212 protein-coding genes, 4 tRNA genes, 3 pseudogenes and 2 riboswitches (1 of these 221 only partly in view) are annotated in these 226,990 nt (G+C 58.7%); of the genes and pseudogenes, 75 read left to right on the top strand and 144 right to left on the bottom strand.

What is annotated here, in order from left to right; all coding sequences use genetic code 11:
* Positions 1 to 73: 73 nt before the first annotated feature.
* Positions 74 to 451: a hypothetical protein gene (locus D882_RS1000000132980; RefSeq protein WP_027922974.1), complete on the bottom strand. Its 378-nt coding sequence runs from the start codon at positions 449 to 451 to the stop codon at positions 74 to 76.
* A gap of 642 nt (positions 452 to 1,093) precedes the next feature.
* Here D882_RS1000000132980 and D882_RS0114150 point away from each other — a divergent pair.
* Entirely contained in the window at positions 1,094 to 1,303 is a 210-nt protein-coding gene (locus D882_RS0114150; RefSeq protein WP_027923854.1) for a hypothetical protein, read from the top strand.
* A 225-nt stretch (positions 1,304 to 1,528) separates the two neighbouring features.
* Here D882_RS0114150 and arsN2 read toward each other — a convergent pair whose 3' ends face one another.
* From arsN2 to D882_RS0114105, 9 genes are all read right to left on the bottom strand, one after another.
* Positions 1,529 to 1,975, bottom strand: coding sequence for an arsenic resistance N-acetyltransferase ArsN2 (gene arsN2, locus D882_RS1000000132060; protein ID WP_081743961.1), 447 nt, complete (start codon positions 1,973 to 1,975; stop codon positions 1,529 to 1,531).
* 160 nt (positions 1,976 to 2,135) lie between these two features.
* Positions 2,136 to 2,882, bottom strand: coding sequence for a 2-keto-4-pentenoate hydratase (locus tag D882_RS0114140; protein WP_027923852.1), 747 nt, complete (start codon positions 2,880 to 2,882; stop codon positions 2,136 to 2,138).
* Positions 2,879 to 4,315: a dihydropyrimidinase gene (gene hydA / locus D882_RS0114135; protein ID WP_027923851.1), complete on the bottom strand. Its 1,437-nt coding sequence runs from the start codon at positions 4,313 to 4,315 to the stop codon at positions 2,879 to 2,881. Before hydA ends, D882_RS0114140 begins: the two co-directional genes overlap by 4 nt.
* Positions 4,316 to 4,375: 60 nt before the next feature.
* Positions 4,376 to 5,272 (bottom strand): allantoinase PuuE, encoded by an 897-nt coding sequence (locus D882_RS0114130; protein ID WP_027923850.1) that lies wholly within the window; start codon positions 5,270 to 5,272, stop codon positions 4,376 to 4,378.
* 54 nt (positions 5,273 to 5,326) lie between these two features.
* Positions 5,327 to 6,196: a MurR/RpiR family transcriptional regulator gene (locus D882_RS0114125; RefSeq protein ID WP_027923849.1), complete on the bottom strand. Its 870-nt coding sequence runs from the start codon at positions 6,194 to 6,196 to the stop codon at positions 5,327 to 5,329.
* 36 nt (positions 6,197 to 6,232) lie between these two features.
* Complete coding sequence (locus tag D882_RS0114120) at positions 6,233 to 7,468, bottom strand: cysteine desulfurase-like protein (RefSeq protein WP_027923848.1); 1,236 nt, start codon at positions 7,466 to 7,468, stop codon at positions 6,233 to 6,235.
* A gap of 20 nt (positions 7,469 to 7,488) precedes the next feature.
* Positions 7,489 to 8,223: an amino acid ABC transporter ATP-binding protein gene (locus tag D882_RS0114115; protein WP_027923847.1), complete on the bottom strand. Its 735-nt coding sequence runs from the start codon at positions 8,221 to 8,223 to the stop codon at positions 7,489 to 7,491.
* A complete protein-coding gene (locus D882_RS0114110; RefSeq protein WP_027923846.1) occupies positions 8,220 to 8,897 on the bottom strand; it encodes an amino acid ABC transporter permease in 678 nt (225 codons plus the stop codon). The genes D882_RS0114115 and D882_RS0114110 overlap by 4 nt, the downstream gene beginning before the upstream one ends.
* Positions 8,898 to 8,961: 64 nt before the next feature.
* A complete protein-coding gene (locus D882_RS0114105; RefSeq protein WP_027923845.1) occupies positions 8,962 to 9,738 on the bottom strand; it encodes a transporter substrate-binding domain-containing protein in 777 nt (258 codons plus the stop codon).
* A gap of 699 nt (positions 9,739 to 10,437) precedes the next feature.
* Here D882_RS0114105 and D882_RS0114100 point away from each other — a divergent pair.
* Positions 10,438 to 10,749, top strand: coding sequence for an addiction module antidote protein (locus D882_RS0114100; RefSeq protein ID WP_050590199.1), 312 nt, complete (start codon positions 10,438 to 10,440; stop codon positions 10,747 to 10,749).
* A 105-nt stretch (positions 10,750 to 10,854) separates the two neighbouring features.
* Here D882_RS0114100 and D882_RS0114095 read toward each other — a convergent pair whose 3' ends face one another.
* From D882_RS0114095 to D882_RS0113960, 28 genes are all read right to left on the bottom strand, one after another.
* The gene (locus D882_RS0114095) at positions 10,855 to 11,649 is read right to left on the bottom strand and encodes a DNA adenine methylase (protein ID WP_027923843.1); all 795 of its coding nucleotides are present in this window, start codon (positions 11,647 to 11,649) and stop codon (positions 10,855 to 10,857) included.
* 201 nt (positions 11,650 to 11,850) lie between these two features.
* Positions 11,851 to 12,885 (bottom strand): phage late control D family protein, encoded by a 1,035-nt coding sequence (locus tag D882_RS0114090; RefSeq protein ID WP_027923842.1) that lies wholly within the window; start codon positions 12,883 to 12,885, stop codon positions 11,851 to 11,853.
* A 52-nt stretch (positions 12,886 to 12,937) separates the two neighbouring features.
* A complete protein-coding gene (locus tag D882_RS0114085) occupies positions 12,938 to 13,144 on the bottom strand; it encodes a tail protein X (RefSeq protein ID WP_027923855.1) in 207 nt (68 codons plus the stop codon).
* Positions 13,119 to 13,976 (bottom strand): phage tail protein, encoded by an 858-nt coding sequence (locus D882_RS0114080; RefSeq protein WP_027923841.1) that lies wholly within the window; start codon positions 13,974 to 13,976, stop codon positions 13,119 to 13,121. The genes D882_RS0114085 and D882_RS0114080 overlap by 26 nt, the downstream gene beginning before the upstream one ends.
* 9 nt (positions 13,977 to 13,985) lie before the next feature.
* Entirely contained in the window at positions 13,986 to 16,331 is a 2,346-nt protein-coding gene (locus D882_RS0114075) for a phage tail tape measure protein (RefSeq protein WP_027923840.1), read from the bottom strand.
* A 141-nt stretch (positions 16,332 to 16,472) separates the two neighbouring features.
* Positions 16,473 to 16,781 carry a phage tail assembly protein gene (locus tag D882_RS0114070; RefSeq protein WP_027923839.1) on the bottom strand — a complete coding sequence of 103 codons (309 nt, stop codon included), beginning with the start codon at positions 16,779 to 16,781 and terminating at the stop codon, positions 16,473 to 16,475.
* 11 nt (positions 16,782 to 16,792) lie between these two features.
* Positions 16,793 to 17,296 carry a phage major tail tube protein gene (locus D882_RS0114065; RefSeq protein WP_027923838.1) on the bottom strand — a complete coding sequence of 168 codons (504 nt, stop codon included), beginning with the start codon at positions 17,294 to 17,296 and terminating at the stop codon, positions 16,793 to 16,795.
* A 12-nt stretch (positions 17,297 to 17,308) separates the two neighbouring features.
* A complete protein-coding gene (locus tag D882_RS0114060; protein ID WP_027923837.1) occupies positions 17,309 to 18,472 on the bottom strand; it encodes a phage tail sheath family protein in 1,164 nt (387 codons plus the stop codon).
* Between the two features lie 136 nt (positions 18,473 to 18,608).
* Positions 18,609 to 19,091: a phage tail assembly chaperone gene (locus tag D882_RS1000000132685; RefSeq protein ID WP_155953729.1), complete on the bottom strand. Its 483-nt coding sequence runs from the start codon at positions 19,089 to 19,091 to the stop codon at positions 18,609 to 18,611.
* Positions 19,091 to 21,142 (bottom strand): phage tail protein, encoded by a 2,052-nt coding sequence (locus D882_RS1000000133545; RefSeq protein WP_050590197.1) that lies wholly within the window; start codon positions 21,140 to 21,142, stop codon positions 19,091 to 19,093. Before D882_RS1000000133545 ends, D882_RS1000000132685 begins: the two co-directional genes overlap by 1 nt.
* Positions 21,135 to 21,746, bottom strand: a complete 612-nt coding sequence (locus D882_RS0114045; protein ID WP_027923836.1) for a phage tail protein I — start codon at positions 21,744 to 21,746, stop codon at positions 21,135 to 21,137. The genes D882_RS1000000133545 and D882_RS0114045 overlap by 8 nt, the downstream gene beginning before the upstream one ends.
* A 1-nt stretch (position 21,747) precedes the next feature.
* The gene (locus D882_RS0114040) at positions 21,748 to 22,626 is read right to left on the bottom strand and encodes a baseplate J/gp47 family protein (protein WP_027923835.1); all 879 of its coding nucleotides are present in this window, start codon (positions 22,624 to 22,626) and stop codon (positions 21,748 to 21,750) included.
* Positions 22,623 to 22,949 (bottom strand): GPW/gp25 family protein, encoded by a 327-nt coding sequence (locus D882_RS0114035; protein WP_027923834.1) that lies wholly within the window; start codon positions 22,947 to 22,949, stop codon positions 22,623 to 22,625. The genes D882_RS0114040 and D882_RS0114035 overlap by 4 nt, the downstream gene beginning before the upstream one ends.
* Before the next feature lie 13 nt (positions 22,950 to 22,962).
* Positions 22,963 to 23,184, bottom strand: a complete 222-nt coding sequence (locus D882_RS01000000131140; protein ID WP_032833526.1) for a hypothetical protein — start codon at positions 23,182 to 23,184, stop codon at positions 22,963 to 22,965.
* A 57-nt stretch (positions 23,185 to 23,241) separates the two neighbouring features.
* Positions 23,242 to 23,802, bottom strand: coding sequence for a phage baseplate assembly protein V (locus D882_RS0114025; RefSeq protein WP_027923833.1), 561 nt, complete (start codon positions 23,800 to 23,802; stop codon positions 23,242 to 23,244).
* A complete protein-coding gene (locus tag D882_RS01000000131135) occupies positions 23,769 to 24,332 on the bottom strand; it encodes a hypothetical protein (RefSeq protein WP_050590201.1) in 564 nt (187 codons plus the stop codon). The genes D882_RS0114025 and D882_RS01000000131135 overlap by 34 nt, the downstream gene beginning before the upstream one ends.
* Positions 24,325 to 24,957 carry a phage tail protein gene (locus tag D882_RS0114015; protein WP_027923832.1) on the bottom strand — a complete coding sequence of 211 codons (633 nt, stop codon included), beginning with the start codon at positions 24,955 to 24,957 and terminating at the stop codon, positions 24,325 to 24,327. The genes D882_RS01000000131135 and D882_RS0114015 overlap by 8 nt, the downstream gene beginning before the upstream one ends.
* Positions 24,954 to 25,268: a hypothetical protein gene (locus tag D882_RS0114010; protein ID WP_027923831.1), complete on the bottom strand. Its 315-nt coding sequence runs from the start codon at positions 25,266 to 25,268 to the stop codon at positions 24,954 to 24,956. The genes D882_RS0114015 and D882_RS0114010 overlap by 4 nt, the downstream gene beginning before the upstream one ends.
* A gap of 2 nt (positions 25,269 to 25,270) precedes the next feature.
* The gene (locus D882_RS0114005; protein ID WP_027923830.1) at positions 25,271 to 26,266 is read right to left on the bottom strand and encodes a major capsid protein; all 996 of its coding nucleotides are present in this window, start codon (positions 26,264 to 26,266) and stop codon (positions 25,271 to 25,273) included.
* Between the two features lie 62 nt (positions 26,267 to 26,328).
* Positions 26,329 to 26,673 carry a head decoration protein gene (locus D882_RS0114000; protein ID WP_027923829.1) on the bottom strand — a complete coding sequence of 115 codons (345 nt, stop codon included), beginning with the start codon at positions 26,671 to 26,673 and terminating at the stop codon, positions 26,329 to 26,331.
* Positions 26,670 to 27,818 carry a head maturation protease, ClpP-related gene (locus tag D882_RS0113995; protein WP_027923828.1) on the bottom strand — a complete coding sequence of 383 codons (1,149 nt, stop codon included), beginning with the start codon at positions 27,816 to 27,818 and terminating at the stop codon, positions 26,670 to 26,672. The genes D882_RS0114000 and D882_RS0113995 overlap by 4 nt, the downstream gene beginning before the upstream one ends.
* Positions 27,815 to 29,299: a phage portal protein gene (locus D882_RS0113990; protein ID WP_027923827.1), complete on the bottom strand. Its 1,485-nt coding sequence runs from the start codon at positions 29,297 to 29,299 to the stop codon at positions 27,815 to 27,817. The genes D882_RS0113995 and D882_RS0113990 overlap by 4 nt, the downstream gene beginning before the upstream one ends.
* Positions 29,299 to 29,505, bottom strand: a complete 207-nt coding sequence (locus tag D882_RS0113985; protein ID WP_027923826.1) for a phage head-tail joining protein — start codon at positions 29,503 to 29,505, stop codon at positions 29,299 to 29,301. The genes D882_RS0113990 and D882_RS0113985 overlap by 1 nt, the downstream gene beginning before the upstream one ends.
* Before the next feature lie 51 nt (positions 29,506 to 29,556).
* Complete coding sequence (locus D882_RS0113980) at positions 29,557 to 31,566, bottom strand: phage terminase large subunit family protein (RefSeq protein WP_027923825.1); 2,010 nt, start codon at positions 31,564 to 31,566, stop codon at positions 29,557 to 29,559.
* A gap of 3 nt (positions 31,567 to 31,569) precedes the next feature.
* A complete protein-coding gene (locus D882_RS0113975; RefSeq protein WP_027923824.1) occupies positions 31,570 to 32,169 on the bottom strand; it encodes a hypothetical protein in 600 nt (199 codons plus the stop codon).
* Between the two features lie 410 nt (positions 32,170 to 32,579).
* Positions 32,580 to 32,921: a hypothetical protein gene (locus tag D882_RS0113970; RefSeq protein ID WP_027923823.1), complete on the bottom strand. Its 342-nt coding sequence runs from the start codon at positions 32,919 to 32,921 to the stop codon at positions 32,580 to 32,582.
* A 157-nt stretch (positions 32,922 to 33,078) separates the two neighbouring features.
* Positions 33,079 to 33,525: a DUF1737 domain-containing protein gene (locus tag D882_RS1000000131650; protein ID WP_027923822.1), complete on the bottom strand. Its 447-nt coding sequence runs from the start codon at positions 33,523 to 33,525 to the stop codon at positions 33,079 to 33,081.
* Between the two features lie 128 nt (positions 33,526 to 33,653).
* On the bottom strand, positions 33,654 to 33,989 hold the full coding sequence (locus tag D882_RS0113960) for a phage holin, lambda family (RefSeq protein WP_027923821.1): 336 nt from the start codon (positions 33,987 to 33,989) through the stop codon (positions 33,654 to 33,656).
* Between the two features lie 660 nt (positions 33,990 to 34,649).
* Between D882_RS0113960 and D882_RS1000000133540 the strand changes: the two genes are divergently transcribed.
* Positions 34,650 to 34,760, top strand: a complete 111-nt coding sequence (locus D882_RS1000000133540; protein WP_081743959.1) for a DUF3606 domain-containing protein — start codon at positions 34,650 to 34,652, stop codon at positions 34,758 to 34,760.
* Positions 34,761 to 34,862: 102 nt separating this feature from the next.
* On the opposite strand, the gene D882_RS0113955 is transcribed toward D882_RS1000000133540, so the two are convergent.
* From D882_RS0113955 to D882_RS0113925, 6 genes are all read right to left on the bottom strand, one after another.
* Positions 34,863 to 36,218: an ATP-binding protein gene (locus D882_RS0113955; protein ID WP_027923820.1), complete on the bottom strand. Its 1,356-nt coding sequence runs from the start codon at positions 36,216 to 36,218 to the stop codon at positions 34,863 to 34,865.
* Positions 36,194 to 36,859, bottom strand: coding sequence for a response regulator (locus tag D882_RS0113950; protein WP_027923819.1), 666 nt, complete (start codon positions 36,857 to 36,859; stop codon positions 36,194 to 36,196). The genes D882_RS0113955 and D882_RS0113950 overlap by 25 nt, the downstream gene beginning before the upstream one ends.
* A gap of 98 nt (positions 36,860 to 36,957) precedes the next feature.
* The gene (locus D882_RS0113945; RefSeq protein WP_027923818.1) at positions 36,958 to 37,395 is read right to left on the bottom strand and encodes a hypothetical protein; all 438 of its coding nucleotides are present in this window, start codon (positions 37,393 to 37,395) and stop codon (positions 36,958 to 36,960) included.
* A 27-nt stretch (positions 37,396 to 37,422) separates the two neighbouring features.
* Positions 37,423 to 38,187 (bottom strand): membrane protein, encoded by a 765-nt coding sequence (locus D882_RS0113940; RefSeq protein WP_027923817.1) that lies wholly within the window; start codon positions 38,185 to 38,187, stop codon positions 37,423 to 37,425.
* 934 nt (positions 38,188 to 39,121) lie between these two features.
* Positions 39,122 to 39,433, bottom strand: a complete 312-nt coding sequence (locus D882_RS01000000131125; RefSeq protein ID WP_050590196.1) for an addiction module antidote protein — start codon at positions 39,431 to 39,433, stop codon at positions 39,122 to 39,124.
* Between the two features lie 266 nt (positions 39,434 to 39,699).
* Complete coding sequence (locus D882_RS0113925; RefSeq protein ID WP_155953728.1) at positions 39,700 to 40,809, bottom strand: hypothetical protein; 1,110 nt, start codon at positions 40,807 to 40,809, stop codon at positions 39,700 to 39,702.
* Between the two features lie 401 nt (positions 40,810 to 41,210).
* Here D882_RS0113925 and D882_RS0113915 point away from each other — a divergent pair, with 401 nt between their 5' ends.
* On the top strand, positions 41,211 to 41,501 hold the full coding sequence (locus tag D882_RS0113915; protein WP_027923815.1) for a hypothetical protein: 291 nt from the start codon (positions 41,211 to 41,213) through the stop codon (positions 41,499 to 41,501).
* Positions 41,502 to 41,628: 127 nt separating this feature from the next.
* On the opposite strand, the gene D882_RS0113910 is transcribed toward D882_RS0113915, so the two are convergent.
* The 8 genes from D882_RS0113910 to D882_RS0113875 are packed head-to-tail and all read right to left on the bottom strand — an operon-like array spanning position 41,629 to position 46,242.
* Entirely contained in the window at positions 41,629 to 42,018 is a 390-nt protein-coding gene (locus D882_RS0113910; RefSeq protein WP_027923814.1) for an antiterminator Q family protein, read from the bottom strand.
* Positions 42,019 to 42,022: 4 nt separating this feature from the next.
* Positions 42,023 to 42,343 (bottom strand): hypothetical protein, encoded by a 321-nt coding sequence (locus tag D882_RS0113905; protein WP_027923813.1) that lies wholly within the window; start codon positions 42,341 to 42,343, stop codon positions 42,023 to 42,025.
* A 4-nt stretch (positions 42,344 to 42,347) separates the two neighbouring features.
* Positions 42,348 to 43,643, bottom strand: a complete 1,296-nt coding sequence (locus tag D882_RS0113900; RefSeq protein WP_027923812.1) for a site-specific integrase — start codon at positions 43,641 to 43,643, stop codon at positions 42,348 to 42,350.
* Positions 43,640 to 43,867, bottom strand: a complete 228-nt coding sequence (locus D882_RS0113895) for a hypothetical protein (protein ID WP_032833523.1) — start codon at positions 43,865 to 43,867, stop codon at positions 43,640 to 43,642. Before D882_RS0113895 ends, D882_RS0113900 begins: the two co-directional genes overlap by 4 nt.
* Positions 43,867 to 44,649, bottom strand: a complete 783-nt coding sequence (locus D882_RS0113890) for an ATP-binding protein (protein WP_027923810.1) — start codon at positions 44,647 to 44,649, stop codon at positions 43,867 to 43,869. Before D882_RS0113890 ends, D882_RS0113895 begins: the two co-directional genes overlap by 1 nt.
* Positions 44,630 to 45,484 carry a hypothetical protein gene (locus D882_RS1000000133180; RefSeq protein WP_256218400.1) on the bottom strand — a complete coding sequence of 285 codons (855 nt, stop codon included), beginning with the start codon at positions 45,482 to 45,484 and terminating at the stop codon, positions 44,630 to 44,632. Before D882_RS1000000133180 ends, D882_RS0113890 begins: the two co-directional genes overlap by 20 nt.
* A gap of 1 nt (position 45,485) precedes the next feature.
* The gene (locus D882_RS0113880) at positions 45,486 to 45,980 is read right to left on the bottom strand and encodes a YmfL family putative regulatory protein (RefSeq protein ID WP_027923809.1); all 495 of its coding nucleotides are present in this window, start codon (positions 45,978 to 45,980) and stop codon (positions 45,486 to 45,488) included.
* A 43-nt stretch (positions 45,981 to 46,023) separates the two neighbouring features.
* The gene (locus tag D882_RS0113875; protein ID WP_027923808.1) at positions 46,024 to 46,242 is read right to left on the bottom strand and encodes a Cro/CI family transcriptional regulator; all 219 of its coding nucleotides are present in this window, start codon (positions 46,240 to 46,242) and stop codon (positions 46,024 to 46,026) included.
* 78 nt (positions 46,243 to 46,320) lie between these two features.
* On the opposite strand from D882_RS0113875, the gene D882_RS0113870 reads away from it, so the two are divergent.
* The 5 genes from D882_RS0113870 to D882_RS0113850 all read left to right on the top strand — a co-directional run bounded on the left by D882_RS0113870 (position 46,321) and on the right by D882_RS0113850 (position 49,088).
* Positions 46,321 to 47,103, top strand: coding sequence for an XRE family transcriptional regulator (locus D882_RS0113870; protein WP_027923807.1), 783 nt, complete (start codon positions 46,321 to 46,323; stop codon positions 47,101 to 47,103).
* A gap of 162 nt (positions 47,104 to 47,265) precedes the next feature.
* Positions 47,266 to 47,514: a DUF1654 domain-containing protein gene (locus D882_RS0113865; protein ID WP_027923806.1), complete on the top strand. Its 249-nt coding sequence runs from the start codon at positions 47,266 to 47,268 to the stop codon at positions 47,512 to 47,514.
* Positions 47,515 to 48,245: 731 nt separating this feature from the next.
* Positions 48,246 to 48,575 carry a hypothetical protein gene (locus D882_RS0113860; RefSeq protein ID WP_027923805.1) on the top strand — a complete coding sequence of 110 codons (330 nt, stop codon included), beginning with the start codon at positions 48,246 to 48,248 and terminating at the stop codon, positions 48,573 to 48,575.
* A gap of 103 nt (positions 48,576 to 48,678) precedes the next feature.
* Positions 48,679 to 48,822 (top strand): hypothetical protein, encoded by a 144-nt coding sequence (locus D882_RS1000000132680; protein WP_155953727.1) that lies wholly within the window; start codon positions 48,679 to 48,681, stop codon positions 48,820 to 48,822.
* 20 nt (positions 48,823 to 48,842) lie between these two features.
* Positions 48,843 to 49,088 (top strand): AlpA family transcriptional regulator, encoded by a 246-nt coding sequence (locus tag D882_RS0113850; protein WP_027923804.1) that lies wholly within the window; start codon positions 48,843 to 48,845, stop codon positions 49,086 to 49,088.
* On the opposite strand, the gene D882_RS0113845 is transcribed toward D882_RS0113850, so the two are convergent.
* The 9 genes from D882_RS0113845 to D882_RS0113805 all read right to left on the bottom strand — a co-directional run bounded on the left by D882_RS0113845 (position 49,058) and on the right by D882_RS0113805 (position 55,382).
* The gene (locus D882_RS0113845; RefSeq protein WP_027923803.1) at positions 49,058 to 50,287 is read right to left on the bottom strand and encodes an integrase arm-type DNA-binding domain-containing protein; all 1,230 of its coding nucleotides are present in this window, start codon (positions 50,285 to 50,287) and stop codon (positions 49,058 to 49,060) included. The genes D882_RS0113850 and D882_RS0113845 overlap by 31 nt on opposite strands.
* A 164-nt stretch (positions 50,288 to 50,451) precedes the next feature.
* Positions 50,452 to 50,538: transfer RNA gene (locus D882_RS0113840), tRNA-Leu, on the bottom strand.
* 195 nt (positions 50,539 to 50,733) lie between these two features.
* Positions 50,734 to 50,807, bottom strand: a tRNA-Cys gene (locus tag D882_RS0113835).
* 45 nt (positions 50,808 to 50,852) lie between these two features.
* Positions 50,853 to 50,928, bottom strand: a tRNA-Gly gene (locus D882_RS0113830).
* 63 nt (positions 50,929 to 50,991) lie between these two features.
* On the bottom strand, positions 50,992 to 51,552 hold the full coding sequence (pgsA, locus tag D882_RS0113825) for a CDP-diacylglycerol--glycerol-3-phosphate 3-phosphatidyltransferase (protein ID WP_027923802.1): 561 nt from the start codon (positions 51,550 to 51,552) through the stop codon (positions 50,992 to 50,994).
* A 32-nt stretch (positions 51,553 to 51,584) separates the two neighbouring features.
* Complete coding sequence (gene uvrC / locus D882_RS0113820) at positions 51,585 to 53,408, bottom strand: excinuclease ABC subunit UvrC (protein WP_027923801.1); 1,824 nt, start codon at positions 53,406 to 53,408, stop codon at positions 51,585 to 51,587.
* A gap of 2 nt (positions 53,409 to 53,410) precedes the next feature.
* Positions 53,411 to 54,052: a UvrY/SirA/GacA family response regulator transcription factor gene (gene uvrY / locus D882_RS0113815; protein ID WP_008015884.1), complete on the bottom strand. Its 642-nt coding sequence runs from the start codon at positions 54,050 to 54,052 to the stop codon at positions 53,411 to 53,413.
* 127 nt (positions 54,053 to 54,179) lie between these two features.
* A complete protein-coding gene (locus D882_RS0113810; protein WP_027923800.1) occupies positions 54,180 to 54,623 on the bottom strand; it encodes an N-acetyltransferase in 444 nt (147 codons plus the stop codon).
* Complete coding sequence (locus D882_RS0113805; RefSeq protein WP_027923799.1) at positions 54,624 to 55,382, bottom strand: carbon-nitrogen hydrolase family protein; 759 nt, start codon at positions 55,380 to 55,382, stop codon at positions 54,624 to 54,626.
* Between the two features lie 626 nt (positions 55,383 to 56,008).
* Here D882_RS0113805 and D882_RS0113800 point away from each other — a divergent pair.
* From D882_RS0113800 to D882_RS0113750, 11 genes are all read left to right on the top strand, one after another.
* The gene (locus tag D882_RS0113800; protein WP_027923798.1) at positions 56,009 to 57,088 is read left to right on the top strand and encodes a 3-deoxy-7-phosphoheptulonate synthase; all 1,080 of its coding nucleotides are present in this window, start codon (positions 56,009 to 56,011) and stop codon (positions 57,086 to 57,088) included.
* A 306-nt stretch (positions 57,089 to 57,394) separates the two neighbouring features.
* Entirely contained in the window at positions 57,395 to 58,276 is an 882-nt protein-coding gene (locus tag D882_RS0113795; RefSeq protein WP_027923797.1) for a triacylglycerol lipase, read from the top strand.
* A gap of 82 nt (positions 58,277 to 58,358) precedes the next feature.
* On the top strand, positions 58,359 to 58,640 hold the full coding sequence (locus D882_RS0113790) for a peptidylprolyl isomerase (protein WP_027923796.1): 282 nt from the start codon (positions 58,359 to 58,361) through the stop codon (positions 58,638 to 58,640).
* A 136-nt stretch (positions 58,641 to 58,776) separates the two neighbouring features.
* Entirely contained in the window at positions 58,777 to 60,645 is a 1,869-nt protein-coding gene (locus tag D882_RS0113785; RefSeq protein ID WP_027923795.1) for an extracellular solute-binding protein, read from the top strand.
* Positions 60,645 to 61,706 carry a microcin C ABC transporter permease YejB gene (locus D882_RS0113780; protein WP_027923794.1) on the top strand — a complete coding sequence of 354 codons (1,062 nt, stop codon included), beginning with the start codon at positions 60,645 to 60,647 and terminating at the stop codon, positions 61,704 to 61,706. Before D882_RS0113785 ends, D882_RS0113780 begins: the two co-directional genes overlap by 1 nt.
* Positions 61,706 to 62,728, top strand: coding sequence for an ABC transporter permease (locus D882_RS0113775; RefSeq protein WP_027923793.1), 1,023 nt, complete (start codon positions 61,706 to 61,708; stop codon positions 62,726 to 62,728). The genes D882_RS0113780 and D882_RS0113775 overlap by 1 nt, the downstream gene beginning before the upstream one ends.
* A 14-nt stretch (positions 62,729 to 62,742) precedes the next feature.
* Positions 62,743 to 64,317, top strand: a complete 1,575-nt coding sequence (locus D882_RS0113770) for an ABC transporter ATP-binding protein (RefSeq protein WP_027923792.1) — start codon at positions 62,743 to 62,745, stop codon at positions 64,315 to 64,317.
* Between the two features lie 68 nt (positions 64,318 to 64,385).
* Positions 64,386 to 65,801 carry a sigma-54-dependent Fis family transcriptional regulator gene (locus D882_RS0113765; RefSeq protein ID WP_027923791.1) on the top strand — a complete coding sequence of 472 codons (1,416 nt, stop codon included), beginning with the start codon at positions 64,386 to 64,388 and terminating at the stop codon, positions 65,799 to 65,801.
* Between the two features lie 288 nt (positions 65,802 to 66,089).
* Positions 66,090 to 67,481: a GntP family permease gene (locus D882_RS0113760; RefSeq protein ID WP_027923790.1), complete on the top strand. Its 1,392-nt coding sequence runs from the start codon at positions 66,090 to 66,092 to the stop codon at positions 67,479 to 67,481.
* Positions 67,482 to 67,488: 7 nt separating this feature from the next.
* Positions 67,489 to 68,262 carry a 3-hydroxybutyrate dehydrogenase gene (gene hbdH, locus D882_RS0113755; protein WP_027923789.1) on the top strand — a complete coding sequence of 258 codons (774 nt, stop codon included), beginning with the start codon at positions 67,489 to 67,491 and terminating at the stop codon, positions 68,260 to 68,262.
* 120 nt (positions 68,263 to 68,382) lie between these two features.
* Positions 68,383 to 70,338, top strand: coding sequence for an acetoacetate--CoA ligase (locus tag D882_RS0113750; RefSeq protein WP_027923788.1), 1,956 nt, complete (start codon positions 68,383 to 68,385; stop codon positions 70,336 to 70,338).
* A 6-nt stretch (positions 70,339 to 70,344) separates the two neighbouring features.
* On the opposite strand, the gene D882_RS01000000131110 is transcribed toward D882_RS0113750, so the two are convergent.
* Together D882_RS01000000131110 and D882_RS01000000131105 are read right to left on the bottom strand one after the other, a co-directional pair.
* Positions 70,345 to 74,196 carry a hypothetical protein gene (locus D882_RS01000000131110; protein ID WP_050590195.1) on the bottom strand — a complete coding sequence of 1,284 codons (3,852 nt, stop codon included), beginning with the start codon at positions 74,194 to 74,196 and terminating at the stop codon, positions 70,345 to 70,347.
* Positions 74,197 to 74,320: 124 nt separating this feature from the next.
* A complete protein-coding gene (locus tag D882_RS01000000131105; RefSeq protein WP_032833533.1) occupies positions 74,321 to 75,430 on the bottom strand; it encodes a PilT/PilU family type 4a pilus ATPase in 1,110 nt (369 codons plus the stop codon).
* Positions 75,431 to 75,551: 121 nt separating this feature from the next.
* On the opposite strand from D882_RS01000000131105, the gene D882_RS0113735 reads away from it, so the two are divergent.
* Positions 75,552 to 78,089 (top strand): PAS domain-containing sensor histidine kinase, encoded by a 2,538-nt coding sequence (locus D882_RS0113735; RefSeq protein ID WP_027923787.1) that lies wholly within the window; start codon positions 75,552 to 75,554, stop codon positions 78,087 to 78,089.
* 51 nt (positions 78,090 to 78,140) lie between these two features.
* Entirely contained in the window at positions 78,141 to 78,416 is a 276-nt protein-coding gene (locus D882_RS0113730; RefSeq protein WP_007898282.1) for a peptidylprolyl isomerase, read from the top strand.
* A 115-nt stretch (positions 78,417 to 78,531) separates the two neighbouring features.
* Here D882_RS0113730 and D882_RS0113725 read toward each other — a convergent pair whose 3' ends face one another.
* The 8 genes from D882_RS0113725 to D882_RS0113690 all read right to left on the bottom strand — a co-directional run bounded on the left by D882_RS0113725 (position 78,532) and on the right by D882_RS0113690 (position 85,207).
* Positions 78,532 to 79,464, bottom strand: a complete 933-nt coding sequence (locus D882_RS0113725; RefSeq protein WP_027923786.1) for a sugar kinase — start codon at positions 79,462 to 79,464, stop codon at positions 78,532 to 78,534.
* Positions 79,465 to 79,595: 131 nt separating this feature from the next.
* Positions 79,596 to 80,813 carry an amino acid deaminase gene (locus D882_RS0113720; RefSeq protein ID WP_027923785.1) on the bottom strand — a complete coding sequence of 406 codons (1,218 nt, stop codon included), beginning with the start codon at positions 80,811 to 80,813 and terminating at the stop codon, positions 79,596 to 79,598.
* A 39-nt stretch (positions 80,814 to 80,852) separates the two neighbouring features.
* Positions 80,853 to 81,617: an IclR family transcriptional regulator gene (locus tag D882_RS0113715; RefSeq protein WP_027923784.1), complete on the bottom strand. Its 765-nt coding sequence runs from the start codon at positions 81,615 to 81,617 to the stop codon at positions 80,853 to 80,855.
* Positions 81,618 to 81,763: 146 nt separating this feature from the next.
* Positions 81,764 to 82,153: a RidA family protein gene (locus D882_RS0113710; protein WP_027923783.1), complete on the bottom strand. Its 390-nt coding sequence runs from the start codon at positions 82,151 to 82,153 to the stop codon at positions 81,764 to 81,766.
* 30 nt (positions 82,154 to 82,183) lie between these two features.
* Positions 82,184 to 82,975: an amino acid ABC transporter ATP-binding protein gene (locus D882_RS0113705; RefSeq protein ID WP_027923782.1), complete on the bottom strand. Its 792-nt coding sequence runs from the start codon at positions 82,973 to 82,975 to the stop codon at positions 82,184 to 82,186.
* Positions 82,972 to 83,634 carry an amino acid ABC transporter permease gene (locus tag D882_RS0113700; RefSeq protein ID WP_027923781.1) on the bottom strand — a complete coding sequence of 221 codons (663 nt, stop codon included), beginning with the start codon at positions 83,632 to 83,634 and terminating at the stop codon, positions 82,972 to 82,974. Before D882_RS0113700 ends, D882_RS0113705 begins: the two co-directional genes overlap by 4 nt.
* A gap of 9 nt (positions 83,635 to 83,643) precedes the next feature.
* The gene (locus D882_RS0113695; protein ID WP_008015908.1) at positions 83,644 to 84,306 is read right to left on the bottom strand and encodes an amino acid ABC transporter permease; all 663 of its coding nucleotides are present in this window, start codon (positions 84,304 to 84,306) and stop codon (positions 83,644 to 83,646) included.
* A gap of 52 nt (positions 84,307 to 84,358) precedes the next feature.
* The gene (locus tag D882_RS0113690) at positions 84,359 to 85,207 is read right to left on the bottom strand and encodes a transporter substrate-binding domain-containing protein (protein WP_027923780.1); all 849 of its coding nucleotides are present in this window, start codon (positions 85,205 to 85,207) and stop codon (positions 84,359 to 84,361) included.
* Positions 85,208 to 85,551: 344 nt separating this feature from the next.
* On the opposite strand from D882_RS0113690, the gene D882_RS0113685 reads away from it, so the two are divergent.
* Complete coding sequence (locus D882_RS0113685; RefSeq protein WP_027923779.1) at positions 85,552 to 85,995, top strand: thioredoxin family protein; 444 nt, start codon at positions 85,552 to 85,554, stop codon at positions 85,993 to 85,995.
* A 130-nt stretch (positions 85,996 to 86,125) separates the two neighbouring features.
* Here D882_RS0113685 and D882_RS0113680 read toward each other — a convergent pair whose 3' ends face one another.
* Positions 86,126 to 87,685 (bottom strand): TerC family protein, encoded by a 1,560-nt coding sequence (locus tag D882_RS0113680; protein WP_027923778.1) that lies wholly within the window; start codon positions 87,683 to 87,685, stop codon positions 86,126 to 86,128.
* 335 nt (positions 87,686 to 88,020) lie between these two features.
* On the opposite strand from D882_RS0113680, the gene D882_RS0113675 reads away from it, so the two are divergent.
* On the top strand, positions 88,021 to 88,278 hold the full coding sequence (locus tag D882_RS0113675; RefSeq protein WP_027923777.1) for a DUF2790 domain-containing protein: 258 nt from the start codon (positions 88,021 to 88,023) through the stop codon (positions 88,276 to 88,278).
* Here D882_RS0113675 and D882_RS0113670 read toward each other — a convergent pair.
* Positions 88,269 to 88,679 (bottom strand): MerR family transcriptional regulator, encoded by a 411-nt coding sequence (locus D882_RS0113670; RefSeq protein WP_027923776.1) that lies wholly within the window; start codon positions 88,677 to 88,679, stop codon positions 88,269 to 88,271. The two genes, D882_RS0113675 and D882_RS0113670, sit on opposite strands and share 10 nt — an antisense overlap.
* A gap of 77 nt (positions 88,680 to 88,756) precedes the next feature.
* Between D882_RS0113670 and D882_RS0113665 the strand changes: the two genes are divergently transcribed.
* Positions 88,757 to 89,980, top strand: coding sequence for an NADH:flavin oxidoreductase/NADH oxidase family protein (locus tag D882_RS0113665; protein ID WP_027923775.1), 1,224 nt, complete (start codon positions 88,757 to 88,759; stop codon positions 89,978 to 89,980).
* A 52-nt stretch (positions 89,981 to 90,032) separates the two neighbouring features.
* Here D882_RS0113665 and D882_RS0113660 read toward each other — a convergent pair whose 3' ends face one another.
* The 4 genes from D882_RS0113660 to cobW all read right to left on the bottom strand — a co-directional run bounded on the left by D882_RS0113660 (position 90,033) and on the right by cobW (position 96,603).
* The gene (locus D882_RS0113660) at positions 90,033 to 90,644 is read right to left on the bottom strand and encodes a VWA domain-containing protein (protein WP_081743958.1); all 612 of its coding nucleotides are present in this window, start codon (positions 90,642 to 90,644) and stop codon (positions 90,033 to 90,035) included.
* 53 nt (positions 90,645 to 90,697) lie between these two features.
* Positions 90,698 to 91,696 (bottom strand): ATP-binding protein, encoded by a 999-nt coding sequence (locus D882_RS0113655; protein ID WP_027923773.1) that lies wholly within the window; start codon positions 91,694 to 91,696, stop codon positions 90,698 to 90,700.
* 65 nt (positions 91,697 to 91,761) lie between these two features.
* On the bottom strand, positions 91,762 to 95,538 hold the full coding sequence (cobN, locus tag D882_RS0113650; protein ID WP_027923772.1) for a cobaltochelatase subunit CobN: 3,777 nt from the start codon (positions 95,536 to 95,538) through the stop codon (positions 91,762 to 91,764).
* 3 nt (positions 95,539 to 95,541) lie between these two features.
* On the bottom strand, positions 95,542 to 96,603 hold the full coding sequence (cobW, locus tag D882_RS0113645; protein ID WP_027923771.1) for a cobalamin biosynthesis protein CobW: 1,062 nt from the start codon (positions 96,601 to 96,603) through the stop codon (positions 95,542 to 95,544).
* A gap of 99 nt (positions 96,604 to 96,702) precedes the next feature.
* Positions 96,703 to 96,915, bottom strand: a riboswitch (cobalamin riboswitch).
* A gap of 114 nt (positions 96,916 to 97,029) precedes the next feature.
* A riboswitch (cobalamin riboswitch) is annotated at positions 97,030 to 97,258 on the top strand.
* A 119-nt stretch (positions 97,259 to 97,377) separates the two neighbouring features.
* On the opposite strand from cobW, the gene D882_RS0113640 reads away from it, so the two are divergent.
* The 4 genes from D882_RS0113640 (at position 97,378) to cobM (ending at position 99,538) form a co-directional block, all read left to right on the top strand.
* Entirely contained in the window at positions 97,378 to 97,581 is a 204-nt protein-coding gene (locus tag D882_RS0113640; protein ID WP_027923770.1) for a CbtB-domain containing protein, read from the top strand.
* 11 nt (positions 97,582 to 97,592) lie between these two features.
* The gene (locus D882_RS0113635; protein WP_027923769.1) at positions 97,593 to 98,300 is read left to right on the top strand and encodes a CbtA family protein; all 708 of its coding nucleotides are present in this window, start codon (positions 97,593 to 97,595) and stop codon (positions 98,298 to 98,300) included.
* On the top strand, positions 98,297 to 98,710 hold the full coding sequence (locus tag D882_RS0113630) for a cobalamin biosynthesis protein (protein WP_027923768.1): 414 nt from the start codon (positions 98,297 to 98,299) through the stop codon (positions 98,708 to 98,710). The genes D882_RS0113635 and D882_RS0113630 overlap by 4 nt, the downstream gene beginning before the upstream one ends.
* An 81-nt stretch (positions 98,711 to 98,791) precedes the next feature.
* Positions 98,792 to 99,538 (top strand): precorrin-4 C(11)-methyltransferase, encoded by a 747-nt coding sequence (gene cobM / locus D882_RS0113625; RefSeq protein ID WP_027923767.1) that lies wholly within the window; start codon positions 98,792 to 98,794, stop codon positions 99,536 to 99,538.
* A 97-nt stretch (positions 99,539 to 99,635) separates the two neighbouring features.
* On the opposite strand, the gene nfuA is transcribed toward cobM, so the two are convergent.
* Positions 99,636 to 100,220, bottom strand: coding sequence for a Fe-S biogenesis protein NfuA (gene nfuA, locus D882_RS0113620; RefSeq protein WP_007946504.1), 585 nt, complete (start codon positions 100,218 to 100,220; stop codon positions 99,636 to 99,638).
* Positions 100,221 to 100,436: 216 nt separating this feature from the next.
* Positions 100,437 to 102,734: a fatty acid cis/trans isomerase gene (locus D882_RS0113615; RefSeq protein WP_027923766.1), complete on the bottom strand. Its 2,298-nt coding sequence runs from the start codon at positions 102,732 to 102,734 to the stop codon at positions 100,437 to 100,439.
* A gap of 155 nt (positions 102,735 to 102,889) precedes the next feature.
* On the opposite strand from D882_RS0113615, the gene metH reads away from it, so the two are divergent.
* Together metH and D882_RS0113605 are read left to right on the top strand one after the other, a co-directional pair.
* On the top strand, positions 102,890 to 106,600 hold the full coding sequence (gene metH / locus D882_RS0113610) for a methionine synthase (protein ID WP_027923765.1): 3,711 nt from the start codon (positions 102,890 to 102,892) through the stop codon (positions 106,598 to 106,600).
* Between the two features lie 190 nt (positions 106,601 to 106,790).
* Positions 106,791 to 107,009 (top strand): DUF2970 domain-containing protein, encoded by a 219-nt coding sequence (locus tag D882_RS0113605; RefSeq protein ID WP_027923764.1) that lies wholly within the window; start codon positions 106,791 to 106,793, stop codon positions 107,007 to 107,009.
* On the opposite strand, the gene D882_RS0113600 is transcribed toward D882_RS0113605, so the two are convergent.
* Positions 107,006 to 108,079, bottom strand: coding sequence for an ABC transporter substrate-binding protein (locus tag D882_RS0113600; RefSeq protein ID WP_027923763.1), 1,074 nt, complete (start codon positions 108,077 to 108,079; stop codon positions 107,006 to 107,008). The two genes, D882_RS0113605 and D882_RS0113600, sit on opposite strands and share 4 nt — an antisense overlap.
* A gap of 522 nt (positions 108,080 to 108,601) precedes the next feature.
* On the opposite strand from D882_RS0113600, the gene D882_RS0113590 reads away from it, so the two are divergent.
* On the top strand, positions 108,602 to 110,260 hold the full coding sequence (locus tag D882_RS0113590; protein WP_027923762.1) for a nitrite/sulfite reductase: 1,659 nt from the start codon (positions 108,602 to 108,604) through the stop codon (positions 110,258 to 110,260).
* Positions 110,244 to 110,738 (top strand): DUF934 domain-containing protein, encoded by a 495-nt coding sequence (locus D882_RS0113585; RefSeq protein WP_027923761.1) that lies wholly within the window; start codon positions 110,244 to 110,246, stop codon positions 110,736 to 110,738. Before D882_RS0113590 ends, D882_RS0113585 begins: the two co-directional genes overlap by 17 nt.
* 52 nt (positions 110,739 to 110,790) lie before the next feature.
* Here D882_RS0113585 and D882_RS0113580 read toward each other — a convergent pair whose 3' ends face one another.
* Both D882_RS0113580 and sohB read right to left on the bottom strand, forming a co-directional pair.
* On the bottom strand, positions 110,791 to 114,534 hold the full coding sequence (locus tag D882_RS0113580) for a dermonecrotic toxin domain-containing protein (protein WP_027923760.1): 3,744 nt from the start codon (positions 114,532 to 114,534) through the stop codon (positions 110,791 to 110,793).
* 183 nt (positions 114,535 to 114,717) lie between these two features.
* Positions 114,718 to 115,740 (bottom strand): protease SohB, encoded by a 1,023-nt coding sequence (gene sohB / locus D882_RS0113575; RefSeq protein ID WP_027923759.1) that lies wholly within the window; start codon positions 115,738 to 115,740, stop codon positions 114,718 to 114,720.
* Positions 115,741 to 115,944: 204 nt separating this feature from the next.
* On the opposite strand from sohB, the gene D882_RS0113570 reads away from it, so the two are divergent.
* The 6 genes from D882_RS0113570 (at position 115,945) to D882_RS0113545 (ending at position 122,475) form a co-directional block, all read left to right on the top strand.
* Positions 115,945 to 116,655: a histidine phosphatase family protein gene (locus D882_RS0113570; protein ID WP_027923758.1), complete on the top strand. Its 711-nt coding sequence runs from the start codon at positions 115,945 to 115,947 to the stop codon at positions 116,653 to 116,655.
* A 67-nt stretch (positions 116,656 to 116,722) separates the two neighbouring features.
* Entirely contained in the window at positions 116,723 to 117,037 is a 315-nt protein-coding gene (locus D882_RS0113565) for an SCP2 sterol-binding domain-containing protein (RefSeq protein ID WP_027923757.1), read from the top strand.
* A gap of 296 nt (positions 117,038 to 117,333) precedes the next feature.
* On the top strand, positions 117,334 to 119,181 hold the full coding sequence (locus tag D882_RS0113560) for an amidohydrolase (protein WP_027923756.1): 1,848 nt from the start codon (positions 117,334 to 117,336) through the stop codon (positions 119,179 to 119,181).
* Between the two features lie 97 nt (positions 119,182 to 119,278).
* Entirely contained in the window at positions 119,279 to 120,142 is an 864-nt protein-coding gene (locus tag D882_RS0113555; RefSeq protein WP_027923755.1) for a LysR family transcriptional regulator, read from the top strand.
* Between the two features lie 99 nt (positions 120,143 to 120,241).
* On the top strand, positions 120,242 to 121,387 hold the full coding sequence (locus D882_RS0113550) for an SRPBCC family protein (RefSeq protein ID WP_027923754.1): 1,146 nt from the start codon (positions 120,242 to 120,244) through the stop codon (positions 121,385 to 121,387).
* Positions 121,384 to 122,475 (top strand): SMP-30/gluconolactonase/LRE family protein, encoded by a 1,092-nt coding sequence (locus D882_RS0113545; protein ID WP_027923753.1) that lies wholly within the window; start codon positions 121,384 to 121,386, stop codon positions 122,473 to 122,475. Before D882_RS0113550 ends, D882_RS0113545 begins: the two co-directional genes overlap by 4 nt.
* Positions 122,476 to 122,612: 137 nt before the next feature.
* Here D882_RS0113545 and D882_RS1000000132895 read toward each other — a convergent pair whose 3' ends face one another.
* Positions 122,613 to 122,777: a hypothetical protein gene (locus D882_RS1000000132895; protein WP_177327610.1), complete on the bottom strand. Its 165-nt coding sequence runs from the start codon at positions 122,775 to 122,777 to the stop codon at positions 122,613 to 122,615.
* 108 nt (positions 122,778 to 122,885) lie between these two features.
* A complete protein-coding gene (locus D882_RS0113535) occupies positions 122,886 to 123,128 on the bottom strand; it encodes a DUF465 domain-containing protein (RefSeq protein ID WP_027923752.1) in 243 nt (80 codons plus the stop codon).
* Between the two features lie 218 nt (positions 123,129 to 123,346).
* On the opposite strand from D882_RS0113535, the gene D882_RS0113530 reads away from it, so the two are divergent.
* Positions 123,347 to 123,868: a DUF4142 domain-containing protein gene (locus tag D882_RS0113530; protein ID WP_027923751.1), complete on the top strand. Its 522-nt coding sequence runs from the start codon at positions 123,347 to 123,349 to the stop codon at positions 123,866 to 123,868.
* Positions 123,869 to 124,010: 142 nt separating this feature from the next.
* Here D882_RS0113530 and D882_RS0113525 read toward each other — a convergent pair whose 3' ends face one another.
* The 7 genes from D882_RS0113525 to D882_RS0113495 form a co-directional block, all read right to left on the bottom strand.
* On the bottom strand, positions 124,011 to 126,647 hold the full coding sequence (locus tag D882_RS0113525) for an excinuclease ABC subunit UvrA (RefSeq protein ID WP_027923750.1): 2,637 nt from the start codon (positions 126,645 to 126,647) through the stop codon (positions 124,011 to 124,013).
* A 163-nt stretch (positions 126,648 to 126,810) separates the two neighbouring features.
* Positions 126,811 to 128,922, bottom strand: a complete 2,112-nt coding sequence (locus D882_RS0113520) for a PAS domain-containing sensor histidine kinase (protein WP_032833521.1) — start codon at positions 128,920 to 128,922, stop codon at positions 126,811 to 126,813.
* A 173-nt stretch (positions 128,923 to 129,095) separates the two neighbouring features.
* Positions 129,096 to 132,173, bottom strand: coding sequence for an error-prone DNA polymerase (locus D882_RS0113515; RefSeq protein WP_027923748.1), 3,078 nt, complete (start codon positions 132,171 to 132,173; stop codon positions 129,096 to 129,098).
* A complete protein-coding gene (locus D882_RS0113510; protein WP_027923747.1) occupies positions 132,170 to 133,585 on the bottom strand; it encodes a DNA polymerase Y family protein in 1,416 nt (471 codons plus the stop codon). The genes D882_RS0113515 and D882_RS0113510 overlap by 4 nt, the downstream gene beginning before the upstream one ends.
* Positions 133,586 to 133,592: 7 nt before the next feature.
* Positions 133,593 to 134,210, bottom strand: coding sequence for a translesion DNA synthesis-associated protein ImuA (imuA, locus tag D882_RS0113505; RefSeq protein ID WP_027923746.1), 618 nt, complete (start codon positions 134,208 to 134,210; stop codon positions 133,593 to 133,595).
* Positions 134,210 to 134,827, bottom strand: coding sequence for a transcriptional repressor LexA (gene lexA / locus D882_RS0113500; RefSeq protein ID WP_027923745.1), 618 nt, complete (start codon positions 134,825 to 134,827; stop codon positions 134,210 to 134,212). Before lexA ends, imuA begins: the two co-directional genes overlap by 1 nt.
* A 182-nt stretch (positions 134,828 to 135,009) precedes the next feature.
* Complete coding sequence (locus tag D882_RS0113495; protein WP_027923744.1) at positions 135,010 to 135,927, bottom strand: LysR family transcriptional regulator; 918 nt, start codon at positions 135,925 to 135,927, stop codon at positions 135,010 to 135,012.
* Between the two features lie 103 nt (positions 135,928 to 136,030).
* Here D882_RS0113495 and D882_RS0113490 point away from each other — a divergent pair, with 103 nt between their 5' ends.
* Positions 136,031 to 137,773: an amidohydrolase gene (locus D882_RS0113490; protein WP_027923743.1), complete on the top strand. Its 1,743-nt coding sequence runs from the start codon at positions 136,031 to 136,033 to the stop codon at positions 137,771 to 137,773.
* A 108-nt stretch (positions 137,774 to 137,881) separates the two neighbouring features.
* Complete coding sequence (locus D882_RS0113485) at positions 137,882 to 138,619, top strand: TorF family putative porin (RefSeq protein ID WP_027923742.1); 738 nt, start codon at positions 137,882 to 137,884, stop codon at positions 138,617 to 138,619.
* A 61-nt stretch (positions 138,620 to 138,680) separates the two neighbouring features.
* Here D882_RS0113485 and D882_RS0113480 read toward each other — a convergent pair whose 3' ends face one another.
* The 3 genes from D882_RS0113480 to D882_RS0113470 all read right to left on the bottom strand — a co-directional run bounded on the left by D882_RS0113480 (position 138,681) and on the right by D882_RS0113470 (position 141,699).
* A complete protein-coding gene (locus D882_RS0113480; protein ID WP_027923741.1) occupies positions 138,681 to 139,649 on the bottom strand; it encodes a Gfo/Idh/MocA family protein in 969 nt (322 codons plus the stop codon).
* Positions 139,650 to 139,665: 16 nt separating this feature from the next.
* Positions 139,666 to 140,553 (bottom strand): Dyp-type peroxidase, encoded by an 888-nt coding sequence (locus tag D882_RS0113475; RefSeq protein ID WP_027923740.1) that lies wholly within the window; start codon positions 140,551 to 140,553, stop codon positions 139,666 to 139,668.
* Between the two features lie 99 nt (positions 140,554 to 140,652).
* Positions 140,653 to 141,699 carry an AraC family transcriptional regulator gene (locus D882_RS0113470; RefSeq protein WP_027923739.1) on the bottom strand — a complete coding sequence of 349 codons (1,047 nt, stop codon included), beginning with the start codon at positions 141,697 to 141,699 and terminating at the stop codon, positions 140,653 to 140,655.
* Between the two features lie 208 nt (positions 141,700 to 141,907).
* On the opposite strand from D882_RS0113470, the gene D882_RS0113465 reads away from it, so the two are divergent.
* Positions 141,908 to 142,852 (top strand): transporter, encoded by a 945-nt coding sequence (locus tag D882_RS0113465; RefSeq protein WP_027923738.1) that lies wholly within the window; start codon positions 141,908 to 141,910, stop codon positions 142,850 to 142,852.
* A 111-nt stretch (positions 142,853 to 142,963) separates the two neighbouring features.
* Here the strand turns inward: D882_RS0113465 and D882_RS0113460 are convergent, their stop codons facing one another.
* The 3 genes from D882_RS0113460 to D882_RS0113450 all read right to left on the bottom strand — a co-directional run bounded on the left by D882_RS0113460 (position 142,964) and on the right by D882_RS0113450 (position 146,044).
* Positions 142,964 to 144,172, bottom strand: coding sequence for a DSD1 family PLP-dependent enzyme (locus D882_RS0113460; protein ID WP_177327613.1), 1,209 nt, complete (start codon positions 144,170 to 144,172; stop codon positions 142,964 to 142,966).
* A 74-nt stretch (positions 144,173 to 144,246) separates the two neighbouring features.
* Entirely contained in the window at positions 144,247 to 145,641 is a 1,395-nt protein-coding gene (locus D882_RS0113455; protein ID WP_027923736.1) for a D-arabinono-1,4-lactone oxidase, read from the bottom strand.
* Between the two features lie 19 nt (positions 145,642 to 145,660).
* Positions 145,661 to 146,044: a cytochrome c5 family protein gene (locus D882_RS0113450; protein WP_027923735.1), complete on the bottom strand. Its 384-nt coding sequence runs from the start codon at positions 146,042 to 146,044 to the stop codon at positions 145,661 to 145,663.
* A 266-nt stretch (positions 146,045 to 146,310) separates the two neighbouring features.
* Here D882_RS0113450 and D882_RS0113445 point away from each other — a divergent pair, with 266 nt between their 5' ends.
* Both D882_RS0113445 and D882_RS0113440 read left to right on the top strand, forming a co-directional pair.
* Positions 146,311 to 147,936 (top strand): NADP-dependent glyceraldehyde-3-phosphate dehydrogenase, encoded by a 1,626-nt coding sequence (locus tag D882_RS0113445; protein ID WP_027923734.1) that lies wholly within the window; start codon positions 146,311 to 146,313, stop codon positions 147,934 to 147,936.
* Positions 147,937 to 147,977: 41 nt separating this feature from the next.
* Positions 147,978 to 149,021 (top strand): FUSC family protein, encoded by a 1,044-nt coding sequence (locus D882_RS0113440; RefSeq protein ID WP_032833532.1) that lies wholly within the window; start codon positions 147,978 to 147,980, stop codon positions 149,019 to 149,021.
* Between the two features lie 2 nt (positions 149,022 to 149,023).
* Here the strand turns inward: D882_RS0113440 and D882_RS0113435 are convergent, their stop codons facing one another.
* Positions 149,024 to 149,917 carry a DMT family transporter gene (locus tag D882_RS0113435; RefSeq protein ID WP_027923732.1) on the bottom strand — a complete coding sequence of 298 codons (894 nt, stop codon included), beginning with the start codon at positions 149,915 to 149,917 and terminating at the stop codon, positions 149,024 to 149,026.
* 135 nt (positions 149,918 to 150,052) lie between these two features.
* On the opposite strand from D882_RS0113435, the gene D882_RS0113430 reads away from it, so the two are divergent.
* Positions 150,053 to 150,490, top strand: a complete 438-nt coding sequence (locus tag D882_RS0113430) for an Lrp/AsnC family transcriptional regulator (RefSeq protein WP_027923731.1) — start codon at positions 150,053 to 150,055, stop codon at positions 150,488 to 150,490.
* Positions 150,491 to 150,547: 57 nt separating this feature from the next.
* The gene (locus D882_RS0113425; protein WP_027923730.1) at positions 150,548 to 150,877 is read left to right on the top strand and encodes a YceK/YidQ family lipoprotein; all 330 of its coding nucleotides are present in this window, start codon (positions 150,548 to 150,550) and stop codon (positions 150,875 to 150,877) included.
* 59 nt (positions 150,878 to 150,936) lie between these two features.
* Here the strand turns inward: D882_RS0113425 and D882_RS0113420 are convergent, their stop codons facing one another.
* A complete protein-coding gene (locus D882_RS0113420; RefSeq protein ID WP_027923729.1) occupies positions 150,937 to 151,608 on the bottom strand; it encodes a Bax inhibitor-1/YccA family protein in 672 nt (223 codons plus the stop codon).
* Positions 151,609 to 151,731: 123 nt separating this feature from the next.
* Between D882_RS0113420 and D882_RS0113415 the strand changes: the two genes are divergently transcribed.
* Positions 151,732 to 151,819 (top strand) — tRNA-Ser (locus tag D882_RS0113415).
* 618 nt (positions 151,820 to 152,437) lie between these two features.
* Here the strand turns inward: D882_RS0113415 and D882_RS1000000132045 are convergent.
* From D882_RS1000000132045 to D882_RS01000000131070, 13 genes and pseudogenes are all read right to left on the bottom strand, one after another.
* Positions 152,438 to 152,621: pseudogene (locus tag D882_RS1000000132045) on the bottom strand (transposase domain-containing protein); the annotation flags it as partial.
* A gap of 149 nt (positions 152,622 to 152,770) precedes the next feature.
* Positions 152,771 to 154,036: an EAL domain-containing protein gene (locus tag D882_RS01000000131100; protein ID WP_050590194.1), complete on the bottom strand. Its 1,266-nt coding sequence runs from the start codon at positions 154,034 to 154,036 to the stop codon at positions 152,771 to 152,773.
* Between the two features lie 185 nt (positions 154,037 to 154,221).
* Entirely contained in the window at positions 154,222 to 154,995 is a 774-nt protein-coding gene (locus D882_RS0113400; protein ID WP_027923728.1) for an OmpA family protein, read from the bottom strand.
* Between the two features lie 9 nt (positions 154,996 to 155,004).
* Positions 155,005 to 155,421: a DUF4398 domain-containing protein gene (locus D882_RS01000000131095; RefSeq protein ID WP_032833520.1), complete on the bottom strand. Its 417-nt coding sequence runs from the start codon at positions 155,419 to 155,421 to the stop codon at positions 155,005 to 155,007.
* A gap of 330 nt (positions 155,422 to 155,751) precedes the next feature.
* A complete protein-coding gene (locus tag D882_RS01000000131090) occupies positions 155,752 to 159,432 on the bottom strand; it encodes a transporter substrate-binding domain-containing protein (RefSeq protein ID WP_032833519.1) in 3,681 nt (1,226 codons plus the stop codon).
* On the bottom strand, positions 159,432 to 160,058 hold the full coding sequence (locus D882_RS0113385) for a response regulator transcription factor (protein ID WP_027923727.1): 627 nt from the start codon (positions 160,056 to 160,058) through the stop codon (positions 159,432 to 159,434). Before D882_RS0113385 ends, D882_RS01000000131090 begins: the two co-directional genes overlap by 1 nt.
* Positions 160,059 to 160,224: 166 nt before the next feature.
* Positions 160,225 to 161,430: an EAL domain-containing protein gene (locus D882_RS01000000131085; protein WP_032833518.1), complete on the bottom strand. Its 1,206-nt coding sequence runs from the start codon at positions 161,428 to 161,430 to the stop codon at positions 160,225 to 160,227.
* Between the two features lie 454 nt (positions 161,431 to 161,884).
* Positions 161,885 to 162,343, bottom strand: coding sequence for a response regulator (locus D882_RS1000000131645; RefSeq protein ID WP_050590193.1), 459 nt, complete (start codon positions 162,341 to 162,343; stop codon positions 161,885 to 161,887).
* A 78-nt stretch (positions 162,344 to 162,421) separates the two neighbouring features.
* The gene (locus D882_RS0113370) at positions 162,422 to 163,522 is read right to left on the bottom strand and encodes a fimbrial protein (RefSeq protein WP_027923726.1); all 1,101 of its coding nucleotides are present in this window, start codon (positions 163,520 to 163,522) and stop codon (positions 162,422 to 162,424) included.
* Positions 163,522 to 166,119 carry a fimbria/pilus outer membrane usher protein gene (locus D882_RS01000000131075; RefSeq protein WP_050590192.1) on the bottom strand — a complete coding sequence of 866 codons (2,598 nt, stop codon included), beginning with the start codon at positions 166,117 to 166,119 and terminating at the stop codon, positions 163,522 to 163,524. Before D882_RS01000000131075 ends, D882_RS0113370 begins: the two co-directional genes overlap by 1 nt.
* 34 nt (positions 166,120 to 166,153) lie before the next feature.
* A complete protein-coding gene (locus D882_RS0113360; protein ID WP_256218395.1) occupies positions 166,154 to 166,846 on the bottom strand; it encodes a fimbria/pilus periplasmic chaperone in 693 nt (230 codons plus the stop codon).
* 122 nt (positions 166,847 to 166,968) lie between these two features.
* Complete coding sequence (locus D882_RS0113355; RefSeq protein WP_027923724.1) at positions 166,969 to 167,514, bottom strand: fimbrial protein; 546 nt, start codon at positions 167,512 to 167,514, stop codon at positions 166,969 to 166,971.
* A gap of 362 nt (positions 167,515 to 167,876) precedes the next feature.
* Positions 167,877 to 168,399 (bottom strand): annotated as a pseudogene (locus tag D882_RS01000000131070) (transposase); the annotation flags it as partial.
* 480 nt (positions 168,400 to 168,879) lie between these two features.
* On the opposite strand from D882_RS01000000131070, the gene D882_RS01000000131065 reads away from it, so the two are divergent.
* Positions 168,880 to 169,128 (top strand): N-acetyltransferase, encoded by a 249-nt coding sequence (locus tag D882_RS01000000131065; RefSeq protein WP_081743955.1) that lies wholly within the window; start codon positions 168,880 to 168,882, stop codon positions 169,126 to 169,128.
* A gap of 814 nt (positions 169,129 to 169,942) precedes the next feature.
* Positions 169,943 to 170,803 carry a sulfurtransferase gene (locus D882_RS0113335; RefSeq protein ID WP_027923722.1) on the top strand — a complete coding sequence of 287 codons (861 nt, stop codon included), beginning with the start codon at positions 169,943 to 169,945 and terminating at the stop codon, positions 170,801 to 170,803.
* Here D882_RS0113335 and D882_RS0113330 read toward each other — a convergent pair.
* A complete protein-coding gene (locus tag D882_RS0113330) occupies positions 170,800 to 171,054 on the bottom strand; it encodes a hypothetical protein (RefSeq protein ID WP_032833516.1) in 255 nt (84 codons plus the stop codon). The two genes, D882_RS0113335 and D882_RS0113330, sit on opposite strands and share 4 nt — an antisense overlap.
* Positions 171,055 to 171,093: 39 nt before the next feature.
* Positions 171,094 to 173,826 (bottom strand): cation-transporting P-type ATPase, encoded by a 2,733-nt coding sequence (locus D882_RS0113325; RefSeq protein ID WP_050590190.1) that lies wholly within the window; start codon positions 173,824 to 173,826, stop codon positions 171,094 to 171,096.
* Positions 173,827 to 174,301: 475 nt separating this feature from the next.
* Between D882_RS0113325 and D882_RS0113320 the strand changes: the two genes are divergently transcribed.
* Both D882_RS0113320 and D882_RS0113315 read left to right on the top strand, forming a co-directional pair.
* Positions 174,302 to 174,937, top strand: coding sequence for a cytochrome c (locus tag D882_RS0113320; protein ID WP_027923719.1), 636 nt, complete (start codon positions 174,302 to 174,304; stop codon positions 174,935 to 174,937).
* Positions 174,938 to 174,947: 10 nt separating this feature from the next.
* Positions 174,948 to 175,865: a c-type cytochrome gene (locus tag D882_RS0113315; RefSeq protein WP_032833515.1), complete on the top strand. Its 918-nt coding sequence runs from the start codon at positions 174,948 to 174,950 to the stop codon at positions 175,863 to 175,865.
* 91 nt (positions 175,866 to 175,956) lie between these two features.
* Here the strand turns inward: D882_RS0113315 and D882_RS0113310 are convergent, their stop codons facing one another.
* The 6 genes from D882_RS0113310 to D882_RS0113285 all read right to left on the bottom strand — a co-directional run bounded on the left by D882_RS0113310 (position 175,957) and on the right by D882_RS0113285 (position 180,759).
* Positions 175,957 to 176,241, bottom strand: a complete 285-nt coding sequence (locus D882_RS0113310) for a cyd operon YbgE family protein (protein WP_228758788.1) — start codon at positions 176,239 to 176,241, stop codon at positions 175,957 to 175,959.
* Positions 176,241 to 176,363 carry a cytochrome bd-I oxidase subunit CydX gene (cydX, locus tag D882_RS1000000132035; RefSeq protein WP_010459227.1) on the bottom strand — a complete coding sequence of 41 codons (123 nt, stop codon included), beginning with the start codon at positions 176,361 to 176,363 and terminating at the stop codon, positions 176,241 to 176,243. The genes D882_RS0113310 and cydX overlap by 1 nt, the downstream gene beginning before the upstream one ends.
* Positions 176,364 to 176,385: 22 nt before the next feature.
* Positions 176,386 to 177,522: a cytochrome d ubiquinol oxidase subunit II gene (cydB, locus tag D882_RS0113300; RefSeq protein ID WP_027923716.1), complete on the bottom strand. Its 1,137-nt coding sequence runs from the start codon at positions 177,520 to 177,522 to the stop codon at positions 176,386 to 176,388.
* Complete coding sequence (locus D882_RS0113295; protein WP_027923715.1) at positions 177,515 to 179,086, bottom strand: cytochrome ubiquinol oxidase subunit I; 1,572 nt, start codon at positions 179,084 to 179,086, stop codon at positions 177,515 to 177,517. Before D882_RS0113295 ends, cydB begins: the two co-directional genes overlap by 8 nt.
* A complete protein-coding gene (cydP, locus tag D882_RS1000000132890) occupies positions 179,083 to 179,259 on the bottom strand; it encodes a cytochrome oxidase putative small subunit CydP (RefSeq protein ID WP_027923714.1) in 177 nt (58 codons plus the stop codon). Before cydP ends, D882_RS0113295 begins: the two co-directional genes overlap by 4 nt.
* 174 nt (positions 179,260 to 179,433) lie before the next feature.
* Positions 179,434 to 180,759, bottom strand: coding sequence for a sigma-54-dependent Fis family transcriptional regulator (locus tag D882_RS0113285; protein ID WP_050590189.1), 1,326 nt, complete (start codon positions 180,757 to 180,759; stop codon positions 179,434 to 179,436).
* 237 nt (positions 180,760 to 180,996) lie between these two features.
* On the opposite strand from D882_RS0113285, the gene D882_RS0113280 reads away from it, so the two are divergent.
* The 8 genes from D882_RS0113280 (at position 180,997) to D882_RS0113245 (ending at position 186,438) form a co-directional block, all read left to right on the top strand.
* Positions 180,997 to 181,875: an MBL fold metallo-hydrolase gene (locus D882_RS0113280; RefSeq protein ID WP_027923712.1), complete on the top strand. Its 879-nt coding sequence runs from the start codon at positions 180,997 to 180,999 to the stop codon at positions 181,873 to 181,875.
* 50 nt (positions 181,876 to 181,925) lie between these two features.
* Complete coding sequence (locus tag D882_RS0113275) at positions 181,926 to 183,596, top strand: bifunctional protein tyrosine phosphatase family protein/NAD(P)/FAD-dependent oxidoreductase (RefSeq protein WP_027923711.1); 1,671 nt, start codon at positions 181,926 to 181,928, stop codon at positions 183,594 to 183,596.
* Between the two features lie 28 nt (positions 183,597 to 183,624).
* Entirely contained in the window at positions 183,625 to 184,425 is an 801-nt protein-coding gene (locus D882_RS0113270) for a sulfite exporter TauE/SafE family protein (protein ID WP_027923710.1), read from the top strand.
* A gap of 164 nt (positions 184,426 to 184,589) precedes the next feature.
* Positions 184,590 to 184,904 (top strand): metalloregulator ArsR/SmtB family transcription factor, encoded by a 315-nt coding sequence (locus D882_RS0113265; RefSeq protein WP_027923709.1) that lies wholly within the window; start codon positions 184,590 to 184,592, stop codon positions 184,902 to 184,904.
* Positions 184,901 to 185,335: a YeeE/YedE family protein gene (locus D882_RS0113260; protein WP_027923708.1), complete on the top strand. Its 435-nt coding sequence runs from the start codon at positions 184,901 to 184,903 to the stop codon at positions 185,333 to 185,335. The genes D882_RS0113265 and D882_RS0113260 overlap by 4 nt, the downstream gene beginning before the upstream one ends.
* Positions 185,336 to 185,337: 2 nt before the next feature.
* Positions 185,338 to 185,757: a DUF6691 family protein gene (locus D882_RS0113255; protein WP_027923707.1), complete on the top strand. Its 420-nt coding sequence runs from the start codon at positions 185,338 to 185,340 to the stop codon at positions 185,755 to 185,757.
* Between the two features lie 13 nt (positions 185,758 to 185,770).
* Entirely contained in the window at positions 185,771 to 185,959 is a 189-nt protein-coding gene (locus tag D882_RS0113250; RefSeq protein WP_027923706.1) for a DUF2892 domain-containing protein, read from the top strand.
* A gap of 113 nt (positions 185,960 to 186,072) precedes the next feature.
* Positions 186,073 to 186,438: a YidH family protein gene (locus D882_RS0113245; RefSeq protein WP_027923705.1), complete on the top strand. Its 366-nt coding sequence runs from the start codon at positions 186,073 to 186,075 to the stop codon at positions 186,436 to 186,438.
* Positions 186,439 to 186,652: 214 nt separating this feature from the next.
* On the opposite strand, the gene D882_RS0113240 is transcribed toward D882_RS0113245, so the two are convergent.
* Complete coding sequence (locus tag D882_RS0113240) at positions 186,653 to 186,949, bottom strand: hypothetical protein (protein WP_228758757.1); 297 nt, start codon at positions 186,947 to 186,949, stop codon at positions 186,653 to 186,655.
* A gap of 262 nt (positions 186,950 to 187,211) precedes the next feature.
* Here D882_RS0113240 and D882_RS0113235 point away from each other — a divergent pair, with 262 nt between their 5' ends.
* Genes D882_RS0113235 through D882_RS0113225 form a run of 3 tightly spaced genes read left to right on the top strand, consistent with a single transcriptional unit; the run spans position 187,212 to position 191,187 of the window.
* Positions 187,212 to 188,510 carry an exo-alpha-sialidase gene (locus D882_RS0113235; protein ID WP_027923703.1) on the top strand — a complete coding sequence of 433 codons (1,299 nt, stop codon included), beginning with the start codon at positions 187,212 to 187,214 and terminating at the stop codon, positions 188,508 to 188,510.
* A complete protein-coding gene (locus D882_RS0113230) occupies positions 188,507 to 189,118 on the top strand; it encodes a hypothetical protein (protein ID WP_027923702.1) in 612 nt (203 codons plus the stop codon). The genes D882_RS0113235 and D882_RS0113230 overlap by 4 nt, the downstream gene beginning before the upstream one ends.
* 32 nt (positions 189,119 to 189,150) lie before the next feature.
* Positions 189,151 to 191,187 carry an LTA synthase family protein gene (locus D882_RS0113225; protein ID WP_027923701.1) on the top strand — a complete coding sequence of 679 codons (2,037 nt, stop codon included), beginning with the start codon at positions 189,151 to 189,153 and terminating at the stop codon, positions 191,185 to 191,187.
* A 662-nt stretch (positions 191,188 to 191,849) separates the two neighbouring features.
* Here the strand turns inward: D882_RS0113225 and D882_RS0113215 are convergent.
* Positions 191,850 to 192,131: a hypothetical protein gene (locus D882_RS0113215; protein ID WP_027923699.1), complete on the bottom strand. Its 282-nt coding sequence runs from the start codon at positions 192,129 to 192,131 to the stop codon at positions 191,850 to 191,852.
* Between the two features lie 260 nt (positions 192,132 to 192,391).
* Positions 192,392 to 192,631, bottom strand: coding sequence for a DUF3079 domain-containing protein (locus D882_RS0113210; RefSeq protein WP_027923698.1), 240 nt, complete (start codon positions 192,629 to 192,631; stop codon positions 192,392 to 192,394).
* A 157-nt stretch (positions 192,632 to 192,788) separates the two neighbouring features.
* Between D882_RS0113210 and D882_RS0113205 the strand changes: the two genes are divergently transcribed.
* The 5 genes from D882_RS0113205 (at position 192,789) to D882_RS0113185 (ending at position 196,322) form a co-directional block, all read left to right on the top strand.
* Positions 192,789 to 193,127: a hypothetical protein gene (locus tag D882_RS0113205; protein ID WP_027923697.1), complete on the top strand. Its 339-nt coding sequence runs from the start codon at positions 192,789 to 192,791 to the stop codon at positions 193,125 to 193,127.
* Between the two features lie 87 nt (positions 193,128 to 193,214).
* Entirely contained in the window at positions 193,215 to 193,745 is a 531-nt protein-coding gene (locus tag D882_RS0113200) for an iron transporter (RefSeq protein ID WP_027923696.1), read from the top strand.
* A complete protein-coding gene (locus tag D882_RS0113195; RefSeq protein WP_027923695.1) occupies positions 193,746 to 194,078 on the top strand; it encodes a cupredoxin domain-containing protein in 333 nt (110 codons plus the stop codon). It abuts the gene before it with no gap.
* 22 nt (positions 194,079 to 194,100) lie between these two features.
* A complete protein-coding gene (locus tag D882_RS0113190; protein WP_027923694.1) occupies positions 194,101 to 194,955 on the top strand; it encodes an FTR1 family protein in 855 nt (284 codons plus the stop codon).
* A complete protein-coding gene (locus D882_RS0113185) occupies positions 194,943 to 196,322 on the top strand; it encodes a 4Fe-4S binding protein (RefSeq protein ID WP_027923693.1) in 1,380 nt (459 codons plus the stop codon). The genes D882_RS0113190 and D882_RS0113185 overlap by 13 nt, the downstream gene beginning before the upstream one ends.
* A gap of 1 nt (position 196,323) precedes the next feature.
* On the opposite strand, the gene D882_RS0113180 is transcribed toward D882_RS0113185, so the two are convergent.
* From D882_RS0113180 to D882_RS0113130, 11 genes are all read right to left on the bottom strand, one after another.
* On the bottom strand, positions 196,324 to 197,019 hold the full coding sequence (locus D882_RS0113180) for an anaerobic ribonucleoside-triphosphate reductase activating protein (RefSeq protein WP_032833513.1): 696 nt from the start codon (positions 197,017 to 197,019) through the stop codon (positions 196,324 to 196,326).
* Positions 197,016 to 197,183 (bottom strand): anaerobic ribonucleoside-triphosphate reductase, encoded by a 168-nt coding sequence (gene nrdD, locus D882_RS0113175; RefSeq protein ID WP_017338867.1) that lies wholly within the window; start codon positions 197,181 to 197,183, stop codon positions 197,016 to 197,018. Before nrdD ends, D882_RS0113180 begins: the two co-directional genes overlap by 4 nt.
* A 32-nt stretch (positions 197,184 to 197,215) precedes the next feature.
* On the bottom strand, positions 197,216 to 199,231 hold the full coding sequence (locus D882_RS0113170; RefSeq protein ID WP_027923691.1) for a ribonucleoside triphosphate reductase: 2,016 nt from the start codon (positions 199,229 to 199,231) through the stop codon (positions 197,216 to 197,218).
* 174 nt (positions 199,232 to 199,405) lie between these two features.
* Positions 199,406 to 200,398, bottom strand: a complete 993-nt coding sequence (gene moaA, locus D882_RS0113165; protein ID WP_027923690.1) for a GTP 3',8-cyclase MoaA — start codon at positions 200,396 to 200,398, stop codon at positions 199,406 to 199,408.
* A gap of 25 nt (positions 200,399 to 200,423) precedes the next feature.
* Positions 200,424 to 201,383: a peptidylprolyl isomerase gene (locus tag D882_RS0113160; RefSeq protein WP_027923689.1), complete on the bottom strand. Its 960-nt coding sequence runs from the start codon at positions 201,381 to 201,383 to the stop codon at positions 200,424 to 200,426.
* Between the two features lie 10 nt (positions 201,384 to 201,393).
* The gene (gene narI / locus D882_RS0113155; RefSeq protein ID WP_010460234.1) at positions 201,394 to 202,074 is read right to left on the bottom strand and encodes a respiratory nitrate reductase subunit gamma; all 681 of its coding nucleotides are present in this window, start codon (positions 202,072 to 202,074) and stop codon (positions 201,394 to 201,396) included.
* Positions 202,067 to 202,822 (bottom strand): nitrate reductase molybdenum cofactor assembly chaperone, encoded by a 756-nt coding sequence (narJ, locus tag D882_RS0113150; RefSeq protein WP_027923688.1) that lies wholly within the window; start codon positions 202,820 to 202,822, stop codon positions 202,067 to 202,069. Before narJ ends, narI begins: the two co-directional genes overlap by 8 nt.
* 2 nt (positions 202,823 to 202,824) lie before the next feature.
* Entirely contained in the window at positions 202,825 to 204,363 is a 1,539-nt protein-coding gene (gene narH, locus D882_RS0113145) for a nitrate reductase subunit beta (RefSeq protein ID WP_010460230.1), read from the bottom strand.
* A 1-nt stretch (position 204,364) separates the two neighbouring features.
* Positions 204,365 to 208,138: a nitrate reductase subunit alpha gene (locus D882_RS0113140; RefSeq protein WP_027923687.1), complete on the bottom strand. Its 3,774-nt coding sequence runs from the start codon at positions 208,136 to 208,138 to the stop codon at positions 204,365 to 204,367.
* Positions 208,139 to 208,207: 69 nt separating this feature from the next.
* Complete coding sequence (locus D882_RS0113135; RefSeq protein WP_027923686.1) at positions 208,208 to 209,605, bottom strand: NarK family nitrate/nitrite MFS transporter; 1,398 nt, start codon at positions 209,603 to 209,605, stop codon at positions 208,208 to 208,210.
* A complete protein-coding gene (locus tag D882_RS0113130) occupies positions 209,583 to 210,887 on the bottom strand; it encodes a nitrate/nitrite transporter (RefSeq protein WP_027923685.1) in 1,305 nt (434 codons plus the stop codon). The genes D882_RS0113135 and D882_RS0113130 overlap by 23 nt, the downstream gene beginning before the upstream one ends.
* A gap of 304 nt (positions 210,888 to 211,191) precedes the next feature.
* Here D882_RS0113130 and D882_RS0113125 point away from each other — a divergent pair, with 304 nt between their 5' ends.
* The 4 genes from D882_RS0113125 to D882_RS0113110 all read left to right on the top strand — a co-directional run bounded on the left by D882_RS0113125 (position 211,192) and on the right by D882_RS0113110 (position 214,860).
* Positions 211,192 to 212,994, top strand: coding sequence for a HAMP domain-containing protein (locus tag D882_RS0113125; protein WP_027923684.1), 1,803 nt, complete (start codon positions 211,192 to 211,194; stop codon positions 212,992 to 212,994).
* The gene (gene narL, locus D882_RS0113120; protein WP_027923683.1) at positions 212,991 to 213,638 is read left to right on the top strand and encodes a two-component system response regulator NarL; all 648 of its coding nucleotides are present in this window, start codon (positions 212,991 to 212,993) and stop codon (positions 213,636 to 213,638) included. Before D882_RS0113125 ends, narL begins: the two co-directional genes overlap by 4 nt.
* Before the next feature lie 86 nt (positions 213,639 to 213,724).
* Positions 213,725 to 214,399, top strand: a complete 675-nt coding sequence (locus D882_RS0113115; protein ID WP_017338877.1) for a Crp/Fnr family transcriptional regulator — start codon at positions 213,725 to 213,727, stop codon at positions 214,397 to 214,399.
* A gap of 74 nt (positions 214,400 to 214,473) precedes the next feature.
* Positions 214,474 to 214,860, top strand: coding sequence for a putative zinc-binding protein (locus tag D882_RS0113110; RefSeq protein ID WP_027923682.1), 387 nt, complete (start codon positions 214,474 to 214,476; stop codon positions 214,858 to 214,860).
* 135 nt (positions 214,861 to 214,995) lie between these two features.
* Here the strand turns inward: D882_RS0113110 and D882_RS0113105 are convergent, their stop codons facing one another.
* From D882_RS0113105 to norR, 7 genes are all read right to left on the bottom strand, one after another.
* On the bottom strand, positions 214,996 to 215,466 hold the full coding sequence (locus D882_RS0113105) for an SCP2 domain-containing protein (RefSeq protein ID WP_027923681.1): 471 nt from the start codon (positions 215,464 to 215,466) through the stop codon (positions 214,996 to 214,998).
* Complete coding sequence (locus tag D882_RS0113100; RefSeq protein ID WP_027923680.1) at positions 215,460 to 216,350, bottom strand: U32 family peptidase; 891 nt, start codon at positions 216,348 to 216,350, stop codon at positions 215,460 to 215,462. The genes D882_RS0113105 and D882_RS0113100 overlap by 7 nt, the downstream gene beginning before the upstream one ends.
* A gap of 10 nt (positions 216,351 to 216,360) precedes the next feature.
* Positions 216,361 to 217,356, bottom strand: a complete 996-nt coding sequence (locus D882_RS0113095; protein WP_027923679.1) for a peptidase U32 family protein — start codon at positions 217,354 to 217,356, stop codon at positions 216,361 to 216,363.
* Between the two features lie 122 nt (positions 217,357 to 217,478).
* The gene (glp, locus tag D882_RS0113090; RefSeq protein WP_027923678.1) at positions 217,479 to 218,714 is read right to left on the bottom strand and encodes a gephyrin-like molybdotransferase Glp; all 1,236 of its coding nucleotides are present in this window, start codon (positions 218,712 to 218,714) and stop codon (positions 217,479 to 217,481) included.
* Complete coding sequence (moaB, locus tag D882_RS0113085) at positions 218,711 to 219,265, bottom strand: molybdenum cofactor biosynthesis protein B (RefSeq protein WP_027923677.1); 555 nt, start codon at positions 219,263 to 219,265, stop codon at positions 218,711 to 218,713. The genes glp and moaB overlap by 4 nt, the downstream gene beginning before the upstream one ends.
* A 156-nt stretch (positions 219,266 to 219,421) precedes the next feature.
* Positions 219,422 to 220,069, bottom strand: coding sequence for a pyridoxamine 5'-phosphate oxidase (gene pdxH / locus D882_RS0113080; protein WP_027923676.1), 648 nt, complete (start codon positions 220,067 to 220,069; stop codon positions 219,422 to 219,424).
* A gap of 88 nt (positions 220,070 to 220,157) precedes the next feature.
* On the bottom strand, positions 220,158 to 221,687 hold the full coding sequence (gene norR, locus D882_RS0113075) for a nitric oxide reductase transcriptional regulator NorR (protein WP_027923675.1): 1,530 nt from the start codon (positions 221,685 to 221,687) through the stop codon (positions 220,158 to 220,160).
* Positions 221,688 to 221,842: 155 nt separating this feature from the next.
* Between norR and ytfE the strand changes: the two are divergent.
* Positions 221,843 to 222,518 (top strand): annotated as a pseudogene (ytfE, locus tag D882_RS01000000131060) (iron-sulfur cluster repair protein YtfE).
* A 136-nt stretch (positions 222,519 to 222,654) separates the two neighbouring features.
* Here ytfE and D882_RS0113065 read toward each other — a convergent pair.
* Entirely contained in the window at positions 222,655 to 223,092 is a 438-nt protein-coding gene (locus tag D882_RS0113065; protein WP_027923674.1) for a CopD family copper resistance protein, read from the bottom strand.
* Between the two features lie 28 nt (positions 223,093 to 223,120).
* The gene (locus D882_RS0113060) at positions 223,121 to 224,311 is read right to left on the bottom strand and encodes an NnrS family protein (protein ID WP_027923673.1); all 1,191 of its coding nucleotides are present in this window, start codon (positions 224,309 to 224,311) and stop codon (positions 223,121 to 223,123) included.
* 484 nt (positions 224,312 to 224,795) lie between these two features.
* Between D882_RS0113060 and D882_RS0113050 the strand changes: the two genes are divergently transcribed.
* Both D882_RS0113050 and D882_RS0113045 read left to right on the top strand, forming a co-directional pair.
* On the top strand, positions 224,796 to 225,479 hold the full coding sequence (locus D882_RS0113050; RefSeq protein ID WP_027923672.1) for a Crp/Fnr family transcriptional regulator: 684 nt from the start codon (positions 224,796 to 224,798) through the stop codon (positions 225,477 to 225,479).
* Entirely contained in the window at positions 225,476 to 225,676 is a 201-nt protein-coding gene (locus D882_RS0113045; RefSeq protein ID WP_027923671.1) for a hypothetical protein, read from the top strand. The genes D882_RS0113050 and D882_RS0113045 overlap by 4 nt, the downstream gene beginning before the upstream one ends.
* 15 nt (positions 225,677 to 225,691) lie before the next feature.
* Here the strand turns inward: D882_RS0113045 and D882_RS0113040 are convergent, their stop codons facing one another.
* Positions 225,692 to 226,990 carry the 3' portion of a nitric oxide reductase activation protein NorD gene (locus tag D882_RS0113040; RefSeq protein WP_027923670.1) on the bottom strand. It continues 543 nt past the right edge of the window, so the window shows 1,299 of its 1,842 coding nt (coding positions 544-1,842); its start codon lies off the right edge, out of view; the stop codon is at positions 225,692 to 225,694.

Raw genomic sequence — 226,990 nt, 5'->3', positions numbered from 1 at the left:
CGGCCAATAGCAGCCGGTCACAACCGACGGAGAACAGCCAAAAGCGCATAATCATGACCGTCCGCCATTCTCTCTAAGCAGACGCGTAAGTGAACGGCTCCAGCAAAATTTGAGGTTCGACCCACAACCTTAAACCGTAGGGAATTACCGAATACCCGTCGTATCGCCCAGTGAAAGTATTCGAAGCTGCAAACTCCAAGAATTTACCGCGCTTGTCATCAACAACGCGGATACCGGGGCATCCAAGCATTGTGTATTTGATAATGGGGTTTGGTAGTGAAGCCTCACTCACCTGAATTTCCACATCAGAATCATATTGCCAAATTGTCAATTTCAGTCTGACAGTACCTTGCTCGATAACGTAACAGTGTGATGTTTCGAACTCATCCAGGGAGGGGAAGACGCCGAGTACGGCGATTAAATCAAAAGGATCCCACGTTAAAAGGGGCATAAAGCATCCTTTGCTGACATCACGGTGAATTTGATCCCATTCTAATCATCAGCCAATCTGTAACGCAGTTTTTCTCTAAGACTTGTTGGCCATAGGCAGGGCGATTTTTCGCAATCCATCACCAAACGAACATTCACGATCTGGAGGACTCTACGGTTTTTTCCCTCCGTCAGCTTTGGGTCGAATGCAGCCATTTAACTACCTTATCGAAGCCCACATTGCGATAGGCCTTCGAGTGCCTTTTCACATCCACGGGGATTTTAAGTCCCAAGAGAAAATCAATCAGGCTGCACCTTCCAATAGTTTTTCCGGGTCGCAATTACGCCTTTTTGGCTGCAATCCAACCCAATGTTTCCGCGTACCTTTCAGAGATTGCGGACCGGAAAAATCGTCCCATTTCAGCGTTAATGTATGCACTCACTCCGAACCAATCTACATCATGGTATGCCGATAACACATACCATAGCGCTCGCTGTGTGGCCCTTGGCCCCTAACACCCCATGCTGGGGCTGTAGGGAAACACGCGGCCTCCAGAGGAGGTTTTGCGCAGATCCCACCCTTGGCGTCCTGTCGACCATTCAACAATTATTCCAAGCTACGGATTTCACCTGCTACGCTGCTTCCATTCACGGAGGAAACGCGATGCCCAACAATGACCTGCTCCCTTCCCTGCTATTCAAGATCAACGAAAACCAACTCGCCCTGGAGGCTGCAATCATGGAGCTGACGCTTTGGGTAGAGCAGCGCGGTGCGACCGAGGTCGGTGGCAATGTTCGTGGCGCCTTGGAAACGATCGACAAGAACGAAGAGTTCATCAAAATGACACTCGCGGTACTTATGACACCAGAGTGATCGCTCATAAAGCTACCTCGTTTCCTGCGCCATCATCCCAACTTGAGCAGCCGCCCTCGCCCAGCCGGGTAACACTTCCATCGAACAGATGGCCCTCGGCAACCGATCATGTAAGACGTTAGAAAGCTACTGGCTTTGGGTCGACTGCGGCCCTTCGCGACAGGCAACAATCGGCCAAAAGCGGGCGTTCGCTAATAATGACCCAGTAGCGCCGCGATGACTCACTCAGCGCAGAGGGGATCTGCTTAACGTTTTCCGCAGGTAGCTTGCTGACGAAGGGCACAAATGCTTGAACTGAGCTGTCTGGGAAATTGCGACAGGTGCCTTATCCCTATCAAGCCGTTCGTACCCGTTGGCCGTGAAAAAATCAACAGCACTTTGGGTCAACAAATGCAGTCGGACTGCGCCTCGGGAGACCGCGTATTGTTCCAGTTCCGACAACACCGCCGAACCCAGTCCTGCTCCACGATGCTGCTCGCAAACGACCATAGATCGCAACAGGAGATCGGGACCAGTACCCTCCAACCCTCCATAAGCAACCAATTCCCCATCCACGTCGAATCGGTAAAACTGCCGCCCGCGATCGCTCACATCATCGTAGGGCAATCCAGCTTGACTCAGGGACGCACGGAGCTGATTCAAACCGCTCGCTTCTACTTCAATCATCTGCATTTTCAGTGCTCTTATAAGCTCTCTGATACTCAATGCTAGCAGGCTCAATCCTTATCGCCGATCAATCGACGACGGCACCTGAATTCGTCCGCTTTGGGTCGTTTTCAGCCGGTAGCGGGAGGGGCCTGGGGGAATGCCCAGAGCAAAGTCTTGAAACGCATCAAGTCGACAAGGTAACCCGTCCTATCCCGGCAAATTCAACTTCCACTCGCACCCCGGCTGGCGCCCAGTAGATACCGGTCCAGCTACCGCTAGCCACCAGGTCACCGGCACGCAAAGGGTTCCCCAGTGCTGCAGCGTGACGCGCCAGCCACGGCAGCGAACTCAGCGGCTCACCGAATGGATGGCTGCCAACGCCGACGAACTCAGGCTCCCCGGCCACCCGCAACGCCACCTGTTGCCTGGACCAGTCCGGCATGTCCCTAAGCGTTCGCGGTGCACCGAGTACCAGCGCGCGGTTGAGTTGCTGGTCGGCCAGCCGAAGCAGTGGCGAGGCCCGATCGCCCTGCAGCCAGCGCGTTCCACACAGTTCGATGCCCGGCATCCATACATCGACCGCCGCATAGGCCATGGCCAGATCAGTGTGCGGGTCGAGGTCACGCGACAGGCGCACGATCAGTTCTCCCTCGATCCCGAAACCGAAGGCATCGCCCGGCGGAACCTGCCAACCCGACGGGTGTACGGCCGTTGCCGGTACCCCGGCGGTGCTGATCAGCCCTCCCGGAGCGCCGCCCAGTTTCCACGCCGCCGGCGGCCCAGAGGCGAACCAGCCGAGGGCATCCGCCACCTGGTGCTGCACGGCATAGGCCTCGGCTTCGCTAGCCGGTTCCAGGGTTGGCAACGGTTGTTGCCGCCCCTCACGCCAACCACGAATCAGGGTCGCGGCCACCTGCGCAACCGCACTCACAATGACAACTCAGTCCTGCGTCGGCGCAGTTGCGCGGGCGCCGGGCGCTCGCACGGCAGAAACCGGCCGCGACCCGCCTCACCGCGCGGCTCGCCGTCCCAGACCACCTCACCGCGAGACAGGGTCATGGCCGGCCAGGCGCTCAGCGTCATGCCGGCGTAAGGCGTGTAATCGACGTTGTGGTGCAGCATTTCGTTGCACAGGTGCACCGGCTCACCTTCGTTCCAGATCACCAGGTCGGCATCACCACCAATAGCGATGCTGCCCTTGCGCGGATACAGCCCATACAGCTTGGCGGCATTAGTGGAGGTCAGCGCAACAAAGCTTTGCGGGGTGATACGCCCACTGCGCACGCCTTCGGACCAGAGCAGTGCCATGCGGGTTTCGACACCGGGAATGCCGTTGGCGATCTGGTCGAACGACACCTCTTCACCGTGGGCCTTCTTGCCATTGGGGCCATCGAAGCGAAAGGGTGCGTGGTCTGACGAGAAAATCTCGAACGAGCCGTTCTCCAGGCCATCCCAGATCACCTGCTGGTTTGCCGCATCGCGCGGCGGCGGGCTGCAGATGCACTTGGCACCTTCGAAACTGTCGTCACATCCCAGCGAGTCGGCGGTCAGGAACAGATACTGCGGGCAGGTTTCGGCGTACACCTTCAACCCCTGGCTCTGGGCCCAGCGAATCTGCTCCACAGCCTCGCGACCCGACACGTGCACGATCAGGATCGGCACGTCCACCAGCTCGGCAAGGGCGATGGCACGATGGGTCGCTTCACGCTCCACCAGCATCGGCCGCGACGCGGCGTGGTAGCGCGGCGCAGTCAGCCCGGCCGCCAGTAGTCGCTCGGTAAGCCAGGCGATGCAATCGCTGTTCTCGGCGTGGAGCATCACCATGGCGCCCTCACGGCGCGCGACTGACAACGTCTCGAGAGTCTCCCGGTCGCCCAGCTTCAGCGCATCATAGGTCATGTAGATCTTGAACGAGGTATAGCCTTCAGCAATCAAGGCCGGCAGTTCTTCACGCAGCACCTGCGGGGTGGGATCGGTGACGATCAGGTGGAAGGCATAATCGATCACCGGCTTGTTACCCGCCCGACGATGGTAGTCATCGACGGCAGCGCGCAGGCTTTCGCCCTTCTGCTGGCAGGCGAACGGGATGACGGTGGTGGTGCCGCCGCAGGCCGCCGAGACCGTGCCGCTGAAGAAGTCATCGGCCATTACCGAGCCGTCGCCCGTCGGCTGGTCGAGGTGCACGTGGCTGTCGACGCCACCGGGGGTGACATGCCGGCCTGCCGCGTCGATTTCCTGGTGACCTTGCGGCAGGTCCAGGCCAAGGGAGACGATGCGCCCATCACGAATACCGATATCGCTGGTGAACGTGTCCGCGGCGGTGACCACGCGGGCGTTGCGAATCACCGTGTCAAAAGGTTGCATATCAGGCCTCTTCCAGAAGTAACCGACCCAGCCGTGGGGACTAACGCATCAATTTTTTGATCAAGTTCGTTCAAGCCAGGCACGGGCGATTTCTTCGCGCGTAGCAAACCAGACACCGCCGTGTTGCTTGGCATACTCGATGAACTGCTTGATCGCCCTTACTCGCCCGGGACGGCCCACCATGCGTGGATGCAGCCCGATCGACATCATGCGTGGCCCTTCAGCCGACTCCTCATAAAGGACTTCAAAGCTTTCTTTCATGTACTCGAAAAAGTCCGATGCCTGCGACAGCCCCGGCGAATTCCAGTAGCGGAAATCGTTCACGTCGGCGGTGTAAGGCACCACGAGATGACGCTTGCCCTCGACCTCGACAAAGTAGGGAACATCGTCGTTGTAGGCATCGGAGTCGTAGAGAAAACCGCCCTCCTCAGCGACCAACCGCCGGGTACTGACGCTGGCACCGTACCGGCAATACCAGCCAACGGGACGCTTGCCGCAGGTGCGCTCGAATGACTCGATGGCCAGACGCATGTGTTCACGCTCTTGCTCTTCAGTCAGGCGAAACACTTCCTCCCAGCGATAACCGTGACTGCAAATTTCATGACCCCCTGCGACTGCAGCGCGTGCAACATCAGGGTTCTGTTCAAAGGCTACTGCGCAAGCATGGAAAGTCGCACGAACCGATTGCTGATCGAGAATATCCAGGATTCGCCAGATCCCGACGCGCGAGCCGTACTCGTACATCGATTCCATCGCCAGATTGCGTGTGCCATCGGGGATTGAATAACTGCCCCACTCGGTCATGGATTCCTGGTCCGGGTCGCCCATGGCGAGCGAGCGTTCGGAGCCTTCTTCGTAGTTGATCACCAGGCTGATGGCCAAACGTGCGCCATTCGGCCAAGTGCCTTGCGGGCGTTGTCTTGCGTAACCCACTAAATCGCGTGCAGGTGAAACCATCGGGATATTCTCCTGAAGTGACTGGTTAAATAAGAACGTGGCGAAAGTTGCGACTTAGCAGTCGATATCTTTCAATCGGTCATGGCTAAAGGTGCTATCCGCTTGCCAATCGCTGAAGGCCAGCCCCATGGCCAGGGTTTGCGCAATACAGAACGAAGCCGTGAGGGAGCGAAAGCCCAGTAATTCAGCGTCGTTGACCTCTATCACCGTATCGGCCATCTGCCCGATAGGACTCAGAACGCTGTCAGTGATCGCCACCAGCGTCACGCCTGCGGCCCGCGCCTGACGACATGCCTCAATGGTGTCATTGGCGTACGGCGGAAAGCTGACGGCTATCAACAAATCATCTTCGGCAATCGCGCTGACCTGCTCTGGCAACGTGCCGCCCGCACCGCTGATGTGCACGGCTCGCCGTCCCACACGACTCAACGCGTAGCTCAGATAGGCGGCAACCGGAAAGGCACGACGCATGCCGATGACGAAGGTGGTACGCGCAACTTGCAAATGGGCGATGGCGGCTTCGATATTGGCCTGTTCGCCGCCTTCGGCCAGGTGTTCCAGAGATACGATATTGGCCTGGCTGAACTCACGCAGAATTGCGCCGACATCACTTGGGTCCTCCAGCAACGTCTCGCCGCCGTAGTGCCGAATGCGCTCGCTTTGGGTGTCGGCAGCCTGCTGCAACGGTGCGCGAAACAGCCGCTGCAAATCCTTGAAACCTGCAAAACCAAGGGCCTGGGCCAACCGAATATAGGCTGAAGGCGCAATGCTTGAGCGCTTACCCAGTTCGGCCACCGTATTGAGTGCGATCTCATGCGGGTTGTCGATCAGGAATCGGGCAGCATCGCGCAGGCGACCGGTCAGTTGTTCGTGCTGGGCCGCTATACAGTCACGCAGCTCTGCAAGGGTTTCAGGTAAGGCCATAGTGAAGGCTCGTTAAATTAGAAGTGTGTACGCCGGTCAACGCAACGCATTGATTGCTTGATCCAGTGCAGTGATAAGGCGATCGACTTCTTCCAGCGTGTTGTAGTGCGCTAACGACACCCGCACCACCCCGCCAAACTGATCAAGCCCAAGGGCTTCAATAAGTCGCCGCGCATAGAAGTCACCAAATCGAATGCCGATCCGGTGCTCATCGACCCTGCGCACAACCTCCTCGGACTGAACGCCTTCAACCACGAAACTGATCGTTGGCACTCGATTGCGGGTGTCCTTTTTGCCAATGATCCGAACACCATCGCGCTCACGCAGGAATGCCAGCAGACGCTCGGCGAGCAAATCTTCCTGCACCTCGAAGGCATCGAACGCAGCCTGCATGCACTGGCGCTCGCTACCTTGTGCACCAAGTCGGGTGCTGATGTCGAGCAAGTAGTCGGTAATGCCGATGCAGCCGAATGACAATTCGTAGTTGACGTTGCCTGGCTGCAATTTGTAAGGCACCACATCCTGACCAATAAAGAAGTGGTTAAGACTCGGCAATTCCAGCAACAGATAGCGACGTCCCCAGAGTACGGCGAAGTGCGGACCGAACGTTTTATAGAAGCTATAGACGTAGAAATCGGCGCCGCTGGCCTGAACATCCACCAGGCGGTGTGGTGCATAAGCGACGGCGTCCACACACAGCTTGGCGCCCACCGCATGCACACGCCGCGCAACCTCGGCGACGGGATTGACCGAGCCGAGAATGTTCGAGGTGTGAGTCATCGCCACATAACGGGTGTTGTCATTGAGCAGGACCTGCAGGTCATCCAGCTCCAGCTCACAACTGTCGGGATTGACCTGCCACACGCGCAAGGTCGCACCACGGCTTTCGCACAGTTTGACCCATGGGCCGATGTTGGCCTCATGATCGCAATTGGTGACGATGATTTCATCGCCAGGGACGATTGATGGGGCGATGGCGCGACACAGAATTTGCAATAAGTGGGTAGTCGAGCCGCCCATGATCACTTCTTCGGGATGCTCGGCGTTGATCAACTGCATGACCGAGTGACGCGCCTGCATCACTCGCTCGCCAGCGACAACGGAAGGTTGATAGGACGCACCCAGTTGCACACTGTTGTTCAGCAGGTAATCACACACCCGCTCAGCCACAGTGCTCAACACCATCGAACCGCCGGCGTTATCCATGTAGGCATAACCATCGGCCAGACCTGGAAATTGCTTGCGAACGTAATCAATATCGAGAGGATTCACTCTACTTTCTCCAGCCGGATTCAATGGTGCAAGATGGCCTGCAGGAACGCTTTTGTACGAGGTTCCTTAGGTGCGGTAAAAAACGGTTCAGGGATGTTCTGCTCAACAATGCGTCCGCTTTCCATGAAGATCACCCGGTCGGCGACCCGACGGGCAAAGCCCATCTCATGGGTGACCACGACCATCGTGACGCCGGAGCGAGCGAGGTTTTGCATGACATCGAGTACTTCGCCAACCATTTCCGGGTCGAGAGCCGAAGTCGGTTCGTCGAACAGGATTGCGCGAGGTTCCATGGCCATGGTGCGGGCAATGGCAACTCGTTGCTGTTGACCACCGGACAATTGGCTGGGGTATTTGTGCGCGTGATCTCCCATGCCGACCTTGAGCAAAAGCTCCTTGGCCCTGGCATGCGCATCACGCCGACTCAGACCGCGAACACGGATCGGCGCCAGCGATACATTGTCAAGAACAGTGAGGTGCGGATAGAGGTTGAAGCTCTGAAACACCATGCCCACTTCGCTACGAATTGCGCTCAGTCGCGGACCGTTTTCAACCCGCTCACCGGCCACGCGGATATGGCCTTGCTGGTAGTCTTCGAGCAGATTGATGCAGCGGATCAAGGTCGATTTTCCCGAGCCGGACGGGCCAAGAATGACCACCACCTCACCTTCTTCAACCTGCAGGTTGATGTCGCTCAACGCTTTGAAATTGCCGTAGTACTTGTCGAGTTTTTCAATGTCGATCAACGTGCTCATGCGGTTTTTCCTCCAGAGGCGTTACGACGCTCAACCCAGCTGACCATTTGCACCAGCGGCAACAGCAGTAACAGATAGAGCAAGGCCGCCCCCACCAGCGGTGTCGGGTTGGCCGCCAGCGCCTGCGCCTGGGTTGCCTGCTTCAGCAAGTCAGGCATCGCTACGACTGAAGCGAGTGCCGTGTCTTTCATCACGTTGATGCAATTGCTGGTCATGGGCGGCATCACAATGCGGATAGCCTGCGGCAAAACCACGTCGCGCATGGTGTTGAAGAAACTCATGCCTTGAGAAGCCGATGCTTCGAACTGGCCACGGGGAATGGCCTCGATGCCTGACCGAAAAATCTCCGCACTGTAGGCACAAGAGACAAGCGAGAGCGCACTGGCAGCAGCCGCAAAAGACGACAGTCGAATGCCGACAAAGGGCAGCGCGTAATAGATGAGGACCAGCAAAACCAGTAATGGAATGGAGCGCATGATATCGATGTAGATACGCGCAAGCGCTCGAACAGGTGCGTAGGAGTACAACCGCAGCAATGCCAGCAACAGCCCGCCCACCAGGCCCAGGGCAATGCTCACCACCCCAAGCAAAATGGTCACGCCCAAACCGCGCATCATCAGCGGAAGCGAATCGACGAGCACGTTCCAGTTGAAGAATGTCTGCAAAAGATCCATGGGATACCTCGGTCAATACAAGTGGCGAACAGGTGTCGCCACTTACATGCATCATCAGCAGGGCTTACTTGAGGACGGCTGTCACTTTCAGGGTGCTCGAATCTTTATCGGCGTCGGCGCCGAACCACTGTTTGTGGATTTTTCCGAGCGTGCCGTCTTCTTTCATCTTGCTGATGATGTCGTTGACTTGATCGCTCATCGCCCAGCCTTTGGCATGCATCAGCGAGTAGCGCTCACCGGTAGGGATTCGAGCAATGATGGTGTATTGCGGCTTGTCCTTGATGTAGTAGAGCACTGCCGGAATGTCGCTGAGGTAGCCATCGATTCGCCCGGAAGCCAGATCGAGCATGGCTGGCGATAGCCCTTCATAACGCGAAACATCGGCAAACTTGTACTCATCCTTATGTTGGTTAATCCACATGTCACCCGTCGAGCCAGTGTCGACACCCACCACCTTGTCCTTCATGTCAGTCAGGCTTTTGACCTTGGAAGTAGTCAGTGCGGTGAGCGACTGGTCGCTGTCGAAGTAAGGCTGCGCAAAGGCTACCGACTCCAGGCGTTTCGGGGTAATGGTGATTGAGGAGATCGCGATATCGACACGGTTGGATTGCACGGCACTGAACAGGCCGTTGAAAGGAATATTGACGAACTCGACGCTTTTTCCGGCGCGCTTGGCCACCTCTTTTACAACATCAACTTCAAAGCCGACAAACTCACCTTTGGAATCCTGAAACTCCCAGGGCACGTTGCCAACGTTAGCACCTACGGTCCAGTCCGCGGCCCAGGCTGGCAGTGAAACTGCGGCCGTCATGAACAATCCCAACATCACTTTCGCTTTCATGTTTGCTCCCGATTGTTTGTTTTATTAGGTGCTAACAGCGGTGGATCTCGTACAACGTGGGATCGAGAGTAAATCAGTGGAGCATTTGTTTCAATACCTTTCGTCCGTGAATTTTTTGCTCCGAAACCGGCGTTCTCTTTCCCGAAAGGTGGCGTTCAAAGGCTTCTTGGCGCCATAGATGAATCCCCCCTCGCACAAAACCACCCTCCACAAAAAAGCCCACTGACAGTCACCGGTGTTGCCGCTTATGTAAAACAGGCCCCCCACCTCAGCCCGGTGCGGGGGCCTTTTTGATTGGCGGCGGAAATCACCACCGCCTAGACTGGTATACCGACCCCCGGCCCTCTGGTTTGACGCACCGTCGGCCGCTCATTCGCCTAGGAGCCTCCCCATGCCGCGCTCAAAAGAACCGTTGCCGGATGACCCGCTGCCGCTGCGCCTGCCGAATGGCCGCCCATGACCGCTTTCTGACCTTTGCGACTGAGCGAAATGGGGCCAAAACCGGGTAACAGCCCTCCGAATCTGATCAGTCATTAAGACCGAGGAACATCAGAACACTTAAATTTCAGAGTGCGGGATAGAAAGATCCAGCACATCGAGTTAATGCGTCCGGAATGGTCTAGATTTTCATATGAGCATCTTCACCGACTCTGGCGTAGCCATTGCTTTAGGAGACGCTTTTATCACGGGGAGGCTGCTATGCATTACACAGGTTTGGTTGAGTCGGACAGTCGAATCAGTGATAAGGATTTTGCCGCCCTTCTGGAGAGCGGTCTGATGGCGAATGATCCGAGCGTATTGATTGCTGCACTGGGCACAATTGCGCGAGACAAAGGAATGAGCCGGCTTTCTCGCGAGACCGGAATTAGTAGAGCCACGCTGTACCGGGCATTTTCTAAGGATGGTGATCCGAACCTTTCTATCGTTCTGAAAGTGGCCACGGCCTTAGGCATCAAAGTCAAGATCGTTGTCGCAACTGTTCCCAGAAATGGAGGCAGTTCACGGATATAAACACCACGGAAAAAAGCAGCTAAACGTGTGAGTCCGTCCGATGAACGTCGCCTATGGGCCGACTTCTGCCTCTCGTGATGGGCAGAAACGACCTAGGCTGTCACGTCAAAATAGTCCTCCCAACGCTGCTGGCTCCCAGTTCATGATCACCAGTTCGCCACTGACATCAGCCTTGCCTTGCCGCTGATTCGTCGTGGTGTAGCGGATGTCCAGCGTTTCGAAGTGAAAGCCTTCAAAGACCCGGCGAATGTCCGGATGATCGTTGATGCTGACCATCACCCTGCCCTTGCAGCGGCGCATGAAGTCGGCCATTCGCTCGTAGTTCTCAAACGGAAAATCCACCCCATACCCGGCGGTCTGCCAGTACGGCGGGTCCATATAATGGAAGGTGTGGGCACGGTCATAGCGTTCGGCACATTCCAGCCACGGCAGGTTCTCGACGTAGGTACCGGACAGGCGTTGCCAGGCAGCCGAGAGGTTTTCCTCAATCCGTAACAGGTTGATCGCTGGGCCGGTGGTGGCGGTACCGAACGTCTGCCCGGACACCTTGCCGGCGAAGGCATGGTGCTGCAGATAAAAGAATCGTGCAGCGCGTTGGATGTCGGTGAGGGTTTCAACGCGGGTCATTTTCTGCCATTCAAACACCTGACGCGAACTGAGCGCCCACTTGAACTGACGCACGAACTCCTCGAGATGGTTCTGCACCACGCGGTAAAGGGTCACCAAGTCGCCGTTGATGTCGTTGAGCACCTCCACCGGCGCGGCCTGGGGTCGCATAAAGTAAAGCGCAGCACCTCCGGCAAAGACCTCGACGTAGCATTCGTGAGGGGGAAACAGGGGGATGAGGCGATCGGCCAGACGGCGTTTGCCGCCCATCCAAGGGATAATAGGGGTAGACATAGATAGCAAGACCTTTACTGTATAAATAAACAGGTGCTAGGCTCGCTCCGCTTTGTGCACAGAGCGGGAGCCTTGGCGGGACTTGCAGGGACAATCTGCGGGGACGGTGGCCAGGCTGAATGTTGACGCATTCAGCTTGGCCGCTCCTTTACTTTGAAATTAAAACCTCGTTGACCTGGGACAACTCACGCGCCCGGGCCATCAAACTGGCACTTTTAGTACGACTTTCTGCGGCTTCCCTGACGCCTTGGCCTTGCCCTCCTTACCGCCGTTGCATTCCACCGACACCGTCCACCCGGATGGGGTGAAGGTGTGATCGACCGACTCCGCCAAATACTCACCATCGAGCCCACGCTTGAATCCCTGCGCTTCGATCATGCATTCGGCAAACAGGTCCGTCCGACCCGACAGGTCGAGGCGCACCGAGGCCGTCGAACGATTGAACGCCGCCAGGCGTGCCTTCGCCGCCTCATCGGCCGCCGTGCAGTCCGGGTAGAGATGGCGGTCGGTATGCACCGGCGGCAGGCCCTCGGGCACGTTGGGGTTGTCCAGGTGCGATACCATCAATTCACCGCTGGCCGGGTCCTGGTACTGGGTGCTTACGCCCTGATGGGCACTGCGATCGCTCAAGCGAAACTGCCAGCGGGTCACGTCATTGCGTTGCAAGGTGATCACACCCAAGGCCTTACCACTCGCACTCTGCCCACCTTGTCGCGGCAGAACCAACAGCTTGCCGTCGGCCACCTTGGCGGTGCAGTCGTGTTTCTTGGCCAGGCGGGTGATGAAGTTGAAATCGGATTCATTGAGCTGATCCATGCGCGGCACACGAGTTTCGACCGGGCACGACGGCTGCCAGCCATTTCGCGCGGCCACATCGCCGACGATCTGCGCCAGACTGACGTCTTCCCAACTGCCACTGCGGGTGGTCTTGCCGCTGCCGCGCATATCGCTGGCCTTGCCGCTGATCACCAGCGTGTCCGGCGGGCCGGAAACGGCCACCTCGTCCACGGTGTAGCGGCCCATGCGGGTCAGGTCGGCGCCGGCATAACCCAGGTAGACTTCGATACTCGCGCCCCGCACGGGCAGCGACACCGCGCCGTCCCGGTCATCAATGCGCAGCTCAAACGAATCTGAGGCCATACCGGGCCGATCGGAGAGCTGCAGCGAGACCAGCCGATCATTGATCAAGGTGGTGATGTCGGCACCGTCGGCGACGATGCGGAAAAGCGGTTGCATGTCGGCACTCCAGACAAGAAAAAGCCCGCACTGAGCGGGCTGAGTAATGGGATCAATCCCACAGGGAAATCACGCTGTCGGGCTCGATCACCAGATCCGGCAGCGTGATCAACACACCCGCCCGGAACGGCTGCGGCTCATCGGCCAGGCCCTGATTGGCCGCCAGCACCGCTTCGACGCTGCGGTTCAGGTGGCCGTAATAGTGGTGGCACAGGGTGTCGAGTAGATCCCCGTCAGCTGTTCTGCAAGTCATCGCCATAACGGACAAACTCCAGTGAAAAGCCCTGCTTGCGCGGGATCGCCCCAGGCAGCAAAGCGCTTTGTTCTTCGTCGATGTTGGTCAGGCACCAGTTGCCCAGCACCTCGCCGTAACCGGTGGTCAAGTTCAGCGGCAACAACTTCGCGCCGATGCTGCGCAGCGTATCCAGTTGCTTCAGTCCGCCTTTGTAGCTTGGGTAGATCGCACCCTTGATCGTGATTTTCTCCTCGCCCTGACCCACGGCCTGCTGCGCCGGACGCCGGGTCAGGCGTTCCTGCGCGGCCCAGCGAAACGACGTCTGCCGACGCAGCTCGTCAAAGGCCGCCGTGTCCAGGTTGAAGTAATACGGCCGCTCGTTGGCCTTGAGCGGATAGATGATCAGCAGATGCGGGAACGGCTTCACCGCGTCGGGAATCGGCGACATGTCGCCGGCAAACCATTCCGTAGGGAAGATATTGCCCAGCGCGGCATTGGCCTTGCCGGCGACCTTATTGAACGCCGCGCCAAAGCGGCCAATCTGCTCAGTCAGCGCGGAAAAGTGTTGCTCGAACTGCGCTAGGGATCGTTGAGTCTGGTTATAGAAACTCGCGACTTTGCCGATCTTGGCCTGCGCCGAGTTGATCGCACTTTGCAGGCGGCGGGTTTTGTCACTGAGGTCTTCGCTGATAAAAGGCAAGCCTTCCAGCGCATCCGCCGCCCCGCTGATTTCGTTGAGCGCGCCATTCATGGGCCCGGTCATCGACTCCAGGTCAGTGCGGCCGGCCTCGCCGGCGTCGACCATGTACTTCAGCCCGCCCTGCAAGTGTTGCAGGTAGGTTTTTTCATCCGACATAACATTTCCTCAACCCACATGGGGCGCATCAAACAACTGGCGGGCGCGCGCCTCCCGGGCGAAGTCCTCAAACTGGCGCTGCAGGTGCGGCATCAACGCTTGGGCCAACTGCGCCGGGTCTTTCACATCGCCCTGCACGGTAATGACCGGGGCCGGGGCGAAAGTAAATTGTTGATCGACCTTCGGCCATTCGGCTGCCTTTGCCGCAGGGGTCGCCATCAATGCCGCCGCCGTCACCGGCGCGGCGGGAGCGTTTTCCATCGAGCGCACGACCGCGCCCACTTCCTGGCCGGCAGCCATGGGCAAGATGCCGATCGGCGCTTTGGCCGGCGTGTCCGGCCCGCCAAACAACGCCTTACCCATGGTCGCGCCCAGCTCACCGCCGCCCCACGCGCCGACGATGCCACCGATCACTCCGCCAATCGCGGTGCCGAGCAGCGGAATGACCGAACCAATGGCCGCACCGGCTGCTGCACCCGCCAAACCACCGGCCAGCCCACCCGCTGCCTCACCGTAGCCCGCGGCCTTTTCATCAAGGGTGGTCGCATTCTGGTACGTGTCCAATGCCTGAACGCCGGCACCGACCACCGCCAGCGCCCCGCCCACTTTCATGCCACGGGACATTCGACTTGCAGGGCTTTTGCCCTTTCCGCCCTTCCCTTCTTTGCCGTGATCCAGCCCGTCGTCTTCGTCGTCATTCGCGTTGGTCACGAACACCCGCTGCACGATGTTGGACCGGTCGCCAGCCGAACCTCGCGCGATGTTGGCCAGGCCCCGGCCAATCTTCAGCGTGGCCCAGGCTTTGCCCAGCACCAATGCCCCGGCACTCACTGCCGCCAGGCCCAGCACCACTTGGGGCGCTTGCTCGGACAACGCGGTCAAGCCCCGCGCCGCGCCGGCGATACCGGTGGCCAGCGCATCCGTCGCCGGTCGCAGGGCGTCACCAATGGCCCGCAGCGAATCGTTGAACGCTTGACCGGTTTCGGCCCAGCGTTGCGACGAGCTCTCGCGACGTTCGCTCAGGTTTTTGTCGAGAATGTCCTTGCGCGGGCCGCTGGGGTCCGAGGCGCCCTTTTTCAGGTCCGCGTAGAATTTTTTGTTCTGGGTGTACGCCATCAGGGCGGTCTTGACCTGCATGTCGGCAAACAGATCGCCGGTCCGCAGGGTGGCGGCCAAGGCATCGGCCATCGCTTGCGCCTTGGCCGGGTCCGTCTCCTGGCTGATCTGGGTCAACCCCTGATCCAACTGCTTTGACTTTTTCGGGTCGGTCTTTTCCACATACCGGCGCGCCAGTTCGAAGCTGGCCTCGAAGGTCGACAAGCCCTTGCCAATGGCGGCGTTCATCGAGCCCTGATAATCAATCCCGGCATCGGCATACCCTTTGACCGTTTCCTCCGAACCGATTTTTGCGACCCAGTTTTTTAGGTTGTTCGCCGCTTCATCCGCACTGCCGGCGCTCTTAATCTGCACCTGCAGCATCGCCCCCAGTTGCGTGACCGCCTCCTGGCCGGTGATGCCGGTGCCGGCCATTTGCGCCAACAGCTCTGGAAACCACTTGGCCATGTCGGCCGCCTCGAAGCTGCCTTGCTGACCCAGCAGGGCGACCGAGGCCAAGGCCTGTTCCATTTTCTGCGGGTCGGTGATCTTGGCGTTGTTCTGCATCGCCAGAATCATCTTCGCCGTATCGGCACCCGAAGCGCCCTGCCCGACCGCAAACTTGGCGGCCACCGGAGCGTATTTCAGCGCTTCGGTCAGATCCATGCCGCCACCGACCAACTGGTTCACCAGCTCGGCCACTTGGGTGTTGGCCATACCGGTGTCCTTTGAGGTCTGGACAATGTCGCGGGCGGTGTTTACTTCCTGCTGCGTGTTCGCGGTACCGGACTTGATCGCGATGTCGCGAATGATCGCCTGAAAGTCCGCACTGATTTTGGTCGGCACGGCCGCCAGGGTGGTACCGGCCACCGCCGTACCGAATCCACTGCGCAGGCTCTCCTGCCCGTCCTGCACCTGGCCCATACCTTTGGCCTTGAACTCGGCACTGCGCACCACCTTGCCCAGCGCCAGGTACTCCTGACGCAGGCGCCCGACTTCAACACCCTGCTTGCGCAGGCTGCTGGTGTTGGCTTCCAGCTTTTTGAGCAAGGCGCCGGCATTGGCCGCGCCGCTGTCGTGGGCTTTTTTCCATTCCTCGCGCAGGCGCATGGTCTCGCCGATGACTTTCTGCAAGCCCTTGGCGCGCGTGGTTTGCGCCTCGAGCTTTTTCATTTCACCGCTGACGTTCTTGAAGGCCGCGCCGAGGGATGAATCGACAGCACCGCCAATCACCAGCCCGAGCGAGAGTTTGTTCGACATGGTTTTCACCTACGTGCGACGGGATGGGCTCAGTCCGTGAGCCACCAGACCATCTCGGAAAACGACAGCCCCTGAATCTCGGCCGCCGAAAAATTCAGCTCGACGGCCAAGCGTTTGGCCAGGGCTTTTTGCAGTTTTGGGTTAAACCCCGTCGTCTGCTCCCAGACGAAAATAGGCGGTCTGCAGACGACGGTAATCACGCATTAGCAGCCCCTCCAGATCGCCCCGGCCGATGCTCGCCAGGCTGCAGAACAGAACCATTTCCTGTTCTTCTTCATTGGTACCGCCCTGTAATGTGGCGGCGCGCATTTCGCGTACCGTTGGCTCGCGCAGGGTCAGCTTGTCGACCTTGATACCGTTGGCCTCGCTCGGTCGAGACAGGACTACGGTGACAATGCCATCACCCAGTTGCAGCCACTTGGGCAGGACGTTGTCTTTTGCATTACTCATGGTGTGGCTCCTTACATGCCCAGGGCAGACCGCACGGCGGCCAGTTGGTCGACGCCGTCAATGACACGAATCGAGTTAAGGGGATCGATTTCAAACATTACGCTGCCGTCGATTTCCAGCTTGTAATAGGTCACCGCGACGGCGTACTTGAACTCACCTTTTTCGCCCGCTTTCCAGTCCCCGGGATCGACTTCCTTGAGGCCCCCTCGCAGGGTGGCAACCACCGCCTTGACCGAACCTTTCTCGCCCTTGAAGGCCCCCCGAAACGACGCGTTGAACCCGGTCATATCGGCCTGACCGAAGAACTTCAGCACCTCGCGACGCACGCCGTTGGTGATGAAGCTGGCCTCGAGCTTTTCCATCCCCACGTCGAGCTCGACCGCCGCGTCCATGCCGCCCGCACGGTACTCGTCGGTTTTGAGGGTCAGCTTGGGCAGGGTCAGGCTCGGCACGTCGCCTTGCAGGCTGATACCGTCGACAAACAGGTTGGTGTTGTAGAGCACTTCCGGAATCATAAAGCGGCCTCCTTAGGCGGCGGTGTCCAGCACTTCAGTGATCCACTGATCGGTCACCTCCACGCGGAAGTTCGGGTTTTCGGCCGGCGGCACATCGGTGAAACGGATGTTCCAGTACACCTTGCCGTCGCTCAGTTCGCTGGAAGTGTTCAGCTCTTCGTCGGCATACACCTCGAAGTTGATGATTGCGCCCTGATTCTTCAGGTCGCGCATGAACGCCTGCAGGCCTTCGGTCACGTCCTTGACGTAGGTCGCGGTGATCGAGCGGTCCACCGCCCACTTGTGTGCGTAGAGGATGGCGTCCATGACGATGTCCAGCGTGCGCACGCGGGTGACGAACTTCCATTTCGCGTCGCTGGACAGCGTGCGGTTGCCCCACAAGCGATAGCCGTCATCACGAATGATCGTGGTGATATTCGCGTTATTCAGCACGTTGGCCCGACAGGAAGGATCGCCGTCGAGAAACTCGATCGGACGCGTAGTGCCGGTGATGCCGACAAACTCCTTGTTCGACGGCGAGGCCCAGAAACCGTAGGTGGCATCGGTCCAGGCAAACAGGCCAGCAGTCCAGGCCGAAGCCGGCGCGTTGATCGTGGCACTGGTCGTGGTGTCCCAGAACTGCACGCCCGGATCGACCATATAAGCGTGTTTGCTGCCGAAATTGGCGGCATAGGCAATCGCCGCTTCGTCGGTGGTGTTCGGCCCGTCGATGATGGCCATGGCGCGCATCTTGTCGCCCAACGCCACCAGCTCGGTGCCCACCGCCAGTGTCGACGAGTACCCCGGCGTCACCAACAATCGCGGCTGGGCGTTGAACTTGCTTTTGCCGTTGAGCAACGCCTGCATGCCGGTACGGGTGCCGTCGGCCCAAACGCCGCCGATGATCGCGGACAGTTGCTCGGCCGCGTCGTCCAGCAACGGCACACCGACGGCGACAATCACCGCCTTGGCCCGCTTGAAAATAGCCTTACAGTCCTTGGTGATCGCGGCGTCCGGCCCCCACGCCGCGACTGCCTCGCTTTCGCGGGTGATCAGCAGCAATTCATTGGCAGCGGCAGTGGCCGGCGGGCCCACGGTGAAGGTGTTGCACAGGCCGATGATCGACGCGGACGGGGTGGCGATGTGGCGTGCCCCGGTGTCCACCAGGGTCACGGTGACGCCGTGAAAGAAACTCATTGAGTGATACTCCAAAACGAAAAAGCCCCGCTTAAGCGAGGCTATGAGGGACGTGACGCGTAATCGAAAAGGAAACGCCCCGGCAATGCGGGGCGTCAGGGGGTCTGCTGATCCGGTTTATCCGGCCATCTAATCGTTAAGCGGTCGGCCTCACTGGACGCAGGGTGGAATCCGGAAAGTCTGGCGACTGGGGCCAGTTGCGAAGGTCCACGCGGTACTGCCGCCACTGCGCAGGCGTACTCACAAAAGCAGGATCACCGTCCTCAGCTTTCAGCAGTTCCACGTCCGCAACTGTCAGCTCTTGATCACGCCACGAACGCTCAGCATGTTCAGCATGGACAGCGATTGCGGGGCTTACTGGCAGGGCACCAACATCGACGCTGTATTCCTCAATATAATTGAATACCGCTACAGTGGCCGGAGCGTCATCACCTTTAACTGCCGTAAATGGAATCCAACCGTACACTTCGTGAAGAACTTCACAGTCAATAGCCCCATCCTTAAACTGCTTCAGGTTTTTGACTTCATAAACCCACGGTGCAGGTGGCTCAGGTGGCGGTGGTATATCCGGTGGAACAAATTCAGGAATAACGTGTGGTTCAATAACTTCGCCAAGCATTAAGCGACCCTTTTACAAATAGTTGTTGAAAAGACATTTCCCGCAGAACTATTTGAAACGCCCCCGCATACCATCCAAGTACCGCCGGGAGCCCCGTAGTTCTCGCCACCCGCGTTTGACCAACCCAGATACCCCCCTTCCACTAATGTTCCCGGTGGTATTGCGCCCGAGTTTATATTCTTAACAACAATAAACATCCCATAGGTGCCCACGCCGCCGATCGGTTGCGCGGCTATTTGGGACATCAAATTCCAGTAAGCGATATAGTTGGCGGCGATCCAGCTACTTAAATAGCCGCCCCAAATTGGCCCGTAACTGTTGCCATCAGTGCCAAACATGGCAACACCGGAGCCGGAATAACAACCGCCACCGGCGTAAAGTCCTGCGTTGGCTGTAATGTTGCCGTAGGACAACACGCCCGCCGCGTAAGCCGTACCTCCGATAGATATGTCAGTGCCAACGTTTGCCGTGTTCAAGAGGTTGGCGTGACCGGAAACCTGTATGCCATTGACGAAAGCCGGAGCACTCAGCGCTGCGTACAAGGCAGGGTCAAAATTTGATGTATCCCAGACGGTTTCCCATTCGTCCCAAACACCGGCAATCAAGGCCCGGCGGTATAGGGTCTGGTCGTTAAACCCATATAGCTCCTGAAAGGCGTATTGCCCCGGTGTAATAACCGAGACGCGAACCCAACCCTCATAGAGTTCACCATCTGGCGCTCCCGTAGCACCACCGACGTAATAGAGGGCGGACACCGTGTTCAGGTCGCCGATATCTACAGCACCCGCCATATAGGCGGGCCCGCCCAAGCCGAACGCTCCGACCTTCATCAGCGCATCAGCGGTTACATCGTGTAAGTTGGTTTGAGCATCGAGGTATGCGGCGGTTCCTAACCCCAGGTCATCGCCTGTCAGCTGATCACCGCCTGTCACCAAACCTTGGGCATTCACGCTGACGGTGGAATAGCTGCCCGCTGCAACGCCGCTGTCGGCCAAAGTGATCGCTATGTCAGCGTTGGCGGTACCATCGAACGACACGCTGCCGCTAGCCGCCCCGGATACGCTCAGCGTGCGCGCTGTTTCCAATTGGGTGGCCGCCACCGCGGTTCCGTCGACGGGCAAAGCATCGGTGATGCCGTAGCCATCCAGAGTGGTCGGGTTGGTACCGGCGACCACCCGCCCAAGGGCATCGACGGTGACACTGCGAAAGGTCCCTACGCCTGCCCCACTGCCACCCGCGATCATGTCGAACTGCAAACTGGTGGTACCGAGGTTGATCGGCGCGTCGGTGACCAACTGCCAGAGGCTGTCGCCGTTGTTCGTGCCCTGCTCGACGTGGATAAACAGCCCCGGGGTCACTTCCAGGCTGTTGTCGGCATCGGCGGCCCGCGTCCAGCTGTCGGCGCTGGCGACATAGATCCCGTTGTCCTGTGCCAGCGCCTGAGCGGTGACCAGCACTCGGTCACCGGTGGCCACAGCCACGTCATCGACCGTCTGCAGATTGCTGAGGGTAATGGCGGCGGTCGCTGCCACTCGCGCCGATTGTTTGTGATCCAGCTTGGCCAGTTCCTCCTGAATCTTGAGGTCCACGTATTCACGCGTGGCCAGCACGACGGCTGGGTCAATCTTCAGCACGATGTTCGCCGAGCTGCTGACGATGAAATTCATCCGCACAACCTGAGTCTTGCCGCTGCCCTGGTCGAGCAACGGTTTATAGCTCGGCGCACAGTTGGCCACCGCCACCAGGTCGCCGTCGACGTCATATAGACCGATCTCGCGAATCCACTCGCCGCCTACTTCGGGCGGAATGATTTGCTCGGTGATCACTGTGTTGGGGTTGGCCGGATCGACTCGGATCTGATTGATCGGCGCCCGGCGCCATTCGTTGATCAACTGAGTTTGCAGGCGGTCGGGAATCGGGTCGGTGCCGTTGGCATCGCCCAGGCCCATCTCGGTAAACATCCAGTCCTGGCCCATGGCGATGGCATTGGCGTGCTTGGCTTCGCCCACGGCGGTGAGGATGGCAAAAAACTGACTGGTCTTATCAATCATAGGGATAAACGTCCAAGGTATCGGTTTCATCGACGCAGAGCGCCGGGCCAAAAGTGCCGGTCACGTCGATGTCTTTCGGGGCTGGTGGGAATACGTCGATCTCTTCGCCTTCTTGCACGCACACAGCTATGCCCAGTACGCCCTCGGTCTGCAGACTGAGCGCCAGGTTGGTCATGTGCCGGCTAACCGGGCGGGCGTCGTCGATCAACCACGCCAGTTCCTCGTACAGCTCCTCGGTGATGCCCGAGTCATTCAGCCCGACCTCCAGGGCAAAGGTGCCGGGAACGCCTTCCGGCACGGTGTCGAACCACTCGACCACGTCGATCAGGTAGCCCAAGGGCTCTACTACTCGGCGCAACGCACCAATGGTGCCTTTGCGCGCATGCACGTCGTACGCCGAACGGATCGCCGTGCGCTTGGCCTCCTGGGTCCAGTTGTTGTTCCAGCGGTCCACCGACCAGGACCAGGCCAGATACGGCAGCAAGTGCTCAGGACACGAGTCGGCGTCATACAAGTTGCGTAGCGGAATCAATGTGTTTTCGTAGTTGGCCGCTTCCACGGCCAGTTCCAGCGGCGTGCTGTTGAGCGGTAACTGACTGCTCATGTCAGGCCCCCAAGGTCACGGTGTATCCAGTGCAATACGCTGCCTCGGCCTTGCTGGGTTTGAGATCGGTCCAGCCCAGCAGCTCGACCCGGGCGATGCCGGGAATGTGCAGCTGTGCATCGACGCCCGAGCGCGCGACTTCCAGCCCCAGACGGCGACGTGGGTTGATCCACTCGCTCAGGCGCTTCTGGCTTTCAGCCAGGTAGGCTTCGTTTTCCGGCCCCGGGGCCTGCGGATACAACACCGCCTCGATGCGGTAGTCGATCACCGCCGCACTCTGCACCGTGAGCCGATCGGCCACTGGCCGCACATCTTCGTCATTCAGGTGCAACCGAACCTGTTCGAGTAACTCGGGCGAAGCGGTGCCGCTGCCTTCGAGGCTGAGCACGGTGACCACCACCACGGCCGGCGATGGGCTTTCTGCCGTGGCATCGGCCACCAGCCCGGAGGCGTTGCGCGCATGCAGGATGTAGCTGTTACGCGGCCCTGCCGTGGTCAGCCCCTCATACGACAACTGCACCCGCTCGCGCAGGGCATCGTCCTCTTCGAGCACCTGCGGCGTCGGCGGTACCGTGCTCGGATCTCCGGCCTGAATCACCAGACGCTGCAGGTTGACGTTGGCAGCCAGGTGATCGAGGTCGGCCCGCTCGGCATGGGCTAGCAACAGCGCCTTGCCGGCATCGTTGACTCGCGCCCGGTTCTGCAAGGCGCCATACGCGGCCTGCTCGATCAGCTTGAGCACCGGATCACTTTCCAGCTCCGCGCTCCAGTTGTCGCCCATGCTCAGGCGGAAGGCTTCAAGTTTCTCTTGGTAGACCGCCTCAAAGTCGAGGTCTTCCAGCACTTGCGGCGGCGGCAGAGCCGCCAGTTCCATGGTCATGCGGACACCTCCAAAATCACGTCGCTGCCGAGGTACTGCCCGATCAGCTCAAAGGTGATACGCCCTTCGAGAATGGCCACGGCGCGCACCCGGCCCAGTTTCAAGCGCGGCTCCCAACGCCCGAGCGTGCTGGCCACTTCCGCTTGCACGGCACTTTTCCAGCCGTCATTCACCGGCAAGTCGACAAAGCGCCGCAGCTTGCTGCCGTACTCCGGGCGCATGCGGCGGCTGCCCAAGGGCGTGGACAAGATGTCCTCGATGGACTGGCGCAGGTGATCGAGGCCGGAGATGAGTTGGCCGGTGCGGCGGTCCAGTCCGATCATCCCGATCACTCGATCAGCCCTCGACCGCGACAAAGTCCTTGCGACCGTGCAAATACTCGATCGCCACCGTGTCATCCGAGGCCACCACAACCTGGCCCTTTTCCACTTTCAAGGTGCGCTCGGCGTCCAGCAGGATCAGCACCCGCGAGGTGAACAGCGTGTCGCGAAAGAAGCTCAGCGTGGCCGGCGCGGGTGCAACCGTGGCGGCCGGAACTGGCGTGGATTTACTCGTCATGATTTTTTCTCCAGACATAAAAAAGCCCGCACGAGGCGGGCTGAAGATGATGTGCACTCAATGCGAGTGGTTGCTGCTGTTGCCTCCGGCATCCATGATCGTGCCGGCGCCGGTGATGTCGCCGGATACGCTCAGCGCACCGTCGATGTTCACCTCACCCGCCAGCGTGATCTGGCTGGCCGTCACCCGGACTTGAGACGGCGTCACTTCAAACTGCGAGCCACCGACCGCGATGGTCGCGCGGCTGCCGTCGGGTAACGCGATGCTGTAGCTGCCGGCTTGCCAGTCGTAGACCAGTGAGCCGCCATCGTCGAAGTACCAGGCCTCGACGTGATCGCGGTTGTCCGGCGGGGCCCCGGCGTTGCCATACAGCCCCGGGATGAACGTGCCCATCGCCGGATCACCGCTGGGGCTGAACAGCGCGCCCTGCTCATTCAGGCTCGGCGCGCGCCAATGACGGGCCTTGCCCGCCGCCAGACTGTGCCAACGCACCCAGGCACTGACCCAAGTACCGGCCTTGACCCGCACTCGCCCGGCCATCAGATCAATGCCGACCACCACACAGGGCATCAGCATCGCAGCGATCATCCGGTCATGTTCGGCGCTGGCGTATCCCATGCCAGATCCTCCGGCTGAAAGTAGTGATCTTCATTGCCGGTACCGGTGCAGCCATCGACGTTCAGGTACAGCGTGCCAGGAGGCTCGACTGGCCACTGCCACTCGACTTCGCCAAGGTAGATCTGCTGAGTCCATTCCACCACCCACACGGTGTAGCCATCCAGTTCGGGCTTGGTCCAGTCTTGGCGCGAGGCCACGAATTGCGCCTGCTCGACATTGTCCAGACCCCAGGTCTGCCCCCGAAGGAGGATTGCTATTTGCGCCGCCAATTGGGCACCGAGTTGCTGATGCCGGCCCAACTCGGGCGCGACAATAATTCGCGCTTCAAAACGTTGGACCAGCACCGTTTCACCGGTACCGATGTCTTGCCCGGGCTCAAACTCCACCGGTTCCAGGAACACCGCCGGCAGCGCTACCCGGTCCTGAATGTCTGGACAGGTCGCGACAAATCGCACAGAGGGCAGCGCTTGGCGGAGGTGTTCCTCTATGGCGGCGTACAGCGCGTCCAGCGAAAAAGCAGGATCAGACACGGGCGCTCCCCTTCAGGTACTTATGCAGTTCAAAGTTCATTTCCTGCTTGAACACGATCAGCAGGCGCTCATCGGCTTTGTTGGCCCAGGTGTAAAAAGGCTCTTCGGCGTCTTCGAGCGAAACCGTGGCCTTGGCGAGCGGAAAACGATTGTCGTTTTCCGCGATCCAACCCGAGCTCTTACCCCCTGTCGCGGATGCGCCGCCGGGATAGTCGTCCGGGTTGAAATGTTTGCTGGAGGTACGAATCCAGATATCCGCCTTGTTGCCATACACACGCTTGTAAAAAGCGCCCTGATACCGTCGTCCCGCCACCGAGACACCGGCCTTGCCCTGACGGGGATTCCCTACCCGGCTGGCGTCCATTGGGTTGGTGCCGAACCAAAGTTTGCCCGGTTGCCCCTGGCCTTTGATGGGATAACAACGCAGACGCTGCCGCACTGCCCGCACGGCAATCCGCTCCTGCTTGCTGACATCGCGCGCCATGTGTGTGGCCAGCCACCCCAACGTCTTGTTAATCGCCCGTCGTTGCGCCGCGGCCACGGCCTTGGGCATCACCTTGGCCAGTTGTTCAAAAGCCTGCACATCGTCAGCCGAAAGCTGCAGCGACACCGGCACAGCACTCATGCTTTTAACCTCAGCGACAAGGCCACCAGCCCATCACCCGCTGGTTCCAGGTGCGTCAGGGTGTACTCGCCACCGCCGTCCAGGGCGGGCAACTCGATGAGCACCGTTTGCGTTTTTTCCACGCCCGCGGCATCGGCGACCCGAATGTGAAAACACGGCTCGCGCAGACCGGTGTTCAAGCGACCGATCTTGGGTTGCAACCAGGGTGCCGAAAACATGCCCAGCACCCGCCGACCTTCGATGTAGCCAACGTCGGCCAGGGTGTCGAACACCACGCTGTCGATTTCCGCGACCAGCTCTCGAAAGGCCATGATCAGAGCGTCAGCAGGATCTGCGCCCGCGGACGCGTACACAGGTGCAATGGGTTGGACTGGGCTTCGCCGGCCATGCCCTTGTTGAACGGCAGTGGTTCCAGCTTGCTGTAATACGGCAGGCCTTGGGTATTGGCGGTCTCCATGTAGTCCGCAGGGGCAAAGCAGGAGATGTACAGCTCCGGCACGCCTTCAGGAATCAATAACGCCTGATCGTCGTGGATAAACGATACGCCAGCGATGCGCCCCCGGTAGCGCTCCCAGACGATGCCACCCAGCTCGAAACTGTCCCGCGCATCGCCACGCAATTCCGCGGCCTGGATCGTATTGAGGTAGGTTTCCTCAACCGATTTGTGCGTGATCAGCTTGTTCCAGAAATTCTTGCCACAGAAGGCTCGCGCGCCCGAGCTGGTCACGCTGCCCAGCTCATCGTCTTGCATGTCCAGCGCTTCGGCGCACTTGACTCGGATCTTCGTCGCCGAGTCGTTCAGGCCCATGGACAGGCGTTGTTGCTCCACACCAAATGCCTGATAGATGTTCAGCAGGACCGTTGAGCCATCCGCGTCCAGCACCAGACCATTGAGCGCACCCATGCGCTGAAATTCATGGGTGGCATCGAGTTGACGCTTGGCTTTGCTCAGGCGCGTGTTTACTACGCCCTGCACCGCCTGCAGTTCGGTGGTCGTACCAAAGGCGCGAATGCCTTGAATCTCGTCGGCCTTTATGGTGAAACGCTGCGGCAGGTGCACGGTGTTGAACGGAATCATCTGCCGCTTGCTGGCACCCACGACCAGCCCCGAGGTGCCGCGCTCACCCGCCGGCACCAGCGCCAGGGTGTTACCGTCCTTTTCGATCTGGACGGTCAGGGTGCTGATGCCTTCCTCGCGAAACAGGCCCAGACTGCTGATGCGCCCCGGCAAATATTCCTGTTCGTTGATCGCTGCGGTCAGCGAGGACACCGAAAATACATCGTCGTTAAAAATGCCAATATCGGCCATAAAGAGGCTCTCCAGAAATGCAAAACCCCGCACAGGGCGGGGTTGGGGAAAAGGGAACTGACTTAGCGGGCAATCACAAACTGAGTCGCCAAGGCTGCTTCAGCGTCAGCGTCGAAACCAGTCAAATGCACCTCGCTGACCTCGGCCAGTCGCACCACCGCACTGGCTCGACGCTCCTCGGTCGATTCGCCCAGTGGCCCGTACAGGATGCACGTCGCCACTTCCGTGCCGTCGGTGGCGACGGGATCGTAAGGCGCAAACTCATTGGTCGCGGTGACCAGTCCCAGCACCTGGCCGGCATTCAATGCGGGGCCAGCGGCCACCAGAATGGATTCACGAGAGATCTTCCCGGCCCCTTCGGAGAGCAGAAACTCGCCAGCGTGTAGCGTTTCGTACTTTACGGTCATGCTCGTGCTCCTTTTGCACTGTTGGATTGCCCGGCATGGGCCGCCGAACGGGCGGCCCAGATCGAAGAAGGATTCGGTTGTTTCGCCTGCACCTTCGGCGCGGGGTCATCGTCGAGGGGCACGCTGTTGTCGATTTCGAAACCGTTGCCGCTGCTGACGATCTTGTCGAACAGCCGCGCCCGCACCGCGGGCTCATCCAGCCCCGCGGCCACGTAATCGGCGCTGAGCTCTGGAAGGCGTGCTGCGACGCACAGGTCATGCACCGCCTTGGCCCGGGTTAGCCCCGCCAGGACGATCTCCTCGCTTTCAAGCTGGGTCGAACTGAGCAACGGCGCGACCAGGTTGCTGATCCCTGACTCGGCACAACGCTGAGTGATCAACAACGCCAGCTTGGCCGAGTCGACCACGGGCGCGGGTGGATCGTGTGGCTCCAACTTCGGATCCGGTTCGGGTGCCTCATCAAGTTGGGCCAGCAGTTCGGCCGGTGCGTGCTGGTAACGCTGGAGCACCGCGCCCTGTCCCAAACACGCTTTGACCTGAACCCCGTCGCCGACCTCATCGGCCAAGCCCAGGGCCACTGCTTCATTGGCAGTGAGCCAGGTTTCAGCGGCGACCATGCGCCGCAGCTCAGCTTCATCGATGTTCGGTGCCTTGGCCATGTAGGCCGCGATGATTGCCTCCATGGTTTGGTCGAGGACATCGGCCACTTTACGAAAGCTGTCGGCATCGCCGGCCGCATAGGTCCACGGATTGTGGATCATGTACATGGCATTGGCCGCGATCACCACCTTGTGGGCACCGCACACCGCGACACTGGCCGCGCTCGCAGCCAACGCGTCGATGCGAGCCGTGCAACGCTCGCCCAACCGCGACAAGGTGTTGTGCATGGCCAACCCGTCGAACAGGTCGCCGCCGATGCTGTTGAACGCCGCGATGACCGGTGACACGCCGTCATCGACGGCGCGCAGATCCTGCATGAACTGACTGGCGGTAATGCCCCAGGTACCGATCTCGCCATACACAAAGACTTCGATCACGCGCTCGGTGGCTTCGCCGCTGGCGTGCACGGCGTACCAGCTTTTGTCCTGCACTGGCACGTGTTCGCCGGCCCTGTTGTAAATGCGCGGAGTCGCGTTTTTGCTCATGTTTGCTCCTGGTCGTCGAGCGCCTGAAGCAGTTCGACGAGCGTGCTGTAATTAAGACCTTTGCCCCGAGCCCGCTCGGCATCGGCGGCGTTTTCTTCGTCCACCGTTTCGGCGTCATAACCGGTGCGCAAGACCATCTCGCTGCGCGAGGCGAAGCCGGCGTTGACTTCCATCGTGCGGGACTGAACATCCTGAACCGGATGGATATAGGCCCAGCCTTGTGGCACCCAGCGCGTGCGCAGGTACTCACGTCGGCGCTGGGCATAGTCCGGCAACAGCACGGCGCCACTGAGCACCGCCATGTCCATCCAGGCGGCCCGCACCGGGCGACACAACTGGTGCACATACACACCAAATTGCAGTTGCTCCAGGCGACGCCGGAACTCAGTGAGTACCACGCGCAGTGCGCGGTCATTCACCCCGCGCATGTCGCCCGTGAGAATTTCGTAGGGCATCCCGGCACCGGCGGCCGCGGCCATCAGTTGCTGACGCATGAAGTCCGCGTAGTTGTTACCCGCGTCCGGTGGCGTGGAAAACTCAACCTCCTCGCCCGGTAACAGCTCCTGCATGGTCCCGGGTTCCAGGGCGACCATGGGCGTGAATCCATCCGAGGCAAGGTTCAACGGCGCACCGGTCACCGGGTCCACTGGAGTCTGGATGTCATCCGGCGATGGCTTTTTGATGAAACCGGCGAACAGATTCGCCACCTCCTGACGGAACAGCACCGCATCGTCGTAATTGTCCAGGCTGCGCAAGCGTTTGAGGACCGGCGACAAGCGTGGCAAGCCGCGCAACTGTCCCGGCTCGACCGGCTCAAAAATGTGCAGCACCTGGCTGGCCGGCACCCGCACCAGCTGGTTGTAGCCACTGTTCAAGGACGAGGCATCTCCGGGATGCGAACGGTACATCCAATACGCTACCCGACGGCTGTCCGGAGTGAACTCGATCCCGGCGCGGATAACGTTGCCATTGCGCGCCGCCTCGAACTTGTCGTGCGGCACAAATTCCGGGGCCAGCACCTGAAGCTGCAACGGCACCACCAAGCCTTCGTCGAGGCTGCGCGGACGCAAGCGAACAAAACATTCACCGGCCGTTTCCACGGTCCGCGCGATCAGGGCCTGTTGTCCGTAGAAGTCAGTCAGACCATCGGCATCTGACTCTTCTGCCCAATCGGCCCAGAGTTCCTGTAGCAGGTGCCGAAGTTCATCGTCTTGGGTTTTGGGCCGCGGCGTGATGCCGGTGCCGATCAGATTGCTGACCCGTTTATCGATGACGTTGAAGGCGTACGGGTCATTGCGCACCGCTGCGCGGGAACGTGAGCGCAGGTTGCGCAACGCCGGAATCGCAATGCTGTTGAAGCCGGCGTCGGGTGCATCCCAACTCGCGGAACGACGCCCTTCGGCGGCCCCTTCGTAACTGGCCTTGATGTTCGACGGAATCAGGAAACCGCTGCGGCCCAAGGTGGGAAAGTGACGAGCCATTACAGTCCCTTGCCTCCATGATAAAGCCGTACGATGCGCGACCGAGGACCAGCCGCCGCAATCAGCGAGCTGCGAATTTCATCGCGTGCCCTGAGCAGTTCGTCGATGTCGCGGTACTCAACGTTGCGATCCGCGTAGCGCACGATTTTTTCGCCGCGCGCGATTGCCTTCTCGACCGCATCGAGTTGCTGTTGGGTAAAGGCCATGGGATCGCTCTAAAGTAAAAGACAACGGGGTGTGCAACTGAGCGTTTTCACTCAGCGTCGTTTTTTCAGGTAGCCGCTGTTGGAGGTGCGACGCTGTGGGGGGCGTGCAATCAGCACCGGTGCTCCGGCTGACTTGACCGGTGGCGGTGCGGGATCTGCAGTTGGCTGCCGTGATATCTCCGGAGCGCTGACACGCTCAAACGTGACAGCTTTCTCGCCCAGTGGCGCCGCCTGAAACAGAGCATTTCTCACCCGCTCCCAGTCGTGTTCCTTGTAGCGATTCAAGCCCAAGTAATGCGCCATCGCCAGGCTGTACACCATCAAATCGAGGGCTTCGTTACGCTCCGCTTTGCCCTTGACCCATTCAATTTTTTTGTAGCCTTTGACGTAACGGGTCACCTTGCGTTCGGCGACACATTGGGCAAAAAAATCATCGGGCAGGTCGTTGGCAAAGTGCAATGCACCGGGACCGTCCTCCACTGGATAGCGGTTGTAGATCCAATCTTTGGCGGTGTCAGTGCCGACGAACCACAGCTCGACGCCCTTACGTTCGGTCTGACCTTTCCAAGTGACATCCATCATCGATGGCCGCTGCGCAATGACCGGTCGACCCGGCTTGCTCGCGCCCTTGACGGCGAAGATGTTGCGCCAACGCCGCAGCCGGCAGAACTGGTAAACCTCGTCGGTGTGGTTACCACCGGAGTCGATGCCGGCCGCCCGGATCGTCAGCTCCACACCACACGGGTGGGGGTAACGCGCCTTGAGTTTGTCATCGAGCACCGACCAGGTGCGGTCGTCGGACGGATCGCCCCAGATCACCTGGTAGTCGATGATCCAACGCTCCATGCCGGCGCCCCAACCGACCACCATGAACTCCAGCCGGTTGGCTTGGACATCCACCGAAGCCGTGAGCATCAACACAGCAAACGGCATCGAACCCAGCCCATAGCTTTCCAGGCGTGCCCGCGCCATCAGGACATCCGCTTTGTTTTGCTCCTGGGCACTGTCCCAAACCTTCGCCAGACGGGTGTTGTAGAACACCTGCATGGGTTCCAAATCGCCGCGAGACATGGCGGTTTTGGCCTTCTCGAACTGCTTGGCCAGTGATGCCCAACCGGTCCAGCCGGGAGGCGAGTACAACGCATTGAGGTTGAAGCCGACGGTTTCGCCATCACCTGTGGCATGCGCGCGCCACTCGCCCTTGGTCAACATCTCGCCCTTGTGATGTTCTTCGATCAGCACGTCACAGTCGGGCCCGGCGCACTCGTAGTGCGCCAGTTGGCAATCCGCCGAGTAATGCAGGCGCTCCCATTCCAAGACTTGCATGTGCCCGCAAGTCGGGCATGGCACGTAGTAAAAACGCTGGTCGCTGGTCTCGAACAGATCGGCAATACGCGAAGCCCCTCTGATCGTCGGCGAACTGGAAAAGTAAAACTTGGCGTTACGGCCAAACGTACTGCCCCGGGTTTCAGCCAGCTCGATCGGGTCGCCCTCCTCGCCCACGTCCACAACCCAGCGATCCACTTCATCGCCGTAGATATAACGGGCCGACAACTCTGACAGGTTCGCCGCCGAGCCGGCGGTGGTGACATACAACGAACCACCCTCGAACTCTTTGGTGTCCATGGTGTTGCGTGCAGAACGCGAACGGTTCGCCGCCACCCGTTCGCGTAGCACCGGGGTGGCCTTGATGGTCTTGCCGATGCGCGACGAGACTCGCTTGGCCAATCCCAGGCTGGGCAATAGTGTGAGAATGTTAGACGGTGCCATATGGATCAGACCGCCAATCCAGTTCAAGGCGATCTGGGTTTTCATCAACTGCGAAGCCACCATGGTCACCACGCGCTTGCACGGATGTGCCGGCGATAGGCAACGCATGGGCTCGCGGGCATAGGGTGTTCGCGCTGTGCGGTACTGCCCAGGTTCGGCAGCCCCTGCATCACGCGGAATGCGCATGAACTCGTCAGCCCATTGATCGATCCAGACATCCGGCTCGGGTCGCAGCCCGCGAAAGTACGCCTCCCGGTACACCGCTGCACCGTCGGGCATTTCCGCTGACATGGATTAACTCGCTGCAGTCAAAGAATGGATGAGGTCTGTCGAGGCCATCCGTTCTGCATCGTCCAGCACCCGGCGCAATGCGGCAGTGAGGTGCTTCTCGATTTGCCAATGATCACTCATGGCCGCCAATTCGGGTGCCAGCTGTGGCGGCATGCCGAGCAACAGATCTCGCAACATCCGCCCCGTCGTGTACGCCGCCGTTTTAACGGCCTCCAACTCAACATGAGCGCCGCGATTTTTATGAAACTCGCTCTCTGTCAGGCGTGACTCATAAAATTCGCGGTAGGCACGAGACTCCTGAAAATCCGGGATGCCTTCGACAGGCAAAGGCGCCTGGAGTGGAGCAGTGTTTGGTGGTTCGTATGCGATGTGAGTGGCCGGGGTATTTCCGTCGGGCCTGCGCTGAATTCGTTCACGCTCGTGCCGCGCCGCCACGTTGGCTTTGCTCGGATCCGCGGTGCTGAACAGGAGTCGATCCGTAGCCTCGACATCCACCATGCCATCCGCCATCAACACCAAGCGTCCTGCCTTAGCCAACTTCGACACGTAGGGTTTCGACCACCCTTGGCGAGTGGCGAACTCCGCTTTGGTGAGTGCTGTCATGTCGATACCTTACGGTTAACCCGGCGGGGCCGAGAGTTAACCGAGTAAATTAGTCGGTTAACTCCTAGGTTAACCACCTCAACGCCACGGTCTGCTTGGCTTTCAACCAAATTCATGGCCGTTTTTTCAATCGCTTAGTTAACACCTGGTTAACTGCCTTAGTTAACCGCTCTGCAGGCCGCGGCCCGCATGGCTTACAGACGAATCAGGGGATAGTCGAGTTAACTAGGTTAACTCCTAAGTTAACCGCCCTGTATGCCGCAGCCCACAAGGCTTTCAGCCCAGTTAACCAATGGAGTTAACCAGTTAACTAACTTTGGTGGGGTGCCGCTAACGCGTTCGCGCGAGTCTTATGCCCCGTGTTCCTTGGAAGTTGCCAGGGTCCCCAGCGTCTGCCGAATGACGTCGCTTCACAGCCGCCCAAGCAAAGCGACCGACGTGCCGATGCCAACAAGAAGCCCGAACGCCAGCCCAGCTGTAAATGGCCAGACAGTTGCTGGCTTATATTGGAAATCGATAGTTTCAGCCGAAGCGACCAGCCCTTCTGGCTGCCCCGGCATTAGATCATCGCTTAGGGTGTGCTCCCGAACCAGATCAGAACGAACCAAAAAACCACGATCAGAACTACGGCCTACCATCTGCTCGTCTTTGTGCAAGACCAACTCCCCTCCGTAGTACACGAAACTGTCAGCTTCCACGCAAACCGGAGCATAACGATCAGGAAGGTATACAGCGAACGTGGATTGGCTCATCAACTCACCTCTTTGAAACGATAAAGACTCACCGGATGGCGAGCCCAGAGAATAGAAATAGGGTTCTGCGGCGTCTGCTGAGGTCACTGAGTGCGTTTGAAAGGGAGGCAGTCGACTTAGACCATCACCTATTACAGCGAGATGCCTTGTTTGTGGATCATGCGGATATCTCTGCAATCTGACGGGCAATTTCGTCATGGATCAGTTTGGCTGACCAGGTATGCGCGACGAGGTCAGTGCCTGCGACCAACAGCGCGGCATCACCCTCGACGGGAATGGCCGGCTTGTCGCTCAGGTCGTTGTAGCTACCCGAGAAGTCAGAAGTCCCACTGCCGATAGCAGAACGAGCGGTGGCGGCGTCGACACTCACCAGCACAGCCTTACCAACATCCGAGGCGTCCGAGATGCTCTCCGAGGTGATGTCACCTGGCGCACCATCGGCATTGCTCGATCCCTTCACCACAGCCTGGAGCACTTGAAAGCCTTCAGTGATGGAGACAGGACTACCGTACGGCTGCCAGCCATCAGAGATGGCCTGTGCCAGCTTGGCCGTCACCTCCTCAGGAGTGTCGGCAACGACAGTTTCGTATTGGGTGTAGGCCATTCTTTAAACCTCAAAATTGAATGTTTGAGCGGCAAGCGGCTGGCATGCAGCCGACTCAACACAATGGATTTAGCCCGTCGTGGCATAGCACAGCAAGAGCACAAGAGGCACCACCCATGGGCAGCGCTTCATGGAGCCGAATTTGATTTAGGAAACTTGAAGTCGGCGAACCGATCAGCTAGATCGGCAATCTTCTTCACACCAAGGAAACCGATGAACACCCCCGCAGCCGTTGCAAAGTTCTGCGGTAAGCCGAAGAACTCCAGTAGCGGAATCAAGCCAATGGTGATCAGCGTGCAAAGCGAGGCTTCAAGCAGTGCCTGTCGTCGCGTGCCACCGCCGTAAATGATGCGCAAGGCACCCACCACAAACGACAGTGCTCCGGCGTAGATCGTCGGTGCATGCTGCCCCAGCCATGCGAGAGCAAGCAGCCAGGTGTCTGGTTTGTCGGGCATGTTTGTCATCCGAATTTCTCCCTTTCGGGAGCGCAATAGATTCGGCTCCAGCAGCACTCCCAGCTTGGAGCGATGGGTATGGCGGAGCCGAAAACGAAAAAGCCCTGCTCGATGGCAGGGCTTGTAAATGGATACAAAAAAACCGACTCAATGGTCGGGTTCTTGAAAGGCGTCTCGCTGCGTCACAGCAACACACGCTGCTATAAAAGCAGGTCTATTCCGCGTGGAAAAGGCTTTTCCTCTGAAAATGAAAAATCGCACCCAACTCGACCATACGTTTGCTTTCGCGTTGCCCATCTCACATAAGAAATTTGCTCATCACTCTTTAACCACGATGGAGAGAAAACTACGCAATTCAGTCCTGTGTGAGAGGCAGTAATCACCCCGTAGCTGCCGCGGGCGACAGGTGGCATTCGGCCAATAGCAGCCGTTAAACCTGCTATCACTAACGGCCATCAGAAGGGTCTCATGCACGCTACGGAGACAAAAAACCACATAAGATTTCAGTCGAGTTTGCGAATTCTTCCCAAAAACATTGAAACTGCCTCGATTCGGCTATCCTATTCCTCATACCCAGCGAATCATGGACGAACCTATGCGGCAACGAAATCTCACAAATGGCTCTGACGAGATCAGAATCAATGCTAACGACACCTTCGAGCATAATTATTGGGGAAAAAATTCGGCGTAACTACGAGCGAGCTCAAATCCGCAGTGAAAGCGGTGGGCGATGCCCCTAGCGCGGTCCATAGTCAACTTGAAAGCATAAAAAAACTCTAATGATACATGCTCTACGTGGTGAGTCGTCGATGGACAGATTTATCACTGCGAAACTGGTTCAAGGCTATCCAATTCTGGGAAGATCGCGGACGTAGACCAAACCTAAAATACAGGTCGATTCAATCGTACAGTGACTCGCAATCCTTTTTGGCTTAGTTCATCTAAATAGTTAAGCGTGACACTTGCATCATTACGACTGGCTATCGCGCTGACAATAGACAAACCTAGCCCTGAGCCAGCTTCACCGGTCCCCAGGCTGCGGTAAAACGGATCGAACACCAGCGCCTGTTCTTCGGCGCGAATGCCCGGCCCCGAGTCCTTGATTTCGATGAGCGCGCCCTGCTCCGTCCGTTCGACGCTGAGGTCGACTCGTCCGCCCGCCGGGGTATAGCGGATGGCGTTATCCACCACGTTCTTGATCAGGATGAAGAGGTCCAGTTCGTTGATGACGACCTGCACGTCCTCGACGCTTTCCACGCCGATATCGATGCCTTTGTCATCTGCCAGTGGCAGCAGGTCTTCCAGCACTCGGCGAAACACTGCATGCACCGAAACGGCGACCTCGGCGCGTTGCGCGATTGATTGCGCGGCGGCCAGGGCGAGCAACTGCTCAATCAGCTTACGACTGCGTTCGATCCCCTGAGCCAATGGCAAAAAGTTCTGCCGGGTGACGGCCGACATGGGCGTAGCGGCCAATCGCTCTGCCTGCAGGGACAGCGCCGTCATCGGCGAACGCAGCTCATGGGCGGCATCGGCGATAAACCGCCGCTGCGCCTCCATGGCCTGAGCAACGCGGCGGAGTAATCGATTGATCGCCACAACGAAGGGCCGGATTTCGTTCGGCAGGTGCTGTTCATCAATCGCATGCAGCGCCTGTTGGTCACGCTGATCGATTTCCGCCGAGAGCGTCGCGATCGGGCGAAACAGCTTGCGCACCAGATCCCCTACCACCAACAGCAGCACCGGAAACAGAATCAGAAATGGCAGCAGACTGCGCCAGGCGCTTTCCCGTGCTTCCTTGTCGCGCACGTCGGCTTCCTGCGCGACGGCGATGCGTTCGCCTGCCGATGTGGTTCTGACCAGCACACGATAGTTTTCACCGGCGATATTCAGCGTTACCAGACCATCGGCCAGGGTCAGGGGAAAGGGCAACGGAATGCTCGCGTCGTCAGTGCCGACGGCTTTGCTGCTGTCGGCCAGGTACTGCACGGTGATTCGGGAGTCTTCGTCATCGCCAACGACCTGCCCGGCAGCGGGATAACCCAGGGTCATATGCTGGCGATCGAACAGCAGCGCCACCTGGCGCAAGCTTTCGTCCTGCATTTCGTGCGCTTCGTCGAGCGCCGAGATGAACGCGAATGCACCGGCGAGCAAGGCGACGATGAGAATGGCCAGTGACAGCGTGATGGAAAGCCGTGACTGCACCGAGTCGCTCAAACGCCTTTTGAAACCATCCATCCCATCCCCCTGACATTCTTGATGATATGGTTTCCTAGTTTGCGCCGCAGTGCATGGATCAAAAACTCCACCGCGTTGCTTTCCACTTCGTTGCCCCAGCCGTAAATCCGATCCTCAAGTTCGCTGCGCGAGAGAATCGCACCCGGGCGGATCAACAGCGCCTGCAACAGTGCAAACTCGCGGCTGGAAAGCTGCACTTCGGCGATTTGAGCGGTGGAGGCCTGTTTGGAAACCAGGTTCAACGACACCTCGCCGTTATCCAGCAACGATTGTGCGTTTCCGCCGCGACGGCGCAATACCGCTCGCATCCGTGCCAGCAACTCGACCATGGCGAAGGGTTTGAGCAGGAAGTCATCAGCGCCACCATCGAGGCCGCGCAGCCGGTCATCCAGACCATCGCGGGCGGTGATAATCAGCAACGGCACGGGGTTGTTGTGCGCGCGAATGGTGTCCAGCACATCGAGCCCGTCCTTGCCGGGTAGGCCGAGGTCCAGCAACACCAGATCGTAGGTCTGGGTGTCCAGCGCCGCCAGCGCGGTGAGGCCATTTTTCACCCAGTCGGTGGCATAACTGGCTTCTTTGAGCGCAGCCTCGATGGCTTCGCCAATCATCAGGTCATCTTCGACCAGCAGAATCCGCATGCAGCGCTCCGACAGAAAAAGGCGCGAAAGTCATTGCCATCGCGCCTGTATTGAAGCACTTGAACCGACGTTTGTCCGCCGCCGGTTCAGCGCTGCGATCACTTCTTGCCATTCATCGAATCGAAGGCTTTGAGCAGATCGTCCATGGCCGCTTTGCAGTCAGCCTGCTTGGGCGAGCTGGCGCGCAGGGCATCCAGCGCGCGGTCAATGGCCTTGTCCAGCACATGCCAGTCAGCAGCGGCACGCGGCTTGATGCCGGCTTCGGCGGAGTCCCAGGTGGTCTCCAGATCCTTGATCCGGGTCTTAGCGCCGAGCAGGTCATTTTTCTCGACCCGCGCGCTGACGTCGGCGGCGATGTTGCGAAACTCGCTCAGGTCACCCAGCTTCGAGCCCGATTGCGGCGGCGCGCTCAAAGAGGTGGTCGGCGCACCGGCAGCGGGTTTGTCCGCTGGTTTCGAGCAGCCGGCGATGCTGCCGAGCAGTAACAGAGACGAGATGATCGCGGCGTGGCGAAAAGCGATTTTGAAGCTGTGCATATTGATTCCTTGATAGGTGTCTGAAGGTTATTCAATGGCGGTTTTACGGTTGACGAGGCTGATTTGCGCGACCGCCACCAACAACACGATGACGGTCAAGAAGATCGCGCTGGTCCAGGCGGCGCCCATGCCCAGGCCGCCGTAGGTCTTGGCCTGGGTCAGCAAGTCGCCGAGGGAGGCGCCGAACGGCCGGGTGAGGATGTAGGCGATCCAGAAGGTCAGCACCACGTTAGCCCCGAGGCGCCAGGCCAGCAGCGTCGCCGCAATCAGCGCACCGAAAATCACCGCACCGAGGGTGAAACCCAGCCCCATCGCTTCCGTGGCCAGATCCCCGGCGGCGGTGCCCAGGGCAAAGGTGCACAGCACCGTGGACCAATAGAAGAGCTCGCGCCGCGGCGTGTTGATTTCGCGGATCGACAGGTTGTTCTCGACGGTGAACCAGATCAGGAAGTTCACCGCCAGCAACACCGAGAACACCGCGGTGCTGACATACAGGCTGATGTCGAGCATGTCGGTCATGATGTCGGTGATCTGCGTGCCGACGATGCTCACCAGCACAACGGTCAGCCAGTAGATCCACGGCGAATAGACGGTTTTGCGCATTTGCAGGAACAACGCCCCCCCGAGTAACAGCGCCATGCCGATGCTGGTCCAGCCAGCGCCGAAGCCGGCATCCACGGCGAGGAAGTCGGCGCCGGTTTCACCCACGGTCGTCGAGAGAATCTTGATCACCCAGAAGGCCAGTGTCACTTCGGGGACTTTGTTGAGCCATCCGGCTTTTGCGGGATTCATGTGCGGTTCGCCTCTCCTGAACAGCGCTGAACTTGCGCTGTGGGGACGATACGACCCAATACTTAGCTGGGACTGAGGATTCGCTCAATATTAAAGAGCGCGGTAAAAACATTTACCGATCTCCGACTAAATCAAGTCGTCTTCAGCACCGGTTGTCTGAATCGCCCCTGCTCTCGTAGACAAATTCGACTGCCCCCTTTTGGCCGAAGGCGGCGTTCACTTTATTTTCGCTGGGATGCATCCGGTTCTCCGTCTTCTACGTCAATCAATCGCCCTCTTTCGAAGGGTGGAAGAATCAAGGAGATGCCATACACTCCAGTGGAGTCATACCGTCATCGATACGGTTCTGATGCCGAAGTTGAGAGCCGATTTCGTTTCTACTGGACTACACTTGACTATTTCTGCCCCCTAGAGACAGCAACGCCATCACTTTACGAGGGAAGATATGCGGGCTATTTCAACTGCTAATATCGCCTACGGAACCCAAATACTATGCATATTCGGTGCGTTGGGTTTGGTGTTCCTTTGGGGGCTTGGCTTAGAAGGAAGTTACGGACTCTACGCACTTGTACTGGGAGGCATTTTCATAGCAGTAACTTTGTGCGGGAACTACCTAGCAAATGGTAAAAAGCTAAGGTAGCCCCCTCAGTCCAGATTCTTAGCCTTGTGGCCGGTTCCTAATGTCAGCTTTTGGCCGATTCTGTTGAAAACAGTCGGTCATCCAAAACTGACTGCTCATTGGACGGTGAAAATGCCTTTTTGCGCGCTGCTACGTGAAATCTGAGTCCGCAAGCATCTGCCAAAAGTAAAGATTTCAATCTTGGATGCTTACTTTTCTGACGCGCAAACCATGGCCGACTTTTTCAACAGAATCGCCCCATAGGCGACGTTCATCGGACGGTCTCACACGTTTAGCTGCTTTTTGCCGTGGTGTTTATATCCGTGAACTGCCTCCATTTCCGGGAACGGTTGCGACAACGATCTTGACTTTGATGCCCAATGCCGTGGCCACTTTCAGAACGATAGAAAGGTTCGGATCACCATCCTTAGAAAATGCCCGGTACAGCGTCGCTCTACTAATTCCGGTCTCGCGAGAAAGCCGGCTCATCCCTTTGTCTCGCGCAATTGTGCCCAGTGCAGCAACCAATACGCTCGGATCATTCGCCATCAGACCGCTCTCCAGAAGGGCGGCAAAATCCTTATCACTGATTCGACTGTCCGACTCAACCAAACCTGTGTAACGCATAGCAGCCTCCCCGTGACAAGAGCGTCTCCTAAGGCAATGGCTAAGCCAGAGTCGGTGAAGATGCGCATATGAAAATCTAGACCATTCCGGACGGATTAACGCGATGTGCTGGCTCTTTCTATTCCGCACTCTGAAAGTTAAGTGCGTTGATGTTCCCCGATCTTCATGACTGAAGGGCAGAAGTCGACCCGCAGCAGCCGCTCAGCCTCCACTGAATTTGGCCGTTTGTTAGTTTTGGCGCGAGTGATTTCGCTGCAAAATGAGATTCAAGTGAAAGGATCGGGTTGAACCAGCAGAGTCGGCGCTTTCTGTAACGATTGATCAGGCTTTACCGAGCTACGCATTCGATTGCGGATGGTGGTCGCAATATCCTTCGACACCTGAATGGGAGTCGTGCTTGTCTCACTTGCGCAGAAGAGACAGAACTGATTTCCAGGTGGGCTAAGCAACCAGCAGGCAGAGCACTGTACGGCCTGGCCACCCCACTCTCGGGCTGCTCGGAGCCACTGGTTAGCGATCAACTCCTCTCGCCGCTTGAGATCGGGCGGCTCATCTTTCGTTAGGATCCCCCCAGTACGCTGTGCCTCCGCAATCTCCGATTGGATCTGCCTATGCGCTGCCAACGCGGCGGCATGCTCGGCCACCTTGACTGCTTGCGCATCTCGCTTCGCTTGTTCGATCGACCGCAGGCGACCCTGCTCCCTTTGCCATTGGTCGTTGCAGCGAACAACTTCGGCCGCGAGTTCTACGTCAGCACGCTTGATCAGCATTTCCCCCCGAATCGATCGAATCCATGTCCTGGTGGTGGGATCGGACAGAACGGCTCGTTCAAATGTTGTCGGATCGTTGATCTGGCTCAAACTGAGCTCGCTGAGGTCAATCTCAACTGATGAAGCTTCGATGTTAGAGAGCCGCTCGTACCGCTTGCTCTCTGTTCGGGCGGAGACTTTAATCCGTACAAACAACTGGCGTTTGCCGGAAGTAAGAACCGCATGGCCTAAGACGTCACCAAGGTCTACAAATCGTTCGACCTTTTCAGCAGTAGCTGACGTTTCCGGGAAAACTACTTCGCGAGACAGGGTGCATCCAGAGTCAGTCATGATGCTGAGCCGACGATGGAAAGCTGGAAGAATAAGGCATCGCTGTGCAGCAACTAGAGCTACAGCCGCCCGTCGCACACCAGCTGTGTAGCCGCTATCACAATATTCAGAATGGACATGGCGAAAATGCGGGATGACTTTCTGGCCACCATTCGCAGCATTCAGCGGATTGCGACAACCCGGGCAGATACAGCCACAAGCAACGCCATTTTCGACCTCAAAGGCCCGGAAAAACTTGCCCTCACGCTCACCGAATGGAATCTTTGTACCCTGCATACAACTAACTCTCGGTAGCACCATCAACGTAGCTAGCCTCTCAAAAACGAGGCCTATTCTCCAACGTCCGAACGACGAAATACCTAGTTGTGCAGATGGATGACAGACTTACGGCCAGGCTCAGCAGGGTCTTAGTCCTTCAGGTATTCAGCTGAGCCACTTACCTATGCTCCAGAATAACTGGACAGGTTTGCAAGTAAAAATACTAGTGGAATGTCCGCTTCTGGCCGATTTCCGCCCTGTGTCCTAGGCTGCAATCGGATGTCAATACATTCGGCAGGGCGACAGGGGTGGCCGGATTGGCAGGGAACACCTATGGCGTCTAAAAATCGTAATACTGACGCCTCGCCTCGCGCTACGCTCTATTCTTATACGGCCCAACTTGAACAGGAAGCGCCCATATGCTGCGCGTAAACGAATTATCCCCCATAGGCTCGCTCGACCCACTCTCTGTGGGTTTGCCGACGGAGTCGCTGCAAGGCGCTTGGGAGACGTCGCTGGAAAACATCATTCAGGCCCGCACGGAACTGGCCATTCTAGAGCACGTCTCAATCGCCCGGGGTTTTGCATGGGGTGTCTATGCGGGTGCGCTAGTTGACCATACGAGTTTCACTTCCATGGGCGCGAAAATCATCTTGGCTCACCAAGAGGCCTTAGATAAACCCAGGAACACCATCATCGAGAGCGGTTGACTGTAGTTCAGTAGAACCCATGCATGGTTGTGAATGAGAAGTGAATCATCCCGGATATTCTGGACCATCCGATGACAGCATTTGGCCGATGGCTGCCCTCCGCGGCAGGCAGCAATCAGCCAAAAGTTTAAGCAGCTTTCCGTATTTCATCGACAGCACAATCGATCCACGCGATACCTGCCCTCGCTAATTCCCGCGTCTTTCCTTCACTCATGCCGTAGTGCTTGCCAACTCGGAGCATGGGCCATTTAGCGCCGTAGTAAAGCCAAATAATATCGCCCATTTGTCGGTCACGATGTGAGAGCCGCGCAATCGCGCTATCAATAGCTCCAGCCCATTCATCTGTGATGCAATAGCTCTTACTAGCCGACACTTGCGGCACCGCCTGACGCATTAGCGCAAAAGTCGGTGAAATATACGTTGGGACTCCGGCCCCATCCATCCGCCACCAACCCCACTGCTCCACCAGGTATTCGGTATCGCCCAAAGGTCGACCTGCCGGTTTACGAATCATCATGCTTTCAATCCCCAGTGTAATTTGATCCGCCGGCACCGCGACGGTTGTTCTGCTGGTAGTACTCAGCCTGGCCGCATAACGTTGGACCCCGCTGCAGTACCTCAATTTCGCGTTGAGCCTGCTGCAATCTGAGGCTGAGCTGTGTCACCAATTCGTCTGTAGAAAGCATCAACCCACTCCCCGCCATGACCCAACCTGATCCGTTGCAATCGCAGCAAACCAGCTCATAGAAAACACCCTGCACCACCGCTTTTCCCTTGCAGGTAAAGCAGTGCTCCAGCTCAATCCGCGCCTTACGAAAACTATGGGCCTGGGCATTTTTCATGTTTTCAAACCTCGCCCTTAACAAATTGCGGAATGGACTCGCAGGCCACGCTGTTCAAGGCGTCTACGAGGTTTTGCGATTCTTCATATCTAACGCCTGTCTGTGCATGAATCTTTTTGAAGCCGCGGCTATCTAACCAGTGGTGCCACTTCACCAGCGCCAGCCGACGCTGCTCCTTGGCCTGGGTGTTGATGTAGGTGGAGGCGATCTTGCCGAGGGAGTGGTTCAGCAGCATTTCACCGATGTGACCATCAACGCCAAGGTCGGTCCACGCGGTACGCGCCACCTTGCGCAGGTCGTGACTGGTCCAGGCGCCCTGCCCTAATCGGGTGAACACTGCACTGGCCTGATTCTCGCTGAGCGCCTTCCCTCGGCGAGATGGAAATAGGAACGGCCCCTCATACCCTTGTGCGACTTGCCGTTCTCGGTAGCGGCGCAGCAGTGCGCAGGCTTGGTCAGTCAGCGGCACCCGCAACTCGGTCTTGCTCTTGGTATTTTCGGCTGGCAGGAACCACTCACGTTCAGGCAGTGCAATGTCGGCCCAGCGGGACTGGCGGGTTTCGCCGATACGGGTGCCGTGGCACAACATCATCAAGGCCAGCATCGCGTCCCCTGGCGCACTCTCGAAGCGTTTGGTGAGCAGGACCACCAGCTCGGGTAATTGGACGTCGCGCAGCCGCGCAGCCTTGGGCAGGATGCGCGCTGTCGTGAAGTTGCCGAACTTGAGCTCGGCCATCGGGTTGATAGGAATCAGGTCCAGCTTGCGGGCCTGCCGGAAGGCCATGGCCAGCAGGCGGTAGAGCTGCTGGACGTATGACAGCGACAGCTCTGCCTGAGCCGGCCACATCAGCAGTTTGTCCAGTGTCTGGGCGTTGACGTCACCAATGAGCAGATCATCCAGGCGTGGCTTGAGCTGGCAGTTGATGGCTGACTTGATGGCTGACCGGCGCTTGGCCGAAAGCGAACGGGAGCGCGACATGCGATCAGCAAACCAGTCGAGCAGCTCGCCGACAGTGACCCAACCCGAAACGCTGGCAGCGCCATCGGCTGCCACGCGCAAGCGCACCGCCGGCAACGCCGCGACCACCTGCTTGGTGGACAGGTCGGGAAAGGCGCCGATGCGGTGCCACTGCCGTTTGTTCAGCAGGTACCACGACCCGCGCGCACGATTCTTCGCGAAGCGAAAGTGCAACGCAGGGTGACTGGCATCACGCAAGTCGCGTACATGCAGCTTCTTCGCATTGCGTTCGATTTCGGCATCTGACAGTTTGACGGTCAGGGTTTTCACCAGCGCGTTCATGTTCGTGCACCGGGGGTATCGTCGAGGTCAACGACCTGGAAGGTGGTTGGCCACATCCAGACGCCATAGCGCTCGGCCATCGCCTGATTCGCGAACAGTGCCAACGCGTGGTCCGGTGTATCACTCAGGTCCAACTTGAAAGAGCAGCAGAACACGGCAAACCGATAGTTTGCCGGATCCGGAATAGCCAAGCGGCGATCGGGTGTTTCCAAGCTGATCCCCATCAGAAGCCCTCCTTACCGCGTTGAGATTCCCACTCGAATGCCACGCCAATGCACCCGTTTTCGCGGATGCGGTCGACACAGCGCGCGCCAATAGCGTCGTTCAGTTCTGCAGGAGAAAGGTTGCTGACGATGATCGTCGGGCGGCATTGCTCGTAACGACCATTAATGATGCTGAACAGCGTGGCCAGTTCGAACTCGCTCTGCTTGGTGGCGCCGACTTCATCGAGCACCAGCAGGTCCGCGCCAATCACCTCACGCAGGATGTGCGCCTCGGACTCGCCCGAGCGATCATTGAACGTCGCCCGGATATCGCCGATGAGTGAGCCCACCGTGCGGTAGATCGCCTTTACCATGCATTCGTTGATCAGGTGATTGGCCGAGGCGATAGCTAGGTGCGTCTTGCCGGTGCCAACCTTCCCCAGCAGCAACATGCAGCGACCTTCTCGGCGATGTTTCGAAAAGTTCTCGACATAATCGGTGCATGCATCCAGGGCAATCTGCTGGGCAGGGTGCGATACGACGAAATCGGCAAACGTCTTTTCCGCGAAACGTTTTGGAATCCGGGCGCTCGACTGTTGAACAATCCGAAACTGGGAGCGCTTGCGTTCGAGCTCTTGCATATCGCGTTGGTTACTCGCGCAGATCGGACAGCCTGACAGGCTGCCTCCCTTGAGGATGACCGCTGAGTAATCGCCATGATCGAAGCAGCTCGCTGGTTTACGGCCGATGACGCGGAATTTGCGGTCTATGTGAGCACTGAGATTAGAGACGGAAGGTGCCATTGGCGTTCTCCTTGGTGCCAGCCTTGTAATCGCGAGTGTCGAAGCCGGAGTGGCGACTGACTGGAAGTGAATGTGCGAGGCCGACCGGCTTGTCAGGGAAGATCCCTGTCCATCCGTTGCTGATCGAAAGGACCAGCACGGAATCAGGGTCTGGGTGTGCCGCCAAGGCCTTGGCTTGTTGTTCGCAGCTTTTGGCGGTAAGGGGTTTGTGGATTTCCTTGCGGTGCTGGCACCAGTCGGCCCACACCTCGACGCTGACGTTTTCCGGTTTGACCATCAGCGGATCAAACTTTGCCGATTTGCTTGGCGCATCAGCGCCCTGCTTCTCCTGATTACTGGTTACCTGATTGGTACCCTGATTACTGGTACCCTGATTTGTCGGAAATTTTTCCGACCCTTCTCGGATTTTTTTCCGACCCTGTTCGGAAATTTTTCCGACCTTGCTCGGAGATTTTTCCGAGGCAGATCGGATTTTTATCCGACCTTGGCTCACATCAGAGATCGGATATTTTTCCGATCCGTCCAGCTTGCGATTCCATTCTTTGGCCTTCTCGGTCAAACGAAACAAACTGATATTTGCCGTGTGGGATAGCTCAATCAGCCCGGCGATTTCGAGTCCTTTGAGAAGTCTGTACGCGGTATCAGGTTTGTCGGTGAGCAAGGGCAATTCCTCCACGATCTTTGCCTTGCTCAAGGCAAAGAAAATCCCGTGATCGGTCTTGATTGGCCTTGCCCAGCTAGGGCACTCGTAGACAAACGAAAACAACAACGCCTGCTGCGAGTTCAACCCCCACTCCAGCGCTTTGACCTGGTTGATCGTGATCGTGAACTGCATATCAATCCTTTCCGCCTAGCGGTCGGGCTGGACGCTTCGACTTGTGCAACTCGATCAGTGCGGTCACCTCCTCGTGCCTCGCAGCCAGGTGCTTGGCATGCAAGGCCAGAATCTCCGATGCTTCCACGGCAGTGATTTCGCCGTCCTCCAGCGCGAGGGCAAGAAACTGGTCAACCCGGCCGCGCTTCACAGAAGTACGCAAAGAGCGCTGGTGCATGTCTACGTTGTCGAGATCGCCGACTTCAGGCAGGCGGACAAATACACCGCCGTACATCGCGCAGATGTAGTCCGGTAAGCGTGTGGTGCCCTGCTCGCTTTCGAGGACGTAAACCTCCTCATCGCTAAGAGGAACAACACCGCCGCTCTCATAAACCTGATTCTTAAAACGCTTCAGTTCGAGACTGAGGCGAGCTGAAGCGCATACCTGGCCGCCTGGGTATTTCTTCGCGACCTCGATCACCACTGCGCGACGGGTTTCTAGTACTGGCGATTTCATTGTCTAGTTTTCTCTCGGCGCCATTGCGCTCAAAGTTGGCTCATTAGATGGGCAGCATCCGGCGACGCGTCCTTTTCGCGCTTTGAACCGGGAACGGTCTAAGCTCTTCCGCTGTGTAAGAGCCATCTGCGTGCTCCGTAACAAAAACCTCACGCCCTGCCTGCAGAGCTTTATTTATTGAACTTTGGGTCATGCCTAACAAATTTCCGGCCTTGGTCTGCCCCTTCTCGGTAGCAAATTGGCTGAGGGTGAGTTGACGCACTGTCCGGTCTCCGGTGGTGTATCTGAGCCGACAATATCTCCCATGGAGCTTTTTTAATCAACTCCATTGGAGATGGATATGTATCTCCACCGGGAATACTCTTCGGAAATGAAAAACGACAGACGACCATTACTTGAGTGGGAAAAGACGGAGTGCGCCGCATTAAAAGCGGAGCTGGCTGCCTACAATGCGCGTGCGCCAAAAGGCGAGAAGCTGACTCAAGAAGAGATCGCACTTTCCGTAGGCATGAGCCAAGGCACGCTAAGCAGTCACTTGAACGGTAGCCGTGCGCTCAACAAGGAAATGGCAGCTGAGATAGCTAAAATGCTCGGCATACCCGTAGAGAGATTCAGCCCACGGATTGCGAAAGAAATCTCCGAATTGGCGATTGCCGCCAATGCTGCGCCACAAGTCGAATCACTGCAGTCAAACGTCGAGCCTGGCCCGCCAATTACCAGTGCTCCTCGTCGAATCGATGTTGTCGGAACGGCACAACTCGGTCACGAAGGCTACTGGACCAGTCTTGACCAGGCTGCTGGCTGGGTTGAGACCTACTCTAGGGATGAAGACGCCTATGCACTCCGACTCAAGGGTGACTCAATGGCTCCGGCAATTCGTAGTGGTTGGATCGCCGTCTGCGAGCCCAATCACCGCCTAGTGCCAGGTGAGTATGTGATGGTCACCACCACTGATGGGCAGAGCATGGTTAAAGAACTGCTCTTCGAAAACGAAGAAGACGTCAGCCTCATGTCGATCAACTCGGCTTACGGTGAGAGGCTGACAGTAGCTCGGATTGATATCGATAAAATCCATTACGTAGGCGCAATCCTTGCCCCTAGCAAGGTGCTGGGCAGAATCTAAATTTGAGCCCTTCGACTTGTCATTACTCCCCCTAGGCACCTCCCTTCTGAAGCCCGCTAGTTGCGGGCTTTTCTCTGCTAAATAATTGTTTTTAATCGTTAATCTTTAGCGCTTACGCAGCAAGCCATTCACTGTATATCCATACGCAAAAGGAGCAGTGCGATGGCAACATCGAAAAACAAACCAACACCGCCAAACTCGTTTGACCTTCTCGGACTCCGCATCCAAAAAATCATCAGCTCCCCCGCTGCCCAAAAACGAAAGATGGCGGTCATTCGAAGAGGCGCGGATGAGTGCCAGGAGGACTGGAAACGGCTTCTTGACGACATAGCCGATACCGAGCACGTAATAGTGAGTCGAGAAGAAGATGGCGCCGCCCGCGTCTCTTGGAGCCTCCCGGCCAATATCTGATCGCCAAAAAAACTCGCGCAATGCGGGTTTTTTTATGTCTATCGGAATATTTATCTCCCCAGGAGTTGACTTAATTACCTCCCAGGGAGATATTTAAGTCGTCGCCACGAAGCAACCCGGCGATGCGGGATCTCCCGCCGCTCCTTAACAATCAGCGCAACAAACAATAGACCGCATTGCCTCTACCGGCGACCGGCGAGCAGACAGGCCCGAAAACCTGCTAACGACAGGATCAACCTTGACGCCTGATCGATGGTGAAACATCAGAACCGTGCGAATGACCCGGCAAGCAATGCACCCCGCCCCTCCGGCGGCAATAGGACGAACTGCATCACTGCACGTCAGCCTGACGATAACTGCCCGAGCACTTGGTACTCCCCAGCACCAGGCCGCATCGGTGAGCTCTGAAGCACAACGATTGTTGGATGGTCCATGCGCCATCGCTTCAGAACTCACCGATGCGGACGAAATCCCGGCTTATACCGGCCACCTGCATGCAATAAACCAGAGAAAGTCGAGCGCACGCCATGATGCGAACGGCGCGCATTGGAGGATAACCATTATGAAATAGACCATACCCCAAAGATCACTGCATCTGCGAAAGGCCCGAACGTCCAACGGGCCTTTCTTTTTCACGCCTATATCCGTCAGCACTCTCCCCTGCGCCTAACGGCAACCAGCAGGTACGCCGAATGCTGACGAATACATGCAATCCACACTGAGGAATAGCCATGAACCAAACGATCAGACAGAGCCAAGCAATCCTCCAAAGGTTGCGTCTCCAGACGTCCCTGGCCGCCACCGAAATGTACCAACGCATAGGTCGGGATGAACCCGTTCGCATACTGCAGTACACCGTTGTGCCACGCGGCGGCATCACAGTTGAAGTAATCGAGCGCTCCACTGGGACGACACAGGGTGAGTCGTTTGCTCATGACAATGTCAGCCAGTTTGCTGCCTGCCACAAGCCAGCAAAAACATTCGCTCGCACACTTCTGCGCTGGACCACCGGTTCGGCGCTCCTGTTGATCTTGTTCGCCTACTTCGGCGCAGGACATTGAAACGGCCCAACCAGCGCGTACATCAGCAGGTTCGTCTGCGCATTCGCCAGCCTCAATTTAAACTTCCCCCCAGCGGGCTGCTGGCCATCCCGGAGAAACAGTCGTGCCCATCACTACCCACACCGCAGAGTTCCTCGAAGAACTGAACGGCGGTGCATTCACCAAACAAATCGACCACGCCCTGTCCGAAGTCGCCGCCGGGGTGATCGCCCATGGCGAAGCCGAGTTCAACCACCTACTGCCGTAACGCGCGGCATGGAGCATCAAATGAATACCGCACGTAATGACGATCAGATCGAATTCATCCGCCTGCCAGAAGTCAAGAAACTGGTTAGCCTTGGCACCACCAAAATTTACACCATGGCCAAGAGAGGCCTGTTCCCGAAGCAGGTGCGGCTGGGCGGGCGGGCGGTCGCCTGGATCAAATCGGAAGTTCTGCAGTGGAGCAACGATCAGATTGCCGCAGCTCGAGGCCAGCGGGATCAGGCGCCCGCTTCGAGTGAGTCCAAGTAATCTGCCCAGTCCTGCATCATCCCCCGCCGTTGCTCCACGTACTCTGCGTGGTTGTAGGTCTTTCTGATTTTGCTTGAGCCCGCATGCGACAGCTGTGCCTCAATCCAATCCTCGTTGTACCCCATCTCGTTCAAGGCCGTGGAAATCGTGGCACGGATCCCGTGCCCAGTCAGTCTGCCCTCATATCCCATACGCCTTAATGCAACATTGACTGTGCCGTCGCTGATTGGTTTGCTCGGATCACTCCGGCCGGCAATCAGCAGTTTGTATCGGCCAGTCAATTGGTGCACTTTGCGCACTTCCTCGATCGCCTGCCGTGACAGTGGAACCAGATACGGCGGCACATTATCCCCACCCTTTGACCTAATCACCTTCTGAAGTTGTTTCACAGCTGATGCCGGGATCGTCCAGAGCGCGCTATCCAGATCGAACTGTGACCATGTCGCATATCGTAGCTCACCCGTACGCACGGCAGTCAGTAATAGAAGACGGATCGCGCTCTTTGTGTACTCGGTGACATCAGCTCCGCTCAGCGCGCTCAGAAACTCTTTCAATTCATGCTGTCTCAGCATTGGGTTGTGTTTTTCGGGTGGTTCTTTGGCCGCAACGATATCCAGGTCAGCAGCTGGATTGACTTCAAAATAGTCTGAGGCAATGCCAAAACGGAAGATCTCGTTCAACCAGGTCCGACATTTGCGGGCCACATTGAGCGCCCCGCGCTTTTCGATAACCCGCAAAGTCGCTAGTACATCAGCGCGCTTGACGTCAGCAACAGGAATTTTCCCTAGTGCTGGGACCAAATCTTTATCCAGATACAACTTGGCCTGCACAGCGGCGCCCTTTTTTGCCTTGGCCCACCGTGGCAGCTTGAAGGCGTACCACTCATTGGCTACGACTTCGAATGTTTTGACCGCGCTGGATACGGCGGCCCGTTTTTCCTCTTTTCGGGCGGCGCGTGGATCAGTGCCTTTGGCTACGAGCGCCCGAGCTTGATCGCGAAACTCACGGGCCTCTCTAAGGGTAATTTCGGGGTAAGTGCCCAGCGACATGCGCGGCTGTTTGCCGTGCCAGGAAAACCTGAAGTGCCACGACTTTGTTCCGTTGGGCGCAACGAACAGCGATAGGCCGCCAGTGTCAGCGAGGGTGAATTCTTTTTCGGCCGGTTTGGCCTGACGCACAGCGGTATCAGTGAGAGGCATTAGTACAGCACCAAGTCAGTCGAACTGAGGAAGTGCTAAACAATGTACTAAAAATTTGCGGCAGGGGGTGGAAGAGCGCGAAATCTCGCACAACAAAAAAGCCGCTCAAGGCGGCTATTTATAAGAGCTTCATGTGAGTTGGTGAAGCCCTGTGAAGCTAAAATTGGTGCCCGAAGCCGGAATCGAACCGGCACGCCCTTACGAGCGGGGGATTTTAAGTCCCATGCGTCTACCAGTTTCGCCATTCGGGCGGTAGCGCGGTGAAGCAGTCTGAAGACTGACAAATGACGACCTGGCAGTTCTGACGCTTGTGCAACAGAGGGGGAAATATATACACCCCGCCCCGGTGAAGCAAGTTCGCAGTTGACCTTTTCAAGACAAAATCTTGCAGGGCTGCGGAAATAAAAAAGCTCCGTAAATCATAGATCTACGGAGCTTGTTTATAGTGGAGGCCGAGGTCGGAATCGAACCGGCGTAGGTGGATTTGCAATCCACTGCATAACCATTTTGCTACTCGGCCTCAAACATTTGCTGTCAGTAGCACAACAACAAATGTGTTCAAACTTGGAGCGGGAAACGAGACTCGAACTCGCGACCCCGACCTTGGCAAGGTCGTGCTCTACCAACTGAGCTATTCCCGCGTCTTGGTGTGGCGCATTCTATAGAATCCAGAAGCCCCGTCAACCCCTTGATTCAAAAAAGTTTTATTTCTTTTCAACGTCGGTCTTCAGATGTGGCCAGGCAGCCCGCAAGTACTGGACCATGGACCACAATGTCAGGCCCGCCGACACCAGCAACAAGGCATAACCGATCAAGACCCAGAAGCTAAAGTCTGACGGATTGGCCAGCAGGATCACCAGCGCGAGCATTTGCGCGGCGGTTTTCCATTTGCCCAGGTTCGATACGGCGACGTGAGCACGGGCGCCGAGTTCGGCCATCCACTCGCGTAATGCCGAGACGACAATTTCGCGACCGATGATAACGGCGGCCGGCAGCGTGAGCCACAGGTTGCCGTGTTCTTGCACCAGCAAGACCAGTGCGACGGCGACCATCAGCTTGTCAGCCACGGGATCGAGGAACGCCCCGAACGGAGTGCTTTGCTCCAGGCGTCGGGCGAGATAACCATCCAGCCAGTCTGTGGCGGCAGCAAAGGCGAAGACCGAGGCGGAGGCCACGTAGCTCCATTGGTAAGGCAGGTAGAACAACAAAATGAAGATCGGGATGAGCAGGACGCGTAGAACGGTAATCAGATTAGGGATATTCATCGGCACAACTGGCTACGAGGTGAGTTGGCATTCTACTCGCTGTGCAGATTTGCATAAATCAACTCTGCGAGCTTTTTACTGATCCCGGGTGCTTTGGCGATCTCTTCGATGCTGGCACGAGACAGCTCCTGCAATCCACCAAAATGTTTCAATAAATCGCGACGACGTGTCGGTCCGACGCCGGCGACGCCCTCAAGCGTGGACGTGCGGCGGGTTTTGCCACGGCGAGCGCGGTGACCGGTAATGGCGAAACGGTGGGCTTCGTCGCGTATTTGCTGAATCAAATGCAGCGCGGGGGAATCGCCGCGCAAGGTGAATTCATGGGCCGCGTCGTTGAGGTACAAGGTTTCGAAACCGGCCTTGCGCGTTGCCCCTTTGGCCACACCCAACAGGATCAGGTCCGGCACCGCCAGTTCATTGAGCACATCACGGGCCATGGACAACTGACCTTTGCCGCCGTCCACCAACAGAATATCCGGCAGCTTGCCCTCACCTTCCTTCAGCTTGCTGAAGCGGCGGGTCAAGGCCTGATGCATCGCGGCGTAGTCATCTCCCGCCGTCACGCCTTCGATGTTGTAACGGCGATAATCGGATTTGATCGGGCCTTCCGGGCCAAACACCACGCAGGACGCCACGGTGGCTTCGCCGCTGGAATGGCTGATGTCGTAGCACTCCAGGCGCTGCGGTGGCTCGTCCAGGTTCAAGACTTCCGCCAGCGCGTCGAAACGTGCGGCGACGTGCTGACGGTTCGCCAGACGCGCGCTCAAGGCCTGCTCGGCGTTGGTGACCGCCAGTTGCTGCCAGCGCGCTCGCGTGCCGCGCACCCGATGACTGATGGTCAGCTCACGCCCACGCAGGGCATCGATGGCCTCGATCAGCGTCGGGAAGTCTTCATGCACCACGTTGACGATCAGCTCACTCGGCAAGTCGCGCTCGGGGCTGGTGATGAAGTATTGGCCGAGAAACGCGGCCATGACTTCGGAAACGTCTTCGTCGATACCGGTTTGCGGGAAAAAGTTCTTGCTGCCCAGCACCCGTCCGCCACGCACGCTGATCAAGTGAACGCAAGCACCGCCTGGATTGACGAAGGCGGCGATCACATCGATATCGCCGGTGCCGCCTTCCATGCTTTGCTGGTCCTGGACCCGACGCAGCAAGGAAATCTGGTCACGCAACTCGGCGGCACGCTCAAACTCGAGGTTGATCGCCGCCTCTTCCATGCCTGCTGACAACTCGTCCGTCAGCGCATTGCTGCGCCCCTCAAGGAACATTACCGAGTGACGAACGTCTTCGGCATAAACCTCAGGCTCGACCAAGCCCACGCACGGCGCCTTGCAACGTTTGATCTGGTATTGCAGGCATGGGCGCGTGCGGTTCTTGTAATAGCTGTCTTCGCACTGGCGAACAAAAAAGGTCTTTTGCAAAAGGCTCAGGCTTTCACGAATCGCTCCGGCGCTCGGGTACGGACCAAAATACTTGCCCTTGGCCTTCTTCGCACCGCGATGAATGCTCAAGCGCGGGAACTGGCCATCCGAGAGAAAGACGTAAGGGTAGGATTTGTCGTCGCGCAGCAGGATGTTGTACGGCGGGCGCCATTCCTTGATCAGCGTCTGCTCAAGCAACAGGGCTTCGGTTTCGTTGGCGGTGATGGTGGTCTCGACCTGAGCGATACGCGCCACCAGCGCGGCGGTCTTGGGTGCCAGACCGGATTTGCGGAAGTAACTCGACAGGCGATTCTTCAGGTTCTTGGCTTTGCCGACATACAACAGGCGCGCATCGCTGTCGAACATGCGGTACACACCGGGGCGCCCACTGACCGTCGACAGAAAAGCGCTTGGATCGAAGGTGTCAGTCATTGTCAGAGGCTGGCATCGACCATGCCGTGACGAACCGCCAACAGCGTCAGCTCGACATCACTGCTGATCGAAAGCTTCTCGAAAATGCGGTAACGGTAAGTGTTGACCGTTTTGGGTGACAGGCAAAGCTTGTCGGAAATGATCTGGACCTTCTGGCAGCCGACAATCATCAACGCGATCTGGATCTCGCGCTCGGACAAGGCATCGAAGGGCGAGTCGTTGGTGGGCTGAAAGGATTTGATCGCCAGTTGCTGGGCAATCTGCGGGCTGATGTAGCGTTGACCGGCAAATACCAGGCGAATCGCCTGGACCATTTCCGGCAGCCCTGCGCCCTTGGTCAGGTATCCGGCGGCACCCGCCTGCAGCAACCGCGTCGGAAACGGATCTTCCTCACAGACAGTGACCGCGACGACTTTGATATCCGGGTGACTGCGCAACAGTTTGCGCGTGGCTTCAAGACCGCCGATACCCGGCATCTTGACGTCCATCAACACCACATCGGGTTTCAACTCACGCGCTTTGAGCAGGGATTCTTCCCCTGATTCAGCCTGGCCGACTACTTGCAGGCCATCGATGTCAGCCAGCATTCGTGTAATGCCTGTACGAACGAGATCATGGTCATCGACTACTAGCACCCTAATCAAGCAGACACCTCGCGAATTGGTCTTATTGGGTTGCCGGACACCTTAGCAAAAAGCAACTGGCAGACCTAGCAGCAAGCATCATATAAAAAGTATCAATACATCTTGAAAGGCTTGTCGCCAGCGCGTTTCAGCGATGAAGCCTGTCGATATCACGCTGCATTCTCAGGAAACACTCGTCCTGACCGACCACCTTCAGCCCTTTTCGTTCGTAAAGTTTTTTTGCCGGATTATTTTCAAAAACGGTCAGGCGCAATGCCGGACGTCGTTCCTTGCACGCGAGCGCGAAGACCTCGTCGATCACCCAACCACCCGCGCCCTGCCCCTGAAACGCTTCGAGCACGTGCAGTTCGCGAATGTACAAGGCGTTTGCATCGCGACTCAGGCTGACAAAACCCAGCACTGACTCATCGCGCACAATCATGCGGTTCTCGCGCCCCGCCCAGGCGACATCAAACGCCTCATCCAGCCAAAGCAGATCGTGCTGGATGTAATAGCGCAGCATGTTGTCGCAGGTCAGTTTCCGGGCGAAGTCGAGGTCGGCGGGTGACGCCAGACGCCATTCGAAACCCATTCAAGCCTCCGTAACGTCAATAACAGTGCCGTTCCAGCCACCCGCCTCGCGGCGCGCCACCACCATTAGATTCCCCGTACCCGGTGCCGCAGCAATCAGCGAACCGTCCGACGCCCAGAGGGCACTGCGTCCTGCAGACTCCCAGCCTCCGGTCGCACCGCCGTGGTTGGCCATCAGCACCGTCATTGAATGTGTGCCGGCGTACCCTTGCAGGAGCGCCGTGTCCGGGGCATAGCCGTTTTCCGTGATCAGCACACCGGCAGCATAGAGGTCGGCGCCCTGCTCCGCGGCCGCGGCAGCATGACTGGCGTGAGAAAAATCAGCACACACCGCCAGCGCGACGGTATCGCCACCGATGGTCAACATCGAGCCACCTGTGCCCGGCGCAAACGCCACTTCCTCGCCGGGGTGCAGATGCTGTTTGCTGTAGACCCCGAGTGAACCATCGGCGCCCAACACCAGCGCACCAATCAATACCGGCGAATCGTCCGACAGCCGAATCGGCATGCCGACCACACTGGTGACGCCGACTTCCCGGGCGAAATCCCGCAACGGACGCAACACCTCGGCATCCGGTGCGATGGCCAATTCAGCTGCCAAGCCTCGCTCATAGCCGGTCAACGACAATTCAGGAAAGACCAGCAACTGAACGCCCTGCTCCGCAGCAACCTGCATGAAACGCTGATGCCGGGCAATGTTGGCGGCAAGATCACCAGCGACCGAGATCGATTGAGCCGCGGCAATAGTCAATGGCGTCATGTTTCGTCCTTGTGACGTTGGTGGATGAGCAAAACACAAAGTGTGTCATAAAGCAGCGCGCACTCAAGCGATAGAAAATGCCGTCGGCGATTGATAGCATTTTCTGATTGAAACCGCGCACCGGCCTCTAGTAAGCTCGGCGCATCCATCGGAGACAGACCATGTTCAACGCCCTCTCACAGCTTCCAACTGCCAACGCTCAGCGTTCGGTGGCGGCTGCGCGAGTGAATGACGTCTGTGCTTCGGTCAGCTTTTATTTTGGGTATTGGTTTAGCCACTGGCGCGCCTGATACCCACACGGCGCCCACTTTAAACGGGTCGCCGCCAGAGTTTTCCAAACCCCCGGTCGGCCTCCCGACCGGGGGTTTTGTTTTTTCAGCCCCGAACACTTTTACGACACACCAGACACTTTGAGGATTCACGACATGAACTACGCCACTTATTACCGTTACGACAGTTTTACCGCCTGGCGATTTACCAGCCTCCGCTCGGGACAGCCTGCCGCCTCCGATCGGTCACCCACAGGTGGCAAGCACACACACGCAGCCAATCCGGCCAATTGTCGAACACCCCAGTAGGGCCGAGCGCGCGGGAACGAACCCGCCGCCAGCCCAGGAAGCCATGCCATGAACTCGTCCGTCTCTGCTTTGCCGCTGTCCACGTTGAATCCTGCCAATGAAGCGCTGACCCTGCGTCTGCCCAGCTCATTGCAACTCAAGCAGCAACTGCCCCTCAGCAACGCCCTGACCCGCCAAGTCGCCACTCACCGCGACGCGGTCCGTGCAATCCTCAACGGTGAAGACGCCCGTTTGCTGGTGATCGTCGGACCTTGCTCGATTCACGACCCGCAATCCGCCCTCGAATACGCCGCCAACCTTGCCCGACTGGCCACTGACGTCAGCGATGAAATGCTGCTGGTCATGCGCGCCTACGTCGAAAAACCGCGCACCACGGTCGGCTGGAAAGGCCTGGCCTACGATCCGCACCTGGACGGCAGTGATGACATGGCTGGCGGCTTGACGTTGTCGCGCGAGCTGATGCGCGAAATGCTCCGTCTCGGCTTGCCGATTGCCACCGAACTGCTGCAACCCATGGCCGCGGGCTACTTTGACGACCTGCTGAGCTGGGTGGCGATTGGTGCCCGGACCACCGAATCACAGATCCACCGGGAAATGGCCAGCGGCCTGAGCATGCCGGTCGGGTTCAAGAACGGCACCGATGGCGGCGTGACCGTGGCCAGCGACGCCATGCGCTCGGCCGCTCATCCGCATCGACATTTCGGCGTCGACAGCCAGGGGCATCCGGCAATCATCCAGACACCGGGCAATCCCGACACGCACCTGGTGTTGCGCGGCGGGCATCAGGGGCCGAACTACGACCGCGACAGCGTCGGCCAGGTGAACCGCGATTTGACCCGACTGAAGATCCCTGCGCGGATCATGGTCGACTGCAGCCACGCCAACAGCGGCAAAGACCCGGCGCGGCAGCCAGCGGTGTTCAATGACGTACTGGAACAGCGCCTGCAAGGTGACCGTTCGCTGATCGGCATGATGATCGAGAGCCATCTGTTCGAAGGTTGCCAGCCCTTGAGTCCAACGTTGCGCTACGGCGTCTCGGTGACCGATGGCTGTCTTGGCTGGAACGGGACGGAGGAATTGTTGCGCAACGCCGCTGACCGGCTTCGAGCGCAGCACGGGCATCAATAAACGGCTAGCGCAATTTCTGTAGCAGTTGGCGCAGCCTGCTGCTACAGGTTGCGTTGTGGTTGAAACACGACATCACTGACAGGTAAAGCCGTTTCCTGAGTAGGCCATCGCAGGCAAACGCGCTGTTACAGATCAAAAGATGTCGAAACAATCGGAACAAGACCTCAACCACTTTCGAACTTTCCTACACTTTCTATACCTTTTTCATCAGCTTACAGCGGATTCCTCATACACCGCCCAAGCGCTGGGGTGCTTTAGAGTGAGCCCATCTGCACTCCTCTGAACGATCGCGAAAAAGGAATCAACATGCTACGGAACGCAACCACCCAGTACCCTATCCTGCTGATCCACGGGCTCTTCGGCTTCGACCGTATCGGCACGACCGAATTCTTCCAGGACGTCAAGCAGTCCTTGCGAAGTGCGGGGGCCAGGGTGTTCATCCCACACCTGTCGGCTACCCACAGCAACGAAGTACGTGGCGACCAGCTATTGGCACAGATCGAACGGGTGCTGGAAGGAACCGGCGCCAGCAAGGTCAACCTGATCGGTCATAGCCAAGGAGCATTGGCGGCACGCTATGCGGCGGCGATAGCACCCCATGCGGTGGCGTCGGTGACATCAGTCAGTGGCCCGAACCACGGCTCGGAACTGGCCGACTTCTTGCGCAAGGCGCTGACGCCCGGCCGTCTTCCAGAACATGTCGCGGCGACGGTGGCGACGCTGTTCGCTGATTTTGTGTCGTTACTCAGCGGCAACCTGCACTTGCCACAAAACGCAGTCGCGGCTCTCAATGCGCTGACCACCGAAGGCGTAGGGGCTTTCAACGACAAATACCCCCAAGGGTTACCGAAGACCTGGGGCGGCAAGGGCCGAGATGTGGTGAACGGCGTGCGTTATTACTCCTGGAGCGGCACGTTACAGGGAACCCTTCTCGACGAGGGCTTGAAAGCGCTCGATCCACTGCACGGCTTCCTCCGTGCCTTCTCCCACTACTTCACCACGGAAGCGGAGCAGAATGACGGTTTGGTCGGCCGCTACAGCTCCCACCTGGGAAAAGTAATCCGCTCCGACTATCCGCTGGATCACCTGAGCAGCCTCGGTCATACCGGCGGCTTGCATCGCAAAGCCATCGATCCCGTGGCGTTGTATGTCCAGCATGCCGAGCGCCTGAGAAACGCGGGCCTATAATCTGTCCGCAACTTTGACGAGAAATAGGCCACTGAATCCGGTAGGCTCCGCACTTTACTGAATATTGAAAGGAGAATTTCCCATGGCTAAAGCCACTGCCCGTCACATCCTGGTTGCCTCGGAAGCCAAGTGCAACGAACTCAAGGCCCAGATCGAAGGCGGCGCTGATTTCGCCGAAATCGCCAAAGCCAACTCCACCTGCCCGTCCAGCCGTCAAGGCGGCGACCTGGGTTCGTTCGGTCCTGGCCAGATGGTCAAGGAATTCGACACCGTGGTGTTCAGCGCTCCAATCAACGTTGTACAAGGCCCAGTGAAAACCCAGTTCGGTTATCACTTGCTGGAAGTGACCAGTCGTCAGGACTGATCGATCCGCCAGGCTTTACCCATAACGGCCCGCCTTTTGGTGGGCCGTTGTGTTTCGGATACGTTTTTAGACTGGCGAGGGACGCGCCGCTAGCGTACAAATTGTGCTTTTCGATCCTCCGGCTCTAAGGCTGACAATGCGACTGGCTTTCCCCACTTTATTGTTCACTGCCGTGGAGCTGCTATTGGGCGCCGCCGGTGTGAATGCCGCACCGCAACATGCGTTGACCGTGTACGGCGAACCCGCGAAATATCCCGCCGGCTTCAGTCACTTTGCCTACACCAACCCGCAGGCCCCCAAGGGTGGCACGATGCGTCGCTCGGCGATTGAAATTGGCCACTTCGACCATATCCTGCCGTACATCGACAAGGGCATTGGCGTCACGCAAATCGACGGATTGCTTTACTCGCCGCTGGCCCAGCGTTCGCTGGATGAGCCCTACACCGTGTACGGCCTCATCGCACAAAAAATGGAGCGCCCTGACGACGGTCTGTTCCTGAGGTTCTATCTCAACCCCAAGGCACGCTTTGCCGACGGCACGCCAATCACGGCCGAAGACGTGCGCTACTCATACAACCTGCTAATGACTCAGGGCAGCCTGCGCTATCGCACCCAGTTCGCGGACGTCAAAGGCGTGGAAGTTGAATCACCTCTGACCGTTCGGTTCGACTTCAAGAGCAACGAAAACCGCACCCTGCCCCTCGACATCGCAACGCTGCCGGTATTTCCCGAGCATTGGTGGAAGACCCGCGACTTCGCCAACGGCGGCGGGTACGAGGCGCCTTTGGGCAGCGGTCCTTACAAGGTGGGCAAAGTCGACTCCGGTCGCAGCATCACCTTCGAGCGCGACGCCAACTGGTGGGGCAAGGATCTGCCGGTCAGCCGCGGCCTCTACAACTTCGATCATTTCAGCATCGAGTACTTCGGCGACACCGACGTTGCCCGCCAGGTGCTACGTGGTGGCGCTTATGACTACAACCGCGAATTCTCCGCCACCGGCTATTCCATCGGTTACGAGAGCCCGGCCCTGAGCGACGGCCGCCTGCAAAAGGCGCATTTGGCCCAAGACGCACCGCAACCGGCCCAAGGATTTGTCTTCAACTTGCAGAACCCGATGTTCCAGGATCGCCGGGTGCGCCAGGCCCTGGCCATGCTCTGGGATTTCGAATGGAGCAACCGGCAGATGATGCGTGACATGTACATCCGCCAGCAAAGCTACTTTTCCAATACCGACCTGGCGGCGCGGCACCTGCCCGATGCGGCGGAACTAGCCATTCTTGAACCGTTGCGCGGACAGATCCCCGACGAGGTGTTCACCCAGGTCTTCGAAGCACCGAAAACCGATGGTAGCGGTGTGATCCGCGACAAGCAGCTGCAAGCACTGGACCTGCTCGAACAGGCCGGCTGGAAACCCGATGGCGATCAACTGGTCAACGCCGAGGGCGAGCCGCTGAGCTTTACTTTCCTGGTCAGCCAGAACGGCATGGACCGACTGCTGCTGCCTTATAAGCGCACCCTGAAACAGATCGGCATCGACCTGAACATCCGCCGCATCGATTCGTCCCAGTATGTGAATCGCCTGATGAGCCGCGACTACGACATGATCGTGACCGGCTACCCGGTCACCACCTCCCCCGGTGGCGAGCTGTTCAATTACTTCGGCTCGATCTCGGCCAACGACCCCGGCGCCAATAACTACATGGTGCTGAAGAATCCGGCGGTCGACACCCTGATCACCGGCGTGGTCCGCGCCACCACACAGCCCGAGATGCTGCGCTACGCCCACGCGCTCGACCGGGTGCTGCAATGGAACTACTACTGGATTCCCAACTATTACCCACCGGGCACTTCGACGGTCTGGTGGAACCGCTTCGGTCGGCCCAACGAGCAGGCCAGCAATGACGAAGCCATTGAGAGTTGGTGGGAAATAAGCACCACCCCGCTGACCAACCAGCAAATGACCGCCGAGCAAATCAGCCGTGGCAGACCCGGAGGACCACACTGATGTGGGCTTACATACTGCGGCGCTTGCTGCTGATTATCCCGACGCTGGTGATCATTCTGTTGGTCAACTTCGTCATCGTTCAGGCGGCACCCGGCGGTCCGGTGGAACAGGCGATTGCGCACCTGCAAGGCATCGGCGGTGCGACGGTCGGTGGCGGTTCCGGCGAAACCATGCACGGCACCTCGCGCGCCAGCCGAGGCCTGGACCCGCAACTGATCAAGGACATCGAAAAACAATACGGCTTCGACAAACCCGCCCATGAACGCCTGTGGCTGATGCTCACCAGTTACGCCCGGCTCGACTTCGGCAAGAGCTTCTTCCGTGGCGCCACGGTCACCGACCTGATCCTCGAAAAAATGCCGGTGACCATTTCCCTCGGGCTGTGGGCGACGTTGATCACCTACCTGGTGTCGATCCCCCTGGGTATCCGCAAAGCCGTGCACCACGGCAGCCATTTCGATATCTGGAGCAGCACTGCGATCATCATCGGCTACGCCATGCCGGCGTTCCTGTTCGCGATGTTCCTGATCGTGGTCTTTGCGGGCGGCACCTCGTTGAACTGGTTCCCGGTGCGCGGGCTGGTCTCGGACAACTTTGATTCGCTGTCCACCGTGGGCAAAATCGCTGACTACTTCTGGCACCTGGTGCTCCCGGTGACGTCGCTGGTGATTGGCGGTTTCGCCACCCTGACCATCCTCACCAAAAACTCGTTCCTCAATGAAATCACCCGCCAATACGTGGTCACCGCCCGTGCCAAAGGCATGAGCGAACGCCGGGTGCTGTATGGGCACGTGTTCCGCAATGCGATGCTGTTGGTGGTATCGGGGATTCCGCAGGCGTTCATCAGCGTATTTTTCGCCGGCTCCTTGCTGATCGAAGTGATTTTCTCCCTCGATGGCCTCGGCCGCATGAGCTATGAAGCCGCCGTCTCGCGCGACTATCCGGTGGTGTTCGGTTCGCTGTTTATCTTCACGCTGTTCGGCCTGCTGATAAAACTCGTCGGCGACCTCTGCTACACCCTGGTCGACCCGCGCATCGACTTCGCCGCGAGGAATGCCTGATGTTCAAGCTCTCGCCGTTGGGCCGCCGCCGCTTTGAACGTTTCAAGAAAAATCGCCGGGGCTGGTGGTCGCTGTGGTTGTTCATCGGCCTGTTTGCGCTGACCCTGGGTGGCGAGTTGATCGCCAACGACAAACCGCTGGTGGTCAGCTATCAGGGCCAATGGTATTTCCCGGTGTTCAAGCGTCACACCGAGCAGGCGTTCGGCGGGCAACTGCCGTTCCAGGCGGATTACCGCAGCGACTATGTACAGAAGCTGATCAAAAAGGACGGCGGCTGGATGCTGTTCCCGCCCATCCCGTTCAGTGACGACACGCCCAACTATGACCTCAACAAACCTGCACCCAGCCCGCCCTCCAGTGTGAACTGGCTGGGCACCGACGATCAGTCTCGGGATGTATTAGCCCGAGTGATATTTGGTGCGCGGGTATCGATCCTGTTTGCGTTGATGCTGACTTTTGTCAGCGCCCTGATCGGCATTGCCGCTGGCGCTCTTCAAGGCTATTACGGCGGCTGGGTCGACCTGATCGGCCAGCGCTTGCTGGAGGTCTGGTCCGGGCTGCCGGTGCTGTACCTGCTGATCATTCTATCCGGGTTCGTCGAACCGAATTTCTGGTGGTTGCTGGGGATGATGGCGCTGTTTACCTGGCTGGCGCTGGTCGACGTGGTGCGCGCCGAGTTCCTGCGCGGGCGCAACCTGGAATACGTCAAAGCAGCCCGGGCGCTGGGCCTGTCGGATCGCAAAGTGATCGTGCGGCACATCCTGCCCAACGCGATGAACGCGACCCTGAGTTACCTGCCGTTCATTCTGACCGGGGCGATTACCACCCTGACGGCACTCGACTTCCTGGGTTTCGGCATGCCGGCCGGCAGCGCATCGCTCGGCGAACTGATCGGTCAGGGCAAGCAGAACCTGCAAGCGCCATGGCTCGGGCTGACGGCATTTTTCACCCTGGCGCTGATCCTTTCTTTACTGGTGTTTATCGGCGAGGCATTACGTGATGCTTTCGATCCGAGATCCTGACACGGACGGTTGATATGAGTACCCCCCTGATCGAAATCCGTGACCTCAGCGTCGCCTTCAGCGGCGAAACCGTGGTACGCAACCTGTGCCTGGACATCCGCCCCGGCGAATGCCTGGCGCTGGTCGGCGAGTCGGGCTCCGGCAAATCGGTGACGGCGCATTCGATCCTGCAGTTGCTGCCCGAAACCGGCACCGAATCCACTGGCAGCATCCGTTATCGAGGCAAACAACTGCTCGGCGCCCCGGCCAATGTGTTGCGTGAATTGCGCGGCAACCGGATCGCGATGATTTTTCAGGAGCCGATGACCTCGCTCAATCCGCTGCACAGCATCGAAAAGCAGATCGGCGAAACCCTGCTGCTGCACAAAGGCCTGACCGGCAAATCGGCGCAAGCGCGAATTCTTGAGTTGTTACACCTGGTCGGCATTCAGAAGCCCAAGGAACGGCTCAAGGCTTATCCCCATCAACTCTCGGGCGGACAGCGTCAGCGGGTGATGATCGCAATGGCCCTGGCCTGCGAGCCTGAGTTGCTGATCGCTGATGAACCGACCACAGCGCTGGACGTCACGGTGCAGCGCAAGATTCTGATCCTGCTCAAATCCCTGCAACAACGACTCGGCATGTCGCTGCTGCTGATCAGCCATGACCTCAACCTGGTGCGCAGCATTGCCCAGCGCGTGTGCGTGATGAAGGCCGGGGAAATCGTCGAGCAGGCCACTTGTGAAACGATCTTTACCGAACCGAAGCACCCTTATAGTCGCTTGCTGTTGAACGCCGAGCCGGAGGGCGAAGCCCTGCCCCGCGACGAGCGCGAGAACGTGCTGGAAGTGGACAATCTGCGCGTGCAGTTCGCCCTCAGTGGCGGGTTGTTTCAGCGCAAGACCTACCTCAATGCGGTGGACGGCATCAGCCTCAACATTCAGCGCGGCAAGACACTGGGCATCGTCGGCGAATCCGGCTCGGGCAAGTCAACGCTCGGCCAGGCGATCCTGCGTTTGCTCGACTCCCAAGGCAGCATTCGTTTTCAGGGCGCTGCGCTGGATGGCCTGACGCAAAAGCAGTTGCGGCCGTGGCGCAAGAAAATGCAGGTGGTGTTCCAGGACCCTTATGGCAGCCTCAGCCCGCGCATGTCGGTGGCACAGATCATCAGCGAGGGCCTTGAGGTACACAGCCAGTTGACCGATGAACAGTGCAAGGCCGAAGTGATTCGGGCGCTGGAGGAAGTCGGCCTCGACCCGCAAAGCCGTCATCGCTACCCGCACGAATTTTCCGGCGGCCAACGTCAACGTATCGCCATTGCCCGGGCGCTGGTGCTGAAACCGGCACTGATTCTGCTGGACGAGCCGACCTCGGCACTGGACCGTACCGTACAAAAGCAAGTGGTCGCCCTGCTGCGCCAGCTTCAGGAAAAACACGGCCTGACGTATTTGTTTATCAGCCATGACCTGGCGGTGGTGCGCGCCCTGGCCCACGACATGATCGTGATCAAGGACGGCAAAGTGGTGGAAAGCGGTGCCAGCCATGAGGTATTTGAATCGCCGCAGCATCCGTACACCAAAGAGCTGTTGGCGGCGGCGCATCCGCGGTAGTCGCAAGACCGAGTCGCGGCCATCGCGAGCAGGCCCGCACTGGCACTAAACATTTTGGATAAGAGCCCATGAACACCACCGAAAGCCTCAAGGACTACCAGCGTGTGCGCCTGCTGGCGATCCGCTCGCTGTTCGAGATCATCGAGCAGTCCAGCGAAGGCACGGTGATTGTCGACCGCGATGCCAACATCGTCTGGATGAACGAGCGCTATGCCCGGCGTTTCGGCCTGGAGTCGGCGGAAGTGGCAATCGGCAAGGCCTGCGAAAGCGTGATCCCCGGCAGCCTGCTGCGCGAAGTGGTGCGCACCGGACGCCCGATTTTGCTCGACATGCAAGACACCCCCAAAGAACCGCTGGTAGTGATGCGCCTGCCCATTCATGACGATGCGGGCGTGGTGATCGGCGCGATTGGTTTTGCGCTGTTCGACGAATTGCGCAGCCTGTCGCCCATGCTCAAGCGCTACATGAGCATGCAGGAAGAACTGGCGTCGACCCGCTCGCTACTGCGGGCGCGGCAGACCAAGTACAACTTCGCCCATTTCATCGGCACCAGTGCGGCCAGCCTGGAAGTCAAACGTCGCGCCCGACGCAGTGCCAGCGCCGAGTCACCCGTGTTGTTGCTCGGTGAAACCGGCACCGGCAAGGAGCTGCTGGCCCAGGCGATCCACAGCGCCTCACCGCGCGCGCACAAAGCGTTTGTCAGCATCAACAGCGCGGCAATTCCCGAATCGTTGCTGGAAGCGGAATTCTTCGGCACCGCCCCAGGCGCGTTTACCGGCGCCGACCGCAAGGGCCGCGCCGGCAAGTTGCAGATCGCCCAGGGCGGCACCTTGTTCCTGGATGAAATCGGCGACATGCCGCTGCCACTGCAAAGCAAACTGCTGCGGGTTTTGCAGGAGAAGGAATTCGAGCCGGTCGGCTCCAATGAAGTGATCCACAGCGATGTGCGGGTGATCGCAGCCACTTCGACCGATCTCGAAGCCGCCATCAAACGTGGCGAGTTTCGGGCGGATTTGTATTACCGCCTGAACGTGCTGCCCATCCACGTGCCACCACTGCGGGATCGCCTCGACGACCTGCCGGCACTCAGCGAAGCGATTCTTGAGGAGTTGCGCAGTCAGCATGAACTGAACCGCGAGGCGCTGGAGCTGCTGGGGCAGCACGCGTGGCCGGGGAATATTCGTGAACTGCGTAACGTCCTGGAGCGGGCGGCGTTGCTCAGTGATGATCTGCTGCTGGATGCCGCACAGATTCGTGCAGCGATTGGCACCTTCACGCCAGTCGAGCGCTCGACACCGCAGATGATTGAGGCAGCTGAGCATGAGACGTTTAGCCAGGCTCGAGAGCGGTTTGACCGGCAGTTGATTGAGTCCGCCCTTGTGCAATGCGGGGGTAAGGTGATTGAAGCAGCGGCGCGGCTGGGGTTGGGGCGGTCGACGCTGTACAAGAAGATGGTGGCATTGGGGATTGCAGAGTCTCAATAAAGAGACATACATCTCCATTATTAGACAGACCATCACGAGCAAGCTCGCTCCCGCAGGGGACCGAGTTCTCAGGGCCAACTCACTCAACCTGTGGGAGCGAACTTGCTCGCGATGAGGCCCCGTCACCCTTAAAAAACATCTCAAAAAAGAGACAAATAATTAACCATCGCCTCGAATACTAATAAATATCTTTATATTTCAATCGCTTAACTCTCTGGCACGAATCTCGCTAAAGCCCTCTCCCACAAAAGACCTACCCTACAAAAATAACAATCCAGGAGACACACCATGAGTGTGATCATTGCCTTGGCAGCCCTCGCGCTGTTGATGCTCGCTGCTTACCGTGGCTACAGCGTTATCCTTTTCGCCCCGATTGCCGCCCTCGGCGCCGTCCTGCTCACCGACCCTTCCGCCGTCGCGCCCGCCTTCACCGGGGTGTTCATGGAAAAAATGGTCGGCTTCATCAAACTGTATTTCCCGGTGTTCCTGCTCGGTGCGGTGTTCGGCAAGCTGATTGAGTTGTCCGGCTTCTCGCGCTCCATCGTCGCCGCCGCCATTCGCCTGCTCGGCACACGCCAGGCGATGCTGGTGATCGTGCTGGTCTGCGCCCTGCTCACTTACGGCGGCGTGTCGTTGTTTGTGGTGGTGTTCGCGGTCTATCCGTTTGCCGCTGAAATGTTCCGCCAGAGCGACATCCCCAAGCGTTTGATCCCGGCGACCATCGCCTTGGGCGCGTTCTCGTTCACCATGGACGCCCTGCCCGGCACCCCGCAGATCCAAAACATCATCCCCAGCACTTTCTTCAACACCACCGCCTGGGCGGCGCCGTGGCTGGGCTTGATCGGCACGATTTTCGTGTTCTGCGCCGGCATGCTGTTTCTCCAGCGTCAGCGCAACAAGGCCCTACGGGCCGGCGAAGGCTATGGCACCGAGTTGCGCAACGAGCCGGAAACCTCGGCCGATATCAAGCTGCCTAACCCGTGGATCGCCCTGTCGCCGCTGCTGGCCGTGGGCATTATGAACCTGCTGTTCACCCAATGGATCCCGCAGTGGTACGGCAAGACCCACAGCCTCGCGCTGCCAGGCATGGCCGCGCCGGTGACCACCGAAATCGCCAAACTGACGGCCATCTGGGCCGTTCAGGCGGCACTGCTGGTGGGCATCATCATGGTGCTGGTGTTTGGCTTCCAGGCGATTCGCAGCAAACTCGCTGAAGGCAGCAAAAGTGCGGTCAGTGGCGCGTTGCTCGCGGCAATGAACACCGCCTCGGAATACGGCTTCGGTGCGGTGATTGCTTCGCTGCCAGGCTTCCTCGTGCTGGCTGACTGGCTCAAGAGCATTCCCAACCCGCTGGTCAACGAAGCCATTACCGTGACCTTGCTCGCGGGCATCACCGGTTCTGCCTCGGGCGGCATGAGCATCGCGCTGGCGGCCATGGCCAATGACTTCATCGCGGCAGCCCACGCGGCCAACATTCCGCTGGAAGTGCTGCACCGCGTGGCTGCGATGGCGAGCGGTGGCATGGACACCCTGCCGCACAACGGCGCGGTGATTACCTTGCTGGCGGTCACCGGGCTGACGCACCGCGAAGCCTATAAAGACATTTTCTGTATTACGCTGATCAAGACCCTGGCGGTCTTCGTGGTCATCGGCACTTTCTACGCCACTGGCATTGTGTGAGGTATTCATGACGACTCTTACAGGCAAGACCGCACTGGTCACCGGTTCCACCAGCGGCATCGGCCTGGGCATTGCACTCAGCCTGGCCAAGGCCGGCGCCAACGTGGTGCTCAATGGTTTCGGCGATGCTTCCAAGGTGATTGCCGAGGTCCAGCAGTTCGGTGGCAAGGTCGGTCATCACCCCGCCGACGTCAGCGACCCGGCGCAGATCGCCGAGATGGTTGCCTATGCCGAGCGCGAATTCGGTGGCATCGATATTCTGGTCAACAATGCCGGCATCCAGCACGTGGCGTCGGTAGAAGAGTTTCCGGTGGAGCGCTGGGACTCGATTATCGCGATCAACCTGTCCTCGGTGTTTCACAGCACCCGCCTGTGCCTGCCGCGCATGCGTGCGAAGAATTGGGGGCGGATCATTAACATTGCCTCGGTGCACGGTCAGGTGGGTTCGGTGGGTAAAGCCGCGTACGTCGCCGCCAAACATGGGGTGATCGGCTTGACCAAAGTGGTGGGCCTGGAAACCGCGACGACGCACGTGACGTGCAATGCGATTTGCCCGGGCTGGGTCTTGACGCCGCTGGTGCAGAAGCAGATTGATGACCGTGCCGCGACCGGGATCGATCCGCAGCAGGCGCAGCATGATTTGCTGGCCGAGAAACAGCCGTCACTGGAGTTCGTCACCCCGCCGCAATTGGGTGAACTGGTGCTGTTTTTGTGCAGCGAGGCCGGCAGTCAGGTGCGTGGCGCGGCGTGGAATATTGATGGTGGGTGGTTGGCGCAGTAACCCCCTCAAACCGCGTTATCGTTCATCGCGGGCAAGACTCGCTCCCACATTAGATCGCGTTTACCGGTGGGAGCGTGGCTTGCCCGCGATTGGATCTCCAGATAGAACAAGAGGCAAACCATGTCCGACATTCTCTGGCAACCCAGTGCCGAGCGCATCGCCAAGACGCGCATGGAGGCCTTTCGGCGTTCCATCAGCCAGCGCCACCACGTCCACATTGATGACTACCCGGCCCTGCACCAATGGTCCATCGATCAGCGCGATGACTTCTGGCAGGCCATCGTCGACTTCTTCGACATCCGCTTCCACGACCAACCCGACGCAGTGCTGGTCGAAGGCGCGCAAATGCCCAGCGCCCAGTGGTTTCCCGGCGCCACCCTGAACTTTGCCGAACACCTGCTGCGCCGTCGCGACGATGCCATTGCGGTGATTGCCATTGGCGAGAACGGCCAGCGCGAACACCTGACCTGGGCGGAACTGGCCGAGCATGTGGCCGGGTTCCAGCACAGTCTGATCGCTGCCGGCGTCGGCCTCGGCGACCGCGTCGCCGCGTGCATGCCCAACACCTGGCAAACCCTGGTGGCCATGCTCGGCACCACCAGCCTGGGGGCGATCTGGTCCTGCTCCTCGCCGGACTTCGGCACTCAAGGGGTGATCGACCGTTTCGGCCAAATCGAACCAAAGGTACTGATCACCTGCGCCGGTTACCGCTATGCCGGCAAGGACATCGACCAGACCGGCAAAATCAACGAAATCCTCTCGCGCCTGCCGTCCTTGCAGCAGTTGATCGTGGTGCCGTATGCACGGCCACAGGCGCACATCGTCGACTTCCACACCCATGCCAATGTGACGTTGTGGGAGGATTTCTACGACGTGGGCGGCGAGCCGGATTTTGTCCCCGTGCCTTTCGCGCATCCGTTGTACATCCTCTACTCCAGCGGCACCACCGGCGTGCCGAAATGCATCATCCACAGCACCGGCGGTGTGTTGCTGCAGCACGTCAAAGAACATGGGCTGCATTGCGATCTCGGCGCTGGCGACCGTTTGTTCTACTACACCACCTGCGGCTGGATGATGTGGAACTGGCTGGTCTCGGCCCTTGCCGTCGGCAGCGCCGTGGTGCTGTACGACGGTTCGCCGTTCCATCCAGGCCCCGAACGGTTGATCGACCTGATAGACGATGAACAGATCAGCGTCTTCGGCACCAGCCCCAAGTACCTGGCGACCCTGGAAAGCAATGGCGTGAAGCCGCGCGAAAGCCATGACTTGAGCAGTCTGAAAACCCTCCTCTGCACCGGCTCCGCACTGTCGCCCCAGAGTTACGACTATGTTTACCGCGACTTCAAGCCCGACGTATGCCTGGCGTCGATGTCCGGTGGTACGGACGTCGTTTCGTGTTTTGTGAACGGCAACCCGTTTCAACCGGTGCGCCGTGGCGAAATACAGGGCAAGAGCCTGGGCATGGCGGTTGAAGTCTGGAATGACAACGGCCAACCGGTGATCGGAGAGAAGGGTGAACTGGTGTGTACCCGGCATTTCCCGGCCATGCCCATCGGTTTCTGGAATGATCCGCAACAGGAAAAGCTGCACGCTTCGTATTTCAGCCAGTTCCCCGGTGTCTGGTCCCAGGGCGATTACGCCGAGCAACTGCCCCACGGCGCGATGATGATCCATGGCCGCTCGGATGCGGTACTCAACCCCGGCGGCGTGCGCATCGGCACGGCGGAGATCTACCGCCAGGTAGAGAAAATCCCGCAAGTGCTGGACAGCGTGGCCATTGGTCAGCAATGGCAGGATGACGTGCGGGTCGTGTTGTTTGTGCGATTGCGCGACGGTGTCGAACTGGATGAAGCCTTGCAGCAACAGATCCGCCAAGTGATTCGCGCTAACACCACGCCGCGACATGTGCCAGCGAAGATCGTCGCGGTGACCGATATTCCACGAACCATCAGCGGCAAGGTCGTTGAGCTGGCGGTGAGGAACGTGGTGCATGGGCAGAAGGTAAAGAACACCGATGCGCTGGCCAATCCCGAGGCGCTGGAGCAATTCCGGGATCGGCCGGAACTCGCTTTTTAAACGGTTCTATTGGACGCTCGTGCCAGGCCTGCCAGAGCCAGAGCCAAGCCGCTGCGCAGTCACGGAATGGTTCAACGTGATCCGCACCGGATCGACGATCGCGCTATCGGGATGTGCTTCAAGTGTGTTCCGCAGGAGGGACATGTTGCGGTCAAACCCGACTTCGTCGGTGTGCAACTGGCTCAGCAGCGAAGTGACCACCGCCAGTGAGTCGGCGTTTTCAAAGGCTTTGGAACTGGCGTGACGAGCATTGCCTTCATCTGTCACCGCAAGCCAGCCGGAAGCCAGGTTCAGCAGCGACGCCACGTCCAGCGACTGTCCACCGCCGACGCTGCCAGCGTCGCGGGCATAGGCGACATCACCGATCTGCGCAGGCCCGTGAAACAGCTCATGGATCAAGTCGTCTGCGACGACGTCATGATTGAATCCCAGGCCAATGAAGTGCCGGTTAAGATTGGGCGTATAGATTTCAATGAACTTCGCGTCGGATTGCCCGGCTGCACCTTTCCACTGTTGGTAAGCGCTCGTGTCGAAAGCGGCAATGTGGTGGGTGTCCTTGAGTGGATCAAGGATGAAGTTACTGATGGAAACGCCCCCAAAGTCGGCCCTGACCGCTCTCAAATAGTTCAATAACTGATTGATTGCATCGTTCGAGTCGCTTCCCATCAGCAGTCTGGCAACCAGGTTGCGCTGCGACACAAAGTCACGATGGGTCAAGGCGTTGATCGCGTTTTCGATTTTCGTCCGGGCCCGCGGCAGACTTTGTTCGATGAACTGTCGGGTATAACTGACAGGCAATGTCTTGGTAGATCGCGGCAAACGGACAGGGGCCACATAGGCAAAGTTGTCGAGTTTTGGCCCCCAGGCTTTGCCCAGACGGTCGAGGGCATACCATTGAAAATTATTGCGGGTCGCCACCACCGTGAGCTCCTCACCGATGGCACCACGGGGTCGCCAGGTACCCTGTCCGGTGTTGACGTTGCTGGCTGCGCGGACCAAGTCATAGGAATTGTGGCTGCCATGGAGTCTGCCCAACTGGGACTTTGCCAGTCCGAGAAGCTCTTCAGCCTGCTTGCTGAACCGTAACGCGCCTTTGTGGATGAGTTTCCCGGCACCATAGAACACCGTTGGCACATCATCCACGGGGTTGAAGAGGGAAACGGACGTCGCAAACGCCAGTTTGGTCAGGCGGGCGCCTTTGGACGACAAGGAGACCGCCTTCGACGAAATGCTCAGCGCTTTGGCGCCCGCCCCCACAAATGCACTGCCCAACGCCATAGCATCCATGACGCAACCGTAGATCCCGTCAACGACCTTATTGTGTTCTCCAGAAGACAAATCCTCGATGCACTTCTTGAACGGAACCACCAAATTCACGATGTAATCTGCAGTCTCTTCGCCATTTTTGCGTTCTGTTTCAAGTGCTGTCGGTACCGTGGCCATTAACTCGATTTCGTCAAATGTGCGCAACGGATGATTGTTCACAACGAACTCGGCAATTCGCCGTAGCTGCGGATTACCGAAATTACGGTAGTGACTCTGCTGCCGCGCCGACACAGACGCTGGTGCGGGAAGCTCACCCAGTTTTTCAATAATCCCCATGGCGCTGCTGGCGTCATTCTCAGCAAAATCGCCGGCAGTGTATTCAACAACCGAGAGAGGCAACAATTCGGGAGTCGCAGGTCGCAGGGGCGCATTCAGCTCCCCGTTAAAATCCATTCGGGCGGCAGTCCGCAATTTACCCGTTGAGGTTATCAGCGTCGCCAGCGTGGTGTTTTTCCGTAATTCACCGCGCAAGGCAAACAACTCATAACAGGCAACCGCATTGCCGTGGGCAGCGAACATGACAATGCCAAAACGTCCCTTCACAGCATCGTTACTTTGCTGTGTTTCGTAAGTCGTCGAAACGGGCACCGGCGATATTGAGAAGTAAGACTCGGTGCTGGTCGCTGGAAGACGAACGGTAAAAAAGGTGATCTTACCTTTTAGAAAAATCTCCAGATCATGGGCAAGCATGTGTGAAAGGGCCAACTTCACATTGGTCGCCAGCGCTTTATTCAGATCGCCGAGATAATTCCGTAACAGGCGATGGTATTCGACATTGTTGGGCGGCAGGCTCTGCAACCTTGGAAAGCGGCTATAAAGGCTGGTGACGGAGGGGTCGTAGTGAGTTGGTCTTTGTTGATTGGTCACACCGGCCAACAAATCAGGGGTTCTGGAAAAAACATCGTCGGGAAAGACCGCGCGGAAATCCCACTGGCCACCCGCAAGGTCCGCCGACATGTGCAAGCCGACCATCGACATGGGGTTGGGGGATGCATAGAGGCCGGGGTGTTGATAAAGCACTTTATCGTCCAGGAAATCACACTCCGGCACTGCTCCTTTCAACGCTTCGCGCGCAATGGTTTCGCGGTTGGGCATTGGGATGGAATAGACGCTGGCCAGATGGGTGAAGTTCTCCGCGAATTCCTGGAACGCCGTGATTGCCCGCTCGGTGGTTTCCTTTGCCGCTTGAGTGAGCTCGCTTTCGCTGATAACGCCATTCAATAGCGCCCAGTCAACGATCGGATCGATCATCGCCAATTCCCGCAGTCGGGACAGCGGTTCGCTGACAGGTTCCAGTTCGACATACGCCATGATCTGCGCATACGTCAGCACACGCGACGCCCCCTTCCTCACCGCTTCCGCCAGAGCAACGCCATGGCAAAAGGTGACCCAGGCAACCGAGCCCATCGTCATCGCTGCTGGCACGCCCGTGACCAGAAATTCCGGCGCCATCTCCGCCAGCAGCAGATGACACGCCAGCGGCGCCGCGGCAGGATCAACCCAGCCTTTGGTATAGAGTAAGGCTTGCAGCTCCTCGCGCACCACGGCCGGCGACCGCTCAACGTTGCTCGGCGCATATAAAGCGAAACCGGCGATACGCTTGCGGTCTTGGGTGCTACCGAGAGACGGATAAAGATCCAGCAACAGGCTGGTTACCAGCAGTTGCTCAAGACCTTGTGAAGAGACCTCTTGCCCGGATTGCGCGCCGAACCAGGCCGACTCCTCCAGGAGTTTCCTGGCACAAGCTTGGGCCACCGGATGCTTGATCAACTGACCGATCCGTTGCGCGGCATTATCGTGCGTCGCAATGACGCGCCCCGTTTCGCGGAACAACTTATCCAGCAGTTTGGTGTTTTTGGCGACACGCTGGGTGACCTGCCGAATGGCGTCGCGCTGCTCAACCGACAAGACGGCTAACGACGGATCATCCGTAACAAGCTGCCCCCAATAGTTACCCAGCTCATCAACCTCAGGATCGAACTCGAAAAGCGCGATCAGGTTTTTTGTTTCGCTGGCATTTCTTGGAACCATCAGGCCATGAAACTTCAGCCATTGGTCCACATCGACGAAATCTTCGCTATAAATGTAACCACCGGCTTGTTTGGCAATATCACCTATCACCAGAAGCTTCTGATAATAGTGGGACTCCTGGACGATATTCACGTCGACGACGTCCCACACTAACCGGTCTTTTCTGAAAATCTCAAGCCCGCCGGTTTCGTTGATACGGGTTGCGGCCATGTTCTCGGGGCCGTGGCGACGGAGTTCATCCATCACGACCGTGTAGTTGGCCAGGTTATTCCATGCCACTCGACCCGGCATATGGACTTCATACAACGAAGAGCCTTTCGCCAGCTCAAACTCGTAGCCTTGCCAATGGTAGGGCCCGTCGTCCTCTTGATCCTCGAAGACACTTTGCAATAAGCGCACGACCACCTGTCGCTCAGCCGCATCGACCTTTAACCAAAGGTGTTGAACTTCAGAAACCGCCCCGGACAACGGATAGTCTTTATACTTAAACTTATAAAACATAACAACCTTATGAAATTAGTTAACTGATTCATTCAACGACGGTTAATCCTGACTCATCGAATAATAACTAAACAGTAAAAAGTCATAAGACAATATTTCACAACCACTCACTTTACCAATTTAATCAATCCACCAACCCCCAGCCATCACTGCGCATATTAACGTTCGAAACCCCTGCGCCATAAAGCTTAAGGCGCAACTTAAGATTACAAAGCGAGTCCGCATGTTTTAGCGCCTCTTCCTCGCTGATTGCGCCTTCCACCACCAGCGCATACAGTGCGCCATCGAACGTTTGCATACCGAACTCTGCAGACTTGTCCATAATGTTTTTAAGTTCATCGAGTTCATTGCGTCTAATCAAGTCAGCAATCGTCGGTGTACCCAACATCACTTCCACTGCCGCCCTGCGCTGACCGTCGCGGGTACGCACCAGTCGTTGTGAAACAAACGCCTTGAGATTGTTGCCCAGGTCATGCAGCAACTGCGTCCGCCGCTCTTCGGGAAAGAAATTAATGATACGGTCCAGCGCCTGATGGGCGTTGTGTGCGTGCAACGTGGAAATCACCAGATGACCGGTGTCGGCGAACGCCAGCGCGTGCTCCATGGTTTCGCGGTCACGAATTTCGCCGATCAGCACCACGTCCGGTGCCTGGCGCAGGGTGTTTTTTAATGCCGCATGAAAACTTCGGGTATCGACGCCCACTTCGCGCTGATTGATGATCGACTGCTTGTGCCGATGGATATATTCGATCGGGTCTTCAATGGTGACGATATGACCGCTGCTGTGGCGATTGCGGTAGTCGATCAGCGCCGCCAGCGATGTCGACTTGCCCGAGTCTGTGGCGCCGACGAACAGTATCAGGCCTTGCTTGAGCATCACGGTGTCCAGCAGCACGGGGGGTAATTTGAGATCTTCGAAGCGCGGGATGTCGAGTTTGATGTTACGTATCACAATGGACACGTCGTTGCGTTGCTTGAACAGATTGACCCGAAAGCGCCCGATTCCCGACAACGAAATGGCCAGGTTCATTTCCAGCTCACGGTCGAACTCCAGACGCTGTTCGGCGTCCATGATGGACGCGGCCATTGCCGCGACTTCACCGGGTTTGAACGGCTGATCGCACAACGGTTCAAGGACGCCGTCGAACCGCGCGCTGGGCGGTGCCGCCGTGGAGAGATAAAGATCGGAGCCATTACCGCTGGCCAGAAGTTTCAACAGTGCATCGATTTCCATGGCAAAAAACACCCGCGAAGCATTCAATGAAAAAATAATGACCCGACATGGGTCATCCAGCCTCTACCGCCCTACGAGGATAGTAGACGCCGCCACACCGACTTAAGCGCAGGACCACTTGATGAACGCATCACCCACCGGCAGCGATGCCCAGGCCTTGATTGCCCGACTGGACTGGACACAGACCCCCTTGGGCCCTGCTGGCACCTGGCCGCAGAGCCTGCGCACCGCCGTCGACATCGTGATTCACTCACCGATGCCGATGCTGTTGCTATGGGGACCGCAGCTGACACAGATCTACAACGACGGCTTCGCCCTGCTCGCTGGCAGCAAACATCCACACGCTTTCGGACAGCCGACGCACCAGATCTGGCCAGAACTTCAGGACTTTACCGACCCGATTTACAGCGCCGTCCTACAAGGCCAGGTGCGCACCTACAGCGAACAGCGCTTTGCCCTGCAACGTGACGGTGGCGATTCCGACTTCTGGCTGGATTTGACCTACAGCCCGATCCGCGATGAAAGCGCCGAGGTGGCGGGCATTCTGGTCACCGCCATCGAAACCAACGAACGTCGCCGCATCGCCCTTGAACTGGAACAACGCTCGGCCGCCAGCCTCAAGGCCCAGCGCGAAACCGAGCAGCGCCTGCAACTGGCCTTGGCCGCGACCGACTCGGTGGGCACCTGGGATTGGGACATCGGCGAAGACCGTTTCCTCGCCGACGCTCATTTTGCCCAACTGCACGGCATCGATCCGGCGTTGGCCGGGGAATTGCCGATCAGCGCGTACCTCCAGGGCGTGCATCCGGAAGACCGGGCGATGATTGCGCGCAGCATCAAGCACTGCATCACCCATGGCACCGAGTACGCCGAGGAATATCGCCTGCTGCAACCCGATGGGCAGTTGAGCTGGGTGTTTGCCCGGGGGCGCTGCTACAAGGATCATCACGGCCGGCCAATGCGCTTTCTCGGCGCCGCGCTGGACCTGACCGAGCGCAAACGCACCGAACAGGCCCTGCGCCAGAGCCAGACCGAGCTGCAATTGATCATCAACGCGATGCCGATCCTGATCAGCTACGTCGACAGCGAAGAGCGTTTCCGCCTGAACAATTCCGCGTACCTGGACTGGTACGGCCTGACGCCGCAAGAGCTCTACGGCAAAACCATTCGCGAAGTACTGGGTGACGAGGCCTATGCCTTACGTGCCGAACACATTGCTGAAGCACTTACGGGCAAACCTTGCTGCTTCAGCATCAGCACGCCACACCGCGACGGCAGCCTGCGGCATGCGCTGATGAACTACCTGCCGCGCCACGGCGCGGATGGCGCGGTGAATGGCTTCTACATTTTTGTGATCGACGAAACCGAGCGCAAACAGACCGAAGAAGCCTTGCGCAATCTCAATGAAACCCTGGAAGAGCGCGTCGCCGCTCGCACCCAGCAGCTGGCCGAAGCCAACCAGCGCCTGCAAAACGAGATGGTCGAGCGCGAGCGTGCCGAGGACGCCTTGCGCCATGCTCAAAAAATGGAAGCAGTCGGCCAACTCACCGGCGGCATCGCCCATGACTTCAACAACATGCTTACCGGGATTATTGGCAGTCTTGACTTGATGCAGCGCTACATCGCCGATGGGCGCACTCACGAGATCAGCCGTTTTACCGAAGCCGCGGTGTCCTCGGCCAACCGCGCCGCCGCGTTGACCCATCGCCTGCTGGCGTTTTCCCGTCGCCAGTCACTGGATCGCAAACCGCTGAATGCCAATGAATTGGTGCGCTCGCTGGAAGACTTGCTCAGCCGGACCACGGGCGACCACATCGAGCTCAATCTGCAACTGGCCGATGAAGTCTGGCCGATCAGCACCGACGTCAGCCAACTGGAAAACGCCCTGCTCAACCTGGTGATCAACGCCCGCGATGCGATGCCCGATGGCGGCCAACTGCTGATCGAAACGAGCAATGTCTACCTCGACGGCACTGACATCACCACACTGGAACCGGTCAAGGCCGGGGATTACGTGATGATCGCCGTCAGTGACAACGGCACCGGCATGACACCCTCGGTACTGGCCAAGGCATTTGACCCGTTCTTCACCACCAAACCCATCGGCCAGGGCACAGGGCTGGGGTTGTCGATGATCTACGGCTTCGCCCAGCAATCAGGCGGACATGTCAGCCTGTTCAGCCTGCCCGGCAAGGGCACCAGCGTGCGCTTGTACCTGCCGCGCTTGCATGCCATGGAACCGGAAAACGTGCTGGTGCCGGTCACGGGCGAGGCGCCCGCGGCGATTGCCGGTGAAACCGTGGTGCTGGTGGAAGACGACCCGGCGGTGCGCATGCTGGTGCTCGACTTGCTCAATGAGCTGGGTTACCACGCTCACGAAGCCGAAGACGCCAAGACCGCCCTGCCCTTGCTGGAATCGGATTTGCGTGTTGATCTGCTGGTGACCGATGTCGGACTGCCGGGCATGAACGGTCGGCAACTGGCGGAGATCGCCCGCCAGCATCGCCCGGACCTCAAAGTGCTGTTCATGACCGGTTACGCGGAAACCGCCGCCGAACGTCAGGGCTTTCTGGAGGAAGGTATGGACATGGTGGCCAAGCCCTTTTCCATCGACTTGCTGGCCAACAAGATTCGCACGATGATCGGCCAACCCGAGTGAGTTGAGGCATAATCGCCCGCCCCGCTGTCAGCACGTTGCAAGGTACGCCCCATGAAAGCTCAAGCCCGCCATATTCTGGTGAAAACCTCGGAAGAAGCCGAGCAGCTCAAACAACGCATCGCCAAGGGCGAAGCCTTCGACGTGCTGGCCAAAAAGTACTCCACTTGCCCGTCCGGCAAGCGCGGCGGCGACCTCGGTGAAGTGCGGCCGGGGCAGATGGTCGGGGTGATTGATGCGGTGATTTTCAAGAAGCCGCTGCGGGTGGTACACGGACCGATCAAGAGCAAGTTCGGGTATCACCTGGTGCAGGTGTTTTACCGGGATTGAGGGGTGGCCTTGAGGGCCTCATCGCGAGCAAGCTCGGCTCCTGCATTGGAATGCGCTCCCCTGTGGGAGCGAGCCTGCTCGCGAACCGACTGCGAAGCAGACGGCCATTCATCCCTTATCTAGGGATCAGCGCCCCCGGCACCTGAATCACCCGACTCGCCAACCGATGCCCCGCCTCAGCCGCTTCCACCGCGCTCGCGCCCTTGAGCCGACTGGCCAGGTACGCCGCACTGAACGAATCCCCTGCCGCCGTCGTATCTACGACGCGGTCGACCTTCTGCGCCGGCACTTCAAACGACTCACCGTCACAGCGAATCAGGCACGCGTCTGAACCGCGCTTGAGCACCACTTCCGGCGTGCCGATCTGCTCGTAAGCATCGAACACCGCCTGGCAACTTGAGAAATGGAACAGCGCCTGCTCGTCCTCAACCGTCAGCAACGCCAGGTCCACATACGGCAACACACTGCGATACGCCGCGCGGGCTTCCTCAACCGACGCCCACAAGCGCGGCCGATAGTTGTTGTCGAAGACGATGCGCGCATCTCGCTGACGGGCTTCGATCAGGGTTTCCAGCAATTTTGCCCGACCTTGCACACCGAGCACCGCCAGCGTGATGCCGCTGAAGTACAACACGTCGTAATCCGGCAGCGCCGCCAGAATCGGCGCGGCGGCGGGCGTGGTGAAGCAATCGCGCACGGCCGCTTCGTTGCGCCAGTAGAGAAAACGACGCTCGCCGGCGGCGTCGGTCTGGATGCAATACAAGCCGGGCAAACGTCCGGGTAAACGCTGGACCATGCCCAGGCCGATGTTTTCGCTGGCCCAGTTCTGGCACATCGCGTCGCTGAAGCTGTCGTCGCCCAGGGCGGTGACGTAATCGACGATGCCGCGCTCGCCCAGTTCACGGGACAGGTAGACGGCGGTGTTCAGGGTGTCGCCGCCGAAGCTTTGTTGCAGGCTGCCGTCGGCGCGTTGTTGCAGCTCGATCATGCATTCGCCGATCAGGGCGATGCGCGGGATGTTGGGGCCGAGGGTGTTGATGGTGTGCATGGTGTGGGGTCTCTGGTGTTTCTTTGTTGTCTGGGCGGGCCTCATCGCGGACTAGCCCGGCTCCCACAGGGATCGTGTTACCCATGTAGGCGCCGGGCTTGCCCGCGATAGCAGCGCCTCGGTCTCAAGCCTTAGAAACAGGTTTCCATGGTTTCGATGACATTCATCTGATCATCCACCAGACACCCCGTGCGCCACTTGTCGAACGTCAGGCACGGGTGCGACGTGCCGAACGAAATAATGTCGCCGACCCGCAACTCAACCCCCGGCGCCACGGTCATGAACGCGTGCTGATCCATCACTGCCGTCACCTTGCAGGCACTGACGTCATCGCCCTTCGCCGGCACCACACCGGCCTTGTAACGCAACAACGGCACCGGCAGACCGGCGTCGTACGCTACATCGCGCTTGCCCAGGGCAATCACCGCAAAACCCGGTTCCGGCATCGACTGCACGTGTGCCCAGACTTCCAGCGCCGGACGCAGGCCTTCATTCAGGTCACTACGACGGTCGAGCACACAGCATTGCGCTTCCTTGTAGATGCCATGGTCGTGGGCCACGTAGCTGCCCGGACGCAACACACTGAGGAAACGCCCGGCAGCGTTCTGTGCTTCGAACTCCTCGGCAATCAAGTCATACCAGGCGGAACCCGACGCAGTGATGATCGGCTTGGCGATCGCAAACGCGCCGCTGTCCTGCAACTGCACGGCCAAACGCACCAATGACTGGGCGAATGCGCGGATACCGGTCACCGCATGATCGCCATGGATCACGCCTTCGTAGCCTTCGATACCGGTCAGGGCCAGCGCCGGTTGCGCGTTGATGGCTTTGGCCAGCGCGATGACTTCGTCCTCAGTGCGGCAACCGCAACGGCCGCCGACCACACCGTATTCGATCATCACGTTCAGGCGCACGCCGCGCGAGGCAAAGTAGGCACCGAGGTCCGCGACGTTGTCCGGATGATCGACCATGCAATGGAAATCGAACGTCGGGTCCGCCAGCAGATCGGCGATCAACGCCATGTTCGGCGTACCGACCAATTGGTTGGCCATCAGCACCCGACGCACGCCATGGGCATAAGCCGCGCGGGTTTGCGTGGCGCTGGCCAGGGTGATGCCCCAGGCGCCGGCGTCCAGTTGGCGGCGAAACAAGGCTGGGGTCATGCTGGTCTTGCCATGGGGCGCGAGCTCGGCGCCACTGTTGCTGACAAAGTCCTGCATCCAGCGAATGTTGTGTTCCAGCGCTTCGCGGTGCAGCACCAGCGCCGGCAGGCTGACATCGCGGACCAGGTTGGCGCCGGTCTGGGCAAAACCCTTTTCCACGGCGGCAGTATTGTTGGCAGTAGACATGGTCGAACTCCTCACATTCGCGGCCGCAGGCAGCCGCATTTATTCGTTGATACGCCGGGCCAGGTGGTTGGCGTTGTCGATCAGCACTCGGCGATAATCGTTGTAATGGGTCTTGGCATCAGCCCGTGGGGCCACGATGCACAGGGTCGCAATGGCCACGCCGTTGGGGTCTTTGACCGGGGCGGCGAAGCAATGGGTAAAGGTGTCGGCGACGCTATCGAAGGAGAAAAAGCCATCGATGCCGGCCTGCCGGATTTCCGCCAGAAACTGTTCCAGCGGCAGGCGCTCGCCGTTGGGCAGGATGAAGTCGTCATGGTCGATCAGGTCGACAATTTCCTCGTCACTCAAATGCGCCAACAGCAGGCGCCCGGAAGCGGTCCAGGGAATCGGCGCGTTCTCGCCGATGTCCGAGGAAATGCGGAAATGCCGCTCGCCCTCCTTCATCAGCGCCACGGTGTATTTGCGGCCATTGAGCAGGCACATCTGGGCGGTTTCGTGGGTCTGGCTGACGATTTCCTGCAAGGCGAGATCGGCCTCGCGGGTCAGGTCGAAATGACGCAAATGCGCCTGCCCGAGGAAGTACAACTGACGGCCCAGGTAGACATGACCGTCCTTGCCCACGGTTTCCAGAATGCGCCGTTCCAGCAGGGAGGCCACCAATTCGTAGACCGTGGATTTCGGGCTGCCGATACCGCTGGCAATTTCATTCGGGCGCAGGGGTTTGCCGATTTCCTTGAGGAAGTCGAGGATATCGAACGCCCGGTCCAGACCGCGAGCCCGGCGCTTGATGGTGTCTTCGGTCATTTCATTGGTTCCCATACAAAGTGCCGGGAGTTTACCTAGAGTGCGGTGGCGATTGTTAGGCCGCCATCGCGGGCAAGCCACGCTCCCACATTTGAAATGCATTCCCCTGGGGGAGCGTGGCTTGCCCGCGATGGGCGCGACTCGGTTCAGGCCTTTTTCTTGTACGCGATGCAGTCGATCTCGACCTTGCAGTCGACCATCATGTTCGCCTGCACGCAGGCACGGGCCGGAGCGTGTTCGGGTTTGAAGTACTCGGAGAAGACCTTGTTGAAACTCGTGAAGTCCCGTGGATCCTCCAACCACACGCCAGCACGCACCACATCTTCCAGGCCATAACCGGCCTCTTGCAGAATCGCAATCAGATTTTTCATGGTCTGGTGGGTCTGTTCGACGATGCCACCCGTAATGATCTCGCCATCCAGCGCCGGCACCTGCCCGGAAACGTGCAGCCAGCCATCGGCTTCAACGGCGCGGGCGAAAGGACGAGGCGTACCGCCAGCGGCGCTACTGCCGGTGCCGTAACGAGTAATGCTCATGAGTGTTTCTCCTGATTGAATTCTGAAAAGTTAAAAGCGCGTGTTTTTGAGAAACTCAGCCAGACGCGGTGATTGAGGGCGCTCGAACAGCTCCTTGGGTGGCCCCTGCTCTTCGATGCGCCCCTGATTCATGAAAACGATTTTGTCCGAGACTTCGAATGCAAAACGCATTTCGTGGGTGACCAGCAACATGGTCATGCCTTCGTCGGCCAGGCCCTTGATCACGTTCAGCACTTCGCCGACCAGTTCCGGGTCGAGGGCCGAGGTGACTTCGTCGAACAGCATCAGGCTCGGGTTCATCGCAATCGCCCGGGCAATCGCCACGCGCTGTTGCTGACCGCCGGACAACTGACCGGGATAGTGATCACGGCGTTCCAGCAAGCCGACGCGCTCCAGCCATTTTTCCGCCAGAGCAACGGCCTCGTCCTTGTGCAGTTTTTTCACCTTGAGCAAACCCAGGGTGACGTTCTGCAAGGCGGTGAGGTGCGGGAACAGGTTGAATTGCTGGAACGCCATGCCCGTCATTGCACGATGCCGGGCGATGACTTTTTCCGGGTGACGGATGCGTTTGCCGTCGACCTCGTCATAGCCGATGGACTCGCCGTCGAGCATGATCTGCCCGCCCTGGAATTCTTCGAGCATGTTTACGCAGCGCAGCAAGGTGGTCTTGCCCGAACCGCTGGAGCCGATCAGTGTGACGACGTTGCCGCGCTGCATGCTCAGGTCGACGCCCTTGAGCACTTCGAGCTTGCCGTATTGTTTGTGCAGGCCGCGTATGTCCAGCAGGGCCTGACCGTTTTGCGTGTTGGAGAGTTGAGTCATGGCAAGGCCACCCGCTTTTCAATGTGCCGGCCGAGTAATTCGATGGCGTAGTTGATGACGAAAAACAGAAATCCGGCGAACAGGTAAAACTCCAGGGTCATGAAGGTCCGGGCGATGATTTGCTGTGTGCTGAGCAGTAACTCCGCCACGCCGATCACCGACAATAGCGTCGAGGCCTTGACGATTTCCGTCGAGGAGTTGACCCAGGTCGGCAGGATCTGCCGCAACGCTTGAGGCAACAGCACGTAACCGAGGGATTGGAAAAACGTCAGGCCAATCGCCTTGCTCGCTTCCATCTGACCGCTAGGCAGTGCTTGCAACGCGCCGCGCACGATCTCGGCGACGTGGGAGCCGCAAAACAGCGTCAACCCCAACGCACCGGCCTGAAACGCGCTGATCTGCCAACCCAGTGCCGGCGCCATATAAAAGCAGGCCAGCACCAACACAAACACCGGCGTACCGCGAATCAGGTCGACGTAGACGCGAAACGGCGCACGCATCCAGAACTTGCCGTAGGTCAGCACCAGACCGGCGACAATGCCGACCATCGTGCCCAGCAAAATGGCCAGCGCCGACACCTGCACACTGGTCAGGAAGCCTTGCCACAACACTTCGCGGGCAACCCATAACTCATGCAACCAACCAGGGGATTCGTACATGGGGGGCTCCTATCGGCGAATCGCCAGACGCTGTTCGAGGTAACGCAGCATCATGGCAATGAGGTAACAGGCCGCCACATAGAGCGCCGTGGTCACCAGCCAGGTTTCAATCACCCGGTAGCTCTCGACATTGATCTTGCGCGCGTAATAGGTCAGCTCCGGCACCGCGATCGCAGCGGCCAGCGAAGTGTCCTTGAACAGCGAAATAAAGTTGTTCGACAAGGCCGGCAGCACATTGCGCAGCATCACCGGGACGGTGACGTAAGCCTTGACCTGCCACTCGCCGAGGCCGATGGCGAGCCCGGCTTCACGCTGGCCCTTGGGAATGCTCAACAAACCGCCACGGAACACTTCGGTCAGATACGCCCCGGCGTAGAGCGACAGGGTGATGATGAACGACGGGATCTTGTCCAGACGAATGCCCAGGCTCGGCAAGGCAAAGTAGATCAACAGAATCAACACCAGAATCGGCGTATTACGGATCACCGTCACATACACCGACGCCAGCACCCGCAATGCGCGGTGCTTCGAGAGCAAAGCAAACGCCATCATCAGGCCGATCACGCAACCGATGGCGATCGACACCAGCGCCAGCTCAAGACCCAGACCGAGCCCCGCCAGCAAGGTGTCGAAATCGCGCCACACGGCGGCAAAGTTCAACTGATAGTTCATGGTCAGCAGTACCTTGAACGGGGCGCGTTACAAGCGCCCCGCTCTCACGGGATCATTTGAATTCGACAGGGAAACCGATGGCTGGAGTCGGCAGATCGACACCGAACCATTGTTTGAAGGACGCCGCATAGGTCGGGAACTCAACGCCGGTCATGGCTTCATGCAGGGTGGTGTTGACGAAGTTCAGCCAGTCCTGATCACCGCGTTTAACTGCACAGGCGTAGGTTTGCGGGCTCCAGGCGTAAGTCGGGCTGCGGTAGCGGCCAGGGTTCTGCACCATCAGGTATTTCACCGACGACTGATCGGTGGCGGCGGCATCGGCACGGCCCGAGTTCACGGCCTGGTACATCAGGTCCACGCTGTCGTATTGATCGACCTTGGCCTTGGGTAACGCCTGGTGCACCAGCTCTTCGGCGTATACGTTCTGCAAGACCGCCACGGTCACGCTGTCGTTGGCAGCCTTGAGGTCTTCGATTTCCTTGTACTTGCTGTTCGCCGGCAGCAGCAGGCCGACACCTTCGCGGTAGTACGGCAGGGTGAACGCCACCTGCTGCGCACGACTGGCGGTGACGGTGATGAACTGGCAACTGATGTCGACCTTGTCGGTCAGCAGGTTGGGAATCCGCGCATCGGACGACTGCACCACAAACTCGACTTTGGTCGGATCGTTGAACAACCCCTTGGCAATCATCCGCCCGATATCGATATCGAACCCCTGCAACTTGCCATCCGCTCCCTGGAAGTGCCACGGCGCATTGGTACTGCCCGTGCCCACAATCAATTTTCCACGGGCCAGCACGCTATCGAGCTTACTGTCCGCCGCCTGGGCCACGCCCATGGCAGCGGCGGTAGCCGCGAGAACAAAAACACACGCTTTTAACAAGGAAGGTCGGCGATGCATGGCAAGCACTCCAGGATGATGTTTATTCCGCTATACCGGACATTGGTATGTAACAACGGAATAGACAGCAGAAAGTGTGCCACAGGTTGCGGAGAGAATGTTGGGGAGATTGAAAATCGATTTGAATCAACGGGATGGGAAAAACACTGAGGGATCTGTTACCAAACGCACGCGAGGGGAAGCGCTACCGTTGGCTACAGCGTGCGGGTACTTGCACCACAATTGGAGATGAATGACCGAAATTGACGCAGCGTGTCACCTGTAATTTCTGACAGTAGACCCGCCCCCGCTCCCTCCTTTAACGTCGACAAACCTCGATGGTCGTTGTGAAAAGGAGATTTTCAATGGGCTCGACACATCACTTGGCATCGCTCGCCCCGGTCTACCGCAAGGCGCTGAAAACCTGGCGCCCGGTGATCCTGTATTTCGGCGATGAACACTGTCCGGCCTGTGAATGGGCAGAACCGGTCTTTCGCGAAGTCGCCCAACGCTATCGTCATCACGCGAACATTTATGTATTGAACACCCGTGAATCACCGCGGCACCCGAACGTTACCGGCACACCGACGGTGTTGTTCTTCAAGGACGGGCGATTGCGGAAGAAGCTCAAGGGCATTGGCACCCGAGAGACGCTGGAGGAGGATTTCGCCAGCCATGTTGGCAGGCTCAGGCCGCGATACGTGCCGCATAAAACGCGTCACGATCTGGCGTGGTTGCGCCAGACGTTGCGCGGGTTGTGTACGGTGCCTCGGGCGTTAGAGCGGTTGAATTGTCGTAGTGGGTGTTAGGGCTTGGGAGCGATGGGGTTTGGCAGGACGCTATCGCGAGCCAGCTCGCTCCCACATTGGATCTCCAGTGCTCACACGACCCGTGTGGGCGTGAGCCTGCTCGCGAACAGGCCCTGAATCCCGGAAAAAACTAGCGGTCGATACACACCAGCAGCACCCGCGTCACCCGCCGCTCCTCAACGGCCACCACTCTCATTCGCCAGCCCTGCCACTCCAGGCTGTCGCCGATCACCGGCAATCGATCCAGCAAGCTCACGACCAACCCGGCCAGGGTCTGATAGTCCTCAGTAGGCTCAGCCACGAATCCGGTCTGCTGTCGAACCCGTGTCAGGTTCAACGCACCGCTGACCAAAAAACCGCCTTGCTCTTCCACCACGTCCGGGCCTTCGATTTCGCTGGCGTCGGGCAGTTCGCCGGCAATCGATTCCAGAATGTCGGTCATGGTCAACACACCCACAAAGTCACCGAATTCATTGACCACGAATGCAATGTGCGTCGAGGCCTGGCGCATCTGCTCCAGCGCATTGAGGATGGAGTAGCTGTCCAGCAAGTTAACGGTCTTGCGCGCCAACTGCTCCAGATCCGGTTCGTTGCCGGCCAGGTATTCGTTGAGCAACTCCTTCTTGTGCACGAAGCCCAGCGGCTCGTCCACCGCGCCGTCACGGATCAACGGCAAGCGCGAATAGGACGAATGCATCAGCCGCGTACGAATGGTAGGCGCATCATCGGCCAGGTCGATGTAATCAACGTCGGCACGCACGGTCATCAACGTTCGGATCGGCCGTTCGGCCAGTTGCAGTACGCCGCTGATCATCACCCGCTCGCGGCGGTCGAACAGTGCTTCGCCCGGTGCGTCGCCGTTGTCCAGCAGGTCGGCAACCTCCTCACCGACTTCCTCCACCGCCATGCTGCGACCGCCGAGCAAACGCAACACCGCATGGGCCGTTCGCTCGCGCATGGGCCGCAGTCCCTGCAGGGATTTCTTGCGGCGAGCGCGGGCGATCTGGTTGAACACTTCGATCAGGATCGAGAAACCGATGGCCGCATACAGATAGCCTTTGGGAATGTGGAAACCCAACCCTTCGGCCGTCAACGCGAAGCCGATCATCATCAAGAAGCCCAGACAGAGCATGATCACTGTCGGGTGCGCGTTGACGAACCGGGTCAACGGCTTGCTGGCGACGATCATCAGGCCGATGGAGATGATCACCGCGATCATCATCACCGCCAGTTCATCGACCATACCCACAGCGGTAATCACTGCGTCGAGGGAGAACACCGCGTCGAGCACCACAATCTGCGCCACGATCGGCCAGAACATCGCATATGCGGCGTTGGCCGAGCGCTGGCCGACATGGCCTTCGAGCCGTTCGTGCAATTCCATGGTGGCCTTGAACAGCAGGAACACTCCACCGAACAGCATGATCAGGTCACGACCGGAGAAGCTCTTGTCGAACACCTCGATCAGCGGCTGCGTCAAGGTGACCAGCCACGAGATACTCGCCAGCAAGCCCAGGCGCATGATCAGCGCCAACGACAATCCAATGATTCGCGCACGGTCGCGCTGCTCGGGCGGCAATTTGTCCGCAAGGATCGCGATAAACACCAGGTTGTCGATGCCGAGCACCAGCTCCAGCACAATCAACGTCAATAAGCCCAGCCAAGCGGTGGGGTCAGCTAACCATTCCATAAAAACGTCTCGATCTCTTCAGTGAATTCAGAATGCCAGGCACGGCAAGGCGCGGCGCAGAGGCCGTGGGATTGCAATGACGAAGTGTTTTGAATGTCGAAAGACCGGGTGTTTCAAGAGCGCGCAATGGCGCGATGAGGAAGGATAACCGGGAGGCTCCAAGAGGGTGTTCATGCAAGTCCTGAAAGACAAAAGGACTTGGATCGTACAGGCGAAACCGATAATTCCTACAATCGAAAATCATTTCAAAATTTGTAGTCAGCCTGGAATAAACCCTGACCGGGCTCGTCGTACTGCCACTGAAATCGTTCAGTAGCCACCACGAGAGCCCCGCCATGAAAAGCCTCCTGTCCGCGCTGTTTCTGATTGCCCTCAGCGGCACTGCCGCCGCTGCGTCTGCCGCCACCGCCAGCACCTCGAATGTCGAGGACTACAACTATTCGACACCGTTGAATATCGCCAAGGTCGTCAACATCACCCGCGGCGACTATTGCGGCATTGGCCCACGGGAGATGACCTACGTCGACACGATGGGCGCTACCCACGTCTTGCGCTATCAAGCGTTCGGTGATTCGTGCATCGATCAGAATTGATGTTTGAGCGACGCCATCACCCGCTCGGCATTCGCCTCACAGGCTATCCCCTCAGGCCGCGCCTGGATGCCTTCAATCACCCCCAGCAACTTCGCCTTGCTCTGTGCCAGGTGAAGTTGCATCTGTTCGATCTGCTCGACCTTGCGCAGCAGCCCCGCCAATAATTCTTCGTGCTTGAACTCGCCCGTCACCGTATCCGGCAACAATTGCTTCAGCTCTTCAAGGCTGAACCCGGCCTGCTGCGCGCACTGGATGATCATCAGTGTTTGCAGGACTTGTGCGGGATAGCGCCGGTAGCCGTTGGCCGAACGCTCTACCTGACGAATCAATCCCTGAGACTCGTAAAAGCGAATACGCGATGCATTCAATCCGCTCAACTGCGCCAATTCACCAATCTTCATCCCGGCCTCATTTGCCTGCTTGACATTAAAGTTAACTTTAAGCTTAGCCTCTGCTCTTCACTGATGAGGAGTCAAGCATGTCGCCCTTCCAAGCGTTGAATCTGCCCAACGGCCAGACCGTCGGCAATCGTATTGCCAAAGCCGCCATGGAAGAAAATCTCGCCGACACCGGGCAAGCACCGTCAGGCGCATTGTTTCAGCTGTATCAGGCCTGGGCCGAGGGCGAAGCGGGCCTGTTGCTGACCGGCAATGTGATGATCGACCGCCGCGCCATGACGGGTCCCGGCGGCGTGGTGCTGGAAGATGAACGCGATCTGCAGCGCTTTCGTCAGTGGGCGACGATCGGGCGTTCCGGTGGCGCGCAGTTCTGGATGCAGCTCAATCATCCCGGTCGCCAAACCATGGCCAACCTCGGTCAACAAGCCTGGGCACCCTCTGCCGTCGCACTGGACCTGGGCGCGTTTTCCAAGATGTTCGCCGAGCCCAAACCGATGTCCGAAGACGATATCGCCGAAGTGATCGCACGCTTCGCCACCAGCGCGGCCCTAGCGGAAAAGGCCGGGTTCACGGGCGTGCAGGTTCATGCGGCTCACGGTTACCTGATCAGCCAGTTCCTCTCGCCGTTGACCAATCACCGCACCGACCGTTGGGGCGGCTCACTGGAGAACCGCGCGCGCTTGTTGCTGGACGTGGTCCGAGCCGTTCGCCGCGCGGTCTCACCGCAGTTTTGCGTGTCGGTGAAACTCAACTCTGCTGACTTCCAGAGGGGCGGCTTTGACGCCGACGATGCTCGCCAAGTGATTGTGTGGCTCAACGAGCAGCGCATCGACCTGCTGGAGCTCTCCGGCGGCAGCTACGAAGCGCCGGCGATGCAAGGCGAAGCCCGCGACGGCCGGACGTTGGCGCGTGAAGCCTACTTCCTGGAAATGGCCGCTGAACTGGCCAGCGTCGCGCACATGCCGGTGATGGTGACAGGCGGCATTCGGCGCCTGGCTATCGTCCAGCAGGTACTCGACAGCGGCATCGCCATGGCGGGTATCGGCACGGCACTGGCGGTTGAACCGCAGTTGGTCAAACACTGGCACGAAGGCCGCAACAGCCATCCGCAATTGCCGCCGATCCTGTGGAAGCGCAAACCGTTGGCCGCACTGGCGAACATGGCAGTGGTGAAGTTTCAGCTGCATCGATTGAGCCGCGGGCGCAAGCCTCGTCCTCAGGTCTGGGCGGTGTGGGCGTTGATTCTTGACCGGCTGTACATAGGCCGGCGTACGCGGCAGTACCGTCAGGCGATGGGTAAATAGATTTAGACCGAGTTGCCTGCTCGCGATGGGGCCAGGACAGCCAGTCAATCACTCAACCAGGAATCAGCTCATCAATGTGCCGATAATCCGCTTGCAGCTCTGCCGCCAACTGCTTCGCCCGGCCCAACCGGATCGGCCCGCGCTCGATATCAATCAGCAGGCTGGGGCATTCCAGCGCTGGCAACAATGACCACTCCTTCAATCGCCCATCAGTCAGCAACAACACACGCTGCTGTTCCGCCGGAAAGCGCTTTTTGCGCGTCGCCAACCAACGCCCCGCCTCACCCAGCGCCGCCAACACTGGCGTGCCACCGCTGGCGCCCAACCCATCAAGCCAGGTCCGCAATCCGCTGGACGCTTTCAAGCCTTGCACCTGCCATTTCGGCACATTGCCGCTGGCCGTCAACAACGCCAGGCGCGCACGCTGACGGTAGGCATCGTCAAACAGCTGCGCCAGCAACCCCTTCGCATCACTCAACGCCTGATGTCGGCGAGTCGAGGCGGAGGCGTCGACAATCACCAGCCACAGCTCTTGGGCGCTTCGAGTGCGAAGGTGGAACAACACGTCGCTGCGCTGACGAGGCTGACCATTGAGCAAGGTGCCGGGCCAGTTGATCGAGCCGCTGCGTGCAGCATGGCGTTTGCCCTGTTTGCCGTTGTCCAGCCGTCCTGTACGGGGTCTGGCATTCGCCCCCGCGTCAGATCGAGGGCGAATGCCTAGGGCTTTTTTGGCCAGCTCGGCACTTCACGGCGGGCGCCAACCGGCAGCGCCTGGGCGGGCATTTCACCCCATTGCCCCTGGCCTTCGCTCGGGGCGGACTGTTGCGGGGATGGCGCCTGACTGTGCTGCGGGGCCGGCGGTGATTGCTCGCGGCGGCGATGGCGCAAGGCGAATTCAGCGACGGCGTCGATATCGTCCTCACTGATCGCGTTCGCACCGCGCCACGCAGCGTGGGCGCGAGCCGCACGCAGCCACACCAGGTCAGCGCGCAAGCCATCGACGCCGGCAGCAAAGCAGCGCTCAGTGATCAGCGCCAACGCTTGATCGTCGAGCGGGATGCTCGGCAAGAGGCGGCGGGCCTTCTCGCACCGTTCGCGCAGCGATTGCTGCGGGTGTTCCCACTGCGCGCAAAAGCGCTGCGGATCGCTGTCGAAATCCAGGCGCCGACGGATGATCTGCCCGCGCTCGATCGGTGCGGTGTGGCCGCTGAGCGCGACGTTCAGGCCAAAGCGGTCGAGCAATTGCGGACGCAGTTCGCCTTCTTCCGGGTTCATGGTGCCGATCAGCACAAACTTCGCCGAATGCTGATGGGAAATACCATCACGCTCGATCAGGTTGGTGCCGCTGGCGGCGACGTCGAGCAACAGGTCCACGAGGTGGTCGGGCAGCAGGTTGACCTCGTCGACGTAGAGCACGCCACCATCGGCCTTCGCCAGTACGCCGGGAGAGAATTGCGCACGCCCGTCGCTCAGCGCGGCATCGAGGTCGAGGGTGCCGACCAGACGTTCTTCCGTGGCGCCCAGCGGCAAGGTGACGAACTGACCGCTGGCCAGCAGGTCCGCGAGGCCCCGGGCCAGGGTGGATTTGGCCATGCCGCGCGGACCTTCGATCAGCACGCCGCCGATTTTCGGGTCGATGGCGGTCAGGTACAGGGCGAGCTTCAAGTCGTCGGCGCCGACCACGGCGGATAAGGGGAAATGCGGGGTGTCGGTCATGTCGAGTCTCGTGTGTGGTCGGTGATGTGATCGTTTCCACGCTTTGCGTGGGAACGATCATGCCCTCATGAATCTTCTTCTATATCCAGCAGCAGGTTTTCCAGGGCCTCACGGTACTCGCCCGGCTCCTGCCACATCCCCCGCTGCTGCGCTTCCAGCATCCGTTCGGTCATGTCGCGCAAGGCATGCGGATTGTGCTCGCGAACAAACTCGCGCGTCGCCGGGTCGAGCAAATAGGCATCAGCCAGCAACGCGTACTGGTGATCGTCAATCAGCTGCGTCGTCGCGTCGAAGGCAAACAGGTTATCGACCGTCGCCGCCAGTTCAAACGCGCCTTTGTAGCCGTGACGCTTGACCCCGTCGATCCACTTTGGATTGGCCGCCCGGGAGCGGATCACCCGGTTCAGTTCTTCTTTCAAGGTGCGGATCTTCGGCAGATCCGGCTGACTGTGATCGCCGTGGTAACTGGCCGCTGTTTCACCGCTAAGGCTTTCCACGGCAGCAAGCATGCCGCCCTGGAACTGGTAATAGTCGTTGGAATCGAGCAAGTCGTGCTCACGGTTGTCCTGGTTTTGCAGCACCGCTTGCACCTGACTCAAGCGCTGGGCGAATTGTTCGCGGGCGGCGGTGCCTTCGTCGGAACCGCCATAAGCATAGCCGCCCCAATTCAGGTAAACCTCGGCCAGGTCTTCACGGCTTTGCCACAGGCGCCCGTCGATGGCGCCCTGCACACCGGCGCCGTAGGCACCGGGCTTGGCACCAAAAATTCGCCAACCGGCCTGACGGTTCGCGGCGTCTTCATCCAGGCCCGATTGCATCAGCGCTTCACGCTCGGCACGCACTTTGGCGGCCAAGGGGTTGAGGTCGTCGGGTTCATCCAGCGCTGCGACCGCTTGCACCGCCGCATCGAACAGACGGATCAGGTTGGCAAACGCATCGCGAAAGAACCCGGAAACACGCAGGGTCACGTCCACACGCGGGCGGTCGAGCAAGCTCAGCGGCAGGATTTCGAAATCGTCGACCCGCTGACTGCCCGTGGCCCAGACCGGGCGCACGCCCATCAGCGCCATGGCCTGGGCGATGTCGTCGCCGCCGGTGCGCATGGTCGCGGTGCCCCACACTGACAGGCCGAGCTGGCGCAGGTGATCGCCATGGTCTTGCAGGTGTCGTTCGAGGATCAGGTTGGCGGACTGGAAACCGATGCGCCACGCAGTGGTGGTGGGCAGGTTGCGCACGTCGACCGAATAGAAATTGCGCCCGGTTGGCAGCACGTCCAGGCGACCGCGACTGGGTGCGCCGCTCGGGCCGGCGGGGACGAAGCGGCCGTTCAAGGCGTCGAGCAGACCGCGCATTTCGGCTGGGCCGCAGGCGTCAAGGCGTGGGGCGACGACTTCGCACAAATTGTCGAGGATGGCGTGCACTTCCGCCCAACCCGGCTCACTCCTACAAGGTCCGGGTTCGGTCGACAACGTTTGGGTAATGAGTTGAGCGGCGAACAATTCCAGGCGTTCACGGGTATCCCCCGCCGTGCGCCAGGCTTCATCGGTGAGGGTTTGCAGTTCAATGGGACGCGGCCCGCTCCAAGTCTCGGCCAGCGCACAATCCAGCGGATCGAACCCCAACTCGAACGCCTTGGCCAATGCCCGCAGCAAACTCGATTGCGCGCCACGCCCATCGCCACGCGGAATCCGCAGCAAAGCCAGCAAGGTGTCGATGCGCAACCGCCCTCTCGGTGATTCACCAAAGATGTGCAAACCATCGCGAATCTGCGACTCCTTCAAATCGCACAAATACGTGTCCAGTCGCGGCAACCAGATCGCCGCGTCGGCATCGCTGTCGAGTTTTTCGTCCAGTTGCAGCTCACGATCAATGTGCGTGTCGCGCACCAGTTGCAGGATGTCGCGCTGCAATTCACGGGCGCGGCGCGGATCGAGCAGTTGCGCTTCGTAATACTCATCGGCCAGCAGCTCAAGGTTGCGCAGTGGGCCGTAGGTTTCAGCGCGCGTCAGCGGCGGCATCAGGTGGTCGATGATCACCGCTTGGGTGCGGCGCTTGGCCTGCGCGCCCTCGCCCGGATCGTTGACGATAAACGGGTAGATGTTCGGCAGCGGCCCGAGCAACGCATCCGGCCAGCAGCTTTCCGAGAGCCCGACGCCTTTGCCCGGCAACCATTCGAGGTTGCCGTGTTTGCCGACGTGGATCACACCGTGGGCGCCATAGGTGTTGCGCAGCCAGAAGTAGAACGCCAGATAACCGTGGGGCGGCACCAGGTCCGGGTCGTGATAGACCGCGCTCGGGTCCACCTGATAGCCGCGCGCCGGTTGAATGCCGACGAAGGTCAGGCCAAAACGCAGGCCGGCAATCATCATCCGTTCGCCACGGTACATCGGGTCGTTTTCGGGGGTGCCCCAGCGCTCCAGCACGGCCTGGCGATTGGCCTCGGGCAAGGCGTCGAACATCCGCTGGTATTCGTCCAGCGCGAGGCTTTGATGACACGGACGCTGGTCGAGCGTGTCAAGGTCGTTGCTGACGCCGCCAAGCAATTGCTGGATCAACGCGGTGCCACTGTCCGGTAATTCGGCCGGCAACGGATAACCTTCTTGATGCAGCGCACGCAGGATGTTCAACGCGGCGGCTGGCGTGTCGAGGCCGACACCATTACCGATTCGCCCATCGCGGGTCGGGTAGTTGGCGAGAATCAGGGCGATGCGTTTTTCGCGGTTCGGCACCCGCGCCAGATCGATCCAGCGCCGCGCCAGTTCAGCGACGAAATCCATGCGTTCCGGTTGCGGTCGATAACACACCACGTCCGACTGACTGCGCTCGCTGCGCCACGCCAGGTCCTTGAAGCTGATCGGGCGGCTGATGATCCGACCGTCCAGTTCCGGCAGCGCGATGTGCATCGCCAGGTCGCGCGGGCCTAGGCCCTGCTCGCTGGCGCGCCAACCGGGTTCGTTGTCCTGGGCGCATATTGCCTGGATCACCGGGATGTTGCGGCGAAACGGTCGCAGATGCGGGGCTTCGGGACTGGATTGGGCAAAACCGGTGGTGTTCAGAATCACCCCCGCCTCGACTTCATCCAGCCAATCCTCGACCACCGTCAGGCAGCCGGGCTCTTTCAAACTGGCCACGGCCATCGGCAAAGGGTTTAACCCGGCCGCTTGCAAACGCTGGCAGAAAACATCGATGAAAGCGGTATTGGCCGCTTGCAAATGCGAGCGGTAAAACAGCACTGCCGCCACCGGTTGATCGGCTTGCCAGTCGGCCTGCCAATCCTTCAGTTCAGCCGGACTTTTGTGCGGGTGGTAAATCGCTGTGCGCGGCAGGACTTGCGGCTCGGCCCACGCGTAATCGCGGTCCAGCCAGCGAGTGGCGAGGCAGCGGAAAAAGTCCAGGGCATTGCCCATGCCGCCCTGACGCAAAAACTGCCAGAGCCGATCACGGTCGCAGGCCTCGACGGTACTGAGGTCGCTGAGTTCCGGGTCCGGACGATCATCGCCGGGCACCAGAATCAGCTGCACGCCTCGCTCGGACAATTGCACCAGCCGCTCGACGCCATAACGCCAGTAGGCAATGCCGCCGTGCAGCGAGATCAGGATCACCTTGGCGTGGCGCAGCACTTCATCGACATACAAATCGACCGAGGCGTGATTCTGCACCTGCATCGGGTTGGCCAAACGTACGCTCGGGTAGTCGTCGGGCAGTTGCTGCGCGGCTTCGGCCAGCAGCGCCAGGCTGGAATCGCCGCTGCACAGGATCACCAGCTCGGCGGGGGTTTGTCCGAGGTCGGCGATGTTGTCATCCGACACAAAACCGCCGGGCTGGGTCCTGAGCAGGTGCATGGCTTAAACGCTGAGCGCAGCGCGCAATTGCGCTTCGAGTTCGGTGGCGTCCAGTTCCTGGCCGATCAGCACCAGGCGCGTGGTGCGTCCTTCCTCGACTCCCCACTGGCGGTCGAAGTGCTTGTCGAAACGTGTGCCCACGCCCTGAATCAGCAAGCGCATTGGTTTGTTCGGGATTGCCGCGAAACCTTTGATACGCAGGATGCCGTGCTTGACCACCAGTTGCGTCAGGGCGTCCATCAGCAGGCTTTCGTCGGCTTGCGGCAGCTCAATGGAGATCGAGTCGAACGCGTCGTGGTCGTGATCGTCTTCACCTTCGTGGTGATGATCGTGGTGACTGTGACGGCTGTCGATGTGTTCTTCGGAGCCGGCGCCGAGGCCGATCAACACGTCCAGTGGCAGGCGACCACTGCTGGCTTCGACGACTTTCACTGCAGGCGGCAGTTCTTCGGCGACTTCGAGGCGCACGCGGGCCAGGTCTTCAGGGCTGATCAGGTCGGCCTTGTTGAGGATCACCAGGTCGGCGCTGGCCAGTTGGTCGGCGAACAGTTCGTGCAGCGGCGATTCGTGGTCCAGGTTCGGGTCGAGTTTGCGCTGGGCATCCACTTGATCCGGGAACGCGGCGAAGGTGCCGGCGGCCACGGCCGGGCTATCGACCACGGTGATCACTGCGTCAACGGTGCAGGCGCTGCGGATTTCTGGCCACTGGAAGGCCTGGACCAGCGGCTTTGGCAGGGCCAGGCCCGAGGTTTCGATGAGGATGTGATCGAGGTCGCCGCGACGGGCCACCAGTTCGCGCATCACCGGGAAGAATTCTTCCTGGACGGTGCAACACAGGCAGCCGTTGGCCAGTTCGTAGACGCGACCGTTGGCTTCTTCTTCGGTGCAGCCGATGGAGCACTGCTTGAGGATTTCGCCGTCGATGCCCAGCTCGCCGAACTCGTTGACGATCACCGCAATGCGACGGCCTTGGGCGTTGTCGAGCATGTGCCGCAGCAAGGTGGTTTTGCCCGAGCCGAGGAAGCCGGTAACGATGGTGACGGGGAGTTTGGCCAGTGTTTTCATCGGATGCCCTTTGGCAAGGTGGCGGGCATACGGGACGACGACCGCAGCAGCACACGCTGCGCGGAAGATTTCGCCACCGGATCACCCCGCCCGGTTGAAAGTCAGAATCTGTGTCGAGGCAGGTCTCCTGGCTGACGGCTGGCCAGTCGTTTGACTGGCGGTTTCTGCGCCTTCCCGCTCGCGCCATGGCTGGCGCATGCAGTGGCATGGCAGAAACTGAACCGTTCACAGTTGCGGGGGCAGCCGCGGCATTGACCGCGTTCCCTTCTTAGCTTCGGCAAACGCCGAAGAACCTCGAAAGCGCAAGGCTACGCATCGCGCTGGGGCGGGTCAATGTCTTGTGGCGGCCATTAGGACGCTATGGCGTCGACACGGTCCCAAGTTGAGAACCCTTGCCAATTGACGCGAATCCCCCGCCCATGCTCTCCTACGCATCTTGTTACGGGTGCCCTTCACAGGGTGAAACGGGAAACCGGTGAATCATGTGCTTTACTCAAAGCCATGTCAGTCCGGTGCTGCCCCCGCAACGGTAAGCGAGCGAAGCATCAAATCCACTGTGCCAGCAGTTCGGCATGGGAAGGTGATGCTTGCAGGTCAAGGCGAAAGCCTGCGCCCCTCGTGAGCCCGGAGACCGGCCCGCAACACCCAGTGACCGTTACGGTCACTGAACAACAAACCCGCGGTGGGCGGGCGCTGTTTGAACGTCTGCGTGCCCGGCTCGCAGGGGTTTTCCATGCGCTCTATTCACCCGCTGACAGACCAGAGGGATGCGCCATGTCGATCATCAACAGCACCGCCAGCAACGCCGATAAGAGCACCGCCAGCACCACGTCTACCCTGACCCAACGCCTGACTGCCGCCATCTGCGCGTCGATCCTGGGCGCGTGCCTGGTGTATTTCGCCGGTTTCTCGCACATCGAAGCGGTGCACAACGCTGCACACGATACCCGTCACAGCTCTGCGTTCCCGTGCCATTGAGAGCTCTCGACATGATCAAGCGTATTGCGCAAACCGCAGGGTTTACCGGGCTGCTGGCCGCCCTGCTGCTGACCTTGCTGCAAAGCTTCTGGGTCGCACCGCTGATTCTTCAAGCGGAAACCTACGAGAAAGCCGAGCCCGCAGTGGTTCAACCCCATGAACACGCCGAAGGCGCCATGGCCGCGCACACCCACGACGCCGAAGCCTGGGAGCCGGAAGACGGCTGGCAGCGCGTGCTGTCGACCACTGGCGGCAATCTGGTGGTGGCCGTTGGTTTCGCCCTGATGCTCGCCGGCCTCTACACCCTGCGTGCACCGACTAAAACGTCTCAAGGCCTGCTCTGGGGTCTGGCCGGTTATGCAACGTTTGTCCTCGCACCGACCCTGGGCCTGCCGCCTGAACTGCCGGGCACCGTTGCGGCGGATCTGGCGCAACGGCAGATCTGGTGGATCGGCACTGCTGCTTCAACCGCTGTCGGTATCGCGCTGATCGTGTTCAGCCGCCACTGGCTGATGAAAGTGCTGGGCGTGGCGATTCTGGCCGTTCCGCACGTGATTGGCGCGCCACAACCGGAAGTGCATTCGATGCTCGCGCCGCAAGCCCTGGAAGCTCAATTCAACATCGCTTCGCAGTTGACCAACGTAGCGTTCTGGCTGGCCCTGGGCCTGATCAGCGCCTGGTTGTTCCGCCGCAAAAGCGATGGCCAATACCACGCATGACTGATGCCAGCACAGCGCCGACGCTAGTGGTCGGCCTGGGCTGCCAGCGCGGCTGCCCCGCGAGCACGCTGCGGGCATTGCTGGATCAGGCGCTACAGGCTCATCAAATCGGGCTTCATGAGATAAAGGCACTCGCCAGCATTGACCTGAAGCGCGATGAGCCTGGCCTGATCGAACTCGCGGAACAACTCGCACTGCCGTTGATGTTCTTCAGCAGTGAACAATTGGCTGGATATCACACCAGCCTCAGCCATCGTTCCGACATCGCGTTCGAACGCACCGGCTGCTACGGCGTAGCGGAAAGTGCCGCCCTGGCACTGGCCGAACAGCTGGCTCAGGCTCCGGTAAAACTGCTGATCTGCCGACAAAAATACGCGCAAGCAACCCTGGCATTGGCCGGCGCTGCGTAAAATCCCCGATAATCGCGCATTCGATCATGAGCAATCTTCATCTGAAGCGTTGCCCGGCCTCTTTTTTCACAGGAAACGACGATGACCGTCTACTTCATTGGCGCGGGTCCCGGCGACCCGGAACTGATCACGGTCAAAGGCCAACGGCTGATTCGCAGCTGCCCGGTGATCATCTATGCCGGCTCACTCGTGCCGGCAGCCGTGCTGGAAGGCCATCGCGCCGAACAGGTGGTCAACAGCGCCGAATTGCACCTGGAACAGATCATTGATCTGATCAAAACCGCCCACGCCAACGGTCAGGATGTGGCGCGGGTGCATTCCGGCGATCCGAGCCTGTATGGCGCGATTGGCGAGCAGATTCGCTACCTGCGTGAACTCGACATTCCGTTTGAAATCATTCCTGGCGTGACGGCGACCGCGGCGTGTGCAGCGCTTTTAGGGGCTGAACTGACCTTGCCGGACATCTCGCAAAGCGTGATTCTGACCCGCTACGCCGACAAGACCGCCATGCCGCCGGGCGAGGAACTGGGCAGTCTGGCGCAGCATGGGGCGACCATGGCCATTCATTTGGGCGTGAATCATCTGGAGAAAATCCTCGCTGAGCTGCTGCCGCATTACGGCGCGGACTGCCCGATTGCGGTGATCCACCGGGCGACGTGGCCGGATCAGGATTGGGTGGTGGGAACGCTTGAGGACATTGCCGGGAAGGTCGAGGCCAAAGGGTTTCGGCGCACGGCGTTGATTCTGGTGGGACGGGTGTTGGGGAGTGATCAGTTCAGCGAGTCGTCGCTGTATCGTGCGGGGCATGCGCATCTCTATCGCCCATAGGGCCCCATCGCGAGCAAGCTCGCGATGGGGCCACTGAATTTCACCCATAAAAAAACGGCGCTCACGGGGCGCCGTTTTTCATGTCGCAGCGAACACCTTAGTAGTAGGCGTTTTCTTTCTGCGTGTGGTCAGTCACGTCACGCACACCCTTGAGCTCAGGAATACGCTCAAGCAACGTGCGCTCGATGCCTTCCTTCAGGGTCACGTCCGCCTGGCCGCAGCCCTGGCAACCGCCACCGAATTTCAGCACGGCAATGCCGTCTTCAACGACATCGATCAGGCTGACCTGACCGCCGTGGCTCGCCAGCCCCGGGTTGATTTCGGTTTGCAGGTAGTAATTGATGCGCTCATTGACCGGGCTGTCGGCGTTGACCATCGGTACTTTGGCGTTTGGCGCCTTGATGGTCAGCTGGCCGCCCATGCGGTCAGTGGCGTAGTCGACCACCGCATCGTCCAGGAAGGCTTCGCTGAACGAGTCAATGTAAGCGGTGAAGCTTTTGAGCCCCAGCGCCGTGTCTTCAGGTTTTTCTTCGCCCGGCTTGCAGTAGGCAATGCAGGTTTCGGCGTACTGGGTGCCAGGCTGGGTGATAAAGACGCGGATGCCGATGCCCGGGGTGTTCTGCTTGGAGAGCAGGTCAGCCAGGTAATCGTGGGCGGCGTCGGTAATGGTTATAGCGGTCATGGAAACTCCTCGCAGGCTTGGGCGCAGTTTACGCCAATCAACGCGCCGCACAAAGTCCTAGTATTTTTGTCGGGAAAGATTCCGACGATCCCCTGATCCCTGATCCCCTGTGGGAGCGAGCTTGCTCGCGATAGCGTCCTGACAGTCAGCATAAATGTTGATTGATCCGACGCCATCGCGAGCAAGCTCGCTCCCACAGGGGGGTGTCGCGGTGAGTCAGAGGTTTTGGTAGCGGTTCATGTCCAGCACACCCTCTTCCACCGGATCGGTCTCGTGGACATAGCGACTCAGGTCGTGGAAATAGAACCAGAATTGCGGATGACTGCGGCGAATCCCCCAACGTTCGACGATTTTCTCGAAGCCGTCATCGTCCTTGGCGTTTTCCATTGCATCGACGAACGCCGGCACCTGGTCGGCCGGGATGTTGAATATGAAATTCGGGTAACTGCTGAGTACGCCCGGGAAAATCGTCAATGTGTCCAGCCCCGGCTGGTAGCGCAACGATTCACCCAACAGGAACGCCACGTTGCTGTGCGCACGGTTGCGCAGCAGGCTGTAGACCTCGCGCTTGCCGCTCGTCGTTTCGATGCGCAACATCGTCGCTTCCGGCAACTGGTCGATGACCTTCAAGCCCGCCGCCGGCCTCGATGTCAGGCGACTCAAGGCCTGTTCGGCGCCCTGCAAGGCCGGGTCGATGTTCGGTCGCGAGCAATAGGCGCCGTCGCAGCGGTTGATCGGGTCGGGGGTGGCATTGAGCTCGCCGTAACGGACCAGCAACTGTTGGGCGAAGTCGCGCTTGGGGTCCTTCTCGTCGAGCTTTAACGCAGTGGGTTTGTCGTCATCGATGGACTCATAGTCCAGCCACATCTTGAACTTGCCGCTGTTCTGGTACCAATCGTCAAGGTAGGCGTCCCGGGAGTCCGCCGGCATCAGACGCAGGAAGTTCTGCTCGGCGCCGTTACGGATCAGGTCGAAGTACAAACGGGTCTGGGCCTGGTGAGAAACGTTGCCGAACACGTCGAAGTTCACCGCCAATTGATAGTAGGTACGCTCCAGCAACGGGAAGTCGAACAGCCACATCGTTTGCGGCACATCGCCGATCAGGCCTTTGTTCACCGATGCACTGTCAAAGTGCCGGAAGATGCTCAGCAGCGCGTTGTCATTCCCCGCCCACAAGGCCGACCAGCTCGGTGCCGGTACATCGGCGTAGCTGTCCCGACGCAGTGCTTCGTACTCGTTACGCTTGTCGCGGTAGTCATGCCACAGGCTCAAGACACTGCCGACATCATCGTTTTGGCCGGGCATGGCCAGCAACGGCGTCGCCTGGCCGCGGTAGTTGGGATCGATGATATAGAGGTCGTGTTCAGGGGCCTGGAACAGCGCCCAGAAGTTATCGCGGATCACGTCCGTGGCGATCTGGCCACGGCAGACCGGGCCACGAATAAAGGTGCGCACAAAGTATTCGGCGTTATCCAGCATGAACTGGTAGCGCGCCTGCGCCGGGATCGCCTCGAAGGTAGCGAACGGATTGGCCCGCCGTTCAGGTCCGTAACCTGGCGAGGCGTTGACCTGCCAGTCGCCGCTATAGAACAGGCTTTTGACCCGCGCCATCTTCGCCGCACTCAGCGGGTAGGTGATGTGGGTCTTTTGCACAATCACGCCCTGCACCGGCCACAGGCGGTAAAACACCTGAGTGCCCGGGTCGTCATTCGGGCGCCGGGTGTTGATCAGGTCAATCGGCTGGCCGGTGGGCGTGCGCGAACGCACCCACTGGAAGAAATGCCCGGGTTCGCCGTCCTTGAAGTAGATATGCGCAAGAAACCAGTGCTCGAACAACCAGCGCGCCACCAGGCTTTGCCGGGAGCCGGGCGCGTTGAGCAGGTTTTCCCATTGCACCACCTCCTGTGCTTCTTTTGCGCTTGGCACCAGCCCCACCTCATCGATCGGCGCACCCGACGCCAGCCAGCGCTGCAACGTCTGATATTGCTGATCGGTCAGGCCGGTGACCGCCAGCGGCATGCCCTCTTTGGGATGGGAACTGGCGTAATTGTCGAACTCTGCGGGCGTGGCGCACATGTTTTCCCGGTTCAGACCGAGAACGATGTCTTGCGGTAATTTGATGTTGGGTTGCAATGGGGTTTTGTGGCCCAGTTCCAGCATCCGTGCCATCAACGCGGCCTGACTGCCCTGGGCGTCAAGCATCGGATAGAAGCCCTTCTGCTGCCAGGCGTGCTTGCCGAACGCGTCGTAAAACAGCCGCGTCGGTGCCGCAGCGGTACTGCGGTCGCCGTCGTAGACCGTGACTTTCGTGGCGCCCCGCGCCGCCCCTTCGCCACTGCCCAGGTTGAGCTGGCAGGGGGCATCGTTGCACGCATGGCAGGCGACGCACTTTTCGGTAAAGATCGGTTGGATGTCGCGGCTGTAGGAAATCGCAGAGGACATGGCCGGACCTTGCGCCGCGGCGCCCCAGCTTAAAAGCAGCATGAAAATGCTGGTGATGACGCGATACGACATATCCCTGGTCCCAATCATGAAAAATCGCGGCGATTCTACCGGTCAGATACCCATACCAACATGAACGATATTCATGCAAAACCGGGTGATGCTCTAAAAGCGCACAGGTTTGCTATGATCCCGCCCCTTCGTCATGGTCTTTCCGAGTAGTCCAAATGTCCGATCGCAGTGTTCGCCTTCAAGCTCTCAAGCACGCCCTCAAAGAGCGCATCCTGATTCTCGATGGCGGCATGGGCACGATGATCCAGAGCTACAAGCTCGAAGAGCAGGATTACCGTGGCAAACGCTTTGCTGACTGGCCAAGCGATGTCAAAGGCAACAACGACCTGTTGGTGCTGACTCGCCCGGATGTGATTGGGGGTATCGAGAAAGCCTACCTGGATGCCGGCGCCGATATTCTGGAAACCAACACGTTCAACGCCACCCAGATTTCCCTGGCCGACTATGGCATGCAGGGCCTGGCGTATGAGTTAAACGTAGAAGGCGCACGCCTGGCCCGCAAGGTGGCTGACGCCAAGACCCTGGAAACCCCGGACAAGCCACGTTTCGTCGCTGGCGTGCTTGGCCCTACCAGCCGCACCTGCTCGCTGTCCCCGGACGTGAACAACCCCGGTTACCGCAACGTGACCTTTGATGAGCTGGTGGAAAACTACACCGAATCCACCAAGGGCCTGATCGAAGGCGGCGCCGACCTGATCCTGATCGAAACCATCTTCGACACCCTGAACGCCAAAGCCGCGATCTTTGCCGTGCAAGGCGTGTTCGAGGAGCTCGGCATCGAGTTGCCGATCATGATTTCCGGCACCATCACCGACGCCTCCGGCCGTACCCTCTCCGGCCAGACCACCGAAGCGTTCTGGAACTCCGTGGCTCACGCCAAGCCGATCTCGGTCGGTTTGAACTGCGCCCTCGGTGCCAGCGAATTGCGTCCGTACCTGGAAGAGCTGTCGAACAAGGCCGGCACCCATGTTTCCGCGCACCCGAACGCCGGTCTGCCGAACGAGTTCGGTGAGTACGACGAACTGCCGGTGGACACTGCCAAGGTCATCGAGGAGTTCGCTCAAAGCGGTTTCCTGAACATTGTCGGCGGCTGCTGTGGCACCACCCCTGGCCACATCGAAGCCATCGCCAAGGCCGTAGCCGGTTACGCACCGCGTCAAATTCCGGAAATCCCCAAGGCCTGCCGCCTGTCGGGCCTGGAACCGTTCACCATCGACCGCAGCTCGTTGTTCGTCAACGTCGGTGAGCGGACCAACATCACCGGCTCGGCCAAGTTCGCCCGCCTGATCCGCGAAGACAACTACACCGAAGCCCTGGAAGTCGCCCTGCAGCAGGTCGAAGCAGGCGCCCAGATAATCGACATCAACATGGACGAAGGGATGCTCGATTCGAAGAAGGCCATGGTGACCTTCCTCAATCTGATTGCCGGCGAGCCGGACATCTCCCGCGTCCCGATCATGATCGACTCCTCCAAGTGGGAAGTGATCGAAGCCGGCCTGAAATGCATCCAGGGCAAGGGCATCGTCAACTCGATCAGCATGAAAGAAGGTGTCGAGCAGTTCATCCATCACGCCAAACTGTGCAAGCGCTACGGTGCCGCGGTGGTCGTCATGGCCTTCGACGAAGCCGGCCAGGCCGACACCGAAGCGCGCAAGAAAGAAATCTGCAAACGCTCCTACGACATTCTGGTCAACGAAGTCGGCTTCCCGCCGGAAGACATCATCTTCGACCCGAACATCTTCGCCGTGGCCACCGGTATTGAAGAACACAACAACTACGCTGTGGACTTCATCAACGCTTGCGCTTACATCCGCGACGAACTGCCGTACGCGCTGACCTCGGGTGGCGTGTCCAACGTGTCGTTCTCGTTCCGAGGCAACAACCCGGTGCGTGAAGCGATCCACTCGGTGTTCCTGCTGTACGCGATCCGCAATGGCCTGACCATGGGTATCGTCAACGCCGGCCAGCTGGAGATTTACGACCAGATCCCGCAAGAGCTGCGCGACGCCGTCGAAGACGTGATCCTAAACCGCACCCCGGAAGGCACCGACGCCCTCCTCGCCATCGCCGACAAGTACAAGGGCGATGGCAGTGTCAAGGAAGCCGAGACCGAAGAATGGCGCGGCTGGCCGGTCAACAAGCGCCTGGAACATGCGCTGGTCAAGGGCATCACCACGCACATCGTTGAAGACACCGAAGAGTCGCGCCAGTCGTTCGCCCGACCGATCGAAGTGATCGAAGGCCCGCTGATGTCCGGCATGAACATCGTTGGCGACCTGTTCGGCGCCGGCAAAATGTTCCTGCCGCAAGTGGTGAAATCCGCCCGCGTAATGAAGCAGGCCGTGGCCCACTTGATCCCGTTCATCGAACTGGAAAAAGGCGACAAACCGGAAGCCAAGGGCAAGATCCTGATGGCAACGGTGAAAGGCGACGTGCACGACATCGGCAAGAACATCGTCGGCGTGGTGTTGGGCTGTAACGGCTACGACATTGTCGACCTCGGCGTGATGGTCCCGGCGGAGAAAATCCTGCAAGTGGCCAAGGAGCAGAAGTGCGACATCATCGGCCTGTCGGGCCTGATTACGCCTTCGCTGGATGAAATGGTCCACGTCGCCCGTGAAATGCAGCGTCAGGACTTCCACCTGCCGCTGATGATCGGTGGCGCGACCACCTCCAAAGCGCACACGGCGGTGAAGATCGAGCCCAAGTACAGCAACGACGCGGTGATCTACGTGACGGACGCCTCCCGCGCCGTGGGCGTGGCGACGCAGTTGCTGTCCAAGGAGCTGAAACCGGCGTTTGTCGAGAAGACCCGCCTGGAATACATCGACGTTCGCGAGCGCACGGCCAACCGCAGCGCGCGCACCGAGCGCCTGAGCTACCCGGCTGCGATCGCCAAGAAGCCGCAGTTTGACTGGAGCACTTACGCACCGGTCAAACCGACGTTCACCGGCTCCAAGGTGCTGGACAACATCGACCTGAAGGTTCTGGCCGAGTACATCGACTGGACGCCATTCTTTATCTCCTGGGACCTGGCCGGCAAATTCCCGCGCATCCTCCAAGACGAAGTGGTCGGTGAAGCCGCCACCTCGCTGTATGCCGATGCCCAGGAAATGCTCGCCAAGCTGATCGATGAAAAGTTGATCAGTGCCCGCGCGGTGTTTGGCTTCTGGCCGGCCAACCAGGTGCGCGACGATGACATCGAAGTCTACGGCGACGACGGCAAGGCGATTGCCAAGCTACATCACCTGCGCCAGCAGATCATCAAGACCGACGGCAAGCCGAACTTCTCCCTGGCCGACTTCGTCGCGCCAAAAGACAGTGAAGTCACCGACTACGTGGGCGGGTTCATCACCACCGCCGGCATCGGCGCCGAAGAAGTGGCCAAGGCTTATCAGGACGCTGGCGACGATTACAACTCGATCATGGTCAAAGCCCTGGCCGACCGCCTGGCCGAAGCCTGCGCAGAATGGCTGCACCAACAAGTCCGTAAAGACTACTGGGGTTACGCCAAGGACGAAACGCTCGACAACGAGGCGCTGATCAAAGAGCAATACACCGGCATCCGCCCTGCTCCGGGCTACCCCGCGTGCCCGGATCACACCGAGAAGTCCACGCTGTTCAAACTGCTGGACCCCGAAGCCGAAGAGCTCAAGGCCGGTCGCAGCGGCGTATTCCTCACCGAGCACTACGCGATGTTCCCGGCGGCAGCCGTCAGCGGGTGGTACTTCGCTCACCCGCAGGCGCAGTACTTCGCCGTGGGCAAGATCGACAAGGATCAGGTGCAGAGCTACACCTCGCGCAAAGGTCAGGAGTTGAGCGTGACCGAACGTTGGCTGGCCCCGAACCTCGGGTACGACAACTAACCAACCGACGGGCCACAATACGGTGGCCAACCATGATCCCCTGTGGGAGCGAGTCTGCTCACGAAGGCGGTGGACCAGGCGATATTCATGTCGACTGACACGACCTCTTCGCGAGCAGGCTCGCTCCCACAGTTGTTTGTGCTGTCCGTAGGTCTATGCTTACGGCTCACACACACGTGACGAGGGGTTTATGGACGATCCAGCAGACAACAAGCCGCCGACCTTCTGGCAGATGCTGCAGAGCGTCATGGCGGCGGCGTTCGGGGTACAGAGCGGGAAGAACCGGGCCCGGGATTTCACCCACGGTAAACCGAGTCATTTTGTGATTCTGGGGATTTTGTTCACGACCGTGTTTGCCTTGACCCTGTACGGCATCGTGCAACTGGTGCTGCATCTGGCCGGGGTTTAGCGCATCAGTGTTTGCAAGCTGAACGGGTAGCGATAGGTGGTCGGCCGCCCTTTGGCCGAGAGTCGACGGAAGTTCACGCCGTAGTCAGGCGAGGCCCCCAACGCCAGCAGGCGTTTGGCTTGCGTCTTGTCGATCAGTTGCAACAGCGGGATCAGCCGGTGGCGGCCACCGTACAGATCAAGATCAACGCCCTGGTCATAATCATGCAACTCCACCAGCGCCCAACCACCTAAAGTGAAGTGACCGCCCAGCAGCACGCTAAGGCGTCCATCAATCATCGCCTGCAAGGCGGCGGGAGAGGTGTTGACGGCACTAAACAACACGTCTTTTCCGGGTTTTCCACCGCTCTCCTCAAACGCCTGCATCGCACCAAACGCCATTTCATCATTGGCTGACCACACCAGAGATATCTGCGGATAACGCCGGAACAACAACTTGGCCTGCTCATAGGCGCGGTCCCGGGTCCACCCGCTATAGACCAATTGGCGCAAACGCACTTCAGGATGCTCGGCCAATGCGCGCATCATCCCTTGCTCGCGCAATTGCGCAGACGGAGTGATTTTCAGGCCGGAAAATGCCAATAGCTCGATAGGCTTGCCGGGCGTTGCCGGTGGATGCTGACGGATCAGCTCCTTGAGCATCAGGTAACCGCCCTCCTCGTCGTTGGGCACCAGGCTGCCCAGGTGATCGGGGCGCTCACCCAACAGGCTCTGCTGGTTGGCCGTCAGCGACGCGTTCACCATGAACAGCTTTACACCACTGCCCTGGGCCAGGCGCAGGATCTGTGGGGCGACATATTGTTCATTGACGAACATCAGATAGTCCGGGCGATCGGGACCTTGCAGCGCCTGACGGGCTTGCGCCACCGTGAGTTCGGGCATGCGCTGGGCATAAAGAATTCGCAGGTCAACCCCCAAATCTCTGGCGGCGGCCTGCATAAATTGCGCGTAACTGACCCAGAAGGCTTCCTGGGTGGTACCAGGGCTCAGGAACAACACCGATTCCGCACGCGCAACCGGTCCGTAGACCGTGCCAAGCAGTAGCACAATGGCGTAGAAAAACTTCAACATTAACGTCCGAGCCCCCGGAAAATCGCCGCGCATTATAGCCAGTGAAGTTCCGTAATACGGCGTTTATTCCGGTTTTTGTCCGACAATCGTCGGAACCGGGCCCGGACGGGGTCGGTTATTGATGGCTGACCCAGAACACTGCCGTGCCCACGACCAAAATGATCAGGAAAAGAATCGCCCAAGCATCGACCGTGCTATCAGGTTTTGTCGCTTTGGTAGGGTTGCTCATTGCATCGCCTCTTGTCGGTTTTATCGGTGATTGCATAAAGACTCGACCACAGTAAAGACGACGATTGCCCGCACCACAAATAAGGGTTTAGTCATCACAGTTCTTATTAGTCGTTTTGGTTCTTTACATATACTCAAACATCACTTTTGCGCATAACTGCAAACTGGTATCTTGCCCCGGCTCCGTAGGGAGAGCGCGGCCGTGCGCGCAGAATTGCAGAGGTTCTTTCGGACTCCGCCAAGCACAAAAACGCAGCTGTATCCGAGCGACCCAAGCCTGAGAACAGGACTTATATGTACGTATACGACGAATACGATCAGCGGATCATCGAGGACCGCGTCAAGCAGTTCCGTGATCAGACCCGACGCTATCTGGCAGGCGAGCTGAGCGAAGAAGAATTCCGCCCCCTGCGCCTGCAAAACGGGCTTTACATCCAGCGTTTCGCGCCGATGTTGCGTGTGGCGGTGCCTTACGGCCAACTGACTTCGCGTCAGGTACGCATGATGGCCAAGATTGCCCGCGACTATGACAAGGGCTATGCCCACATCAGCACCCGGCAGAACGTACAGTTCAACTGGCCGGCCGTGGAAGACATTCCGGACATATTGGCTGAACTGGCGACCGTGCAGATGCACGCGATCCAGACCAGCGGCAACTGCCTGCGCAACGTCACCACCGACCAGTTCGCCGGCGTCGCCGCCGATGAACTGATCGATCCGCGCCCATGGTGCGAGATCGTCCGCCAGTGGACCACGTTCCACCCGGAATTCGCCTACCTGCCGCGCAAGTTCAAGATCGCGGTCAACGGTTCGACATCTGACCGCGCCGCCATCGAAGTGCATGACATTGGCCTTGAGCCCGTGCACAACGCTGCCGGCGAGCTGGGCTTCCGTGTACTGGTCGGTGGGGGTCTGGGCCGTACGCCGGTGGTGGGCGCGTTCATCAATGAGTTCTTGCCGTGGCAAGACCTGTTGAGCTACCTCGACGCCATCCTGCGGGTCTACAACCGCTATGGCCGTCGCGACAACAAGTACAAGGCGCGGATCAAGATTCTGGTCAAGGCGCTGACGCCTGAAGTCTTCGCGCAAAAAGTCGACGCGGAAATGGAACACCTTCGCGGTGGCCAGACCACGCTGACCGAGGCCGAACTGCATCGCGTCGCCAAGCATTTTGTCGACCCCGACTACAAGGCCCTGGACAACCAGACCGCCGAATTGGCCGAGCTCGACCAGCAGCACCCGGGCTTTGCCCGCTGGCGCACGCGCAATACCCTGGCGCACAAGAAGCCGGGCTATGTGGCCGTGACCCTGTCGCTGAAGCCAACCGGTGTGGCACCGGGTGATATCACCGACAAGCAGCTCGACGCCGTGGCCGACCTGGCCGATCGTTACAGCTTCGGTCAACTGCGCACGTCTCACGAACAGAACATCATCCTGGCCGACGTGGAACAGTCCCGACTGTTCGCGATGTGGGGCGAGTTGCGCGAGCAAGGTTTCGCCACACCGAACATTGGCTTGCTGACGGACATCATTTGCTGCCCTGGCGGTGATTTCTGCTCGCTGGCCAACGCCAAGTCGATCCCGATTGCCGAATCGATCCAGCGTCGCTTCGACGACCTGGATTACCTGTTCGACATCGGTGAGCTGGACCTGAACATCTCCGGTTGCATGAATGCCTGTGGTCACCACCACGTCGGCCACATCGGCATCCTCGGGGTGGACAAGAAAGGCGAAGAGTTCTACCAGGTGTCCCTCGGTGGCAGCGCCAGCCGTGACGCCAGCCTGGGTAAAATCCTCGGCCCGTCTTTCGCCCAGGAAGCCATGCCTGATGTGATCGAAAAGCTGATCGACGTGTACATCGAACAACGTACCGAAGACGAGCGGTTCATCGACACCTACCAGCGTATTGGCATCGACCTCTTCAAGGAGCGCGTCTATGCAGCGAATCATTAAGAACAACGAAGTCGTCGACGAAACCTGGCACTTGCTGCCCAAGGACTTCAACATCGACGAGATCAGCAACTGCGATGACCTGATCGTCCCGTTGCAGCTGTGGCGCGAACACAGCCGTATGCTCAAGGCCCGCGATGGCGGCCTGGGCGTCTGGCTGGATGCCGACGAAGAAGCTGAAGAAATCGGTGACGACGTGGATCAGTTCAAGGTGATTGCCTTGAACTTCCCGGCGTTCACCGATGGCCGCAACTACTCCAATGCTCGCCTGCTGCGTGACCGTTACGGTTTCAAAGGTGAACTGCGAGCGATTGGCGATGTACTGCGCGATCAGTTGTTTTACATGCGCCGCTGCGGTTTCGACGCGTTTGCAGTGCGCCCCGATAAAGACCCGTACGAAGCCCTGGAGGGTCTCAAGGACTTCTCAGTGACGTACCAGGCCGCCACCGACGAACCGCTGCCGCTGTTCCGTCGCCGCTGATGGTCAAACCTTGAACCCCTTTCGGGGTTCAAGGTTCCCCTCCCGCTTTACGTCAAAGATTGGCACGCTCCTCCAGTGCCCTGAAAGCCGCCATCGGATGTTCAAAGCGTCCGCTGCTGCGACTCAATCGATTCCACATTTCCTCAGACGCATCAGCCTCGTTCAACAATCGCCAGACCCGCGCCTGCAGTGACCAATAACTGACTTGAAAGTCGGCCGTCAGACTCAGCCTGTCGATGACGGCTAAAAACCGGGTGCCGGAAGGTTTGCCCGCCAGTCGTTGCCAAAGGGCCTGTCGGGACTGTTGCAACGCGTCGTCGTAGTCTCGCAGCCATACACTCGGCGAGCCATAGCCAGCGCCGGGGGCGTTGAGCCATAAATTGATGCCGGTTTCCTCTCGATGGCTGACCAATCGGCGCAGCGTGTCTTCGTCTGTCAGTGGATTCCCCAAGAGCAACACACGATCATCTGCGACTGCCTGGTTTATGACTGCTGGCGGTATCCGGGTGATCTGGTTATCCCGTAAATCCAGAGACGTCAGATAGGGCTCATCCTTGATACCGATCGGGCATCGGGTGATTTGAGTGTTTCTCAGGTTGAGCTGACGTAGATCGTTCATGCCCATCACCAATGGCGGCACGCCCAAGGGGTTGTCACTCAAGTCCAGCGTTTGCAAATGAGTCAGGTCACGCAGTTGTGAAGCGGCACTGTCAGTGAGTACCAGCTGTGTGCCACGCAAGTTCAGCGAGCGAAGAGGTGCCATTTGTTCGATGGCGGGCGGCAAAGCGCGACCAGCATCGCCAGCCACGAAGTAGTTCCGCAAGTCCACGCTTTCAAGGTCCAACACTTCAAGGTTCGCAAAACACTCCAGAAACCCGTTCAAACTGTCCTGCTCTGTCAGATGAAAACCTCGCATCAGTAACTGGGTCACATCGTCGAACCTGACGTTCATCGTGGGTAATCGGTGATAGTTCTCAAAGTTCATATCCAGCGTGGCATGTGGCGCGTCTCCGCGCTTTTGCCAAAGGGCGACCAATTCCTCGGCGAGCTCTTTCCTGAGCGATCGTTCGTCCTCCAACTCATCCATGAAAAGGTCAACGTTATGGGCCGCAATTTGCGCAGGGCTCATATTCGCTGCCTCGGCATCGCCAATCGCCAGAAACGGAAGATCCATGTCATTGACGTCATCGGCAACCTGGTCGATCCAACCGCTTAAATCGGTGTTGAGTTGTTGTAGCTGTTGCATCAACCCATCGATATAAGCCTGCGTATTGTTGCCCACACGTTGCAGTACTTCATCGGCCTGCGCTGAGGTGAAGTCGGGATAAATCTCCTTGAGTTGCAACCTCATCATCTCGTGGGTCATGGCTTCGCCTTGAGGCGTCGACGGATAACCTCCGCCGCGCAAGCCCTGAGGCTCGAACGTCAGCCCGCTGTCCATCCGTTGTAATCCGAGCAGGGTTTGCGAGCGAGGCAGTGCCACCGCGCCAATCTTGAGGCGCAACTCACTGACAGGATCATCAGATGTCAGGTGTAACGCCGAACGTTCGTCATCTGACAGGATCCCGAGGACAGCTTCGTAAAAGTCCGATTGCACGCCTTGTCGCTGATACCGATTCCTCACCCTGATGATGCTTCGACAATGAGCGGCATCGAGCGGACCACTGCGGTCCAGCACCCGGCCAGCAGGCGAACGGTCAAAAATGTCTATTCGAAGATCTTTGGGCCATCCCGGTAGATGCGACAGTGAATGCAATGCCAGAGTGTCCGTCTCGGCATTGACGACTGCCCCAAGGTAAAGGCCTTCGTAGGCCCGGTTCAGGCGCACATGCTGCTGGTACTGACGTGCTTTGCTGTCCAGGCGTTTGAACACTTGCCTGATCTCCACAACGTCAGGCGTCGCGCGGATGTCTATGCCATAACGGTCGAGCATTTGCTCAATGGCGCTTTTGGGAAGCCCTGGGTATTGGCGCTGAAACAGCCGGACCCATTCGTGCTCCGACTGCTGCAGCGCGGCGTATCGACTGTTGAACAGCTCGGTTTGCCCGGCCGAGCGCAGCTCCAGATCGAGCTTGAAACGGCTGATCGTGTCAGCCAGTAAAGGCGTCGGTGGCCGCCCGGCGTTCATCAAGCGCAGCATGTCGTCGTCTACCGTGCTGACCTTGCCGATTTGCGCCAGGACTTCATCGCTGAATGACGCCACTGAGGGGCCGATCCCGCGAATCAGTTCCAGTCGGGACAGACCGGAAGGCGCTGCTGTCACACTCTTTGTCGCCGGCATGACGATGGCGGCGTGTTCACTTGTCTTGACGGCCTCGGCCTCAGCCCTTCCAACACTGACATCTGCTGCCGCACCTGCCAGCGGCAGCGCGTTGAGCAAGCCAAATACTGTGCGCGTCACGCCCTCTTTGCGCAGGTTCGGCGTTTCGCCGTTCACAGCCTGATCCAGTCCATAACCGGCATCGATGAGCCCGGCCAGCGCCAGCACCCCCTCTCCCCCCGGCAGAAACAGGGCCAGGGGCCCAAACCGGTTGATCCATTGCACGACCGGCTCGACAACAGCACTCAAATTGTCTCGATTGACTTGAGCGTCATCCCGGATGGTTTGGACGCTTTCCCACGCAGCCTGTTTCATGGTCGAAACCAACTGTGCAAACGGATCGGTCGCGGGGGGCTGATCCTCGAAGCCGATATATTCGGCAGGCTCCCAATAACCATCATTATTAAAGAAGCCGGCATTTTTTGTCAGCCAGTGCTCATGCGGGTAGATGGCCATTCCATCCAGCGCCGTCAAAACACCGGCATGGAAGGTTCCATCCTGTCGATCGTCGTCGGCAAAGTGAGCGGCCAGCGCTTGCCTGGTTGCGCTGGCCTTGCTCTGTGCAACCACCCATCGGTGCAATTGCGACACATCAGCGAAGTCATGCAGGGGTGAAGAGTTACCCGGAATGTACATCAATACCCGAGGGCTGGCGGTGAGACGAAAAGTCCAGATATCGGTCGCTGTATAGCGGTACAGCTTCAGACGCCCCGCCGTGACCGTGGAGGGGATCAGGGTCGGTGCTTGCAGCGGTTCGATAGTCAGTGATTCCCATGCCTGATCCACCGGCAAACCTGCAGCCTGCATGGCCAGCTCCAGGCCCTTTTTACTCAGGCTTTGTTCATGCCGTTGCAGCGCGGCGGTCATGACAAATGCCGCTTTGACCGAGGTTCTCAGCGCATAGGGTTGCGGCGCAACGAGCGCCTCATCGGACGGCCAGGCGTGATCAAGATACGTCTTGTACAAGCCCTGCAAATCCAGTTCCCAGACCCATCTCTTGAAGTCAGCCGATTTAATGGGGACTTGCGTCAACGGCCCATAGGCTTGCGGGATGGTTTGGCGATAAATGCCTTCATAGCTCTGGTGATTGCCACTGCCGCGGTCAGCGAATTCGTCAACGTTTTGCACGATTCGAACCGACGGCCCGATGTCCGGCGGCGCGTAAAAGCCGAAAGCGCTTTCGGCAAAACGTCCATCGCCCACGGTTTGATAGTTGGAAAGCAGCGCTTGCAGTAGCGATTGTGAACTCGCCACTTGGCCCTGCTGAATGCCATCCTGCGCAGGATGTCCCTTGTAGTTGTAATCGAGGGTGGCCAGCAAGCAGGTTTGGGGATCAATGTCCGTCCCCCACTTTTCCTTGATCAAACGTGCGCCAAATTGGTCTGGGGTTTGTGGCAACGCGATGTTCACGGCGGCCATGAGCTCGTCACGCATCCCTGGCGGGCCGGCAACGTTGTCTTGATTGAGATTGGGCATGTGCATTCCATTGCGAACATTTGGAACACCACCCTAGCCAGCCGCCATTCCATCGGATGCAGGAGCGGGTCGACAGACGGGTTAGGAGATTTCGCCATTTCAGGAAGGATTGCGACCGTTCTGAAGGCAAAAAAAACCGGGAGCTAAGTCCCGGCTTTTTTTAGAGCGAAGCTGCGCTGACGGTTACCAAAAGCGTTGCTGGGTCAAACGGCTCCACCAGGTCAGCAAAACGCGATCGACTGAACCGCTGGCCGCCATGCCAATACGCTCTTGCAGGCTTTTTCGCTCGGCATAGTGCAGGTGAAAGAGCTCGGCATTTTTTGCCCGTTCGGCGAGGTACTCATCGCTGGTCTTGAGTTCGTCGACCAGTTGTTTGTCGAGGGCGGCGACACCGAGCCAGATCTCACCGGTGGCCACTTCATCGATGGCCAGTTGCGGGCGATAGCGCGCGACGAAGTTTTTGAACAACTGATGGGTAATGTCCAGGTCTTCCTGGAATTTCTCGCGCCCCTTCTCGGTGTTTTCGCCAAACACGGTCAGGGTGCGTTTGTATTCGCCGGCGGTGAGCACTTCAAAATCGATATCGTGCTTTTTCAGCAAGCGATTGACGTTGGGCAACTGCGCCACGACACCGATCGAGCCGAGGATGGCGAACGGCGCGCTGATGATCTTCTCGCCGATGCACGCCATCATGTAGCCGCCGCTGGCCGCAACCTTGTCGATGCAGATGGTCAATGGCACGCCGGCATTGCGGATCCGCGCCAGTTGCGAGGACGCCAGGCCGTAACTGTGAACCATGCCGCCGCCACTTTCCAGGCGCAACACCACTTCATCCTTGGGCGTGGCCAGCGTCAGCAGCGCGGTGATCTCGTGGCGCAGGTTCTCGGTGGCAGACGCCTTGATGTCGCCGTCGAAATCCAGCACGAATACCCGTTGCCTGGCCTCAGGGGTTTTCTTTTGCTTTTTCTCGGATTTGGCCTGGGACTTGCGCAGGGCCTTGAGCTGATCCTTGTCGAGCAAGGTTTGCTCCAGGCGTTCACGCAGCCCTTTGTAGAAATCATTGAGCTTGCTGACTTGCAACTGGCCGGCCGCCTTGCGTCGACCTTTGCTGCGCAAGGCCGCAAAACTGGCCAGGACCACCAGAATGGCGATCACCAGTGTCACGGTCTTGGCCAGAAAGCTGGCGTACTCGGTGAAAAACTCCACAGTGACTCCTTCATGACGATGCGCGACTTAAAACACGCGCGGGATGTGTCCAGCATACCCATGCGCCAGCTCGACGGCCAGCCGTGAAACCTCTGGCAACAGGCCTGTAACGGCCATTTCAAACAAGCGTATGTTTTTTCATTGACAGCTCAGCGCCATCCTCATAACCTCGCCAAACCTTCAACGTACCGGGATGACGCGGACGTGGGCAGTATCTATTTGATTCGACATGGCCAGGCCTCCTTTGGTGCAGACGACTATGACGTCCTGTCGCCGACCGGTATTCGCCAGGCAGAAATCCTTGGCCAACACCTGGCCGAGCTGGGTATCAGCTTCGATCGCTGCCTCTCGGGCGACCTGCGCCGTCAGCAACATACTGCCAACAGCGCGCTGGAACAGTACGCCGCCGTGGGCCTGCCGGTGCCGGCCCTGGAAATCGATCCTGCCTTCAATGAGTTCGACGCCGACGCGGTCATCCGCGCGTTGCTGCCGGCCATGCTGGAAGACGAACCCGAGGCCCTGGACATCCTGCGCAACGCCGCGCAAAACCGCGCCGAGTTCCAGCGCATCTTTGCCCTGATCATCGAACGCTGGCTCGCCGGCACTTATGACACGCCGGGCCTGGAAAGCTGGCTGGGCTTTGTCGAACGCGTACAAGCCGGCCTGCAGCGCATCCTGGAAAGTGCCGACAGCACCCAGAAAATCGCCGTGTTTACCTCCGGCGGCACCATCACTGCCCTGCTTCACCTTATTACTCAAATGCCTGCCCGGCAGGCATTCGAGCTGAACTGGCAAATCGTCAACACCTCGCTCAACCACTTGAAGTTCCGTGGTCGCGAGGTGGCACTGGCTTCCTTCAACAGTCACGCACACCTGCAACTGCTGAAGGCCCCGGAACTCATCACGTTTCGCTGAGTCCGGACTATTGTGACCCTGGCTGTAATCACCCAGCTCTAATAATTACCCAAGAAAGGATCGAACCATGACCTCCGTAGCTGATGCCGTACAAGCAATGAAAGCCAAGTTCAACCCAGCCGCTGCTGCCGGTCTGGACCTGGTATTCGGTTTCCGCATCGACGACACCAAGAACTTCTCGCTGATCATCAAAAACAGCACCTGCGAACTGCAAGAAGGCGAAAACCCGGACGCCCAGGTCACTCTGGTGATGGACGGCGATACCCTGGAAGGCATCGTTGACGGTTCGACTGACGGTATGCAAGCGTTCATGGGCGGCAAACTGCGCGCTGAAGGCGACATGATGATGGCCATGAAACTGTCCGAGCTGTTCCCTGGCTAAGACCGCGGCTCCCGGCCCTCGGGAGCCTTGTCTGGCTTATCAACGAATCCCGTCCATTGTGGCGGGATTCGTCGTTTTCCGCCCCCCGAAAACACCGCCTGTGGATTCACCGTCTATATTCCTTCTGGCCGTATGCATCAGACATCGGCTGTTTGCCCCCCGATCACATTGCGCGGAGCACGGCCATGAGCCCACCTGACGACCCTGACGGTTTTAACCGCCGACGTGTACTGCAAGGCCTTTCGGCAGGTGCTGTCGGTGCCTGGATCAGCCCGCTCTTCGCAGGGAGTAAAACCATGCCCGATGCCCCCGCCGACCTCATTCTGTACAACGGACGCCTGCACACCGTCGATCGCAAAAAACCGCAGGCCAGCGCGGTCGCGATCAAGGACGGACGTTTTGTGGTGGTCGGCAGCGATGCCCAGGCCATGGCCCTGCAAGGCCCCGGGACGCACATCATCGACCTGCACGGTCGCACGGTGATTCCCGGCCTCAACGACTCGCACCTGCATCTGATCCGTGGCGGCCTCAATTACAACCTCGAACTGCGTTGGGAAGGCGTGCCGTCGCTGGTCGATGCCTTGCGCATGCTCAAGGATCAGGCCGATCGCACACCCACGCCGCAATGGGTACGGGTGGTTGGCGGGTGGAACGAGTTCCAGTTTGCCGAAAAACGCCTGCCAACGATTGATGAACTGAACAAAGCCGCGCCCGACACCCCGGTGTTTGTCCTGCACCTCTATGACCGCGCCCTACTCAATCGCGCCGCCCTGAAAGTGGTCGGTTACACCCGCGACACGCCGAACCCGCCGGGCGGTGAAATCCAGCGCGACGCCAACGGCGACCCGACCGGCATGCTGATCGCCCGCCCCAATGCGATGATCCTGTATTCGACTCTGGCCAAGGGGCCGAAACTGCCGCTGGAATACCAGGTCAACTCGACCCGCCAGTTCATGCGCGAACTCAATCGCCTCGGCATCACCAGCGCCATCGATGCCGGCGGCGGCTATCAGAACTATCCCGATGACTATCAAGTGATCCAGCAGTTGGCCAAAGACCAGCAACTGACGGTGCGCATCGCCTACAACCTGTTCACCCAGAAACCCAAGGAAGAACTGACCGACTTCAAGAACTGGACCAGCACTTCACACTACGGCCAGGGCGATGATTTCCTGCGGCACAACGGTGCCGGGGAAATGCTGGTGTTCTCGGCGGCGGATTTCGAAGACTTCCTTGAGCCGCGCCCGGACCTGCCGCAAACCATGGAGCAAGAACTGGAACCCGTGGTGCGCCACCTGGTGGAACAACGCTGGCCGTTCCGTTTACACGCCACCTACAACGAATCCATCAGCCGCATGCTCGACGTGTTCGAGAAAGTTAACCGCGACATTCCATTCAACGGTCTGCCGTGGTTTTTTGACCACGCCGAAACGATCACGCCGCAGAACATCGAACGGGTCAAAGCCTTGGGCGGTGGCATTGCGATTCAGGACCGGATGGCGTTTCAAGGCGAGTATTTCGTCGACCGTTACGGTGCCAAGGCGGCCGAGCACACCCCGCCCATCGCACGCATGCTCGCCGAAGGCCTTCCGGTCGGCGCCGGCACCGATGCCACGCGTGTTTCCAGCTACAACCCCTGGACGTCGATGTATTGGCTGGTCAGCGGCCGCACCGTCGGCGGCCTGGAACTGTACCCGCAAGGCCTGAGCCGCGACACGGCGCTGGAGCTGTTCACCCACGGCAGTGCCTGGTTTTCCTCGGAACAAGGCAAAAAGGGTCAAATCAAAGTCGGGCAACTCGCGGACCTGATTGCACTGTCGGCGGACTATTTCCACATCGAAGATGAAGCGATCAAATGGATCGAGTCGGTGCTGACCATTGTCGATGGCAAGATTGTGCATGCCACCCACGAGTTCGAAAAACTCGGGCCGCCGCCGATTCCTGTGGTGCCGGAATGGTCGCCGGTTACCAAGGTGCCGGGGCACTGGAAACACCTGACGCCGATGACCGCGCAGGTTCATCAATGCGCAGGTGCCTGCGCGGTGCATGCGCACAGCCATGAGCGGGCGCGGATGTCGTCAGCGCCGGTCAGTGACTTTCAGGGATTCTGGGGCGCGTTTGGCTGTTCGTGTTTTGCGTTTTGAAAAGAACCGCTAATCCGACTGCGTCGACGCGATCCCGTAGCAGCCGGTTCTGGCAGGATCTGTTTACAATGCCAGCACCTCCCGCACCGGCTGCCCCATGGACATCGACCTCGCCCGCACCTTTCTGGAAATCGTCCGTCACGGCAGCCTTGCCGCGGCGGCCGAGAAACTCCATGTCACCCAGACCGCGATCACCGCGCGCGTGCAGAAACTGGAAAGCCAGCTCGGCAGCACGCTGTTCGTGCGCAACCGTGCCGGCGCCCGCCTGACGCCCAATGGCGAGGCCTTTGTGGTGTACGCCAACCAACTGGTCGAGACCTGGGAAGCGGCGCGTCGGGATTTGCCGCTGCCAGAAGGTTACCGCGATGTGCTGCACATCGGTGGCGAGGTCAGCCTGTGCAATCCGTTGATGCTCAGTTGGGCCGGCGAACTGCGCGAGAAGATTCCCAGCCACGCCCTGCGCATGGAAATCCGCGACGGCGAAAACCTCCTGCGGCAACTGGAGCTGGGCGTACTCGATGCCGCGCTGGTCTATCAGCCGGAGTACTGGCCACGCCTGCAAGTCGAGCAGGTACTGGAAGAAAAACTGGTGTTGGTGCGGTTGCCCGGCAAACCCGATCCATACGTGTACATCGACTGGGGCCCGGACTTCCGCCGCCAGCACGATGCAGCCCTGCCGGAAAAAGCCAAAGCCCCGTTGAGCTTCAACCTCGGCCCGCTCGGGTTGCAGTACATCCTCGAAAACGGCGGCAGCGGCTACTTCCGTACGCGTGTGGTCCGCAGTTACCTGGAAACCGGCGTCCTGGAAGCCGTGCCCAAGGCCCCGGAATTCAGTTACCCGACTTACCTGGTGTATTCGCGCGATCGCGACTCGGCGACCCTGCAACGGGCCTTCGATTTGCTGCGTGAAGTGATCCAGTCCGATGAAGACTGGTCGCAGCGCTGGAATCCACTGACCTGAGCGCACCGGATCATGGCGTTTGTGTCCTCTAAGTAGCGCCAGCCTTTGCGGGGAGATCAGCTAATCTGCTGGTTATAACTACAAGCAGAGGTGACCGCAGTGAGGCAGACCACCCAGGCATTCCGTAGCCGCTATCGCGCCGACATACATCCCCTCTATAACCCATGGCTGCACGGTGCGTTTGTGCTCATTTTCGGGGTGTTGGCCATCGGCGGATTCTGGAGCACCGTGCATCAGGTCACCCCGCTGGAATGGCTGGCGGTGCCGGTCACGCTGTTGTTCTTCAACTTCGGTGTATACAAGGTTCATCGAGACCTGGGGCATCACAAAAAGCGCTTCGCGCGGATGTTCTACGCCCGTCATGCGGGCGACCATCACAGCTTTTTCGCCCCCGGCCACATGACTTACGACAGCGCCCGGGACTGGCGGGTGATTCTGTTTCCAGCCTGGCTGATCGTGGTCCATACCGTCGTCATTACCCTGCCGCTGTGGTGGCTGCTGGGTCGCTTCGATACCAACGTCGCCGGCTTGTTTGGCGGCTGTCTGGTGCTCGGTTACCTGACCTATGAAGTGTTTCATGCCTGCGAACACCTGCCGCCCGGCAACCCGGTCACGCGTCTGCCGTGGATTCGCCAGATGCGCCGTCTGCATGAACTGCATCACCGCCGCGAACTGATGCAGGAGCGCAACTTCAACATCGTGTTTCCACTGATGGATTACCTGTTCGGCACCCTTTACTGGGAACCGGATCATGACCCCCTCCCCTTGACGAGAACGCCCATGACCCGCATGCAGCACCAGATCGTTATCGCCGGAAACCCGATTGACGTGCTCGCCTACGCCAGTACCGTCACCCGTTGGCCGGAGTGGCATCCGTCGTCCCTCAAGGTCGACGGTCAGGCTGGGGCGCTGCACGCCGGCTCACGGTTCGAGGAGGATATCCGGGCCGGCGGGCGCGACGGGCACCTGAGCTGGGAGGTCAATGAATACCTGCCGGGGCGCCGTTGGAGTGCCTGGGCGCGGGGCGATCACGGATTGTCGCTGGTGGTGACGTACGAATGCACCGCCGAAGGTGACGGCACGCAGTTTATCCGTACGCTGGAGTACCAGTTCGCAGGCGTGGCAATGCGCATTGCCAATCAACTGTTGCTCAAGCGGCGCATCGAGCGTGAATCCGCCGAGTCGATGCTGGCCTTGCGCGAGATGGCGCAAAAACAACTGACACCCACCGGAGCCCATGTGTGAGAAGACTCATTAAGTTCCGGCATCTGGTGTTACTGCTCTTGATTGCCCTGTGCGCCTTTCTGTTGCTGTTCCCGACCAAAGTCCGCCCGGTGGCCTGGAGCCCGCCGCCGGCGCCCTCCCTCACCAGCGGCGACTACGCCGACAATGAACGCCTTAAAGGCGTGGAGCGTGTCGGCCCGGCTGACATCGAAGGACCGGAAGCACTGCTGCTGGAGAACGACATGCTGATCACCGGCCTGCATGACGGCCGATTGATTCGCACGAGCCTCGACGGCAAACAAACCAAAGTGCTGGCCGATACTGGCGGCAGACCGTTGGGGCTGGCGCGCCATCCCAATGGTTTGCTGGTTGTCGCGGACGGCGTTAAAGGGCTGCTTTCGCTGGATGCCCAAGGCCGATTAATCCCGTTGAGCACTACGGCGGGCGGCGTGCCTTTTGGCTTTACCGATGACGTGGCGATCGACAAACCCGGGCATTTCGCCTATTTCAGCGACGCCTCCAGCCGTTGGGGCTACGGCAAGGATGGCGAGGCGATCATCGAGCATGGGGGCGATGGCCGTTTATTGCGGTATGACTTCCAGACCGGCAAGACCGATGTGTTGCTGGACAAGCTCGAATTTGCCAACGGTGTGACGCTGGGGCCGGACGACGCCTTTGTGCTGGTCAACGAAACCGGCGCCTACCGCATCAGCCGCTTCTGGCTGACCGGGCCTAAAGCCGGCACGCACGACCTGTTTATCGACAACTTGCCCGGGCTGCCGGACAACCTCTCGTTCAACGGCCGCGACCGGTTCTGGGTTGCGCTCTACTCACCGCGCAACGCGCTGCTGGACCGTACGGCGCCGCACCCGTTCGTGCGCAAAATGATTGTCCGAGCGCTGACGGTGCTGCCTAAACCGGTGGAAAACCGGGCTTTTGCCCTCGGGCTGGATGTGGACGGCAAGGTGATTGCCAATCTGCAGGATGGCACCAGCGGTAATTATTCGCCGATCACAACGGTGCGCGAGTATGGGGACTGGCTGTATTTCGGGTCGTTGAAGGCGAAAAACATGGCGCGCTTGCCACTCGCCACCGCCCTCCAGCAATAACAACGATCAAACGGTAGGAGCTGGGCTTGCCCGCGAAGGCGGTCTGTCTGATACATCCATGTCACCAGTGCCGCCGCCATCGCGGGCAAGCCCGGCTCCCACAGGGATTTGTGTGAGCCACAGGGGTTTTGTGTGGGTTATTCGGGATCCTGGTCGTCAGCGGTTTCTTCTTGCTCGCGCAACGGGTCGTCATCCTCGCTATCGGGATGGGTGGTGATGTGGTTCGGGCTCAACGGCTCGGGATGAGTCGGGATCGGGTCGTACCCGCCCTGCTCTTCACTCGGAAATCTGGGATTGGACATAAGGCACCTCTCAGTGAGTCGTTAACGATGACTCATGACATTCGAGGTGCCGGTTTTGACGCCGTTCCACTTCTCAGTCACCGGTCGTCGGTGGCTCGGTACGACGCGTCAGGACGATGCCTGCAATTGCTGGACGATCTTGTCCTTGACCAACAAGCGATGTTCCTTGAGCTTCTTCAACTGGTCATCACTGGGCGCATCGGATTTCGCGGTCTCGGCCTTCACCACTTCAGCGTCCGCCTGGGAATATTTGTTGATCAGCGAATCCAGTAACGGATCCTTGGTGCGTCTTTGCTGGATCTCTTCCTTTGAAACCTTCAAGTCCTGATACAGGTCGTGGTTCACCGGCATGGAACACCTCCGTTTGATGATCGGTAGCAAACGCGATCGATTGCGTTCACCAACTATCAGAATGGCCTTGGTTTACGCGTTCTGTCGACCACCTGTCAGACCAGCGGTGTCCGTTCGTCGTCCTGTCGCAAATGCGATAAAACCTTTCCCCGGACACCAGCCTCCACAGAGTAACGATCCACCGGATCGCCTACCCAAACCTGTGTGGAGTATGACCAATGGACGGATTCACCCTGCGCCACCTCGCCCTGGCCGTCGCCTTGAGCAGCAGCATGGGCACGGCATTTGCCGCCACCTCCAATGATTTCGTCGACAAAGCAGCCGCTGGCGGCATTGCCGAGATCGAAACCAGTCGCCTGGCGCTGGAAAAAAGCGCTTCGGCCGACGTCAAAGCGTTCGCCAACATGATGATCACCGATCATTCCAAGGCCAACGATGAACTGGCGGCCCTGGCGAAAAAGCATGACATCGAGGTGCCGGACTCGACGACGCTGGTCAAACAGGCCAAGGAGAAAATTCTCGACATGCGCGATGAATCCTTCGACGCGGCGTACGCAAACAACCAGGTGAAGGCCCACGAAGACACCATCGAATTGTTCAAGAAAGAAGCCAACACCGTGACGGACGACAAGGTCAAGGGCGCCACCGAGCTGAAAGGCTTCGCACAAAAAATGCTGCCGGCCCTGGAAAAACACCTGGACATGGCGAAAAAACTCCAGGCTGCCCACCCCGACAAATAACTCGACCTAGAAGCCACAACGTCCCCCTGTAGCAGCTGGCGAAGCCTGCGTCCGGCTGCTACAAGTCTGCTCCTTCCCACAGCCAACCACATTCCAATGTGGGAGCGAGCTTGCTCGCGATGGGGCCAGCATAATCAACCCATCAAGCCCTACCGAGCACTCGAGCCAAAAACGGCGCAGTCCGGCTCTTCTTGCTTTTAGCCACGGTCTGCGGTGTGCCCGCCACGACGATCTTCCCGCCCTGATCCCCCGCCCCCGGCCCGATGTCGATCACCCAGTCACTCTGCGCCACCACGCGCATTTCATGCTCGACCACGATCACCGTGTGCCCCGCGACCACCAGCGTATTCAACTGCTCCAGCAACCGGTCAACGTCCCGTGGATGCAAACCGGTCGTGGGTTCATCGAGCACATACAACGTTGCCCCACGCTGATTACGCTGCAGCTCAGTCGCCAGTTTGATCCGCTGCGCTTCACCGCCTGACAATTCAGTCGCCGGCTGCCCCAGTCGCAAATACCCCAAACCGATATCCCGCAACACTTCCAGCGAACGGCGAATGCCGGGTTGCTCGGCGAACACCTCCACCGCTTCATCCACCGTCAACTGCAACACCTGCGCGATGTTCAACCCTTGCCAGGTGATCGCCAGTGTCTCGGGGTTATAGCGGGCGCCGTGACACGTCGGGCATGGCGCGTAAACGCTGGGCATGAACAACAATTCGACGCTGACAAAGCCCTCACCTTCGCAGGTCGCGCAGCGGCCCTTGGCGACGTTGAAGGAGAATTGTCCGGCGTCATAGCCCTCAGCCTGCGCCTCCGGCGTCGCTGCATACAGCTTGCGCACGTTATCGAACAGCCCGGTGTAGGTCGCCAGATTGGAGCGTGGCGTGCGGCCAATGGGTTTCTGGTCGACCTGCACCAGACGCTTGATTGATGCCAGGCCGGCCGTGACCTGACCACCGCTGACCTGCGGCGCATCGTCCTCCAGGCTCAACGCTTCGGCTTCGTTGTCGCTGGCGGTCCGTCCTAAATGCGCGCCGACCAATTCCAACAAAGCCTGACTGACCAGGCTCGATTTACCGGAACCGGACACGCCCGTCACGGCGCTAAAACAACCCAGCGGAAACTCGACGCTGAGGTGGTTCAGGTTGTTGCGGGTGATGCCCTCCAGTCTTAGCCAGTCCGTTGCCTTACGGCTGGCACGGGGCTCGGCGACCTGTTCAGCAAACAGGTAGGCACGGGTCTGTGAGTTCGTCACCGCGGCCAACCCGGGCGGCGGGCCGCTGTAGAGGATCTGGCCGCCGTTCTCGCCCGCTGCCGGGCCGACGTCGATTAACCAATCGGCGCGGCGCATGGTTTCCAGATCATGCTCAACCACAAACAGCGTATTGCCGGCGGCTTTGAGGCGTTGCAGGGCTTCAAACAACGCCTCGCCATCCGCCGGATGCAGGCCGGCCGAGGGCTCGTCCAGCACATAGATCACACCGAACAGTTGCGAGCCCAATTGCGTCGCCAGCCGCAAGCGCTGCAACTCTCCGGATGACAAGGTCGGCGTGCTGCGTTCCAGCGCCAGGTATCCGAGACCCAGGTCCGTCAGGGTGCTGACCCGCTCCAGCAGATCCTGAGCTATGCGTTGCGCGGCCAGGCGTTTTTCTACCGACAGATTCGGCGTGTGCCGCACGTCCGGTGCGTTGGCATGCCCGCTGGCACCGTGAGCAACCCGCGCTTCCCGAGCCTCACGGGTTTGCCGGTGGGTCAACACGTCGCCCGCCTCATCGGCCTGTTCCAGGTAACTGTGCGCCGCCACCGGTTTCAGTACGGCGGCCACTTGCAGCAGCGGCATCTGCGATAGCTCACCGATGTCGTACCCCGCAAATGTCACCGACAGCGCCTCGCGCTTGAGTCGTTTACCGTCACATAACGGGCATGGGCTGCCGAGCATGAATTGCGAAACGCGCTTCTTCATCAGCGCACTTTGCGAGTGAGTGAAGGTGTGCAGGATGTAGCGTCGGGCGCCGGTGAAGGTGCCCTGGTAACTCGGTTCCATTTTGCGTTTGAGCGCAACGCGGGTTTCTTCCGGCGTGAGCCCGGCATACACCGGCACCGTCGGTGTTTCTTCGGTGAAGAGAATCCAGTCGCGCTGCTTTTTCGGCAGATCTCGCCACGGGATATCGACGTCGTAACCCATGGTCACGAGGATGTCGCGCAGGTTCTGCCCTTGCCAGGCCGTGGGCCAGGAAGCGACCGCACGCTGGCGGATGGTCAGGCTCGGGTCGGGGACCATCAGCGCTTCGGTGACGTCGTAAACCCGCCCCAACCCGTGACACTCCGGGCACGCGCCTTGCGGGGTGTTGGGCGAGAAGTCTTCGGCATACAGCATCGCCTGTCCCGGCGGATAACTGCCGGCCCGCGAGTAAAGCATGCGAATCAGGCTCGACAGCGTCGTCACACTGCCCACCGAAGAACGAGTGCTCGGCGTGCCCCGTTGTTGTTGCAGGGCCACGGCCGGCGGCAGGCCTTCGATGGAATCGACGTCCGGTACACCAACCTGGTCGATCAACCGCCGCGCATAAGGCGCCACGGATTCGAAATAGCGGCGCTGCGCTTCGGCGTAGAGGGTCGAGAACGCCAGCGAAGACTTGCCCGAACCGGAGACACCGGTGAACACCACCAGCGCATCGCGCGGAATGTCGACATCGATGTTCTTGAGGTTGTGTTCCCGGGCTCCACGCACCCTGACCATGCCGGAGGGAGGGTTGGAGGTGCGCTTGGATGTCATCGAGTGGCCTTAATCAGATATTGAAAAAACACCAATCCCCTGTGGGAGCGAGCTTGCTCGCGATGGTGCAGTGTCAGTCGACATGGATGTTTAATGACACACAGCAATCGCGAGCAAGCTCGCTCCCACAGTTGATCTCAGTTGATTTCCCACTGGCGGTGTATCAGCCATTGAGCACCGTGCGAACCATGCGGGTCAGTGATTCAGGCCTGTAGGGTTTGCTCAGCAAATGCGTGTCGGGGCTCAGTTGATGGTTGCGCGAGATAATGTCACGGGTATGCCCTGAGGTGAACAACACCGCCACCGGGGGATTCTGCACTTTGGCCCACGCGGCCAAGTCCGCGCTTTTGATCAGACCGGGCATGACCACGTCAGTGAAAATCAGATCCACCGCCGTGCCCTCCAGCAACATTTGCATCGCCTGGTCGCCGTTGGCCGCTGTCAGCACCTGGTAGCCTTCTTCGCGCAACAATTCCACCGCCGAGGCGCGGACTGCTTCGTTGTCTTCGACCACCAGAATGCTTTCGTGGCCGCCGCGCTGCTGCGGACTATGCTGCGTGATTTCACTGGGCGCCGGTCGCAGGCTTCGCGGAAAGTACAACTGCACCCGAGTGCCTTGTCCCTCAGTGCTGGAAATCTCGATGTGCCCACCACTCTGCTTGACGAAACCGAACACCATGCTCAACCCCAACCCGGTGCCCTGGCCGTCGGCCTTGGTGGTGAAAAACGGTTCGAAGGCCTGCGCGAGCACCTGCGGCGGCATGCCGACACCGGTGTCCGCCACTGCGACACACACATAGTCGCCGGCAACGATGCCCTTGCCGGCACAAAATTTTTGGTCGAGGGTGATGTGCTCGGCATTCAGGCTGATGGTCCCCTCTCCTTTCATGGCATCACGGGCATTGATCGCCAGGTTGAGAATGGCGTTTTCCAGTTGATTGCGATCCACGAAAATATGCCAGGGATCATCCGGGGCACTCACTTTGATCTGCAGGGTTTCCCCCAGCGCCCTTTGTAGCAGTTCCGCCAGACCATCGAAGACCTGCCGTGGAATGCACACCGCTGGCGACAGTGGCTGGCGGCGGGCGAACGCGAGCAATTGCGAAGACAGTTTGGCCCCACGTTCGACCGCGGCAATGGATGCACTGACCCGACGCTGCACATTGGCGTTGTCCGGTTCGTGCCGAGCCAGCAAATGCAGGTTGCCGGCGATCACCTGCAACAGGTTATTAAAGTCGTGGGCCACGCCACCGGTGAGGCCGCCGATGGCTTCAAGTTTCTGCGATTGGCGCAGTTGTTCTTCGGTGGCCAGCCTCGCGTCCACTTCGTCAGCGACGCGCTGCTCCAGGTTGCGGGTGAACCTGAGCAAGGACTCTTCGGCGGACTTGCGTTCATGGATGTCGATCAATACGCCAGGAAAGCGGAATGGCTCGCCCTGTTCATTGAACTCGCAACAGCCGCTCGCCTGCACCCACAAGTAAGTGTCGTCCGGGCGCAGGACGCGATACTCGGCATTAAATGGCTCGCCGGTTTCGACCGATTGATTGACTTGTTCCTGTACCCAACTGAGGTCGTCGGGATGGATCTTCGCTTCGGCGACCTCCGTCGGCAGGTTGGTCAGGTCCTGATCGGCGGGATAGGAGAAGGTCCGGGCGAAACGCTCGTCGCCAGAGAGCCGATTGGCCTTGATGTCCCAGACGAACGAGCCGAGCAAGGCACCGGCATTGAGGGCCAGGCGAACCCGCTCATTGTCGGCGCGGTAGGCGTCTTCGGCGGCCTGGCGGCGGCGTTCGGAAATCACATGCTCGGTCGTCTCGACCACTATCGCCATGACCCCGGCAGGCTTGCCTTCATCATTGGCCACCGGGCTGTAATAAAGATCGAGCCAGACGTCTTCGGGAATGCCGTCGCGCAGCAGCACCAGTTTTTTATTGTGGTAGGACAAGGTGCCGCCCGCCAGGCAGGTGTCGACCACGTTCCGATTGAATTCGGCCACTTCCGGCCAACCCAGTTCCACCGGGGAGCCCAACAGGTATGGGTGGCGGCCACCGGCGAATTCGGAGTAGGCGTCGTTGTAGATCATGTAACCGGCGCGGCCCCACAGCATCACCAGCGGCAGTGGCGAGGCCAGCATCAATTGCACAGTGCTACATAGACTCGCAGGCCAGGTGTCGAGGCTGCCCAGTTCGGTCTGGCCCCAGTCGAACGCACGAATGCGCCCGGCCATTTCGCCGTTCCAGCCGGCACACCCGTGGCTTTCGTCTAGAAACTGCATTGACTGGCTCTTAGTCCCTGTAGATGAACTGGCTCAAGGGATCGCGACAGTGTGAAGACGGCGCGGCCCGTTTGTTTCGAGCATCGCCGACGTCAAATGGTTTCATAGAGGTTAGCTGATTCTTCGGGTCTTCTGCGCCCCCCCCTTTCACTGTGGGAGCCACGTTTCCGTATTCAGCGGAAATCCCGGCTGCGCACGCTGATGCCGTCGAGCAATGAGCTCAGGTCGCTCAAGCGTCCGGCAATCAGGTGGCGAACCTCACCTTCCTTTTCCCAGCGACCATCGACCTTGAGCAATTGCGAGCCGACCAGGACCTGGCGTTGCCGCTCAGCCAGGTCGCGCCAGACCACCACGTTGACGTTGCCAAACTCGTCTTCCAGGGTCACGAAGGTCACGCCACTGGCGGTGCCCGGTCGCTGTCGCCCCGTCACCAGCCCGGCGACACTGACCGGTCGCCCGTGTTCGACCGTCATCAGTTCTTGCGAACTGCGGCAGCGCCGGGCTTTCAGTTCACCGCGCAACAACGCCAGCGGATGCGGGCCGAGGGTGGTGCCGACACTCGCGTAATCGGCTTGCAGGTCTTCGCCGACGGTGGGTTTGGGCAACGCCACGGCATCCTCTTCCTGACTCGGCAGGCCGACGAACAAACCGAGTTGCTTTTGCACCCCCGCCACCTCCCAGCGGGCCCGATGCCGGTCGCCGGCCAACCCGCGTAACGCACCGGCATCGGCCAGTTGCTCCTGGGCGCGGGCATCCAGTCGCGCACGCTCGCCGAGGTCGGCGATGTCGACAAACACCCCGCGCGCGCGCGCCGCTTCGATGCGCCGGGCATCGTCTTCGCGAAAGCCCTTGATCATCCGCAACCCCAGGCGAATCGCCGGTTGCCCGACGGTTATCGGTTCCAGGCTGCAATCCCAGTCACTGGCGCGCACGTCCACCGGGCGAATCTGCAAATGATGCCGGCGCGCGTCCTGGAGAATCTGGTCCGGGCTGTAGAACCCCATCGGCCAACTGTTGATCAGCGCACAGGCAAAAGCCGCCGGCTCGTGGCATTTCAGCCAGCAACTGGCGTAGGTCAGCAAAGCGAAACTGGCAGCGTGGGATTCGGGGAAACCGTAGCTGCCGAAGCCTTTGATCTGCTCGAAGATCTGCGCGGCAAACTCGGCCGTGTAGCCGTTTTTCTTCATCCCGGCGGCCAGCCGATCCTTGTGCGGTTCCAGCCCGCCGTGGCGTTTCCAGGCCGCCATGGAACGCCGCAACTGATCGGCCTCGCCGGGGCTGTAGTCGGCGGCGACGATGGCGATCTGCATGACCTGCTCCTGGAACAGCGGCACGCCCAAGGTGCGCTTGAGCACCGCTTCAAGTTCCGGCGAGGGATAGGTTTCCGGCTCTTCCTTGTTGCGACGGCGCAGGTACGGATGGACCATCCCCCCCTGAATCGGGCCCGGACGGACGATGGCCACCTCGATCACCAGGTCATAGAACTTGCGCGGCTTGAGCCTGGGCAGCATCGACATCTGTGCCCGGGACTCGATCTGGAACACGCCGATGGTGTCGGCATGGCCAATCATGTCGTAGGTGGCCGAATCTTCGGACGGGATCGTCGCCAGACTCAGGTCAAGGTTGCGGTGGCGACGCAGCAGATCAAAACAGCGGCGGATGGCGCTAAGCATGCCCAAGGCCAGAATATCGACTTTGAGCAGACCGACCGCGTCGAGGTCGTCCTTGTCCCACTGAATGATCGTGCGCTCGGCCATGGCGGCGTTTTCCACCGGCACCAGGCTGTCCAGCGGTTGCTCGGAAATCACGAAGCCACCGGGGTGCTGCGACAAGTGTCGAGGGAAGCCGATCAACTGTTGGGTCAGGCTCAAGACCCGGCGCAGCACCGGGCTTTCGGGGTCGAAGCCGCCTTCCAGCAGCCGTTCCACGGGCGGCGCGGTATCACTCCAGTGGCCGCAGCAATCGGCCAGCGCATTGATCTGGTCCGGCGGCAAACCCAGCGCCTTGGCCACGTCACGCACCGCGCCGGCCGCGTGATAAGTGCTGACCACCGCCGTCAATGCCGCGCGGGTCCGGCCATAACGCTGAAACACGTACTGCAGGACCTCTTCGCGACGCTCGTGTTCGAAATCGACGTCGATGTCCGGCGGCTCGTTGCGCTCCTTGGAGAGAAACCGTTCGAACAGCAACGTGGTGCGATCCGGGTCGATTTCCGTGATGCCCAAGGCAAAACACACCGCCGAGTTGGCCGCAGAACCTCGTCCCTGACACAGAATGTGCTGGTCGCGGGCGAACCGCACAATGTCGTGCACCGTCAGGAAATAGCTTTCGTAGCCCAGTTCGGCGATCAGCTCGAGCTCTTTGTCGATCTGCGCCAGCACCGCCGTTTTCGGGCCTTTGGGCCAGCGCCATGCAATGCCCTCATCCGTTAAATGACGTAGCCAGGACGTGGCGGTCTGACCTTGCGGCACCAATTCCCGTGGGTACTGATAACGCAACTGGCCGAGGTCGAAGGTGCAGCGCCGGGCAATGACCAACGTTTCATCGAGCAAGGCTGGCGGATAGATCGATTGCAAAACCTCCAGGCTGCGCACATGCCGCTCGCCATTGGGATGAAGGCGCAGCCCGGCTTCGGCCACCGGCAGGTGATGACGGATCGCGGTCATGGTGTCCTGCAAGGCGCGCCGGCCGCGGGTGTGCATGTGCACATCGCCGCTGGCCACGGCGGGAATACGCAGTTCCCGGGCCAGGGTCAGCAGCGCCGCCAGGCGCCGGGTATCGTCCTGGCCACAATGCAACTGGACGCTCAGCCACAGGCGTTCGGCAAAGGTCTGTTGCAACCAGTGGCCCTGTTCGACGTCATCGACCGTGTCCGGCACCCACAACGCCAACAGCCCCGGCATCGGCTCGCTGAAGTCCTCGCGCAACACCTGATACTGGCCTTTTTGCGTGCGGCGTCGCGCGCGGGTGATCAGCCGGCACAGGGTCTGGTAGCCCTCAAGGTTCTCCACCAGCAACACCAGCTTCGGGCCGTTCTCGATGCGGATTTCGCTGCCGATGATCAGTGGCAGTTCCACTGATTTGGCCGCTTGCCAGGCGCGGACGATGCCGGCCAGGGTGCATTCATCGGTGATCGCCAGCGCCTGATAGCCGTGCTTTTTCGCCCGTTGAAAGAGTTCCAGGGCGCTGGAGGCTCCGCGCTGGAAGCTGAAGTTCGACAGGCAGTGCAACTCGGCGTAGTCGATGTTCATGCGAACCAGCCTTGCAGCCACAGCGGACCGCCCTCACCCACCGCCCGATACGCCCAGCCCTGTTGGCCAGAGCGGGTTTCGACCAGGTAGTAATCCCGGCGCACATCGGCGCCGTCCCACCAGCCGGATTCGATGCGCTCCGGGCCCATGAGGATGCGTGTCGAGCTTTCGTGGATCGCCTGCGGTTGCGTCAGCAACCAGCCCGGACGCTGCACACCCGGCAACCCCGCGCACAGTTGACTGTCGACCCGCGCCTGCCATGCGCACTCCGGGCGGTGATCGGCCTGGAAGCGCAAGCCGTGCACCGCCTCATCGCCGAGTCGCGCGCGCAAGCGTTCGCGCAGTTGCTCCCAGGGCAAGGATTGCTGCGGGCGGTCGTCGAACAGTTCCTGATACTGCGGGACGAAGGTCGGCAAGTCTTCGGCACGCAGCCGAAAACCGCGCACCGGGGCTTCGACCTGTACCTGTTCCAGTCGCCCTCGCGCCAGTTCGAAGAGCATCGCCGGATCGCGCTCGGCGCTGAGCAGGCCGACCTTGATCACCGAGTCCGGCAGGCCGGCGTGTTCCAGGTGCAGGTCGAAACGCTGCACGCCGCTGTCCCGACCGCAGAGAAAGGCCGACAGGTCGCCGGTCAGGCGGCGCAGCGGAAACAGCAGCGCCTGATGGGACTGCACGTCGAAATTGAGCTCGATGCGCACGTCGAAACGGTCCGGCGGCAGGTAGAACGCCAGGGCCAGTCGGCGCGCCCCCGTCAACGCGTCCAGGTGCTTGAGCACCTGGGCTTCGAAACGTCGGGCCAGGCTCTGTCGTGGCAGCGCCTGGACCTGACTCAAGGTGCGCAAGCCCATGCGCGACAACGCCGAGGCAACGCTGGGCTCCAACGCGATACGGTCGACGGGCAACTGCCCGAGATGGTAGTGCAAGGCGTCGCTGTCCGGCACCACCAGCCCGTCATAGACGTTGGTCAACACCCGCGCGGCCACCGGGTTGGGCGCCGCAACGATCCGATGGCGAAAACCCAGCTCGCCGAGCTCGGCACGCAACCGTGCCTCGAAGGTTGGCCACGGCCCGAACAAGCCCAGACTGGACTCGATTTCAAACACCACGGCACGCGGGTAATGCACGCTGACCTGAGAGCTGAAGCGATAGGCCCACGCGGCCAGGAACTGTTGCCAGTGTTCGATCTCGGCGGCGTCGTATTCCGCCGTGGCAAAGCCTTTGCTCAAGGCCTGGGCGGCGGTCATCGACTGCCCCGGACGCAAGCCCAGCGCCCGCGCCGACGCATTGACCGCCTGCAACACCCGGCGCTGCGCCGGGCCGGTCAGCAGCGCCAGCGGCTCATCGGGATCGGGGCGCTGACGCAGCACCGCGTCCAGCGCCAATTGCGGGAAAAGAATACAAACCCAGCGCATGGCAACCTCAATGCCCCACGGGGAAGGCAATCGGCGTCGAACGCGCAAGGCCGCCCCGGCACTTGAGCACGCGCAATTGCGCGGGCCTGGCGTCGATGGCAATGCGCAGGGCGGCGGGCGAAGGATTGACGGCTTCATGGATCGAGCGGTAGGCGAACGCCAGGGTCGAACCGGTTTCCGCCGCCACCTGCAAGCGGCGCAACGCCCGGTCATCGGCCTTGTGCGGCCAGCACAGCACGGCGCCGCAACTGCCCGAGCGCAGGCATTGTTCCGCAGCCCACAAGGCATCCCGCTCGCGGGCCTGAATGATCGACAACTGGCGCAGATCGACCCCGGCGTTTTGCCACGCCAGGGGATACGGCACGTAAGGGGGCGCCACCAGCACGATGCGCTCGCCCGCCGCCGACAACCGCGCCAGCGCCGGCCACACCAGTTGCAACTCGCCGACGCCCTGCCCGGCGAGGAGAATTTCGGTCAGCGCCGCTTCCGGCCAGCCCCCGGTGGGCAACGCCGCATCCAGCGCGGCATGCCCGGTGGGTTGCGGGCTGACGGCCGGTGGCGCAGGCCGGCCCTTCCAGACCTGGCCGCCATTGAACAGCGTATCCAACGCAACGACGGCACCCATCACCCTTGCCTCACCAGCCCGCAGAACACCCCTTCGATGGCAAGGTCCTGACCGGGCTGCACGATGATCGGTTGATACGCCGGGTTGCGCGGCAACAAGCGAACCGTGTCGCCGGCCCGCTCGAAACGCTTGATGGTGACCTCTCCGTCCAGTCGCGCCACCACGATCTGGCCATTGACCGCTTCCGGGTTGCGTCGCACGCCCACCAGATCGCCATCAAGGATACCGTCCCCGATCATCGAGTCGCCCTGCACCCGCAGCATGTAATCCGGCACCCGCGAGAAGATCGACGGGTCCAGCAGCAAACGGCTGTGCACCTCGGCATCGGCCCCGATCGGCGCCCCTGCCGCGACCCGGCCGAGCACCGGAATGTCCAGCAACTCGGGGCGCGCCGGTTGCCCAAGCAGACGAATGCCACGGGCCTGATGCGGGTTGACCTCGATGAAACCGGCTTCGGTCAGCGCCAGCACATGCTTGCGTGCCACGCTGCGGGAGGCAAAACCAAAGGCTTCGCTGATTTCAGCGAGGCTCGGGGGCTGACCGTGCTCCGCGATTCGGTCGCGGATAAAGGTCAGGATGGCGGTACGGCGGGGAGTTAAAGTCGTCATGGAGTACATTTGTACTCTTTTGGCATTTTACTGGCAAGGACTTGTAGCCGCGGTCGAGCAACGCGAGACTGCGTCCGCAGTTTGCCTGATAGAACCCGGTTGCCGGGTTTGCGACGGCTGCGTCCGAACGCGGCCCGCACCGAACGCTGCCTCGCGCTGCTCGACAGCTGCTACAGGGGCAGCGGGATCAATCAGCTCAAGCCACGGGACGCCAGAAACCCTGCGATGTAATCGATAAACGCCAGCACCTTCGCGGTCGCCCGTCGATGGCTTGGGTACACCGCCAGAATATGCGGGCCAAAGCTGTCCGGGTCGATGTCGTAGTCGGCCATCAGCTGCACCAAGCGGCCATCGGCGATGTACGGCGCGGCGCTCCACAATGGTGTGTGCAACAAACCGCGCCCGGCCAGCGCATTGGCCAGCAGCAGATCGTAATTGTCGCTGCGCAACCGCGGATTGGGCGGCTGCGGCAGGCTCAGGCGTTGCCCGTCACGCTCGACCCACCAGAATTCGCGGCTGAGCAGCGGATGGCGGTATAGCAGCCATTCGTGGTCATCGAGGGTCTGCGGGGTGACCGGCAAAGTCTTGCGCGCCAGATAGGCCGGGCTGGCGCACAGCGCCAGGCGATTACTGCCGACCACGCGGGCGATCAGCCCCGGCAAGTCATCGTGACCTTCGCGCAGAGCCAGGTCGTAGCCGCTCTCCAGCAGATTGACGAACTCATCGCACAGGTCCACCTGCAAATTGATCTGCGGGTATTGCTCGAGAAAGCCACCACACACCTGATCGAGAAACGCCTGCCCATAGGCCAATGGCGCGGTGATTTTCAGGTTGCCGCGCAGGCCATGCTGCAGCTGTTCGATTTCCTCGCCGGCCTCCTCCAGCCGCTGCAACACCTGGCGCGCGGTTTCCAGATAGAGCCGCCCGGATTCGGTCAGCAGAATCCGCCGGGTACTGCGCTCGAACAGGCGCGCCCCAAGCTCGGCTTCCAGGTGGTTGACCGCTTTGGTCAGGGCCGACGGGGTCTTGCCCAACTGCTCGGCGGCGCGGCTGAAGCTGCCCAGTTGCGCCGTGACCACGAACATTTTCAACGCACCCAACTTGTCCATACTTTTTCCATTCCGGCAAAAACGTTTTTCGTGAGGAAGGCGTTCTGCTGCGCACCAGCAGCCACTAATCTGGCCATCAGACGCAATAACAAGGAAACATTCAATGAAAAGATTCATCCCGAATCTCTTGATGGCCGCTGTTAGTTTTGCCTCGATGGAAGCCATGGCAGCCACCGACCTGGTGCTGATCAATGGCAAGATTTTCACCGCCGACCGTGCCCAACCGAAGGCACAGGCGCTGGCGGTACAGGATGGCAAGGTGCTGCAAGTCGGCAGCGATGCGCAGATCAAAGCCTTGATCACGCCCGACACCAAAGTGGTCGACCTCGGCGGTAAAACCTTGATGCCAGGCCTGATCGACACCCATTCCCACGCGATTTTCGGTGGTCTGGAAATGGTCTCGGCCAACATGGAAGACGAGGTGGTCGAGCTCGACGAACTGGAAAAACGCCTGCGCGGCTGGCGTGACGACGGCAAGGCCAAACACGGCGATGTGTTGACCATCGCCGGCATGAGTTCGGTGTATTGGGCCAAGGCCGAAGCACTGGGCAAAATATTCAACAACGGTGAATGGGCCAACGTGCCCGTGGTGTTCACCGGCAGCGACCACCACACGGCCTGGGCCAACGATTTCATGCTCAAGCGCGCCGGGATTGATGCCGCGCTGCTCAAGTCATTGCCCGCCGCCGAAGCGGACACCATCGGCCAACGTGCCGACGGCACCCCCAACGGTTTCCTGGTGGACGCCGGTTGGGACCGGGTGTCCTCGAAAATACCCGTGCCGAGCACCGCCGACATGCTCAAGGCCGCCCAATCGGCCGTGCGCTACAACAACAGCTTCGGTATCACGGCGTGGATGGACCCCGCCGCCAACGCCGCCCCAGGTGAACCGCTGTTCGCGCTCAAGCCCACGGAAAAAACCGTCGGCGTGCTGCCGGCCTATAAAGCCCTGGCCGAAACCGGCAACATGAGCGTCCACGTCGCCGCCCTGCTGGTGGCCAACCCGAAAAGCCTACCGGCCGATCTCGAGACGCTGGACAAGGTTCGCCAGCAATTTCAGGGCATCCCCAACCTGACCCTGCCCGGCGTCAAGATCTTCGCCGACGGCGTGATCGAATTCCCGGCCCAGAGCGCGGCGATGATCGACCCTTACAACAACTCGCACAAACAGGGCGAATTGCTGATCGATCCGAAGCATTTCGGCGAACTGGTCAGCGCCATCGACCAGCGCGGCTGGCTGGTGCACATCCACGCCATCGGCGACCGCGCGGTGCGGGAGTCGCTGAATGGCATCGAACAGGCGCGCAAGGATCGCCAGAGCGGCGTGACGCACTCGATCACCCACCTGCAAATCGTCAACCCGAAAGAATTTGCGCGGTTCAAACCGCTGAACGTCATCGCCTCGATGCAACTGCTGTGGGCCTCGGCCGACGACTACACCACGGACATGATCAAGCCTTACGTCAGCGCCCTCGCCTTCCGCTATCAATACCCGGCGCATTCGCTGCTCAAGCAAGGCGCGACCATCGCGGGGGCCAGTGACTGGCCGGTGTCGTCGCCCAATCCGTGGAATGCCATGGCCCAGGCCATCACCCGTGTCGGCCCGATGGGCGTGCTGAACATCAAAGAAGCCGTGGATCGGGAAACGATGTTCTACGCCTACACCGCGAATGCCGCGCGAACCATCGGTCTGGAGAAGCAGATCGGTTCGCTGGTTCCTGGCAAGCAAGCGGACTTCATCGTGCTCGACCGTGATGTCTTCACCGTCGACAACAAGGCCCTGAGCGACACAAAAGTGCTGCAAACCTGGTTTGCCGGGCGCGAAGTCTACGCACCGACCCTCTAATAAAAACCCGCTGTAACCCGCTGCCCGATCCCGTGTTCAAGACCGGGGTTCGGCGCAGCTTTGCCCAAAAAAACTGCCCATAACAATCACAATATCGGGACTGCATTCATGAAAGCTTTCACCCTGCTCGCCCTTGGTTCCTTGAGTCTGCTGCCGTTGAGCAGCCAGGCCATCGTCTTGAATGACGACTTCTCCGTATTGGTGGACCTGACCCTGGCGAGCGACTACCGCACCCGTGGTATTTCGCAAACACTCAATGACCCCGCCGTGCAGGCCGGTGTGACCCTGGCTCACAGCACGGGGTTGTACGTGGGTGCCTGGAGTTCGAACGTCGACTTCGGCGGCGGCCTGAAGACCCGTCAGGAAGTCGACTACTACGGCGGCTGGCTCTGGGAAGCGACCGAGGACGTCAACCTCGACATCGGTTACCTCAAATACACTTACCCGAAAGAAAGCCAGTTCAACCAGAGCGAGGTCTACGGCATTCTCAGCGTCTACGGGGTGAAGCTCGGCGCCTATTACTCCGACGATGCACCGGGCATCGACAGCAAGCAGAACTCGCTGTACAGCTATGTCGGTTACGAAACCCAATTGCCGTATGACACCGGCCTGAAACTGCGCTACGGCAACATGGACTTCAAGGACCCGCACCTGTACTCGAGCTCGGGCCATGCCGAAGACTCGTACCGCGAATGGGAAGTCAAACTGACCCACGAACTGGCCGGTGTGATGCTGGGCCTGAGCTACATCGACACCGACCTGTCGAAAAGCCAATGCACCAGCAACTGGGGCTACGACGACCTGTGCAGCGCCACCGTGGTGGCGAGCGTCAGCAAGTCCTTCTGACCCACACCAATTCCCTGTGGGAGCAAGCTCGCTCCCACAGGATCGAGTTGAATCTGATGGTTTAGCGGCGCTTGAGGATCTGATCCATCACCCAGTCGGTTTTCAACGCTTCCGCGGCCACCGCCGGGTGCTGCGTTTGACCGCGAATGTGTGCATTCATGCCCAGCACGTGATGCCACTGGATGTGCTCGTGATGGTCGATGTGCAGGCTGAGCTGTTCATCCGCCTGAAGCTGCACCGGGTGTTCATCGAACACCGAAAAGCTGATCCGGCCTTGGCTGCCAATCACCTCGACCCGATCCTCGCGGCGATCCGCCACGAAATTCCAGCAGCCCATGCCGGTCGCCCCCGAAGCAAACCGCCACGTAGCACTGACCGCATCTTCGGCGGCATACAGCCCGGCCTGTCGCGCGGTGAAACCGGCGACGTCGGTGATATCGCCGAGCAGGTACTGGAACAGGTCCAACCCGTGGCTGGCGAGGTCGGCGAAGTAACCGCCGCCGGCAATGTCCGGGTCCGTGCGCCAGTTGTGCGCGCCACCCAGATCGACGGGCGACGGGGCCTTGGTGAGGGTCCAGGTCAGGTGCCGGACCTCGCCGATCCGCCCGGCTTCCAGCCACTGCCGCACTTGCTGGAAGCGCGGCAGCGAACGTCGGTAGTAGGAAACGAACAGGTGCAATCCGGCGTCGGCAAAGACCTGCCGCATCTCGCGGCTTTGCCCGGCATTCAGCGACATCGGTTTTTCGACGCAGCAATGTTTGCCGGCGGCGGCGACCATCAGGCTGTAGGCGTGGTGACTGTCGGGCGGTGTGGCGATGTACACCGCGTCCACCTCGGGGTCATTGATCAGTGCTTGCGCGTCGGTGTACACCCGGGCGATGCCATGGCGCGTGGCGTAATCCGTCACGGCCTCCAGACGCCGCCCCATCACCGCCACCAGTGCCGAACCGGGCGCCTTGTAAAAGGCTGGCCCGCTCTTGCGCTCGGCAACGCTGCCACAACCGATCATGCCCCACCGCACCACGTCCATGTTCAACTCCTGTGGGTTAGCCGATGCGCAAGGCGCGCAGGTCCAGGCGACCGTCCTTGAGCGGCGGGCACCAGTAGTAGCCGCCGGTGATCGGGCGGCTGATGCGGTACAAACCGTCGGTGATGCCGTCTTCCAGACCACTCATGCGCCGCAGTTGCGCTTCGAAAGCGTCGAGGGAAAAACCGAACGCGAGGAACATCAGGCCGGCGCGATCCCCTTCGATCCACGGCATCGAGCGACGGACCACGAACGCCTCGGGGGCGAAGCTTTCCTGGGCGGTGCGCTTGACGTGGGCCGAGACTGGCGCGTCGTCGAGTTCTTCGTTGTCGCTCAAACGACGGCCCATGATGTTGTCTTTTTCATGGGGCGGCAGCGCGTGGAAGCCCTTGAGGTCATGCTGCCACTGCTGGATCGCGGCAAAGCTGCCACCGACCAGGCCATCCGCGCCTTCGCTCAACAGTGCGGCGGCGACGGCGGCTTCGTCGTGCGGGTTTTCGGTGCCGTCTTCGTAGCCGGTCAGGTCGTGGCCGGTCATGTGACGGAAGGTTTCGTTCATCTGCACCAAGCGCAGGGCCGGCGCCAGCGCAGCTTCGATGGCCTGGCTGCGATTGAGCAATTCACCGCGGTCGATGCCGTGCAGCCAGCACCAGAGTGCGTGTTGCGTCGACGGGTTGTCGACGCCCACACCGGTCAATGCCGGAAAGGCACGCAGGCCATCGATCTGAGCATGCAACGCCTTGACCAGCGATTCGCCAAAGCCGACAACAGCCGATTTCCCGTCCACCAGTTGCATCAAGTTGTCGAGCGCGACGGGCAAGGCTTCGGCGGATTCGAGGGCGAAGAACATATGGCGGGCTTGAGGCGGAACAGGGGTGGCGAGAATGCCCGGCTGGTAATAGCTCATATGAACTCCTTGAAAAAGAGCACCGAGTTTAACCGGAGCACGACGGTTTGTGTGCACCCCTTGTAGCAACTGACGAGCAGCGCGAGGTTGCATCAGCGGCTACAGGGGATCGAGGGTTGGGGATTCGTTGCGGAATGCGCTCGGGCTCATGCCGGTCCAGCGTTTGAAGGCGCGGCGGAAGCTGCGCACGTCGCTGTAGCCGACTACTTCGGTGATGCGTTCGATGGGCATGTCCGGGTTGGCCAGCAGGCTCATGGTGCGGGCCTGTCGCACTTGTTCCAGGAGTGTTTCGAAGGTCAGCGCGTGTTCGGTGAGGCGGCGGCGCAAGGTGCGGCTGCTCATGTTCAGGTCGCCGGCAATTTTCTCGATGTGACTGCCCTCGGTCAGGTCACGGGCAATGGCCCGTTCCACGGCCTGGATCAAGTCCATTTTCTGATGCACTTTCGCGGCTTCCAGCTCCAGCAATTTCACCGCCTGACGCAAGGCCAGGGAATGGTGATTGGGCAAGTAAACATCCAGCCAATGCGCCGCGATCACCATGCGATTCTGCAAGCAGCCGAAGCGCACGTCCGGCCCCAGCACGCGCGAATATTCGCCGAAATAATCCGGCGCAGCGTGCATGAACTCCACCGCCATCGGCTTGAAATCCGCCCCGACCAACGCCCGGCCGTACACCAGTAGACTGGCGAAAAACTCCTCCACCGCAAACAGTTGCACATCGGCGAACGGCAAGCGGCATTCAACGTCGACAAACACCCGGTCCCCCGCCTCCTCCACACTCGACACCACGATCCCGCCGGAAGTGTGCTGATGCCGAATGCCCAACTCAAAGGCATCGCGCAGGGTCTTGCACAGCGACAACACATGCCCCAGCAACCCCAGCGTACCGAGCACATTCTGCGCGCCGACCCACAAGCCCAGGCCCTGATTGGGCAAGGCTTTGAGCGCGCGCTGAATCATCGCCACGGCCTGCCGATAGGAAATGCGCTGCGCCGGGTCCTGAAGATCTTCAAAGGTAAAACCCAGCCCTCGGCACAGGCTGTCGGGGTTGATGCCTTTTTGCTTCGCGACTTCGGCGAGGGTTTGCAGGAGAAACGGCGACACCAGCGCCAGTTCAAAGGTGGGATCAATCACTTTCATTTGCATGGGGTCATACATTCCGGGGCGAGCTGCATTCTTATTTTTGTTACCGGTTATGTCGAAAGAAGTTAGCACAGGGTTCAAAGGCTGTCCGCAGAAGTCCCCCTAAATGGCCGCCAATACCCTGCCTGGCACCGCGCAGACAGCTTATTTCTATGTGGCGGCCCTCGTATGGACGCAGGACAGCCCGCTAACAATAATAATGAGTACCCCCATGATCCCGACCCGCACGAGATTCCCCCTACTGGTCATCAGCCTGGCCGGCATTTTCACCACTCATCCGGCACTGGCCACCGAGGCTGGCGTGGACAACATCGGCCCAGGCACCGACGGTTTCTTCATGTTGCCGCTGTCTCCCGACAGCCTTCCGGACAACATGGTTGCGTTCAACCTCTACTACAACCACTACACCTCCACGAAGCTCAACATCAGTTCGCTCGGCGGCAAGGTGCCGGATGTCGATATCGAATCCACAGCGGTGATTCCACGCCTGGATTACCTCAGCCCCCTGCGGGTGTTCGGTGGCCGGTTTGCGGGCTACATTGCGCAGCCGTGGCTCAAGCAGGAAGTGGCGGTGTTCGGCTTGCACGACACCCGCGAAGGCATGGGTGACACCACTGTCGCTCCGATCATTCTGTGGGACATGGGCCCGAACCTGACCCTGGCTGCCGCGCTGGAAATCACTGTGCCGACCGGCGAATACAGCGTCGATCGCCTGGCCAACACCAGCAACAATTTCTACACTTACAAACCGCTGTTCTCCTTCACCTGGCTGCCGACGGATAAGACCGAGGTGTCGATGAAGACGACGTACAGCTTCAACGAGAAAAACAAAGACACCGATTACAAATCGGGGCAGATTTTCCACTTCGACTATTCGGCCAGTTACAAAATCACCGACAACCTGATGCTCGGGTTGAACGGCTACTACCTCAAGCAAACCACCGACGACAAACAGTTCGGCCACACCGTGCAGTTCAATGGCGAAGACGTGAACGATGGGGTTCGCGGACAGGTATTCGCGATTGGTCCGGCGTTACACCTGACCTTTTTGCAGTACGCCACGGCAGAGATTCGCTGGGCCAAGGAGTTTGATGTGGAGAACCGGCCTGAAGGGGAAATGCTGTGGGCCAAGGTCAGTATCCCTTATGCGTTCTGACGATTGATCGTTCCCACGCTTTGCGTGGGAATGCAGCCTGGGACGCTCCGCAGCCCATCAAGAGCCAGAGCGTCCGTTGAGGCGTTCCCACGCAGAGCATGGGAACGATCATCAGGAATACACCGGCCAGCTATCAACAATCTGCCCTCCCCGAACCGCCAGCAAATCCCCAAACTGCAACAACACCGATTCCGTCTGGGTCGGCCGCAAAAACACCTGGTCCTCAACCCCCAGCCCCACCGCCGCCGAACCATTGACCATTTCCTGATTCGAGCTGCGGCCATACACCCCGTTGCTCTGCAACCCCGATGGCGATTCAAACTCCGCCATCCAGTTACCGCCATAGATGAAAAACGTCTCGCGCTGATTGGTGTCCCACCACGAAAACAACCGGGACTTGTCATCCAGCGCCGGAATGTTCACCGCCCCCGTGCTCTTCAACACCGGCGTAGCGATGTACGCCGCCGGCACATGTTCCACCAGCGACGGCAAATCATAGTGGGTCGGCTTGAGCATCGCCGTCCCCACCGAAACCTCCGTGCTGAGCTGTTCATGCTCGTGCAGGCGATAACTCGGGCTGCCAGCGGTGTTGAGGGTCAGTCCTTGATGCCACAGGCCGGGATATTGCTGACGAGTGAAGTCGACGCAGCGGTTGTAAATCACCATCACCTTGGCGAACAGTTCTTCGGGTGAGCCCAGTATCCCCGGCACGCCCATGCCCACGAACGGGTCGTAGCCCATGAAGCCGGCGAACTCCAGGTGCTGAGGATTTTTGCTGATCAGTGCCAGCATCGGTCCGAGCACACCCGCATCGCTGACACCCCCACGATGCAGCCCGACATCCAGTTCAATGTTCACCCGTAATCGCGTACCCAATCCCTGCGCCAGCGCGAGGTACTGTTGAAGTCGTTCAGGCGTATCAAGCAGCCATTGCAATTGCTTCGAGGGATCAAAAGGCCCTTTGTGCGACTGATAAAACAACTCGGCCGAACGCACCGGCAGCGGTTTGCCTAACAGGATGTCGGACTCGGGAAACTGCACCGCATCATGATTGAGAAACGGCTGATGAAACGACATCAAGCGCTGCGTGCCCGCGCGCTTGGCAATGTAGGTCAGCAGCCCCGGCGCCGGCAGTGATTTCTCTACCAGGCGCAGGTGCTTGCCGCCGCGTTTTACCGACAGCATCACCGCATCGATGTTGTGATCCAGCCGATCAAGATCGATCAGCATCACCGGCCGCATCGGCCCGTGTTCCTTGAGCTCGCGGTTCAGCGTATGGAAATAATCGCTGTACGGCGCGCCTCGATCACCCGGCCGCAGCCAGGCCCCGACACCCGCCATCAACACGCTGACGCCGGCGGCCCCCATCAGGAAATTGCGTCGATTGACCGCCATCAGCTCACCCCCAGAATCGATGATAAGTGCGCATTGAGGAACTTGCCGCTGGGGTCCAGCGCTTGCCGCACCTCGATAAATTCCTGCCAGCGCGGGTACAGCGGCTGCAGGCTTTTCGCGTTGAGCGTGTGCAACTTGCCCCAGTGCGGCCGGCCGTTGTACTTCCAGAAAATCGGTTCGATGGCGGCGAAGAAGTTGTGATGGTCCATCTGATAATGCTGGTGGACCGAGATCGAGCAACTGTCGCGGCCTTCGAACATGCTCAGGGGAATGTCGTCGGCTTTGACGTAGCGGTATTCAATCGGAAACCAGGTGCGCAGGTCCTTGTCCTGAATCAGCTTGAGGATTTCGCGCAGACACGCCGGGCCGTGCTCGGCCGGCACTGAATATTCCATTTCGTTGAAACGCACCGTGCGCACGTTGGCGTAGATGTCGAACGAGTCGCCCACCCGGTCGTCGAAACTGGCGAGGTGGCGCAGGCTGTTGAGCAGGGTGCGGCGCAGGTCCGGAAAGTCGCTGCCGTACTTGTCGATCTTCTCGATCAAGGTCACAAATTCGTTGCCGCCCTCCTCATCCGCCGGAATCGGCGGTGTCGCAGGGTCGGTGGTTTCGTTGAGGGCGATCGACAAGGCGTAGTCGGAATGGGTCACCACGAGCATTTCCCAGTGCTGGTTTTCCCGGGTGTTCTTGTCGAGGTCTTCCAGCAACTCTTCGGTCCTGGCGATCCACTGCCGTTCCCTCAAGCGATACGCGGGGCGGTTTTGCAGACGGATTTTCGTCGCCACACCGAGCGCGCCGAGGGACACCCGTGCCGCGCTGAAGACTTCAGGATGACGTGTGCTGTCGCAGTCCAGCACCTCGCCCGTGGCCATCACTAATTGCAGGCCGCAGACGTGGGCCGAATAGGACTGGAAGTTCTTGCCGGTGCCGTGGGTCGAAGTAGAAATGGCGCCGGCGAGGGTCTGGTAGTCGATGTCGGCCATGTTTTGCAGGGCCTGGCCGACGTCTTTGAGCGGTTTACCCATGCGCGACATCGGCGTACCGGCGGCGAACTCGGCTTGCAGGGTTTTCGGATCGTGATCGAGCAACCCGGTGAAATAGCTCAGGGACAGCAATGTGCCGTCTGTGGGCACCAACGCGCTGAAGGAATGCGCCGAACCCACCGGGCGAATCTTGCCGGGAGCCTGGCGTACAACGTGGGTCAGCTCGTCCAGATTCTTCGGCGCCAACCGCGCCGCCGGCAGGCAACTCTGGCCACCCGACCAGTTACGCCAGGGGATCAGCCGTGGCGCGCGCAGCAGTTCGGCCAGCGCCGGTGTAGAGCCGAGCGCGGTAAAGGCGCCAATGACACTCGCCCGTTGCAACAACTGACGCCGTGTTAAGTCCATCGTCATGAATCGCACCCTGTCGTTCTTATTGTGGGATGTGCTGGCCGGACATGAAGCTAATCAGCGCCAGGAACTGTTCCTCTGAACACTGCACGCACTGGCCCATCGGTGGCATGCCGTTGTAGCCGTTGATCGCGTGATCGAGCAGCGTGTCGGCGCCCTGCATCACCCGAGGCTCCCAGGCTTTGCTGTCGCCGGTCAGCGGTGCCCCGGCCGCCGGGTTGGCGTGACAGAGCTTGCAACTGTTGTCGTAGACCTGCGCCAGCTCGGTGTCGGCGGGCCTGGCGGTAGCCGCGTCAATGTGCGTTGCCCGGGTTTTCGGCTCTTCGCCACACCCTGCGAGCAACACCACGAGCCCCACCAGGGCAAAACAGAGGCTAGGCTTTTCACTGAATCGGCGTGCCCGCATGGCGTTCCTCTCATGGGGTGCCCGGTCAGCCGGGTGCACCGTTTATTGTTGTGATCAACAGAGCTCAACACTAAGGCACCCGGCGTGGGCGGGTTGAGGGCATTGGGGGCCAACAAGGGGGGCTTCTGAGGCCATGACCGCTGCGCCATGAAATCCGCGCGCCATCACGCACCGGCACAAAACGCTGAGATGAGTCATGACAAGCGAGGCCGAGGTCTGCTAAAACGATTCATCAGTGCATGACCCAATTCAGAGGGGGTAGCGATATGACCACAGCCAACATTCTCGACAACCTGTTTCCGAGCCTCGCCGACATCCCGGAAAAGTACCGCCTCGATGGCCAGACCGAGCAGCGCGAGTACCTGGTCGATGGCGAACTGAAAACCTGGGACGGGCCGCTCGCCCAGGTCCGCAGCCCGGTGTACCTGACCGGCGCGAATGGCGACGAGCAAGTGATCCTCGGCAGCACGCCGCTGCTGGACGCCGACACTGCGCTGACCGCGCTGGACGCCGCCGTCCGTGCTTATGACCGCGGCCAGGGCTTGTGGCCGACCATGCGCGTGGCCGAACGCATCCAGCACGTCGAAGCCTTTCTGGGTCGTATGCGTCAACAGCGTGAGGCGGTGGTCAAGCTGCTGATGTGGGAGATCGGCAAGAACCTCAAGGACTCGGAAAAAGAGTTCGACCGCACCTGCGATTACATCGTCGACACCATCAATGCCTTGAAGGAACTCGACCGCCGCTCCAGCCGCTTCGAGCTGGAACAGGACACTCTCGGCCAGATCCGTCGCGTCCCGATGGGCGTGGCTCTGTGCATGGGCCCCTACAACTACCCGCTGAACGAAACCTTCACCACGCTGATTCCGGCGCTGATCATGGGCAACACCGTGGTGTTCAAACCGGCCAAACTCGGCGTGCTGTTGATTCGTCCGTTGCTGGAAGCGTTCCGCGACAGCTTCCCGGCCGGGGTGATCAACGTGATCTACGGCAGCGGCCGCGAGACGGTCAGTGCCTTGATGGCCAGCGGCAAGATCGACATCTTCGCGTTTATCGGCACCAACAAAGCCGCCAGCGACCTGAAAAAACTCCACCCAAAACCTCACCGGTTGCGTGCGGCGCTGGGTCTTGATGCGAAGAACCCCGGCATCGTCCTGCCTGAGGTCGATCTGGACAACGCGGTGAGTGAAGCGGTGACCGGCTCGCTGTCGTTCAACGGCCAGCGCTGCACCGCGCTGAAAATCCTCTTTGTCCACGAAGACGTGGTCGAAGCGTTCATCGAGAAATTCAACGCCAAACTTGCCAGCCTCAAACCCGGTATGCCGTGGGACAGCGGCGTGGCGCTGACCCCGTTGCCGGAGTCGGGCAAGGTTGATTACTTGCATTCGCTGGTCGCCGATGCCGAAAGCAAAGGCGCCAATGTGGTCAACCCCAACGGCGGCATGGCCCGCGCCTCGTTCTTCTACCCCGCGGTGCTGTACCCGGTGACCCCGCAGATGCGTGTCTACCAGGAAGAACAGTTCGGCCCAGTCATCCCGATCGTGCCGTACCGCCATTTGGACACGGTGATCGATTACGTCCTGGAATCGGACTTTGGCCAGCAGTTGAGTATTTTCGGCACCAACCCGGTGGCGGTCGGCCGACTGGTGGACACGTTCGCCAACCAGGTCGGGCGCATCAACCTCAACGCCCAATGCCAGCGCGGTCCGGACACCTTCCCGTTCAACGGGCGCAAGAATTCGGCCGAAGGCACGTTGTCGGTGCATGATGCCTTGCGGGTGTTTTCGATCCGCACGTTGGTCGCGACCAAGTTCCAGGAGACCAACAAGGACCTCATCAGCGAGATCATCAGTGGACGCAGTTCGAGCTTCCTGACCACCGATTACATTTTCTGAGGACACCGAGCCTGAGTACCTTCAGCCATCGATTGCCACCGCTGCTGCGCCGACTGCTGCGTCCATTGCTGGACCCGTACCGGCGCTATCGCCACGCCAGACTGATTCATGCGGTGCGGGTCTCGCTTGGGTTGCTGGCAACGATCCTGCTGACCACCGGCATCCATTTGCCGCACGGTGAATGGGCGTCGGTGACGATGCTGGTAGTGATTGGTGGCTTGCAGCACCACGGCAACATCGGCAAAAAAGCCGCCGAACGGGCCATTGGCACGTTGATCGGGGCCGGCGTCGGTCTGCTGCTTGTCGCGCAACAGGCCTGGCTCGGAATGCCGTGGCTGACCTATTTCGCCATGTCGGTTGTGTGCGGGGTTTTCTCGTATCACGCCATTGGCAAGGGAGGCTACACGGCGTTGCTCGCGGCGATCACCGTATTTATCGTCGCCGGGCACGGTGACAACCCGGTTACGGACGGCTTATGGCGTGGGGTGGATATTCTGATTGGCATCGCCTTGGCGCTGGCGTTTTCCTTTGCGTTGCCGCTGTATGCGGTGTTTTCCTGGCGCTACAAACTGGCCGATGCGCTGCGCGATTGCGCGACGATCTACGGGCGCATCATCAATGGCCAGCCTGTCAGCGATGACGACCACCTCAAACTCATGGGGCGCCTGAATTCGGTGATGGTGCAATTGCGCTCGCTAATGCCGTCGGTGTCCAAGGAAGTGAAAATCTCCATGACCGAACTGGATGCCATTCAGCGCAATTTACGCATGTGCATCAGTACCCTGGAAATTCTTGCCAACACTCGCCCGGACCCCAGCGACTCGAACGCCATGGCGCAATTGCAATCGGCAATGACTGCCGAGCATCGGCAGATCCGCGTGCAATTGATCGGGATGGCGCGGGCATTGAAAACCGGTGCGTCGCAACGGCTGAGCCGGCCCGTCGACTTGCCGCCCGCTTCAAGTCTCGAAGCGCCGGTCTACAGTCCGCTCGACGGTTATCGGCTGCTGACCCGACAGTTCGCCGCCAACATCGGCGAGATGCGCCAGCGACTGGCCAAGACCGCGCCGCGCTGGAACATCTGACGTTACTGAGCCGCCAACTTACGCGATTTGAAGCCCCAGCCCTGTTGCATACCGGCGGCGGCCAGCAAAATCGCCGCGACGCCGAGCCACTGCAACGGTTCCAGACGATGGCCGAAGGCAAACCAGTCGACAAAAATCGCTGCAATCGGGTAGATGAACGACAACGCCCCGGTCAACGCCGTCGGCAGTTTCTGAATCGCGCCGTACAACAGCACATACATCACACCGGTGTGGACGATGCCCAGCGTTACCAGGCTGGCCCAGGCACTCGGCGCTTGCGGCAGCGCTGAAAAGTGCGCGAACGGTGCGAGCAACAGCACCCCGGTGCAGACCTGGATCAAGGCGATCAGATGGGGTGGCGTACCGGTCAGGCGCTTGATGATCAGCGCGGCAATGGCGTAAAGGAATGCAGCACCCAGCGCCAGACCAATCCCCATCAGGTAATCATTACCGCTCTCGCCCTGCCCGCCATGGGCGCTGACAATTGCGAGCATCCCGACAAAGGAAATGCCCAGCCAGAACAGCTTCTGCAGGGTGATCTTTTCGTTGAGGAACAACGCGGCCAGGCCCACCAGCATGAACGGCTGCACGTTGTAGACCGCCGTGCCAATGGCAATCGAGGCGCGCGAATAGGATGCGAACAACAGCACCCAGTTGCCGACAATCGCCACGCCGCTGAGCACCGCCAACAGGAAAGTGGTACGGGTCAGAATGCCGGGACGGAAGAAGCCGAACGCCGCGCAAATCATCAGCAAGGTGCCCGCCCCGAACAGGCAGCGCCAGAACACCACGTCCAGCACCGGTTGCCCGGACACCAGCACAAACCAGCCAATGGTCCCGGAGATCAGCATGGCGGCGCTCATCTCGAATGAGCCGCGACGTATTGATTTGTCCATCTTCAGACTCCTGTGTTTGAGCGCAAAGTATGCCAATCCACCCGGGGGCTTCTCCAGCGCAAAAAGCAGGCTAAACTCGGTTTCTGCCTTTTTTATCAAGGCAGTTTCAATTTATTGCCTTACAGAGGTTTCGCCATGACCGACGATATCGACCAAGTGCTGATCAGCGCCTTGATGGAAGATTCACGGCGCTCGCTCAAGGCGTTGGCGCACCTCAGCGGCTTGTCCTCGCCCAGTGTCGCCGAGCGTCTGCGCCGCCTCGAAGAACGCGGTGTGCTCAAGGGCTACACGGTGGAAATCGATCCGAAATGCTTCGGCTATCAACTCCAGGCCATCGTGCGGATTCGTCCTTTGCCGGGTCAGTTGCAGGAAGTGGAGCGACAGATTCAGGCAATCCCCGAATTCACCGAGTGCGACAAAGTCACGGGCGACGACTGCTTCATCGCGCGCCTGCATGTACGCTCCATGGAACAACTGGACACCCTGCTCGACTGCCTCAATACCCACGCCGAAACCAACACGGCAATCGTGAAGAAGACTCCGGTCAAACGCCGGTTGCCACCGATGGCGTAAGTGATGTTTGCTCTCGACTGGCGTAGATTGAGGTTTTTCCGGCGAAAGATTGGCGGTATGAAAACCCAGGCAATGCTACTGGCGGCGCTGATACTGACGGGCTGCGGCACGATTCAAACGGCCGTGCGCGGTGACGAAGTGGCGTCTAAAAGTCTTAAGGATCAGAAATCCTATTGCGGCGCCATTCCGCGAATCTACAGCGGTGTGACTTATGATTTTTGCAGTCTGAATGCGCCGCTGCAAAATGGACTGGATGCACAAACCCACACCAACGCTCCAGCCATCGTGCTGATTGACGTGGTGATGTCCGGCGCACTCGACACCTTGCTGCTGCCCTACACCATTTACCGCCAACAGGCCGATGGCAACATCGTCATTGCCGAGTAACCCTGAATCCCAGGCAATAAAAAACCCGCCTAAGCGGGTTTTTTACTCAAGGCCTTCGATCAATCATCGCGGCTCATGATGCCAAACAGCTGCAACAAGCTGATGAAGAGGTTGTAGATCGATACATACAGGCTGATGGTCGCCATGATGTAGTTGCGCTCGCCGCCGTGAATGATGGCGCTGGTCTGGAACAGAATGCAGACCGAGGAGAACAGCACGAAACCTGCGCTGATCGCCAGTTGCAGGCCGCTGATCTGGAAGAAGAAGCTCGCCAGCGTCGCACCCAGCAGCACGAAGAAGCCTGCAGTGATGAAACCGCCGAGGAAGCTCATGTCCTTGCGGGTAATCAGCACGTAGGCTGACAGACCACCAAACACCAGCGCCGTCATCGCGAACGCCGAACTGACCACTTCAGCGCCGCCCTGCATGCCCAGGTAGCGGTTGAGGATAGGGCCGAGCAGGAAACCCATGAAACCGGTCAGGGCAAATGCCGACACCAGGCCCCAGGCCGAGTCACGGAGTTTGTTAGTAAGGAAGAAAAGGCCATAGAAGCCGATCAGCACCACGAACACGTTCGGGTAGCCGACACGCATCTGCTGAGCGACGAACGCCATCACGCCGCTGAATGCGAGGGTGAGAGCGAGCAAGCCGTATGTATTGCGCAGGACGCGGCTAACCTCTAGCTGCTCAGCCTGCACGCTGTTATTAACTGCGTAATCCTGTTCGCGCATGGCGACACTCCTGTTGGTATGAAACGTTCAGTCGCAAAGATCATAACAGACGCTCTGTAACAAGCTATGCAGAGAGTTTGACAGTGTGTTTCATTCAGGTATTATGGCGCCCGCAACGCAAACGGAGGTGTGGCCGAGTGGTTTAAGGCAACGGTCTTGAAAACCGTCGACTGTAACAGGTCCATGAGTTCGAATCCCATCGCCTCCGCCATATTTGTACCGACAAAGCCCTGATTATTCAGGGCTTTGTCGTTTCTGGGGTTTGAAGGAACCAGCGCCACTCGGCACGTGTTCCATTACTATCCTGGATAGCGTTCCAGAACTAACCCGCATTTACCCTCTTCCGGTGTCCTGCCGATCGTTAAAAATCCTTCATGTAATGCGATGCTACGCTGCCCTCAAAAACGAGGAATCGCGATGCCACATTCAGCCCCTCCCCTCCCTGCTATACCAGATCAACGTAAACCAACTCGCCCTAGAGGCCGCCATCCTGGAGCTTTGCAATTGGGTCGAGGCCCGCGGCTCGTAAGTGTCTGGCAGAAACACCTTAAGGCCGCCTGCATCAGCTGTCGCCTAGCTGCATGACATGAGCGGCATGAGGAATATCTGTTCGTATGAAACCACAACGCAGATAAAACGCATCGACCTCGGGCGTATCAGTAGAAAGGTGCCCGTTACGAAAGTGGAGAGCCGCATGAGTCAACATGCACCGCATTCATCGTCCTTGTTTTGGGGGAAGACTTATTAGTAATCGTACCTGGAGCATGTCTCGCACAGATCAAGCGGGCATCCACTGATGTGGTAAAAGCTGCTCAATCTCACTGGCCTTCTACATTGGCAACCGCGTCAGCACATCTTTGAGGTAAGCATACGGATCATGCCCATTGATCCGAGCTGACTGGAATCAGCCTCATGATCGCCGCCGCCCGCTTGCCACTGCGCAGCGACCCAGCAAACAACCAGTTCGACCGCCCAAGCGCCCACGACCGAATCAAGTTTTCGATCTGGTTATTTATGCCATAAGCGCGGCGGCATAAACCTATACCAGTTCGCCGCCCTCCCCCTGCCAGCAAGATGCCCTTACCTACGCTGCAGGTTCATCATTCCGGGGTCGGTGATGTGCATGTTTTCAAGTGAGAATCCTCAGCACTGCTCTGCTGAGCTATTTTCGCCTTTTAAATAAAGGCATTTTCTTACGTGCATCATTAATCCACATGTCGAGTCGTCCCTCCATCTGCGGCAGGTTCAATCGATGAAGAAGATCCCCCCCCGTCATGGGCCGGGCGAAAAAATAACCCTGCCCGACAGTGCAACCCAACGCCAACAACATCACGCGTTGCTCGTCGGTTTCAATGCCTTCAATGACCACCGACATACCCAGTGATCGCCCCAAAGCCAACGTGCTGCTAATCGCTGCCTGGCAGGGTGGTTCCTGGTCAATCGATCGAACAAACTCAGAGTCCAGTTTGATTTCGTTGAAAGGCAGTTGGCAAAGACGAAGTAACGATGAAAAACCCGCGCCAAAATCATCGATAGAAAGAAGGCATCCCAGCATTCGTAAACGATAAAGGTTCTCAAGGCTTTTTACAGGAACTTCCAACAAACCGCTTTCCGTCAATTCGAACGTAATGGTCGAACCCAATGAACCATAAGCGGCCATCAGGACTTTTATTTCGCAGGCCAGGTTATGGTTCTTCAGTTGCGATGCTTGCAGGTTAAAGGCGAAGTTTAATAATTTTCCTTGCTCTTTTATGTATCGTTGCAGCTTTAGACTTTGCTGCAACTGGTCAAATAGAAACTCATCCAGCAGGTCACAATTCTCTAGCACCGGCAAGAAACTCGAAGGAGGCAAAATCCCTTTGGACGGATGTTCCCATCGAGCCAATACCTCAACACCTTTAATTTCACCGCTATTCAAGATGAATTTCGGCTGAAAGTAAGAACGGAACTCTTTCGCCGCGAAAGCGCGATGTACTTCAGACTCATCTACAACCTCTACAACCTTCACAACTTCCTCAACCACCGGACTGACGACCGGCCTCACCATGTACTTTTTAAGCATCAGCTCCAAAACATCAACCTTTAACGGCTTACCGATATCCCCCAGTAAATCAAGCCTAAGTAGATTAATGAGCCGTTTGACTGTCCGCCTTAAATCGGCAGTAATAGAGCTGTTTATGATGACAGCCTTCACCAGAGTCGAATCGCTGATTTGCTGAAAAAACTCGACGCCGTCCATTCCATCCATTTGCAAATCACATAACGCAATATCTACCGGCCCAACCCTACTTAGAACATCAAGAGCCTGTGTACCATCCGCTGCTTCGAACACCTCCTTGCAACCCAAACGACGGAGCATGGTGACCGCTACCGACCGCAGGAATGGATGATCCTCAAGAACAATTACACGAAGCGGATAAATAGGCATTTGATTGATTCTCGACAGTTTCGTAAGCCATAGTGCTGCATCGGATCATTGAGAAAACCAGGAAATAGACTTAGATGATGTAGGGAATTTCCATATCGCTGATGCGCACTAAAGTAAGAACAGGTGAGAAACGGCAAGGGACGCTTCAGAACGGCCCTGAACGCGCCCATATACCGTCGGAATCATTAACTCCGTGGAGGGACTCGCGAAGAACCGTTCGAGACAATGACTTCAACACGACGATTGAGCTGCCGTGCGCTTGCCGTGCTGTTTCCAGCGACTGGATACTCTTTACCGTAACCTTGGGCGATTATGCGCGCCCGATCCACCCCCATCTGGGTCAGAATAAATGCCACAGCACCTGCACGTCGCTCGGAGAGCGCCTGGTTCAAACTTTCACTGCCGACTGTGTCAGTGAATCCTTCGATACGCACCTTTCGATCTGGGTTGGCTTGGAGAAAAGCTGCCAATTGCTGTACATCGCGCCGAGCACCCGGTTTGAGATCGGACTTACCAGTATCGAACAACACATCACCGAAGGTAATAACCTGCCCCCGTTCGGTCTGCTTGGCATTGAGGGCCTGCAAAGCCTTCAGCTGCTGAGTCCTTACATCCAATTGCACCTGGGTACGTTCAACGTCGATATTCTTCAGGCCTACTTCGGCCACACGACCTTTGATTACCTGTTCAGCCAGCGCGATTTTCTGCGTGGCAAGGTAAGCCAATTGATCGATTCCCGAGTCCTTGCGATTAGTGTTGGACAACACGTCAGCTTTGCTCAGTGCAGCGAAGGCATCTTGAGTTTCGATAGGCGCAAGGGTGCTGGACAACGGATTACTCTGTAGCATCGAGTATTGGCTACGTGCTTCCAGCAATTGAGCGTTTTCCGGAGTGGTGGCGCAGCCCGCCAGCACCAGGCTGATGGCGGAGGCTAGCGGCAACAACAAGTAATTACGCATGGCTAATCCTCAACGAGTCTGGTTATTAGAAGGCGCGAAACCTGCGGATGGCGCTTGCAGCAATTCATTCTTGAAAACTTGAATTCCGCTTTGGGCATCCTTGAGGTCTTTTTGGACTTTTACGGTAGTAGCGATGCGTTCAGCCAGGTTGGCATCTACTTGAATCTGTTCTGCCAGCTCTTTAACCTTCACATATTTCTTTTCGCCAATGGCCCGCTCCATCAAAAACATTTTGTCCTGCGCCGTTTTCATTTGCAGCGGGGCGTATTGAGTCGCGCCCGCCGACACCGCACGGTTCACCGCATCTTTGGAAAGAGAAATGGCATCACTAGGAATCGGTGCACTGGCACAGGCGCTTAACGTGGCCGCTGTAATCAACAGCAGTAACGGGGCAGCGACTCGTGTGTAGGGGATTCGATTAATCATTCAATGCTCCAACCACTGCAGTTAAGAAACTTTCAGAGGACAACAGGCAGTGATTTTGCGCGACTGAATGGTGAGAATATCGACGTAAATTCCTTAGAACCTGTAGGGAATTTCCCAGTGATGCCCCGGGGACACTTAAATTTCAGGCAAAAAAAAACGGCATAAAGCTGGGCAAATGGAACAGTATTTTTTACCACGGATAGCGGTGACCCAGTGTCATGCCCCAAGGCTGCTCAATGTCCAATCGCGTGGTAATTTTATATCAGAGGAAAGAGTTGGCTCCCTGCATCAGCCGGTGGCGCATGGACATGTCCTGAACGATAAAACCGTCTAAATGCAGATATCAGTTTTTCCAAGGCGAATATCAAGACTCGTCGCAAGCCCCTTCATTTCCTCGTTCAAACTTGCCACAGCCAACTCTAGCGCCTCGTCACCCGCAAGCCCTTCACAGACCACCTCCAGTTGCTCACAAGCTGCAATCAGTCCATGAGCCTTGATGATCCGAGCGCCCCCTTTGATTTTGTGTGCCAGATCGCTTAGCGCTCGAAAATCCTCTTCAAAGAAAATCACTGGCAGACGGGCAAGATCCTCAGCGTTGCTTTGAGCCAAGTCACCTAATAAGCTTTTCATTGCTTCGATATCGCCGCCTACCAGTTGGTCAAGATTGCTGAAATCGAAAGCGGCGGATTGCATAAGCTCCGTCCCTTCCACGACCGAAGAGACAATGGGAACGTTGACGAGAGACAGCCGATTGCTTAACGCCTTGAGACTGATGGGTTTGAACAGGCAATCGTCCATGCCGGCTTCCAGGCAGCGGTCTTTTTCATCTGGCAACGCATTGGCAGTAAAGCCCATGATCAAGCAACGCGATTTACCTCGCTGTTGCTCCTCAATACGTATCGCTCTAGCCATTGCATAGCCGTTCATGATCGGCATATTGCAGTCGGTAATGACTACATCAACCCGGTTGTTTCGCCAGGCGCGCAAACCGTGTGCACCGTCTTCGCACTCGATGATTTGGTGTCCCAGATAGCCCAATTGCTTGGACAGGAGCTGGCGATTGGCGGGGTAGTCGTCGACGATCAAAATGCTCAACATCTGATGAGGTGACTGCGGCACAACGCTCGGCGCCTTCCGCTCGGGCAATGCTTGAAGAACGGGTAACTCAAGCAGCACTTCAATCTCGGTGCCCTTACCCAGCTCGCTTCTCAGGCCTAACACCCCGCCCATCATTTCACACAATGTTCGACTGATGACCAAGCCCAGGCCGGATCCGGTTCTCGCGGACTGATCGTTATTGCTGGCTTGAATAAATGGGCTGAACAGGCGCTCCTGATCTTGCGCGCTAATTCCCATTCCAGAGTCTTCTACCCGCAAGCGAACCGATAAATAACCTGTGGCGCTTGATGGCAGCACTTCAAGGATCAAACGAATTTGGCCCTCTGTGGTGAACTTGATGGCATTGCTGAGCAGGTTGGAAACGATCTGTTTGAAACGCAACGGGTCTATCAGCACGTCACAATTAATGTGAGTATCTAAATCCAGCAGCAATTGCAGGTGTTTCTGACGTGCCAGACCATCAAAAACCCGAACCAGGGATTCCATCAGTTCTCGCAAGTTGGTCCTTTCCGGCGCCAAAGAAAGTTTTCCTGATTCGATACGGGCGATGTCCAGGATGTCGCCAATCAGATCCTGTAGTCCGAGCGCGGCACCAGATGCGACTTCGATAGCAAAACGATCCAGCACGCCTTGATCTGCCTTTTTCAGCGCAAGCTCCAGCATGCCAATGATCGCGTTCATTGGCGTGCGAATCTCATGACTTATGGTTGCGAGAAACGTTGTCTTCGCCCGATTGGCGTTGTCCGCGATATGCCGGGCTTCATCGGCTGCTTCTCGCGCTTCTTCGACCAGTCCAAGTAGACGCTGGCGCTCGCTGACATCTATCCATCCCGCGATCAACCCGATCACTACACCGTTCATGTCCCGGTAAGGCAGCATCCAATGATAAATGGTAATGACCTGCCCGCTTGCCAGGGTCAATTGCCGGTCTTCAATCCTGGATGAGCCGCTGGACATGACCTTCAGGTATTCATCATGGTAAGACCGCGCCTCCTCCGGGTTCGCAAAAGTGGTTTCGGTGATTCGCTTGTTCATCGCCGCTTCGCGCTTTAGGCCAAAAACGTCCAGATAGCCGGTGTTGCAAATCACCATGCGCCCTTCACGATCCCGCACATAGATGGGATGAGGAGTGCCATCGATCAAAACCCGCATGAACTCTAATTGGTTGTTCAATGCTAGCTCCGCCGCTTCGCGCTTTCGGATCAATTTCCTTAAATAGGTAATCCAGCCGAGCGCCAGCAGTAATAGCACGGAGGCCACGGCGAACCCCTGCAGGATGAGTGCACGGTTACGCAGCCAGTAACTGTCCTCGACAATGACATCGCTGTGCCAACGGTTGGCCAGCTCACCCATTTCCTCCGGAGAAATGCTTAATAGCGCCTTCTCCAGAATTGAATACAGTTCCAGTGCTCCGCGCCCCGTCGCCAGTGACACACGAGAGGGTACATCGCCCACGGTGCTGGAAACTTGAAGGCGATCACGGTATTGCCGAGAGATCATGTAGCGGGCGCTAAGCAAGGAGTTAATTGCCCCTTCGACCTTACCGCTGGCCACCATCTCCATGGCTTGCGCGGCGTTATCGGCATCAACAATCTGAATCTGCGGATAACGAGTGGTCAGGAATTCGCGCAGAATGTTCCCTTTGATGAGTGCCAGTTTTTTACCCGCCAGCTCTTCGAGAATGCCGGGGCTACCCTTGTCCATTCTGCTGACAAGCACATAGGGAGTCGTGAGATAGGGTCGCGTGAAACGCATCTCGTCTTCACGGTCTGGGCTTGGCGTAATAGCTGCGAGCACGTCGGCCTTGCCGCCGCGCAACTGTTCGAAGACTTGCGCCAATGAATGGCTGCGCACGACCTCAAACTTCAAACCGGTTCGCAGGCTGATCTTGGCCAGCACATCGGCACTGATACCTCGAAACTCGCCTTGGCCGTCGAAGAACGACATTGGCAGAAAACTCTCGACCACGGCGACCTTGACCTGAGGATGCTCATCCATCCAGCGCTGCTCCCTCTCGGTTAATTGCAGCAGGCGTTGACCGGGCATACTGATTTCTGTGGCGCCCCAGCGCCGAAGTATGTTTAAACGCTCATTCAGGGGAATGGCTGCCAACGCTGCATTAACGATGCGGTGCAATGGATTGTTTTCTCGCGGCATGGCAAACGCGAAGCGGCTACCTTCCATGGCAGAAAAGCCGGCTAGTTGCATGTTGCTCAGGTAGTTGCGGGTGATCAAATAGTTGGCACTGATTGCATCACCGAGGTAGACGTCCGCTTTACCAAACGCGACGGCCCCCATGGCGCTCAGTGTCGAGGGATAGAGTTGAAGATCGGCGTCAGGATAGAAATCACGAACTTGCTGCGGTGGCAGATAGTGATACAGCATCGCAATTTTTTTGCCCTTCAGATTCATGTTCGGTGGCAAGCGGTCATCGTTACGAGTCACCAGCGTTGGCTGATCATCGGCATATGACGACGACATGAGCAAATCAGAGTCTATTTCTTCGAAACAATTTGCCGTGCCGAGTAGATCCAGTTCCTTATTTTTCAAAGCCTCAACTACTTCGGCGCGGGAGTCGAAGCGACGGATTTCGATTTGGATGCCCAGCAACTCGGAAAGCAGCTTAACGTAGTCGGCCGTCATCCCCTCGTAGTTCCGGCCGTTGCTGGTTATGTCGAACGGCGGGTAATCCGGAGTCGAAATTCCCAATCGCAACGTACCTTTCTGACGCAACCAGCGCCAGTCCGCCTCATCCAGCGAAACGCTGTAATGCTCCACCTTTGATCTGCCCAAAAGCTGCAAGGCGTCGTTTTGCGAAGCAGCGGACGCGACCATCCAAAATGGGCATAACACGAGCAGAACGATGAGGAAGCATTTCAGGGGACGGCCCATTAGATAACGGCGTTCCGTTTTGCCATTTCCGAAAGATGAACGAGGGAAGTGATATTTAGCTTTTCAATCAATCGGGCCTTATACGTACTAATAGTCTTGTTGCTGAGCAGCATGGATTCCCCAATTTGCTTATTGGTCAGGCCCTGGGCGAGCTGTTGCAATATCGATAACTCACGATCAGACAAGCTTTGGATCAGCATCGATTCAGTTGCCTGGGCGTCATCCTTGCGCACTGAATTGACAGTCAAATCCGGAAAAAAAGTGTAGCCGGACTTAATGGCATTAATTGCCTTTACCAGCTCACTGAGTTGATCTGCTTTTGAGACGTAGCCTGCCGCCCCAGCCTTCATGCAGCGCAAGGAATAGAAGACGGGAGATAATGAAGTCAGTACCAGGACTTTCGTGGGAAGCCTGAGCGATGTAATGCGATTCAAGGCATCGAGCCCATCGACGCCTGGCATAGCGATGTCCAGAAGGACCAAATGGGGTGAGTGCTCACGAGCGAGCTGCACCGCGTCCGCACCATTGCTAGCCTCGGCCACGATTTCATATTGTTCTTGCTTGAGCAGCATTTTGACAGCAGAGCGAATGAACGGGTGATCGTCGACAATCATGGCTTTTAACATTTGAACCTCCGGAAACTACAGACAACACACAGCGCGCACGAAAATAGGCAGGGGTTCGCGCCGCACCTGCAACTCGTGTCGGAATAATAGGCTTATAGGGTTCGACTAGAGAATCAATTTGTGTCTTAAGCTATCGTGGAACAGCAATATCGCCGTGCGTCCCATCTCAGACCAACCTGGCCACGCCATTTTCAGAGCGGTTTGCGAGCCAGCTAATCAATTGGTGGGCGGTCATCGGTTGAGCAAAGTGAAAGCCCTGACCAAGCTCACAACCTGCTTCTTCCAATGACTGACAATCTTCTGCGTTGCCGATACCTTCAATGACCAGCTCCATATTCAATGACCTAGCGAGAGCAAGTGTGCTCGTGATCACCGCTTGACTTCGCGGCTGCTGAAGACTGTTAACGAACTCGCTATCGAGTTTGATCTGGGTGAATGGCAACTGGCAAAGAAGCTTGAGCGAGGAAAAACCGGAGCCGAAATCGTCGATGGCCAAGCCGCAACCCATGATGCGTAGTTTCACCAGGCTTTCTTGGGTTTCAGACTGAAAATCGAGCAAGCCGTTTTCAGCAAGTTCAAAAATCAAATCCGAACCGGGCAACTCATAGCGTTTAAGAGCCTGTTGAATATGCTCAGTCAAATGGCTGGCCCGAAGCTGCGAAGCGTGCAGATTGAACGCGAACTTCAGTGCTGATCCGTTGCGATGAAGCATGCTGAGAAGGCTCAAGCCTTGCTCCAGCAGTTGCATGAACATTTCATCGATCAAATCATAGGCGAGCACGGCTGCAAGAAAATCCTTCGGCATCAGCAAACCCCGTGAGGGATGTTGCCAACGGGCTAGAACTTCGGCACCCGCTACATCGCCATTGACCAGTACGAATTTTGGCTGGTAGTAAGCACGGAACTCACCCAAATCCAGCCCTCGAAGAATCTCCTCCCTACCGGGTAATGTACACATGAGTTCTGACGGAGGTGAATCCTGTGTACCTTCCTGGTCATACAGCAATAGCATTTTCTGCAGAACAGAGGCCTGTACTGGGGTGTTCATCACACCCAATAAGTTAAGACCGGAAAACTCAGCCATTTGCCCAAACGCACGATGCAGCTGCGGCTGCAAGTCACTGAATAGCACCACCGCCCGGACCAGACCCAGCTGACCTGCGAAATTGAGAAACTCCAGACAATCCAGGCCCTGCAGGCTTAAATCACACAGGGCAATATCCACGCTCTCTTTTTGGTGCAAAAGCTCCATGGCTTGCGCACTGTTACTTGCCTGCAAAATCTCCGACAAGCCCAGCTGCCGCAATGCAGCGACTATCAGGCTGCGTTGAAACGACTGTGCTTCTAAAACTATAACGCTTGGAAAGGTCATCAATCGCCTGCCATTACTCATGGGCTAAGGCGTCACATATTGGGAGCAAAGTGGGGGGGTTTGAGCAAGGCAGTTCCGACAACCCTGTAGGGAATTTCTCAAGATCACAGCACTTCAATACAGTGAGTCACGCCACAGAGACGACCATTCGGAGCAAACGTAGGCGTCCGGGCAAGTTGGTAGATAGGTGTATTTATTGCTTTCGATCATGCTCACATTGTAAACCTTGCCAAGAATCCGTCGGCCCAGAACAGCTCCATACGCCCCCCGAGAGATATGCTGCCTGGGCATCGGTGCTTGGCGCAGGCACTCAAGACTCCTGTCAAAACGCTCACGCAGACGGATACCTGCGCACGGGAAGACACTCATTGAATAGTCATCAAGAGCTTTAGAAAGCAAAAGACAGGGGAACCCGGTTGTTATCAATCTGTAGGTTCTTGATTTACGCTCTCAATCAACCGCGTTTTTTGCTGCACACTCTTTCGGGGCGGGAAAACACGAACGACGCGAGTGCCGACTCTTCATTTGGGTCGATGTGCGCCATGAAGCTGCGCACCGAGTACTCATCGACGGTGTCCACCAACCGGATCTGCCGGAGCTCGCCGACATCGGATAACGATAGAGGCTCTGGCCCCAAGGCAACGCCATAGACCAAAGCATGACACACCTGGGGATTGCCGCGACAGAACCGTTCGATGTCGATGCCGGCAGCCCTGGCCAACTCCATATTGATCAGCAACACGTCAAATAAATCGAAAGGCTCACAGGTGTAATGGGTCAAGGTCAGCAGTTCTTCGAAAGATTGCACCGGCGCCACACGGAAATAGCCCAGGCGATTCAGTATTCTTTCCAGCCGCACGCGCTGTGCATGCTGGTAATCGGCAATCAGAATTCGCAAATCTCGGGTAGCCATCTGTTCAGTCGCCCTTATGTTCCACAGTTAAAATACGCTGAAGCCAAGGGAGTTATTTAGCCAGCGGCAGGCCGCTCCCTAGTAGTAATTGATGGTGAAGGTCGCCGTAGCATTGGCCGGCCCGGCGGTAATGCTGTCCTCGGTCTGGATGTAGCGCGCCTTCAAAGGAATGAGGTAGCTGGCACCCTCGACAGCACGCGGGATGATGCCGCTGGCACGCAGGGTGGCCAGTGGCAACGGCGTGCCGTTGTTGTCGGCCACTTGCAGGCCGACACCGGTAGCCGCCGGACCATCACCGGGAGCGCTGGGGTTCAGGCTCATGATCCCCTGGTTTGGGGTGATCGCTGCCCGGGTTGGGTCCAGGCGTACTTGCAGGACGTTGTTCTTACGCGAGTCGAGGTTGTTGCTGGTGCCGTCGCTCAGCCAACGCGGGCCAGTGTTCTGGTAATAACCGTTGAACGCCGGGCAGTTGTTCAGGGCGATGGAGAAGTCCTTCCAAGGTGTGAAGGTGTTTTTGCCAGAGAACTCGCTGAGTATGTGCGAGCCCATCGGCACCGCGACATCCGGGGTCGAACAGGTACGCGAGACGATGTTGATGTTGCCGGAAACGTTGACTCGCATCACTTCGACAGAATTGCTGGCGACCCGAGTCTGAGACGTTGTCGGCAACTGCGAACCCTGGATGGTGCCTGGCGACACGTCCCCGATTTTGATGAACGACATGTCGTAAGCCAGGGTGCCTTGCAAGGAGTACACACAGAACGCCGTCCCCCCACCGCAGTTGATGGCGTCCGAATTGAAGGGCATCGGCGTGCCCGCATGCCAGATCGCGACACCGATACCCGGGACGCCGGTCTGATAGACATTGCCGCCCCAGGGCGACCCCGCCCAGGTTGAGAGCGGCAAGGGTCTGACGGGCAGCTCACGACGCGTCTGAACGTTGTAGAGACCGGGTGAACAGCTCAATAAACTTGGCGAGACTATGTTGAACGTCTGGCGATAGATTTCCGCGCCAAGCGGCACGTCGCGCCCCACCGTAATGTTACCGCCCAGTAACGGCATGGTGCGTATGACCGGACCGCCGCCGTCAATGTAGTTGCAGTCAGCCATCGCTCCCCCCGCCACCAACGACAACCCGACTACCGCGACACTCGACTTGATCACCCGCATCATCTTCATCAGTTTTTCCCCTGTGCGCTGTTCACAGAAGCAACGCGATTATCTGATTGAGCAACGGAGCACACCGCATCCATCTGACGCAGCTGTTTCCCGTCGCTTTTGCCCGGCGGCAATGTCAATGCACACTGCTGGCCGATCTGAGTGCCCCAACTGATCAACAGCCGGCGCGCGTCATCCTTGACCCGGGCATAGAGCTGACCGCCCTGCCCGACCATGCCCACCGACACGCCACGGTCATCGACCACGCTGGCGCCAAATGGCAGCGGGCTGCCGTCGGCCAGGGTGACGTTGAGCAACAAGGCCTGGCCGTTGCTGGTGCCATATTTGAGCGCAACAACGGCGCCGGCACGGGGTGCGACTTGCTGGCTGGTCTCCGTCAGTTCGACGTCCAGCGAAGTACCGAGCGGATCGATCGCTACTTCGTTCAATTCATAAGGACGCAGGTACGGCACTACGGCGTTGCCGCGACCGTCGAGTTTTAAGCCCGGGAGACCGACCACCTTGGCACCCTCGGCACCTTCGGCCGTGACCACCGCCATGGTTTCGCCGCGATACGGGGTCATGGTCACACCGTTCGGGTGAGCGACCACCGAACCACTGGCATTGAGCGACAGGCTGTCATAGCCCTCGCCACGGCTGACGGTAGCGCCGACGATGGCTTTCGGGCTGATGTACTGACCGTTGACCGACGTGCTGTTAGTGCGGCTCGCGCCTTCGTGACCGGCGGTCAAGCCATAGTTATATTGACGGTCTGCACCAGCGGTGCCGCTGAGAGTGGCCTGCTCGCTGTAGTTACCTTCGGTGTCGCGCAACACGCGAGCCGATACCTGCGGCCGGTTGACCGCGGAACCAAACTCCATCGGCATACTCACGGTAAACAACAAGCTGTTGTCCATGTCGCCCAGGCCGATCCGCGCACGGTTGGCGCTGACGCCATAACTGACCGAACCGACCTGCTTGGTGTAGCTGAACTGGTACTGCAGATCACTGCCGGGCAGGTTCCAGTAGTTTTGGGTAAAACCACTGAACGCCGCCTGGCCCCAATCTCCCAGGCTCTGGTTGGCGGTCAGCGACAGACGACTGCGCGGTCGGCCGAACAGGCTGGTGTCCAGGCCGCTGCGCTCGGCGTCGAGCAGTTGCACGGCATTGCTGAAATCCAGGTAGTTTTCCGTGGAAAATCGCGTGGCCGCCACGGCGAAGTTACTGCCGGTGCTGAGGATATTTTTGCTGTAGGTCAGCCGCGCACTCTGGCCGCTGGCGGCGTCACTTTTTAGGTCAGTCTGGGCATGGGTGACGTCCACCGCCACCGCACCGATGGGTGTGCTGAACGCCAGGCCGCCGAGGACCGAACGATAGTCGTCGCTGGCCTGCGCGCCACCATAACCGGTGAAGATATTGCTCAAGCCACGCTGATAAGTGCCCTGCAACAATTTGGCCTGGCTATCGATGTAGTTGTTGCGGGTTTCACCGGCGGTGACGCTGAAACGCGAGGTACCGGGACGCAGCAATTGCGCGGTCGAGGCGAACGGCACGATGAAGGTCTGCTCGCTGCCATCGGCTTCATAGACGGTTACGTTCAGGTCGCCACCATAACCGGTGGAATACAGGTCATCGATCACGAAGGCACCCGGCGCCACCGTGGTTTCATATAACAGATTGCCGGCCTGGCGCACCGCCACCCGCGCACTGGTACGGGCGATACCACGGATCACCGGCGCATAGCCACGCTGGGACTCGGGCAACATGCGGTCGTCGGTGCCCAGTTGCACACCGCGATAGGCCAACGTATCGAAAATCTCACCGCTGGTATTGGCCTCGCCTACGGTCAACTGACTCTTGAGCGAGGTGATATCGCGCTGGGCATAGGTATTCAGTGCCTGGTAGTCCTGCCCGGTTTCCTTCTGCCAGTTCAACGAGCCGTTGTGGCGCAGGCGCCAGTCACCCACGTTTAACCCGGTATTGAGGCCCAGGTAGGCAGAATCGTAGTTACCGGTGTCGGTTTTGTTGTGGTTGGCGTTGAAGTTGTAGCTCAAGATCCCGGCTGTCACGCCACGATCCCACAGCTCGGGGCTGACGTAACCCCGAGCGTCACGCCGCAAGGCAACCTGCGGAATGCTGACGTCCAGTTGCTGACCGGAAGGCGAAAAAGTCGCGCTGGCGCCTTCGATCAACTGCGCCAGGTCCAGGCACGACGCACCGCTTTCCACGCTCGCCAGGGCCTCGGGCGATAGCCGGCGCAGATCGACGCCGATCAGTTCCATCAACCCACGACTGAAGCACACGGTCGGATGGCTGCCATCAGCGTCGGCCTGAATGCGAATGTCCTGGCGGTTAACCAGTTTGCCGTTTACTGCGACGTCGGCGCGGTATTCGCCGGGTAACACTGGGTTGCCTTGTTGGTACGGGGTCAAGTCGAGGCTGCGCGAGTCTTCGGGCAAAAAGGCATCGTTAAACTGCACGTCTTCGGCCAGCGCCGACTGGGTGGCGAACCCCCAGGAAACACCGGCCAACGCTCGAAAAATCAAGGCTGTGAGCGGATTCAAGGCAAAGCGGGGGCGTGCCTGTTGGTGAGCCCCCAGGCTTGAAAAAGTCGTCATAAGTTACTCGTGCACTAGAACGTTCGCGGAGGAATCAGGGCTTGAGCGGTTGCTTGATGAGCATCAGCGCGCCGTAGTCATTGATCGCATTGAATTCGACCTGGGCCGCCAAACCCGGAATCGACTTGAGCATCGGCACGGCAAAAACCCTGGTCTCGCCAGGCTTGACCATGCCGTTTTCACTTTCGTAGCGCTGGGTGCCCACGGTCACGGCCAGTTCAACCTGAGACACGTGGAACGCGGTCGGGTTATAGGCTTGCAACGCGTAACCTTTATCAGCCGGGATGACCTTCCATTGCAGCTGTTGCGGCGCATTGGTCGGGGTGCCGGGCAAGCCATCGGGACGGTAGAAAATCTTGATCCGCGAACGGAAAGCCATTTGCAGCACATTCAAATCCACTGGTCCTTCGGCCTTGGGCGGGATCTCCAGAACGTTGAGCCAGAACACCGATTCCTGATTGGCCGGCATGGACGCGCCGGTGAACATCAGGCGCAGGCTCTGGCCTTTGCTCGGGTCGATACGCGACACCGATGGCGACAGCACAAACGGTGCTTTCGAACTGGTGGGGCTGGACTCCACATCGCCACTGTCGACCCAGGCTTGTACCAGGGCCGGACGCGTGCCGTTGTTGTTCAATTTGACGGTGACTTCTTTCTGGTCCGCCGGGTACACCAGGCGAGTCCCGGTGATCACCACACCGGCCTTGGCTTGCGAAAACATCAACATGGAAAATGTAAGCAACGCTGTAAATCGTATTACGGTTGTAAAACGCATGAAGCACCTCATCGGCTGCACGGTGGCACGCCCCCCGGCCTGTCTGGGTAGGCGCGTGCCGCCGTGGGCAGGGCTTACTGGTAGTCGACGTTGTACGTCACGGAGCTGACCACAGTGCCCGGGGTAGTGGTGCCGGTAGCGAAGTACTGCACGGTGTACGGCATGTTCGCCGCACCGGTTGCATCGATTGTGTTGCGGGTAGTCTTGGTTTTCTGGTTGGTGTTACCGGCCTGAATGGCCGCGCCGCCCTGCTGATCGACCAGTTGCAGTTGAACGTTGGTGGCAGTGCCGGTCACGTTGTTCAGGTTGCCGCTGACCGGGTCAACGGTCGAACCCGAGTTGAAGAACGCCGCAGCGGTAGTAGCCGTACCGACACAGTTGCTCAACTGGATGTTGAAACTGGTCTGACCTTCGACCTGGCCGGCGGCGGTCAGCAGACCAGTGGAGATGGTCGGCAGGGTAACGGTCGCTACGGCAGGTGTGACCACGCCATCAACAGCGATGGTGCAGGTCTGGTTGACCAGCTCGCCGTTGAAATTGATTGTGCCGTCGGCGGCGTTGGCAAACTGAGCACCAGTAGCGGAAAAAAATACGGCGAGAGCAAGGGCTTGGCGATTCATGAACAACTCCAAAATTATGATTTTTAAACCTGTCGCAAAAACCTTAATGGTCTGCCGGCCTAGATATGTCCTGGGTCAGATCAAGCCATTTGCTTTAGCGACGAGCCAATCATCACCCCTTGCTTACGTTGCGACCGTAGGGATAATCAGCACTACTTGTAGGGAATTTCCCAGCGCTCACGACTGCATTCCTGTCAAAGGTCCATATTTCTGAGTCGCACAAAATAATCGCAGACCAATGAATAGCCTGCGAACTCAGAATGATGCGTGGGTTTATTCTGCTTTGCGCAATGAGCGCCTTTCAGTGATGTGACTCTCTTACTCGATGTTTTTTTCCCATAGCTGCACCAGACTCTCCATAGCCTTTTGTAGCTCGATTCAATTTCTTCCATTCGCCGCTTCAGTTTGGCGCTGGTGAAATTGTGGTCGCGGTTGTTGATGGCATTGAATTTACCGCCATCGATGGCAACCAGTTTTTCTCCGAACAGTCCCAACTGCTGACACAGCACAACGAACTGGCGACAGACGCCTCGGATGACCTTGCTGTTGTCTTTTCGGAAGTTGGCAATGGTCCTGAAATCCGCCATCAAACGCCCGGTCAGCCTCATCAGCTCGATGTTGCGTCGGGCTTCTCGTTCAAGGCGTCGGCTCGACCGAATGCGGTTGAGATAGCCGTAGAGTAGAACTTCAGCAAGATCGCGGGGTGGTAAGCAGGTCGGCCCGTCTCTGCCGGTATAACACCGTCAAAACCAAGCTTGACCAGGTCGAGTTCGTCGACGAAAACGTCGACTACGCGCACTGGATTTGTGAATTGATGTAGTCGTCGAGGCTTTCGGAAAGCAAAGTGCTTTGTCCGCGATGCTCACCTTGAATGAAACGTTTCATGGGCAATCCTGCGTTAACACTTTGGGCGATCATGACAACGTTAGCCGGGTCTTCACATACTCTGACGTAAGCACGATATGCTACTGAATTTGGAGTTGAAGGGCTTACCGTGGATGTCATTTCAGCGCACCGATTTTGTAAAAATCACCGCCCCCAAATTGAAGCAAGTGATCGTTGTGGCTGTTTTTACTGCTTAAGTGTGTTTTCGCCCGTAGAAATCACAGAGTGGGTCGACCTAGATACCACCGCTGTGTGTCCGAAGTGTGGGATTGACTCGGTCATCGGATCAGCTTCCAACGTGCAGGTTAATTCTAAGTTTCTTTCGAAAATGAACGAGCACTGGTTCTAAACGATCCCATCATTCGATGACTTCCCTTCTGTATGTCATCTACACAGAACATGGTATGACCCAGTGCCGTATGTTGCTGCTGATCGACTACGTTTTTACACACTCTGGGCCAGAAGCAGTCAGGTTATTGAGTGGGGTTGCTGTTTGTTTTTACAGGAATCCATGTTCAGAACATCGCTGTTTCACACGAGTTTCAAGGCAAAGGTATCGGCACCCAGACTCTGAAGAAACTTCAGCTGAAAGCCGCAGCCCGCCATGTGCCCTTGCAGTTGGGTGTTTTCCGCACGAACACATTGGCGCGCAAGCTCTATGAGCGTATGGGCTTTCGCAAGACTGGTGAAACGACCACACATATCGAAATGTCTTGGATCGTGAGTTGAAATATGACTTTCAGATATGCCTTGAGCTGCTAACGACCATAAATTACTGGTCGACGCGACTCGGTACTTTCCACCCGAGCCTACATCATCACGCTCGCCAGGATCCCGTCGTGGCACCGAAGACATAAGTGCAGAGTATGCTCGCCTCCAAAATAAGCCTTTTGAAATGGAAGTCATCTCATGTTCGAACGTAACAAACTGGCTCCGGAGCTGATGGTCACTGATATGGGTAGCATTTCTCTATCCGCATAACTGCGCGCAAAAAAGGCGTTTTCAGCAGTCAGTATGGGGGCAGTCTGGAAGGATCGACTTTTTCAACACAATCGGCCCAAAGCTATCCACTCATATGCTCAGCGCCTTTGGGGATTTGGAGTAGAAGCGGCGAAGCGGCTGCGTGAAACACCCGCTTAAAAGGCTGGAACTGCTGCCCACTTAAATTTAGCTGCACACCCTGTCTTGGCCTCGCGGGGCTGGGTAAATGACTCGACCAGACGGATACCGCCTGAACTCAGGTACGATCACCAACGGAGAATCGGACCTCAACGATGACGGAAAATCGACCTGAAGCTACCGTCTCCCCCTGGCAGATTGGAGTAGAAAAAAATCTGCCCTCCAACTTTTTTCTCCATTGAACGAGCCTTAGTCCAAACCACTGGTTTCGCTCAAAGAGTTGATTTTAATCAAGGAGCACTTTACCGCCTTCATTACATTGAAAATGCTCAAGTAGTGCTTTCCAGAGATAGCGCGTAGAGGGGGTTAAATAATTTTTTCATTCAAGGCTGGGATCGTCTGACTCTGCAATAGGAGATTCCTCATGCACAAGAGAGTTCTCGTTTCGCCCTCCGAACTGGACGAATTGATCAAGCGTGAGCCCGTCGTGCTCATCGACACCCGAGATGCTGCGAGTTACGCCGAGGCCCACCTGCCGGGCGCAGTAAATATCCATGAAATATTCACGTACTTGGCTACTACCACGCCCGAGGGCCTGGCTAAGTTGCATGAACTATTCGCCCAGGCGTTTGCGAAGGCAGGCTTGTCTGGCAGGGAGATAGCGCTTGTATATGAGCAATCCATGACCACTGGATTTGGACAGTCCTGCAGGGGGTATGTGCTACTGCGTTATCTTGGCTACCCTCGCGACAAAATCAAGATTCTGCATGGCGGCTACAGCGCCTGGCGCAACGCAGGACTTCCCAGTACCAGTGAAGCTTCCGCGCCTGTCACTGCCACGTTTCCATCTTCCAATGGAGAACGCAGCCTCTTCGTCGACCTGGACGAAATGAAACGGATAGTTGCCACCCCCAACATCGTGAAACTCGACGTACGGGACGTTGATGAATGGATCGGCGAAAGCTCATCGCCCTATGGAAAAGATTTCTGCCCGCGCAAGGGTCGCATCCCTGGCTCCGTCTGGCTGGAGTGGTACCGGATGATGAAGCCGACCGCTCAGGGACCGATGTTCAAGTCACCCGGCGAGATTCTCGCCGAGTGCGCTACGGTCGGAATCGGCCCCGATACACCTGTGGTCGTGTTTTGCTTCAAAGGCGCACGTGCTTCCAATACCTTTGTGGCATTGGAAGAAGCCGGAATCAGGAACGTTCGCCTTTACCTCGGGTCCTGGAACGAATGGTCCCGAGACTTGACGTTACCCATTGAGGAAGGCCTTCCCTATTAGAAATACTTGCAGCCAGCCGGGCTGGTTCCTGGCCAAATGTTATCGTCAGACCAGTAAACCGGCATTCCCCTTGTGGAGATGCCGATGTCTGCATGACTACTGTTCGTATTGATCGGAACCGTCAGCAGCATCACGGCCGAGGTATTGGCGGCGGGCTGATCGTCGTGCCAGCTATACATCAGTTGAAAAATGGGCCTTTCGCACAAATCCCACTCGGAGCGAATTCCATACCAACAGTCCACGATCAGCATGTGGACCATACTTCAGGATATTGCTACTCCCCGTAAGCACTACTCAGCCAAATGGATTCGAATCTGTTTTTCAATCTCGATGATTACAAAGAACGTAACGCCAATCCCGATGATCAGTAGGCCATCAAAGAAAGGGATCGCTTCAGTTGCAAAAACCCTTTGCAGCAGTGGCACGTAAGTGATGGAAAATTGAGCGACGGTCACCATTGCAACGGTCATCCAGATGACCTTGGTGCCACGAATCCCCTTCCAGGTAAGCGATGTGCTGTAGATATTGCGAATGAAGAACAGGTGAAAAACTTCCATCACCACCAACGTGTTGACCGCAATCGTGCGAGCCAACTCAATTGAGTAGTCACGGTCGAGCGCATACGAAAAAATGCCGTAAACGCCGCAGAGAAACAGAATAGAAACAAGCACCATATGCCAGACTAAAGCACCGCTTATGAGTGGCTGTTTGCGCGAGCGTGGCGGTCTGCGCATGGTGTTTTCTTCGGTAGGTTCGAACGCCAGCGCGATGCCGAGTGTCACTGCGGTAATCAGGTTGATCCACAGAATCTGTATTGGCGTCACCGGCAGTGTAATGCCGAGTAACAACGCGACGATGATGGTCATGGTCTCGCCCGCGTTGGTAGGCAGCGTCCAGCTCAGCACTTTCTTGATGTTGTCGTAGACTGTCCGGCCTTCGCGTACCGCCGCCACGATGGATGCGAAGTTGTCATCTGCCAGCACCAGGTCTGCGGCTTCCTTGGCGGCCTCACTGCCCTTTCCACCCATGGCGATACCGGCATCGGCACGCTTCAGCGCTGGTGCGTCGTTAACGCCATCGCCGGTCATTGCCACGGTCATGCCAATCGATTGCAACAGCATTACCAGCCTGAGCTTATGTTCAGGGCTGGTACGCGCAAAAATATTGACGTCTTTTACCGCCTCTTTGAGGTCAGTATCGCTCATGGCGTCGAGGTCTACGCCAGTCAGCACCCTGTCGGGATTGTGCAGGCCAATCTGGCGACCGATGGCAGCAGCGGTGCCACCATGATCGCCAGTGATCATTTTTACGGCAATGCCCGCCGCCTGGCATTGCTGAACGGCTCTGATCGTCTCTGGTCGGGGCGGATCAATCAGCCCAACCATCCCCAGCAGTGTCAACCCTCCTTGCACATCCTCAAACTCCAATACGGTTTGCTCGGGCGGGACTGATCTAACTGCAAACGCCAGCACACGCTGCCCCTTGGCAGCAATGGTGTTTGCCTGTTCATGCCAGTAGTTCGCGTTGAGCGGTTCAGTCCCGCCAGCGTTTACGAGTTGCTTTGTGCACATGGCAAGTATCTGCTCCGGCGCGCCTTTCACATAGATAGAGGCGTGTCGAGCATGGTTGTGATGCAGGGTCGCCATAAATCGGTGTTTCGCATCAAACGGAATGGCATCGGTGCGGGGCCAGGCCCGATGATCTTCATCGCTGACGATTCCGGTTTTTCCGGAAAATGCCAACAAGGCACCCTCCATCGGGTCTCCCTCTACCCTCCATAAGTCTTCATGCTGACGCAGCACCGCATCGTTGCACAGGCAGGCAGCTCGCCCCAGTTCCGTCAACGCTGGATGAGACGATAGGTCGACTGGCTGATCCGCAAGACTGATGCTTCCCGTTGGCTGATAACCTGCGCCGTCGACCGTGAAGATGAAGTCTTGCGTGACGACCGATGCCACCATCATTTCGTTACGTGTGAGTGTGCCAGTCTTGTCAGTGCAGATAACGGACACCGAGCCCAGCGTTTCGATGGCCGGCAGGCGACGCACAATGGCATTGCGGCTTGCCATCGCCCTGACGCCGACAGCCAGCGTAATGGTAAGGACGGCGGGCAACCCTTCAGGTATCGCTGCCACCGACATCCCCACCACGACCATGAAGATCTCGGTGAACTCGTAATGCCCGACATAGTGACTGAACACGAGCAAAAGGCCGCTGACTAACAGGATCAAGATCGTCAGCCAGCGCGCAAATACGTTCATTTGCTGAACCAGCGGGGTAGTCAGCGTTTCCACTTGTGCAAGCAAAGTACTGATACGTCCGATCTCGGCCGCTGTTGCGGTAGCCACTACAATTCCAGTTGCTTGTCCGCATGTCACGAGGGTGCCGCTGTACGCCATGCAAACACGATCACCCAGGGGCGCTTCAAGGCCCACAGGCCTGGTATTTTTTTCTACGGGTACGGATTCGCCGGTCAGAATGGCTTCTTGAATCTGAAGTCTGTTCGCGCGCAGCAGGCGTAGATCAGCAGGCACTTTGTCGCCGGACTCCAGCAATACAATATCGCCCGGTACCAGCTGCTCGCCTGCAATGTTCGAGCGTTCGCCAGCACGAATGACTGCGGCGCGCGGTGCCAGCATTTGTCGGATCGCATCCATGGCTTTTTCCGCTTTGCCTTCCTGGACGTAACCGATGATTGCATTTGCAATAACCACCGCCAGAATCACCACCGTATCCCACAGATGTTCCAGCATCGCGGTAATCGCAGCGGATCCTAGAAGCACATAAATCAGAATGTTGTGAAATTGCAGCAAGAATCGCAGCCACGCAGGTCGACGTGCTGCTGCTGGCAGGCGGTTGAAACCAGTGCGGCCAAGACGGGCTTGTACTTGGTCTGCCTGCAGCCCGACATGCTCGTTGACCTCAAGCAGGTTCGTTACCTGATCTGCAGGCAGGGAGTGCCAGGCCTCGGAATGCGGGGGGATTGGTGTTTGCTCATCTGCTGCGCCGTCCACCTGCTTCATCAATGATTATCTCCTGTGCGCACGACTCAACTGGGCGCTGAGGTGCTCATGAGCGGAGTGGGTGTATCTGAACGCTGAAAAATCGTTCCCTTGTTATCAAACCGAGCACTACTCAGTGAGGCACGACTCGACAACGTCTGCACAAAACTCGGTTTTCCATTTGCAGGGGCCCATTTTGTTGGCAAACGCAGAACCTTGGTTTGAAGGTCATAAAGGAGCGTTTCTATTGCTAAGCTGACTAGAGAGCTTAGTCCTTCTATTGAGGGTTCATCGATCATCAGGAATCCCCGCCACAGTATCCAATGATGATATTGCTGAAAATACAGAGAGCTGTTTTTCGAAAGAACTGGCTAATAGCATAAAGGGATTCGTTGCGACCAAAATAAGTCATGAAATCCGCCTACGAGCCCCTACGTTACGACTAACCTAATTGATCAAATCTCCTGTTATAGAAAAATAACAATGAGGCTAGTCGATGGAAATCTCGCGATGGGCATTAGTTTGTATTTTATCCAGTGCATCTGCGACGCCCGCTTTTGCAGCAGACGCACAAAAAATATTCTCCCAGGGAGGGGCAAATCCAGGAGCCATAGCCTGTTCAACCTGCCATGGTGCGGACGGTTTAGGCATGCCTTCGGCGGGTTTTCCAAGGCTTGCAGGCCTGCCTGCTGATTACCTGACGAAGCAAATCTCTGATTTCCGCTCAGGCACTAGAGGCAATCCAATCATGCAGCCCATCGCTCAGGCATTGAGCGAAGACGAGTCAAAAGCCCTCGCAGTGATGCTCGCCAAGATGCCAAGTGCAGCGGTAAAACCAGTGAATCGTGCGCACGCAGCAAAAGGCCCCGGAGAAATCCTGGCCCTGAGAGGCGCATGGGATCGAAATATTCCCGAGTGCGTAGCTTGTCATGGTCCAAGTGGCATCGGTGTCGGTGCCACCTTTCCGCCACTCTCCGGTCAGTCGGCTCAGTACCTCAAATCACAACTGAATGCCTGGCGGCAGCAAACTCGAAAAAATGATCAAGACGATCTCATGGGCCACATTGCGCGCTCACTCACCGATACCGAGGTCGAGGCTGTTTCCCAATATTTTGCTGATCTCAGTAAATAGAGGCCTGGCCATGAAATCCATCATCGCTGCACTTATTACTTTCAACATCATATCGATGGCTTGTGCGACTGAAACTGTAGAACCAACCGCACCACCCAACAGTCCTAATCCAGCTCAGAATAAGGCTCCCACATTTCTCCCGCCCTCGGAGGAGACGCTACCTGACAATGCTTATGGCCGATTAGTCCAGCAAGGCCGCGCGATCTTTGTCGATACGAAAGCCAATGCATCCGAGTTTGTAGGGAACGGATTAAATTGCACCAACTGCCATTTAGAACAGGGAAGAAAGGCCGACTCTGCCCCTCTTTGGGGGGCTTACACAATGTACCCGGCCTATCGGAAAAAGAATGACAAGGTCAATACCTACGCTGAGCGCTTACAAGGGTGCTTTCAGTTCAGCATGAACGGAAAACCGCCTCCAGCTGACAGTCAAGTCATCGCGGCTCTTACCGCATACTCGTACTGGCTCGCAACGGGTGCCCCTACAGGACAAGAACTGCCCGGACGTTCTTATCCCGAGATTCCTGAACCTGCCGGAGGTTTTGATCTTGCCAAGGGAAAGGCTATCTATGCCAAGCAGTGTTCTGTATGCCATGGAGCTGAAGGTGAAGGTCAGAAAGCAGGAAGCGATTATGTGTTTCCACCACTTTGGGGCAAAGATTCATTCAACTGGGGTGCGGGGATGCATCGAATCAATACCGCCGCCGGCTTCATAAAATCGAACATGCCCTTGGGTAAGGGTGGAACGCTTTCCTCCGATGAGGCGTGGCACGTTGCAGCCTTTATGGACAGTCACGAACGACCAAAAGACCCAAGGATGATTGCCGGCTCTGTCGAGCAGACCCGATTAAAATTTCACGCGAATGATGGGGTCAATCTCTATGGACAAAAAGTGAACGGAGTGGTCGTCGGCCAAGGTACTGAATAAGTCATTTCAGACGGAACCAAGCTATCACTGACTGCGCGAGAGCCATCATGTTATAGCTTGGTTGTGCTGCATCATCTTCTGTCGTCAATCCTCAATGTAGAAACTTTACCCCGCCAGCAACTGCAAGTGACGCAATACAGGTCCAGCCTGAGAAAAGCCAACGCCAAACAAGCCTCTGCGGGACAAAACCAACACCTCTCACAAAAGCCACACTCATGGCTGCGAACAATGCAGTAGCCAGAGCATGGTCAGGCTTCCCGTCTGGAGCGGCCATCATGGGAGGATAGAGCGTACAAGCGAGCATGATTGCTATAGCGATAATCAGACTCAGCAAATGAATTTGTGAGATCGATTGAGGGTTTGCGACACGCGGCATCATGACAATGTCTCGTCGTTATCGCTCAAGGCTCGGCCAACTTCGTTCTCGCCCCACATCGCATTTAAAATAGCCAGTAGCAATGCAAAACCGACTCCCAGCATCCAGGCGAAATACCACATGTTTATTACTCCTTTGCCGGCACTAGTAGGCTGAATGTTCGTTGGCTTTAATCTGTGCGACGGTGACCTTGCCCCGCATAACGCGATACGCCCACGAGGTGTAAATCACGATGAGTGGCATGAAGATCAACGTGGCCCAAAACATAATGGCCAGGCTCAAATGACTGGAGACGCTGTCCCACACAGTAAGGCTTGCCGCAGGCACTGTTGATGACGGCATGATGAATGGAAACATCGACACACCCGCCGTGCTGATCACTGCGATCACCGCAAGCGATGAGGAAACAAACGCCGAAAGTGTGCGACGCATCATCAGCAACATGGCAGCACCTGCTGCGCCAACCAAGCCCAGTACGGGCAGCAGCCACAGCAAAGGGTAATGGCCATAGTTGGCCATCCAGGCTCCAGCTTCGCGCACCACGGATTTGCTGAGAATGTCAGGCAGTCCTGCTGTATCAACTACCGACGTAATGCGATAGCCATCAATCCATTGCAGCCAGATGCCGGCAACAATAAATGAACACACCAGCACGATCGCTGCACCAACCCCACCTTTGATTGCCCTCGCCTGGATAACACCTTCAGTGCGATGCGCCAGATAAGCACCGCCCTGCAAGGTGATCATTGCACTACTCACAACGCCGGTCAGAAGCGCAAAGGGATTCAGCAGTTGCCAGAAACTGCCGGTATAAGTCGATACCAGAAGGTCGTTGAAGTGGAACGGTACACCTTGTAGCAGGTTGCCAAACGCGATCCCGAACACCAGGGGCGGCACTGCCCCACCCACAAAGAGTCCCCAATCCCAAGTGCTGCGCCAGGTGGCGTTGTGGATCTTGCTGCGATAGTCAAAACCCACCGGGCGGAAGAACAGTGCCCAGAGGACCAGAATCATCGCCCAATAGAACCCGCTGAATGCCGTGGCATACACCACTGGCCACGCCGCGAACAATGCACCGCCCGCAGTAATGAACCACACCTGATTCCCATCCCAATGTGGACCGACGGTATTGATAACGACGCGACGCTCCATGTCATTGCGGCCAACAAAGGGCAGCAGCGTACCTACCCCCATATCGTGGCCATCCATGATGGCGAAGCCGATCAGCAATACACCAACCAGTGCCCACCAGATAATTTTCAGGGTGAAGTAGTCAAGCATGGTGGAGTTCCTTCAACTGGGCATCGTGAACATAACGGCCGGTACCGAGGCTGCCAGGACCCTGACGGGCAAACTTGACCATCAGGAACATTTCAACCACCAGCAGCACGGTGTAGAAAAGGATGAATCCCGCCAGCGAGCCATAGAGATTGTTGACGCTAAGCGTGGATACGCTCATGTGGGTCGGCAGCACGCCGTAAATGGTCCACGGCTGGCGGCCGTATTCAGCAACGAACCAGCCCAGCTCGCAGGCAATCCATGGCGCAGGCAGCATGCAGAGCGCCCAGCGCAGTAACCAGCGGCGTCGTGTGCAGGTCGACTTCAAGGTGCTCCAGAAGGCAAGTCCGAAGAGCATGAGCATGGCAAAACCAAGGACTACCATGATCCGGAACGCCCAGAACATAGGTGTCACGCGCGGTACGGTATCGTTTACGGCTTTTTCGATAATGGCCGGCGTGGCCCGGTTGACGTCCTCGACATACTTCTTGAGCAGCAGGCCAAAGCCCAGATCGGCTTTGTATTCTTCGAATGTCTTGAGAGCTGCCGAATCGGTGCGATTGGCTCTGACGGCTTCAAGGGCGTTTACGGCGGTAATGCCTCGGAGAATTCGAGCGCGGTTCTTTTCTTTAATCTCATGAATGCCTGGAATTTGCTTGCTGACTGATCGTGTGCCGATCAGGCCCATGAGCCATGGCACTTCAACTTCCCAGTTATTTTTGGACTCGGCTTCATTAATACTGGCCACCAATGTCAGGCCCGCCGGCGCAGGCTTCGTTTCCCACATGGCTTCCATGGCTGCCATCTTGGTTTGTTGTGCCTCACCCACCGTGTAACCAGACTCGTCACCCAACACGATCACACTCAGCACTGATGCCAGACCAAAGGCCGCCGCCACCCGGAAGCTGCGTTTGGCAAACTCGACATCACGATTCTTGAGCAAATACCAACTGGAAATCGACAGCACAAACATCGAACCGGTGACGTAACCGGCTGAGACGGTATGTACAAACTTGGCTTGTGCTACTGGATTGAAAACCACCGCCCAAAAATCAACCATCTCCATGCGCATGGTGATGTAACTGAATTCTGAACCCACCGGGTTCTGCATCCATCCATTGGCGATCAGAATCCACAACGCTGAAAGGTTTGTACCAACAGCCATCAGCAGCGTGACCAGCAAGTGGTGCTCTTTCTTCAGACGATCCCAACCAAAGAAGAACAGGCCAATCATGGTCGATTCAAGAAAGAACGCCATCATGCCTTCGATTGCCAGTGGGGCTCCGAAGATATCGCCGACATAGTGCGAGTAATACGCCCAGTTGGTACCGAACTGAAATTCCAGGGTAATGCCCGTCGTCACGCCCAGGGCGAAGTTGATGCCGAAGAGCTTGCCCCAGAAGCGCGTCATGTCTTTCCAGATAACATTACCTGTCATCACATAGACGCTTTCCATAATGACCAGCAGCCAAACCATGCCTACCGTGAGGGGTACAAAAAGAAAGTGGTAAAGCGCAGTGGCTGCAAACTGCAGCCGAGACAAATCCACCAGGTGTTCTGAAATCACTTGCTTGCCCCTTGAGTCGAGGTGGGTACACCGAAACGGTTACCGATGGTGTTCGAGTCGACACTGACATGCGAATCCCGGATGAACAGCCACCACAGCACTGTCAGCAGCAGTAGTTTGATCACTACTGCCGTGAGCAGATGGCGTTGAAGTTGTTTGTCGGAAATGGTCATGTCTATGCAGTTAGCACACGGCATGCCAAGGGGAATAATCCTGTTTTTATCGCTTTAAAACAGTTACTTAGAGAATAATCCAGCGGTGCGCGGAATGGGTTGGCAGATCAGTGCGCTGCCAATGACTGCCAGTGCCGGCAGTCATTGGCAGAATTGCGGCGTGAGCGCTGGCTACTAGGCCAGCCCCTGCTCTTTCAGGCGTCTGTACAAAGTACGCTCACTAATCCCCATGTGCTTGGCCAACTCACTGCGGGTACCTTTGAAAGTTGCCAGTGCCTGTACCAGCGAGCCGCCGTCGAAAGGAGTTGAAGTAGAGGCCTGAGGAGATGCCAGCACGGATGCCTGGGGCAAATGTATGGAGCGGATCACCCCATCGTCAGCAAACAGACTGGCTCTTTCCAGAACATTGCGTAATTCACGGATATTTCCGGGCCAGGAAAACCGCTGCAATTGTGCGAGAGCATCCGTATCTATCGTCAGCCGGCGCTTGCCGGAACCGGCACGTTGTAGAAATGAGTTCACCAGCAAACCAATGTCTTCAACCCGGTTGCGCAAGGGGGGTAACTGAATTGGGAAGGCGCTGATGCGGTAGTACAAATCCTGCCTGAACTCACCTTTTTCCATCATTTTTTCCAATGGTTTGTGGGTCGCAGCAATTAACCTGAAGTTAGCGTGAAGGGTCTCGACACTCCCTACACGGCGATAGGTGCCCGATTCGATCAGACGCAACAGTTTCACTTGCATGGCCAACGGAACATCGCCAATTTCATCGAGAAACAACGTGCCGCCCTGGGCCGTTTCAACCAAGCCAGGTTTACGTGTGGTGGCACCGGTGAATGCTCCTTTTTCATGGCCGAACAGTTCGCTCTCAAATAACGTTTCGGTCAATCCAGAGCAATCAACGACGACAAAGGGTCCATTGGCCCGCTCGCTGGTTTCATGTACGGCGCGGGCGAACAGCTCTTTGCCCGTACCGGACTCGCCTAGCAGCAGCACCGGCAGCATTGAGGGTGCCACCCGCTGCAGCTCCGACAGGGCACGGTTAAAGGCAGGTGAACGGCCGACCAACCCTTCGTTGCTGGGTCGCGCTGATGCACTGCGGACCAGGGTGAGACGCTCCACATAGGCAGTAATAACACCGTGTTCGTCTAGAATCGGGCGCAATTCGACGTCGACATGCTCAGGACCGCGAGGCGTGTGGTGAATGTGCAAAACACGATCTGGCCCGCGCATTTCCTGCGCCTTTTTCATCGGACAATTCTCACCCGCCTGATCACAAGGGACATCGTAATGGTGTGAGATTTGATAACACTTATGGCCGATAAAGGGTGTGTCAGCGCTGCCAAACTGCCGCTGATAGGCAGTGTTGGCTGCCAGGATGTTGTAGTCCGGATCGAGCACGATCATTGGCTGGGGTTCGTACTCAAGAAACGAAACAAGTGATTGCACTTGATCCGTCTGCGCAAGTGAGTGGGCTGGGGTGGGCAGGATAGTCTTCATCGTGGCTCCTGAGAATCCATCCATCCTGCGATGACACTGCCACCTCTGTCAACGCGGACTGCCAATGGCAGTAAATCCCGGTGAATATAGAAAAGATCAAACCACCTGTAGGAAATAAACTGAATAAAATCATACAGATAAAAGCATACCTTTGTGTGGGCAGGGCCTGGCAGACTTATTGCTATGTCAGTCCTTAGTGAGAGCGGCTTGGTAAAAGCCCCCCTAAGGAGACAGGTCATGAGCGTAAAACTTCGCGTCGAAGGATTCTTCGATTCTGCTACCAATACCGTCAGCTATCTTGTGCTGGATGAGGCCTCCCACCACTGCGCTTTAATAGACAGCGTGCTGGATTACGACCCTAAGTCCGGTCACACCGCCACAACGTCTGCCGACAGGTTGATCGCGAGGGTGAACGAACTCAAGGCGAAGGTTGACTGGATTCTGGAGACCCACGTCCACGCAGACCATCTCACGGCAGCGCCCTACCTGAAGGAAAAGCTCGGCGGAAAAATAGGGATCGGCAGCCAGATTTCGACGGTGCAGGAGGTGTTCGGCACTCTGTTCAATACAGGTCGAGATATGGCCCGCGACGGGAGTCAGTTCGATCACCTGTTCGTCAATGACGAGCCGTTCGCCATTGGCACGCTGCAATGCCATGCGCTCCATACACCGGGCCATACACCCGCCTGTATGACTTATGTGGTTAGCGATGGCGCCGAAACGGCTGCATTTGTCGGCGACACCTTGTTTATGCCGGACTACGGGACTGCACGCTGTGACTTTCCCGGTGGAAATGCTCGCACGCTGTTCCAGTCAATTAACAAGGTGCTGAGCCTGCCGGCCAATACCTTGCTCTACATGTGCCACGACTATCAGCCGGGTGGCCGCGAGGTGCAATTCGTCAGTACCGTTGCCGACCAGCGCGCCCACAACGTTCACGTCCGTAATGGCATCAGTGAGGAGGAGTTTGTGGCGATGCGCACAAAGCGCGATGCATCGATGGAAATGCCGACACTGATCCTGCCATCGGTTCAGGTCAACATGCGCGCCGGGCACTTGCCTGAGCCGGAAGCGAACGGGACGCGCTACCTGAAAATCCCGCTCAACGTCGCCTGACGTTGCCTTCCCCACAATACGCATAAAAAAAAACCATAACGGAGTCACTTATGGACATTCGCCACCTTGCGCCTGGACTGTCGGTATCCGAACAGATTTTTCCCAACCAAATGGCCGAACTGAAAGAGGCCGGCTTTCGCACCGTCGTGTGTAACCGTCCCGATGGCGAAGGCAGTGATCAGCCCTTGTTTGCCGAAATCAAACGTGCGGCCGAAGCAGTCGGCATTGAAGCGCACTACCTTCCCGCTGAATCCGGCAAAGTCACCGACGAGCAAGGTATTGCTTTCGGCAAGCTCCTTGAAACACTGCCAAAACCGGTGTTGGCCTATTGCCGTTCCGGCATGCGCTCGACAACGATGTGGGCACTCTCACAAGCGGGCAAACAACCCCTGCCACACATCGTCGAGACGGCCAAAAAAGCCGGGTTCGATATGAAAGGCGTCATTCGCCGGATTGCCAATCAGGGGCGTACGCCGGTCGAAGTGGCTGAGGCGCAGCATACCGTGGTCATCATCGGAGGCGGTGCGGCAGGTATCGCGACTGCATCCAGTTTATTGGCGCGAGATCCTGGGATCGATGTTGCCATCATCGACCCGGCCGATGTGCACTACTACCAGCCTGGCTGGACCCTTGTCGGCTGTGGCGTCTTCGATGCACCCCAAACGGCCCGCACGATGGGTACGACCATCCCCCGCGGTGTGCACTGGATCAAGTCGGCGGTCGCCGCTTTCGAACCCGAGAGAAATGCCGTCATTCTTGATGGATGCAGAGTCGTCAAATACGAGCAACTGATCGTGTGCCCTGGCCTGAAGCTCAATTGGCATGCCATCGAGGGTTTGTCGGACACCTTGGGCCGCAACGGCGTGACTTCAAACTACCTGTATCACCTTGCCCCCTACACGTGGGAACTGGTGCAGCAACTGCGTGGTGGCCGTGCGGTTTTCACGCAACCGCCCATGCCAATCAAATGTGCCGGGGCGCCGCAAAAAGCAATGTACCTGTCTGCCGATCATTGGAGGCGTGCCGGTGTATTGGACAACGTCGAGATCGAGTTTTGCAGCGCCGGCGCGGTGCTGTTCGGGGTTCCCGACTATGTGCCTGCACTGATGGAATACATCACGGCTTATGGTATCGACCTGAATTTCGGCCACACGCTCACCAGCGTGAATGGACCTGCACGGACTGCAACGTTCAATTGCGTCAATCCGGATGGCAGCGCCCATTGTGTGACGCGCGACTTCGATCTGCTTCATGTGGTGCCACCGCAGATTGCGCCGGATTTCGTTCGGGTCAGCCCTCTCGCTGACGCGGCTGGCTGGATCGATGTCGACCCTGCCACGTTGCGCCATAAAACCTGGGGCAATATTCACGCACTGGGCGACGCCACCAACACCAGCAACGCCAAAACCGCGGCAGCAGCACGCAAGCAGGCGCCCGTTGTTGCCCATAACGTGTTGGCTGCAATGGGTAAAGCAAAAGGCAGCGCCCATTACGACGGTTATGGCTCCTGCCCGCTGACGGTTGAACGCGGCAAGATCGTACTGGCTGAATTCACCTATGGCGGCAAGGTCGCCCCCAGCTTTCCATCCTGGCTGATTGACGGTACTCGGCCATCCAGGCTGGCATGGTTGCTCAAAGAGCGGATTCTTCCACCGCTGTATTGGAAGGGAATGCTCAAGGGCCATGAGTGGATGGCGAAACCTGAGATGGCCGACGTATGAAACCAGGCCTGAAAGCGAGGAGACTGAGATGATCGCCGTCTTACTGCTCGGGCTTACTGTCGGGGTGATTCTGGCTCTGACCGGTGCCGGAGGTGGAATACTGGCTGTTCCATTACTGGTATTTGGAGTGGGGTTGAGCATGGCCGAGGCAGGGCCAATTGGTTTACTGGCTGTCGGTTTAGCCGCGACCCTGGGTGCCGCAATGGGACTTAAAAACGGCACCGTTCGCTACAAAGCTGCGCTTCTAATTGCGGGAGCGGGGATCGTGTGTTCTCCACTTGGCCTTTGGCTGGCGCAGCGCACGCCTAACCGTCCGTTAACGATCATGTTTGCCTTCGTGCTGATGTACGTTGCATTCCGGGTATATCAACGATCACTCCCTCCCTCCACGGAGTCGAAGCCCCCCGTCACATCCAAACCGCCGCCTTGCCTTTTGGACGTGAACCGAGGAAAGCTTAACTGGACGGGTCCGTGTGCATGGGCACTCACCGTCTCTGGCGTTGTTGCGGGCGGGCTTTCCGGCTTGCTCGGCGTGGGCGGTGGCTTTGTGATGGTGCCGGCGCTCCAGCGATACACCAATTTGACAGCGCAGTCGGTGCTTGCGACGTCGCTTGCCGTTATTGCGCTGGTTTCAATTTCCGGCGTTGCTGCAAGCTCGGCAGCTGGGCACTTGCAGTGGGCAGTGGCCATTCCGTTTTCCACTGGAGCATTGGTCGGAATGGTAGGCGGGCGTCTGATCGCGGCACGGCTCGCGGGTCCACACCTACAAAAAGGGTTCGCCGCCGTTTCTATGGTGGTTGCGGTGGCCTTGCTGGTGAAAGCTATTTAGTCATGAACATGAGTCATCCACTTCCAGGACTGCCCAAGACTCGCCTATAGCCCGAGACTTGCCCCGACCTCCCCTGCCAGTGACGAGCCCTATTGAATGCCGCTATACACTTAGTTTTTTTATATACTATAATCTGACTAACTGAACAATTAGTGATCAATCGTATGCCCGAATCAGATCTCCAGCAGCTACACGCCAATGCCGATGCTGCCAGCCAATTCCTTAAAGCCCTGGCCAATCCGGATCGCTTGATCCTCCTATGCCAGCTATCTCAGGGTGAGCGCAATGTCAGCGATCTGGAGTCACTGCTGGGGATACAGCAACCGACGCTTTCTCAACAGCTGGCTGTGCTTCGCCGCGAAGGCCTGGTGGAGACCCGCCGTGACGGGAAGCAGGTGTTCTATCGCATCAGCAGTCCCGCAGCATTGGCAGTCATCCAAACCCTGTATCAACAATTTTGCGTCGGAGAAGCTCCATGAATGTCGACTGGCTCAACTTCACTCCCTGGTCATCCCTTGCTGGCGGCGCATTGATTGGCTTGGCGGCCAGTCTATTCGTCGTCGCTAACGGGCGTATCGCAGGCATCAGTGGTCTGATCGGCAGTCTTTTACAGCGTGGGAGCGAGGGGGTAAGTGAGAAAGCACTTTTTCTCCTGGGCCTGCTCATCGCGCCACTTCTATGGGGCTTGTTCGCCACGCTGCCGCAGATTGAGTTCAAAAGTGGCTGGTTCGGACTGATCGTCGCCGGTCTATTGGTGGGCATCGGCACACGATACGGTTCAGGTTGCACCAGTGGCCATGGGGTGTGCGGCATATCGCGCCTTTCGCCGCGATCGATGGTTGCCACTGCGTGTTTCATGTTCAGTGGTTTCGTCACGGTGTTTGTCTTGCGTCATCTGCTGGGGAGTTGAACATGACCAAACTGACTGCGTTCATTGCGGGTCTGCTGTTCGGCTTGGGTCTGCTTCTGGCAGGCATGGCCAACCCCGGCAAAGTACTCGCTTTCCTGGATCTAACCGGTGCTTGGGACCCTTCCTTGGCGTTGGTCATGGTCGGGGCAATTGGTGTGGCCATTGGCCCGCTAACCTGGGCACGACAACAACCCAGTTCGCTGCTGGGAAGGCCAATGCAGCTACCGGTCAAACGTGAGCTGGACCCGCGTTTGATTGGCGGGAGCCTGGTGTTCGGCATCGGCTGGGGAATCGCTGGCATCTGTCCGGGTCCCGCAGTGGCAATTCTGCTGACAGGACGCTGGCAAGTGATCGTATTCATGTTGGCCATGCTGGCCGGCATGTTGTTGTTTACTGCGCTGGAGACCCGGCGCAGCCATTGATTGGGAGATCGCCATGAAAGCGAACATTGGAACCATTGACCGCAGCCTGCGCATTATCGCCGGTCTGCTGCTCATTGGCCTCAGTCTGTCCGGTGTAATCGGCGTGTGGGGTTGGATAGGTTTAGTGCCGCTGGCCACTGGCATTTTCCGTTTCTGCCCTGTCTATACATTGCTAGGCATCAAAACCTGTAACCGTTGCTGAGCGACCACCGTTGCACACTTGCGGGTGCCTGAAGGTGCCCGTGGTGGGTTGCTGGTGTTTAAAACTATTCTGAGCGGAGCAGTTTCAAAACTTGTTTGAACAAGGAGATTTTGATGTCCGACCTGAACGATCCACGCGTGTTCTTTGCCGCTGAGCGAACGTTGCTGGCATGGAACCGAACCAGCCTTTCGCTGATGGCATTTGGCTTTGTGATTGAACGATCCGGACTACTGCTGCAGATGCTGAAGCCGGGCGTTCTGGGTCCTCCTGGGAAACATTTTTCGTTCTGGATCGGACTGGCTTTTCTGATGCTGGGTTCATGGGTTGCCTGTTGGTCATCCTGGCAATACAAAAAGGTAGTCAAGACCCTCAAACCCGTTGAGATCCCGCTTGGCTACAGCGTCAATGCTGGCCCTGGCATAAATGTCATTACGGCAATCCTGGGCGTTTTGCTCATGGCCTATTTGTCCATGATGTGAGCGAGGCTGGCCTGCCTGATCTCGCTCGGTTTTCCCACCACTGCTTCTGCATATTTGGGTCTAACGGTCGTCTAACCGATGTTAACGGTGCAGGCTCCAGCTTTGTCTACCCGGTTTTGTCCAAGCGAGTTCGGCAATCAACGCTACATCTTGAAAAATGGATCATAGGCTACGAGGAGGCCCGCCCATTCCGAGCCTCCCCCGAGTGAATAGGTTAATTGCTGACCGAAGCGATTTGCGCCGCACGACGGTTCTTTTTGCCAATCATAAACACCAATAGCGAACCAATTGCGGTCAATGCACAGAGCGGCATCAGTGCGATAGGAAAGCTCCCGGTCTGATCACGCAACACCCCAATCACTGAGCTCATGGCGCCGGTCCCCAGGTGGGCAAAGGTATTGATCGCCGCAATCCCGGTGGCCAAAGTCGCTGGTGGCAGGGATTCGGAACAAAGTGCCCAGAACGGCCCCTTGATCGCATAGTTACCCATCAATACGAGCGTCATTGTCATCGTTGTCTCCCCTGCCACCTCGCGCCGCGAGGGTGTTCCAGGGTCAGGCGCTTTCCTCGAACACGATTGCTCCCCGCACCTGGAATAAATGCGCAATCCATCTAACCCGGTGGTCTCAGCGACTCAATCAGTCCTTGTTCGCGAACAGGGCCCCACGCTCAAAACAACTGCTTACACAATAGAAATACATAAAGTCCGATCTGGTACTACCGAGTGTTAGCTTGTGCGCCTTTTCGGGCCATGAGATGCCAACGCCTTCATCATGCACATAAAGCTCCCCAGCATTCCGGCCCTAGGTGTTTACCTCGCCCTTGCTTGCCTCTTTGCGGGCGCATGGTTCACCCACCCTGCCCCCAAGCATTCCTCCTTTGCCCCGACAAGCCCGGTTTTGCCGGTGACGGATCAGACGGCCAAACCCATTTATACCAGCCGTTTCGCCTCCTCCGGGCTGGTGGACTTCGTGCATTCTTCAGCGGTAACAGCCTTGCCTGACGGTAGCTTGATGGCGGTCTGGTTCGCCGGCACTCGCGAAGGCGCCGCCGATGTGCAGGTGCGCTCCGCTCGCTTCAACGTGAGTACCGGCGAGTGGGGTGAAGAACAGGTCATGGCCACTCGGGAATCGACCCAGCAAAGCACTCGAAAATACATCCGGAAACTGGGCAACCCGGTCATTGCACTGGCGCCGGACAATCGCCTGTGGCTGTTCTTCGTCTCCGTGTCCATGGGCGGCTGGGCCGGTAGCGCGGTCAATGTGATGGTTTCAGACGACTTGGGTATGAATTGGTCGGCACCGCGCCAATTAATCACTTCACCCTTTCTGAACATCAGCACCCTGGTCCGGTCGGCACCGGTGTTCCATGCCGACGGCTCCATCGGCTTGCCGGTCTACCACGAGTTTCTGGGCAAGTTTGCCGAGTACCTGTACTTGAGCGCAGACGGTGAAGTGATCGATAAATACCGCATCAGCCACGGCAATAACTCATTGCAACCCGCGGTCGTTCCGCTGGACGGTCAGCGTGGTATCGCCATGTTGCGTTATGCCGGCGACACGCACCACCGAGTCCTGGCGAGCCGCACCGAGGATGCCGGGCAGACCTGGAGCGAACCTTATCCGCTCGATCCATCGAACCCCAATTCCTCGTTGGCGGCCGTTGCGACGCCCGGACACGGATTGCTGGTAGCGCTCAATGACCTGCAAGAGGGGCGCTTCAAGCTGAGCCTCTATCTCACCGATGCGAAAATGGACGATTGGCGCCTGGTGCGCGATCTGGACAAATCACCGGACCCCGAGGGCGATCCGTATTCACCCCTCGCCTACAAGGAACTCATCGGGAAAGAGTTCCGCGACTCCAGTGGCAAGCTCCGCCAACCGCTGGAGGCGCGATTCCTCGACAACCTCGACAAACGCGTCTGCAAAAGCGAAGGGTGTGAGTTTGAATACGAATACCCGTACTTCATCCGCAGCCCCGACGGGATGTATCACTTGGTTTATACCTGGAACAACACCTTCATCAAACACGTGTCTTTCAACGATATCTGGCTGTCCGAGCGTCTCAAATGATCAGCCTGTGGCAAGCCCATCTCAGCTTCGCAATGATCATCTTCCTGGCAATGCCGTCTTTTGGCCTGAACAGGGTCTGGCGCATCGCGCTGTTGCTTACATTGCTGGTCGCAAGCTTCATACCACTGGACGGGATTTCGCTGGCTGCTTACTTGCGCAGCCACATGGATGACCTCGCGATCACCTCATTGGTGTTCATGGGGTGGGGCTGCCTGCGTCGACTGGATGTGTTGCCGCCCGCGCAGCGTGATCAAACCGGCGTACTGATCCTCTTCGCCGTTATGGCCCTGGTGTTATATCCGGCAACGCTGGGCTTGAGTGATCTGGACCCTTACCGACGGGGGTTCAGCCCACGCCCCCTGTTGTTTGTCGTTGCACTGCTGACGTTCAGCCTGTTTTACCTGCGCAATTACCTGGCCGTCGTGTTGTTGACGAGCGCGACCCTGGCCTTCCTCGCCGGGATCAAACCTTCCCACAACTATTGGGACTACCTGATTGATCCACTACTGGGCCTGTATTGCGGCCTGACGCTGCTGGTGCTGGGGACGCGCTGGACGTATCGCCGATGCATCACGCTGCGCCGCCCAATACCAAACGAATCCGTTTGAAAATTAACGAAATTCTTAATAGGGAAACATCGATGGGCTGGCTGAAATCGAGACGTTTGCATTATTGGCTGGGCGCAACAGCGATCGCGTTTGTGCTGTTTGCACTGCTGCGGGTGGTGTTCTTTTTCGGCTTTTCCGGTTTCGACGCCAAAGCCCTGAGCGACGACAATGCCGTTCTGGAAACTCTGGGCATCGGCTTTCGCTTCGACTTGCGCTTGGCCATTCTGGTCATGCTGCCATTGGCGTTATTGGCCTGGATCCCTCGCTGGAACCTGATCAGTAGCCACCTCGTTCGCTGCATCGCCCGGGGGTATCTGGTCGCCGTTCTCAGCGCCATGCTGCTGATCTACATCGTCGATTTTGGCCATTACGCCTACCTCGGCGTGAGGATCAACGCCACGGTGTTGCGCTTCATCGAGGATGCGCAAATATCCCGTGATATGGTCTGGCAAACCTACCCGGTCATCTGGATTTCATTGGGTTGGCTGGCAACCGTCGCGTTCGTGACACTGGCGCTGATCCGTTTGGAGCGCGTCACGCTGGACCGCCCCCGCAACGTCATTCACCGGCTCTCCGCGGCGTGGGGCAGTGCGTTGATGGTCGTGCTGGTACTGCTGGGTATTTTGGGCCGTGTCGAGCACTTGAACCTTGAAAATCCGGTGCCATTGCGCTGGAGTGATGCGTTCTTCTCGGGCAATAACCAGATCGCCGCATTGGGCCTGAACCCGGTCATTTTCTTCTACGACACCGTCAAAGTCGGCCAGTCGCGCTATGACGAAGCGACAGTACGCGAACTGTATGCGGTCATGACTAACTATCTGGGCGTTGATAAACCCGATCCACAAGCCCTTGACTTTGTCCGTCACCAGGCACCACAACCCTACAAAGTAGCGGGCTCGCGGCCACCGAACGTGGTGTTCGTGATGCTTGAGTCGCTGGGCACCAGCGCTGTCGGGGCCTATGGCAACCCGATTAATCCGACGCCCAATATCGATCGCCTGGCCACGCAGAGCTGGTTCTTCAAGCACTTCTATGTGCCGGTGACAGGGACCGCAAAAACCGTCTGGGCCAGCATCAGCGGGGTACCTGACGTTACTCGCCAGGATACCGCGACGCGTCATCCACTGATCACCAACCAAAACACGCTGGTCAATGCCTTCACCGGCTACGAGAAGATCTACACCATTGGTGGCAACGCCGGTTGGGCCAACATGAATGCCTTGATCAAACAAAGCATTGACGGCGTTCGCCTGTACGACGAGCGAGACTGGAAATCCCCGGTGGTGGATGTCTGGGGCATTTCGGATCTGGACCTGTTCAAAGAGACCGACCAGATCCTGCAAACGCTGCCCAAGGACAAACCGTTCTTCGCCTATGTACAAACAGCCGGCAACCATCGCCCCTTCACGATTCCAAAGAGCAACGACGGATTCGAGGTCAAGCACCCTACTCTGGAGCAAGTCCAGGCCGCCGGTTCGCGCAGTGTCGAACAATACAACGCCGTGCGTTTGCTGGACTTCAACATCGGACGCTTGATGGAAATTGCCAAGGCCGGCGGCTGGTACGAAAACACTATTTTCGTGCTGTTTGGCGACCACAACACCCGCATCGCCCAGATCCCTTTCCTGCCACCGGCCTACGAGCAACTGGGTCTGGAAAGCAACGCAGTGCCGATGATCATCCACGCGCCCGCCCTGATCGGGACGCGCAAGGTCGAGGAAGCCGTCGGCCTGGTGGACTTACTGCCAACGGTGGCCGGTATGGCCGGCCTTGAATTTCGCAACAGCGGCATGGGACGTGATATTCAGCAACCTGCACCCGAAGGCGAACGCGTGGTGCCATTGGTGTTGCGCGAAGGCACGTTCCCGCTGATTGCCGGCGTGACTCAACATTACTTGCTACAGATGGAACACGACGGCAGCTCGCCAACTCTCCATGACCTCGCCTCACCGACGCCGCTGGACAACGTCGCCGAGCAACACCCCGAAGAGTTCAAGCGATTGTCAGAGTTGACCCGCGCCATGCATGAAACCTCACGGTTGATGCTGTACCAGAACGTGCGGAAATAACGCCGGGATTTTTGCCAACCATGGGAAGGTGTGTTCTTGCTGGAGGTGCGGTAATCCCGGAATCCGGGATTACCCACGATGCAGGAGTTACGGGCTGACTTAACGATTCAAGAATGAATATAAAGCCCACCCGCAGGGGTGATGCCGCGCTGCCAGGATGATTGCAATGATGTTGCGCGACAGAACTTGGCGATCTTGTAAAAGAGCTAGATCGTTAGCTCTTTGTTGAGGTTGCTCATCACAAATGTATAAGCGTCTGGTGATGTGAAAAAAGAGTGCCACGCATAGGGTGCTCTGAAGTAAGTGTGATTCCCCGACCGCCAGATAACGACGACATGTCCCGCGAGACTTGCGCCGGCAGCCGCTAACTGAAACGTCCTCATAATCGCTTCTTGCGAGTGGTTAGACTGACTGCCGAATGAAGCATCCAGTGGGAAAATTATCATGTTTTGCCCACCCTGACGCACATGAGCGATGAGGTACTTTGCCATCTCCTTCTCCTTGAAATTACTACCGTTACTGTCCACCCTCGTGCATTCGAGGGCGTGGGCCCGCTAACGCTTCGAGTACGATCGCCCATTGATATAGATGATGAAAAAACATGATTCCAACAACCCGCTGAAGGCGCGTCAGAACGCCCCCCCCCGAGTGACGACCCACTATCAGAACCGGACATTGTATTTATTGCTGGCAACATTAAATGTCGCCATAACTCTTACAGCATTATCACCGAAAAATTTCCGAACAACACCGTCATACACACAGAGCACAACACCTTCACCCGGCACATATGAACTACCATTATTCACCAGCGCCAAGTTGTACACATCATAACTATGCGCAATATCCGGCATGAGCTTATCGCAAATAGCAAAATGATCAGGCTCGCCAGCAATTACCATAACAGGGGAAAGCAGGGCCAGCAGAAAGAGTAACTTTTTCACTTTTGCTTCGCCTTTAGTGTATTAACTACCAATGGCGCCGGATGGTAATTTGAGCCTGATTAGCTGTCAATATGCGATATCTGCTAGCTTTTTTGCGGCATCAGGTTTCATCAAATACAAATTCTGGTTGTTTGAACACTGGGAAATCAATAATTAATCCGACATACCAACTAGGTTAATACCAACTTTTTAATCGTCAGAATCATTGAAGCCTCTTAACGACACAGGGGAATAAATGGCTGTCCCTCATACAATTAAGCCTATTCGCTCTGACTGCCAGTCCAGGTGTCCGCTACATCATCTGTCGGCTTGTCAGTAGTGATGAGCTTCTCGATGCCCCAGTCACCAGGCACATGCCAATCCTCGCCGAAAAGTTCGGCCGGGTGCATCGTTCGGTCGGAACCATTTCCACAGGCCAAGGACTTCGCCGGACAATAACGGTCGCACCCCCAACAGATCCGTTCGGGGTGCTTGGGGTTGATGGGGAAGTTCTTGGCCATGCCGATCTCCGTTCATTGGGAGGCTTTATTCCAACCTACAGACGTTACGCAAAGCCAGCCTTGATACACATCAAGAATCGACATCGGGTGACTGCGCTCACCTCCTTCGCAATCCCGGGGCTAAGCTAATGCTTTAATAGAATTGGAGACGTCTCTCATGCTCAATAAAAATCCTTTCCCAAGCGGCCTATCAACTTGGGACGATCAAGATGCCGCAACATCTCTCGATGACAAAGCGTTTACCGCTCCGCCCGCCTTGACCAACGCCGAACTGGTTCATCTGCGTGTCCGAGTGATTGCCCTGGAAAACCTGGTCATCGCCCTGCTGGCCGATGGATCGGAACACCAACTCGCCGTCGCGCGGGAGATGGCCACCTACATTTCCCCCAGACCCGGTTTTACCCAGCATCCGCTGACCATTCACGCAGCCGAACAGATGACCCACAGCGTCGAGCGCGCCCAGCGATTTCGCCAGCGTGATGAGCCGTCGATTTAATTGCTCGAAACTTGATAGTAATCATTATTGTTCGCAGCAAAGCTTCCTAGACTCCGGCTCCTACTCGCCAATGCCCAGGAAGACATCATGCGCATCCCCTGTTCGCTGTCGCTTGCCCTGCTTATGCTTACACCGCTGGCTCATGCCAAGGAATACCCAATCGGTGAACCACAGTCGTGCCCCGGGTTGGAAGTCGGGGCGGTGTACTTGCAGCCGATCGAGATGGAGCCTGCCGGGATGATGCGGGCCACCGCAGATTCCGATGTGCATCTGGAAGCCGACATTCGCGCCATGGCGGACAATCGACAGGGCTTTCAGGAAGGTAGTTTTGTGCCCTACCTCAACGTTTCTTTCAGCCTGAAAAAACACGGCAGCGAGCCCGAGATCAAAGGCGATTTCCACGCCATGGTGGCCAACGACGGGCCGCACTATGGCGACAATGTAAAGCTGCTTGGCCCCGGTAAATATCAGCTGACGTTCACCATTCTGCCACCCGGCGGGCATGGCTCCCTCGGGCGCCACACCGATAAAGAAACCGGTGTCGCCCCCTGGTTCGAACGCTGCGAACTGCACTACGAATTCATCTACGCCGGCATCGGCAAAAAAGGCGGCTATTGAATGAAGCGCCTGCACATTGCCTGGCTGACCCTCGCCGGAGCCGTCGTGCCATTGACCGTTTATGCCCAGTTACCCAGTTACGAACTGAGCCTTCGCGATGGCCACTTCACGCCGGCCTTGCTGGAGGTGCCGGCCGGACAGCCCTTCAAGATTGTTCTGAAGAACGTCGGCCAAGGTCCGGCCGAGTTCGAGAGCACGCCGTTGCGGGTTGAAAAAGTCCTGTCGCCGGGCGTGACCACCTTCGTGGTGATTCACCCCCTGAGGCCCGGTCACTACCCCTTTTTCGACGAGTTCAATCCGCAATTGCCCGAGGGCGGCATCCTCGCGAAATAACCTGTTGGCGCACGGAGCTTTCATGAATCAATCAATGTTCATCGTCTGGCGCGAAAGCGTCGAGGCGCTGCTGGTGATCAGCATTCTCCAGGCCTGGGCCAGCCAGCAAGGCCAACGTCATCGGCTGGTCAAATACCTGTGGGCGGGTGTGGTGCTGGGGTTGATGCTCTCGGGTCTGCTGGCAGTGTTGATTCTGTTTGCCGGCGAGGCCATGAGCGGGTCGGCCAGTGAATGGTTCCAGGCCGCACTCGCGCTGGCTGCCAGCCTGTTGATCGTGCAGATGGCGGGTTGGATGCACCGTCACGGGCGCACCCTCAACCACGATTTGCGACGACACGCCGATAGCCACCTGGCCCGGCAAGGTGGCGCAGGTCTGTTACTGCTGGCCATGCTCGCGATCTGCCGCGAAGGCAGCGAAACGGTGGTCTTTCTCTATGGCGCTGGGGCTCGGCTGCGAGGTCCGCAACTCGTTTTTTTTGCCGTCGGCGGCATTTTGGGACTGGTGCTGTCGGTGCTGACCATTACGCTGCTGCACTGCAGTCGCCGATTCATTTCATGGCAACGGTTCTTTGCCCTCAGCGAAGTCATCTTGCTCATGCTCGGTGCGGCGTTGCTGGTCAGCGGCACTGAGCGAATCGGCGGCCAACTGCTCGCCCTGGATTTGCCAGACGTGGTTTACAGCCTCGTTGGCGAAGCGCTGTGGGACAGCAGCACGTTGCTGAGCGACAGCCATGGATTGGGTGGCTTTCTTGCAGGTTTCGCCGGTTATCGGGCAAGTCCCAGTGGCCTGACCGTGTTGGCATGGATCGGTTATTGGCTGGCCGTCGGCGGCTGGCTACGGCAACGCACTGCGGAAAACCTGCCATGCCCGACCTGAGCCGGCACAATCGATGGCTCCAGCGTCTGGGTGATGGAATGCGTCGCCACGCACCTGTCATCCGTGGGGTGCAGTGGGCTGTTGTCGCGTTTTACGCAGTGCTGTTGGTAACCCCGGTGTTGTTGCCGCTGCCGGACAGCCAGGCACGGATACTCGACAACCTGACCTTGCTCGCGCAGTTTCTATTCTGGGGGATCTGGTGGCCGTTCGTGCTGCTGTCGATGGTGTTCTTCGGCCGACTCTGGTGTGGCGTTCTGTGCCCGGAAGGTTCGCTCAGCGAATGGGCAAGCCATTACGGTAAAGGCCTGGGTGTGCCGCGCTGGTTGCGCTGGGGCGGCTGGCCAACATTGGCGTTCTGCCTGACGACCCTCTACGGCCAATTGATCAGCGTCTATGACTACGCCCAGGCCGCGCTGTTGATTCTTGGCGGCTCGACTGTGGCAGCGGTCATCGTCGGCTTGCTGTTCGCCCGGGGCAAACGGGTCTGGTGCCGTTATCTGTGTCCGGTCAGCGGCGTCTTCGCCCTGCTCGCCCGGCTGGCCCCTGTGCACTTTCAGGTCGATGAACAACGCTGGATTGAAAATTCCGCACCGCGCCTGCCGCCACCCAATTGCGCGCCCCTGCTTGATATCCGCCGCCTGCAAGGCGCCAGTGATTGCCACGCCTGCGGACGCTGCAGCGGGCAACGCGGTGCCGTGCAACTGATCGCCCGCTCCAGCAATCAGGAGATTCTTCACGTGACAGCGCAAACCCTGTCCCCCTGGGACGCCCGCTTGCTGCTGTTTGGCGTGATCGGCTTGGCCATGGGTGCGTTTCAGTGGACGGTCAGCCCAGGGTTTGTCGCCCTCAAACAATACCTGGCCCAGTGGCTGGTCGAACACGATCAGCTCTGGGCTCTGCAGGACAACGCTCCCTGGTGGCTGCTGACCCATTACCCGCAGCTCAACGACAGCTTCAGCTGGCTCGACGGTTTCAGCATCGTCGCTTACCTGAGTTTGAGTTCGCTGGCTCTTGGCACCGGGTTGATGATCCTACTGCGCCTGACCGCCCGCCTGGCGCAGGATCGCGCGCTGTATTTGCCCCTGGCACTGACACTGACGCCCCTGGGTGGTGCAGGATTGTTTCTCGGACTGTCGGCGACAACAGTGAAACTGCTGCGCTATGAAGGTTTGCTGCTGGAGTGGGTGCAACCGGCCCGGGCCGCTTTGCTAATAGCTGCGATGGCTTGGAGCCTGCTGCTGGGTTGGAAACGGCTGGACCGCGAAGGTCTTTCCCTGGCGCGGTCCGTGTCTGGCAGTCTGTGCCTGTCACTGGCCATCGGCATGGTGGGATGTGGCTGGTGGTTGCAATTCTGGGGCTGGGCCTAAGTTATCCCCGCAACACAAACGCCGGAAACAACTCGCGCATGGCCTCCCACAACTCTGGCAGCAGCTCTTGTGCCGAAACGCTCGCCAGCAACGGGTCGAACATCCGCTCGGTGCGAACCAGTTGCACGGCGAAACGCTTGACGCCGAGTTCGCTCAAACGCTGCGCGAGGACCAGTAACCGCGCCGGCTCGAACAGATGCCAGTGCACGGTGGTACGACATTCATAATCGACACCACTGGCCAGCAGATGATCAAGACTGCGCCAATTGGCGGTTCCGCTGCCTTCGACCCGGGTGATCGCCTGGCAATCCTCGGGCAGCGCCTTCACATCGAAGCCGACCCAATCAGCGCCAGGCAATGCCTTGGCGAACGCAGCCGGCTTGATACCGGCACTGTGCAAACCAATGCGAAACCCCATCGCCCGCACCTCGTCCATGGCGCCGAGCAAGCCGTCCTGCAAGGTCGGCTCACCACCGCTGAACACCACCGCATCGAGCAGGTCCTGACGACGTTGCAGAAACGCCAAAACCCGCCGCCAATCCACTTCGTCTGTGCCACGAGGCGGGATCAACTGCGGGTTATGACAATAACGACAACGCCAGGCGCACCCCTGGCAAAACAGCACGCAGGCGAGCTGTCCCGGATAGTCGATAGTGGTCAGGGGCACCATGCCCCCGACCCGGAGCGTTCGACTCATTGGCGCCCGGCCAGCGCCGCGCTTTCAGTGAAGTGCACCCGCTCACGGTGCTCCGACTGTTTACCCGGATTGAACGCCGACACAGGACGGTGATAGCCCATCACCCGGGTCCAGACTTCGCAGCGTTGACGTTGAGCCTGGGGCAGTGTTTGCGATGCAGTCATGGTGAAGCTCCTTGCGGTTGAGTGGATCGAAATCAATGAACGGTGCCGAGCTTCTGTTCTTGCAGCAGCAAGACCTCGTCGCATTTGGGGCAGAACTCATGCTCGCCATCGAGGTAGCCGTGCACCGGGCAGATGGAGAACGTCGGGGTCACGGTCAGGTACGGCAGGCGGAAGCGGCCAAGGGCTTTGCGCACCAGTTGCTTGCACGCCTCGGTCGAGGAAATCCGCTCGGCCATGTACAGATGCAAGACGGTGCCGCCGGTGTATTTGCATTGCAGTTCGTCTTGAAGCTCCAGGGCCTCAAAGGGGTCTTCGGTGTAGCCCACGGGCAGTTGGGAAGAGTTGGTGTAATACGGCGCTTGCACGCTGCCAGCCTGGAGAATGCCGGGGTAACGCTTGAGGTCTTCCTTGGCGAAGCGGTAAGTCGTGCCCTCGGCCGGCGTCGCTTCCAGGTTGTACATATGGCCGGTTTCCTCTTGGAAACGCAGCAACGTGGCGCGCACATGATCGAGCATGTTCAGGGCAAACTGCCGGCCATGCTCGGTGTGCATGCCCTCCTCGTCGCCGGTGAAATTGCGCAGCATTTCATGCATGCCGTTGAGGCCGATGGTCGAGAAATGGTTGCGCAGGGTTCCGAGGTAGCGCTTGGTGTACGGGTACAAACCGGCATCCATGTGGTGCTGAATCACCTTGCGCTTGACCTCCAGGCTTTCCATCGCCAGTTCCATCAGTGTGTCCAGGCGCTGCAATAATCCACTGGTGTCACCCTTGAACACATAGCCCAGCCGTGCGCAGTTGATGGTGACAACGCCGAGCGATCCGGTCTGTTCCGCTGAGCCGAACAAGCCGCCGCCACGCTTGAGCAACTCGCGCACATCCAGCTGCAAACGGCAGCACATTGAACGCACCTGATTGGGTTGCAGGTCAGAATTGAGGAAGTTCTGGAAATACGGCAGGCCGTACCGCGCGGTCATCTCGAACAGACGATCGGCGTTTTCGCTGTCCCACGGAAAGTCATGGGTGATGTTGTAGGTCGGGATCGGAAAGGTGAACACCCGCCCTTTCGCATCGCCGGCCTGCATCACTTCGATGTAAGCGCGGTTGAGCAGCTCCATTTCGGCTTGCAGGTCTCCATAGGCAAACGGCATTTCTTCACCGCCGATGACGGGTATTTGCTCACGCAAATCCTGGGGGCACACCCAGTCGAAGGTCAGGTTGGTAAATGGCGTCTGCGTGCCCCAGCGTGACGGTACATTGAGGTTGTAGATGAACTCCTGGATCGCCTGGCGAACTTCCTGAAAACTCAGTTGATCCTTGCGCACATAGGGCGCCAGATAGGTGTCGAACGAGCTGAACGCCTGGGCGCCGGCCCATTCGTTTTGCAGGGTGCCGAGAAAATTCACCATCTGCCCCAAGGCACTGCTCAAGTGCTTTGGCGGACCGGCTTCAACACGCCCCGGCACACCGTTGAGCCCTTCGTGCAACAGGGTGCGCAGCGACCAGCCGGCGCAGTAACCGGCGAGCATGTCGAGGTCGTGCACATGCAAATCCGCCTCGCGGTGGGCCTGGCCTATGGCCTCGCTGTACACCTCGTCCAGCCAGTAGTTGGCAGTGACCTTGCCCGACACATTCAACACCAGACCGCCCAGTGAATACCCCTGATTGGCGTTGGCCTGGACCCGCCAGTCTTCACGGTCCAGGTATTCGTTCATCGAAGTCGCCACCTCGACCATGGTCCGGCGGTCGCGGCGCAAGCGCCCGTGCTGTTCGCGGTAGACGATGTAGGCGCGCATGGCGAGGAAAAAACCGGCGTCCATCAACACCCGTTCAACACGGTCCTGGATTTGCTCGACATGGAGTCTTGGCAAACCTTCGAGCCTGGCCAATACCGCGTTCAGCAAGCCTTCAACCTCAACCTCGCCGTACTCCCCCGTCGCCTTGCCGGCGGCGATCAATGCCTGACGGATTTTGTCGGCATCGAAGGCGACCTGACTGCCATCGCGTTTGTGCAAGCGGTTACATCCTACTGCGATCAGCGTGCTCTGCATTTGGCCTCCAGATACTACATATAGATGTTTACTGACAACAAAACACAACATGCAGTGAAGACTACGGACAAAGCGCTGATCTGCAATTGATCGACATCAAGATTTTCCGGTGATTCTGTGACAAGCCCGCTCCCACATTGGGTTTTCGGTGTTTTAGGAACCGTGCAGGGCAATTCAACCGCCACTCATGTTCATGAACCGTACAATCTGCACCTCCCCGTCGGGGCTGAAATCGTGGCGCAACGGCTTGCCGCGCAAGGCCTTCTGCACGGCATTGATCACGGGCTGATCATCCAGCGGATAACGCCGCAGCAATCCTCTTAAATCCAGGGCATCGTCCTGCCCCAAACACAGCAACAGCTTCCCTTCAACGGTCATCCGTACCCGGTTGCAGCTGCCGCAGAAGTTGTGGCTGTTGGGTGAAATGAAGCCGATCCGGGTCTCGGGATGGCGTTCCAGACGCACATAGCGTGCCGGTCCGCCGCTGTTTTCGGTGCTGTCGAGTAACCGATGCTGGCTGGCGATCAGCGACCGAACCTCGTCGCTGGAACAAAACGATTCACCCCGGGAACGCCCGACATCGCCCAAGGGCATTTCCTCGATGAAACTGATATCGATGCGCTGGTCGATGGCGTACTGCACCAACGCCGGGACTTCATCAACGTTGCGGCCCTTCATCACCACGCAGTTGAGTTTGATCCGCTCGAACCCCGCGTCCCGTGCTGCCTCAATGCCGTTGAGCACTTGATCGAGATCGCCAATGCGGGTGATCGCGCGAAACTTCTGCCCGTCCAGGCTATCGAGGCTGATGTTCATCCGCTTCACCCCGGCATCGACCAACGGCCGGGCCAGACGGCCCAGCTGCGAGCCGTTGCTGGTCATCACCAGTTCGCGCAAACCGGGCAACGCGGCGATGTTGCGACAAAGTTCGACAATGCCCGGACGAATCAGCGGCTCGCCGCCGGTCAGGCGAATCTTGCGTACACCCAGGCCAACGAACAGCGTTGCCAAACGCTGCAACTCTTCAAGGGTGAGCACCTGCTGACGCGGCAGGAAGGTCATGTTTTTCGCCATGCAATACACACAGCGAAAATCACAGCGGTCCGTCACCGACATCCGCAGATAATCAATCTGCCGTCCAAAACCATCCTGCATTACAGCGTTCATCACATCTCCCGGTTTGCCCCGATGCTCACTGCACCAGCGGTGAGTCGGCGCCCTGCAAATGGATACCGCGAATATCCGCCGCACCGATCAGGGTTTGCAGGTATTGCACCAGGGCTTTTTGCCAGACGCCTTGCTGCAACTGCGTGCGGATCGCCGTCGACACCACTTCATAGGGCAACGGCATGCCTTCGATCCGCTGATCGACACTGACGACATGCCAGCCGTAGCGACTTTCCAGCGGTTTGCTGGCCAGGCCCGGTGCCAGAGTGAACAACTGACGTTCCAGTTCAGGCACGGTTTGGCCCTTACTGATCTGCCCCAAAGAACCACCCTGAGCCTTCGACGGGCAGGCCGAATATTTCACCGCCAGTTCGGCGAAAGTGCCGGGGAATTCATCCAGACGTTGCAGCAGGATTTCCGCCTGAACATGCGCAAGGCTGCGCGCCTCGACATCGTCCGGCGCACATTCGAGCAGGATGTGCCGCACCGCCAGCAACGGAGCACTGTGGAAGCGCCCGCGATTGTTTTCGTAGTAACGCAGACTCGACTCCTCGTCGCACTGCGGCACTTTCACCTCACGTTCGAGCAACAAGCGAGTGGCCGCTTCTTCTTCGTTCTCGCCAGCACCGATCTCCAACGACACGCCGAGCTCAGCAATGCGTTGCTGCAACAACTCGCGGATCACCAGCGCCCGGGCGGTCAGATACACCGCCTCCTCACGGCTTTCGGCCGGGTGATATTGCAGCTCCTGGGCCATCGCTTCCGGCGTGATCGACACCTCGTTGACGCTGATGATCGGCCACTCCTGTTCACTGCTGGCGATCAACTGCGCCGGGGCGTCATCGGCCCCTGCGGGCTCAACCGGCAGCGCTTCGAACTGCGCCTCTGCGACCGGCGCCATGTCGAGAACGGCCTCCGCTTTTTTTGAAGAACCGCAGCCACCGCTGCCCCCATTACCGCCACCACATCCGCATCCACCTGACATGATTGTCTCCTCAGTACTTCTGACGAACGATTTGATAACGACGCCCCAGGTACCAGATCGGTGCGCTGATCATGTGTACGAGACGGGTGAAGGGGAACAGCACAAACAGGGTCAAACCGAGAAACACATGCAGCTTGTAGATCAGCCCGACCGGCGCGATGGCCGCCGCTGCTTCCACCGGACGCAACAACACGGTGTTCTGCGCCCAATCGGCGAGCATCACCATCACCGAGCCGTCCATGTGCGCGGTGGACGCAACGATCGTCAGCAGCCCCAGCAGCAACTGCGCCAGCAGCACCAGCAGCACCAGAATGTCCGAGGGGCTGGAAGTGGCGCGGACCCGTGGATCGGTCAGCCGCCGATTGACCAGCATCAGCAAGCCAATCAGGCACAACAGACCAAAGAAGCCACCGGACACCATCGCCAGCAACTGCTTGTTCTCAGTGCTGATCACGTGGTGATAAACCGACGCCGGGGTCAGCAGGCCGACAAAGTGTCCGGCCAGTACGAACAACACACCGATGTGGAAGAAGTTGCTCGCCACGCGCATGCCGCGCTGATTGAGCATCTGGCTCGAGCCGGCCTTCCAGGTGTACTGCGACAGATCGAAGCGCGCCCAGCTGCCAATCAGGCAAATCGCCAGGGCGACGTAGGGATAGACCCCGAACAACAACAGGTTCCATTTAGACATTGCCTACCTCCTCGGCCGGCACGACGGCCAACCCTTCATGCTGAAAATCCACCCAGTGCAACGGCACCGCGCTTTCTTCCCGGGCCTTGCCCGGTGCGCTTGGCAGTCCACTGCAACGGTCCTGCTGTTCGGCCTGGAGAAAGTCCACGGCCTCCTCTTCCCAGATCTTGTCGAGGGCTTCCAGGGAGTCGTCGCGCGGCTCCGCCGCGACCTGCTCGCGCAGGTCGGCGACCGCTTGATGCGGCTCGGCCCCGGCGATTTGCAGCAGCGCGCGGAAGCAGCTGGCATAGGCACTTTCGCGCTCTTCCAGACGCGCCGCGAGCAAGGCCAGCAAGTGCGACACATCCGCCAGGCCCTCGCGGGCCTCGATGTCTTCGCGGGTGGACAGGAACTCCAGGTACAGCGGGATGTAATCGGGCAGCTCTTTGACACCGATGGCAAAACCGGCTTCTTCGTATTGCGCCATCATGTCGACCATCGCCTGGCCACGGTCGCGGGATTCGCCATGCACATGCTCGAACAAGAGCAGCGACAGCGAGCGACCTCGACCGAACAGCGCACCGTAGTGCTCCTGCCCATCCATCAGGTCATTGGCGCAGATCAACTCCAACAATTCGAACAACGCGCCGCGTTGCTTGGGGCTGATTTCCCGTGACTGGATGATCGCTTGCTCGAGTTCGTCGCGACCGCCAATCAGTGTCTCGGTCGGGTAATCGAGCAGCAGCGAAATCACTTTGAGAATTTGCATGCTCATTCCTCCCACAACTGGACGGTTTTCAGGATGTCGCGGCGGTTGGCTTTCTTCGCACCGAACATGTTGGTGTCGGAACTGCCGCTGCAGCCGCTGCCAAAGCTGAAACCGCAACCGGAGCGCTCGGCAAAGGCGTCACTCATCGCGTCTTCACGGTGGGCGCTCGGTACCACGAAACGGTCTTCGTAATTGGCGATCGCCAGGTAGCGATACATCTCTTCGACCTGGGCCACGCTCAGGCCGACATCCGCCAGCACCTGCAGGTCCTGCACGCCGTCGACTTGCTCGGAACGTTTGTAGGCGCGCATCGCCAGCAAGCGTTTAAGCGCACGCTTGACCGGTTTTTCATCACCCGCCGTCAGCAAGTTCGCCAGGTACTTCAGGGGAATACGCAGGCTGTCGACATCCGGGATCACCCCGTTCATGCCGACGGTGCCGGCGGTCGCGGCGTTCTGGATCGGCGACAGCGGCGGTACGTACCAAACCATCGGCAAGGTGCGGTATTCCGGGTGCAGCGGCAGGGCGAGTTTCCAGTCCACGGCCATTTTGTAGACCGGCGAACGCTGAGCGGAATCGATCACCGATTGCGGTACGCCATCGGCCAGGGCCTGACGAATCACTGCCGGATCGTTCGGATCGAGGAAGATCTCCAGTTGTTTCTCGTACAGGTCCTGCTCATTGGCGGTGCTCGCCACTTCGCTGATGCGGTCGGCGTCATACAGCAGCACGCCGAGGTAGCGGATGCGCCCGACGCAAGTTTCCGCGCAAACGGTCGGCATCCCCGCTTCGATACGCGGGTAGCAGAAGATGCATTTCTCGGACTTACCGCTTTTCCAGTTGAAATAGATCTTCTTGTACGGGCAGCCGCTGATGCACATCCGCCAGCCCCGGCATTTTTCCTGGTCGATCAGGACGATGCCGTCTTCTTCTCGCTTGTAGATCGCACCGCTCGGGCACGACGCCGCGCACGTCGGGTTGAGGCAGTGCTCGCACAAACGCGGCAAATACATCATGAACGTGTTTTCGTACTCGCCGTAAATGTCCGCCTGAATCTTGTCGAAGTTCTTGTCCTTGCGACGTTTGGCGAATTCGGTGCCGAGGATTTCTTCCCAGTTCGGACCCCACTCGATTTTTTCCATGCGCTTGCCGGAGATCAGCGAACGCGGACGCGCGGTGGGCTGATGCTCGCCCAGTGGCGCGGTGTGCAAGTGCTGGTAATCGAAGTCGAACGGCTCGTAGTAGTCGTCGAGGCTCGGCAGGTCCGGGTTGGCGAAAATGTTTGCCAGCACGCGGAATTTACCGCCGATGCGCGGGTTGATCGTGCCGTTGGCATTGCGGATCCAGCCGCCCTTCCACTTGTCCTGGTTTTCCCATTCTTTCGGGTAGCCGATCCCGGGTTTCGATTCGACGTTGTTGAACCAGGCGTATTCCATGCCTTCGCGGCTGGTCCAGACGTTTTTGCAGGTGATCGAACAGGTGTGGCAACCGATGCATTTGTCCAGGTTCAGAACCATGCCGATTTGTGAGCGAATCTTCATCTCAGTTCTCCTCGATATCGGTCGGCAGGGGACGCGGCAGGTCATCGCCGGATGAACCATCGAGCCAGTCGACTTTGGACATTTTGCGTACCACGACGAATTCGTCGCGGTTGCAACCGACGGTGCCGTAATAGTTGAAACCGTAGGCCTGCTGGGCATAGCCGCCGATCATGTGGGTCGGCTTGAGCACAACGCGGGTGACCGAGTTGTGGTGGCCGCCACGGGTCTTGGTGGTTTCCGAACCGGGCACGTTCACGATCCGTTCCTGTGCGTGATACATCATCACCATGCCGTCCTTGACGCGCTGGCTGACCACCGCCCGGGCGGTCAGCGCACCGTTGACGTTGAAGCACTCGATCCAGTCGTTGTCTTCAATGCCGGCGCGTTTCGCGTCGTTTTCCGAGAGCCAGACAATCGGCCCACCGCGGCTGAGGGTCAGCATCAGCAGGTTGTCGCTGTAGGTGCTGTGAATGCCCCATTTCTGGTGCGGGGTAATCCAGTTCAGGACGATTTCGATCTCGCCGTTGCTGCGCTTGCCTTTCACCCCTTCGATGGTGCGGGTGTTGACCGGCGGGCGATAACTCATCAGTTGCTCGCCGAACGCCTGCATCCACGGGTGATCCTGGTAGAACTGCTGGCGACCGGTGATGGTGCGCCATGGGATCCCTTCGTGAACGTTGGTGTAGCCGGCGTTGTAGCTGACGTGATCGTCTTCGAGGCCCGACCAGGTCGGGCTGGAAATGATCTTGCGCGGCTGTGCCTGAATGTCGCGAAAACGAATCGCCTCGTGGGCCTTGGACAGCGCCAGGTGGCTGTGGTCGATGCCGGTGAATTCCGACAGCGCGGCCCAGGCCTTGACCGCCACCTGGCCGTTGGTTTCCGGCGCCAGGGACAGAATCACTTCAGCCGCATCGATGGCCGTGTCGATTTTTGGCCGACCCTGGCTGATACCGGCATCGCCTTCTTTGTGATTGAGTTCACCGAGGAATTTCACTTCGTCGTCGGTGTTCCAGTTGATGCCTTTGCCGCCGTTGCCGTTTTTCTCCAGCAATGGCCCGAGGGACGAGAACTGTTTGTAGATGTTCGGGTAGTCACGCTCCACCACGTGCAGATTCGGTGCGTTTTTGCCCGGCACCGGTGCCACGCCGTCGCTTTTCCAGTCGGTGCCGCCAAACGGTTGGGCCAGTTCGCCGACGCTGTCGTGCATCAGCGGGATGGTCACCAGATCCTTTTCAACGCCCAGGTGCCCTTCGGACATGCTGGAAAATGCCTTGGCGATGCCTTTGTAGATTTCCCAGTCGGAACGCGATTCCCACGCCGGGTCGATCGCTGCCGACAACGGGTGAATGAACGGGTGCATGTCCGAGGTGTTCATGTCGTCTTTTTCGTACCAGGTTGCGGTCGGCAACACGATGTCGGAATAGACGCAGGTCGAAGACATGCGGAAGTCCAGGGTGGTGACCAGGTCGAGCTTGCCGATGGCGCCCTCGTCCACCCATTCGGCTTCTTCGGGTTTGCAGTCGCCGACCTGGCCGATGTCTTCGTTCATCACTCCGTTCTTGGTGCCGAGCAGGTACTTGAGCATGTACTCGTGGCCCTTGCCCGAGGAGCCCAGCAGGTTGGAACGCCAGATGAACATGTTGCGCGGGAAGTTGACCGGGCTGTCCGGCTGCTCGCAGGAGAAGCGCAGCGAACCGTCCTGCAACGACTTGACCACGTAGTCTTTCGGTTCCATGCCGGCCGCCGCCGCGTCACGGCAAATGTGCAAAGGGTTAGTGTTGAGTTGCGGTGCGCTGGGCAACCAGCCGGCGCGTTCGGCGCGGATGTTGTAGTCCAGGGCATGCTCGGGGAATTTTGATTTATCGGCCAATGGCGAGAGCACGTCGTGCATGCTCATTTTCTCGTGACGCCATTGCGAGCTGTGGGCGTAGAAGAAGCTGGTGCCGTTCATTTGGCGAGGCGGACGGTTCCAGTCCAGGCCGAATGCCAGTGGCAGCCAGCCGCATTGCGGACGCAGTTTTTCCTGGCCGACGTAGTGCGCCCAACCGCCACCGGTCTGGCCGACACACCCGCAGAGCATGAGCATGTTGATCAGCCCGCGGTAGTTCATGTCCATGTGGTACCAGTGATTCATCGCCGCGCCGACAATGATCATCGAGCGCCCCTTGGTCTTGTCGGCGTTGTCGGCAAACTCACGGGCGATCTGGATGGCCTTCTCGCGGCTGACGCCGGTGATCTGCTCCTGCCAGGCCGGGGTGCCGGGCACCGAGGCGTCGTCGTAATCCTTGGCCACATTTTCGCCGCCGAGGCCGCGATCGATGGCCAGGTTGGCGGCCGACAGGTCGAACACGGTGGCGACCTTGGCCACGCTGCCGTCCGCCAGCACCACGCTGTGTACCGGCACGCGGCGGTATTGCACGGCATCGCCGGCCACGTGCTGGAAGTGCTCGTGGGACTCGCCGGCAAAATACGGGAACGCCACTTCGGCGACGTCATCGCCAATCAGACTCAGTTTCAGATCGATCTCACGGCCTTCGCCACCTTCACGGGGAAGGATGTTCCACTTGCCCTTCTCGCCCCAGCGATAACCGATGGAACCCTGAGGCGAAACCAGTTCGCCGCTGAAGTCGAGGGCGATGGTTTTCCATTCCGGGTTGTTTTCCTGGCCGAGGTTGTCGGTCAGGTCGCTGGCGCGCAGGAAACGGTCCGGCTGGTAACCGGCGCCCGGTGCCTTGTCGACCATTTGCTTGAGCAGCACCAGCACCGGCAAATCGGTGAAGCGCTTGGCGTAGTCAGTGAAATAAGCGCTCGGTTTGTCCAGGTGGAATTCTTTGAAGATCACATGGTTGAACGCCTGCGCCAGCGCCGCGTCAGTGCCTTGCTTAGGGTTCAGCCACAGGTCGGTGAGCTTGGCGACTTCCGAGTAGTCCGGAGTAATGGCAACGGTCTTGGTGCCCTTGTAACGGACTTCGGTAAAGAAGTGCGCATCGGGGGTGCGGGTCTGCGGGACGTTGGAACCCCAGGCGATGATGTAGTTGGAGTTGTACCAGTCGGCCGATTCCGGCACGTCGGTCTGCTCGCCCCAGACCATCGGCGAGGCCGGTGGCAAGTCGCAGTACCAATCATAGAAACTCAGGCAGGCGCCACCGATCAGCGACAGGTAACGCGAGCCTGCGGCGTAGCTGACCATCGACATGGCCGGGATCGGCGAGAAGCCGACGATCCGGTCCGGGCCGTATTGCTTGATCGTATAGACGTTGGCCGCGGCAATGATCTCGTTGACTTCCTCCCAGTTGGAGCGGATGAAGCCACCCATGCCACGCTTGCTTTTATAGGAGTCGGCCTTGGCCTTGTCCTCGACGATGCTGGCCCAGGCTTCCACTGGCGCCATGGTCTGCCGCGCATCGCGCCAGAGCTTGAGCAATGGCTTGCGGATTTTCGGGTACTTGAGCCGGTTGGCGCTGTAGATGTACCAGCTGTAACTGGCACCACGCGGACAGCCACGGGGCTCATGGTTCGGCAGATCGTTACGGGTACGCGGGTAGTCGGTCTGCTGGGTTTCCCAGGTGATCAGGCCGTTCTTGACGTAGATTTTCCACGAGCAGGAACCGGTGCAGTTCACCCCGTGGGTGGAACGCACGATCTTGTCGTACTGCCAGCGCGAACGGTAGACGTTCTCCCAGTCACGCGACTCTTTGCGGGTCTCGCCATGACCGTCGGAAAACTCGTTTTGCTTGCGGTCGAAAAACCGCAATTGATCCAGTAAATGACTCACGGTGTAGTCCTCTCAGGCTTTGTCGCGGGGTCTGTGCCCCGCCCACGCAATGGTTGGATTCGGCTCGACTCAGCAGGGTGTCGCGGCGCCTTTGCGCGCGTACCACCACCACGTCACCACGATGCAGCTCAGGTAAAAGCCGACGAACATGTAGAAGGCCATCTCCGGGCCGCCGGTCAGGGCCATCGAAGTGCCGAAGGATTTGGGAATGAAGAACGCCCCGAAGGCGCCCATGGCCGAACTGAAGCCCAGGACGGCGGCTGACTCTTTGCCGGCATTTTTCAGCGCTTGTTCGCGCACGGCGGCTGATTTTCCGGCCGAGGCTTTTTCATGCTGGGTGCGGAAGATCACCGGGATCATGCGGAAGGTGGAGCCATTGCCGACGCCGGTGGTGATAAACAGCAGCATGAACAGGCCGAGGAAGCCGTAGAAGTTGCCGCCCTGGCCACTTTCGGGAAGAAAGTGCAGAACACCGAAGACCATCACGATCATCAGCACGAAGTTCCACAAGGTGACCTTCGCACCGCCGAGCTTGTCCGCCAGCCAGCCGCCCAATGGCCGTACCAGCGCACCTACCAACGGACCGAGGAAGGCGAATTTCAAGGCAATCACGTCGGGAAAGGAGGTTTTGATCAGCAGCGGAAACGCGGCGGAAAAGCCAATGAACGAACCGAAAGTCGCCAGGTACAACCAGCACATCAGCCAGTTGTGTTTGCGTTTGAAGATCACCGCCTGTTCGCTGAACGAGGCCCGGGCACTGGACAGATCATTCATGCCAAACCAGGCCAGCACGGTCACCAGGACAATAAACGGCACCCAGATGAAGCCGGCGTTCTGCAACCACAACTGGCCACCGTCCGGCAGTGCTTGCGGCGAGCCGCCCATGAAACTGAACACACCGAAGGTAATCACCAGTGGCACACAGAACTGCATCACCGAGACGCCCAGGTTACCCAGCCCCGCGTTGAGGCCAAGGGCCGTGCCCTGCTGCGACTTGGGGTAGAAGAAACTGATGTTGGACATGCTCGACGCGAAGTTGCCGCCACCAAAACCGCAGAGCAACGCAATCAACACGAACACGCTGTAGGAGGTGCTCGGGTCCTGCACGGCGAAGCCCATCCAGATCGATGGCAGCAACAGCGACGCGGTGCTCAGGGCGGTCCAGCGACGGCCACCGAAGATCGGCACCATAAAGGAATAGAAGACCCGCAAGGTCGCCCCGGACAGCCCCGGCAACGCCGCCAGCCAGAACAGCTGGTCGGTGGTGAAGGAGAAACCGATGGCGTTCAAACGCACGATCACCGTGCTCCAGACCATCCACACCGCAAAGGCCAGCAGCAGCGCAGGAATGGAAATCCACAAGTTGCGCGTGGCGGTCTGTTTACCGCTACTTCCCCAGAACGCGGGGTCCTCGGGGCGCCAGTCATGAATGACCGGGCCTTTGTCAGGCTTTTGCAGAACGGACATGTTCTTCTCCTAGGGCAAGGCTGGAAATCGGGGAAGGTGCAAGCAGCGGCGCTTTACCCAGCACCGGGCTTTTGCGTATTTCGCTGAAGTACATCCAGGTGAGGGAGACCCAGACCACGCCGTACATCAACATGAAGCAGGAAGAGCGCACGCCGGTGAGGTCCACCAGGGCGCCGAACAGGATTGGCAACACGAAGCCGCCCAGGCCACCGGCGAGGCCGACGATGCCGGACACCGCGCCCATGTTTTTCGGGTAGTCATTGGCGATGTATTTGAAGACCGAGGCCTTGCCGAACGCGAAGGCGATGCCCATGACGAACAGCAGTACGGTGAACAGCGCGGGGTTGAGGCCGATGTGAAAATCCACCGGGCCGTTGATCGTTTGTACTTGCAGTTGGGTCTGGGGATACGAGAGCAGGAACAGGCAGATCCAGCTGATCCACAACACCCACCAGGTCACGCTTTGCGCACCCCAGCGATCCGACATCCAGCCACCGACCGCACGCAGCACGCCTCCGGGCAGGGAAAAACAGGCCGCCAGCAGCGCCGCGCTTTGCAGGCTGAAACCGTATTCCTGCACGTAGTATTTGGTCATCCACAGTGCGAGGGCGACGTAGCCACCGAAGACGATCGAGTAGTACTGGCAGTAGCGCCACACGGCCGGGTCCTTCAGCGAACTCAATTGCTCACGCAACGTGGCGCCCGAAGCGCTGCGGTGGTTTTTGTTCTCGGCGCTGAGGAACCAGAACAACAGCGCGGTGATAAATAGAATGGCGCTGAAAACTTTCGGCACCAACTGCCAACTGCCGGCAGCGATCAATGCCGGGGCCAGAAACTTGGTCACCGCGGCTCCGGCGTTACCGGCGCCGAAGATGCCCATGGCGAAGCCCTGATTCTCCTTGTCGAACCATTTGGCGACGTAGGCAATCCCCACCGAGAACGAGCCGCCGGCCAGGCCGACGAACAAGCCCAGCACCAGGAACTGCCAATAGGCGGTGGCGTGACTGATCAGGTACAGCGGCGCCACGCAGGCCAGCATCAGCAGGAAGAACACGCTGCGCCCACCAAAGCGGTCGGTCAGCAGCCCCAGTGGCAGACGCACCAGCGAACCGGTCAGCACCGGCGTCGCGGCCAGCAGGCCGAACTGGGTTTCGTTGAGCTGGAGAAGGTCCTTGATCGGCACCCCGAGCACGGCAAACATCATCCAGACCATGAAGCAGACAGTGAAGGCCAATGTGCTCATGCCCAGCACCAGGCCTTGTCGTACACGGGGTTCGGTCACAATGCTCTCCAGTCAGTTAGCCATGGCGGCAGACTAGAGAGGCCAACCCCGCAAAAACTTGACCTGCATCAACGAAGCCCATGGGGGCATAGGCCTATGCTTGCGGGGTCTACCTCTAAGGAGGTAGTACAGAAAAACCCTAAAACCGTTTGTTTATCAGTGTCTTAAGGTTTTTCGCCAAGGTTTTTTCTGACAAGGATCAGTCGACAACTCTTTAGAGGTAGCGCGCCCGGGATCGGCGGCAAAACCCTGACCTGGGGTTCCACATGCTTTGTTTTCCTGAAATTGTCCGGGACCTGCGCTGATGATGCGCTGGTTGCGCAGCTCCCTGCCCGCTCGCGCCGGGCTGGCCGTGATCCTGATCGCCGTGCTCGCCCTCGCCAGTTCGTTGAGCGCCGGACTGATCGCCTGGTTCAGCCAGGGTGATGCGGCGGCCATCAACACCGCAGGCTCTGTGCGCATGGAGACTTACCACCTGAGCTGGAAACTGGCCGCAGGGGCCACCGGCGAAGAAGTCCTCGCCATCACCGACAGCCTGCAAACCCGTCTGAACAGCCAGCCACTCAAAGCCGTGCTGGAAGATGGCCCGACCACCGCGCTGCAAATCAGCTACGGGCAAATCCAGCGACAATGGAACGAGGATTTGCGTCCGGCACTGGAGCGCGGCGATGCCGCCTATTTTCAGCTCCAGGCCCTGCCCTTCGTTGAGCAACTGAACCATTTCGTCGACCTGTTGCAGCGCCAAAGCGAACAGAAGCAAGGCTGGCAACAAGTTATCCAGGGCTTGGCGCTGTTCACCACGATGATCGTCCTGCTGCTTGGGCTTTACGAACTGCAATATGGCGTGGTCACGCCCTTGAAAGAGTTGGTGGACGCGACCCAGCGTTTTCGTCGTGGCGATTTCAAAGTGCGGGTCAACCATCAGTCCCAGGACGAATTGGGCCAATTGGCCATGAGTTTCAACGCCATGGCCGAGACGATCGAAGACTCGCATCGCACCCTTGAGAGTCAGGTCCAGCAAAAAACCCTGAACCTGCAACAAGCCAATGCTGCCCTTGAATTGCTGTACCAAAGCAGTCGAAGCCTGGCCACACGCCTGGCCAATGCCGAAGGTTTGGATGAGTTGATCCGGCGCTTCCAGCAACGCCTGCCCGGCTTGCGCCTGTCGCTGTGCCTGCAAGGTCAATTGCAGGCCCCGGCCCAACAGTTGCTCGCCCTGCATGGCGCCAACATCCGCGAAGTCTGCGCCAGCAGCGATTGCGCCACGTGCCAGAAGCACCATAAAGCCAGCCCGCAAACCTTCAGCATCAGCAACCAGGGCAGCGAGCTGGGTGAGCTCAAGGCGCATTTTGTCGATGGACACCCGACGCAAGCCTGGGAAACCCAACTGATCCAGGCCCTGGCCAACCTGATCGGCACCTCGCTCTCGCTCAAGCGCCAACGGGAACAGGATCATCGCCTATTGCTGCTCGACGAACGCACGATCATTGCCCGCGAGCTGCACGACTCACTGGCCCAGGCCCTGTCCTACATGAAGCTGCAAGTCAGCCGCCTGCAAACCCTGATGCGTCGTGGCGAACCGATCGAGACCCTGGAAAACGTCACCGCCGAACTGCGCGAAGGGTTAAACAATGCCTACCGCCAGTTACGCGAATTGCTGACCACCTTTCGCTTGCAGATTCACGATGCGGGGCTGGTGCAGGAACTCAAGGACACCGCCGAGGAGTTCTCCCGTCGCGGGGAGTTCCAGGTGCACCTGCACGTCGACGCGCTGGCCTTTCAATTATCGGCCAGCGAACAAATCCACATTCTGCAGATCACCCGCGAGGCGCTCTCCAATTGCCTGCGTCACGCCCATGCGCAAAACGCCTGGCTGCAACTGCGTCAGGACGGTGAAACCGTGAGGCTGATCGTCGAAGACGACGGGCGTGGCTTCAGCGGTAACGTCGACCAACGCGAGCACCACGGCCTGAAAATCATGGATGAGCGGGCACGCAGCTTGCGCGGTGAACTTGAAATAGTCTCCAGGGAGCCGCAAGGCACCCGCGTCCAACTGGAATTCCAACCGGAGTTTCTGGGACAAAAAACAGAAGGTAGCGCCACATGAACCCGCCCCTGCAACACACCATCCTGCTGGTCGATGACCATCCGATGATGCGTCACGGCATCCGCCAGATGCTCGAACTCGAAGATGATTTCCTGATCGTCGGTGAAGCCAGCAACGGCGAAGAAGCGCTCGGACTGATCGAGCCGCTGCAACCGGATCTGGTGTTGCTCGATAACAACATGCCAGTGATGAATGGCATTGAAACCCTGCGCCAGTTACGGGCGATGCACTACACCGGCAAGGTGCTGCTGTTTACGGTCTCGGATGCCGAAGACGATATTCGTGACGCACTGCGCCTGGATGCCGACGGCTACCTGCTCAAGGACATGGAGCCCGAGCTGTTGATTCAGTACATCCGCAATGCCTTGAACGGCCAATTGGTGATCAGCCCGGGGCTGACCCAGGTCATGGCCCAGGCACTGCGCTCACCCCAGCGCCAGACCGTGGTGGAACTGACCGAGCGTGAACGTCAGGTGCTGAAAACCATCGCCAGCGGCTTCAGCAACAAAGTCATCGGGCACAAGCTCGGCATCACTGAAGGGACGGTCAAGGTGCATGTGAAAAACCTGCTGCACAAACTCGGCTTGCGCTCGCGGGTCGAGGCCGCAGTATGGGCCATGGAACATCTGCGCAATGCCGGATGATGGGTATGCCTCTTTGGAGGTAGGCCGGCAGAGGCATAGGTCATCCGGCCGACGCTCTCTACTATGAGCGTCAGCGGAGGTACGCCATGCTGACCCACCCTTCCATCGTTTTAACGTTGCGCCGTCACCATCTGTTCAGCCAGCTACCGGAGAAAATCTTCGAGGAAGTCTGCGGCCTGGCGATGCTCAAGCGCCTGAGTTGTCACAGCACACTCATGCACCAAGGGGATCCGGCCAAGCGCTTTTTCCTGCTGGTCAGCGGCCAGATCAAGTTGTATCGGCTGACCGGCGAAGGCCAGGAGAATCTGGTGGAGATCATCCAGCCGGGCCAGACCTTTGCCGAAGCCTTACTGTTCAGCCAGGCCCGTCTCTACCCGGTCAGCGCCACGGCGCTGAAAGACAGCGTACTGGTGAGTATCGAGGGCAACCACTACCGCAATGCCCTGGAAGATCAGCCGAAAGTCTGCCTGGCGATCCTGGCGAGCATGAGCGTGCACCTGCACCTGCGTCTGCGCGACATCGACACCTTGACCATGGCCAGTGCGAGCCGCCGGGTGATCAATTTCCTGTTCCAGGAACGCAACCCGGTCAGCGGTTTGATTGTGTTGCAGGTGTCCAAACGCCTGGTGGCCTCGAAGCTGGGCATTCAGCCGGAAACCTTTTCGCGGATCTTGCACCGCCTGGTGGACAGCGGCCTGATCGCGATGGAACGCCGCAATATCAGCATCCTAGCCGAAGAGGATCTCGCGGCCTTCCAATAGTCGTAATTGACCGCCGTCAATGCGCAATGCCACCGCTCTTGCAGACTGAAGAAGTCCATCCATGGAGAGTGCTCATGCCCCGTTCAACCTTGCCGCTGATTTATGCCTGCTCAGGCTGCTCCAACGTCGCCCAACTGGCCAACACACTGGCGGTGCGCCTTGATCGCAGCGGCCTGGCGGAAATGTCCTGCATCGTCGGTGTTGGCGGGCATGTGGCGGCGCTGGTCAACAAGGCCCGCTCGGGACGGCGGATTTTTGCGCTGGACGGCTGCCCGCTGCAATGCGTCGAAAACTGCCTGAAGCAACATGGCCTGCACGCGAATGTGCACTTGATTCTTAGCCATTACGGGTTGCGTAAACGCAATGGCGAGGATTGCACGCCAGCGCAGGGGGATGAGTTGTTCGAAGAAATCAGGCAGTTGATTGCGAGTGATGCTCGCCAGCATGAAAACCGCCAGTAAACGATGGTCTGACGGCCACCGAAAATCCAACAGTGGGAGCGAGCCTGCTCGCGAAGGCGGTGTGTCAGTCAGCCTCCATGTGGATGGACTGGCCCCTTCGCGAGCAAGCTCGCTCCCACAGTTAATCTGTATGGGTCAAACCGTCGCCAACCCCTTCCCTGCCCGCTCCAGATTACGCCACAGCCACACAGGCAACACGTCGGGATCGAGGCTGTCGATCAGGTTCTTCAGCGCCAGCCCCAACTCCGTATCCCCCTCAATCACCAAACGCCTGCGAAAGAACAACGTATCCGGATCCTCCTGACGGCTGGCCAGCAATAAAAACTCGCGCCAGTTACCGCTGATGGTCACATGCGCCATGGCATGTTCGGCAATTCGCAACCCTTGACGGGTCAGCGTCAAATACCAGGACAAGCCCAAATCCGGAATCCGCAGGCACAACCAACGCCCGCGCAACACTTCAAACTCACCGTAGCGCAACGGCTCGGCAAGGCAACGATTCAACGCCTGCTGCAACGCCAGACGCTGCACCGCAAAAGGCACCCGGCGCACCAGCGGCAATAACCGGTCGGCACCTTTCAACAGCCATTTTTTTCGGTTCAACACAAGCCGACCTCCTCGATGCGCAACATGCCGGCCTGGCCATGCCAGTAACCGTTACAACCGTCGACGAACACCGGCGGTGTCTCGCCCAGGCGAACCCGTTGATAGGCGGCAATGACCTGCGCCATGCCTTGATCACGAGGGCTCAGTCGCAACAAATCAGCGCCGCAGGCCACCAACCCCGCGTAATCTGCCAGGAGATTGGTCACCTCGGCCGACATCGTCTGAATGCCGTTAATGGTGAACAGTGCTTGCCCTTCCTGACTGGTCAGCGGCAGGCCGTCGGGGTAGTTGATGCAGCAAAACTGGCAGTCGTCCTTGGGCCGGTTTTCCGCCCGCGCGGTGAAGCAGCGTGCGGAATAGGCCAACGGCAAATGCCCATAAGCAAAGACCTCGACTTCCGGGACCTCTCGACCCAGTTCCCGCACCTGATCGAGCACATCGCTAATCAGCGTCGCCGAACACTCCACCGGCGGCACCCAACGGGTCATCCCGCCGTCCAGCAGTTGCGTGAGCGTATGCCCGTTGTACACATTCAGCGCAGGACCGCCCACGAACGGCAACTTGCGCTCGGCCAGAAACTGCACCGCGCCCATGTCATTGGCTTCCACCAACAGTTGGCCGTTGTCGCAGAGCCGCCGCAGGCTAGAGAGTTCGGAGGCCGCTTCGATCAGCGTCAGGCTGGAGAGAACCAGTTGTGCCTGGCTGCATTCTTGTAACTCGCGCCCCAGCCCCAACCATTGATCCAATGAAAATGACCGGCGTTTCGAGCACACGGTTTCCCCCAGATAAATCACATCCAGAGGCAAGGCCGACATCTCGACGTAAAAGTTGCTGAGTTGCTCTTTGTCCCAATAAAACAGGACCGGTCCAAGGCTGAGCTTCATGTCGCCTCCCTCATTGCCATGATCGATGGTAAGCACCCAAAGTGGTCTGGCTGCCTTCGGACAAACCGGCCAACACCCGGCGCCATTCCTCCTTGACCCGAAAACTGCCCGGCGAGCCACGATGGGCATCCAGCGCCGCACGCCAGACACGGGTGACTTGTTCGACATACGCCGGGCTGCGTTGCCGGCCCTCGATTTTGACCGCCTCGACACCGATGGCCGTCAATTCCGGCAGCAAGTCCAGGGTGTCGAGGCTGGTGGGTTCTTCCAGCGCATGAAAGCGTTTGCCGCCGACCAGGAAACGGCCTTTGCACAGGGTCGGATAACCGGCGGGTTCCTCAGGGGTGTAACGGTCGATCAGCACTTCACTGAGCCGTGCGCTCAAGCCGTCGGCGTCTTCGCTCCAGCGCACCGCTTTGGCCGGCGAACAGACGCCACAGAGGTTCGGCGACTCACCGGTAATGTACGAAGACAGATGGCAACGCCCTTCAGCCATGATGCACAAGCTGCCGAAGCCAAAGACTTCGATGGGCACCGGGCTGCTTGCAGCGACCTGACGCACCTGCGCCAACGACAACACCCGTGGCAGTACCGCGCGACGAATTGCGTAGCGCTGCGCATAAAACTCCAGGGCCGCGGCATGGGTCGCCGAGCCCTGCACCGAGAGGTGCAGCGCCAGTTGCGGATGCCGCTGGCTGGCGTAGTTGAGTACGCCGGGGTCGGCGGCGATCAGCGCATCCACACCACAATCGGCGGCGCGATCAACCGCGCGCTGCCAGCGTTCCCAGCCCTTGGGTTGCGGGTAGGTGTTGACCGCGACATAGAGTTTTCGTTGATGCTGACGGATGTGGGCGACCGCCGCGTCGAATTGTTTGTCGTCCATGTTCAGCCCTGCAAAATGCCGGGCGTTGGTGTCATCGCGAAAACCGACATAAACGGCATCGGCGCCTTGGCGCACCGCCGCTTTTAGCGCAGGCAGGTTGCCTGCCGGGCAGACCAGTTGCATGGGTAATCCTCGTGGAAAAACGCGTCTGGACCCTCCCTCGATGCCTGTGGCACAGCGATCGAAAAAGGCGCTGCCAGTCTAGCGAGACCGGCAGGCACAGCCTTGACGGCAATCAATTGCGATCAATGCATCAGGTCGGCGAAGGACAGGAACATCACATTGTCGTGCTTGAGCACTTGCTGCTCGCACTCGATCACCGCCAGGCCATCGGCCCAGCACGCGGCGGTCAACATCGCCGAGCTTTGCTGGGGGTGCAGCTCCACGCTCAACTGACCATCAGCACCGGGTGTCAGCCGTGCCCGCAGGTACTGCCGACGTTTATTGCGCTGCAACCAATCGAACCCGGCGGGCACGGCCAGTGGCGCCGGCAACACATCGCTGACGCCCTGGGCCCTGAGCAGGAACGGGCGCACCACCACCAACGCGGTAATCAGCGCCGCCGAAGGATTGCCCGGCATGCCGATCCAGGGTTTGCCGGCGACTTCGCCGAAGGCCAGCGGCTTGCCCGGCTGAATGGCCAGCCGCCAGAAATCCAGGCTGCCGAGTTCCTCGATCGCTTGTTTGAGGTGATCTTCCTCACCCACCGAGACGCCACCGGAACTCAACAACAGGTCGCATTCCGAAGACGCCAGGCTCAAGGCATGCCGGCTGGCGGCCAACTCATCGGCCATGACGCCATAGTCATGCACCTCGACCCCCCAACCGCTCAACAACGCGGCGAGGCAGTAGCGATTGCTGTTGTAAATCTGCCCGGGCGCCAATGAATCACCCGGCTCACGCAGTTCATTGCCACTGCTGAGCAAGCACACCTGCAACGGTCGATAGACCTCGACCCGCCCGATGCCAGCGCCAGCCAGCAACCCCACTTCTTGCGCACGCAGACGTTTGCCGGCCTGGATTAACAGGTCGCCCCGGCGAACCTCCTCACCTTCTTTGCGCACGTGATCGCCAGTATTGACGGGCGGGAACCACACGCGCTCGCCCTCGATCCGGCAGCGTTCCTGAGGCACCACCGTGTCGGCGCCCGAAGGCAACGGCGCACCGGTAAAGATCTGCACTGCCTGCTGCGCGAGCAAGGGCGAGCATGCCGGATCCCCCGCGGCGATTCGTCCGCCAATCAACAACCAGCCACCCTCCGGTGGCAGGTCAGCGGCCCTGAGGGCATAACCGTCCATGGCGCTGTTGTCCCAGGCCGGCAGGTTGACGGGGGAATGAATGTCCGCCGCCAGCACCCGGCCCAAGGCTTGATCCAGGTCGATCTTTTGCGCCAGGGGCGGCGGCGGTGCCTGGTCCAGCAAACGATTGATAGCCTCGTCCACCGGCATCAAGCGACCAAGGTCACACACCTGGCCGCTCATGAGCGGGGCTCGCAGGCGTCGACGACCCGTTGCCCTTGCGGTTTCAAATGGGGGGCGAAATTGCATGGGCCGGTGCGGCTGTCCAGCTGTTCGAGCAAGATCTGGTTCCAGGCCGTTCGACACGCGCCCGGCGAACCCGGAACGCAGCACACCAGCACGCCATTGCTCATCCCCGCCAATGCCCGTGACTGCAGGCTGGACATGCCGATTTCCGCAAGGGACACCTGACGAAACAGTTCACCGAAGCCTTCCACGTGTTTGTCCAGCAACGGCAAGACCGCTTGTGGTGTGTTGTCGCGCGCGGTGAAACCGGTGCCGCCGGTCATCAATACCACCTGCACCTTGGGGTCGGCGATCCAGTGGGAAACCTTGGCGCGGATCTGATAAATGTCGTCCTTGACCAGACCACGATCGATCAATACATGCCCGGCCGTTTGCAGCAAATCCGTGAGGGTCTGCCCCGAGGTGTCAGTGTCAAAGGTGCGCGTATCGCTGATGGTCAGCACGGCAATGTTCAGGGGTTCAAACGTGCGTTGCGACAGATGGGCCATATCCAAGCCTTCCCGTAAATGAGGGTATGGGGCAAAGCCTGAACTGGAATTCCCGATGAGCCTATTCCTCCAAGGAGGTACCTCTACAGGGACATTGGTTGAGATTGGCACACCGCCTCGCGAGCAGACTCGCTCCCACACTGTCTCCCATCACTATCAAGGCGCCAGGCGGCTGCGATGCCAACCCCCATCGCGCAACCGGTAATCGAGACGGTCATGCAAGCGGTCGGCACGGCCTTGCCAGAATTCCAGCCGATCAGGCTGCAAGCAGTAGCCGCCCCAATGCTCGGGCCGCGGCACGGTCTGGCCGGCAAACCGTTGGGTGGTTTGTATCAACAGCGATTCAAGCTCGGCCCGATTGGCCAATGGTCGGCTTTGCGGTGAGGCCCAGGCGCCCAGGCGACTGTCCTGTGAGCGGGAATCGAAGTACGCATCCGACAGCGTCGGGGCGAGCCTGGACACCTGCCCCTCGATCCGCACCTGACGCTCCAGCCCCGGCCAAAAAAAGGTCATCGCTGCATATGGATTAGAAGCCAATTGCTGCCCCTTGTCGCTCTGGTAATGACCGAAAAACGTGAAGCCTTCATCACTAAAGCCCTTGAGCAGCAGGACCCGACAGTGCGGGCGACCTTCACGGTCGACGGTCGCCAACACCATGCTGTTGGCTTCGACAGGCGCGCGCTCGGTGTCGCGGGCCAGTTGCATCCACTGTCGGAACATGGCCAGCGGATCGTCCAGCGCTGCCTCGTCTTGCAGGCCAAAAAGGGTATAGTTGCGACGCATCTGTGCCAGGGAAAGAGGCATGAGGGTGATCTCCGAAAAGGTTCTGCCCAGTGTGCGAGACTCCGCGCAACAGCACCTTGATCACCATCAACACTGAGCATGCCCGGCCTTACTTGAGGCGCAAACGCCGCGCCAGTTTGTGCAGGTTGCTGGGATCGATTTCCAGGATCCGCGCGGCGCTGGCCCAGTTACTCCCGGACAGGCTCAAGGCCTGGAGAATTTTCTTGCGCTGGTAATCGTCGACCGCTTCCCCCAAGGGCTGGAACGGCGCGTCAGCCGTTTCCTCCAGAGGACTTTCGACAACCACGCCCTGCCCCCCCATGGCACTGTCGAGGTCCAGAATCTCGGGTTCCAGCGTCATGATCAGGGTGCGACTGGTGCCGCGGCTGAGCTGTTTCAACGCGGCTCGGCTGATCACGTGTTCCAGCTCGCGCACGTTGCCCGGCCAGCTGTAAGTCAGCAACGCGCGCTCGGCGGCCGGCGACAGACGCAAACCGCGCAAGCCAAGCCGCGCCCGATTCAGCTCAAGGAAGTGCCCGGCCAGCATCAACACATCGTTACCCCGCTCGCGCAACGGCGGAATCGGCACCGGATAGACCGAGAGCCGGTGATACAGATCCGCACGAAACAAGCCATCGCGGATGCTGTCCGGCAGGTGCCGGTTAGTCGCGGCGATGATGCGCACATCGACGTGCAACGGCTTGTCGGCGCCGAGGCGCTGGATCTCGCCGTTCTGCAGGGTGCGCAGCAGTTTCGCCTGCACAGCCAATGGCAATTCACCGACTTCATCGAGAAACAGCGTGCCGCCGTTGGCCGCATCGAAACGTCCGGCACGGTCACTGGTGGCACCGGAAAACGCGCCTTTGACATGGCCGAACAATTCACTTTCCGCCAGAGACTCCGGCAAAGCCGCGCAGTTGACCTGCACCAGCGGCTTATGACTGCGACGCGACAGACGATGCAAGCGCCGGGCGAACAGCTCTTTGCCGACGCCGGTCTCGCCCAGCAGCAACACCGGCAGCTCGGAATCGGCCAGTACATCCAGTTCATTGAGCAACTGGTGCAGCACTTCACTTTGCCCGAGGATTTCGCCTTCGTCCGCCGGCCTGCGTACGTCTTGAATATCGCTGCGGGACAAGCGCAGGCTGCGGTTTTCCTGTTCCAGTCGGGTGACTCGCACGGCGGCTTCGATCTGCAAGGTGCAACGCTTGAGTTCCTCCCGCGCACGGCTGTCGAAGGTCCCGGCATGCAGCGCATCGAGGGTGATCGCCCCCCAGATCCGACCTTCCACATACAGGCTCACGCCCATGCAGTCGTGCACTGGCATCGGTTCGCCGGCGTGATGGTCGAGCAAGCCGTCATAGGGATCCGGCAGCCGACTGTCGGGCTCGAACCAGGTGGGTTCGCGCGACGCCATGATTGCCGCCAGCCGCGGATGCTGAGCGATGACAAACCGGCGGCCCAACGCTTCATGCACCAGCCCCACCGTCGCGACCGGCCTGAGGCTGTCGTCATCCAGACGCAGCAATCCCACGGCGCCACTGTTGAAGTACTCGCGCAGGGTCTGGACCAAACGTTGCAACCGCACAGCATTGGGCAACTCGACAATCAGGTCGGCCGCCAGACTTTCACGCAGCATGGTAGTTATTACCCTCTATGGTTGGATTCACCCTAAAGCGTCCGGGTGTCTATCACCACAAATAAAAATTAAGCCATATTTTTCAATACGTTAAATATGGCATGCCGGATGCAATGAGCCTGGGGAACCGTTGAAATTCAAACAAGGAACCCCTGATGAGCCTGACTCTATTGGAACAAAGCCTCGGCCAACTGGCGTGCAACATTCCCGGCGCCACGCGGATTTTCCACACCCTTCAAACTGGACTTCTGTTGTGGCGGGCATAAAAGCCTGCTTGAAGCGGCCGCTGGCAAAGGCCTCGATCCGGCTCTGATTGCCGATGCGCTGCACCAGCTGCAAGACACCGGCGAAACCCAGTACGACTGGCGCAACGAACCCTCGGAGCTGTTGATCGCCCATCTTCTGGCGCGCTACCACGCACGCCATCGCGAACAACTGCCGGAACTGATTCGTCTGGCCCGCCGCGTCGAGCAGGTCCATGGTGCCCGCAGCAGTTGCCCCAACGGCCTGGCCGATCTCCTGACCGACATGCAACAAGAACTTGAAGGCCACATGCTCAAGGAAGAACAAGTGCTGTTCCCGATGCTGCAACAAGGCATCGGCCCTCAGGCCGCACCGCCGATCCAGGTGCTGCGCTTTGAACATGATCAACATGGCGAAGCATTGGAAAGGCTGCTTGCGCTGACCAACAACATCACCCCGCCGGCCGATGCCTGTAACACCTGGCGTGCCCTGTATCGCGGGCTGCTGGAGTTTCGTGATGACCTGATGCAACACATCCATCTGGAAAACAACGTGTTGTTCGTCAACGCACTTAAACCTCGCCATTGATCGATTGCTGGTCATACAAAACCAGTGACACAGCATTCGCGAGCAGGCTCGCTCCCACAGGGGAACGGTATCCCAATGTGGAAGCGAGCCGGCTCGCCAATGGCGCCATTACAGGGTTACGGGTTCTCCCGCGCGATCAACCGTGCCAATAGAACATGGCCTTGGCCAGGATCACGATCAACACCATGTGCGCGAGGATGCTGCGGCGAATCCAAGTGGCGCGGGTCGTGGTCAGGCGTGCGCTTTTCAGCCAGTACGCCAGCAGAAAGTAATGGCCGATGATGCTCAGGGCCAGGATGATCTTCAGGCTCAGCAACGTACCAAAACTGCTCGCCAGCGGCTGACTCAATACACCCCGGTGTTGCCACGCCAGGCTGATACCGGCGCCATACAACAGCAACACCACGCCATGCAGCACCTTGCGCGAACGCACTGCAATCGCTTGATCGGCGCTCGTTTGCGCGCTAACCGCCACCTGCTGGCGGGCGTTGTGCCAGATCACCACCTCGAAAAACAGCGTGCCGATGAAGGCAATCGCCGCCAGCAAGTGGGTGACCAGTAAAAAGGGATACATCACCGGCAGCCTCCATCAGTTAGCGTGCTTAGCCCGGATGGCCGTCCACTCGGGACTGCAACAGCATCGGCCCATAGCGCCAGGCGTATAGCGCAAACGCCAGCACCCAACACAGACCCGCCAGCCACAACGCCGGCAAGGGGAAAAACAGGATCAACACGACCCGGCTCAGACAGGCCAGGTTGACCAGAATGAACGCCAGGGTCATGCCCGACGGCGGCTCCAGCGCGCGGCCGGTATGCCCCAGGCTGACCCGTGCAATCATCGCCAGCACCAGGCCACCCATGGCACCAATGGTCAGGCAATGCACCGCCAGACTCGAATTGATCGGCACACCGAAATGCCACAGCGCCATCCCGAGACAGGCCACCGCCAACCAGGCATAAGCCAGGTACAACGACCACAACAACGGCACATGCCAGAGGGCGCGATCATGCCAGCGCACCAGGCGCACCAGATGCCCTGCGGCCAACACCGCGAACAACAGGCCCACCCAGAAATCGGGGACAAGCGCAGGTCCCGCGGCATAGAGCAACGCCACCAGCGGTGAGCCAATCAGCAGCAGCCAATCCAGCCACTGCCAAGGGGTAACGCCCTCGACCTTGCCGAGGCCGCGCTGGATGAAGAACGGAATGACGCGCCCACCGATCAAACCCATCATTGCCGCCACCAGCCACAGACCCGTCAACACGCCTTGACGCTGCCAGCCTTCATGACCTTCGACCAGACCATACAGGGACAACCCATCGGCCGCCGCTAACAGCAGCAACACCACCGCAATGGGGTAGTTACGTTTCTGCCGCACCTTCCACAAGGTGAATCCCATGAGCGCAGCCACCGCCAGCGGGAACGCCAGTTCCAGCACCGCGAGCACCGGCAACGGTGCATTGACCAGCCAGGCCACGCGCGCCAATAACCACAGCAGCGCCAACATGGCCAGTGGTTGCCCGCTGATGCCGGGGCGACCGGTCCAGGTCTGCACCGCCGTCAGCAGAAAGCCGGCGATGATCGCCAAGCCGAATCCGAACAGCAATTCGTGTCGATGCCAGCCCAGCCAGCCACCCGCCGGCTGCCAGCCGGAAAGCTCACCACTGAAGGCGAACAGCCAGAGTGGAATGACCAGCACCGCCAGCAGGCAGCCGGCGAGGAAAAATGGCCGAAAGGCCAAACGCAACAGCGGCGCGATAGCCATCGCTTTACGGCGGTCAAGCACTTGCATAAAGCTACTCCTTTACCTTGCTGCTGACCTGACGCCAACCCACACGCGTCAAGGCAAGTCCGGGGGCAATCATCGGGTATTGACGATTAATTGCCTTTGTCGCAGATCAAGTGTGCAAGGGCCGTGCCCTGATGTTCATTCGCCCCCTGTGGTGAGAGGACCTGCTCCCTGCGGGATGGGGTTCAGGGTAGAAATGACCATTTAAGGGTTATTTGAACCCTAAACCCCATAGTCGTTTTTACCCTCCTATCTGACAACCCCAGTAAACAACGGACTCCAGGCATGGCCCGCGTCTTGCTCAATGGTTCAGAAATCAAGGAAAACTTGATCCTTCTCGAACCCCAGGAGTCGTCATGAAAAAAGTCATCCAGCCATTGGCCTGGTTTGTGGTGCTGACCTCGGTGCTGGCGTTGGCCAGCGGTGTCTCGCTGGGCCTCGTTTGACTTGATCGCCATCCCCTCCTCAAACCTCAGGATGAATTTTTATGGTGCTTCATCGCGTCCATCACCAGATTCTGCGCAGCCATCACTTGTTCGAGCCGTTGAACGAAGAACAGCTGGATGAGTTGATGAGTACCAGCCACTTGCTGAGCATCGACAAAGGCGAACCGTTGTTCCGTCAGGGCGAGTCGGCAGACTCGTTCTATTTCGTGATTGCCGGCGCGGTGAAAATCTATCGCCTGACGCCCGACGGGCAGGAGAAAGTGTTTGAGGTCATTGGTGACCGGCAAACCTTCGCCGAAGCGATGATGCTGATGGACACCCCGAACTATGTGGCCTCGGCCGAAGCGATCTGCCCCACTCAGCTCTATCGGTTATCCAACAACACCTATATGCGCCTGCTGCAAAGTAACAGCCGACTGACCTTTGCGCTGCTCGGCAAGCTGTGCGTTCGCTTGCATCAACGGGTCAACGAAATCGAAACCCTGTCATTGAAAAACGCTACCCACCGGGTCGTGCGTTATCTGCTGACGCAACTGGTGCGCCAGCAAACCGTTGGCAGCCAATTCGAACTGCCAATGGCCAAGCAACTGATTGCCGGGCACCTGTCGATCCAGCCGGAAACCTTTTCGCGGATCATCCGTCGCCTGATCGATGAAAACATCATCACCCAGGACGGCCGCCAGATCGCCATTCTCGATCGTCTGCGCCTGGAACAGTTCGAGTGAGTGCCCTGCCCGTCTGTCTGTATTGCCAACGCGCCAACCCCGCACAAGAAACCGAGTGCCTCCAGTGCGGCATGCCCCTGCCGGTATTGGCCGCACACGCGGCGCAACGTCGGCTGCGCCGATTCACGTGGTTCTGCATCGGCCTGACGATCTTCTGCGTGACGATGTTTTTCTGGCTGCCACGCGGCAGCAGTTGATGCTGCGTGCCCCCCTCAAGGTTGGGTCAACTGGCGGTACAGCTGCGGCAATCGCAGGGGTAATTGCTCGGGCTGACGGATCAAGGTGTAGCCATTGGCGCCGAACATGTAAGGCAGGTAATCCCCGGCCTCGCGATCAATCGTGATGCAAAACGGCGTCAACCCCTGGTGCCGCGCCTCCAGCACCGCTTCGCGGGTGTCTTCAACGCCGTAACGTCCCTCGTACAAGTCCAGATCGTTCGGTTTGCCATCCGTGAGCAATAGCAACAGTTTGCTGCGGCGCTTGCTCTTGCCCAGCAGTTGGGTGGCCTGGCGGATGGCGGCGCCCATGCGCGTGTAATAACCCGGTTTGAGCCCTTGAATACGACCACGGGTGTTGTCGTCATAACGCTGGGTGAAAGACTTGAGTTCCTGCATCCGCACTTGATGACGGCGCAACGAGGAAAACCCGTACAGGGCGAAATCATCACCGAGCACCGACAGGGTCTCACCGAACAGCAGCAAGCTGTCGCGGATGACATCAATCACCCGATGCTCATCGTTCAAGTGCGCGTCGGTGGACATCGACACATCGGCCAGCAACAGGCACGCCAGGTCACGGCGTGTCTGCCGTTGTTCCATGAACAAACCGCGTTCCGCACACTGGCCATGCTCGCGTTCAACGTGAAAATCCAGCCAGGCCTGCATATCCAGTTCAGACCCTTGGGGTTGCTGGCGTAACCATTGGCGGTCATTGCGCAGGTGCTCGAACTGGCGCCGCAGACGGTGCGCCGAAGCTTTCAGCCGTGGCGGCAGTGGCTGCGCCTCGCAGTCCCGGGGCACCATCATTTGCAGATTGACGAAGGCGTCTTGCATCTGCTGTTTGCGATAGTCCCACTCCGGCAACTTGATGCCCTCGCCCAGGGGAATATCGTCGACATCGGCCGGCGGTAAATCCAGGTGCAGCTTGAGGCCGCCGCCCTTGCGCAGACGGGTGCGCGACAGGCTCAACTCGTCGAGGTCCTCGGCGACTTTGGCCGCGTCCGGGTCCTCACTGTCGTCCGACCAGCGATCCAGGTCCACGTGTTCGGTCCAGCTGAACAGGTTCTCCAGACGCACGATTAACAACCCGCCATCGCGGGTGCTTTCATCGATCCGCTTGGCGCGTTTGCTTGCGCCCTTTTGCTCACCGGGCGGGGTCGTCAACGATTCTTCGGACTCCTCCCCCAGGTCGGCAGCCTGCGGGCTCGCGAGGTTTTGCGGCGGGTACAACCACAGCGGCAACGGCCACGCGGCCCGTTCGCTGCGGGGAAAATGTTCGACACTGCCGGGCTC

Origin of the sequence: Pseudomonas sp. URMO17WK12:I12 (assembly GCF_000514395.1) — a bacterium.
Lineage (GTDB): Bacteria > Pseudomonadota > Gammaproteobacteria > Pseudomonadales > Pseudomonadaceae > Aquipseudomonas > Aquipseudomonas mucoides.
Note: the sequence above shows the minus strand (reverse complement) of the source record. Positions and strands in the feature narration are given on the sequence as shown.

Excerpts from the sequence above, each read along its gene's own strand:
- D882_RS0114005 (WP_027923830.1), bottom strand. The coding sequence starts at position 26,266 with ATGGCCGATATTGGCATTTTTAACGACGATGTATTTTCGGTGTCCTCG.
- D882_RS0113480 (WP_027923741.1), bottom strand. The coding sequence starts at position 139,649 with ATGGACGTGGTGCGGTGGGGCATGATCGGTTGTGGCAGCGTTGCCGAG.
- D882_RS0113475 (WP_027923740.1), bottom strand. The coding sequence starts at position 140,553 with ATGAGCTATTACCAGCCGGGCATTCTCGCCACCCCTGTTCCGCCTCAA.
- D882_RS0113975 (WP_027923824.1), bottom strand. The coding sequence starts at position 32,169 with ATGACAGCACTCACCAAAGCGGAGTTCGCCACTCGCCAAGGGTGGTCG.
- D882_RS0113430 (WP_027923731.1), top strand. The coding sequence starts at position 150,053 with ATGACCGACGATATCGACCAAGTGCTGATCAGCGCCTTGATGGAAGAT.
- D882_RS0113790 (WP_027923796.1), top strand. The coding sequence starts at position 58,359 with ATGGCTAAAGCCACTGCCCGTCACATCCTGGTTGCCTCGGAAGCCAAG.
- metH (WP_027923765.1), top strand. The coding sequence starts at position 102,890 with ATGTCCGATCGCAGTGTTCGCCTTCAAGCTCTCAAGCACGCCCTCAAA.
- D882_RS0114090 (WP_027923842.1), bottom strand. The coding sequence starts at position 12,885 with ATGCAACCGCTTTTCCGCATCGTCGCCGACGGTGCCGACATCACCACC.
- D882_RS0113760 (WP_027923790.1), top strand. The coding sequence starts at position 66,090 with ATGAGTGTGATCATTGCCTTGGCAGCCCTCGCGCTGTTGATGCTCGCT.
- D882_RS0113310 (WP_228758788.1), bottom strand. The coding sequence starts at position 176,241 with ATGCCGCGTGTCGCAAACCCTCAATCGATCTCACAAATTCATTTGCTG.
- D882_RS0113775 (WP_027923793.1), top strand. The coding sequence starts at position 61,706 with ATGTTCAAGCTCTCGCCGTTGGGCCGCCGCCGCTTTGAACGTTTCAAG.
- hydA (WP_027923851.1), bottom strand. The coding sequence starts at position 4,315 with ATGCAACCTTTTGACACGGTGATTCGCAACGCCCGCGTGGTCACCGCC.
- D882_RS0113785 (WP_027923795.1), top strand. The coding sequence starts at position 58,777 with ATGCGACTGGCTTTCCCCACTTTATTGTTCACTGCCGTGGAGCTGCTA.
- D882_RS0113225 (WP_027923701.1), top strand. The coding sequence starts at position 189,151 with ATGGGCTGGCTGAAATCGAGACGTTTGCATTATTGGCTGGGCGCAACA.
- D882_RS0113525 (WP_027923750.1), bottom strand. The coding sequence starts at position 126,647 with ATGACATCCAAGCGCACCTCCAACCCTCCCTCCGGCATGGTCAGGGTG.
- cydX (WP_010459227.1), bottom strand. The coding sequence starts at position 176,363 with ATGTGGTATTTCGCCTGGATGCTGGGAGTCGGTTTTGCATTGCTACTG.
- D882_RS0113115 (WP_017338877.1), top strand. The coding sequence starts at position 213,725 with ATGCTGACCCACCCTTCCATCGTTTTAACGTTGCGCCGTCACCATCTG.
- cobN (WP_027923772.1), bottom strand. The coding sequence starts at position 95,538 with ATGCACCTGCTCAGGACCCAGCCCGGCGGTTTTGTGTCGGATGACAAC.
- imuA (WP_027923746.1), bottom strand. The coding sequence starts at position 134,210 with ATGGGTGCCGTCGTTGCGTTGGATACGCTGTTCAATGGCGGCCAGGTC.
- D882_RS0113250 (WP_027923706.1), top strand. The coding sequence starts at position 185,771 with ATGAAAGCGAACATTGGAACCATTGACCGCAGCCTGCGCATTATCGCC.
- D882_RS0113195 (WP_027923695.1), top strand. The coding sequence starts at position 193,746 with ATGAAGCGCCTGCACATTGCCTGGCTGACCCTCGCCGGAGCCGTCGTG.
- D882_RS1000000133545 (WP_050590197.1), bottom strand. The coding sequence starts at position 21,142 with ATGATTGATAAGACCAGTCAGTTTTTTGCCATCCTCACCGCCGTGGGC.
- D882_RS0114130 (WP_027923850.1), bottom strand. The coding sequence starts at position 5,272 with ATGGTTTCACCTGCACGCGATTTAGTGGGTTACGCAAGACAACGCCCG.
- D882_RS0113590 (WP_027923762.1), top strand. The coding sequence starts at position 108,602 with ATGTACGTATACGACGAATACGATCAGCGGATCATCGAGGACCGCGTC.
- D882_RS0113385 (WP_027923727.1), bottom strand. The coding sequence starts at position 160,058 with ATGTTAAAAGCCATGATTGTCGACGATCACCCGTTCATTCGCTCTGCT.
- D882_RS0113985 (WP_027923826.1), bottom strand. The coding sequence starts at position 29,505 with ATGGCCTTTACCCAACAGCAACTCGATGCGGTCGAGAAGGCAATCGCG.
- cydP (WP_027923714.1), bottom strand. The coding sequence starts at position 179,259 with ATGACCATTTCCGACAAACAACTTCAACGCCATCTGCTCACGGCAGTA.
- D882_RS0113270 (WP_027923710.1), top strand. The coding sequence starts at position 183,625 with ATGATCGCCGTCTTACTGCTCGGGCTTACTGTCGGGGTGATTCTGGCT.
- D882_RS0113705 (WP_027923782.1), bottom strand. The coding sequence starts at position 82,975 with ATGACTCAACTCTCCAACACGCAAAACGGTCAGGCCCTGCTGGACATA.
- D882_RS0113560 (WP_027923756.1), top strand. The coding sequence starts at position 117,334 with ATGCCCGATGCCCCCGCCGACCTCATTCTGTACAACGGACGCCTGCAC.
- D882_RS0113910 (WP_027923814.1), bottom strand. The coding sequence starts at position 42,018 with ATGATGATTCGTAAACCGGCAGGTCGACCTTTGGGCGATACCGAATAC.
- D882_RS0113945 (WP_027923818.1), bottom strand. The coding sequence starts at position 37,395 with ATGCACAGCTTCAAAATCGCTTTTCGCCACGCCGCGATCATCTCGTCT.
- D882_RS01000000131110 (WP_050590195.1), bottom strand. The coding sequence starts at position 74,196 with ATGTTTTATAAGTTTAAGTATAAAGACTATCCGTTGTCCGGGGCGGTT.
- D882_RS0113870 (WP_027923807.1), top strand. The coding sequence starts at position 46,321 with ATGTATCTCCACCGGGAATACTCTTCGGAAATGAAAAACGACAGACGA.
- moaA (WP_027923690.1), bottom strand. The coding sequence starts at position 200,398 with ATGAACGCTGTAATGCAGGATGGTTTTGGACGGCAGATTGATTATCTG.
- D882_RS0114010 (WP_027923831.1), bottom strand. The coding sequence starts at position 25,268 with ATGGCCTTTCGAGAGCTGGTCGCGGAAATCGACAGCGTGGTGTTCGAC.
- D882_RS0113710 (WP_027923783.1), bottom strand. The coding sequence starts at position 82,153 with ATGAGCATTACTCGTTACGGCACCGGCAGTAGCGCCGCTGGCGGTACG.
- D882_RS0113520 (WP_032833521.1), bottom strand. The coding sequence starts at position 128,922 with ATGCAGTTTCTAGACGAAAGCCACGGGTGTGCCGGCTGGAACGGCGAA.
- D882_RS01000000131140 (WP_032833526.1), bottom strand. The coding sequence starts at position 23,184 with ATGACGAGTAAATCCACGCCAGTTCCGGCCGCCACGGTTGCACCCGCG.
- D882_RS0113135 (WP_027923686.1), bottom strand. The coding sequence starts at position 209,605 with ATGTCCGTTCTGCAAAAGCCTGACAAAGGCCCGGTCATTCATGACTGG.
- D882_RS0114040 (WP_027923835.1), bottom strand. The coding sequence starts at position 22,626 with ATGACCATGGAACTGGCGGCTCTGCCGCCGCCGCAAGTGCTGGAAGAC.
- D882_RS0113260 (WP_027923708.1), top strand. The coding sequence starts at position 184,901 with ATGAATGTCGACTGGCTCAACTTCACTCCCTGGTCATCCCTTGCTGGC.
- lexA (WP_027923745.1), bottom strand. The coding sequence starts at position 134,827 with ATGTACTCCATGACGACTTTAACTCCCCGCCGTACCGCCATCCTGACC.
- D882_RS0113100 (WP_027923680.1), bottom strand. The coding sequence starts at position 216,350 with ATGAAGCTCAGCCTTGGACCGGTCCTGTTTTATTGGGACAAAGAGCAA.
- D882_RS0113805 (WP_027923799.1), bottom strand. The coding sequence starts at position 55,382 with ATGACGCCATTGACTATTGCCGCGGCTCAATCGATCTCGGTCGCTGGT.
- D882_RS0113170 (WP_027923691.1), bottom strand. The coding sequence starts at position 199,231 with ATGCAGAGCACGCTGATCGCAGTAGGATGTAACCGCTTGCACAAACGC.
- D882_RS0113860 (WP_027923805.1), top strand. The coding sequence starts at position 48,246 with ATGAACCAAACGATCAGACAGAGCCAAGCAATCCTCCAAAGGTTGCGT.
- D882_RS0113535 (WP_027923752.1), bottom strand. The coding sequence starts at position 123,128 with ATGCCGGTGAACCACGACCTGTATCAGGACTTGAAGGTTTCAAAGGAA.
- pgsA (WP_027923802.1), bottom strand. The coding sequence starts at position 51,552 with ATGAATATCCCTAATCTGATTACCGTTCTACGCGTCCTGCTCATCCCG.
- D882_RS0113635 (WP_027923769.1), top strand. The coding sequence starts at position 97,593 with ATGATCAAGCGTATTGCGCAAACCGCAGGGTTTACCGGGCTGCTGGCC.
- D882_RS0113495 (WP_027923744.1), bottom strand. The coding sequence starts at position 135,927 with ATGGACAAGTTGGGTGCGTTGAAAATGTTCGTGGTCACGGCGCAACTG.
- D882_RS0113530 (WP_027923751.1), top strand. The coding sequence starts at position 123,347 with ATGGACGGATTCACCCTGCGCCACCTCGCCCTGGCCGTCGCCTTGAGC.
- D882_RS0113730 (WP_007898282.1), top strand. The coding sequence starts at position 78,141 with ATGAAAGCTCAAGCCCGCCATATTCTGGTGAAAACCTCGGAAGAAGCC.
- D882_RS0113970 (WP_027923823.1), bottom strand. The coding sequence starts at position 32,921 with ATGAGCCAATCCACGTTCGCTGTATACCTTCCTGATCGTTATGCTCCG.
- D882_RS0114000 (WP_027923829.1), bottom strand. The coding sequence starts at position 26,673 with ATGACCGTAAAGTACGAAACGCTACACGCTGGCGAGTTTCTGCTCTCC.
- D882_RS1000000131645 (WP_050590193.1), bottom strand. The coding sequence starts at position 162,343 with ATGGCTACCCGAGATTTGCGAATTCTGATTGCCGATTACCAGCATGCA.
- D882_RS0113765 (WP_027923791.1), top strand. The coding sequence starts at position 64,386 with ATGAACACCACCGAAAGCCTCAAGGACTACCAGCGTGTGCGCCTGCTG.
- D882_RS0113925 (WP_155953728.1), bottom strand. The coding sequence starts at position 40,809 with ATGCAGGGTACAAAGATTCCATTCGGTGAGCGTGAGGGCAAGTTTTTC.
- D882_RS0113445 (WP_027923734.1), top strand. The coding sequence starts at position 146,311 with ATGACCACAGCCAACATTCTCGACAACCTGTTTCCGAGCCTCGCCGAC.
- D882_RS0113700 (WP_027923781.1), bottom strand. The coding sequence starts at position 83,634 with ATGTACGAATCCCCTGGTTGGTTGCATGAGTTATGGGTTGCCCGCGAA.
- D882_RS0113725 (WP_027923786.1), bottom strand. The coding sequence starts at position 79,464 with ATGCACACCATCAACACCCTCGGCCCCAACATCCCGCGCATCGCCCTG.
- D882_RS0113615 (WP_027923766.1), bottom strand. The coding sequence starts at position 102,734 with ATGTCGTATCGCGTCATCACCAGCATTTTCATGCTGCTTTTAAGCTGG.
- D882_RS0114110 (WP_027923846.1), bottom strand. The coding sequence starts at position 8,897 with ATGGATCTTTTGCAGACATTCTTCAACTGGAACGTGCTCGTCGATTCG.
- D882_RS0113605 (WP_027923764.1), top strand. The coding sequence starts at position 106,791 with ATGGACGATCCAGCAGACAACAAGCCGCCGACCTTCTGGCAGATGCTG.
- D882_RS0113470 (WP_027923739.1), bottom strand. The coding sequence starts at position 141,699 with ATGCAAATGAAAGTGATTGATCCCACCTTTGAACTGGCGCTGGTGTCG.
- D882_RS0113125 (WP_027923684.1), top strand. The coding sequence starts at position 211,192 with ATGATGCGCTGGTTGCGCAGCTCCCTGCCCGCTCGCGCCGGGCTGGCC.
- nfuA (WP_007946504.1), bottom strand. The coding sequence starts at position 100,220 with ATGACCGCTATAACCATTACCGACGCCGCCCACGATTACCTGGCTGAC.
- D882_RS0113095 (WP_027923679.1), bottom strand. The coding sequence starts at position 217,356 with ATGCAACTGGTCTGCCCGGCAGGCAACCTGCCTGCGCTAAAAGCGGCG.
- D882_RS0113720 (WP_027923785.1), bottom strand. The coding sequence starts at position 80,813 with ATGTCTACTGCCAACAATACTGCCGCCGTGGAAAAGGGTTTTGCCCAG.
- D882_RS0114105 (WP_027923845.1), bottom strand. The coding sequence starts at position 9,738 with ATGAAAGCGAAAGTGATGTTGGGATTGTTCATGACGGCCGCAGTTTCA.
- D882_RS0114095 (WP_027923843.1), bottom strand. The coding sequence starts at position 11,649 with ATGTCTACCCCTATTATCCCTTGGATGGGCGGCAAACGCCGTCTGGCC.
- narI (WP_010460234.1), bottom strand. The coding sequence starts at position 202,074 with ATGTCTAAATGGAACCTGTTGTTGTTCGGGGTCTATCCCTACGTCGCC.
- D882_RS0113900 (WP_027923812.1), bottom strand. The coding sequence starts at position 43,643 with ATGAACGCGCTGGTGAAAACCCTGACCGTCAAACTGTCAGATGCCGAA.
- D882_RS0113435 (WP_027923732.1), bottom strand. The coding sequence starts at position 149,917 with ATGGACAAATCAATACGTCGCGGCTCATTCGAGATGAGCGCCGCCATG.
- D882_RS0113980 (WP_027923825.1), bottom strand. The coding sequence starts at position 31,566 with ATGTCAGCGGAAATGCCCGACGGTGCAGCGGTGTACCGGGAGGCGTAC.
- D882_RS0113330 (WP_032833516.1), bottom strand. The coding sequence starts at position 171,054 with ATGCTGATCGTGGACTGTTGGTATGGAATTCGCTCCGAGTGGGATTTG.
- D882_RS0113255 (WP_027923707.1), top strand. The coding sequence starts at position 185,338 with ATGACCAAACTGACTGCGTTCATTGCGGGTCTGCTGTTCGGCTTGGGT.
- D882_RS1000000132895 (WP_177327610.1), bottom strand. The coding sequence starts at position 122,777 with ATGTCCAATCCCAGATTTCCGAGTGAAGAGCAGGGCGGGTACGACCCG.
- D882_RS0113420 (WP_027923729.1), bottom strand. The coding sequence starts at position 151,608 with ATGCGCGAACAGGATTACGCAGTTAATAACAGCGTGCAGGCTGAGCAG.
- D882_RS0113325 (WP_050590190.1), bottom strand. The coding sequence starts at position 173,826 with ATGAAGCAGGTGGACGGCGCAGCAGATGAGCAAACACCAATCCCCCCG.
- D882_RS01000000131125 (WP_050590196.1), bottom strand. The coding sequence starts at position 39,433 with ATGCGTTACACAGGTTTGGTTGAGTCGGACAGTCGAATCAGTGATAAG.
- D882_RS0113180 (WP_032833513.1), bottom strand. The coding sequence starts at position 197,019 with ATGAGTCGAACGCTCCGGGTCGGGGGCATGGTGCCCCTGACCACTATC.
- D882_RS01000000131090 (WP_032833519.1), bottom strand. The coding sequence starts at position 159,432 with ATGGGCCGTCCCCTGAAATGCTTCCTCATCGTTCTGCTCGTGTTATGC.
- D882_RS0113355 (WP_027923724.1), bottom strand. The coding sequence starts at position 167,514 with ATGAATCGCCAAGCCCTTGCTCTCGCCGTATTTTTTTCCGCTACTGGT.
- D882_RS0113190 (WP_027923694.1), top strand. The coding sequence starts at position 194,101 with ATGAATCAATCAATGTTCATCGTCTGGCGCGAAAGCGTCGAGGCGCTG.
- D882_RS01000000131075 (WP_050590192.1), bottom strand. The coding sequence starts at position 166,119 with ATGACGACTTTTTCAAGCCTGGGGGCTCACCAACAGGCACGCCCCCGC.
- D882_RS0113240 (WP_228758757.1), bottom strand. The coding sequence starts at position 186,949 with ATGACAATGACGCTCGTATTGATGGGTAACTATGCGATCAAGGGGCCG.
- cydB (WP_027923716.1), bottom strand. The coding sequence starts at position 177,522 with ATGCTTGACTACTTCACCCTGAAAATTATCTGGTGGGCACTGGTTGGT.
- D882_RS0114100 (WP_050590199.1), top strand. The coding sequence starts at position 10,438 with ATGCATTACACAGGTTTGGTTGAGTCGGACAGTCGAATCAGTGATAAG.
- D882_RS0113990 (WP_027923827.1), bottom strand. The coding sequence starts at position 29,299 with ATGGCTCGTCACTTTCCCACCTTGGGCCGCAGCGGTTTCCTGATTCCG.
- D882_RS0113600 (WP_027923763.1), bottom strand. The coding sequence starts at position 108,079 with ATGTTGAAGTTTTTCTACGCCATTGTGCTACTGCTTGGCACGGTCTAC.
- D882_RS0113795 (WP_027923797.1), top strand. The coding sequence starts at position 57,395 with ATGCTACGGAACGCAACCACCCAGTACCCTATCCTGCTGATCCACGGG.
- uvrC (WP_027923801.1), bottom strand. The coding sequence starts at position 53,408 with ATGACTGACACCTTCGATCCAAGCGCTTTTCTGTCGACGGTCAGTGGG.
- D882_RS1000000133180 (WP_256218400.1), bottom strand. The coding sequence starts at position 45,484 with ATGCAGTTCACGATCACGATCAACCAGGTCAAAGCGCTGGAGTGGGGG.
- D882_RS0113955 (WP_027923820.1), bottom strand. The coding sequence starts at position 36,218 with ATGGATGGTTTCAAAAGGCGTTTGAGCGACTCGGTGCAGTCACGGCTT.
- D882_RS0113110 (WP_027923682.1), top strand. The coding sequence starts at position 214,474 with ATGCCCCGTTCAACCTTGCCGCTGATTTATGCCTGCTCAGGCTGCTCC.
- D882_RS0114075 (WP_027923840.1), bottom strand. The coding sequence starts at position 16,331 with ATGTCGAACAAACTCTCGCTCGGGCTGGTGATTGGCGGTGCTGTCGAT.
- narH (WP_010460230.1), bottom strand. The coding sequence starts at position 204,363 with ATGAAGATTCGCTCACAAATCGGCATGGTTCTGAACCTGGACAAATGC.
- arsN2 (WP_081743961.1), bottom strand. The coding sequence starts at position 1,975 with ATGCAGATGATTGAAGTAGAAGCGAGCGGTTTGAATCAGCTCCGTGCG.
- D882_RS0113510 (WP_027923747.1), bottom strand. The coding sequence starts at position 133,585 with ATGCGCTGGGTTTGTATTCTTTTCCCGCAATTGGCGCTGGACGCGGTG.
- D882_RS0113685 (WP_027923779.1), top strand. The coding sequence starts at position 85,552 with ATGGGCTCGACACATCACTTGGCATCGCTCGCCCCGGTCTACCGCAAG.
- D882_RS0114035 (WP_027923834.1), bottom strand. The coding sequence starts at position 22,949 with ATGATCGGACTGGACCGCCGCACCGGCCAACTCATCTCCGGCCTCGAT.
- D882_RS0113315 (WP_032833515.1), top strand. The coding sequence starts at position 174,948 with ATGAAATCCATCATCGCTGCACTTATTACTTTCAACATCATATCGATG.
- D882_RS1000000132685 (WP_155953729.1), bottom strand. The coding sequence starts at position 19,091 with ATGCTTGGCGAAGTTATTGAACCACACGTTATTCCTGAATTTGTTCCA.
- D882_RS0113205 (WP_027923697.1), top strand. The coding sequence starts at position 192,789 with ATGCTCAATAAAAATCCTTTCCCAAGCGGCCTATCAACTTGGGACGAT.
- D882_RS0113465 (WP_027923738.1), top strand. The coding sequence starts at position 141,908 with ATGATCCCGACCCGCACGAGATTCCCCCTACTGGTCATCAGCCTGGCC.
- D882_RS0113770 (WP_027923792.1), top strand. The coding sequence starts at position 62,743 with ATGAGTACCCCCCTGATCGAAATCCGTGACCTCAGCGTCGCCTTCAGC.
- D882_RS0113690 (WP_027923780.1), bottom strand. The coding sequence starts at position 85,207 with ATGCATCGCCGACCTTCCTTGTTAAAAGCGTGTGTTTTTGTTCTCGCG.
- D882_RS0113245 (WP_027923705.1), top strand. The coding sequence starts at position 186,073 with ATGTCCGACCTGAACGATCCACGCGTGTTCTTTGCCGCTGAGCGAACG.
- D882_RS0113285 (WP_050590189.1), bottom strand. The coding sequence starts at position 180,759 with ATGAAGACTATCCTGCCCACCCCAGCCCACTCACTTGCGCAGACGGAT.
- D882_RS0114150 (WP_027923854.1), top strand. The coding sequence starts at position 1,094 with ATGCCCAACAATGACCTGCTCCCTTCCCTGCTATTCAAGATCAACGAA.
- D882_RS0113995 (WP_027923828.1), bottom strand. The coding sequence starts at position 27,818 with ATGAGCAAAAACGCGACTCCGCGCATTTACAACAGGGCCGGCGAACAC.
- D882_RS0113665 (WP_027923775.1), top strand. The coding sequence starts at position 88,757 with ATGTCGCCCTTCCAAGCGTTGAATCTGCCCAACGGCCAGACCGTCGGC.
- D882_RS0113915 (WP_027923815.1), top strand. The coding sequence starts at position 41,211 with ATGCTGCGCGTAAACGAATTATCCCCCATAGGCTCGCTCGACCCACTC.
- D882_RS01000000131085 (WP_032833518.1), bottom strand. The coding sequence starts at position 161,430 with ATGACCTTTCCAAGCGTTATAGTTTTAGAAGCACAGTCGTTTCAACGC.
- hbdH (WP_027923789.1), top strand. The coding sequence starts at position 67,489 with ATGACGACTCTTACAGGCAAGACCGCACTGGTCACCGGTTCCACCAGC.
- D882_RS0113235 (WP_027923703.1), top strand. The coding sequence starts at position 187,212 with ATGCACATAAAGCTCCCCAGCATTCCGGCCCTAGGTGTTTACCTCGCC.
- D882_RS0114080 (WP_027923841.1), bottom strand. The coding sequence starts at position 13,976 with ATGTCGGATGAAAAAACCTACCTGCAACACTTGCAGGGCGGGCTGAAG.
- cobM (WP_027923767.1), top strand. The coding sequence starts at position 98,792 with ATGACCGTCTACTTCATTGGCGCGGGTCCCGGCGACCCGGAACTGATC.
- D882_RS0113275 (WP_027923711.1), top strand. The coding sequence starts at position 181,926 with ATGGACATTCGCCACCTTGCGCCTGGACTGTCGGTATCCGAACAGATT.
- D882_RS0113950 (WP_027923819.1), bottom strand. The coding sequence starts at position 36,859 with ATGCGGATTCTGCTGGTCGAAGATGACCTGATGATTGGCGAAGCCATC.
- D882_RS0113565 (WP_027923757.1), top strand. The coding sequence starts at position 116,723 with ATGACCTCCGTAGCTGATGCCGTACAAGCAATGAAAGCCAAGTTCAAC.
- D882_RS0113960 (WP_027923821.1), bottom strand. The coding sequence starts at position 33,989 with ATGACAAACATGCCCGACAAACCAGACACCTGGCTGCTTGCTCTCGCA.
- D882_RS0113780 (WP_027923794.1), top strand. The coding sequence starts at position 60,645 with ATGTGGGCTTACATACTGCGGCGCTTGCTGCTGATTATCCCGACGCTG.
- D882_RS0114115 (WP_027923847.1), bottom strand. The coding sequence starts at position 8,223 with ATGAGCACGTTGATCGACATTGAAAAACTCGACAAGTACTACGGCAAT.
- D882_RS0113050 (WP_027923672.1), top strand. The coding sequence starts at position 224,796 with ATGGTGCTTCATCGCGTCCATCACCAGATTCTGCGCAGCCATCACTTG.
- D882_RS0113580 (WP_027923760.1), bottom strand. The coding sequence starts at position 114,534 with ATGCCCAATCTCAATCAAGACAACGTTGCCGGCCCGCCAGGGATGCGT.
- D882_RS1000000131650 (WP_027923822.1), bottom strand. The coding sequence starts at position 33,525 with ATGGCCTACACCCAATACGAAACTGTCGTTGCCGACACTCCTGAGGAG.
- D882_RS0113905 (WP_027923813.1), bottom strand. The coding sequence starts at position 42,343 with ATGAAAAATGCCCAGGCCCATAGTTTTCGTAAGGCGCGGATTGAGCTG.
- D882_RS0114085 (WP_027923855.1), bottom strand. The coding sequence starts at position 13,144 with ATGGCGATGACTTGCAGAACAGCTGACGGGGATCTACTCGACACCCTG.
- D882_RS0113555 (WP_027923755.1), top strand. The coding sequence starts at position 119,279 with ATGGACATCGACCTCGCCCGCACCTTTCTGGAAATCGTCCGTCACGGC.
- D882_RS0114125 (WP_027923849.1), bottom strand. The coding sequence starts at position 6,196 with ATGGCCTTACCTGAAACCCTTGCAGAGCTGCGTGACTGTATAGCGGCC.
- D882_RS0113450 (WP_027923735.1), bottom strand. The coding sequence starts at position 146,044 with ATGCGGGCACGCCGATTCAGTGAAAAGCCTAGCCTCTGTTTTGCCCTG.
- D882_RS0114045 (WP_027923836.1), bottom strand. The coding sequence starts at position 21,746 with ATGAGCAGTCAGTTACCGCTCAACAGCACGCCGCTGGAACTGGCCGTG.
- D882_RS0113890 (WP_027923810.1), bottom strand. The coding sequence starts at position 44,649 with ATGGCACCTTCCGTCTCTAATCTCAGTGCTCACATAGACCGCAAATTC.
- D882_RS1000000132980 (WP_027922974.1), bottom strand. The coding sequence starts at position 451 with ATGCCCCTTTTAACGTGGGATCCTTTTGATTTAATCGCCGTACTCGGC.
- D882_RS0113485 (WP_027923742.1), top strand. The coding sequence starts at position 137,882 with ATGAAAGCTTTCACCCTGCTCGCCCTTGGTTCCTTGAGTCTGCTGCCG.
- D882_RS0113065 (WP_027923674.1), bottom strand. The coding sequence starts at position 223,092 with ATGTATCCCTTTTTACTGGTCACCCACTTGCTGGCGGCGATTGCCTTC.
- D882_RS0113630 (WP_027923768.1), top strand. The coding sequence starts at position 98,297 with ATGACTGATGCCAGCACAGCGCCGACGCTAGTGGTCGGCCTGGGCTGC.
- D882_RS0113715 (WP_027923784.1), bottom strand. The coding sequence starts at position 81,617 with ATGACCGAAGACACCATCAAGCGCCGGGCTCGCGGTCTGGACCGGGCG.
- D882_RS0113060 (WP_027923673.1), bottom strand. The coding sequence starts at position 224,311 with ATGCAAGTGCTTGACCGCCGTAAAGCGATGGCTATCGCGCCGCTGTTG.
- D882_RS0113490 (WP_027923743.1), top strand. The coding sequence starts at position 136,031 with ATGAAAAGATTCATCCCGAATCTCTTGATGGCCGCTGTTAGTTTTGCC.
- D882_RS0113655 (WP_027923773.1), bottom strand. The coding sequence starts at position 91,696 with ATGACCGACACCCCGCATTTCCCCTTATCCGCCGTGGTCGGCGCCGAC.
- D882_RS0113585 (WP_027923761.1), top strand. The coding sequence starts at position 110,244 with ATGCAGCGAATCATTAAGAACAACGAAGTCGTCGACGAAACCTGGCAC.
- glp (WP_027923678.1), bottom strand. The coding sequence starts at position 218,714 with ATGAGCGGCCAGGTGTGTGACCTTGGTCGCTTGATGCCGGTGGACGAG.
- D882_RS0113515 (WP_027923748.1), bottom strand. The coding sequence starts at position 132,173 with ATGAACATCGACTACGCCGAGTTGCACTGCCTGTCGAACTTCAGCTTC.
- D882_RS0113280 (WP_027923712.1), top strand. The coding sequence starts at position 180,997 with ATGAGCGTAAAACTTCGCGTCGAAGGATTCTTCGATTCTGCTACCAAT.
- D882_RS0113880 (WP_027923809.1), bottom strand. The coding sequence starts at position 45,980 with ATGAAATCGCCAGTACTAGAAACCCGTCGCGCAGTGGTGATCGAGGTC.
- D882_RS0113335 (WP_027923722.1), top strand. The coding sequence starts at position 169,943 with ATGCACAAGAGAGTTCTCGTTTCGCCCTCCGAACTGGACGAATTGATC.
- D882_RS01000000131105 (WP_032833533.1), bottom strand. The coding sequence starts at position 75,430 with ATGGAAATCGATGCACTGTTGAAACTTCTGGCCAGCGGTAATGGCTCC.
- narL (WP_027923683.1), top strand. The coding sequence starts at position 212,991 with ATGAACCCGCCCCTGCAACACACCATCCTGCTGGTCGATGACCATCCG.
- D882_RS0113320 (WP_027923719.1), top strand. The coding sequence starts at position 174,302 with ATGGAAATCTCGCGATGGGCATTAGTTTGTATTTTATCCAGTGCATCT.
- nrdD (WP_017338867.1), bottom strand. The coding sequence starts at position 197,183 with ATGACTGCATCGCAAACACTGCCCCAGGCTCAACGTCAACGCTGCGAA.
- D882_RS0113370 (WP_027923726.1), bottom strand. The coding sequence starts at position 163,522 with ATGAAGATGATGCGGGTGATCAAGTCGAGTGTCGCGGTAGTCGGGTTG.
- D882_RS0113265 (WP_027923709.1), top strand. The coding sequence starts at position 184,590 with ATGCCCGAATCAGATCTCCAGCAGCTACACGCCAATGCCGATGCTGCC.
- D882_RS0114065 (WP_027923838.1), bottom strand. The coding sequence starts at position 17,296 with ATGATTCCGGAAGTGCTCTACAACACCAACCTGTTTGTCGACGGTATC.
- D882_RS0113185 (WP_027923693.1), top strand. The coding sequence starts at position 194,943 with ATGCCCGACCTGAGCCGGCACAATCGATGGCTCCAGCGTCTGGGTGAT.
- D882_RS0114070 (WP_027923839.1), bottom strand. The coding sequence starts at position 16,781 with ATGAGTAATGCAAAAGACAACGTCCTGCCCAAGTGGCTGCAACTGGGT.
- D882_RS0113160 (WP_027923689.1), bottom strand. The coding sequence starts at position 201,383 with ATGTCAGGTGGATGCGGATGTGGTGGCGGTAATGGGGGCAGCGGTGGC.
- D882_RS0113680 (WP_027923778.1), bottom strand. The coding sequence starts at position 87,685 with ATGGAATGGTTAGCTGACCCCACCGCTTGGCTGGGCTTATTGACGTTG.
- D882_RS0113455 (WP_027923736.1), bottom strand. The coding sequence starts at position 145,641 with ATGACGATGGACTTAACACGGCGTCAGTTGTTGCAACGGGCGAGTGTC.
- D882_RS0113735 (WP_027923787.1), top strand. The coding sequence starts at position 75,552 with ATGAACGCATCACCCACCGGCAGCGATGCCCAGGCCTTGATTGCCCGA.
- pdxH (WP_027923676.1), bottom strand. The coding sequence starts at position 220,069 with ATGCCTCTTTCCCTGGCACAGATGCGTCGCAACTATACCCTTTTTGGC.
- D882_RS0113400 (WP_027923728.1), bottom strand. The coding sequence starts at position 154,995 with ATGCGTAATTACTTGTTGTTGCCGCTAGCCTCCGCCATCAGCCTGGTG.
- D882_RS01000000131100 (WP_050590194.1), bottom strand. The coding sequence starts at position 154,036 with ATGCCTATTTATCCGCTTCGTGTAATTGTTCTTGAGGATCATCCATTC.
- D882_RS0113800 (WP_027923798.1), top strand. The coding sequence starts at position 56,009 with ATGAACTCGTCCGTCTCTGCTTTGCCGCTGTCCACGTTGAATCCTGCC.
- D882_RS0114015 (WP_027923832.1), bottom strand. The coding sequence starts at position 24,957 with ATGAGTGCTGTGCCGGTGTCGCTGCAGCTTTCGGCTGACGATGTGCAG.
- D882_RS0114060 (WP_027923837.1), bottom strand. The coding sequence starts at position 18,472 with ATGAGTTTCTTTCACGGCGTCACCGTGACCCTGGTGGACACCGGGGCA.
- norR (WP_027923675.1), bottom strand. The coding sequence starts at position 221,687 with ATGCTGCGTGAAAGTCTGGCGGCCGACCTGATTGTCGAGTTGCCCAAT.
- D882_RS0113895 (WP_032833523.1), bottom strand. The coding sequence starts at position 43,867 with ATGGGGATCAGCTTGGAAACACCCGATCGCCGCTTGGCTATTCCGGAT.
- D882_RS0113360 (WP_256218395.1), bottom strand. The coding sequence starts at position 166,846 with ATGTTGATGTTTTCGCAAGCCAAGGCCGGTGTGGTGATCACCGGGACT.
- D882_RS0113695 (WP_008015908.1), bottom strand. The coding sequence starts at position 84,306 with ATGAACTATCAGTTGAACTTTGCCGCCGTGTGGCGCGATTTCGACACC.
- D882_RS0113845 (WP_027923803.1), bottom strand. The coding sequence starts at position 50,287 with ATGCCTCTCACTGATACCGCTGTGCGTCAGGCCAAACCGGCCGAAAAA.
- D882_RS0113865 (WP_027923806.1), top strand. The coding sequence starts at position 47,266 with ATGGCAACATCGAAAAACAAACCAACACCGCCAAACTCGTTTGACCTT.
- D882_RS0113940 (WP_027923817.1), bottom strand. The coding sequence starts at position 38,187 with ATGAATCCCGCAAAAGCCGGATGGCTCAACAAAGTCCCCGAAGTGACA.
- D882_RS0113425 (WP_027923730.1), top strand. The coding sequence starts at position 150,548 with ATGAAAACCCAGGCAATGCTACTGGCGGCGCTGATACTGACGGGCTGC.
- D882_RS0114025 (WP_027923833.1), bottom strand. The coding sequence starts at position 23,802 with ATGGGATACGCCAGCGCCGAACATGACCGGATGATCGCTGCGATGCTG.
- D882_RS0113670 (WP_027923776.1), bottom strand. The coding sequence starts at position 88,679 with ATGAAGATTGGTGAATTGGCGCAGTTGAGCGGATTGAATGCATCGCGT.
- D882_RS01000000131095 (WP_032833520.1), bottom strand. The coding sequence starts at position 155,421 with ATGATTAATCGAATCCCCTACACACGAGTCGCTGCCCCGTTACTGCTG.
- D882_RS0113675 (WP_027923777.1), top strand. The coding sequence starts at position 88,021 with ATGAAAAGCCTCCTGTCCGCGCTGTTTCTGATTGCCCTCAGCGGCACT.
- D882_RS0113230 (WP_027923702.1), top strand. The coding sequence starts at position 188,507 with ATGATCAGCCTGTGGCAAGCCCATCTCAGCTTCGCAATGATCATCTTC.
- D882_RS0113810 (WP_027923800.1), bottom strand. The coding sequence starts at position 54,623 with ATGGGTTTCGAATGGCGTCTGGCGTCACCCGCCGACCTCGACTTCGCC.
- D882_RS0113210 (WP_027923698.1), bottom strand. The coding sequence starts at position 192,631 with ATGGCCAAGAACTTCCCCATCAACCCCAAGCACCCCGAACGGATCTGT.
- moaB (WP_027923677.1), bottom strand. The coding sequence starts at position 219,265 with ATGGCCCATCTGTCGCAACGCACGTTTGAACCCCTGAACATTGCCGTG.
- D882_RS0113750 (WP_027923788.1), top strand. The coding sequence starts at position 68,383 with ATGTCCGACATTCTCTGGCAACCCAGTGCCGAGCGCATCGCCAAGACG.
- D882_RS0113640 (WP_027923770.1), top strand. The coding sequence starts at position 97,378 with ATGTCGATCATCAACAGCACCGCCAGCAACGCCGATAAGAGCACCGCC.
- D882_RS0113850 (WP_027923804.1), top strand. The coding sequence starts at position 48,843 with ATGAATACCGCACGTAATGACGATCAGATCGAATTCATCCGCCTGCCA.
- narJ (WP_027923688.1), bottom strand. The coding sequence starts at position 202,822 with ATGCAAATTCTCAAAGTGATTTCGCTGCTGCTCGATTACCCGACCGAG.
- cobW (WP_027923771.1), bottom strand. The coding sequence starts at position 96,603 with ATGAAAACACTGGCCAAACTCCCCGTCACCATCGTTACCGGCTTCCTC.
- D882_RS0113200 (WP_027923696.1), top strand. The coding sequence starts at position 193,215 with ATGCGCATCCCCTGTTCGCTGTCGCTTGCCCTGCTTATGCTTACACCG.